Here is a 230,686-nt window from a genome sequence, read left to right as displayed (position 1 = left end):
GCAACTGTTGCAGGAGGAACTCCAGATTATGTGGTTACACTTAAAGATAAAAATTCGTCATATATAAAAACATTCCCAACTACGACTTGGAAAATAGATGATGTTCCTGCTGGAACTTACATCGTTTCGGGTACCGATGCAAATGGATGTAACGTTGCGATGAATAAAGACTTGGTTATTAGTGCACCAAGTAAACCAACGGCATCAATAGTTTCTAATGTAGGATTGTGTTTTGATGGTAGCAATGCTACTATTAGAGTTAGTGTATCTGGCGGTCTTAAGCCTTATACTTATCAAGTAAGTACTGATGGAGGTGTAACATACAGTAATCCAAGTTCAACTTTTAACGGGCCAACTTTTGATTATATCGCTAAAGGAACAGGTACATACCAATTTTTAATTTTAGATGATAATAAATGTGATGCGATTACAGCAAGTCAAACTATTAATAAAGCGATCACAGCGAAAGCTGATATTAGTGTTCCATTATCTTGTAAAACAGGTACTGCTGCAAATGCTACTATAGATGTTACTATAGATGGCGGAACAGCACCTTATACTTATACTGTTACAAATAAAGGAACAGGTGTGGTACTAGTAAATAATGGTACTACTGCTGGTCCAACATTTTCTTATTCTGCTACAACAGCTGCGACTTATGTATTTGCTATTAAAGACAAAAACGGTTGTCCTATTACTGTAGAAAAAGAAGTGCTTGCTAAAGTTGCAGTTACTGCTAGTCACTCTGTAAATCCAGTTACTTGTTTTGGCAAAGGAGATGGTTATGTTGATATTACGCCACAAAATGGTGTTGCACCATTTAAGATCCAATTTAATGGTACAGGAGCTTTTACAACAGTAACGACATCACCTGTTCGTTACGGTTCATTAGCAGGTTCTGTTGGTGCTGGTACTAAATATACTTATATTGTTGAAGATGCCTTAGGATGTCAACAGCAATATACATTCTATGTAATTCAACCAGCTGCTGTTACACTTACAGCTTCTATTACAACGCCTTACAATTGTACCACTAATGCGGCTACTATTACAGCAAGCGCAGGTAACGGAAACGGTGGCTTTACTTATGTATTAAAAAATACAACTACTGGCACTACTATAGAAACTAATACTACTGGTATATTTAATAATTTAACTATTGCAGGAACTTATGAAGTAACAGCAACAGACAGTAAATCATGTCCAATAACAAAAGTTGCTGGAACTATTAATGCGTTGAATCCTCCAAAAGGAATGACACTTACACCAACGGCGGTTAAATGTCCAAGCAACACAACAGATGTAACGATTACAAATGTTGTTAATGCTTCTGGAGTTGTTTTACCTACGGCTGGTTTAGAATATAGAATAAAACTTCCTGTACCTCCAGGTACTTCTACTTACCAAACTAGTAATACTTTTACTGGATTGGCAGCAGGTAAAACATATACTTTTGAAGTTAGAGATGCTAATTTCTGTGTGTATGAACAAATACTTGATGTACCTTCATTACCGGTATTCACAGTATCTTCTACATCTAAGAATGATATTAGTTGTTCTACTTCAACTGATGGTTCTGCTATCTTTACAGTTACAGGATTAGGAAACAATGTTGCCTATAGTTATAAAGTAGATGCTTTAGCACCAGTTAATGGAATATCTCCTGCAGCGGGAAGTTCATTTGAAATTCCTGTATCAAATTTAAGTGCAGGGCTTCATACAATTGTAGTAACAAACACGGATACAACTTGTAAACAATCTCAAACAGTTACGATTGCGGCTCCATCTGCTGCATTGGTGTTAAATCCATCAACATTAGAACACGTAACTTGTGATAATAAAGGAAAAGCGACAATTAATGTAGTCGGAGGTTGGGGAACTTATGAATATACAGTTACACCTACTTCTCCAGCAGGGTCAGCAATTACGAAAACAATGAATGTATTTTCTAATTTAAATGCTGGTGCTTATTCTGTTTCTGTAAAAGATTTAAAAGGTTGTATTGTAACGGGAACTTTTACAATTAATGATAAAGTTAATCCAACTGCAAGCATTGATCTTACAAACTCAGATTTCTGTGTAACAGGTAATGGAGCAAAAATTGTAGTATCGCCTAATAGTGCTCCTAATTATATGTACAAATTAGATAACGGTACAGCTCAAAACAATGGAACTTTTACAGGAGTAACTCCTGGAATTAGCCATACTATTAGAGTTATAGATACCTCTACAGGATGTTATACTGATTTAACTGTGCCAACAATTAATGCACCAATATCAGCGAAATTAAATCCTTTAGTAAAAGATTTAACTTGTGATGCTACAAACCCAAATGCAATTATTGAAGTTTCTATAAAAGATGGTTATCCAGATTATAGCTACAGAGTAAATACAAATGGAGGTGGATTTACCGGCCCTAATATTCCAGTAGGAGCTGGTGCGACTACATTTACGTACCAAACAACTACAGGTGCTGCGGCTGCAACTTATGAATTTGAAATTTTTGACAGTAAAGGATGTAGAACTACAGTAACGCAAAATATCGCGGCTAGAGTATCTCCAACAGCTACTGCTACACCAACAAATCCTACTTGTTATAATGGAAACAATGGTTCTATTACGGTAAATGCTAGTTTAGGTTTACCTCCATATACTTATGAAGTTTCGACAGTTTCTTCTACAGGACCATTTACTGCTATGACTAGCAAGACATATGCTAATGCTACGGCTGGAGATTACTGGTTTAGAGTTACTGATGCTAAAAAGTGTCAGTTTGTAACGGCAAAAACGACTGTTTCAAATCCGCCACAATTAACTGCTAAAGCCGAAGTTAGCGTACCATTAACTTGTGGACCAGCAAATGCTACACAAGCTGCTACTATTACAGTTACGGTAATATTGCCAGGAACACCATATAGTGGAACTGATAAATACAGATATAGTTTCAATGGTGTTTTACCAGCAGGAACATCAAATACCTACACGACTAGCACTTCTGGTCCAGTTACAGTTGATGTATTTGATGCAAATAATTGCCCTTATAGAATTCCGGTTTCACCAGTGGTTAATACGTTGAATCCGCCATCAAATATGGCTTTTTCGCAAGCTAATCTTATCTCTTGTAAGGCTACAGAACTAGATACAGATTTAACAGTATCTTATACAGGAGGTGTAGGACCATTCAAAGTTGAAATTACATCAACTGATGCAGTTCCTGCTCCAGCAGTTGCTGTTGCAACTGGTGTAACTGCTCAGTCTTATGTATTTAAAGATTTAGCTCCAGGTAACTACTCTTTTAAAGTTACAGATGCTAATAAATGTACAACGACTGGCGATTACAAAATTGAAAAAGTTGAATTACCGATTGCCAACGGTTCAGTGATTTCAAATGTAATTTGTAAAGGGGCGTCAGATGGTAAGCTTAGTTTTACAGTTTCTGGTAATGTAGGTGCAACGTATACTTACGAACTAAGAAACAGTTTAAATGCACTTGTACCAATTGCTCAATCTACAAAAACAGGAAATGTTATTGATTATGTTGGGCTATCTGCAGATACTTATACATTTAAAGTTACAAACTCAACAACTACTTGTTCTGCAACAAAAGTTCTTGAAGTTAAGGAGCCTGCACAGCCATTGGTTCTTTTAGCACCATCAATTACACCTATTACTTGTTCTCCAAATAATGGTAAAATAGTTATTAATACAACAGGAGGATGGGGTAACAATAGATATACGTTAACTCAGCCTGATGGAACTGTAGTTGGACCTCAAGCAAATTCAACTTTTGCCAATATTACTCAGTCAGGTACTTATGGTATTTCTGTTACAGATTTGAATGGAAACGGATGTACTGTTACAGATACATTTACTGTTAGTGCAAAAGTATTGCCAAGTGCGAGTATCGATTTAACAGCCTCAGATTTATGTTATGATTCAGTTGGTAAAGCGACAATTGTAGTTACACCTACAGTTGTGTCTCCAACCTACAGATACAATATTAATGATGGTACATATCAAGTTAGTGGTACATTCCCTAATTTGGAGCCAGGAAACTATATTGTTAAAGTAAAAGATATGGCAACGGGTTGTATTTTACCATTGTCAGCAGTATATATTGAATCTGAATTGAAATTCAATGCTACTTTAAGTAAATCAGCAAACTGTCTTACTCAGAATACCGAGATAAATGGTATTGTTTCAGGAGGAAAACTTAATTATTCTTATACTGTAACTAAAAATGGAGTATTAGATCCAACAGTTATACCAGTAACAGGTACAACGTTTACTTATATAGATCCTGTAGATCCTCCACAAGTTGGAAATACAACTTATGTATTTACTCTAACGGATTCATCAGATGCTAAATGTAGCCTGACCTCTACCGTTATTGTAGGGCCAAGAACAGATCCTGATTTTACATTAACTCCTAATTCAACTATTTTATGTAACGGAGATGCAACGGGTTCTATCACGGTAACAATTGACAAGACTAAAGGAGCAGCTCCTTATACGATCTCTGTTTACAATACGACTACTTCAACTTCTTATGGTACAAAAACTACTGGTCTTCCAGCTGGTGATTATACAGTAAGAGTGACTGACGATAAAGGTTGTTATATTGAGAAAACGACAACTATTAATCAGCCAAAGAAAATTGATTTCGATACAGATGTTAAGCCTATGACTTGTGATTCTAGCGGTAGTGGAATTTCTTACGGATCTATTACAGTTAAGAATTTTACAGGAGGTTCAAGTGATACAGCTCCATTAGGACCATTTACGTATACTTTGACAAATAATGTTGGAGATCCAACACAAGTTGCGCCGCATGCAATCTCAGATGTTAGAGGAGATTATACTTTTAATATTTTAAATTTTGGTATTTATCAATTAACGGTTTCTGATAAAAATGGTTGTTCTATTACCAAAACAATCTCAATGGCATCAAAACCAGAAGATTTAAAAATTGAGGTTAAAGCAGGAACAGAATCATGTACAACAGCAAGTCTTATTGTGACTGTAAATACAGCGATTGTTGGTGGGCCATATCATTTTGCCCTATATCCGATAAATTCAGCGTCTACGCCGCCATATAAATACGCGGATAATATGGGATCTTACCAAGATGCAGATTCAACTAATCCGGCAGATCCGAGATTTACACAGTCTACTTTCAATGGTTTACTTCCAGGCGTTACCTATTCATTTATCGTTTATGATGAAACGACAGAGTGTTATTTCTTTAAACAAGCGGAAGCTCCGACATTGACGTCATCTACTTTAAAAACTAATGTAACACCTGCTAATGTAACTTGTCAAGGGGCTAAAGATGGAAATGTGTCATTCACGTTTACTGGCACACAACCAACAACAACAGCAGTTAAATACGATGTTTACAATTCGCAAAGTAATACACTAGTGATTCCTTCAGTTGGTGGCATTGTGACATTACCAAGTAATTCGGCAACCAATGTAGGACCACTGGTTCCAGGGACATATTATATCTTATTTACAGAATTGGATAATACTTCAACTGTAGTTTGTATGAATACGTCTAAAACTTTTACAATCAGTGAATCAGTTGTTCCTTTAACATTAACGGTTAGTTCTCCTAAAAATGATAATTGTGGAAATGACCAAGGTATAGTTGAAGCTTTTGGAAAAGGAGGAACGGTTACAAGAGTAGTTGTTGATCCATCAGATCCTACAAAAACTATAACGGTACCAGCTCCTTATTTATATCAAATTTTCGCTGATACAGGTGTTGCTGGTGTAATCGATGGTTCAGATAAACCTGTGACCGATGCTGCGCTTTCTGCTTCTTTTGATCCAGCTCTTCATACAAGTAGTACTTTTAATAAAGAATGGGGTCACTATTTAGTTTATGTAAAAGACGCAAACGGTTGTATCCAGGTAGAGTTTGTTGAAGTGAAATTAGATCCAACTCCTGTAATTACAGCTGTGGTAAACAGTGCTTGTGCTGCCGAAGATTCTTTTGTAATCGATGTTAATATGACAACATTTGGTATTGCTCCATATACTTACAGTTTAGATGGTCTTGATTTTATGCCAATGCCTTCAACATCATTTTCTATACCTAATCTTCATTCAGGAAATCATACTGTAGAAGTTAGAGATTTTAATGGTTGCGGTAATAAAGTAACATTAAACCCTATTGCTGTACCTTTAAATATAACAGCTAAATTTACTACGGAGCCTACATGTAGGGATACTGACGGTACAATTACTGCTGTTGTAACTGGTGGATTTACACCAACTAATTTTGAATACACTTTAAAAAATAATACAGTAGTAGCTCCAGATGTAGTACAAAATAACAATCCAGTATTTGTAGGTCAAGCAGCGGGTAATTATACCGTGACGGTAAGAGATTTAAACACAAGCTGTACTAAATCAGTTGTTGTTGATTTACTTGTTCCAACTCTTGTAGATTTAGTTCCAGGTGATATCACGACAACTCCAGTAGATTGTAATGGTACACAAGGAACAAATGATAACGGAACTCTTACAGTTAATTTAAGAGCGGTTAATGACAACCCGGATTATAAATTTATCTTGACGCCTGTTTTACCTGCAGGGCCTGCTATTACACAGGTTAATAATAATTATTTTACAGGTTTAACGGCAGGAGATTATACGGTTAAAGTTATTTCTTCTAGAGGTTGCGAATTTGAGGTACCTGCTAATGTACCTGCTCCAAGTGCGGTTTATGCAACTGCTACTGCAACACCATTTAGTTGTGTAGTTGACCCTACTAAAACTACAGTTGTTGTCGCTGCGGCGGGTGGTACAGGAACTGGAACATTTACTTTCAGTAAAGATGGTACTAATTATTTTACAAGTAATAGCATACCTTCAGACGATAAATACACATTTGAATTGTCTGAAAACGGAAGTGTCCAAAATCCTAGCTATTGGGTAAAAGATGCTAATGGATGTGTTTACAAAACAAATGGTTTAGTTACGCCATTAGACCCACTACCAAAATTAATTTCAGCTACAGCTAAAAGATCTCCTTTAGCAGGATCTCAAATTGATTGTCAAAACGGTAGAGAAGTAATTCAAATCGATGTAGTTGGAGGATCAACTCCAGCTGATTTCAAATACGAAGTTTCGATTGATGGAACCGGTTATGTAGTTCTGACAAATTCATTTGGAACACCATTTACTTACAACGCTACAACAGCGGGTAGTAAATACCAGTTTAGAATTACTGATAATGTAACAAGTTGTCAGATTTTATCTAATATTTATGAGGTTCCCGTATTCGATCTTATTAGCGTAACAGCTACTACGGTTTCTGATGTAAAATGTATATCAGATAATAACGGAACTATCCAAATTAACATCGCTGGTTACTCAGGTGCATATGATTATCAAATTTTTGATGGTGCAACTGCGGTAGTTGGAGCAAGTGGTTCTCATGATACTGCTACTTCAAATCCATTTGTTATTCCTTTCGGATTACCTGCAGGAAATAATTACACCGTGCATATTCAAGAGACAGGCCATCCAAAATGTCCTTCGATTTCAAATGCAGTAATTATCAAAGAACCAGCGGCTGCATTAGCTTTAAATCCATTAGTTGTTACACCATTAGGTTGTACTACTTTGGGAGCTGTGGTAGTAAGTGCTAAAGATGGTTGGGGTGATTACACCTATTCGTTAACTCAGCCAGATTTAACAGTTGTAACAAATAAAGATGGTAAGTTTGATAATCTTAACCAAGTAGGGCCTGCAGGATCTTATAAAGTTTCTGTAAAAGACGCTAATGGTTGTGAGGTAACCGATTCATTTAATTTAAGTACACCGGTTCCTCCTACAGCTACTATTGACCCTGCAACAGATTATTGTTATACAGCTGCTGACAAAGCAACTATTGTTGTAATTGCTTCATCTACATCGCCTTTCGCATTGCCAACAGATACTTATGATTATAGTATTGATGGTGGTCAGACATGGCAAATTAATAACAATACATTTGTTAATTTAACTCCTGGAGATTATACATTTACAGTTAGAGATAAATTTGGATGTACGGGTACTACTGCAATTACTACAATTGAATCGCAGCTTTATGCTTCGACAGAAATTAAAAAAGAAATTTTCTGTGTGGCTCCTGTTGCAGGAACAATTAGAGTAAAAGCATCTGGTGGATATGCACCTTACAGCTACACTGTAGCCATAAATGGTGGTGCACCTTCTGCTCCAATTACATTTGTAAACGGAACATATTCTGATTATACAGTTGTTTCGCCTATTACAAGTACATACGATTTTGTAGTGTATGATGCTCATAGCTGTCCTATGCCAGCGGGATCTGTGATTATGAAAGCGCCTACTGCAGTTACGTTTACTGCAACACCAACGTCTCCTTACTGTTCAGGAACTCAAGGAAATGTTGATAATGGCTCTATCTTATTCACTTTACCGACAAGTAATGATAACCCACCATACACATACACTGTTCAACGTACGGCACCTACTCTTGGTTTAGTATTAACACAAGTAAACAATCCGTTGTTTACAGGATTAAGTGCTGGTACTTATGCAGTAAATGTTATATCTGACAGAATGTGTGATAATCCAACAAGCGTTGTGATTAATCCTCCAGTTGCAGTTGAAGCTGAAGCTAAGGCTACACCATTCACTTGTACAGGAACAAATATTAATGAAACAATTGTTACCGTTACAGGTAAATATGGCGCAGGGCCAAATTATACTTATAGTAATAACGGAACAAATTGGGGAACAGACAATACATTTGTCGTAATTGATAATGAATCTGCACAAACTCTAACATATTATGTTAAAGATGCAAACGGCTGTATTGATGACGTTCAGATTACAATAGATCCATTCCCTAAATTGCAAAAAGCTACTGTTACACAAGGAACAAAAGCAGCTTGTAACAATGCAGGTGAAGTTATTGATGTTGTAATCAATGGTGGAGCAAGTCCAGCTAACTTCCAATACGAAGTATATCAGGATGGCGTTTTATTAAGTGGTGGTCCATATGCTGTGACTGGAAATACATTTAGTTATACAGCTCCAACTGTTGGTCATTTCTATCAGTTTAAAATAACTGACTTGACAACATCATGTTTTATTACTACTGATCCTTATGAAGTACCGGTATTCAATACTGCTAAAGTTATTGCAAATGCTTCTTCGTCAGTTTCTTGTAATGGTTTAAGCGATGGTAAAATAACATTTAACATTGTTGATTATAGCGGTCCATATACGTATCAGGTTTACAACAATGGAGTAGCGGTTACAGGTGCTTCTGGATCTGGAGCTACTGCAACGGCAAATCCGTTTACAATTCCTTTCGGACTTTCAGTGGGCGCTAAGTACACAGTTGTAATTACTGAAACTGGATATCCGTATTGTGATATTACATCTGCTGATGTAAACATCACTGAACCGCCAGTATTAGATTTAACAACTATGACTGTTACAGTTAAAAACCAAAATTGTTGGACAGCCGGAGCAGTTATTACTGCTGATGCTTCTACAATTGTAGGTGGAACTCCTGGATCAGGATTTACATTTGCTTTCGTACCAGCAGGAACAGTTCCAACAGCTGGTCAATATTCATCTGCAAACACTATAACAATTGCAACTACTAAAGTAGCACCATTGTTTGATTCGTATGATGTTTATGTTAAAGACGGTAACGGTTGTCCTAAGTTTAAAACAGTAAATATTTCATTAGATCCAAAACCTGCAATTACAAATGTTACAGTTGCAAGCCAATGTTATAGTGCTTCAGGTTATAGAATCGATGTTACTGCAAATGGTGTTGGTACTCTAGAATATAGTTTGGATGGAGTACAATTCCAAGGAGATAATTTCTTTACAGTTACTGCTGCAGGAAATTATACTGTAACTGTAAGAGATGCTAATAAGTGTACAACAACAGCTTCGGCTCCAGTAATAATTTATGAGCCTCTTGCAGTACGTTCAGAGGTGACAAAAATATCAACTTGTAGAGCTGCCGATGGTACAATAACTTTATTCGCTTCTGGCGGTAAAGTACCAAATCCAAGTTATGTTTACACAAAAGATAACTGGGTAAATACAAGTACAAGTTCTGTATTTACAGGATTAGCTCCTGGAACTTACACCTTTAGAGTAAGAGATGTTAATACAAATTGTGAGATAGAGATTAAAGAAACAATAGATATTCCAACAGATGTTACAGGAATCGTTGCAACAGCAACTCCTACATCTTGTAATGGATATGCAGATGGAAGTATCTCGGTAACAATCGGAGCATCAAACAATAATCCTAAATACATGTACAGTCTTTCTGGACCTGTAATTAGACCAGCTCAAGAAAGCCCGATTTTCAATGACTTACCATTTGGTAGTTACGTTGTAACGGTAATTTCTGGAAGAGGATGTTCTGCAACTGCACCAGCTACAGTTGGTCAACCAGCGCTAATAGTTGTGGATCAGCCAGCGGTTACACAATATATTTGTTCTTCAGGAACAAATAATGCAGGAAACGCTACAATTGTTGTAGCTCCAGGTTCTGTAAGAGGTGGTTCAAATGATTATATCAGATATGAATTCATCAGAAATGGAGTTCAGGTGCAAAATGATGATAGAAACACTTATACTGAATCAGATTATTTAGGAGGTGATTATATCGTAAATGTATTTGATTCTAATGGATGTAAGGGTACATATGCTACGGTTACAATCGATCCTTATATCGGTATAGCTGATCTGAAAATTGATGTTACACCGATTGATTGTAAAAATGACGAAGCGATTCAGGTAACTGCAATTGCTACGACAGGAACATTGCCAACTTTAACTTATACTATTATTGGAATAGATGGTAATACATACCCACTTACATCAAGTGTAAACGGATCATGGACTAATTTGAAAGTAGGTAATTATAAAATTGTAGTTACTAACCCAATAACAGGATGTAGTATCGAAAGATTCCATATTGTTAATGAGCCAAATACATTCAAATTTGTAGCTTCTGAAATTAAGAACCTTACTTGCTATAGTGATGAAGATGGAGCAATTACATTAACATTAGTTGATAATATTCCAACTCCAAAAGATGATGCAGGTAGATTTAGTTATGTGATTACACATGAATCAGGATCAGTTATAAATGGAGCAACCACAACAACAGAATTAAAACTTTCGAATCTGAAAAGAGGTAAGTATACTGTTGTTGCAACATTGCTAGGTTCTCCTTTCTGTGACGTTCAAACTGAATTTAGCATTGATGGTCCAGCTACAGAATTAGAAATTCTAGCGTCTAAAAAAGACATTACTTGTATTTCAACTAGTGATGATGGAGAAATCCGTATAAGCGCTCAAGGCGGATGGTCAGGTGATTATTTATATAAATTAGATGGTCCGGTTACGGTAGATTTTTCTGCTCAAAACATATTCACAGGATTAAAAGCAGGATTGTATACGGTTTCTGTTAAAGATGCTGGTGGTTGTGTTGATACTGATCAAGTTAGATTGACAGTTCCTACGCCAATAGTGGTTACAGCTTCATCAGACAAAACATTATTATTATGTAATGGAGATTTAAGCGCTACTATTACAGTAACTGCTGTTACAGGTGGCCAAGGAAGTAATTATTTATATACTTTAAATACTACTTCAGTTACTCCTGTAAGATCTTCAGGACCTCAGAATACACCTTCATTTGCTGGTTTAGGTGCAGGAACTTATACGATTACTGTAACTGACGGATTTAATTGCGTTGGGGAGTCAGCTCCTATAACAATTACTGAGCCTTCTGAAGTTAAACCAAGTTTGGCTGAAACTAGAAAAATGACTTGTCTTACACAGACTCAACTTACTTTAAGCGCTATGGGCGGTACACCTCCTTACACTTATAGTAGTGATGATGTAACGTATTCAACAGTTCCATTTACAAGTTCTGTTTCGTTTGATGTTACTCCAGGCGTATACAAGTACTATGTGAAGGATGCTAACGGATGTGTTGATTTTGTTTCTAATGAAATTACAATTAACCCTCTTGAACCGTTGTTAGCTAATTTAGATATAGAACACGCAGTAGTATTATGTCGTGACGAACCAACTGGAGTAATTGTAGCAAATGCTTCAGGCGGATTAGGAAACTACGAATACACATTGTTAGACGGTGCTGGTAACATACTGAAAGGACCACAGTCAGAAGGTAGATTTGATAAGCTTTTAGCTGGTGATTATCAAGTAGTGGTGAAAAGTGGTGATTGTCAAACTTTACCTGAGAATGTTACTATTAATCAGCCACAAGAAGCTTTCTCAGCTGAATTTATCCCAACTGCAGTAAAATGTTTTGGTGGTAATGATGGACAAATTGTAGTAAATGGTAAAGGCGGAACAGGAAGCTATAAATATTCTATTTCACCAAGAAATGATCAATTCTTTGACAGTAACATTTTTGAGAAATTAAAAGCTGGTTTCTATACAGTTATAGCAACAGACGAACATGGATGTTATGATAGTGAAGTAGTTGAGGTTAAACAGCCTTTGGCACCACTTTCAGTTGTTGAAACTCCTGGAATGACGAAGCCAGAAGAATGTGCTGGAGAACTTAATGGTGCATTTACAATTGACATTGCAGGCGGTACACCTCCTTATATGGTTAGTTTAAATGATATTAATGGTACGTATATACCGGTTAACGGAACACAACATACATTTGCAAATCTTGCAGGAGGTACTTATACAGTGTTTGTGAAAGATGGCGGAAACTGTCCTCAAGAAGTAGAAGTAGACGTACCATTGCCAGTAACGCTTAATCCTACTATTGCAGTAAATTATGATTGTGTGAACAATGCTCAATCAAACATGGTTGTGGTAACAATAGATCCGTCAAACACAGATCCAACACTAATAAAGTATGCTCTAGATAATGGAACTTTCCAACCTGGTAATATTTTTACAGACGTTGCTGCCGGGCCTCATTACGTTACAGTAAAACATGAAAACGGATGTGAGGTAACAACAGATTTATTTGAAGTAGATGCAGTTGCAGAGTTAAATGCAGTAGATTTAACAAACCAAAGCAAAGACATCAATACAATTGTTGTTCAAGGAGTTGGTGGTGTTGCCCCTTACGAGTACAGCTTCAATGGTGAATTATTCTCATCATCTAATAGCTATAGAATCTACAAAACAGGAGATTATGTAGTGATTGTGAGAGATAAAAATGGTTGTGAGAAAACAATAACAGTTCATGGTACATTCTATGACTTCTGTATGCCAAACTACTTTACACCAAATGGTGACGGACAAAATGATACAATTGGTCCAGATTGTGGTGCATTAGCATACAAAGAGTTAACGTTCGATATTTATGATAGATATGGTAGAGTAGTAGCGAAATACCGTGTTAATGGAAAATGGGACGGAAGATATCATGGAGACGAATTACCAACAGGAGATTACTGGTATGTTCTTAAACTGAATGATCCGAAAGATCCAAGAGAGTTTGTTGGACATTTCACATTATACAGATAACAAAATTATAGCCCCAATGATGTTATCTAAAAAAATTATTACAATGAAAAAGTTTATTTTATCCTTAGTACTCATGGCTGTAACAACAAGTTACAGCCAAGAGTTAAACCTACCAGTATTTACCCAGTATTTAGCTGATAACCCATTTATTATTTCTCCTGCTTATGCTGGTATTGGAGATAATCTACGTATAAGAGCCAATGGTTTAACACAGTGGGTCGGAATTAAAGATGCCCCAGACAACCAATCATTGTACGCTGATTTTCGTGTTCTGGATCGTTCGGGAGTTGGTATTTCATTGTATAATGATAGTAACGGTAATACAAGACAAACGGGGGCAAAAGTCTCTTTTGCGCACCACTTGATTTTAGATTATCGTTCTGAACAGTACTTGTCTTTTGGTTTATCGTACAACTTTAATAGTTTTCGTTTAGAAACAGGTAATTTTGTTGGAGACGTAAATGGTCCTGTAGGAGCCATAGATCCTTCGATAACGGATAATCGCCACACATCAAACAATAACTTTGATATTAGTGCCCTGTATCGTAATAGAGGTTTCTATTTCAGTTTTAATGCTAATAACGTTTTAAAGAAAAACTTGACCAAGGAAAGAACAGACGAGCCAGATTTGCTTTCTAACTTTCAGGTATACTCAGGATTCACTTTTAGAGATGGAGAAAACAGACGAATCGAATATGAACCGTCAGTTTTTTTACAGTACTATGCGAGTGACCAACGTTCTACAACCGATTTTAACTTCAAATACAGACGATACAATCGTTACGAAGATTACTATTGGATTGGAGTTTCATACCGTTTTTTAAATGACCAATTCCCAAAACCTTTGGCAATGGGGCCAATGGCTGGTTTTATGAAATCTAAATTCTATTTTGCATACTCTTACCAGTTGATGTTTAATGGTCTTGGAACTTATAATTCGGGAACGCACTCAATCACAATCGGATTCGATTTCTTGCAATCTATCAGTAACTGCCCTTGTACACAAAGTCCGGTTCACGATTAATCAAGTAATTTTTATCATCTTTAAGAATTATTTTGTTTGTTTTCATAATTTACAACGTTTTCGTTTTTATTAATGGATTATTTTTGCTTTTTTGAAATTTAGACTTCGTTAAAAGTCCTATATTTGTTATTCTTTCAAAAAATTAAAAAAATTAGCAGATGAAAACTTTAAACGATTTCGATTTTAAAAATAAAAAAGCAATTATCCGTGTTGACTTCAACGTGCCGTTGGATGAGAATTTTAATGTAACTGATACAACACGTATTGAAGCAGCAAAACCAACAATTGATGCTATTTTAGCTCAAGGGGGAAGTGTGATTTTAATGTCGCACTTAGGAAGACCAAAAGGAGCAGAAGAGAAATACTCTCTAAAACATATTCTAAAAACAGCTTCTGAAATTTTAGGAGTTCAAGTAAAATTTGCTGAAAACTGTGTGGGTGAGCCAGCTCAAAAAGCAGCAAAAGATTTAAAACCAGGCGAAGTTCTTTTATTAGAAAATTTACGTTTTCATGCTGAAGAAGAAGCTGGAGATGTATCTTTCGCTAAAGAATTAGCTTCTCTTGGAAATATCTATGTAAACGATGCATTTGGTACAGCTCACAGAGCACACGCATCTACTACAATTATTGCACAATTTTTTCCAAACGATAAATGTTTCGGAACATTATTGGCAAAAGAAATTGACAGTTTAAATAAAGTTCTTAAAAACAGTGAAAAACCTGTAACTGCTGTTCTTGGAGGTTCTAAAGTTTCTTCTAAAATCACCGTAATCGAAAATATCTTAGATAAAGTAGATCACATGATTATTGGAGGAGGAATGACTTTTACTTTCATTAAAGCTCAAGGAGGAAAAATCGGTGAGTCTATCTGCGAAGATGACAAATTAGATTTGGCTCTTGAAATTTTAAGATTAGCTAAAGAAAAAGGCGTTCAGGTTCATATTCCTGTTGATGTTATTGCAGCAGACGATTTCTCAAACAATGCAAATACTCAGGTTGTAGATGTAACTGCAATTCCTGACGGATGGCAAGGTTTAGATGCAGGTCCAAAATCTTTAGAGAACTTCAAGAAAGTTATTTTAGAGTCAAAAACAATTCTTTGGAATGGTCCATTGGGAGTTTTTGAAATGGAAACTTTCTCTAAAGGTACAATTGCATTAGGAGATTATATCGCAGAAGCTACAGCAAATGGAGCATTTTCATTAGTTGGTGGTGGAGATTCTGTTGCAGCAGTAAAACAGTTCGGATTTGAAGACAAAATGAGCTATGTTTCTACTGGTGGTGGAGCAATGCTAGAAATGTTAGAAGGAAGAATTTTACCTGGAATCGCTGCGATTTTAGACTAAAAAATCACAATTAACATTTTTTTAAACAGTTTTCTTCAATAAAGGGCTTAGATTTGCAAAAATACAACTCTTGTAATTGTTTGAATTACAGAATTTTAAAATAATGTTATATGATTGTAAAAAAATTATCATTAGTGGTTTCGGCTTTCTTTTCGTTAGCTGTCTGTGCGCAAGAAACTGCAAAGGCAGATATAGAACTGAAACCAGAGGTTAAGCTTTCATATTTAGATTCTATTAAAAGTACATTCAAAAAAAACGATCTTGCTGCAAAAGTAGATAGTCTATGGATGAACGAATTAGTAAGTCTGGATATTTATGATGATCTAACCAAAGACATTCAAACCATTAACAAAGATGTTACTGTTGATGAAGAACTTCCAACCGAATTGCTAAAACAGCGTTTGGCAGCGATGAATCAGAAATCACCTTTTGAGATACAATACAATCAAGGTTTAGAAAATATAATAAAGTCATTTCTCAAGAACCGTAAAAAATCGTTTTCTCGATTAATGGCTTTATCAGAATATTATTTCCCAATCTTCGAGGATGCTTTTGCCAAACAAAACGTTCCTCTGGAAATAAAATATTTAGCCGTTGTAGAATCTGCTTTAAATCCTAAAGCAGTTTCTAAAATGGGCGCTACGGGACTTTGGCAGTTTATGTACGGAACCGGAAAACAATATGCTCTTAAAATCGATTCTTATATCGACGAAAGAAGCGACCCTCTTAAAGCTACAGCCGCAGCGTCTGAATACATGACCAAAATGTTTAATATTTTTGGCGACTGGGAACTGGTTTTAGCATCTTACAACTCGGGTCCAGGAAATGTTACCAAAGCTATTCGTCGCTCTGGCGGAAAAACAAAATACTGGGACATTCGCAATTATCTTCCAAAAGAAACTCAAGGTTACGTTCCTGCTTTCTTAGCAACAATGTACCTTTTTGAATACCACAAAGAACACGGAATTAACCCAGAAAGAGCTGTAGTTAAAAACTTTGAAACAGATACTGTTGCTGTCAAAAATCAAATGTCTTTCAAACAGATTGCCGATTTACTAGACATGCCACAATCTCAGATTCAACTTTTAAATCCGTCGTATAAAATGGGAGTTGTACCTTTTTACCAAGGAGAACAGCATTTTATTAGACTTCCAAAAGATAAAGTAGCAACATTTGTTTCCAATGAAGAGCAGATTTATGCTTATGTAAAACATGATACAGAGTTTAGAACCACTTCATCTCGATTGGCAGTTAAATATGCGCCAAAAGCAAAACCAGCAACTGTAAAACCAGCGCCGGTTGATAATGGAGATTTTGAATTTTATAAAGTTAGAAAAGGAGATAATTTAGGTGCAATCGCGGCAAAATATGATGTAAGTATTTCAGATATTAAAAAATGGAATAACTTAAAAACAAATGCTGTAGCAATTGGAAGAAGCCTGAAAATTAAAGCAGAAGAAGAGGCTCCTGTTAAAACTCTTCCTGCTGCTGTAGACAAAGAACAAGCAATTGCATCTGCAGAAAATAAAGAGAAAACAGCCGTAGATATGGACTATGTTGTAGTGGCTGGTGATAATTTAGGCAGCATTGCAAAGAAATTCGGTACGACTATTGCGGAGTTAAAAGAACTTAATAATTTAACTTCAAATAACATTGGTTTAGGAAAAACATTGATTATTTCTAAAGCAGCAATAGTTATAGAAGAGCCGACTTCAACAGCAATTGCATCAAACTCGGTTGATACATTCAAGAAAAAAGCACCTTCTAAAAACGTTAGCGAAGATTATTACGTTAAAAAAGGAGATTCTTTATACAGCATTTCTAAAAAATATCCTGGAGTAACAATTTCAGATATTAAAAAATGGAATGGTATTAAAGATGAAGATATTAAACCGGGAATGAAACTTAAAATAAACGGATAATAGAAAAATCTTATTAAATTTGGGTTTTATTTCATAAATTAAAAAAATGAATAAAACCCATTTTTTATTGCTACTAATTCCATTTTTCCTGACTTCTTGTTTCAAAAGTGAAAAGCAAAGCGAAACGGTTTCTGGAAAAACGAATACCATTTCGGTCATAATTGACGATCAATTGTGGTATGGAGAAGTAGGCGATAGCATTAGAAATAAATTTGCCTCTCCCGTTCTTGGACTTACCCAAGAAGAGCCGCTTTTTACCATAAATCAATATCCTGCCAGATTGCTTGAAGGTTTTGTGACTGATAGCCGAAGCATTATTGTGGTCAAAAAAGCTCCTACGGATAAATTCGAAATCATTCGAAGCAAAACATTACCTCACAATACTTTTCGCATTTACGGAAAATCGGTAGACGATATTATTTGTAGTATTGAGTTAAACGCGCCGCAAATAATTAAAATTATTCATGACGCTGAAATTGAGAAAATTCAGGACGACAACAGTACCTCACTGTTAAATAAAGCGATCATAAAAAATAAATTTCATATTAATATTCAGATTCCAACAGGATATGAATACATGTTGCATAAAAAGAAATTCATCTGGCTTAAGAAAGAAATTATAAGCGGCAATACTAGTTTATTAATTTACCAGATTCCGCTTTATAATTTCAAGAAGAAAAAAGATGTTGTCAATGCAATTGTCAAAATGCGGGATTCGATTGGGAAATATATACAAGGTCGTGAACCTAACACCCAAATGATTACCAGTGAAGCATACGCACCCTATTTTTCAAAAGTAACTTTAGACAATAAAAATGCATTCGAAACAAAAGGAACGTGGGAATTGAAAAATGATTTCATGACCGGGCCTTTTATCAACTATGCTATTATTGATGAAACCTTTAACCGTGTTTTGGTTATCGAAGGATTCTCATATTCACCCTCACATCAAGAACGAGATTTAATGCTAGAACTCGAAGCAATCATAAAAACCGTGAGAATCGACAAACGATAAGAGGTTTTTGTTTCAAGTTGGAGGTTTCAGGTTCTATGTTTCAAGTTTGAAGTTTCAAAATCTCACGATTATAGGTCTACATTTCTTAGAGAACTTCACCTTCTCAATATGACTTAGTGTCCTTTGCGTAAAACCTTTGCGAACTTTGCGGTTAAAAATCCAAAGTATATCAACTTGAAACATGAAACAAAATAAAACAAGCAAAATTTTTCGTACTTTTATTCATAACAAACATAAAAACAAATAGTTATGAAAAAATTAACCGCAACCTTAGCAATTATAACCCTGTGTTTTATTTCTTGTAAAAAAGAAGTGAAGGAAGAATCGACAACTCCAGCAGCGACAGATTCTGTTAAAACCGAAGAACCTGTTGCCGAAGCACCATTAGATTCTGCGGCGCAGATGAAAGCATGGCAGGAATATGCAACGCCAGGAAATCCGCATAAAATACTGGCTGATGAAGTTGGAACATGGAATTGCGATATGACATTCTGGTCTGATGCCAATGCAAAACCCGAAAAAGAAACTTCTGTAGCAGAGATCAAAATGGTCTTAGGCGGTCGCTTTCAAGAAGCAACGTATAAAGGAACGATGATGGGACAACCATTTGAAGGCAAAGGAACAGTAGGTTATAATAATGCTAGCAAAGAATATATCTCCACATTTATTGATAATATGGGAACGGGAATGATGACCAGTACAGGAAAGTATAACGAAAGTACTAAGAGCATAGAATATTTTGGAGAAATGGCTGATCCTGTAACTGCTAAAAACATCAAGTATAGAGAAGTTTATACCATTGTAGATGCTAAAACCCGAAAAATGGAAATGTACGATACAAAAAACGGAACCGAATATAAAAGTATGGAAATTATTATGACCAAAAAGTAACTTCTTAGGTACAAAGTAACATAGGTACAAAGGCACAAAGCGATAAACTTTGTGCCTTTGTCATTTCAATAAAAACTTTAGCGAAGCTAAAAAAATACTATAACTTAGCGTCTTCGTGCCTTCGTGGCAAAAAAAAGCGGAAATGGAATTAAAATGGAAAATAAAGCCTTTTGAGGCATTAACTGTTCATGAGTTATATGATTTACTCAAACTAAGAAGTGAAATCTTTGTAGTAGAGCAAAATTGCGTTTATTTGGATCTTGATGGTAAGGACAAAAAGGCGTTGCACTTATTAGGAGAGTTCGAAGGCAAAATTGTAGCTTATTCGCGCTTATTTGATGCTGGAATTAGTTTTGATAATGCTTCAATCGGAAGAGTTACTGTAGATGCCAATTACAGAGATAGAAAATGGGGACATGAATTAATGCGTGAAGCAATAGCTGGAATTAAATCCAATTTTGGAAAAGATAAAATTACAATTGGCGCGCAATTGTATTTAAAGAAATTCTACGAAAGCCACGGTTTTGTGCAAACCAGCGAAATGTATTTAGAAGATGATATTCCGCACATAGAAATGGTGAGAGAATAATTAAAAAGGAAGTAAATCTGAAAGGATTTTTAGTGCGTTCCAATAGGTGAAATCTTAGAATCTTAGCAGCTTAGTATCTTAGAAAAACTAAATTTTCGTAATCACAAATTCTACCCGGCGATCATAATTATCACCTCTGCCTAAAGGATATCGATTGCCGCATCCAATATAGGTCATGCGGCTTTTGGATATTTTTTTTGAGATTAAATAATGGAAAACAGTTTTGGCGCGATTCCAGGAAAGTCTTCTTTCTTTGGTATCTTTATCAATTCCGTCGCTGTAAATTTCTGGAGTGCAGCAGACGTGCCCTCTGATTTCAAAATTCAGGCTTCTGTGATTTTGAAGAATGATTGCAATTTTATCCAATTCTTTTTTAGAATTGCTGGTTAGTTTCGCACTTCCAATTTCGAATAAAATGGACTCTAAATATACTTTATCGCCCACTTTTAAATTGTCTTTGAAAGAAGTATAAACGCCTTTGCCGAAACTATTTTTCTTAACAACAATTAAGTCAACCCGCCGATTTCGCAAACGTGTCTCGTATAGATTCTCTACCGTATCTGGTTTTACGACAACACGCCCTTTTCCCTCAAGAATGACAATTTTACTCTGATTGAATCCTTTATTAATCAAAAGATTCTGAATCGTATTGGCTCGATTATTTGACAATCTAAAGTTATACTCATCATTTCCGCGATCATCACAATAGCCATAAATCTGTATAGACTCAACTTTTGATGTGTCTATATTTTTTATAAAGTTTGAAACAACAGTAATTTGTTTATCTGTCAGATCATACCTGTCAAATTCAAAATAAATAGTTTCAACAGGTTTTTGCTGTGCCGTTACTGTATAAAATGAAAAAAGAGTCAGGGCTAGAGTTATCTTCATTCACTACATTTTTAAAATCGTCTTATATTCTGTTGGGTTATTTAATACACTAACTGCTCTTTTAATTTCTGAATTGTTTTTTAAATAATACTGATACAAACCTTCTTGATATTGATATCTTTTAATCAATTCTTCCAAAATCATGTTTTTGATTTCTTTTTGGTTTTTGTCCAGTAAGGTAGTTTCGCTTTTTTCTAAAGCATTCAACAATTGCTGATATTCGGCAGTAATGGTCTCATCTATTTTTTCTTTTTTAGCTGCAGCTAAAGTATTTTTCAAAGCCACTTCAGTATCTGTGTCAAAAGTGATTTTATTCGTTTTCAGATATTGTTTGAAAGCGGTGTAATCTGCATCTGTCAAAGTTGGAATCTTATCTCCTAAATTTGGATTTTTGTAATAATATGTTGTAGCATAATCAAATACACCATCGTTCTTAATTAAAGCTGTTGCAATGGCACTGGTTTTTGCTTCTTCCAATTCGATATCTGGTAAAACTCCTCCACCATCATAAACCGTTCTTCCTTTTCTGGTTTTGAAGGCATTATAATTTTTGGCATCTGTTTTTTGAGCCACGCCATTTTTATCTTTATGCGAATAGTCCAAAGCCTGAATACATCTTCCAGAAGGCGTATAATATCTAGAAATGGTTACTTTCAGCTGAGTTCCGTATGTTAAATCAACCGAACGCTGCACTAAACCTTTTCCGAAACTTCTGCTTCCTAAAATAACGGCACGGTCTAAATCCTGCAAAGCACCAGAAACAATTTCAGAAGCCGAAGCACTTCTTCCGTTTACTAAAATGGCTAACGGAATTTCAGTATCAACCGGTTCTTTTTGCGTTTTATAAGTATTGTTATGTTTCTCAATTCGTGATTTAGTGGTTACAATTACTTCATTCTTTGGAACAAACAAATTGCAGATATCAATCGCTTCATTCAATAAACCACCTGGATTGCCTCTTAAATCCAAAACAATCTGTTTAGCTCCATCAGCTTTTAATTTTTCAAGAGCGTCTTTTACTTCTGCAGAAGCTTTTCTGCTAAAATGCGCTAAAACAATATATCCTGTTTTGTCATCAATTTTTCCATAAAAAGGAACCGATTTAATATCAACTTCATCCAAAACCAAAACCGTAGTATTTGGTTTTCCTTGACGAAGGTATTTGATATTGATTTTAGTGTTTTTTGTTCCCTTCAATAATTGCGAAGCATCATCCTTGAAATCGGCAATCAAAACATCACCAATTTGGATAATTTCGTCACCAGCTTTTAATCCCGCTTTATCTGCAGGATAATTTTTATAAGGTTCGCGTACAATGAGACGATCGTTTTTTCTAGAAATCAAAGCGCCAATTCCAGTATATTCTCCAGTATTATTGATTTTAAAATTTACAACATCTTGCTCGTTAAAATAAACTGTGTATGGGTCTAAACTTCCCAACATGCTTTTAATGGCTTTGTCCATCAAATCTCCTGGATTGGTTTCGTCGACATAATTGGTATTTACAGCTTTAAACAAAGTCGTAAAAATCTCGATCTGTTTGGCAATTTCAAAAAAGTCTTCTCTAAAACTGGTTCCAACAAACAACATTCCCGCCGCAGCGACTGGTATAATAAATTTCTTCTTGAAATACGGATACATGATTATTCTTTTTTTCTTCTTTTTAATCTTTTTCTAATAAAATAGGCTAATACAACAAACAAAATTACAAACGGCCAAGCGCTTAATAATGAGAGCAATAAATCGGATAAAGTATAGAATCCGGATTTAACGGCGTTCCAAAGCTTAGAGCCGTAAGATATTTTAACACCTTCTTTTTCAGGTATTATTTTATAAAATGAAATGGTAATTGTACTTTCAGAAACACGGCTTTCTAGATATTTCAGTTGGCCTTCTTTGGCTTCAATTTCTTCTCGAATAGTTGAAATTTGTTGTTCAATTTCTAAAATCTCACTGACTTTGTTTGCTTTCTTTAAAATTTCAAGATAGCGTTCTTCAAGTTTTTTCTTTGTTTTTAATCTTGATGTAAGATCGATATATTCAGCTGTTACGTCTTCTGCAGATATATTTTTAACTTCAAAATATGAAACTCCTTTTGAAACGCCACTTATAAAACGGTCAAAATTTTGGCTTGGAACTTTTACTATTAAATTTCTAGAAATAGTCCCATAATCTTTTTCCTCTGAATCGTTAATAATTCTAGCTTTATTATTGGCAACAGCTTTTTGAATTTGATCGAAAGTGTTTTCAAGATTATCAGTTTCAAATCGTAAAGTCGCTTCCTTTATAATTTTCTGTTCAATTTCTTGTTTGATTTTTACAGGAGGCGCTGCTGTTGGATCAAAATTTTTATCAGCAGAACTAGCTTCTGCTTTTTTTGGAGGCAATGCTACTGCTTCAATAGAGATTGCACTTGTTTCTGATTCAGAAGATTTACTACAGCTACAAAGAGTCAAGAAAAAAAAAGATAAAAAGAAAAGTTGACGCATAAAATTTCAATTTAGAGCTAAAACTACGATTTTTTTGTCTAACTTGAATAATAATCTTACGTTTTGAAATTTACGCTTCGGTTTTTGTTTCAGAATCTTGAGGTTTGTTGATTTGAGCTGCAAATTTCTCAAACAATTGAATCATTTTGGTATTGATTTCTTCGTAGGATAAACGGTCTTTAGTCTGATAAAAAAGCATTATCGAGTAAGGCTGATCCAAGTTATCCAAAAGTAAATGTTTGTTCAAACGATAAGTTTCTCTCAAAACCCTTTTGAAGTAATTACGATCAACAGCTTTCTTGAAATATTTCTTAGAAACCGAAACGCCAATCTTAGTTTGTTCTTCTGAATTTGCTTCCGCTTGACGGTAAACCAAACGAAGCGGATATTTGGACACCGATTTTCCTTCAGAAAACAGTAATCCAATTGTTGTTTTGCTTTTTAAACGCTCGTTTTTAGGGTAAGTAAAGTTCATTTAATTCAGAAAAGATTTGCAAATTCTGGTACAAAGGTACAATTAAACCATAAAAACAGTTATTGTTTTCAATTTTAATAAGTCTAAAAATATATTTACTACTTTTGCGCATTAATTTTTGAAGCATGGAAAAAATTATATCTTATCCAATATCGGTAATTTACTATTTATTATTTGGTTTGTGTTTGGCTGTTTTTCATCCAATTCAGTGGATTTGTTTAAATGTATTTGGTTACCAGGCTCACAAAAAAAGTGTTGATTATTTAAATTTCTGCCTTTTAAAATGTACAAATCTTGTGGGAACAAGATACACAATTGAAGGTGTAGACACGGTTCCGAAAGGTGCGCCAATTATTTTTGTGGCAAATCACCAAAGTATGTACGATATCGTGGCAATGATTTGGTACTTTAGACGTTTTCATTGTAAATTTGTAAGTAAGAAGGAGTTAGGAAGCGGAATTCCGAGTGTTTCTTATAATTTGAAATACGGAGGATCTGTCTTAATTGACCGAAAAGACCCTAAACAAGCGATACCAGTTATCAAAGGCTTGTCTGAATATATCGAAAAAAACACAAGATCTGCCGTTATTTTCCCAGAAGGGACAAGAAGTAAGACAGGAGTACCAAAAGAATTTGCGCAAAGCGGTTTAAAAATCTTATGCAAATATGCACCATCTGCGTATGTTGTGCCCGTTAGCATCAATAATTCTTGGAAAATGGTAAAATTTGGTTTTTTTCCTGTTGGTTTAGGAAATCACCTGAAGTTTACAGCTCACAAACCTTTAGCTGTTAAAGATTACAAATTTGAAGAGCTGATGGAGATTACTGAAAAAGCAGTTAAGGAAGGAATAAATGAGTATAAACAGGTTTAAGTTTTAGTCCGAGCTAAAATGTACAACCCAAATCTATAATAAGTAATGTCTATAAAAAACATTAGATTAGAAGTAATGCAGTTTTTGGAAAAAAACGTGGATAGCTTCGTCGAACAGTATTTAATTCCAGTGGAAAAAATTTGGCAGCCGTCTGATTTCTTACCAGATTCTCAAGGAGAAAATTTCTTTGAAGAGGTAAAAGAATTACGCGAGATTGCTAAAGAACTTCCGTACGATTTTTGGGTTACGCTTGTTGGTGATACCATCACTGAGGAAGCATTGCCTACATATGAATCATGGTTAATGGATGTAGAAGGAATTGATCAAACTGTAGAAGGTCAAGGAAATGGCTGGGCCAAGTGGGTAAGACAATGGACTGGAGAAGAAAACCGTCATGGAGATCTTTTAAATAAATACTTGTATTTATCTGGTCGTGTCAACATGCGTGAAATAGAAATGACTACACAGCATTTGATCAACGACGGTTTTGATATTGGAACTGGAACTGACCCATACAAAAACTTTGTATACACTAGTTTTCAGGAATTAGCAACTTATGTTTCGCACAATAGAGTAGCGCAAATGGCTAAAAAATTTGGCGATAACAAGTTGTCTAAAATGTGTAAAATGATTGCAGGTGATGAAATGCGTCATCACCACGCCTATAGCGAATTTGTAACTAGAATTTTCCAAGTAGATCCGAGCGAAATGATGCTTGCTTTTCAATACATGATGAAGCAGAAAATCGTTATGCCGGCTCACTTCTTGAGAGAATCTGGGCAAAAAATAAGCAGTGCTTTCGAACAGTTTTCCGATTCAGCTCAGCGTATTGGAGTTTACACTGCAAACGATTATGTTGAAATCATGCAGAAATTAATCAACAAATGGGAAATCGATAAAATTACCAATCTGTCTGATGAAGCTGAAAAAGCGCGTGATTTCTTAATGAAATTACCAGCTCGTATGGCGAAGATCTCAGAAAGAATAGTAATCCCTAAAGAATCACATATCTTTAAATGGGTTGAACCAGCGAGACTTTAAATTTTAGATTTTAGAATGTAGATTTCAGATTTCAGATTGGAATTTGGAATTTTTAGATTGAAATTTAAAAAGCAACATTGTTGCTTTAAAACATATTTGTTGATTGTTGGAGATTTAAAATCTTCGGCAATCAACATTTTTTATAAAACGTAAAAACCTCTTTATGAGTGACTCAGCATTAATTATTAAAACTATTGCTTTTGTAAAAGAAAAACTAAACGATGCCGAAGGCGGTCATGATTGGTTTCATATTGAGCGTGTTTACAAAAACGCGCTGCTGATTGCAAAAGAGACAGAATGTGATCTTACGATTGTAGAATTGGGCGCTTTATTGCACGATATAGCCGATAGTAAATTTCATAACGGAGATGAAACTATTGGGCCAAAAACAGCAAGAGCGTTTTTAGAAGCCGAAAATGTTTCTGAGGATATAATTGACCATGTTGTCAAGATCATTGAAAATATCTCTTATAAAGGCGGAAATTTTGAAAAGAAATTCTCTTCTGTCGAATTAGATGTTGTTCAAGATGCCGATCGTCTCGATGCGATTGGTGCAATTGGTGTTGCGAGAGCGTTTAATTACGGCGGATTTAAGAATCGAGCTTTATACAATCCAGAAATCGAACCTGTAACCAATATGACAAAAGAGGAGTATAAAAAGAACAGCGCTCCAACTATTAATCATTTCTACGAAAAGCTTTTACTTTTAAAGGATAAAATGAACACAGCAAAAGGAAAAGAAATCGCTGCGGAAAGACATCGTTTCATGGAAACTTTTCTTGCTCAGTTTTATGCAGAATGGGAAGGATTGAAGTAAAGTTCATTTATTATAGATATAAAAAACGGCTCCGATAAAGAGCCGTTTTTATTTGGTAATGATTTTAATTTATTATGCTTTGGATTTTAAAAGGTACATCATTACAGAAGCACATAAAATCCAATTGAAAACTAAAGCAATCTTGTAATGGTTTTATTTCTAAACCTTTCTTTTTTTTCAAATTTTGTCATTTTGAATGTATTTTGAATGAGTTAAAGGTAATCTGACAGAAATAATGACTTTATCTGAATAGGCTTTTAAACCATTACAATAAGAAAATTTTTCTTTTAGTCTCAGTCGTTTTTCAGTCTAATTGCAAGTCTTTCTTCTAGCTTCTTTCATCTTTCCCTTATCTAACTTTCTGAACAAATTTTTGAATCGTATTCTTAAAGTCTTTATTCTGTTCATAATACAAAATATGCCCACCGTTAATAATCTTAACTTCTTGATTTGGGAATTTAAACAAACGATAATGTTCAGGGCCAATATTATTGTCTTTTGTTCCTGAAATTATAAGCGTTGGAACTTTGATAGAAGCAGTTTCTTTTGTAAAATCACTAAAATATAGAGGACCGCTCAAAGCATTTTGCGCAAATGAAGAGTTCCTTTTTTCGCTATTGTCAATACTGTCCAGTTTTTCAACAGTTGCTCTATTATCAGAAAACATTTTATAATCTAAATCTGCTTTTTTAATTTGCTGTTTAGCTTCAAAAAATGTGTTTAGTATTGAGTTTTTGTCTTTTACAGGGAAATCTTTTCCAAGAGTTTTATCCATAAAAGCAATTTGATTGAGAAGCGAATCGTTGATATCAAGTGTAGCATTCAGTAGAATTAAACCTTTTACATGTTGAGGATATTTTTCAGCATATTTAGTGGCTAAAATTCCTCCGAAAGAATGCCCAATTACAAATACCTTATCCGTTTTAAGATGAGCTCGGATTTCTTCAATGTCATCAATCATTCTGTCCATGCTGTAATTATTATCTGCTGGTGATCCAGATCTACCGCATCCTCTTTGATCATAATAACACATGGTTAGTTTGTCTTCTAACACATTTCCGCCAAATTCTTCAAAAGATTTGCTCCATGCTCCAGGCCCGCCATGAACAAAAATACATAATTCGCCTTTTCCAGAGACTTTCAAAAATAACGGAACTCCATCAGAAGTTTGGAAAGTAGTATTTGAATCTTGTTTGGCATCTATTTTTGTTTGGGAAATTCCGCTTTGAGCAAAACATAAAAATAGAAAGAAAAGTAAAGGGGTTTTTAGATTCATTTGAAAGTTTTTTTTGCTGTTTTAATAGGATAAAAGTATAATTAAAACAGCAGAGAAAAAACTAATGATTGCTTTTCATTATAAAGTAAGTAATAATTGTGGCGCAGAAAAAACCTATCGTGAACCACAGTAATCGAGCAACTCTATTGTCTCGTATTATTTCCATTCTATCTTCTGGTGTCATATTTAAATAAAATTTAGAAGACAAAAGTAATTTTTGAAAATATACTAAAAGGTTGCTTTTGGTTTTTAAAATAACAGAATAAGACATTTTTTATCATGAAAAAAGCCGTTCTAAATGAACAGCTTTTTTTACTTTGTACCTATGAACCTTTGCACCTTTGTCCCTAAAAAAATTAAGAACACCCACAATCCGTTCCTCCTCCACAGTCTTTTTTCTTTTTCGATTTAAAGAAGAACTTTTTAATCAAAAAAGCGACTGCAAATCCTAATATGGCAAAGGCTATTATTTCTTGAAACATAACTTTTTATTTTAAAAGTTGATACGCAATTAATGCGGTAAAATAAGCGAGACCGCTCATGAAGACTAGCTGCATTGCTGGCCATTTCCATGAATTGGTTTCTTTTTTTGTAATCGCCAATGTGCTGGCGCATTGCATGGCAAAAGCATAAAACAGCAGTAAAGAGATTCCGGTTGCGAAGTCAAATACTTTTTCTCCCGTATCTGGACGAACTTCTGCCTGCATTTTGCTTTTTATGGTTGATTCGTTATCTGTATCTCCAACACTATAAATAGTTGCTAATGTTCCAACGAAAACCTCACGGGCAGCAAACGAACTGATTAAAGCGATTCCGATTTTCCAGTCGTAACCCAAAGGCTGAATTACCGGTTCAATTGCTCTTCCCATTAAACCGATATAAGAGTTCTCTAATTTTTGAGAATTAACTTCATTTTCAAATTGAGTTTCGTCTAAAGTTGTGCTGGCAAATCTTTCTTTAACGATAGTTTCAGCCTCATTAAATTCTTTTCCAGGGCCATAAGAAGCCAAGAACCATAAAATAACTGATATTGCTAAGATGATTTTACCCGCGCCAAGAACAAACGCTTTGGTTTTTTCTACCACATTGATTCCGACGTTTTTGAAAAGTGGCATTTTATAACTTGGCATTTCAACAACAAAATAGGTTTTTGATTCTAGTTTTAAAACCTTATTTAAAATGTAAGCCGATAAAATAGCCATAAAGAATCCTAAAATATATAACGACATAAGAGTTAGTCCTTGAAGATTTAATACTCCAAAAACTCTTTTACTCGGAATAACCAATGATATAATAATCGCATAAACAGGCAATCTCGCCGAACAAGTCGTAAAAGGCGTTACCAAAATAGTGATTAATCGTTCTTTCCAGTTTTCGATATTTCTTGTGGCCATAATTGCTGGAATCGCACAAGCAGTTCCTGAAATTAAAGGCACAACACTTTTTCCTGAAAGTCCAAATCGTCGCATGATTTTATCCATCAGGAATACAACACGGCTCATATAACCGCTTTCTTCTAAAATCGAAATAAATAAAAACAAGAAAGCAATCTGCGGTATAAAAATAATAACTCCGCCAATACCCGGAATAATTCCCTGAGAAAGTAAATCGGTCAAAATACCGCTTGGCAGTTCTGCCGCAACCCAGCTGCTCAAAGAGGCAAAAGTGCTGTCAATGAAATCCATCGGAATAGTTGACCAGCTGAAAATGGATTGGAATATCAAAAATAGAATGGCAAAGAAAATAACGTAACCAAAAACTTTATGAGTTAAGACACGATCCAATTTGGCACGAACATCTTTAGCCATCGAAGCGTCAATCTTTAAACCTTCTTTTAAAACATCATTGATAAACTGATATCTTTTTATGGTTTCTTTCTGTTGTAAGCGCTTTAATTCTGAATGCGATTTGGTAAAAGTGCTTCGAATTTCATTTCTTTCTAAATTCAAAAAATTGACGTCCTGAGTAATTACAAGCCATAATTTGTACAATAATTGATTTGGAAAAGCATGTTGCAGTTTTTTGAAATATTCTTCATCAATTACAGAAGCATTCAAACAAGGTTCGTGTGGGATAGTTTTATAAGAAACAATCAGTTCTTTTAATTCTTCAATTCCTAAACCTTTGCGCGAACTAACTAAAGCAATTTTTGTTTTTAATTTTTCTTCTAAATATGGAATATCCAAAGAAATACCTTTGCGCTCCATACGATCAGACATATTGATAACCAAAATCGTCGGAATTTCAAGATCTTTTATCTGAGTGTAAATCAGTAAATTTCTTTTTAAATTTTCAACGTCAGTTACAACAACAGCAACGTCTGGATATAGCTTGTCATTTTTATTTAGCAAAAGTTCAATAACAACGCTTTCGTCCATCGAACTGGCGTTCAAGCTGTACGTTCCCGGTAAATCTAGAATATTGGCTTTTATGTTATTAGGCAGCTTGCAAAAGCCCATTTTTTTCTCAACCGTAATTCCAGGATAATTTCCAACTTGTTGGTTAAGACCAGTTAATTGATTAAAAACAGAGGTTTTTCCGGTATTTGGATTTCCGATAAGGGCAACATTGATATTCTGAACACTCATTACAAATTGGTTTTGATAAGTTCAACTTCAATTTCACGAGCGGTTTCAATACGGATTGCAACATGAGAACCGTTAATATCTAAATATAAAGGATCGCCAAAAGGAGCCACCTGCAACAATTCAACTAAACTGCCAGGAAGACAACCCATTTCTAATAATTTAAGTGGAATAAGATCTATATCAAAATCTTTGATAATGGCTTTTTCGCCTTTTTTCAGAGTGTGTATTGTATTTTGCAAGCTTATTTAGATTGAATTTAGATTGCAAAAGTAGGCAATTATTCTTTATTTTAAGGTATTTAACACTTCGACAAATGCTAAATGTTTCTAAAAATAAGGGATTTTACTCTTGAGAGAGGAATTCGATGTCTTCTAAAAGACGTTTTATGTCTTCTTTATTTGTTCCGTCATAAAAACCTCTAACGCGGCGCTTTTGATCGACCAAAACAAAATTCTCTGTATGCACCATGTCATAAAGCTGATCTGGTCTTCCCATTTTTACAGCCAAATACGATTTTCTGGCCATTTTGTAGATTTCTTTTTTGTCGCCCGTAACCAAATTCCACTTGCTATCTACAACACCGTATTTTATAGCATAAGCTTTTAAGACAGAAACACTGTCAACTTCTGGAAAAACAGTATGCGAAAGCAACATTACTTTTGGATTGTTTAAAACTGCTTTTTGAACATCTACCAAATTGGTTGACATTTTCGGGCAGATTGATCCGCAGGTTGTAAAGAAGAAATCGGCAACATAAATCTTTCCTTCATAATTTTTCTGGGTAATAGTATCGCCATTTTGGTTGATGAAAGAAAAATCGGCAATTGTGTGGTATTTGCTTTTATACTGAATTGTACTGTCAACTAATTCAGGATTTACATCGGCTGGATTATAAATTGGAAGCGTTTTTTTAGGTTTCAACGCAGAGTAAAACAAAGATATCGTAACCACCGAAAATACTATTAAAACAAGAAAGAATTTGCGGTATTTGTATAAAAGCGATTTCATAAAAATAATTTGGCGCAAAAATACAAAAAGCAGATTCTAAAAACTTTACTGAATTATTTTTTTAACAGCCTTTTGTAACTTTTGACATTAAATAGCAGACTAATAAAATTCGTTTTAGATTCTGATTTGTGAAATTTATTTTTGTTAATGAATTTCCTGTTAGAATTTTAACACAATTTTAGAAATAATAACAATATGTTTGTATTTTCCATTAAACTATAAACTTTTATGAAAAAACAATTTGCTAAACCTGTGTTTGGTGTTATATCTGCAATGTTTTCGATAACTGCAGCACAAGCTCAAGCACCAAAAGAACCAGGTATCAATGTTTCGTATATGGATACGAAAATCAGCCCAAGTCAAGATTTTTTTAAATATGTAAACGGAGCTTGGCTTGAAAAAACAGAAATTCCAAGCGATCGTACCACTTGGGGAAGTTTTAACGAACTGATTAAAAGAACAGATAAGGATGTGATGGAGGTTTTAAAAGAAGCTTCAAAAAATCCAAAGTACAAGTCGAATACAGATCAGGGAAAAGCGGTTAATTTATTCAACACTTATTTAGATTCTATCGGAAGAAATAAAAAAGGAATCGAACCTTTAAAACCATATCTGAAAAAAATCGATGCAATTAAAAACATTGCTGATGTTCAGAAGTATTTGGTTGAAATGGAAAAAGAAAGCAATGCTGGATTTTTCGGAATTTATATCGGAGCTGATGATAAAGACAGTTCTAAAAACTCTGTAAATTTAGGGCCAAGCCAATTAGGACTTCCTGATAAAGATTATTACACTTCTGATGACAAAGATTCTAAAGAAAAACGTGCGAAATATGAATCGCATGTTGCAAGAATGCTTCAGTTTATTGGAGAGTCTCCAGAAAAAGCAAAACAAAGTGCTGTTGAGGTTTTGGCACTTGAAACAGAATTGTCAAAGCCAAGATTAAATAGAGTTGAAAGAAGAGACAGCCGTTTGCAATACAACCCAATGACAATTGCTGAACTTCAAAAATTAACTCCAGCCATTAAATGGAACGAATATTTTGCTGGTTTAGGAATTGCTAAGTTAGAGACTGTAATTGTAAACGAGCCTAAATATATGACGGCTTTAGAAACCGTTTTCAAAGAAAATAAAGTAGCACAATGGAAAGAATACCTAAAATGGGATTTGATTAACGGTGCTGCTGGCAAGCTTACAACAGAAATTGACAATGCTAATTTCGATTTTTACAGCAAAACATTAAGAGGAGCAATAAAACAGCTTCCGGCTGAAGAAAGAGCGCTTAATGTCGTGAACGGAAATGTTGGTGAAGCTCTTGGAAAGCTTTATGTAGAAAAAGTTTTTCCTGCTGAAGCTAAAACCAAAGCGATTGATATGATTCACAATGTTATTACGGCTTATCAAAATCGTATTAACAATTTAAGCTGGATGTCTAAAGATACTAAAGCAAAAGCAATCGAAAAGCTGAACAAAATAACGATTAAAGTTGGATATCCTGATAAATGGAAAGATTACTCGGCTTTAGAAATTAAAAGTGTTGCAGAAGGAGGAAGCTATTTTGAGAATTCTAAAAACTTAGCGTTATGGAGATTTAAGAAAAGTGTAGACAAACTGTCTAAACCAGTTGATAAAACAGAATGGCATATGTCTCCGCAAACAGTAAATGCTTATTATAATCCATCTTATAACGAAATTGTATTTCCAGCAGCAATCTTACAGCCGCCTTTCTACAATTACCAAGCTGATGAAGCGGTTAATTATGGCGGAATTGGTGCAGTAATCGGACATGAGATTTCTCACGGATTTGATGATTCTGGAGCGCGTTACAATGCTGAAGGAAATTTAGTTGACTGGTGGACAGAAGATGATTTGAAACAGTTTACAGCTTTAGGAAATGATTTAGCAAATCAATATAGTGCTCTTGAGCCATTGCCAGGTATTCATGTTGATGGTCATTTTACGTTAGGTGAAAATATTGGAGATTTAGGCGGAATCAATGCGGCTTATGATGGTTTGCAATTGTATTTAAAGCAACACGGAAACCCAGGTTTAATAGACGGATTTACACCAGAACAGCGTTTCTTTATTTCTTGGGCTACCGTTTGGAGAACAAAAACTAGAGATGAAGCAATCAAAAATCAAGTAAAAACAGATCCGCACTCTCCAGGAATGTATAGAGCTTATGTGCCAATTCAGAATGTGGATGCTTTCTACAAAGCATTTGATATTAAGAAAGGTGATAAAATGTATGTTGAACCAGAAAAACGAGTTAAAATCTGGTAATCAATATTTAATGATAAAAAAAAGGCGGTTCCGATTTTTCGGAACCGCCTTTTTTGCATTATTATTTTGAGAAAATCACAGATGTTCAGTAGGAACATTTCATCGGTAGAAAAAAAAATATTGACCACCGATTATTTACGTTCCGTAGGAACGTTTGATTTTGACATAAATTTTAACCATTCAGCATATCAGACGTTCCTACGGAACGTAAATGCTTCCAATATAATTTTCTACCGATGAAATGTTCCTACGGAACATCTTGTAATTACTTTAAATTACTGTAGATGTATGCTTCAATTGCTTTTAATTCTTCATCAGACATGGCCTTTGTTATGGCAAAATTGGTTTTCATAACCTCAAACTGACTTGGGTCAACAATTGGTTCCGCATTTCCCTTCAGGAAAGTAACGATATCACCATTTTTGTCTTTATAGATTTTGGCAATTTCTTTAATGCTTGGCCCAACTACCTTTTGATCTGGCTGATGACAAGCGAAACAATTTCCAGCTCCTTCAAAAAGCTGTTTTCCTAGTTCTTCTGGACTTTTGGCTTTCGCCGATTCTCCTTCAGAAACAGATTCGGTTGTTGCGTTTGTGGGCTCAGAAGTTTCTTTTTTACAAGATGCGAAAGCTAAAACAGCAGCTAAAAATAAAATCTTTTTCATCTTATTTCTTTAAAAGTATTGCCGCTTCTTTTGCGAAGTATGTCGAAATAAGATTAGCACCCGAACGTTTGATGCACATTAACTGCTCCATCATAATTTTGTCGTGATCTAGCCAGCCTCTTTCAGATGCCGCTTTAATCATGGCATATTCTCCAGAAACCTGATAAACGGTTACAGGAACATGTACCGTATTTTTTATTTCGCGAACAATATCCAAATAAGCAATTCCTGGTTTTACCATAACCATATCTGCGCCTTCTTCTACGTCAGACAAAGCTTCTTTAATCGCTTCGATACGATTAGCATAATCCATTTGGTATGTTTTTTTGTCTTTTGGAACCACAACATCAGCTTCTTTTGGTGCAGAATCTAAAGCATCTCTAAAAGGACCGTAAAAAGCAGAAGCATATTTAGCAGAATAACTCATGATTCCAACATTCTGAAATCCGGCAGCATCTAAACCTTCGCGAAGGCGCAAAACTCTTCCGTCCATCATATCGCTTGGCGCGACAAAATCGGCACCTGCTTCTGCATGTGAAACAGCCATTTTTACTAAAGCATCGACTGTGCTGTCGTTTTCTACATCGCCATTTGTTATAATTCCGTCATGACCGTAAATAGAATATGGGTCCAAAGCGACATCAGGCATAACGATCATTTCTGGACAAGCCGCTTTTATGGCACGAATAGCTTGCTGCATTAATCCGTTCGGATTCCAAGCTTCTTTTCCAGTATTGTCTTTTAGGTTTTCGCTAACTTTTACATAAATATTTACAGCGCGAATTCCTAAATCATAAAGTTCTTTTACTTCTTCAACTGTCAAATCTATCGATCTTCTGAAAATTCCTGGCATTGACGGAATTTCGACTTTTACATTTTCTCCTTCAGCAATAAACATTGGAAACATAAAATCCGATGGACTTAAACTGGTTTCACGTACTAAAGAACGAATCGATTCATTTACTCTTAATCTTCTGCCTCTTTGTAATGGGAACATATAAATTTAGATTTTAGATTTTAGATTTCAGATTTTTAAGCTGAATTGGAAACAGATTGATAAACCCTTATTCTAAAATTGAAGTTGTTTTTTATTTTTTTTGAAGTTTGTCTCACTTTTTAATGAGTGGCGCAAAGTTAAAGAAAAAGGAACAGAATAAGGCGTTTAGCTTGTTGTAGAATCCGTTAATATTATCTAAAAGTTTGATTGAATTTTAATTATTGGAGTACATTTGCAAAAATTAGGAAAAATCTTATGTTTGTAAATGTAAAACTAGGAATTATTTTTTGCATTCCATTGTTTATGGAAAAAGAAGATTGGAAGCTTACAACAAAATTATCTGAAAATGATTTAGATAAGGATTTTGCTTTTGGAAGAGTCGTAGATACAAACTCTTCTGTATTAGTTGAAATTTTTAAAAAGGTCTGCTCTGCTAAAACCGATTTAAATGAAATTATAAATTCGGGTGTTATGTTTTCTCCTGTTCAAATATTTTGGGACGGAATTATAAAAGGAAGATAGAGAATTATAGGTCAAACCGAAAATTATGAAGAGATCAAAGATTCTAATTATGATAACTTAAAAATGGTATTTGGAATGGATGATGATTTCAGGTTAAGAGAACTTAATACAGGTAAAGAAATAAATATTTCTAGAGATGAAATCGAAAATTATGAATTCTCGACAGTATGGTATCCAATTGATTTAGAAAATCGAATTTTAAACAGAATAAATGCGTCCGATGGCGAAATATATAATGAATAAAATTTTCATCCTGTCTTCTTTTTTGCTCCTAATAAGCTGTTTTGCAAAAAAGGAACAGACAGCAAATCAAGACAATAAAGCAGTATTTTTAAAAGAATTAAAAATACCAAAAGGAGAACAGTTAAAAAAAGTATTTCCGCAGCCATATAATTTTACACTTGCCGCTGAAAAAGGAATCTGCAATAATAAAGAGATTTGTTTAAATTACTTATATCTTCAGGCGTTATATAGAAAAGGTTTAGATCAGTATTTGCTCAATGAATTGAATTTAAAAAAGTACGATGATATTCTAGCAAATAGCAATTTGAGATTTATTAAGAGAAATAACGAAAATCAAAATCTTTATCAGCAAACCTCTTCGCTTTCGTTGTCTTATATTTATCTGCACAACAACATTTATATTGAAAAGTTAGATAGAAACACATTGTATTTTTTGCAAGGCAGAATAAACAATCACAACCTTGATGTAGATGAAAAATTGATTCAAGTAGTAAAAGAAACTTATCCAGATGTAATTAAAGTTTTTCTTGACAATAAAGAGCCAACAAAAGGTTTGTACAGTGTTGATGGAAGAAAGATAGCATGGAATAATGCCGTAATATTTGAAATTGGGCATCAATCAGAATTTGATGAAAAAGGCAACTACGTAAGCCGTGAGAATGAAATGCGTAAAAAGAATTATCTAGAGAAAGAATTGATTCCAATGATTGAAAAGAAGTTTTCAGAAAAATTGGATTGTCCAGTTATTATTTTTATTGAAAAGTAAAAAACATGAAAAAGTTTATTTACATAGGAAACACAAAAAATGTTAATGATCCCTTTGCTAGCGCGGGCGTCTCGCTCGTGCACGCCAAAGAAAATGTTCACGAGCAAAATGCTCGCGCTAGCAAGGGTTTAGCTTGTTGTAGAATGAGTTAATATTATCTAAAAATTTGGTTTGATGTTTTTATTTGAAGTAGATTTGTAAAATTAAGAAAAATCTTATTTTTTAAACAATGTGATTTATGAGAACAATTGAAGAATTGAATGCGATTTTATTTAATTCAAATTTTATAAAATTTAAAGAAGCTATAAATGATTATAACATTCATGAGGAAGATAAATTTGGAAATAATATACTTCATTATTATATCAAAGAATCAAAGAATTTGAGTATGAATTGCAAAGAGATTATAGACGTCATATTGTTAAATGGACTTGATATCAATCAAAAACAAAGCAAAGGTAATTTTAAAAGAAGCCCATTGCATCTTGCTGTTTTTATGAAATTAGAAAACATTGTAGATTATCTAATTGAATTAGGAGCAGATGTAAATTCAACCGATGCAAATGGAAATTCAATTTTATGGACTGCCGTTATGTTTTATCGAGATCAAAATGGATTTTTTATAGAAAAACTGATTGAAAATGGAGCGAATATTAATTTAGAAAATAATAACGGAATAAGCGCTTTTTGTTTAGCTAATTCGATTGGTAATTCCGAGGTCAAAAAGTTTTTCAAATAACTAGTTAGCGCGGATTTGTAATCCGTGCCCGCAAAGATTGATTTTTTTGCTTTGAGAATTAGTATTGTGTCTCACTGTTGTTTGCACGGATTGCAAATCTGCGCTAGCCAAACTATCGAACTAAGAATTTAGACATATCATGGTTTTTAAAATAATTCCATCTAAATTTGTCTAATGAAGAAAATTCTCGCTTTATTATGCTGTTTCGTCTTAACGAGTTGTTTTGAGATTACAGAAAGAATCAAACACCACGACGATCAAAGTGGTGAATATACTCTAATTGTGGACTTTTCTAAATCTTGGTTTAAAACGAAATCGGCTATTTGGCTCGAAGAAGTCGATGGCGTAAAAATTCCGAATGAACAGGAAATTACCGCTAAACTCAGTGATTTTAAAGAAAAAGCTTTAAAGATTAACGGAATTTCAAACGTTAGCACCAAAACAGATTTTGATAATTATGTCTTTATCATCAAACTCAACTACGCCAATCTGAAAGCACTCAACGCGGTTGTAAATACAATAAACAATCAACGTGATCAGATTCACTTTAGCGGAAGCGGCAAAACTTTTGAAAGAATTGCGTCTTATCCAATTCCTGAAAAAGTGGTAAACGACCCAAAGAAAAAGAAAGATCTGGAAGAAGCCAGCATTATTTCTATTTACACTTTCGATAAAGATATTCTGGCTGTAGACAATGCAAACAGCAAAATTTCCAAAAATAAAAAGACGGTTTTTTTAAAGCAAAGTATGTACAGCGTATTTAAGAAATCGACCTTAATGAATAATACCATCCAATTAACGCCTTGATTTTATGAAGCATTTTTACACCCTAATTTTTCTATTTGCCACGTATTTTACTTTTGGACAAACCAGTTCAGACCAATACGATTATTTTGTACAGTTTAACGAAAATCAGCTTTCTAAAAAAGTGAGCATAAACGAAGTATTGAATCATCCGATATTGACTAAATACATTAGCAAAAAACCTGATTTTGATCTTCGCCAATATACTTCGATCATTCAATTAGACCAAAAGATTACGATTCATGGAAATTTCTTAGATAGCGTTCCGTTCTATCAGGTTACTATTCCAATAAAAAACAAAGAAGCAGTAAGACAATATCTGATTGAAAAACAAGGAGCAAATGATAAGAATGGCACAATTGAAGAATTTGGTAAATATGCAGTTTTTACACCAAGTGGTTTGAAGAGATCATTTGTATGGAATGATAATTATTTGGTTGTATTTGAATTGACAAAAAGACTTCCAAATAAATTTTATGCAACTCCAGATGGGCCTCCTGTTTTAAATGATTCAATAGGAATTTCAGAGGCGTATGAAGAAACGGTAATTGTAGATACACCGAAAGTATACGGAGTAGAAGAAGCACCAAATCCGCCAAAAATAGCAGAGCCTTCTGTGATGCGTGATGAACCAATGGTAGCTGATGTACCAGCCGGATCAGCAGAAACGGTAGAACAAGATTATTTGTATGATGGAAATCCGTATGAAGAATATACGGCAGAACAGGCAGAGTTTGATAAAAAATTGGCTGAGCAGCAAAGAGAAATTATAAAAGGTTTATTTGAAAATGGTTTTACGGCGCCTAGTTTTTCAAAAATAAATGAGTCGGCAGATATTTCATCTTGGATAAATTATGGCGGATTGATGTCTAGTTTCTATTCGTTGTACAATTATCCTATGGCATTATTTGGCGGTTATGATAAATATCTGCCATTTCAGAAGAACTTTGGGAATTTTGTAAAAGGCATTAATCTGGATTTCTATTTTGACAATGATAATTCCAGAATTGAAGAAGTAGTAGAATATGCTCCAGAAATTGCTGCCGTTGTAAGCAAAATTAGCAATAGAAAAATCAACAAAAATATCTTTAATTATTTTCCAGCAGAAAAACCTTTAGGCTACGTTTCATATCATGCCAATACAAAAGCGGCACTTGAAAACTTTCCGTCTTTAATGTCAGAGATATTTCAAAATCCAAAATTCGCGAAAGAAGATATTACACTCATCACAGATCTGATTTCTACAATTGTTGATGAAGAAGCAACAGCAAAGCTTTTTGATGGCGATTTAAGCGCTTTTTTATACGACACGAAAGAAGTTGAGGTAATGACTAAAAAGTATGATTATGATGAGAATTATGAAGAAAAAATAACGGAGGAAAAAGTAAAAAAAGATATTCCGTTGTTTTCTGTGATTTTTACTTCTACGCATCCAACTTTTGGAGATAAATTATTGCAATTGGGCGTTCGTAAAAAAGTGTTGATTCCAAATGGAAATTCGTACACTGTAGTTGGCACTCAAGAATATGGCAATATTTTTATCATGAAAGAAAAAGATGTAGTAGTTGTTGCCAATACAAAAGATTATTTTGGTTCAGGAAAAGGATCTTTTGCAAAAGACACAAAGAAAGATTTGAGTAAAAATTATATTTCTGGAAAATTGGATATTGCGCAAACTGTGAAAACATTCGGTAAAAACGCAAAAGATTCAGAATTGGATCGAATGACTAAAATTTCATCTCAATTTTCAGATGTATCGATAGAATCTCCCAAAAAACTAATTGACAATAAGTTGAAATTTGTTTTTAAACTAAACTCTTTTAAGTCTGATAAAAACATCATTTTGCAGACATTAGATTTAGCCGAAGAAATGACTTCTAAATAATTGAAAAAAAAATCCCTGATGCAATATTGTTTCAGGGATTTTTTATATAATAATTCATTCCGTAGGAATGTTTCATCGGTAGAAAAAAAAATTGACGGTACCATTTATTTACGTTCCGTAGTAACGTTTGGTTATCTGAGTTTTCTAAGTAATTGAAGCGTGATAAATGCCTTTAATGGTTTCTTGTAATTCAGCATTAAAATCTTCATCAGACTGACCAGCAGTAAGTCCTTCAGACAATGCTCTTGAAAAACTAGCAATTAATCCGTGGTTTTGTGAGAGTTTTTGATTTGCTTCTTCACGAGAATAGCCGCCAGAAAGCGCTACAACACGAACCACATGCGGATCTGAAATAAGATCGTTGTAAAAATCATTCACAGTTGGAATTGAAAGCTTCAACATTACTTTTACATCTTTATCTAATAAATGAAGCTGTTTTTGAATTTCTTCTTTCAGGATCTGTTCCGATTTTTCTTTATCAGGACTATAAATATCAACTTCAGGCTCTATAATTGGAATTAAACCTTTGTTGAAAATTTGTTTTCCTACTTCAAATTGCTGTGCAACAATATCTCGGATTCCCTCAGGATTGGCTTCTTTAATGACAGAACGCATTTTCGTTCCAAAAATGTTTCGTTCTACAGCGCGATCCAGTAATTCGTCTAAACCAGAAATGGGTTTCATTAATTGTACGCCATTTGCAAGATCTGCAAGCCCTTTATCTACTTTCAAAAAAGGAATAATATGTTTTTTCTCCCATAAATAATCGGCTGTCCATTGTCCGTCGATTTTACGATCCATTGTATTTTCAAACAAAATAGCACCGAGAATATATTGGCTGTCAAAAGCTGGACTTTTAATAATTCTAGTTCTCATTTCGTGTACAAGAGTGTACATTTCTTCGTCATTTGTATATTGATTTTCTTCAACGCCATATTGCGATAATGCTTTTGGCGTGCTGCCACCGCTTTGGTCAAGTGCTGCAATAAATCCTTTTCCAGAATGCATGAGATTTAATTGTTCCTGGTTCACATTTGCCATAATACTGAATTTTAGTTTTTTATAAATCCATGTAATTTAAGCAATTTTTGGAACTTATTGATTATGAGATTAAAGAATTCTCAAAGACCTATCTTTTCATTAACCTTATCATAAACTTCCTTTACTTTTTTTGGAGGATCAAATCGGTAACCGAGAGAGAGCTTTACAGTAGCGATATTATCATTCAACCTTGGATCAACTTTTTCATCTTGCGCAAAACTAACTGTATTAAGACTGGCAAAACCAAAGAAACGATCATTATTATAGGCCAGTTTTAAATTGAAATCGGCTTGATACAATGCTGAACTATCTCCGTCAATATCATTGATTCCAGCACCCAAAGCAAGTCCTGCGCCAATTAAAACTCGATTGCTAATTACAAAATTGTAAAAATAGGCGGGAGCCAAAGTAAAAACATAAATATCTCCAGGAGATGAATCTGGAGTGTTTAAATCGATATTGGTGTAATAGAAAGAGAATGACGGAATAAAACTTCCAGAGCTTTTGGTTTGCCATTCGTTTTGGCTTACCAATGTTTTAAAAGAGAATTTATCATTGAAAACATAAGAAGTCGATCCGCCAATTTTTGTGGTACGCATATTAGGCAACTGAGCCGTAATGTTATCATCGCTAATATAAAATCCTTTTTGGTTGATAAAAGTAAACGACTGCATCCATTTTTTTAAATAAAAACGGGTATTGAAATTAAAGTGCTTAGAATGAGAATCGCCTTTATTCTGACTTAGGAATTTGGGAGCAAAACCAAAACCAACGTCAATAATTTTATAGTTTAGGTTAAAACCAATCTGTTCTCTACGATTCGGAATTAGATTCACATACATTTTTGAATCCTGACCTGTAGCAATTTGAAAACTATTTGAAGTGTCTAGATAATAAACGCTGGCAGTAATTTTATCATTGTATGATTTAAAATAATGATTTTGCAGGGAATCGTTTTGGGCGAAACACCCAAAAATGCTGATAAAGAATGTGGCATAAATCAGTTTCAAGATCATGTGGTATTTAAAAATGCTTCGGAGAAGCAAAATATTTATAGCAATTATAATAATCGAATACGATTTGAAGCTCCATAGGAGCGACATAAATTAAACATCATCAAACAGATATTCATTTTTAAAATCAATATTGAATAATTTTAGAAATGCGATATATTCTTCTTTGAACGTTTTGGTTTTATGGTGCTCTTCTTGGTTTTCAATATACTTTATTACAGGTGTTAATTGTGAATGACCATACGAAAAAGCACCAAAACCAGTCTGCCATTCGAATTTCCCGTTTATCCATTTTTGTTCATTTATGAATTTGGATGAACTTGATTTAATGTCTCGTACCAAATCCGATATTGAAACATTTGGTTTTATTCCAACTAAGATATGAATATGATCTGGCATTCCGTTTATTGCAATCAGTTTTTGTTTCTGATTGGTAATAATTCCTGTAATGTATTTATAAATTTCATTTTTCCAATTTTTGGAAATTAAGTTCTGCCTTCCTTTTACAGCAAAAACAATTTGAATATATAATTGAGAGTAAGTGTCTGCCATTTTTTTAATTAAAATTATAATGAGTAAAGCTAATTAATAATTTTAATTTGTAGGATAAGTATTGTTTTTTTGTGATATGGAAAATATGTCGCCCCTCTGGGGCTTTATGCTAGGGGATGTAAATTGTTCTATAAATATTTTGCTTCTCCGAAGCATCTTTAATAATAGTCTAAAATTTTAGAAGAACTAGTCGTATATAAAAATGCTCCAGCGGAGCAAAATATTTATAGTGATTGAATCAACAACGAAAGATAAAGCGCCAGCAGAGAAGGAAATATTTGTTTTATAATTACATCAGCTCCATAAATAGTAAATGTAAAAAATGCTCCAGCGGAGCAAAATATTTATAGTAATTGAATTGACAACAAAAAGAAAGAAGCCCCAGAGGGGCGACATATAATTATCAAACTAAATAAATTTTTAAGCTACGAAACCCACTCACGCGGATTTGCCAACACATTAATCAATTTTTCTTCTTCGCTTCCTGTTTCTGGATGATGATCGTAAACCCATTGCACATGCGGAGGCAAACTCATCAAAATACTTTCAATTCTGCCGTTTGTTTTTAAACCGAACAAAGTGCCTTTATCATGAACCAAATTGAATTCAACATAACGGCCACGACGGATTTCTTGCCAAGTTCTTTGTTCTGGAGTATAAGAAAGGTTCTTTCTTTTTTCTACAATTGGCACATATGCTTCAAGGAAACTATTTCCAACTTCGGTTACAAAATTGTACCAATTTTTCATAGACATTTGCTCATTTGCTTTGCAATAATCAAAGAACAAACCGCCAAGTCCACGGGCTTCATTTCTGTGTGCATTCCAGAAATATGAATCACATTGTTTTTTATATTTTGGATAAAACTCTGGATTATGTTTATCGCAAGCTGTTTTGCATGTTTGATGAAAGTGAATTGCATCTTCTTCAAACAAATAATAAGGCGTTAAATCCTGTCCGCCACCAAACCATTGTTCGATTACATTTCCAGATTCGTCGTACATTTCAAAATATCGCCAATTGGCGTGCACGGTAGGAACCATTGGGTTTTTCGGGTGAATAACCAAACTTAATCCGCAGGCAAAGAAATCAGCTTCACCAACGCCAAACATTTTTTGCATCGTTTCAGGAAGTTTTCCGTGAACAGCAGAAATGTTTACACCGCCTTTTTCAAAAACAGTTCCGTTTTCAATAACACGTGTTCTTCCGCCTCCGCCTTCAGGACGTTTCCATAAGTCTTCACGGAATTTTGTCGTTCCGTCAACAGCTTCTAATCCAGCGCAGATCTGGTCTTGTAAATTTTGTATGTATGCGTAAAATTTGTCTTTCATGATTTTATGTATTCTGATTTAAGAAGTCCGAAGTAAACAGAGTTTTGCAAAGTGCCGTCTCCATTTCTAAATTCGTCTCTTAAAATTCCTTCTTGTTTAAAATTATGTTTTAATGCAATTCGCTGACTTGCCAAATTAACTTCTGATGTGCAGATAAAAACCTTATTCAGCATTAATTCATTAAAGCAAAATTCAAGTGCAGCTGAAACCATTTTTGAGGTAATTCCTTTTCCTTGATAATCTTCATCAATAAAATATCCAAATTCACATTTCGAGATGCGGTAATCGATGGTTTTTACACATAAATAACCAATTAAATCTTGGGTGTCTGAGTCTCGCGCAAAGAAGAAATATCCTTCTTTCTTCTTCTCTTTGTCTAGATTGAAAGCAATAAATTTTTTTGTCTTTTCTGAATCTTTGCAATAAGATAATGTAAGTGGAAAAGTTTTTTTAATATGATTTTTATTCTTTTCTATTAATTTGTAAAACTCCTCAGGAAGAATATTTTCAATTCGGTCTGTTTTCCAATCTGTAAAACTCATAAATGATTGTTTTTTAGAGATGCAATTTTAGTATTTATCCCAAAAGAAAAAACCTTGCTTTCTTGCTGAATATATTGATAAACTGCTAATGCTTTTTCTGTAAAATTATAACTTTCTATTTTAGAAAACTCAATTAAAATATCAGCAAATTGTTCTAATTGTTCCCAGTCAAAATGAAGGCGCATTAGCAATGTAATTAAATCCTCATTTGAATAATCAGCTAAAGTTTCAATGTTTAAACCAAATTCTTTCAGTTGATTTTCAATTTCTGTTTTTTGTAAATTATTTAAGGGATAAGGTACAAATACAAGAGTGCGTAACGTTTTGAGAACGTTATCAATTCTTATTTTTTCTTCGTCTCTTAAACCTTTATTCAACATAAATTAGAATTTATTCGATTTGACAGTTGTTCGGCTAAAAACTAGTTTTTCATTTTGAAAAGAATCTTTTCTACCGAAGTTTTTTAGTATTCGATAAACAAAATATAAAACAGGCAAAGTATAATAAATAAATCCCATACAGATAGGCACATATGGCTTTTCTATAAACAGTCCGCTTGATTTAACAGTTTGGAAATAATGTGATTTTTCTAAAAACTCGTTTGTCAATCCGAATGGAGGAACTATAGAATTTCCAATGCAAACCGCTAGGATTAAGAAAAAGTAGAAAACCGCTTTTGCCGCCGATTTTCCCATTTGATACACTCTGACTTCTGGCGCTACATTCGAAAAGGCAAAACGCATTCTGTTTAAAACCGTCAGAAGATAAATATACAGAATGTTAGTATTTACTACTGATTCATTAAAAGAATAAGCAAATAATCCGTAGAGCGGAAAAAACACAAAAAGTGACCATTTTCTAGGCATAACCGCCATGAAAACTCCTGAATGAACCATTATAAACTCAAAAGCCATCAAAACAGCCAAGTCATTTATAAGACTAACTGGATGTAATTCTGGATGCGTCCAAACCATGAGAAACACGTAGGCGTAATAAGCCTGAAATCCGTATTCGATAAATGAAAACGGTGAGTTTCTGTTGAGGTTTAGGTTTGCGAGCATATTTTTGAGTTTAAAGTTTTCAGTCGCAGTAAACAGAATACTGCGACTGAAAACTGAATACTATTGTCCGTATTCCTTCACAGCGTCGATAAACGCTTTGGCGTGATCTACAGGGATATTTGGTAAAATTCCGTGACCTAAATTTACTATATATTTATCTTTTCCGAATTCGTCGATCATTTCGTGAACCATTTTCTTGATAGTCGGAATTGGAGAAAGTAATCTTGACGGATCAAAGTTTCCTTGTAAAGTAATATTTCCGCCAGATAGATAACGAGCATTTCTAGCCGAACAAGTCCAGTCAACTCCTAGCGCAGAAGCTTTACTTTTACCCATTTCGCCAAGAGCAAACCAACATCCTTTTCCGAAAACAATAACTGGAGTTATCTCTGCTAAAGCGTCAACAATCTGGTTGATATATTTCCATGAAAATTCCTGATAATCAACTGGAGAAAGCATTCCTCCCCATGAATCAAAAATTTGAACTGCATTTACTCCCGATTTTACTTTTTCTTTTAAGTATAAAATAGTTGTATCCGTGATTTTTTGCAATAAAGTATGCGCTGCAACTGGGTTTGAAAAACAGAAACCTTTTGCAGTATCAAAACTTTTAGAACCTTTTCCTTCAACGGCATAACAGAAAATTGTCCAAGGTGAACCTGCGAAACCAATTAATGGCACTTCATCGTTCAGCATTTCTTTAGTCAATTTTACAGCGTCAAAAACGTAACCTAAAGTTTCATTTACATCTGGAACAAAAACTTGATTTACTTGTTCCATCGTACGAATTGGATCTGGAATAATCGGACCCAAATTATCTTTCAATTCAACGTGAATTCCCATTGCGCGAGGTACAACTAAAATATCTGAGAATAAAATCGCAGCATCTGGAGCAATTCGGCGAATTGGCTGTACTGTAATTTCAGCGGCTAATTCTGGAGTTTCGCAACGTGTAAAGAAATCATACTTATCACGAAGTTCTCTAAATTCTGGCAAATATCTTCCTGCTTGACGCATCATCCATACTGGTGGACGTTGTACAGTTTCTCCTTTTAATGCTCTTAAAAATAGGTCGTTTTTTAACATGTTTTTTATTTTAGGTGCAAAGTCGCAAAGTGACAAAGTTGCAAAGGTTTTTATTTGTATTCGTGAATTACATCCTCTATTACGTCTTCAATTGTGGGTTGATCAGCAATGATGATGTTTTTAGTGATTTTTGATAAAGCTTCTGCGGTCGTATCACCAATGCAGAAACAGATTTGTTTATTGATGGTATTCTGTTTCAGATAACTTTTTACTCCAGACGGACTAAAAAACAAAATCGCTTCTGGATTTGCTTTTATTTTCTGAGGTTGAAGCGTTGTTTCGTAAACCTGAATTTCATTGAATTTAATTCCGTTTTCCTTTAAAGCTTCAGGCAAAGTGTCTCTTCTTAAATTGCCACTGAAAAAAGTATAGCTTTCATTACCATAAATCAAAGTGATAATTTCTGCTAAATCGGAAGCATAACCTGTGTAGGCAATAACATTGAAGCCATTTTCTTCTAAAAGACTTTTGGTTTTAAGTCCAACGCAATACACATTTTTCTTTTTTAATTCTTCAGATTTTGGATTTGACAAAACGCTGTGAACAGCATTCTGACTTGTAAAAATCAGACTTTCGTTGAGGTCTTTTAATTCGAAAGGCTTATTTTCAGTTTTAATGAAATCGGCTTCGATCAACTCAACGCCATATTTCATTAGTTCCTGTTTATGAAGAGGAGATAATATTTTTGTAGATAATATTTGGACTGGATTTGCCATTATTTCTTTAGAGATTCTTTGATTTTCTGCATTAATTCCGTTCCTCCATTATTCAAAATCTCCTGGGCTGAATTGAAACCTAGTTTTTTCCATTCTGAAATATCAACCGTTTTGTCGATTTCAATTTTCTGTTTTCCATCAATAGAAAGTAAAACTCCCTGAAAATGTAGTGTGTCCTCGTCTTCGTTATATGTAACCAAAGCTCCAATTGGCGCAGTACATCCGCCTTCAAGCGTTCTTAAAAACTGGCGTTCGATGTAGGTACAGATTTCAGTTTCGATATCATTTAACTGAGAAAGTGCATCCAATGTATAATTGTCATTTTCCATTCCAACAACCAACATTGCTCCTTGAGCCGGCGCAGGAATCATCCAATCTAAATTGATGTAATTTTCAGGTTTTAAGTTAATGCGCTCCAAACCTGCAGCGGCAAAAACAGCTCCGTCCCAATTATTATCTTGTAGTTTTTGCATACGAGTATTCACGTTTCCACGTAAATCAACTACAGTATGATTTGGATATTTATTGAACCATTGCGCCTGACGACGTAAACTTCCTGTTGCAATGGTGCTTGGATTTGCAAAATCAGGATTTCCTTTATGAACTAAAATATCCAAAACATTGGCTCTTGGCAAAACTGCACCTTGAACTATACCTTTTGGTAAAGCCGTTGGAACATCTTTCATAGAATGCACGGCGATATCAATATCACCATTAATCATAGCAATGTCTAAGGTTTTAGTGAAAATTCCAGTGATTCCTAATTCGTAAAGTGGCTTATCAAGAATAATGTCACCTTGAGATTTAACCGCAACAATTGAGGTTTTATAACCCAAATCGTTTAGTAATTTCTCGACAGTATGTGCTTGCCAAAGTGCTAATTCGCTGTCACGCGTTCCTATTCTGATTGTTTTTTCAGCCATGTTTTGTTTTTTGAACCATATAAGTTATATAAGTAAATTTAAGCAGTTTGGGTAAAACACAGTTTTTAAATGAACTTATATAACTTATATGGTTTAAATTGTATTTAAGATGCTTTTATTTTGAAGACTTTTTCGATCCATTCGATGCTTTCGTCTACCATGGTATCGTCGTCTTTTAAATGATTTGCAAAATGAGTAGTGATTTTCTGAATGATTCTGTTACTGATGATTTCAGCTTGCTCTTCATTAAAATCAGCGATTTTTTTACTTTGAAAATCTAGTTCCGAAGCTTTAATAGCGTTTAATTTTTCTTTTAAAGCATTAATTGTCGGAGCAAACTTTCTGCCTTTCATCCAAGTAACAAATTCTTCTTTGATTTCTTCGATGATTGCTTCAGCAGCCGGAATGTGTAATTTTCTGTTTTCTAGAGTTTCATCTGTCAGTTGAGACAAATAATCCATGTGAATTAAAGTTACACCTTCTAATTCCTCAACATTTTCATGAACGTTTTTCGGAATAGATAAATCTAGAATCAGTAAAGGCTTTTTAAGATTCAGAATCGCTTTGTCTACCGTTGGGTTTTGCGCGCCAGTTGCAACAACTACAACATCAGCTTTTTGAAGTTCTAAATGTAATTCAGAATAATCTTTAACAATCAGATTTAATTTTCCTGCTAATTTCTCTGCTTTATCTTTAGTACGGTTGATTAAAGTGATATGCTCATTTTTAGTATGTTTTACTAAATTCTCGCAAGTATTTCTTCCGATTTTACCAGTTCCAAAAAGTAAAATGTTTTTGTTGCTGATATCTTCGACATTTTTAAGAATGTATTGTACTGAAGCAAAAGAAACCGAAGTAGCTCCAGAGCTAATTTCCGTTTCGTTTTTAATTCTTTTACTCGCCTGAATAACTGCATTTACCAATCTTTCCATAAAAGCATTGGCCAATCCCATTGATTTTGAATGTATAAAAGAAGTTTTGATTTGAGAGATAATTTCAAAATCACCTAAGATTTGGCTGTCTAAACCAGTCCCAACACGAAAGATATGATTGATTGCTTCTTGATTTTTGTAAACGAAACCCACTTTTTGAAAAGCGTCTACAGATCCGTTACTATTATCGCAGATAAGTTTTATTAATTGAAATGGATGTTCAGCAAAACCGTAAATCTCGGTTCTGTTGCAAGTAGAAGTAACTAGTAAACTTTCTATTCCATCGTTTTTAGCTTGTTCCAGCAATCGCGTCTTTGCAACTGCATCCAAACTAAATTGACCTCTGACCTCAGCATCAGCTTTTTTATAACTCAGACCAACTGAGTAAAAATAGAGGTGTTTCGGTACGTTATTGTTTTCCATAAATTCACTTTCATAAAAGTGCAACAAAATTATTACTATACCATCGATAAAAATAACGCTAAAAGTACTTTTTATGTCGCTATATGTTTTTTTGAACCTAAATGGGTGTTTTTGAGTAAAAAGGACTACTTTTGTAGCAAAATCAACTCGTTTGAAGTGATTAGTTTAGAGTCGTTCTAAATAACATTTAAACTTTATTTTGATTTTCGTTTCAAAAAAATATCGCTATGGGTTCTCAAGAAATTATAAAAATTGAAGACGACTTTACGCTGATCCGTTTTCAAAATGACAGTCTCGAGCCATTTTATGCACAGCATGAAATAGGTACTGGTCTGATACAGTTTCACTTCGGGATAAAAGGAAATGCAAAATTCTTATTCAATCAAGGCAATTATGCATTAGAATTAAAAGAAGAAAAATCGCTTCTTTTGTACAATCCGCAGAAAGAATTACCGCTTAATTTAGAACTTGCGCCAAACTCTTGGGTGATTTCTGTAATTGTTTCAATCAAAAAATTTCACGCGTTATTTTCTGCCGAAGCTGATTATATTACATTTTTAAGTCCTGACAATAAGGATAAAAAATATTATAACGAAGGAAATATCAGTCCGTCAATGGCAATTGTTTTGAGTCAGTTGTTTCATTACAATCTTCATCCGTCCATAAAAAACCTTTATTATAAAGGAAAAGGATACGAATTGTTAAGTTTGTATTTCAACAGAACTGAAGACCCAAATGCTGAACAATGTCCGTTTTTAATTGATGAAGACAATGTTTTGAAAATCAGAAAAGCTAAAGAAATTGTAATCGCCAATATGGCCGAACCTCCAGGGTTGCAAGAACTGGCAGATGAAATTGGTTTAAATTTGAAAAAACTTAAAATGGGTTTCAAACAGATTTATGGCGATACAGTTTACGGTTTCCTTTTTGATTACAAAATGGATTTTGCTAGAAAACTATTAGACAGCGGTTCTTATAATGTAAACGAAGTTGGATTGAAAATTGGCTATAGCACGGGAAGCCATTTTATAGCGGCATTCAAAAAGAAATTTGGAACAACACCAAAAAAATATTTGATGTCTATTAATGTGAATGTTTAAATTTTTTTTCGCCACGAATTCACGAATTAATCTGTGTAAATCTGCATGAAAAAATTTCTCGAATTAGTCAAATAAATTTTGAATATTCTACAATAATTAAAAAGTAATAAATATCATATTTCGAATAAAGTACAGCGTGTACTTTTGCCGAAATTTTTAAAACAAATAAAAGCTTAAAAGCAAAAAAAACATAATGAAAGGCGTATTATTAGTAAACTTAGGTTCTCCAGACAGTCCAACTCCAAAAGATGTAAAACCTTATTTAGATGAATTTTTAATGGATAAATATGTGATCGACGTTCCGTATTTATTGAGAGCATTATTAGTTCGTGGGATTATTTTAAGAAAAAGACCAGAAGAATCGGCACATGCTTATTCAAAAATTTGGTGGGAAGAAGGTTCTCCATTAGTGGTTCTTTCAGAAAGAATGCAGCAAAAAGTACAGCCTTTAGTAAATGTTCCAGTTTCGCTGGCAATGCGTTACGGAAGCATGACAATCGAAAAAGGACTTCAGGAATTGAGCGATAAAGGAGTTACAGATGTTCTTCTTTTTCCTTTATATCCGCAATATGCAATGGCTTCGACTTTGACTATTTTGGTTAAAGCAGAAGAAATTCGCAAGAAGAAATTCCCTCATATGAAATTCACTGATGTTCCGGCATTTTACAACAAACCAGACTACATCAAAAACTTAGCAGATTCTATTCAGAAACATTTAGTTGGATTTGAGTACGATCATTTATTGTTTTCATATCACGGAATCCCAGAGCGCCACATTCGTAAAACCGATGTGACAAAATCTCATTGTAAAATTGACGGTTCATGCTGTAACACGCCATCGCCGGCACATGAATTCTGTTATCGTCACCAATGTTATGAAACTACAAGACAAGTCGTTAAGTTATTAGGCCTTCCAGAAGATAAATACAGTTTAACTTTCCAATCTCGTTTAGCTGGCGATAAATGGTTAGAACCTTACACAGATGTTGAAATCGATAACATGCCAGCAAAAGGAATCAAGAAATTAGCAGTTGTAACACCAGCTTTCGTTTCAGATTGTTTAGAAACTTTAGAGGAAATCGCCATGCGTGCCAAAGAAGATTTTGAAGCAAATGGAGGAGAGGAATTCTTGGCAATTCCATGTTTGAATGATGATGATGAATGGTGTGAAACAGTTGCTTCTTGGATTAATGATTGGGCTAAATAAAAATAAATGAATAGATTAAAATATAGTGCGATATTATTTTTTGTTTTGGTAACCCTTTCAGGTTGCAAAAAAAACAATTCTCTTGTAGATAATAAATTTTACGATAAAACATTCAAGTGGCAGATTTTTGTGCCAGATGATTATGAAAAGGTAGATTTAAAACAGAAGTTAGATGTTAAAGGAGATACAACTTTAGCAAAAAAGAAACATTCAATTGTTGTTTTTAAGAAAGATGAAGCCAATTACTTTTCAGTGAATTACGAAGATTTTTTTGGAAGTGATATTCGAGCGCTTGATCTAAATATGAAATTAAAAGATTTTCTTCTTTTAAAAGATATTGGCAAAATTTATCCAAAGGGTAAAATGGGAGATTATTCAGTTAGTACTGAATATATTTCGGGTTTGCCATTTAGAAGAGCTAAAATAGAAATAACTGAGGACGAGAAAAAAGTAGTAACGTTAGTTCTTTTTTCTCGAGGTTTTAATGGTAGAATCTTTATCAATTCTATAGTCTACGAAAATGAAGATGATGGTAAAGAAATGATCGACCTTTTTAAAAAATCTACATTTAAGAAGTAATGGAATACTACAACTATCTAAAATCACTGCATCTTATATTTGTAATTACCTGGTTTGCGGGTTTGTTTTATATTGTGCGTTTGTTTGTTTATCAAATTGAAGCAAGTGAGAAACCTTCGCCAGAGAAAGAAATTTTGCAAGCGCAATACAAAATAATGGCCTATCGTTTGTGGTACATTATTACATGGCCGTCGGCAGTTTTGGCGAGTATTTTTGCTTTTTGGATGCTTTTTTTTACAGATGCAGGACACGTTTGGCTTACACAATCTTGGATGCATGTAAAATTATGTTTCGTTTTCCTTTTATATTTATATCACGGAAAATGCCATCAGATTTTTAAGCAACTGCAAAGAGATGAAGTAAAATATTCAAATAATTTTATGCGTTTGTGGAATGAAGGCGCTACGATTATTTTGTTTGCCGTTGTATTTTTAGTAGTTTTAAAAAGTGCCATCAACTGGATTTTCGGCGTAATCGGAATTATTTTATTCTCGGTTTTAATTATGCTGGGATTCCGTTTTTACAAACGAATCCGAGAAAAAAAATAAAAAAGGTTGCCACGAATTTCACGAATTTACACTAATTCTTTTTTTTGCCACAGATTAAAAGGATTTAAATGATTTTTTTAATCCTCATAATCCTTTTAATCTGTGGCAAAAATTATAAAAATAAATTCGTGCTAATTTGTGTAATTTGTGGCGAAAAAACAAAAGAACATGCTAAACTTCAAAATGTCAATGCTTTCCCTTCGTACCAGGATATTCCTGTCGATGATTGTATTGATTGTTGTGGCATCTTTTTTATTGGCTTCGATTTCGATTATTCAGTTTAAGACTGAGGCCAAAGAATATCATCAAGAACGTTTAGAACGAAAAGAAAATGCGGTTAAAGAACACATCAATTATGTTCTGGCGACTACAACTTATCCGCTAAAAACTCAGAATTTAGATTTAATTTTTAAAGATAAAATTCATGAGCTGGCGCAGATTCACAAAATTGAAATCAATATCTACAGTTTGGATGGAAAACTGCTCAAATCTTCTAAAGAGTCTTTTGCTGTTGATAAAGCTCCACCTCCAATTCCGGAATATATTCTAAAACTGGTTCGTTCTTCCATTGAAAAACGTTTTGTAGATATTAAAACGATAGATGGAGTTAAGAACCGATCTTCATACAGCTTAATTAAAGACGAAAAATTCAAGCCACTCGGAATCCTGAATCTTCCTTATTTAGAAGATGATGGTTATTACGATAACGAGCTGAATACTTTCCTGATTCGTCTGAGTCAGGTTTATTCATTTATGCTGATTGTGGCTTTTGCATTGGCGTATTTCCTTTCAACCTACATCACAAAATCACTTAAAACGATCTCTGAGAGATTAGAAGAAACCAATCTGGATCAGAAAAATGAGAAAATTGTTCTGGAAGCGAATAGTAAAGAAGTCAATTTCTTGATTACAGCTTATAACGGAATGGTGGACAAATTGGAAAAAAGTGCTATCAAACTCGCCCAAAGCGAACGTGAAGAAGCTTGGCGTGAAATGGCGAAACAAGTTGCACACGAAATCAAGAATCCGCTTACGCCAATGCGTTTGACCGTTCAGAGTTTTCAGAGAAAGTTTGATCCTTTAGCTCCTGATGTCAAGCAGAAAATGAATGATTATTCCGAAACCTTGATTCAGCAGATTGATACTATGACAGCTGTTGCTTCGGCGTTTTCGAACTTTGCATCGATGCCAGCTCAGCAAAATGAAACTTTAAATGTGGTTGAGGTTGTAGAATTGGCTTTAGATATTTTCAATGAAGATTATATTGTTTTCGAAAAAGAAGAAGAAGAAATCATTTCCAAAATGGATCGTACGCAATTGATTCGTGTCATTACCAATTTGGTTAAAAATGCGACTCAGGCCATTCCTGAAAGTCAGTTTCAGAAATCGATTGTGGTTACTGTAAAAAGACAGGATAATAATGTTGAAATTGCCGTAAAAGACAACGGAATTGGAATCCAGAAACAAGATATAGGAAGAATTTTCGAACCAAAATTTACGACTAAAACCAGCGGTATGGGTCTTGGACTCGGAATTATCAAAAACATTATCGAAAATTACAAAGGAACAATTACCTTTGAATCAACTTACGGAAAAGGAACTACGTTTACAGTTTCTCTCCCTATCACCAACTCATAAAATATAGCGTCATGAATTACGAAAATATCTTAATTTCTATTGAAGAAAAAGTTGCTACAATTACCATTAACAGACCAACCAAATTGAATGCCTTAAACAAAGCAACGATTAGCGATCTGAGTAATGCCATTCAAGCATTAGCTAAAAATGATGATGTTCGTGTTGTTGTTTTAACCGGAAGCGGAGAAAAAGCTTTTGTAGCTGGAGCAGATATTTCGGAATTTGCTAATTATACAACTGTCGAAGGCGCACAATTAGCTGCTGAAGGACAAGAATCTTTATTTGATTTTATAGAAAATCTTAAAAAACCAGTTATTGCAGCCGTTAACGGTTTCGCTCTTGGCGGTGGATTAGAATTGGCAATGGCTTGTCATTTTAGAATTGCTTCTGATAATGCAAAAATGGGACTTCCAGAAGTAACTCTTGGTCTGATTCCAGGTTACGGAGGGACACAGCGTTTGCCGCAATTAATCGGAAAAGGCCGTGCAATGGAATTGATTATGACCGCCGCAATGATCACTGCTGAACAAGCAAAAGAGTACGGTTTGGTAAATCATGTTGTGCCTCAAGAAGAGCTTTTGTCTTTTACATACGTAATTGCTCAAAAAATCATTAAAAATGCGCCATTTGCCATTGGAAAAGCGATAAAATCAATCAACGCCAATTTTAAAGATGGTAAAAATGGTTTTGATACCGAAATAAAATCATTTGGAGAATGTTTCGGAACACAGGATTTTAAAGAAGGAACAACTGCATTCTTAGAAAAACGTAAAGCAGAATTTACAGGAAAATAATTTTCTTAACCGCAAAGTTCGCAAGAAAATCTAAAAACTTAGCGAACCTTGCGTAAATCTTTGCGAACTTTGCGATTAAATAATAGACAAAGATTTTAAAAACTTAGAATCTTAGCATCTCAGAACTTTAGAAACTTAAAAAAAATGTACGAACCAATATTTGCCCTTTTTTGTGAACGAGTTAAAGAAAGCATCCAAAACGGAACTTTCGCAAAACTGACTTTGGCCAAAACGATGGGCGATACGGAACTTAAGAATGTATATTTCAGATTGGTTCTAAATGAAGATAATACATTCTCAATTTCACTAACTTTTCGATACAAAACAGAAGAAATCGAAAGCATTCATACGTTAAATGAAGCTTTACTGATTTTGGGTTCACACATCAAAAAACCTTTCTTGACTGCACTTTTGTTTACGACAGATGACGATGTGACTTTCAAAGTAAACAAAAAGAACGCAGGAAGTATTATAGAACAACCGCCAACATTTAAGAATGCTTCGCCAGTAATGTTGGAAATGATAGAGAAAGGAATTGTTTAGTTTTTAGGAGCTAATCCCGCTATCCGTTCCAATCTTTTGTGGCGAACCCCGCCACAAAAGGATTTCTACTGCTATCGGGGCTAGGAATCCCGTTTTCAAAAGAATGTTTATCGGCTAATTGTCATTTCGACGAAGGAGAAATCTTCACAAGTAACTCCGTAAAGAGAATCCAATCTTTGCCGAGCTTCTCACGAAGATTTCTCCTTCGTCGAAATGACAATATTGTATATTATTGGAAGTATTTTAAAACTATAAAAGCGTAATATATCTCTGCGAAATAACCTCTAAACCAGCTTCACAAACAAATTAGAAGCAATTTTATTCGAAATAGACAATTCTCTATCATTCACTTTAATTTTAACCGATAAATCGAAAGATTCTTTAGAAAGGAATTCAATTTTAGAACCCAATGCAATTCCTTGTTTGTCTAGATATTTCAAAAACTCCGATGAAGTATCTTTTACACCAACACAAACGCCAGTCTGATTTTCTTCCAATTCAGATAAAAGCTGTTTTTCAATTTTAATGATTCTTCCATTCGCATCTGGAATTGGGTCGCCATGCGGATCTTCAGTCGGATTTCCAAGAAAATCATCCAAACGGTTAATCAATTGCTCCGATTTGATGTGCTCTAATTGTTCTGCAATATCATGAACTTCATCCCAGCTGAAGTTTAGTTTTTCAACTAAAAAAACCTCCCACAAACGGTGCTTTCTCACAATCATTTTGGCTGCCAGTTTTCCGTTTTCAGTCAAAGAAACACCTTGATATTTTTTATAATTTACTAAATCTTTCTCTGCCAGCTTTTTAAGCATATCGGTTACAGAGGAAGCTTTCGTTTCCATAATTTCAGCAATAGCATTGGTGCTGACTTCAGTTTCTGATGCAGCAGTCAGATGATAGATCGATTTAAGGTAATTTTCTTCTGAAAAGGTCATTTTTTTAAAGATTCTAAGGTTCTGAGATGCTAAGATGCTAAGTTTCTGTTGAAGCTTTTATAAAAAACTTAGAATCTTAGAGCCTTAGTATCTTAGCAACTCTATTTAACAATCAACAAAGGTATTGAAATTTTATGTCTCAATTTATCTACCGTTGTGCCGAAAAGAATATCTTTTAGTCCAGTGTGGCCGTGGGTTCCCATAACGAGAATATCAAAATTGCCTTCGTTTATGATTTTCGGAATTATTTTGTTTGGTTTTCCAAAACCAAGTTCTGTTTTGATCTTAAATCCTTTTTCTGAAAGCATGTCTTTGTATTTCAGCAATAATTTCTCATCGATTGTGGTTTCATGATCATGAACATTAACGCCATACACTAAGGCACCCACCGTTTCTACGATGTGAATGAGTGTATATTCCGTGTCAATGCCACCCAATTCAAAGGCTTTATTTAAAGCCGCTTCATCGGCATGTGAGAAATCTACAGAGACAGCAATGTTTTTAATACTCTTACTTTCTCTTGGCGAAAACTTCAATTTTAGGTTATGAGGCGAATGATTTATAGCTTTTGATTTGAATTTGGCAATAAATGGTTTGAAAACGATGTATAATAATAAAGCTGAGAATCCGAAAGCTAGCGGAACAACCGTAAGCCAAAGAACCATTGGATGGTCTGAATTTGCTAACCACGAAGTGATTTCGTCATAAACCAATTTGGCATTCAAAGAAACAATGATAGACGCAATAATCCAAGAAACCACTTGCGTAGTTCTAGAAATATGAAAACCTTTCATTTTAGACTTATCACTCACAAAATGAATTAACGGAATAATGGCAAATCCGAGTTGTAAACTTAAAATAACCTGACTTAGAATTAGCAATTTCCCCGTTACGCTTTCGCCATAAATTAAAATTACGATTACAGCAGGAATAATGGCAATCAAACGCGTTATAATTCTACGAACCCAAGGCTGAATTCTGAAATGAAGATAACCTTCCATTACAATTTGTCCAGCAAGCGTTCCTGTTACGGTTGAACTTTGACCTGCAGCGATTAAAGCGACAGCAAATAAAATAGGCGCCCATTTGGTTCCTAACAACGGTTCCAGAAATTGGTGCGCGTCTTGAATTTCGGCAACTTCAAACATTCCGTTTTTATGGAAAGTCGCGGCGGCAAGAATTAGAATAGCTGCGTTTACGAAGAAAGCGAGATTTAAAGCAATCGTAGAATCGATCAAATTGTATTTTAATGCTTGTTTGATTCCCGCTGGAGTTCTATCAAATTTTCGTGTTTGCACTAAAGACGAATGCAAATACAAGTTGTGCGGCATTACAGTTGCTCCGATAATTCCGATCGCGATATATAAAGCGGCTGAATTTGGAATCGAAGGAATAAGCCCAGCTAAAACTTTGTGCACTTCTGGTTCTGCAAAGATCATTTCAAAAATGAAAGAGAACCCAATAATAGCCACTAAAGCAATAATGAAGGCCTCCATCTTCCGAATTCCTTTATTGATTAGGAAAAGCAATAAAAAGGTGTCTAAAACGGTAATTAGAACAGCTTCGAGTAACGGAATTCCGAAAAGCAGATTAATTCCGATTGCCATTCCGAGAACTTCTGCCAAATCGCAGGCAGCAATGGCAATTTCGGCAAGGAAATATAAAATGTAGTTGATGTATTTTGAATACGTTTCTCGAGAGGCTTGTGCAAGATCGCGCTGTGTTACGATTCCGAGGCGCGCACTTAAGCTCTGCAAAAGCAAAGCCATTAAATTACTCATCAATAAAACCCAGACTAAAGTGTATCCGAATTGGCTTCCGCCAGCAATATCGGTTGCCCAGTTTCCTGGATCCATGTAGCCGACACTTACAAGATAAGCAGGGCCTAAGAAGGCTAAAATTTTTCTAAAACCCTTTTTTTTATTTTCTGTAGAAACCGATTCGTGGACTTCTTCTAAAGATTTGGTCATTGTAAAAGTATTGTTTTCACAAATATAGAGAAAAATTATATTCGCGAAACAATATTTTTAGACGAGTCTAAAAGTTAAATGTTAGAATTTAAACAATTCGGACATAATCCAGATAACGTAAAGTTGATTTCGTTCACTTTGTAATTGTGCGGCATAATGTAACTCGGCTTAACATTTTCAAGACAAGTAATCTCATGACAATTCTCGCAGCTAAAGTGTGCATGGTTGTGAATATGCACACGTTGATGCGAATGATTGCATTTGGCATATTTTACCGTTCCGTCTAGATTCGAGATTTTATGAATAACATCTTCATTAATCAAACGATCTAAAATTCTGTAAATGGTAACGCGGTCGCACAAATCATTTAATTGTTTGTGAATTTCGGTATGCGAAAGAGCCGTCTTAGATTTTTCAAATACCTCTAAAACAGCTGTCTTTGCTGCGGTATTACGTGTAGTTTTCATTTTTTATGAAATTAAAAATTAAACGCAACAATGTTGCAATTGATAAAATTGTATATATTTGCAACAAAATTGCATTAAGCAAAAGTACACATAATGAAGAAAATAAGCACATCCTTTTATGATATTTTAGGAATTTCAAGCGCGACCATTTGTCTGGTTCATTGTTTGATTTTTCCTCTTTTAACGATTCTGCCTTTAGGCTTGAGTCACAACCCAATTATAGATTTACTATTTGCTTCGATAGGTTTATTTGCAATTCTCAAAATTATAAAAAAATCATCTCTTTTGGTATCGTCCATTTTAGTTGTTTCAATGGCACTTATTTGGATTAGCGTTTTGACAGAACTTCTTTTAGATATTCATCTTGATTTGATTTATTTCGGAGGAATTGGAATGATCATCGGGCATTTAATCAATTACAAATTACATAGAAATCAAAATCATTAAAAATAGAAATATGGAACAGAAGCATTTTGAAGTGATTATCATTGGCGGCAGTTACAGCGGATTGTCTGCCGCAATGAGTTTAGGACGCTCTTTACGTCAGGTTTTAGTTATCGACAGCGGTCTGCCTTGTAACAGGCAAACGCCGCACTCTCATAATTTTATTACGCAAGATGGTGAAAAGCCAGCGGTTATTTCGGCAAAAGCCAAATTGCAAGTAGACATTTATAAAACAGTTCAATTCTATAACGGACTTGCGGTAAAAGCATTTAAAACAGAAAAAGGCTTCGAAATTGAAACAGAATCAGGAGCTATTTTTACTTCTCGAAAAGTTTTGTTTGCAACTGGAGTTAAAGATTTGTTGCCAGAAATTGAAGGTTTTGCAGCTTGTTGGGGAATTTCGGTTTTACATTGTCCGTATTGTCATGGCTATGAAGTTAAAAATGAAAAAACCGCAATTATTGCCAATGGAGAAATGGGCTTTGAATATGCAAAACTGATTTCTAATTGGACAAAGGATTTGAGATTATGCACCAACGGAAAATCAGAACTGACTTCAGAACAAACACAAACGCTTAAAAATCATTGCGTTTTAATTTTAGAAGAAGAAATAGAATCTTTTGAGCATCATGAAGGATATATTAAAAGTATCATTTTTAGAAATACAGAAAAAGTAGAAGTAAAAGCGATTTACGCAAGACCGCCTTTTGAACAGCATTGTCCAATTCCTGAAACTTTAGGATGTGATAGTAACGAACAAGGATTGCTGAAAGTAGATGCGATGCAGAAAACAAATATTCCAGGCATTTTTGCTAGTGGAGATTGCACAACTCCAATGCGATCTGTGGCGATTGCTGTTTCTACGGGCTCTTTCGCAGGAGCGGTAATTAATAAAGAACTTATCGACGAAGACTTTTAGTCAATAGAAAAGAGTAGTTAAACCATATAAGTTATATAAGTTCATTTTAGCATAAACTTAAATTATCTTATATAACTTATATGGTTTTAAAAAAAATATAACATCTTGATTTCAATCAGTCTGAAAATTTTGTTTTAAGAATAATTATTTGTCAAATTTAATTTTTAGATTTGTCTAAATTTAATTTTAAAAGAATGAAATATTTATTTTTGACAATATTAATAATTTCAGCTAAAAGCCTATACTCGCAAAATATCTCAGGAAAAGTCGAATTATCGATTCCTGTAGGTCAGGAAATTAATGTTAGTTTATTAAATACAAACTTTAAAGCACAAACCGATTCTCTAGGATTTTATAAACTCGAAAATATTCCGAAAGGGAATTATAAAATAAATGTAACCTCGACGGGATTCAAACCTATAACCCAAAGAATCTCTGTTTTAGAAAATGAAAATTTAAATCTTGATTTTGAATTAGAAGAAGATCAAAACGAATTGAACGAAGTGGTAGTTTCTGGAACTTTAAAACCTGTAAAACGATTAGAAAGTGCCGTTCCTGTTGAGGTTTATTCGCCAGTTTTCTTCAAGAAAAATCCAACTCCTAGTATTTACGATGCACTTCAAAATATAAATGGCGTTCGTCCGCAGCTTAATTGTGGAGTTTGTAATACTGGAGATATTCACATAAACGGTTTGGAAGGTCCGTACACTTTGGTTATGATTGACGGAATGCCAATTGTAAGCAGTCTTTCTACGGTTTATGGCTTGTCTGGAATTCCGAATTCTCTGGTAGAAAGAATCGAAATTGTAAAAGGTCCGGCTTCGTCTCTTTACGGAAGTGAAGCGGTTGGAGGTTTGATTAATATTATCACTAAAAACCCGACTAATGCACCCGTTTTTTCTGCCGATTATTTTACGACTTCTTATTTTGAAAGTAATCTTGATTTAGGAATGAAGTTTAATGCCGGAAAAAAAGCAATTTCGCTTATTGGGGTTAATTACTTCAACTATGATCAAGTAATAGATAAAGACAAAGATAATTTTACCGATGTAACGCTTTCTGAACGTATTTCGGTTTTTAATAAGTGGAGTTTTCAAAGAAATAATAATCGTCTTTTTACGATCGCTGCACGCGGAATGTATGAAGATCGTTGGGGAGGAGACATTCGTTGGGAGAAAAAATATCGTGGCGGAGATGAAATTTATGGTGAAAGCATTTATACCAAAAGAGCTGAGTTGATTGGAAGTTATCAATTGCCTTTTGAAGAAAAACTAATGCTTTCTTTTTCTGGAAATGTTCATTATCAAGACAGCCGTTACGGAACGACATCTTATATTGCCAATCAGAAAATTGGATTCTTGCAGCTGACTTGGGATAAAAAAATAGGAAGAAACGATTTGCTGGCAGGAATTGCAAGTCGATATACGTATTATGATGACAATACACCTGCAACCAAAGAAGCTGAAAATACTTGGCTTCCAGGAATTTTTGTTCAAGACGAAATTACCTTTTCTCCAAAAAGCCAAGTTTTGTTAGGAATGCGTTATGATTACAATTCTATTCACGGATCTATTTTTACACCGCGATTTGCTTACAGATTTAAAGCAAACGAAAACACCATTTTTAGATTAAATGCAGGAACTGGATTTAGAGTTGTGAATTTATTTACGGAAGATCACGCAGCTTTAACGGGTTCTAGAGATGTCATTATTAAAAACGACTTAAAACCTGAACAATCTGTAAATGTGAATTTGAATTATATTCAGAAAATCAATTTTGGGAATGGAACGTTTATGGGAATTGAAACCACGGCTTTTTATACCAGATTCAGCAATAAAATCATTTCAGATTATGAGACCAATCCAAACGAAATTATTTACGACAATATTGATGGTTATGCTTTAAGTCAAGGAATTAGCACTAATATCGATCTTAATTTTCCGTCGGGATTAAAATTTATTGTGGGAGCAACAGTTTTGGATAATAAAAATGTCGAGAATGGAATTTCAGAAAGACCTTACCTAACTGAGAATTTCACGGGAACATGGAGCATTTCATACAAAATTCAGCCTTGGAATCTATCGATGGATTACACAGGAAATGTTTATAGTCCGATGAAATTGCCTTTACTGAGCGAAACCGATCCGAGAAGTCCAAATTCGCCGTGGTATAGTATTCAGAATATTCAGTTTACTTATTCGGGATGGAAAGATTTTGAAGTTTATGGCGGAATCAAAAACCTGTTGAACTTTACTCCAAAACAGAATAATCCGTTTTTGATTTCGAGAACTAATGATCCTTTTGATAAAAATGTGCAATACGATTCGGCAGGAAAAGTATTGGTAACACCAGATAATCCATACGGTTTAACATTTGATACAACTTATGTTTATGGTCAGAACCAAACTATTCGCGGATTTTTGGGATTGAGATATACTTTTAGGTGATTAATTTTTTTAACACATAGAAACATAGTTTAACTTTGTGTAGAAGAGGCGTTTCACTTGCATCAATTCACATAGGTGTGTAGAAGCTAGCTTCTTTTGTAATCTTTAGAAAAGAAAAAATCTATGTTTTTATGTATTTAAAATTTTTGAGACAGATTGTTTTCGTCTGTCAGGCTGAGCGGAATCGAAGCCTATGTCCTATTGGTGCGCCCTTCGACTTCGCTCAGGGTGACAAAAAAGTAAAATCTGTTTAATCCTTTTATCTCGATAAATATCGGGAGCTGTAAACAAAAAAAATGAAAAAGCTAGTTCTACTTATTTTCTTCTTCGGAATAACTTCAACAGGATTCTGCCAATTAAAAAGCAGGACTTTTGAAGAAGTAGATAGTTTGCAGCAAATTCAAAAACGGAAAACCATTGTTTTCATCCATACCAATTGGTGTCAGTTTTGCCAGCGAATGAAAGCCACAACTTTTAAAGATCAAGAAATTATAGAAAAACTAAACTCCGATTTTTATTTTATTAATTTTAATGCAGAGGAAAAAAGCGATATCAAATTCGCAAATCACACTTTCAAATACCTGCCTTCTGGAAATAATGTCGGAGTTCACGAACTGGCATTGCAATTGGGAACAATTAATAATCAAATTGCATATCCGACCTTATGTGTTTTGAATGATAAAAACGAAATCATTTTTCAGTACAATATCTATTTGGGTACAAAAGAGTTTAAAGTTCTTTTGGAAAAATTGAAAGAGTAGCATTTTTATGATACTAGCATAGTAGATTATTGCTAATGAGGTAAATAATGTGTTTTTTGATACGCCCTTAAAATTTATTTGCAAATCGTTGTAAAGCTTTGCAAATCAAAAACTTTCTGATAATCAATTAGAGATGCTTTTGCCGTATATATCTGTTTTAACACCTACAAATCGACTTTAGCATTTCTGTTTCTAAAATATTTTAGGAGCTTTAAAGCTCTTTGATTTTTCCTTGTGTTTTGAATAACGGATTCTCTGGATAGAAATATAAAATTCATATAGGAAGAATGATAACTTTTTGTGAAATAATAATTTGATGATTAGGTGTTTTTGAGAAAATGTTTATCCATTTGTTCAAAATAGGACTCGATACTAAATTTTTTCATTGCAAATTCATGAATTTCTTCGGGCGTGAATTTTCTAGAATCTTCAATGCAATAATCAAAAAACTGAAAAATATTCTCATCGATTTGTTTTGGAAGCAAATAAGCACCAGGTTGTTCATCTTTGGCTAATTTAGGCAGAACACCAACAGGATTTCCTGCAATTGGTCTTCCGCAGGCAAGCGCTTCAATAGTGACCATTCCAAAACTTTCTGAATAGGAAGGATAAAAAACAATGTCTGCGCGAGAATAAGTCAGTTCGTTGATGTTGTCAATTGTTAATCCGACTAAAATTTCAGTGTTATGCAAATTTTGAAAAAGCTCAGTATTTGATGGATTGTTTGAGGCAATAAGAAGTCTCCAATCGTTTTGCTTTTCAACAAGTTTTGATAGTTCTTGCAATTCGGCTATGCCTTTTCCGTGTTCTAGTCTGCCGATATATACAATTGTTTTAAAGTCAGTGGATGGCTTTTTTATTGGATAAAAATTCGTTTTATCAATACAGTTTGGTACTACACTTATTTTATCTTGATTAATTCCATAGTACTGCATTAGGTCTTTTTTGACATTGTCTTCAACAGCGATTATTTTCTTGGCATTTTTGCAGGCTTTCATTTGAAGTCTTGCAATTCTGCTTAATTTTGGATTTCTTCGGCCGTAGTCCAATTCCATTTTATGAAAACAGCCGTGAGATATTACACAATCTGTCGGATAATATGCCGTGGGTTCACCATTACTTATGACTTTTTTGTTCGAACGATAATGTAGCCAAAGAAACACTGTAATATATCTTGCGATATATTTTGCTCTTCTTTTTTCGAAGTGTCTTATATTGAATAACTTCCAATATAATTTTCCTATGAAACTATTTTTTAAACGATCTTCATCAATTATTTCAGTCAGAATCTTTCGGCTTTTGAGATACTCATCCAAATAATGAACCATGCGTTCAGCACCGCCCGCATTAGATTTTCCGTTTAGAAATACCAAATAAATTTTTCTTGCTTTTATCATCTGAAGTCTTTTATCGAATAGTTTAGTTTCTGAAAAAACAACAGGAATGTTGTTTTTTTTAAACTCATAGATAGAATCTGAAAGGTTATAAACTGCTTTAAAATCAGGTTCATAAGTTTTAATGAAAGGGGATGATTTATGCATCTGGCAGAAATTTTGTTTTTTTAATACTAAAGAATAAAATAAATCATTTTGTAAACAACGGCAAAATGAAAGGAAAGAATAAATTTTCTTATTTTTGAAAATGAACTCTTCGCAAATTCAAAATTTCGACTATATTTTTACAGGAACAGGCCTTGCATCTCTGATGACGGTTTATAAAATGATTTTGTCTGGAAAATTTTCCGGCAAATCAATTTTACTATTAGATCAAGATGTGAAAAAAACCAACGACAGAACTTGGTGCTTTTGGGAAAAAGAAGAAAGCGTTTGGAATTCTGTGATTTCGAAAAAATGGGATTCGGCTTTTTTTGCCAACGAGGATTTTAGACGTGATCTGGATCTAAAACCATATTCATATAATAAAATCAACGGTTTAGACTTTTATAATTTCGTTTTCGAAGCTATTTCAAATCAGTCCGACATTACTTTTTTAAACGAAAAAGTGACTGATATCAACGAACTTGAAACTCATGTTTTTGTTGGAACGGAGCAAAATCGATACACTTGCCAATATCTTTTCAATAGCATTTATACTAAGGCTTTCGTCGAAAGGCAAAATAAATATCCTGTTTTGCAACAGCATTTTGTGGGTTGGTTTGTGAAAACGCAAGAAGAAGTTTTCAATCCTGATGAAGTCACGTTTATGGATTTTTCGGTTGAGCAAAAAGGAAATACAAGATTTATTTATGTTCTGCCGACTTCAAAAACGGAAGCTTTGGTTGAATATACTTTGTTTTCGGAAAAACTGCTTTCGAAAGAAGAGTACGAAAATGAAATTCAAATTTATCTGAAGAAACTCGGTGCAAGCCAATATGAAATTCTCGAAAAAGAGGAGGGAAGTATTCCCATGACTTGTTATCCTTTCTGGGAGAAAAATACCAAAAGGGTTCTGAATATTGGTACAGCTGGCGGTTGGACAAAAGCTAGCACAGGTTATACATTCAAAAATTCAGATAAAAAATCTTCGAAATTGATTGAATTCCTTGAAGAGAAAAATGCTTCGACTTCGCTCAGCATGACATCGTTTTATAAAAAAAGTAGGTTTTGGTTTTACGATTCATTGCTTTTAGATATTCTCTATCGAAATAATGAATTGGGAAGTTCTATTTTCTCTTCTTTATTTAAAAAAGGAAATCCTGAATTGATTTTCAAATTTTTAGATGAAGAAACGAGTTTTTTTGAAGATTTTGAAGTAATCATAAAATGCCCGAAAGGGCCATTTATAAAGGCTCTAGTTCGCAGAATGTTCCAAGAAAAAGGATAAAGTTGACACTTTCAACTTGATGACTTTCAGACTTTCGACTTTCTCAATCGAACTATAACAAAACTTTATACTTCAAAGTAACTAGTTGCGAGTAAACTTTGTAACTTTGCAGTTCAAAAAGTACAATTTAAAAAACAAGAATATGTATCCACTAGAAATGGTAAAACCAATGGAGGCTGAATTGACAGCTGCTGGTTTTCAAGATTTACATAGTGCTGAAGCTGTTGAGAATGCTATCAAAGCTGAAGGTACCACTTTAGTTGTTGTAAACTCTGTTTGCGGGTGCGCTGCAAGAAATGCACGTCCAGGAGCAAAAATGAGTTTGGATAATGCTAAAAAACCAGATCATTTAATTACTGTTTTTGCAGGTGTTGACAAAGAAGCTGTTGATGCTGCAAGACAACATATGTTCCCATTTCCTCCATCTTCGCCATCTATGGCTTTGTTTAAAAACGGAGAATTGGTTCACATGTTAGAGCGTCACCACATTGAAGGACGCCCAGCTGAATTAATTGCTGAGAATTTACAGGATGCGTTTAACGAATTCTGCTAATTTTAAAGATACGAAGTTGATAAGATTCTGAGATACTAAGTTTAGAATTGAAGTGACAAAGATTTAAAAAACCAAAGAGGCTGTCCTTTTGAGACGGCCTCTTTTTGTTTTTATATGTTTAGTTTAAAAAACTTAGAACCTTAGCAACTTAGAATCTCAGAACTTATAAATTCCATCCCCCGCCAAGTGCTTTGTACAATTCAACCATTGAACTTAATTGTCTTTCAGATAATTGTGCTAAACTTAATTGAGCATTAAAAAGGTTAGTTTCTACATCTAAAACTTCTAAGTAAGAAACGTAACCGCTGTCATATCTTTCGTGAGATAATTTGTAGTTTATTAAAGCAGCTTGCACTTGTCTGTTGCGGGCTTTCCATTCTTCTTGATAAGTTCTAACGTTTTGTATTGATTGTTCTACTTCAGAAACGGCATCAATATATTTTTGTTGATAAAGAAATTTGAATTGTTCTGCCTGCTGTCTGTTTATTTCAACTCTTCTTTTGTTTTTTCCGAATGCGAATATTGGTCCAGCAATTCCACCAGAAGCATTTTGCAAATATGAACTTCCTAGAAATAGATTACTCAAATCGGCACTGGCGAATCCTGCGATTGCAGCAAGATTGATAGACGGAAAACGCATTGCTTGAGCTACGCCAATTCTTTCATTGGCAGCCACATATCTTAATTCGGCTGCTTTTACGTCGGGTCTATTTTCCAATAAGGCAGACGGAATCGATAACGGAATTTTGCTGACGATCTGTAACTCAGTATTGCTTTTCCCTCTCGGAATTTCAGTCGGAAGCTGACCAGTAAGCAATGCAATCGCATTTTCTTGATAGGTTATTTGTCTTTCAATGTTAGGAATTGCTGCTTCGGCAATGGCAACCTGCTGTTCAATCTGCACTTTGTCAACTTCAGAGATGTAGCCTTTCGCAAATCTTTCGCTTATAATTTCATAATATTTTTGTCTTGTTTCAAGCGTATGCTTTGTTATTTCTAGCTGATCATCAAAGTTTCGCATTTGAAAATAAGCTATAGCAATATTGGCAACGATATCGGACAATACTACTTTACGCGCTTCTTCTGTGGCAAGAAGTTCATTTTTAACCGCATTGTTTTCATGACGAAATTTTCCCCAGAAATCAAGTTCCCAAGACATGCTCGCACCAGCTGTAGATGGAGTAATATATTTCTCGTTGCTGTTTATTGTAGCTCCATATTGGAAGGCTGGAAATAAATCGGCTTTGGTATAACCCAATTGAGCGCGATACTGCTCAATTCGTGAAACCGCAATTTTTAAATCATAATTATTCTCAAGGCCTTTTTGAATAAGACCTTTTAAAACATCATCATTAAACAGATCAAACCATTTTAAATTGGTTACAGAAGCTAGACTGTCTAAATTTCTTTCGTTTCTATAAGAATCTGACTTTAACTGTTCAGGTTTTTTATATTTTGGACCAACCATACATCCCACCGGAAATAAGGAAAGAACCAATACAATAACGATTATTTTATATTTCTTACTCATGGTCTGTAGTATTTGATTCTACATTGTTTTCTCCTGTTGTGATTGTTTCTTCTTTCTTGTGTCCAATTTTTTCAATCATAACAAATAGACCTGGTACAATTAATACACCTAAAATGGTGGCAATTAGCATTCCGCTAAATACAGCCATTCCCATTACAATACGAGCTTGAGAACCTGCACCAGTAGCAGTCAATAATGGAACAACTCCAAGGATAAAAGCAAAAGCAGTCATAAGAATTGGACGGAAACGAAGTTTCGCAGCATACATTGCCGATTCGTAAAGAGGTTTTCCTCTTTCATATTCTTCTTTGGCGAACTCAACGATAAGAATGGCATTTTTGGCCACTAATCCGATAAGTAAAACGAGTCCGATTTGCGCAAAAACGTTGTTGACATAAGCATCACTTCCAAACCTTGCTAAAAGAAGTCCTAAAAACGCTCCAAATACTGCAAAAGGCGCTCCAAGAAGTACGCTAAATGGCAGTTTCCAACTTTCGTATTGTGCGGCTAGGATTAAGAATACAAAAACCAATGCCATAATAAATACGGATGATCCTCCAGGTGAATGTTTTTCCTGATACGATAAGTTGATGTAATCGTAGCTCATGTCCGCTGGCAGAGTCTCTTTGGCTACTTCTTCCAATGCAGTTAAAGCTTGCGCGCTACTATAACCATCATTCGGGCTTCCCCCAATTTCTGCAGATCGGAATAAGTTTAAACGATTCGTAAAATCGGGACCCGAGACTTTGGTTGCTGTAACAAGCGTGGAAACCGGAAGCATGTCGCCTTTATTGTTTTTCACGTAAATCATATTTAGATCCTCTGGTTTAACACGATTGACAGCTTCTCCTTGTACGTAAACTTTGTATTGACGCCCAAAACGGTTAAAGTCATTTACATAACTTCCTCCCAAAAATGCTCCAAGCGCTTCGGTAACTTTAGAAACGGGTATTCCTAATTTCATTGCTTTATCATTATCGATATCCAGCTTAATTTGTGGAGTACCAGCATTAAAAGTGGTGTAAATTCGTTTTATCTCTGGACGCTGCTGTGCTGCGGCAATAAATTTTTGTGTTTGTTCTGCTAAATACTGTGGTGTATTTCCTCCGCGGTCTTGCAGCATTAAACTAAATCCAGCGGAAGCACCCAAACCTTGAATTGCGGGCGGGCCAAATGAAAAACAGGTTGCTGTCGTAATTTGAGTGGCCAATTTTTTATTGAATCGATCTACAAACTGTTTAGCCGTTTCAGCTCTTTCTTCCCAAGGTTTTAACGAAATGAAGATGAAAGCGTTGTTAGGCTGATAGGAGTTTGTAAGCATACTAAATCCGTTTATCGTGGTATAAGACAGAATAGATTTCTCTTCTTTAAGGAAACTGTCTACTTTTTTCGATATTTCATCGGTACGCTGTAAAGATGACGCAGGAGGCAAAGCAATATTTACTAAAACATAACCTTGATCTTCCTCGGGAATAAATCCTAGCGGAATTTTTTTGCCTAAAAGAACAATCGAAGCAAGTATCACGGCTAGTAAAACAATAATTCGCATTGCTTTTTTAGCAAAAAATGTTGCTCCACCAATATATTTTCCTGTAACATTTTCGAAAACTCTATTAAACCAAGAAAAGAATTTAGCAAGCCATCCTTTTTGCTGGTCAAGAGGTTTTGTTGGTTTTAAAAGCATGGCACAGAGTGCAGGACTTAAAGATAAAGCACTAAATGCTGAAAAGGCGACCGAGACGGCAATGGTTATGGCAAATTGCTGATAAAAGCGCCCCGTAATTCCAGGTGTCATCGCTACTGGGATAAAAACGGCACACAAAATCAATGCAATCGCAATTACTGGTCCAGAAACTTCTTTCATAGCTTGAATAGTAGCTTCCCGCGGATTTTTTCCATGTTCGATGTGATGTATTACGGCTTCTACAACCACAATCGCATCATCGACCACGATACCAATTGCCAATACTAATCCTAAAAGAGAAAGCGTATTGATCGAAAATCCTAACATTGGGAAAACCGCAATAGTACCTATCAGCGAAACTGGAACCGTAATTAACGGAATTAAAGTAGCGCGCCAATTTTGTAGAAATATAAATACCACCAAGATAACCAATATAATGGCCTCAAAAAGTGTGTGGACGATATCATCAACTCCTGCGGTAATAGCAAGTGTAGTATCTAATGATTCTTGGTATACAACGTCTTGCGGAAATCTTTCAGACAATTGTTTCATAGTAGTTTTGGCAATTTCAGCTACATCAAGGGCATTACTTCCGGGCATTTGGTATACCGCAACAACGGCGCTAGGAGAACTATTTCTTCTGGCTGTTGAGCTGTAATTTTCAGTCCCTAATTCGATTCGGGCAATATCACCCAATAAAACTTGTGCTCCATCTTCTTTGCTTCGAACTACGATATTTCCAAATTCTTTTTCAGTAACTAATCGGTCTTGAAGTGTTACACCGTATGTAAATTCAGTATTAGGAGGTGCTGGTTCAGCCCCAAATTTTCCTCCTGGACTAATCATGTTTTGTGCATTCAGTGCATTTTTGACATCTTCAACAGTCACGCCGAGCTTACTCATCATATCTGCCTTTAACCAAATACGCATGGAGTAATCGCTTCCTCCAAAGAGAGCAACTTCTCCAACTCCTTTTATACGAGCCAGCTGGTCAACGACATTTATACTGGCGTAGTTATTTAAAAACTTGGCGTCATATTTTGGATTGTTAGACGTAATGGTAAACAACATCATCGGGAATGATAGGGACTTTTTTACTACGACTCCCTGTTGTTTAACACTAGAAGGCATAAATGGAGCGGACTGGTTTTGCCTGTTTTGCGTAAGCATATTGGCATTATCCAGATTAGTTCCCACATCGAAAGTAACTTCAATAGTACAAGCACCATCAGAAGTGTTGATCGATTTCATGTATAGCATATTTTCGACACCATTTACTTTTTGCTCAATCGGAGTAGCTACTGCCTGCTCAACATTCAGTGCATTTGCTCCAGTAAAAGAAGTAGTAATTTTTACAACAGGCGGGTTAATATCCGGATATTGTGAAATAGGTGTTTTTTGCAGTGCCAGTAATCCAAGTATCACAATAATAATACTAATTACAATGGCAACAATCGGTCTTCGAACGAAAAATTCTCCCATAATAGTATGTGATTTAGATTACTTTGCAGCTACAGTTTCTGGTTCGCCCAATTGCCATTGAACGATTTTAGGAGTAATAACACTTCCGTTTTTCAATAAAGAAGTACCTCCCATGGCTATCTTATCGCCTGGTTTTAATCCTTCTTCAATAATATAACCGTTTTTAACGGCTGGACCAGGTTTTACAATTTGCATTTGAACTTTATTATCATTGCCTACTACATAGACTTGGTAAATTCCTTGAACTTCGATAACAGCTCGCTGCGGAATCACGATAGCTTCTTTGCGAATATCTGTTAACAGCGCAACTTTTACATATTGGCCAGGACGAAGTAATTTATCTGGATTTGGAAATACCGCTTCAAATGTGATTGCTCCTGTAGAAGGATCTATTTGTCTGTCAGCAAAACTTACTTTTCCTTTTTCGGGATAGATAGAACCGTCAGATAATTTTATGGTGACTGTAGCGCCAGAGCCTTTTAAAGCAGAATTTGGTTTGCTAAACTCTCTAAAGAGACGCAGAAATTCCTGTTCGCTAATAGTAAATCTTACTCTCACATCTCCCAAGTCTGAAATAGTATTTAAAATAGACATGGCGCCAGGTCTCACATAATCGCCGACACGAACTTTAGAAATACCAATTAATCCTGAAATTGGCGCTAAAATTTGGCAATAGCCCAATTCTATCTGAGCATTTTGAACCGAAGCGTCAGATGCTTTAATCTGTGCTAGTGAAGCATTGTACGCTGCTTTTGCCGAAACCAATTCTCTCTGGCTGACAGCATTCATTTTGGCTAAAGGAGTAATCATATCCAAATCTGATTTGGTTTTAGATAATCTTGCCTGCGATTCTGCGGCAACTCCCTGAGCTTCGTTAAGTTTAGCTCTGTATGGTAGAGGATCAATTGTGTAAAGAACCTGTCCTTTCTTGACAAAACTTCCTTCTTTAAAGTTCATACTTTCAATAATACCATCAACTCGGGGGTTAATTTGTATATCTGATTGACCAAAAGTCTGCCCCGTATATTCAGACTCTAAATCTACATCTTGCTGTAAGACCGAAGTAACTGAAATTTCTAATGGTTTGGGCGCTGGCGGGGTTTCTTTTTTGCAGGAAAAAAATAAGAAACTTAATAAAATTGCTGAAGAATAGATTTTGTTCATTGTTAAATTCTTTAGATAAAATTCATTAAATATAACTGACTAAAAACCAATAAAGTGCAATAGCTAAGTTAGCGTTTTTTTGTTTAGATGAATAAATATTGTGCAGATTTTGTTAATTTTAGTTAAAATTTTATCTATCTGTTTATCAGTTTATAACTGAAAATCGGATGAAATGCTATTAACTGCCGATAAACTGCATTTTTGTAAGAATAAATTATTTAAAAAATTAGTAAATAATAATTCAAAACTTTTGTAATCATGTCAAAAAACAACAAGAAAAAACACCTAAAGATAGAGGATGATGATAATGATTTAAAAAAATTAAATAAAAAGGAATTATTACATCGAGCAAAAAAGTTTTCAGAGCAATATTGTGTTGGAGACGATAAGTATTTTACATTAAAGGATAAACCAACGTCTCATTTTGGTAAAGAAGACAAAGCGCTTATTCAAAAAACATTAAAAATGGGAGTCAAGGCCCTCGCTGCCATGCAAGATATTTTGTACGCACAAGATAAATGGTCTGTTCTTATTATTTTTCAAGCAATGGATGCGGCAGGGAAAGATGGTGCAATCAAACATGTGATGTCAGGAATTAATCCGCAGGGTTGCCAAGTTTCTTCTTTTAAAGGGCCAAGTTCAGAAGAATTAGACCATGATTATTTATGGCGCTGCCAAAAACATCTGCCAGAGCGAGGACGAATCGGAATCTTTAACCGCTCTTATTATGAGGAAGTTCTCGTAGTTCGTGTTCATGAACAAATATTAAAGAGTCAAAAAATCCCTGAGAAATTGATAAAGGAAAATATCTGGGAGAATCGTTTTGAAGATATTCGAAATTTTGAAAAATATCTAAATAGAAACGGAACAGTTGTCATAAAGTTTTTTCTAAATGTTTCTAAAGACGAACAGAAGAGAAGATTTATTGAAAGAGTCGACAATCCTGATAAAAACTGGAAATTCAGTGCGGCCGATGCCAAAGAGCGAGGCTATTGGGATGATTATATGTATGCGTATGAAGAATTAATCAAAAACACATCGACAAAAAAATCGCCTTGGTATGTAATTCCCGCCGATAATAAATCGTATGCCCGAATTGCAATTGCTTCTGCAATAATTCACGCTTTAGACGAAATGGATTTGGAATATCCTAAAGTTAGTGCTGAAAAAATCGCAGAATTAAATGAGGTTAAAAAAGCATTGTTAGAAGAAAAAGAGTAACCTTTTCCAATATGATTTCTAAGCTTTTACCCTCAATAGACTGGATTAAAAATTATGAAAAACAGAATTTCAAAAGAGATTTTATTGCAGGAGTAACTCTTGCCGCTTATGGAATTCCTGTTTCCCTTGCTTATGCAACGCTTGCAGGTTTGCCTCCTCAATATGGAATTTACGGATATCTCATTGGCGGAATATTTTATGCTTTGCTTGGAACCAGCAAACAGCTCGCCATAGGACCAACATCTGCTATTTCTTTATTAGTTGGCACAACTATATCAAGCATGGCAAATGGCGATGTGCAGCGCTGGTCTGAAATTGCCTCGCTTACAGCATTGGTGTTTGCTGGAATGGCAATTATTGCTTATTTGTTGAGGTTAAGCGGTATTATTAATTTTATTAGCGAAACCGTTTTGGTTGGCTTTAAAGCTGGAGCGGCTATTACCATTGGCTTAACTCAATTGCCAAAATTATTTGGGGTTGAAGGAGGAGGAGATAATTTCTTGGAACGGATTATTATTCTTTTCAATCAAATTCCAAATATGAATATTGCTGTTTTTATTTTTGGAATAATCGCGATTCTGATATTAATTATAGGAGAAAAAGCAGCTCCACAGTTTCCAGTTGCAATATTGATTGTCATTTTATCGATTATCCTTATTTCGAGCACTTCATTAAAATATGCTGAATTCAAAACGGTCGGCATTATTCCGAACGGACTTCCTGAATTTCATCTGCCTTCGCTCCGAATTCGAGATGTTGAGGGAGTTTTGCCGCTCGCAATGGCTTGTTTTTTATTGTCTTATATCGAAAGCGTTTCTGCTGGACGCACCTTAGCACAAAAAAACGGATATGTTATCAATCCGCGTCAGGAACTCTTAGCCTTAGGAGTGGCTAATGCAGCTGTTTCGCTTGGGCATGGTTATCCTGTTGCAGGCGGTTTGTCGCAATCAGCTGTAAACGATGCTGCTGGAGCTAAAACACCATTGTCCCTTTTGTTTGCTTCGGGTGCAATTGCTTGTTGTCTTTTGTTTTTAACAGGATATCTTCAAAATCTTCCAACCGTAATTTTGGCGGCTATAGTTCTAGTAGCCATTAGAGGGCTTTTTGATTGGAAAGAAATGAGACACCTTTATAAAATAGACAAACAAGAATTTGCTGTTGTGATGATTGCGCTTGCAGGAGTATTGATTTGGGGAATTCTCGCTGGAGTTTTGCTTGCAACTCTTGTCACCTTACTTTTATTATTAAAAGCGGCATCAAAACCTCATGTAGCTTTTTTGGGCAGAGTTCCAGGAACTAGAGTTTATACAGATTTGAAAAGGCATCCTGATAATGAAAAAGTGGAGAATATATTAATAGTAAGAGTTGAATCTTCCATATTTTATTTCAATGCTGAATATATTAAAGAGCGAATCTTGGAAAAAATCTACAGAGAACAGGATTCCTTAAAGACCGTAATATTAGACCTTAATTCTTCACCGCGCATCGATATTGCTGGTGCACGTTTCTTAAAAAACTTATTTATTGATTTGCAGGCAAAGAACATTACCCTAAAAATTGCCGAAGCTCGTTCTGATGTTAGAGATAGTCTTCGAGCAGAAAATCTTGAAATTCTATTTGGGCATATAAGCCGTTCTGTTTCTGTAGATGACTTAGTACAGCTTTCTGCAAAAGAACATCAAAAAGGTTAATGCATACTGTAAATCAATATATAAAGAGCCGAAAGATGTTAAAAAAATCAGATAATTAGCGAAAGACCATTTTTAATCTCAAAATAAACTCTAAATTTGCCGCAGATTTTAAAGAAAATCTAAAAAAGATATATTTCTTAACTTAAAACTGTTTATAGCATGCAACTGTATAACACTTTAAGCGCAGAAGAAAGAGCCATCATGATCGATGATGCAGGTAAACAACGACTTACGTTGTCTTTCTATGCGTATGCCAAAATTCAAGATCCACAAAAATTTCGTAACGATTTATTCATTGCTTGGAATGCACTAGATGCTCTGGGGAGAATTTACGTTGCCCATGAAGGAATTAATGCTCAGATGAGTGTTCCTGCCGAAAATTTTGAAGCTTTTAGAGAAACTCTTGAAGCTTATGATTTCATGAAAGGCATCCGATTGAATGTTGCCGTAGAACAAGACGATCATTCCTTTTTAAAATTGACAATCAAAGTTCGTCATAAAATTGTTGCTGACGGTTTAAATGATGATACTTTTGATGTTACCAATATAGGCGTTCACTTGAAAGCCAAAGAATTCAACGAAATCCTTGATGATCCAAACACAATTGTAGTTGATTTTAGAAATCACTATGAAAGTGAAGTAGGGCATTTTAAAGGAGCGATCACTCCAGATGTTGAAACTTTCAGAGAGAGTTTGCCAATTATCAACGAACAGCTTAAAGACCATAAAGACGATAAAAACCTGGTAATGTATTGTACTGGAGGTATTCGTTGCGAAAAAGCGAGTGCTTATTTTAAACACCAAGGTTTCAAAAACGTTTATCAATTAGAGGGCGGAATTATCAATTACGCTAAACAATTGAAAGAAGAAGGTTTAGAAAGTAAATTCATTGGTAAAAACTTCGTATTTGATAATCGTCTGGGCGAAAGAATCACTGATGATATTATTTCGCAATGCCACCAATGCGGAAAACCTTGCGATAATCACACAAATTGTGAAAACGATGGTTGCCATTTATTGTTTATTCAATGTGACGAATGTAAAGCCGCAATGGAAAACTGCTGTTCTACAGAATGTTTAGAGATTATCCACATGCCATTGGTTGATCAAGTTCGTTTAAGAACTGGAAAACAAGTTGGAAATAAAGTGTTCAGAAAAGGAAAATCTGAAAATCTGAAATTCAAACATTCAGGAGAATTGCCAGAAACAGCTTTGGCTACAGCTCAAAAGGCAGCTGATATTCGTCAGAAAATAAAAGTAAAAAAAGTACTTCTTGGAAAAGCAGAACATTATTATGTAAAAGCACAAGTTGGACAGTTTACAATCGAAAACCAAGAGTTAAACAGTGGCGATAAAATCTTAATTTTTGGTCCAACTACTGGAGATCAGGAATTGGTTTTGAATAGAATCATTGTTAATGGAACAGAAACTCAAACTGCTAAAATTGGTGATAAGGTTACTTTTGAGGTTCCATTTCGTATCCGTTTGTCAGATAAATTGTATAAAATTGTAAATTAGCATTTTTTAACGCTACTTTACAATGTCACATTCTTTTGCCAAATTATGGATTCACGCCATTTGGTCAACCAAAAACCGTAAGGAATTAATTGACTTTTCAATTGAAAAAAAGGTACACGATTATATTCACAATGAGTTAATTGAATTGGGTTGTCCTGTTAGAATCATAAACGGAATGCCTGATCATATACATGTTTTGTTTTTATTGAATCCCCAAAAATCTATTTCGGATGTAATTCGTCAAGCGAAAGGAGTTTCATCTCATTGTATAAATGGAGAAAATCTAATTCTTGAAAAATTCGCATGGCAAAAGGGCTATGCGGCTTTTGCTGTAAGCGAGTCTCAACTTAATCTTGTTTTTAATTACATTAAAAAACAAAAGCAACATCATCTCAAAAAGGATGGACAGCAGGAATTTGATGAATTTGTAAAACTGCATGGGTTTGAAAATTAAATCAATCTCATGATAAAAAAATCACAATATACAACATAGCCCACGGTTTCAACCGTGGGAAACGTATTGTTGCGTAACGTTAAGGATGCCTATTGTGTTCCCACGGTTGAAACCGTGGGCTATATTTGATAAAGATTGCGTTACAATTATGGACATAGCAAATTATTTATAATAGGGCTACTACGAATAATTTTTGAAATATAAACCATGATATAAATCATAGGAATCTAATCTATACCCACATTATTTTTGTCATTTGAATAATAAACCGAAAATGACAATTAACAATACAATTGAACTCATGTCTCCAGCTGGAGATTTTGAGTCACTTCAAGCTGCCTTAGATAATGGCTGTGATTCCGTATATTTTGGAGTTGAACAGCTTAATATGCGTGCAAGATCGACAGTCAATTTTACGATTGATGATTTAAAAGAAATTGCCAATCGATGTAAAGCAAAAAACGTTAGAAGCTATCTTACTTTAAACACTATTATTTACGACCACGATTTATCAGTCGTAAAAACATTATTGACGAAAGCTAAAGAGGCAAATATTACAGCAGTAATAGCTTCTGATCAAGCCGTAATTACTATGGCAAGGTCGACTGGAATGGAAGTTCATATTTCAACCCAATTGAATGTAACGAATATTGAAACCATTAAATTCTATAGCTTATTTGCAGATACAATGGTTCTAAGTCGTGAACTGAGTTTACGTCAAGTAAAAAATATCACCGACCAAATTGAGAAAGAACAGATAAAAGGGCCGAACGGAAATTTAGTTGAAATCGAAATTTTTGGTCACGGTGCTTTGTGTATGGCCGTTTCAGGAAAATGTTATTTGAGTCTGCATTCGCATAATTCATCAGCGAATCGTGGTGCTTGCAAACAAAACTGTCGAAAAAAATATACCGTTATCGATCAGGAAACAGGTTTTGAGATCGAATTGGATAACGAATACATGATGTCGCCAAAAGATTTGTGTACAATCGACTTCTTGGATCAAGTAATTGATTCTGGAATTAAGGTTTTAAAAATCGAAGGACGCGGCCGTACGCCAGAATATGTGGCAACGGTAACCAAAACCTACCGTGAAGCAATTGATGCGTATTACGATGGAACTTTTTCAAAAGAAAAAACCGCAGTTTGGATGAAAGCTTTAGAAACCGTTTATAATCGCGGATTCTGGTCAGGTTATTATCTAGGTCAAGAATTAGGTGAGTGGAGTGATATTCCGGGATCTGTAGCAACTCAGAAAAAGGTTTACGTTGGAAAAGGAACCCATTATTTCCCAAAAGCTGAGGTTGGACAATTCAAAATTGAAGCTTATGATATTAAAATCGGAGATAAAATCTTAGTCACAGGCCCAAGCACAGGGGCTCAGGAAATGATTATCAATGAAATGTTTGTAAATGATATTGCTGGCGAAAAAGCCACAAAAGGAGATGATTGCAGTTTTAAATTGCCATTCCGAATCAGAATGTCGGACAAATTATATAAAATTGTTGAGAGCTAATGGTTATTGTAACATTACAAAGAGATAAGTGTATTGGCTGTAATTACTGTGTCGAGATGGATCCAGTGCATTTTCAAATGTCAAAAAAGGACGGAAAATCAGTTCTTGTTCATTCGCGGAATGGAAAAGGATTTTTTACTTTAAAATCTCCGAATCACTCGATTGTTGAAAGTTGTGAATTGGCGGCAAAAGCCTGTCCAGTGAAGATTATTACAGTTAAAGAGGCCTAAGGAATGCGTTTTAAAACATAACCCCTATTTGTAGTAATACAAAATAGGGGTTTTTATTATTCATCGTAAAGATGCAGTTCATCAAAATCTTTGATTTCAGATAATTTAATCAATTTTGATCTTTTTATTTTCATCTCGGTTTTCTCAAAAACTTCTTCGCTGTCTTCCACATTTCTGTTTATGTTTTCACTTTCTATTTTCGTTTTGGTTAAAAAGTTTATACTGGTTTTATAAAGAACTATCGGGCCATGGTTTTCGCTCGAATCGTAGCCAATCAATTCTAAATCATTGTTTTGATATCTGAAAGTATAATTCCAATAACCGTATCTTCCGTGAGCGTAGTTTATATATAATTTTCCATCTTTTATTTCAAAGTCAAGTTCTGGGGCATAATAAACACCGCCATCTTCATTTTCAGAAGAAAAACAATTGTAATTTTTAGAGGCTAATTCATAACCGCCTTTTTTGTTTAATAATGCTATGATTCCCCTTCGGTTTCGGTCTAATTCGCCACGATATTCATCTTGGATTATTTTGCTTTTATCTGTCCCTTTAATAATCAAGATGCAATCTTCCAGGCCATCTTTATTAAAATCGCCTTTAATTGTATCAAAAGGAACATAGTTTTTAGGTATAAAGTCTGAAATGTCTTTTTTGATTTCGATAGCTGGTTCTTCAACTTCTGGAATTTCTTTTAATTCGGTCACTTCCGTATTTGATTCTTTAACCTCAGTTTTAGAATCTTTACAGCTGATAATTGTAAACAACAGAAAAACTGTTCCAGTAATTGATAAGTAGTTTTTTATCATCTTTAGGTTTTAAAGTAGATTGAGCTTTATAATTCATCAAGAAATAATATTGGACGTCTTTTTCCTGCTATTATTTCTTGATGAGATTAGGTTTTGTTTGAAAATATTAAATTCCAATTTTAGCATTGATATTATGCTTATCAACATAAGTTTGTGCAACATTCATCAATTTGGTAAACTTCGCATCTATATCCTTTTGAGTTGAAGCGTCGAAATCTTCAATTGCTTTTTCAATTTGCTCTTGCGAAGCTTTTTCGTCTTTTAGTTTAGCAATTGGCAAATAACCTTCTTTTTGTTTCGCAATTGCATAAGTAAATAAGTCTTTCGATGCCTGAAGAAGCTCTTTGTTGTCTTCATCTTCCGGTATGTCCTGAATAGTTTTTAATCGGGTTTCTAAATTAGTTATATCATATTTAAAAGAATCTTGATAAGTAGACGGAATCATCTTTTTTTGAGTTTCATCATAAACTTGTGCTTCAGATTGCAGCTTTTCGTTGATTTCTTTACTTCCAAAACGAGATAATAAATTCGAATTTAAAGCGGCAATTTCAAAGGTTTTTTCTGGTGAAAGGTTGGTGCATGATGTAGAAACTAAGCTTCCGGCAATTAATACTAAAAATAGAGTTGTGGCATTTAAGATTTTTTTCATTTTTGAATTTATTTATTATTTATCCTTTTAAAATTTTACTTTTCTCGGCATCAAATTCCTCCGAAGTTAAGATTCCAGCATCTAGAAGTTCCTTTAAATCTAATAATGCTTTTTTCTTTGCTTCCATCGAATTTGAAACTTCGGCTTTTGGTGCTTCGGGTTGCTGTGGAGTATTTATTGGATTTACAACAGTTCCTGACGGAGCGTATTTCAGAATCAGTTCTGTAATTTCATTAAAGCCTTTTACATTCGAATAATCTATCGCTTTTTGTTCTTTCACGTTTACGATTGATGCATCGGCTTTATTGTCCAGTAAGTATTTTACAACATCTTTCTTTCCGTTTGCGGCGCTATAATGAAGTGGCGTATTTCCAGATTCGTCTTGAATATTGATGTTTGCTCCAGCTTCGATAAGCAATTTAACCATGCTTAAGTTCCCTTTTTTGGTTGCTACATGCAGCAGACTTTCTCCTCCATACGTGTATGAACTGTTCAAAGTAAAACTCGATTCGTTTGAAATATTTGTGGCGCTTACAATCCAATCCAAATAATCATTCATAGATGAAGTATCGTTGGCAACAGGTTTGCTGTAGTTCACATCAACTCCGTTTTCTAAAAACAAGGCCACAATCTCCTTCTGATTATTCGCGCAAGCGTACCAAATAGGAGAATATCCAGTATTGCTTGAAGTAAATACATCTGAGCCTCTTTCAATCAATAATTTAGCTAACATTCTATTGGTCTCATAACAAGCAATTAAAAGTGCATTTTCACCAGAATGATTCGCGTGGTTTATATCGGCACCATTATCTAAAAGCAATGTCACCATTGGAATAGATTTGGTATAACAAGCGTAAATAAGTGGTGTATTTCCCTGTTTATCCGTAACGTTAATATCTGCTCCATTGTCTAAAAGCAATTGGATAATTTCTCTATTTAATTTTGCCGAAGCCAACAATAACGGAGTTTCTCCATTGTTATTCAGTAAATTAACATCAACTCCGGCTTGAAGCAACTTTGTTGCAATTTCAATTTGAGCCGTCTGAACGACTAAATGCAGTAGACTATTTCCGTATTTATCATTCTTCGTGATTTCTGCTCCGTTTTCTAAAAGATAAAGTGCAGTTTGTTTTTGTTTTTGAAGACAGGCAAAATACAAAGGCGTTTCTCCCTGATGATCTTCGTAGTTAATATCGGCAACTTCCTCGATTAGAATTTTCACAATATCGAGATAACCGCGGTGTGCGGCGTAATGAAGAGCTGTTCTACCTTGTTCGTCGGTATATTTTACATCTACTTCTTTATTTTGAAGCAACAATTCGGCTATTTTTCGGTTCCCGTTTTCGCAGGCAACTATAAATGACATTGACATGTTTGGGTAATTTTAAGTAAATGATCGTTTTATTGTTTCATCAAAAGTTCAACTGTTTTAATCTTCAGGTTGTCTCCAGAAGCAAGCATTAAAGCAGTTTCGTCTTTATCGTTCGCAATCGAAATGTCTACTCCATGATCTAATAACAGTTTTACTTTTCTATAAGTTTCTTTTGCCATTTCTGCATCGTAATTAACATTATAGGCGCAAACTTTATGCAAAATGGTATTTCCTTGATTGTCTTGTTCGTTAACGTCAATATATCCGCTGTCAAGTACCGATTTTAAAATGCCTGATTTTTTCTCAACAATATAATCTATACCCGATTTCGGATTTCCGTAATATTGAGCGCTGTGATTTAAATCGGCTCCATCTGATAATAGTTTTTGTAATGAATTCAAATCATATTCAGAATCAGACATCATTCGGATAAACTCTGTAAGTAAAGTTTTTCCATTTTTATTGATGCTATTAAAATTAGCCGATGATGATTCTGCCAAAAGTTCGTACATCGGAAAAGAAAACTGTTCGGCTGCAGCGTAATAAAAAGCACTGTTTTCCTGATTATCAGTTTCATTAGGATCAGCTCCATTTTCTAATAAAAATGGAAGAAGTTCTTTTCTGTTTCTTTTAACGGCGCAGATTAATGGCGTTGTACCCACAATATTTTTCTCATTGATGTCTACACCGTTTTCTAGAAGTATTTTAATATATTCTTTGCCTTTTTCGGCATTTAGGGAATAATTATTTACGATTTTATGAATTAGATTTTCCTGCGCATTGTTTTTGTATTGTGCATTGCAACCGAAATCTTCTATTAGAATTTTAATCAATTCTGGAACTGCTTCTTTTTCGATAGCGTATCCCAATAAAGTCTGATCGCTGATTTCGTCGTTAAAATTGTCCACTTTCCCCATTATTTCTTTGAAAAAAGAAAGGGATTCATCGTCATTTTTTATATTTCGGAAAAGAGAATTGAATATAGATTTGTCAAAACTGTCCAATTCGTAGATATCAGTTTCGATAAAACCCGCTTTTATTAGTCTTTCAATGAAATCAATTTCTTTGGCTTCTATAATTTTGGCAGATATTTGAGAAAAATTGTTTTTAAGATATTGATCGTTAAAGTTTTCTCCGTTATTTAGGCATTCTCTCGCCTCGTCAAATTTTCCCTGAAAAAGGAAACTTTCAATCTGGTTTTGTGTTTGCATTTGAAATATATTTAAAAATGATGATAAGTTTTAATTGCAATTTGGCTTGTAATTGTTGGCTTCGCAAACCGTACTGTAAGATAAAACATAAAAATCGTAAATATATTTTAGGATTAAAATTAAAAAGGGGTTTTTGTGTTAAGAAATAGAGAGAGAATGAGTATTTTATATTTAGATTTAAGTGTTGAACAAAAGCTTACCAAAGGCCTTCTTTAATAATTTGCTCCAATTCTTCGTGAGATATTACACTACCAGTCATATAACCCCAATTTTTATCTTTGGCATAAGAAAATAATCCTGTGTTTATTGGAATTGACAGTACTTCGAATGTATCTACATCGGCTTGTTTTAGTAAGTTTTTAGTAAAATAAATTCTATTTAGGTCTTGGGAGTAATAGGTGTTTTCATGCAATCTTTTCCACGTTAAGGGATTTGCTTTTGGTAGGCGTGTGCCACCGAAATAAATATGTTTATCATCTTTAGAAAAACATTCATCTATTCGTTTGAAGGTACTTTTGTTTGTACCTTTTATTAAAACCGGTTTGTATGAATAATAATCCATCCACCAGATACCAGATTTATCGCTGCTAAATGATAATTTTGAATTCCTTATTTCGTCACTGCTCGATATATATTCGCAATCTAATATTTCAAAGGTTTGATAATCTAGGTTCTTCACGATACCGCCTAGTGAATAAATATTGTTTTTATCTTTAGCAAAGTGATAATTTAATACTATAAAAGTTTTTGGATCCGCGTCTTTGTATATAGAATCAGCTCTGTAACATTTGTTTTTATCTTTTGCAAAACTAAAGCAATATTCAAAGGTTTCGAAGTCTGCATCTTTTATGATATATCCATTATATAAAATAGTTTTTCCATCTAGTGAATAGTATGTTTCGTCTTTTTCTATGGTGCCGACATTTCCAGGTTTTGGTAATGTTACAGTTCTTACTTTTTTCCAGATATTATTCATAATTTGTTTCGTTAAAAAGTTTTTCCCGATTGCGCAGATTTATCTCAGCAAGGATAGCGCGGATTTGCAATCCGTGCCCTCAAAGATTGGTTTATTCTCTTTGTAAATTTAAAAGTACATTAATTTGTGTAACTTTTATTTTAATGATTTGTTTTGCGTCTTACTGTTGCGGGCACGGATTGCAAATCCGCGCTATCGGGTTTCTATAATTTTGGCAGATATTTGAGAAAAATTGTTTTTTAAGATATTGATCATTAAAGGTTTCTCCGTTATTTAGGCATTCTCTGGCCTTGTCAAATTTTTCCTGAAAAAGGAAATTTTCAATCTGGTTTTGTGTTTGCATTCGAAATATATTTAAAAATGATTATAAGTTTTAATTCCAAGTTTGGTTTGTAATTGTTGACTTAACAAACCACGTTGTAAGATAAAACATAAAAATGAGAAATATATTTCAGGATAAAAATTTAAAATAGCTTTTTAGAGTATAAAATAGACAGAAAGTATATTTTAGGTTCTATTTCCGTCTGATTTTTTGAAAAAAAATAGATGAAAATTATATTTAAAGAAAAAAACCTATTTTGCTTTGAAGGAAAAATAGGGTTTTTACTATGGGGGTTTTATCAATCAATATATCCTAACTTTTTGCAAGCAGATAAAAAATCCTGTCGAAATGCAGTTGCATTAAATCCATCAAGTTTTTTTTGCTTATTGACTAAAACTTGAGTCGATTCATATAATAACTCAAATATATATGAGCAAATTGATGTTTCAGATGAAAGCTTTCTTAGCTTTTCAAAATCTGGTTTAACACTATAATGACCTACGTTGTAGGAGTATAATTCGGTATGAGATTCTGGATTATCAACTCTTTTTTGAAAACGAAAATGCCAAGAATCCCTACTTTTTAAATGACTTTCAACTAATTCTAAATCAATCCAAAGATGTTCCAAAATGCCGCTATAATCTCTGTGTAATTCCTCTTCAAGATTAGAGAAATGATCTTCAATGGCATCCGCAACTTTCTCGGTGCTTGAATCCAAAATGTTTGCGTGAAATACTACCTTTAGAGGTGTTCCAACAGTTCTTAAACGGCTTTTAGGAAAATCTCTAATTATTCCACTACTAAAGACTCCGTAGGTAGTAAAATGGATAATTTTTGTGCATGATTTATTCATTACACCAATTTCTTTTTTATGCAACATTTTGCCGATTTCTTCGACAACAATTGATTTTGAAACCAATGAACTTTTATTTGATGAAATAAAGAGATAAACTTCATCTTCTTCAAAAGTTTTATTAATTGTTTCGTTAACTATTTCGGAATTAAAATCTTGATTAATTCCACAATAAAACCATTTTACTTCACCATCGTTTTGAGCCAATTTGCCATTTTCATCCAACCAATTTGCCTTAAAAAACTTGCTGTTAAATAATCTAAATAATTGTTTTGAATCCATTTAAAATTAAAGTTTATGTTTTTGATTATCTCCTGCTAGCGCGAGCATCTTGCTCATGAACGGTTTCTAAATCAATAATCTCAATTTTATAAAACTTGTGTTCTCATGCTCGCTTGAGTAGAGAAACCGAATTATCCTTTACAATCATTTTTCAAATCAGAAATAAATAAATCAAAAGATCGAGACACAAATACAAGTTCTTTTTCATCCATTAACCAAAGAAATATTGAATTATAATCTTCTTTTTTTAAAGATAATAGAAAACAATTCCCTCCATAATCATATGCAAATGGAATCATTTGACTTAATTTATTGAAATCTTCAATTAAATCTGTATAAAGCTTTTCAATAGGAAGATCTCCATATTTTATTGAATTAAATCCACCTAAGATAAAACGGTTTTGATTTTCTTCTGTATAATGACCTCCATTATTTAAAAGATAAAATTCTTTAAATGAATTGGGTAAGGAACAATTAAAAAGTTTTTCAAATTCACTAATTTCTTTTATAGTTAGTTTTTGTTCAGATTCTTCAAGAATTAATTTCATGATTTTTTTGATAGGGTTCTAATTTTTTCTTTTCAAAAGAAATGCAAAATTAATTTCGAAAAAAATTAAAAACGACCTCAATAAGTCATAAAACAAACAGAATAAGATTTTTATTTAGAGAAGAATAGAATGTTTTTTGCAGAGAATTTTGGATAAGTTATTTTTATAAATCCAGTCATTTTTTATTTAACAACCCTTTACAACTAATCTATAAATAGCCAAATAAAAAAAATACTATCTTTACCGATCAAACGTTTATGAACTTAAGCTGCGTTTTGGCAGCACTACATATATAATTATGGCATGTACAAGTTGTTCAACCTCAGATGGTGGCGCACCAAAAGGTTGTAAAAATAATGGGACTTGCGGCACCGATAGCTGCAATAAATTGACGGTTTTTGACTGGCTTTCTAACATGAGTCCGTCTAATGGAGAGGCGATTTTTGATTGTGTTGAGGTTCGTTTTAAAAACGGACGCAAGGAATTTTTTAGAAATTCAGAGAAATTAACTTTAAGTATTGGCGATATTGTAGCAACTGTTGCTTCGCCAGGACATGATATTGGAATTGTGACCCTTACAGGAGAATTGGTAAAGATTCAAATGAAGAAAAAGGGAGTGAATTATGAAAGTAATGATGTTCCAAAAATTTATAGAAAAGCATCTCAAAAAGACATTGACATCTGGTCTGTAGCTCGTGATCGTGAAGAACCAATGAAAGTTCGTGCACGTGAATTGGCGATTCAGCACAAATTGGAAATGAAAATTTCGGATATCGAATTTCAAGGAGACGGATCAAAAGCGACTTTTTACTACACAGCAAATGATCGTGTCGATTTTAGAATGCTGATTAAAGATTTTGCTAAAGAATTCAGCACTAGAGTAGAAATGAAACAAGTGGGTTTCCGTCAGGAAGCGGCTCGTTTGGGTGGAGTTGGTTCTTGCGGACGTGAACTTTGCTGTTCGACTTGGTTAACAGATTTCAGAAGTGTAAATACTTCTGCAGCACGCTATCAGCAATTATCATTAAATCCGCAGAAATTAGCAGGGCAATGTGGAAAATTAAAATGCTGTCTAAACTATGAATTAGACACTTACATGGACGCATTAAAAGATTTTCCTGATTATGACACAAAATTAATCACTGAAAAAGGAGATGCTGTTTGCCAAAAACAAGATATTTTTAAAGGATTAATGTGGTTTGCTTACACAAATAATTTCGCAAACTGGCACGTTTTAAAAATTGATCAGGTAAAAGAAATTATTGCAGAAAACAAACTGAAAAACAAAGTCTCTTCTTTAGAAGATTTTGCTGTTGAGGTTACCTCAGAACCAGAAAAAGACTTCAATAATGCAATGGGGCAAGAGAGCTTGACTCGTTTTGACCAGCCAAAAAGAAAGAAAAAACCAAATCGCAAGCGTAAACAAAACGCTGAACCAGCTGGCGTTGCAACTCCAGTAAAACCACAGCAGGAAAAAAATGCCAATAACGCTAAACTAGCAGGAAATAATAATCCGAATAATGGAAACGCGAACAATGGCAATGGAAATAAGCCAAACAATCCGAATAAGAATAAGAAGAAGCATAATTCGAATAAAAATAATCCGAATAAGCAGAATTCTAACGAAAATAAACCTGCTGAACCTAGAAAACCAATAACGAATACTAAAAATGAGAATAAAAAATAGCGGAATTCTTCTGTTGGCAGCGATACTTCTTTTTTCGTGCGACAAAAAAAGAGTATTCGATGAGTATAAATCTGTCGGAAGTGCTTGGCACAAAGACAGTATTATAACCTTTGATTTGCCGGTTTTAGATTCTACAAAAAGATACAATGCTTTTGTAAACATACGAGATAACAACAATTATCCGTTTAATAATTTGTTTTTGATTGTTTCAATTGAAATGCCAAACGGGTTTACAAAAGTGGATACCTTAGAATACCAAATGGCTGAGCCTGACGGAACATTACTTGGAAACGGATTTTCAGATATAAAAGAAAGTAAACTGTATTATAAAGAAGATGTAAAGTTTAGAGGAAAATACAAAGTTCACATCAAACAAGCTGTTAGACAATCGGGTAAAATTCCTGGTGTTGAAGCTTTACAAGGAATTACAGACGTTGGTTTTAGAATAGAACAAAAAGATTAGATAAATAGTTATGGCTGCTAAAAAAAACAATCAATCAAATAAGGATATTAATTACTATAAAAAGAAATTCTGGAGAGTTTTTGCATACTCTCTTTTAGGAGTTTTGGCCTTCTTTTTATTTGCCTCTTGGGGTTTATTTGGCTCTATGCCTTCGTTTGAAGATTTAGAAAATCCAGATTCTAATCTTGCAACAGAGATTATTTCTTCTGACGGAGTGGTGTTAGGTAAATATTTCAAAACCAACAGATCTCAGCTTAAATATTCAGATTTGCCAAAAAATCTGGTTGAAGCGCTTGTTGCCACTGAAGATGCACGTTTCTACGAACATTCGGGAATTGACGGACGTGGAACTTTAAGAGCTGTTTTTAGTTTAGGAACAAATGGAGGTGCGAGTACCTTAACACAACAGCTTGCAAAACAGTTGTTTCATGGTGAAGGATCTAAGTTTTTGCCTTTTAGAATTGTACAAAAAATAAAGGAATGGATTATCGCCATTCGTTTGGAAAGACAATATACAAAGAATGAAATCTTAGCGATGTACTGCAACGTTTATGATTTCGGAAATTATTCTGTTGGAGTTAGTTCTGCAGCGCAAACTTATTTTTCTAAAGATCCAAAAGATTTGACCATAGACGAATCGGCTATTTTGGTTGGAATGTTCAAAAACTCAGGACTGTACAATCCTGTTCGTAATCCACAAGGAGTAAAAAACCGTCGTAATGTGGTTTTATCTCAAATGGCAAAAGCAAAAATGATTTCAGAAGCTGAAAAAGAAAGACTTCAAGCATTGCCAATTACGTTGAAATTTAAACTGGAAAGCCACCGTGAGGGTATAGCGACTTATTTTAGAGAGTATCTTCGTGATTACATGAAGAAATGGGTTGCAGAAAATAAAAAACCAGACGGATCGGATTACGATATTTACAAAGACGGACTTAAAATCTACACAACGATAGATTCTAGAATGCAAACTTATGCTGAAGAAGCGGTTGCAGCTCACATGCAAAACCTTCAACAGCAGTTTTTCATTGATCAAAAAAACAATAAAAACGCTCCTTTCGTAAATATCACGCAAGCTGAGACAGACAGAATTATGATGCAGGCGATGAAGAATTCTGTTCGATGGGCACAAATGAAAGAAATGGACAAAAGCGAAGATGATATCATTGCTTCATTCAAAGTAAAAACAAAAATGCGTGTCTTTACTTGGAAAGGAGAAAGAGATACAGTAATGACGCCATTAGATTCTATTCGTTATTACAAGCACTTTTTGCAATCTGGTTTAATGTCAATGGAACCTCAGACAGGAGCAATTAAAGCTTGGGTTGGAGGAATCAATTACAAATATTTCCAATACGATCACGTAGGGCAAGGAGCAAGACAAGTTGGTTCTACTTTCAAGCCTTTCGTTTATGCAACTGCAATCGAGGAACTGAATATGTCTCCTTGCGATTCTATTTTGGACGGACCGTTTATGATTCACAAAGGTCGTCACCACGTTACAGAAGATTGGGAGCCAAGAAACTCTGATTATAGATACAGAGGAATGGTGACTTTAAAACAAGCTTTGGCGGCTTCTATCAATACAGTTTCTGCTAAATTAATTGACAGAACAAGTCCAGAAGCGGTTGTAGAATTAACTAAAAAATTAGGAGTTAAAACAGAAATTCCGGTTCAGCCTTCAATCGCATTAGGTGCAGTTGATATTACGGTTGAAGATATGGTTGCGGCATATAGCACATTTGCAAACCAAGGAGTTTATGTAAAACCACAGTTTTTAAGCAGAATTGAGAACAAAAGTGGTGAGGTTATTTACGAACCAATTCCGGAGTCTCATGACGTTTTAAATAAAGATATTGCTTTTGCAGTAATTAAATTGCTTCAAGGGGTAACAGAAAGTGGCTCAGGTGTACGTTTACGTACGCAAGGCGGAGGAAGTGGAGACAACCGTTGGACAGGTTACCCATATATGTTTACAAACCCAATTGCAGGTAAAACAGGAACAACGCAAAATCAATCTGATGGTTGGTTTATGGGAATGGTTCCAAACTTAGTAACTGGAGTTTGGGTTGGATGTGAAGATCGTTCAGCACGTTTCAAAAGTTTGACTTACGGACAAGGAGCTACTGCAGCTTTACCAGTTTGGGGTTATTATATGAAAAAGTGTTACGCCGATAAAGATCTTCAGATTTCAAAATCTGAATTTGAACGTCCAGCAAACCTTTCAATAAAAGTAGATTGCTATCAAAGGCCAGCTGTCGTAAAAGATACTACACAAACCGAACAAAACACCGATGAGTTTGAATTGTAACAAAGTTGCAATAAGATTTATCTAACTATTTCAATCCCTTTACAATTCTTTTTAGAAGATTAGTAAAGGGATTTTTATTTTGGTTTTATTTTTACGAAATCGTTATAATTCAATCTAAAAATCTTATTTTTATCAAAAATATTCAGCAATAAAGATAGTTTGTTATGATAACAAAAAAAGTAAATAGCGTTCAGGAAGCTATTGAAGGAATTGAAAATGGCATGACCATCATGTTTGGCGGTTTCGGATTATGCGGTATTCCTGAAAATACAATTGCAGCATTGGTAAACACATCGATTTCAGATTTAACTTGTATTTCTAATAATGCAGGAGTTGATGATTTTGGTTTGGGATTATTGCTTCAGAAAAAGCAGATCAAAAAAATGATTTCTTCTTATGTGGGAGAAAATGCAGAATTTGAGCGTCAGATGCTTTCTGGGGAATTAGAGGTTGAATTAACCCCACAAGGAACTCTTGCAGAACGTTGTCGTGCGGCTCAAGCCGGGATTCCGGCATTCTTTACACCCGCAGGCTACGGAACTGAAGTGGCAGAAGGAAAAGAGGCTCGCGAATTCAACGGAAAAATGCACATTATGGAAGAAGCTTTCAAAGCCGATTTTGCTATTGTGAAGGCTTGGAAAGGCGATGAAGCGGGAAATCTGATTTTCAAAGGAACAGCAAGAAACTTCAATGCTTGTATGGCGGGCGCAGGGAAAATTACAATTGCAGAAGTCGAAGAATTGGTTCCTGTTGGTTCTTTAGATCCAAATCAAATTCATATTCCGGGAATTATGGTACAGCGTATCTTTCAGGGAGAAAAATTTGAGAAGAGAATTGAACAACGAACTGTAAGAGCTAGAAATTAGATAATTGAGATAATTTGTCAATTAGAAAATTCAAGCAAATTATCTAATGATCAAATTGACTAATTAACACATTAGAGATATGTTAACAAAAGAAGATATAGCAAAACGAATTGCTAAAGAAGTAAAAGACCGATACTTCGTTAATTTAGGAATTGGAATTCCGACCTTAGTAGCAAATTATGTTCGAGAAGATATTGCGGTAGAATTTCAAAGTGAAAATGGGGTTCTTGGAATGGGACCTTTTCCGTTTGAAGGAGAAGAAGATGCAGATATTATCAATGCAGGAAAACAAACCATCACAACGCTTCCGGGTGCAAGTTTTTTTGATTCGGCTTTCAGTTTTGGAATGATCAGAAGCCAGAAAGTAGATTTGACAATTCTTGGAGCTATGGAAGTTTCTGAAAACGGAGATATTGCTAACTGGAAGATTCCAGGGAAAATGGTAAAAGGAGTGGGAGGCGCAATGGATTTGGTGGCTTCCGCCGAAAATATCATCGTGGCCATGATGCACGTTAACAAAGCAGGAGAGTCAAAAATCTTGAAACGATGCACTTTGCCATTAACAGGTGTAGGATGCGTTAAAAAGGTTGTAACGGAGCTTGCGGTTCTCGAAGTAACTGAAAAAGGTTTTAAGCTCTTAGAACGAGCGCCAGGCGTCTCCGTCGAGCACATCATCGCTTCAACCGAAGCTGATTTGATCATTGAAGGCGAAATTCCTGAGATGTCTATTTAGGAGAAATTGCCACAAAGGCACAAAGACTCAAAGTAAATTTTTTAAAGCAAAAAAAAGAAAACCGCCCAATAAGGCGGTTTTATCTTTTAAAAAACTTTGTGACTTAGTGCCTTTGTGGCAAAAAAACTATAAGTTGAAAGAAGCTCCTAAACTAAAAGTAGCTTGATTATTCAAATGATAAAAAGGATCATTATTTGAACCGTATTTTGCAATTGGGAACCCGATTTCTGTGAAAACACCAAATCCGTCAGTAAAGAAATAACGACCACCAACATGTCCGCCGAAATTATGTAAACCTAAGCTTAATCCAGGGTAAACGTCCAATTCTTTTACACCAATTACACTAGATAAGTTAGCATTGATTCTTGCTTTTGCATCAAAACGATCAGAGAAATCTGGTTCAGCATCGTGATAAGGATTTGTGCTGCCATGGTAGAAACCATTAAAATTATCAAATCCTAGGATATAGTTAGCAACAAAACCAAAAGAGAAATTTTCTCCTAAACCAAAATCAACAGAACCTTGAATTCCAGAACCACCATCTTGTAAATTAGCTCCTACGTTTACTTTAATATCTCCCTTTCCTTTGAAAGCTTCTTGAGCATTAACAAATCCGAATGTCACTAAGAACAAAAGTGTAATAACCTTTTTCATAAAAATTTAAGATTAATTATTGTGGCGCAAATGTAATTTTTAAATAAATTAATTCCTACCTTTTTCGTTAAAATAGAGTTCGTTTAATGGTTCACTTTGCCAATATTCCTTTGTGTCGACATCTAAAATCGTAAGCGGACCTCTAAATGCAGCGCCTGTATCTACGTTCCAAACACAAGCTTTATTTACAGGAACTGTTTCGCCGATTCGGGTAACAGGTGTGTGGCCAATATAAACTTCCTTGTAAACGGTAAATCTTTTAGGATAGTGTAAGTCGTCTTCTTTTAATTTTGGGTCTAATGAAAGAGCTGTTTCCCAAAGTGTTCTGTCCCAATAAAATAGTTTTGAAAAATATTCCCATTTTACACCATTCAAATTGGTAAAACCAGCATGAACAAACAAACGGTTCTGATCATCAAGATAATAATCCTGAAGATTTTCTAGAAATTCGATATGAGCTCTTTTTTTCTCCGCAGAAATTTTAGCGTAGCCTTCAACTGTAGCTTTTCCGCCATGCTTGTACCACATTTCCTCATCAAAATCATCGTGTCTTTCTTCCAACCAGTCCAAAGCAAGCTGGTCATGGTTTCCTCTTATGCAGATGATGTTTTGTTTGCTTTTTAAATCAATCAAATAGTCAATTACTTCAACAGACTGACTCCAGCCGTCAACATAATCGCCCAAAAAAATGAGGGTATCTTCAGTAGTAACTTTGGCTCTTGACAAAACTTGTTCAAGTGCAAGTAATCCGCCATGAATGTCACCTATAACAAATGTTCGCATTATTTAATTTTTCGAGTAGAAGAACAAAAATAGAAAGAATAATTGGTTTGGACTCATCGAATTCGCATTCTTTAAAAATTGATATGATTTATAACTATTTACAGCGTTTTTTTATTGTTTTTCCTTTTTAAATTTGCAATATGTCTGAAACACCAACATATCGTAAAATTATTCACATTGATATGGATGCCTTTTATGCATCGGTAGAGCAGATGGACAATCCAGAGTTAAGAGGAAAGCCAGTTGCAGTTGGCGGTTCAGAGAATCGGGGCGTGGTTTCGGCGGCAAGTTATGAAGCTAGAAAGTTTGGCGTTCGAAGTGCCATCAGTGGAGTTTTAGCCAAAAAATACTGTCCGGAAATTATCTTCGTCAGACCAAGATTTGACCGCTATAAAGAGATTTCATCCAAAATTCATAAAATCTTTCATGAATACACCGATTTAGTTGAGCCACTTTCGCTTGACGAAGCTTATTTGGATGTGACCAAAAACAAAAAAGGAAACCCTAGCGCAAGTCTTCTCGCACAGGAAATCAGAACAAGAATTTTTAATGAAGTTGGGTTGACGGCATCAGCAGGTATTTCAGTCAATAAATTTGTTGCCAAAATTGCCAGTGATTACAATAAGCCAAACGGGCAAAAAACCGTAAATCCGGATGAAGTCGAAGCTTTTCTGGAAGATCTTCCAATCCGTAAATTTTATGGAGTCGGAAAAGTCACGACAGAAAAAATGTATCAACTAGGAATTTTTACAGGAACAGATTTGAAAAGCAAGTCTTTGGATTTTTTAGAGAAACATTTCGGTAAATCGGGGGCTTTTTATTACCATGTTGTTCGAGGTATTCATAATAGCGAAGTTAAATCTTCTCGAATCGCTAAATCTGTCGCGGCAGAACATACTTTTGATGTGAATTTGTCTTCTGAGATTTTTATGATGGAACAATTGGAACGAATTGCAGGTTCATTAGAAAAACGTCTCAAGCGATATAATGTTTCAGGAAAAACAATTACGCTCAAGATTAAATACAGCGATTTTTCGCAGCAGACAAGAAGCAAAACACTACCTTATTTTATTTCTGATAAAAGTCTGATTATGGAAAATGTTGAAGAATTACTGTATCAGGAGAAAATGAAAGATTCGGTCAGGCTGCTTGGAATTTCGTTAAGTAACTTGAATACAGAGGTTAAGAAGGCAGTTGTTGTGCAGTTGAAATTTACATTTTGACGATATTTTTTAATCGTATATTAAGATTCAGCACTTCTCATAACAAAATTTTTCTGCTATCTTTGAGGGAAAAGATCCATTCATCTTCTGAATTGTTTTAGTATGAAAAATAAAAATTCTGATGATCTAGTGCAGCGAAATTCAGTTCCAATCTTATCTTGGGATTTTCATTATGAATATCTAAATGAGCTAAAAGCCTTAAGCAGTGACTTGGAGAGAGTCAGTAAGATTTCAGATGAATTTGTCTGGGATGAGAAAAAGCTCAATATTCGAGAAAGAATTAAACAAGAAGTGGTTTTGGTGACTGATTTAAATCTGAGAATAGTTTTCGCTTCAAGCGGAATAAAAAGAATGACGGGTTACAAAGAGGAAGAAGTTTTGGGCAGGACGCCAAAGATGTTTCAAGGTCCGGCAACTTCCCAAAAAGATTTAAAAGAAATAAGGGAAGCGGTAAAAAAACAGATTCCTTTCGCAAAAACCCTAGAAAACTATAGAAAAAACGGACAGACTTATAAATGCAAAATAGAGGCTTCGCCAGTGTATAACTTAAAAGGCGAAATATCACATTTTATAGCTTTTGAAAAACAAGATTTAAGCGCTTAATTGGCCACGAAGGCTCAAAGACGCAAAGATGTTTTGAAAAAGAAGAAAAAATAAAGCCACCAATAGGTGGCTTTTATTATAAAAAAACTTTGTGTCTTAGTGTCTTTGTGGCAGAACACTTTTACAAGTTTGCAAAGAAATCATTTCCTTTATCATCCGTAATAATGAATGCAGGGAAATCTTTAACCGTGATTTTACGAACAGCCTCCATTCCTAACTCTTCAAAATCAACAACTTCAACTTTTAAGATGTTGTCTTGCGCCAGAATAGCAGCAGGACCTCCGATAGAACCTAAGTAGAATCCGCCGTATTTGTTGCAGGCATCGGTTACTTGTTTAGTTCGGTTTCCTTTTGCAAGCATAATCATACTTCCGCCATTTTTTTGGAATTCATCCACATAAACGTCCATACGGCCAGCAGTTGTCGGCCCGAAACTTCCTGAAGCCATTCCCTCTGGGGTTTTTGCGGGACCAGCATAATATACTGGGTGATTTTTGAAATAATCAGGCATTGGTTTTCCAGCGTCTAGCAATTCTTTGATTTTTGCGTGAGCAATATCTCTAGCAACAATTACAGTTCCGTTTAATTTTAGACGAGTTTTAACTGGATATTGAGACAATTTAGCCAAAATATCTGCCATTGGCTGATCTAAATCAATTTCTACAGGCGCTTCTAAATGCGGAGCTGTTTCTGGTAAAAATTGTTTTGGATTTGTTTCCAATTGCTCAACAAAGATTCCATCTTTAGTGATTTTTCCTTTAATATTTCTATCAGCAGAACAAGAAACCCCTAATCCAACCGGACAAGAAGCCGCGTGACGAGGCAAACGGATTACACGTACGTCGTGAGTGAAATATTTTCCGCCAAACTGCGCTCCAATCGCACTTTCTTGACAGATTTTCTGTACTCTTTCTTCCCATTCAAGATCACGGAAAGCTTGGCCAGCCATGTTTCCAGATGTTGGAAGATTGTCATAATATCCTGCAGAAGCCTTTTTAACAGCGCTTAAGTTAGCTTCAGCAGAAGTTCCGCCAATTACCAAAGCCAAGTGGTATGGAGGACAAGCCGAAGTTCCTAAATCTTTGATTTTTGTGCGAATGAATTCGTCCATCGATTTTTCATTCAACAAAGATTTTGTCTGTTGGTATAAATACGTTTTGTTTGCAGATCCTCCACCTTTTGCCATAAACAAAAAGTCGTAAGAAGTTCCCTTTTTAGCATAAATATCAATTTGAGCCGGAAGATTTGATCCTGAATTTTTTTCTTCAAACATCGAAATCGGAACGATCTGCGAATAACGTAAATTTCTTTTTTGATAGGTATTGAAAATACCGCGGCTTAACCATTCTGCATCATCAACACCAGTAAAAATGCTTTCGCCTTTTTTGGCCATTACAATCGCAGTTCCCGTATCCTGGCAGCTTGGCAACTTACCTTCAGCAGCTACAGATGCATTTTGCAATAAATTGTAAGCCACAAATCGGTCATTGTCTGTAGCTTCTGGATCGTCTAGAATTTTTCTTAATTTTTGCAAATGAGATGTTCTCAGCATAAACGAAACATCAGTCAAAGCTTCTTCTGCCAATAACTCTAAACCTTTTGGGTCAACAGTTAAAACTTCACGTTCTCCAAATTTTTCAACTTTTACAAAATCAGAAGTGATTTTGCGGTACTGCGTATCATCTTTTAAGATCGGATAAGGATCTTGGTATATAAAATCAATCATTGTTTTGTTTTTTTACAAATTTAGAAATTATTTACCTAAGAAAGAATTTGAATAAGAACTCTTGAGCAGTTTTATGATTTTTATTCTACGCTATTAAATTGATCAAACGTCATCTTTTTTTCGAAGTAAGGTTTGTCTTTCGCAGACAGTAACATCTTTTTCCATTTGTTGTCTGTTAATTCAAAAGATATTGAATCTGAGTGAGAAAGGATTCCCATGTCAAGGTTCTCATCTTCATCCGCAGGCACAAATGCAACGGTTTTGCAATAAAATGATTTCGGGTCAGAATTGGTGGAAGGGTTCACTATTTCAACCCAGCTTCCCCAACCGCTGTCAGACATTGTGCTCCATTGGTGAACCAACTGTAAGTCTTTACTTTTTAGGTAGTATAAATAGTTTTCATGCGAATAGCCACAGGCAGGATAACCCACAGAAATTTGTATAAATGGAGAATTTTTAGAAGTTTCAGAGGTAAGTCCATAAGACGCTATCCATTCAGAACCTTTTTCAAAGCCTTTTATTGCGATTTTTGAAGACGCGGTTTTGGTTTTATTCTGATAAAAATCTAATCGATATTTTACGGTAACAATACTGTCTTTGTCTGCCTGCTGGTCTACCAAATGCGCCAGAATGTAATCTGTAGACGATTCTGTTCCGTCGGTATAAATGGCTACAGTATCGGTCTTAATGATTTTTTCATCATTTGTAACCTCCAATATTTCTTGCGGTTCTATGATTTCTGCAATTTGAGTTGCTTCTGTAGTTTTTGTTTTTTGGCATCCGACTAAAACAAGCAGGAAGAAAAGAGTGTGGATTTTCATAATTATAATTCAAAAGTGATTTTATTCAACAGATAGAACTAAAAGTTTCTTTTTTTGATAAAGTTCTGCCAATGAGATTTTTTCGCCATTAAGATAAAAAAGCTGATCTTCATACTTAACTTCGTTAGGATCTATTAAAAAGCAATAATTATCTCTGTCATTTAGAACGCTAAGGTTGTCCTGATTCAATTCCACAATTTCAACATAATTGATAATATTGAGTTTATGTGCTTCTTCAATAGTTACCGGAGTGCTTTCGTCATATCTAAAAAAGAATTTTTCGCCACCTCCAGGCATTCCAAACCAAGGCATGGCCTTTCCTGAAACCAGCGAGATGTAATCTGGCACCTCGTTAATCACAAATAATTTTTGTTCCATAGTTTCAAAAAAACCTGGAAGTGATTTGTTTTCAAAAGCTTCCTTTTCTTTCCAAAAGTAGAGTCCTTGATTTTGCCACGACGGATCCTGAAGATCTTTTACAGTAGTAGAATCAGAGTAGTGCATAAATAATTCGCGAGGCATAAAGGCAAGAAGCGAATCATTAATAAGCCAGTCAATTTTATTAGAATCGACTTTGCTTTGCGCAGATTCAGCTTTTTCTGTAGGTTGTGCTTCTGCTACGCATTCGATTTTTTCGGGACTTTTAGAGCCCTTCTTTTTACTTAAAAACCATTTAAACATATTTGGGGGAATATTTAATTGTTTTATTCTTAGAAGGCTCTAAAATATAAAATTCTAAGAGGTTTTTACAAAAAAAGAAAAAATAATGTAAGATAATGCGTCTAATTCATGTCGGTATCTTGTATTAAAACTTTAATAAAAAAGCCTTTATCTATTGTTATAAAGGCTTTTGTAAAAATAATTTTATATTTTTTTGACGCTTATTAGAAAAACCAAGTGGCTACAAAAATTGCTGTAATAACACAGATTAAATCTACTAGAAGCATTGTGCCTAATGCGTAACGAGTGTTTTTGATATTTACAGAACCAAAATAAACCGCAATAACATAAAATGTACTTTCGGCACTGCATTGAAAAATACTGCTCAATCTAGCCGTTAACGAATCGGCTCCAAAAGTATTCATAGAATCAATTAAGAAGCCTCTTGAACCTGCAGAACTAAACGGACGAAGCATTGCAACTGGCAGTGCATTTGTAATTTCTTTGCTTACACCAAGATTCGAAAAGATAAATCCGATTGCGTCACTGATGATTTCAAATAAACCGCTGTTTCTAAAAAGTGAAATCGCAACTAACATTCCTAAAACGTATGGAAAAATCGTAACTCCCGTTTTAACTCCATTATTGGCGCCTACTACAAATGTGTCAAAAACGGTAGTGTCTGCTTCTCTGAATTTTTTTTCATGTCTGAAAGAAAAGATCAGTGTAAACACTATGATCGCCAATAAAATTAATCCAGAAAGGTTAGAAGTGAAATAGTTTTTTCCAATTAAATCTAAATGATTCACATACATCAATAAACCAACAATTGCAGCAATTAATCCCATTAAGCCAATTAAAAGCGAAGCACTTTTGAAATTGATTTTCTGTTTTACTCCGACAATTAAGAAAGCGGCAATGGTTCCGATAAACGATGTAATGATACATGGCAACATTACATCAGCAGGATTGCTGGCATTTGCAGCGGCACGATAACCGATAATTGAAGTTGCGATTAAGGTTAAACCAGACGCATGAAGACACATAAACATGATTTGTGCATCGCTGGCTTTATCTTTTTCAGGGTTTATTTCCTGTAAACTTTCCATTGCTTTTAATCCAAAAGGTGTTGCGGCCGAATCCAATCCCAAGAAATTGGCAGCAAAGTTTAAGGTCATGTAAGATATCGAAGGATGATTTTTAGGAATGCTTGGAAAAACTTTTACAAATACAGGACTCAAGGCTTTTGCCAAGTTTCCAGAAGCTCCAGAAACGATTAAAAGTTCCATTAATCCGCAGAAAAAGGCTAAATAGGCAATAAGAGGCAAAATTAAATCGACTAAAGTGCTTTTGCAAGTTGGTAGCAATCCGTCAGATTTTTGAAGACCGCTGTAAATTTTTACGGTTTTGTTTTTGTAAACATACGTTGTGTCGGCATTTAGCGTATCACGATTGACGATCATGGTTTGATCTGGAGCTTTTTGAATACTGTCTTTTAAGAAAGCCGGAAGTTCTTCAATGTATTTTTCAGAAACTAAAACAGGATCGTCTTTTTTTCCATTCAGAACAGAATCAATGGTATAAGTATTGGCCGTAAATAAACTGACAACAATAAAAAGAATCGAAGAAATAAAAATAACTAACCAAAATCTGCTTAATACCATAACTGTAATTTTTTGTAAATTTAAATAAATCAATCGCAATGACAATTACAAAAGTAAATTTGATTTTTCAAGATAGACTCAAGCGGGTTCGAATTTGTTTTTTGATTGTATGATGTAAAACAAAAGTAATATTTGATGAAGAGCCATTAAATAATATCCAAAAAGCAAATCATTTCTTGAGCTAACGAAAGAGATTGTCATTAAGAACAATGTTATGAAAATAAGAAAAATAGAAATTTTGATTTTATTAAATAAAAATAGTATTGAAGAAAAAATAAGTGAAAAATAAATAATAAGAATGAGGAAAGCTTCAGTTATATCACTAATATTCGGTGTTTTATTAGAGAATTCTGTGATGAAATTTATAAAGCTATTATGATAATACTCTTTTGAACTGAAGTCTTTGCCACAAGCAATTATAGTATCCTGATTATATGGAAGAAATAATGAAATGATTCCTAAGAATGAGAAAATAAGGACGATAGTTTTTTTATTCATTTAATAATTTTCGATTTTTTTTTAAACTTTAAAAATTAATTACTCAATCACAACTTTGGTTTCCAAATAGGTTTCAAAAGCTTTAATTCCTTCAAAAAGAATTTCTTTTTTTGAATTTTCAGTTTCATTAAAAAACTCGGTTTCAATTTTTACATGATCTTTTTTAATCGTTCGTTTCCAGATTCCGATTACTTTTCCATTTTCTAAAATGATGGGCTTAAAAATGCCATTATTGGTAAAAGTTTTGGACTGATGATCTCCAGAAAACGAAGCTTCGCGCGTTTTGTATGAAATTAAAATCTCGTCAAAAGCTGGCAGAAAATGTACGCTTTCACGAAAGCTATCTTTCATAGAACGGTTTTTAGAAAGCCAAAAAGTCTGATTTTCAATGGTAATAGAGTTTAATTGCAACTCAATTGCGTTAATTGCTTTTTGGCAAATTGTTGGCGCGAAACCAGACCACCATGAGAAATCAAGTAAAGTTGCTGGGCCGTGACTTTCAAAGTAGCGCAGAGCGAGTTTTGCTAATCCTTCTTCTTTAGTCAGTTTTGTTTTTGGTTTAGAAACTCTTTCTTCAAGCAAAGCATACGTAATTTGTTTGCCTTTCATTCTTCCATTACAAACCAAACCATCCAATTCTGCATTCATCATAATGGCTGCACCTAGAAAATCTTCTTTCGATGTCTTTTTGATATTAAGCTCCTGCATAATTTCATCGCGAGTCAAATGATTGTTTCCTGATAGTAGCTTTTCAATAGTAGTATTAATCTGAATCAACTTTTTTTCATCCACTCCAAATTTTTTAGCGCCAGAAATAGCAAGTTTTTTTATTTGCGGGGCAGAGAGATCAAGCATCCAATAAATATCATCAGCCGAAACAAAATGCCAAGTTGGACGAAGAATATGGGTTCTAATAATTTTTCCAGAATTAACTGCTTCTTCGATTTCTTTTTCAGAGGCATTGCAACGAGAACCAATCGCCCATTTTGCCATGGCATAATCCTGAGCCTGCATAGCGCCAAAATGATGTACAATTTCCTGAGGAGAACATTGATTTTCCTGGTAAAGCTTCTGAGAAGCCATGCGATGATGTGAAATTTCGGAATGAATCATTTTTTTAAACCATATAAGTTATTTGAGTTCATTTAAACAGCGTAGCTAAAAAACCCAGCATCTCAGAACCTTAGAATCTTAGCAACTTTAAAGTTACACATGAATTATTTCATCATCAATCAGTAAATCTTCTCGGCGTAAACGTAAGAAAATCTGAGCTACAGCAATCGTATCTTTTTCGCAATAGGTAATAATTCGGTCAATGTCCTTTTCGACATAATAAACGTGAGCAACTTGACTTCCGTCGATATCGCCTTTTGGCGATGGCACACCAAGAATCTTCGTCAATAGTTTTAAAGATGTATAATGCTTATAATCTCCAAACTTCCATAATTCTAAAGTGTCTAAATGCGGAACTTCCCAAGGTTTTTTGCCAAATAAATTCAGTTTATCAGGAATTGGCATTTGATTGATAATCATTCTGCGGGCAATAAACGGAATATCAAATTCTTTCGAATTATGTCCGCAAAGCAAATGCTGAGGCTGATTAAAATGATTGTTGATCAGATTCGAAAAGTCTTTCAAGATCTTTTTCTCTTCACCAAAAAAAGAAGTCACTCTAAAATTGCGAACATCTCCTTTGATCGTAAAAAAGCCTACCGAAATGCAAATTATCTTTCCGAATTCTGCCCAGATTCCGGCACGTTCGTAAAATTCTTCTGGAGTAAACTCATCTTTTCGCTGATATTGCGTTTTCAAATCCCAAAGCGACTGCATTTCCGCGTCAAGCGAATTGAAGTTTTCTTCTTCAGGAACAGTTTCTATATCGAGAAAGAGAATGTTATTAAGGTTTATCTTTTCAATCATATTTTTGTTGCGGTTTTTGCCACTAATTTCACGAATTGCACTAATTCTTTGCCGATATAAATGTACACAAATTTGGTTTTTTATGGATCATGAAATATGCAACCTGATGAATTTTCTTATTTAAACATCGAAATGCAAAAATAAAGAAAATTAAAGGGGAGAAAAATTAGTGAGAATTCGTGAAATTAGTGGCAAATACTAAAACAAGCTTTGCTGTGCAGACGGGCTTTCGTGTTCTAAAAGCCATTTTTTACGGGATAATCCGCCAGCGTAACCGGTCAAAGATCCATTTGTTCCAATAACGCGGTGACAAGGCACAACAATCCAAAGTGGATTTTTACCATTTGCCGAAGCTACAGCTCGAATTGCTTTTACATCTCCCAGTTTTTTTGTTTGATCCATGTAACTTACCGTTTTTCCGTATGGAATTTCAAGAAGAGATTTCCAGACTTTCTGTTGAAATTCGGTTCCTTGCGGATTCAGTTTTAAGTCAAAATCGGTTCTTTTGCCTTCAAAATATTCATTTAACTGCAAAACGGCTTCTTTTAAAACTTCTGGAATTTCCTTAGAAACTTCATTTGTTCCAACATCAGACACCGAAATTACCGCAATACCTTTTTCATCTCCAATAATTTTGGTGATTCCTAGAGGCGAATTGATGAAAACTGTTTCCATAGTTTTTAACCGCAAAGGCGCAAAGATTTATCGCGAAGTTCGCAAAGTTTTTTTAATAATTCTCCAGCTTGAATTGATAGTTTAGACTGTTTTCAATCTTTTTACTTGAAATGGCCTTTTTAATATTCGATTTTTCAGAGCTAAAATTTGGTAAAGGCAAATTCATTTGGGCAGCTTTTAGAGTATAATATTCCTCTCTCGTTGGATGAAAAGGTGCAGCGGCATTAAAAACCTCGTTCCATTTGGATTTATTTATGATGGCTTCAATAATGCCGATGCAATCGTTTCTGTGAATTAAATTTATTGGAGCATCTGGATTTTCGATATTTTCTTTTCCAGCTAAAAACTTAACAGGATGGCGATCTTCACCAATTAATCCAGCGAAACGAAGAATAGTAGTTTCAAAGTTTTGATTTTCTTGCAGCAATTTTTCAGCTAAAAGTAATTGCTTCCCACTCTCGGTGTCTGGATTTGGAATGGTTTCTTCTGTTACAAGACCATTATCATCGCCGTAAACAGAAGTTGAACTTACAAAAAGCACTTTCTGAATCTTTGATTTTTCTATAAACGGAATTAGGTTTTTGATTTTTTCGACAAAAGCTTTCTTCTCAGAACTTGGATCTACTGTTCTCAGTTTTGGCGGAATATCTATGATTAAGATTTCGCTTTCGGCTAAAAAAGAATTAATGTTCTCGGAAATTCCACCGCTTTCAAAGTTTCCTTCGACTTCGCTCAGGATGACAAGAAACGGATTTATTCCTGCATCTTTTAAGATTGGAAGTTTGTTCTCCGAAGTTGTTGATCCGTTTAGCGAATTTCCTTTTGCAATTAATGCTTTCGCTAAAGGAAGTCCTAACCAACCACAGCCAAGTATACTAATTTTTGTCATTTTTTCTTTTTAAGATGCAAAGTTACAAAGTTGCAGAGTTGCAAAGTTTTTTTCACGCAGATTTAAAATGATTTAAGAAGATCTTGCAGATAATCATTTCAAATTGAATCTGCTCAATCTGCCAAATCTGCGTGAAACAAAAAAAGATTTACAAAGTTAATGTAAATCGGACTTTGTCTTTTCCTTTTGCGCCCATTCTGTTATAGAATTTAATGGCTCTTGTATTGAATTCGGGTGTTTGCCATTGAATATTAACGCAATTGTTTTGGGTTCCGATTTCTTTTAATTTTTCGATTAAAATTTCACCAATTCCAAAACCTCTTGTTTCTTCTTCCAAAAATAAACAGTCCATGTAGAGAAATGTTTGTGCGTTCCAAGTAGAAAAATCAAAAGTATAGGATGCATAACCCACAATAGTTTCTTCTGTGGTAACAACCAAACAGAATAGTTTAGGATTTTGGCTAAATAAAGCGTTTTTCAAACCTTCTTCTTTTCCTTCAGGAGAGAATTCAGCCTTTTCAAATTCGGCATGCTTTTGTAGCAAAACAATGAGTTTGGGTAAATCTGCTATTTCGCAGTTTCTTATTGAATATTCCATTGTAAGTTGATTTCGTTTTGTAAAAAGCTGATGAAGTGATGAAAGTAATTGGGATAATTTTCATTGGCACGCGTTGCAATGAAGTGTTTTCGTTTCAAACCACTCTTTCCAATTTTTACTGCTTTAATCGGATTGTTTTTTAAATGTGGCTGCAGTGCCCATTTTGCCATAGACATTACGCCCATATCGGCTTTTACCATTTCTAGAGAAGCTTCTGTTAAAGGCATCGGAGTTATTTTCTTCGGACTTACTTTGGCTGGAGCCAAAAGAAACTGATGAATGGTAACGGTTTCTAGCGGAAGAGAATGAATAATCAGATGTTCGTTGATGAAATCTTCTGCAACTACGTATTTTTTGTCCGCCCAAGAATGATTTTCGGAAACTACCATTACCATTTCGTCCTGAAAAAGCTCGGTGTATTTTATATGATTGTCTTTAATTGTATCGCTTACAATTGCGATATCAATAGTATTTTCTAATAATTTCTGCAGCGGAATGTGCGTTGCTTCGGCTACAATTTTTAATTCTACATTGGGATATAAAAGATGAAACTGTTTTAAAACGGACGGAAGCCAGTGATAACTCGAAAAACATTCGGTACTAATTCTGATTTCGCCAGATTCGCCAAAAACCATTTGTTTGATCTGAGTTTCAGTTTCAGCAAGTTTAGTAAGGATTTCATTGGCCACATCATAGACTTTTTCGCCTGCTTTTGTGAGAACTAATTTTTTGTTGACTCTCAAAAAAATAGCAGTACCCAATTGATATTCGGCTTCTTTGAGCTGATGGCTTAAAGCCGATTGTGTCAAATGAAGTTTATCGATCGCTTTCGTAATGCTTCCTTCTTCTACGATTGCTTTTATCAATTTTAAGTGGCGTATTTCCATTTTTGAAGAATTAATACACAAAGAAACAAAATTTTAAACTGGCTTTTGTATGAAAAAAAGTAATGCTGTTGATGAAATCTTTTCGTTTTTATGGCATGAAATCATCTTCTACTTTTGGAAAACAAAATCAATAAAACACAATTAAAATGGAAGCACAAATTAAACATTATGAAAACAAGTTAGCTTATGAAATGGATCCATCCGATTTATTTGAAGCTTTAAACAATGGCGAAAAAATTATTGTAATTGATGCTAGAAGAGCTTTTGGTTACGATGAAGAACATATTCCGAATGCGATTAATATTCCGCATCGCGAAATGAGTGAAGAAACGACCAAACATTTAGACAAAGAAGTGTTGTATGTAACGTATTGTACAGGAATTGGCTGTAACGCTTCTACAAAAGGTGCTTTGAATATGACAAAACTTGGATTTAAAGTAAAAGAATTAATCGGAGGTCTAGAATGGTGGAAGATTGACGGATATGCAACCGAAGGCACAAAAGGCGAAAAACAAGGTTTGAAAATTGAATGCGCATGCTAAAAAAGTAAAAAAGGCAGACTTTAGAATTAGGTCTGCCTTTTATTTAAGGTTTATTACAGCTTCAAAATATTGTACAAACATTTGTTGCCATAGCATTAATTTTTTTAAGGTTGCGGCTGTGTAACGGCTTTGATACTGTCTTTTGGAACAGCTAAACTATCTGCTGGAACGACGGGCTCAATCGGTTTTACTGGTGGTGTGTATCTTTTGATTTTCTGCTGAATCATAACTGCATCATTCAATACAAATGGAGTTGGCATCATCCAATTTTCCCTTGGCTTAACATTTAATAACGGATTGCTCATTAAATCGAAAGAACTTTCAATTAAATCCATATCAAAAACAGCCGATTTGTTGATGTAGAACTCCATTTCAAGCGGTTCGTTGCCTACAACATAATAACATAATATTTTTGAACCTTCACGTTCAAGACGATTGGTTTTTTCTCCTGAAGTAGCAACTCCATTTGCCTTAAAGTTGTAAAAAGTCATTTTTGGATTGGCAAAAATGTCATAACGATTTACTTTTCTGTTTGGAGTAATCTTAATTTTCAAGTATCTATTATTTCCAATGACGCTGTCTCTTAAAAATTGAATTGTAGGTTTTGGAACGTCAACTACAGGTGCAATTGCGCTGTAAGTAAATGTTGTATTGTACTTGCTTGTTAGCGGAAGCGTATTTAAACCAACTGCTTTTTGGCTTTTCTCGCCTAAATATGATTTCGTCCATTCATCCAAATTGGTATCATAAGTTGTCCAAACCGCAGAATTGTTGTCGGCATTATAAACATACAATAAACTGTTTGATTTGGCTTTTCCAGGTTCATATCCTGAATGATATCCGGCGTAAGCGAAAAATGCGATAGAAGTAAGGAAGAAAACCACAATCCAAGCGCCTTTTTTAGCAAAAGCTCCAAATATTGGCAGTAACAATCCGAATAGCAAAACGGTTAAGATTGCGCTTCCAAATAAAATTTTTAGACCTAAACCAATTGGAAACATTACAATAAAAGGAGCAACTATAGCCAGAGCTGGAATAGAGAATATTAAATTCATTCCTAAACTGTAATGTTGTGTAAAAACAAATATTCCGAATAGCAATATTCCGAAATAAACTGGAATAATTAAAAAGCCAGCTCCCGTTAGGCTGTTCGCTAAAAATGCATTAATGATAATCCAAAGCAGTAAAGGAGCCACAAAATGGTTCATTGTGGTTTTGGCTTCGGAGAAATGGTGGTAGAATGCAAAACAAATGGCAATGCTTAATGTAACAAAAGCGCCTATATAAGCATGTCCGTTATATGTAAATCCGTTTAGAAGATCAGAATACTGCGGATAAATCTCTAGAATTAGTTTCCATCCTAAAAATGTGACCAATCCAGCAATTATAATCGACCCTAAAAGCGGAACAAAACCTTTGAATATTTCTGTGAAAGTGATGATTCTTTTTACTTTTCCAACAAAAATGAATAAGACCAATAATCCAAGAGCAATCAGTGTCATTGGCATTACCCATGTAAACGGATAGCTAATGAAGGTAAAAGGAGCACTGAAATAAACATTATCTTCAGTAGATTCTGTCTGGTTTAAGTCAATGTTTGTTAAGTATTTCAACAAAGGCATGATGTAAGTGCCTTGATGTGCTAACGTAGTTTTGTTTAAATGCTGAATATCATCTTGCTGCGTGTGATAGTTGAAATGCCCATCGATAAAAGCAAAATTGAATCCCTGAATATTTCCTTGTTCTCTAAAAACGGTTAGATCAGTATCATTTGGAAGCATTTTGTAAATGCTGTACATCAGAGAATTTGAAACAGGATGAGAAGGTTTTGCTTTAGTAAATTCCTCAACCAAGGTTTGATTTCCTTTGTTGGTTTCCATCAGCATGTAGCTCGGTCCAGAAGTTCCTCTTGCTTCAAAGTTTAAAACCAAACCAACGTCTTTTGCCCAAGGATGTTTGTTTACGAATAAAGCTGCACCGTTTAATCCTAATTCTTCTGCATCAGAAAATAATATGATAATATCGTTTTTTTGAGGATGTTTGGAGTATAAAAAGGCGCGAACACCTTCTAAAATTGTTGCGACACCAGAAGCATCGTCGCTTGCGCCTTTTGAGAAGGAATGTGGCGCACTGTCATAATGAGAAAGAAGTAAAAGCGCTTTTGTATTGTTTGTTCCTTTAATGCGGGCCAAAATATTTTTTGACTTTACCAAAAGGCCTTTATCATTTAGAGTAAAACCTTCCTGAACACTCGTTTCTAATCCGATTCTGTTTAATTCTAGTTTAAGATAATTAGCAACAAGTTCGTGATTGGTCGATCCCACATAGTGTGGTTTTTGTGCTATAATTTCGACTTGATTTAAGGCTCTTTCAGTCGAAAATTCAGCAAGAGCTTCGTCGTCTTTAGAGATTCCTTGCGGCATCATCGTGGCGTATATAATGCCAAGTAAAGCTAAAACGCAGACTATGGCTAGAATTGAGGTGGGGTTTTTTCTCATGGTAAATTAAACTAACTATATTTCTTTTTTAACAAGCATAAAATAATCATTGTCCAAGGAACGATAACCTTGGTCATACAAGAAATAATATGTATTTCCTGTCTTGGTCTGCAGAATGTTTGTAAAGAACTCAAAATCAAATCCTTTGGTCAATAATTTGTCTCGAGAAGCTTTAGATTTTCCATCTACATTTAACTCTGCCAAAATACGGTAATTTTTGCGTAACTTGTTGTTTATATTTCGCATGAAATTCGTGCTATCTTTATTTATTTTGTTATTGTAGGCATTGCGACAGCTGTCAGAGCAGAATTTTTTGTCTTCTCGGCCGAAAATTTTAGCTGAGCATTCGAGGCATGTTTTCATGAATTCAATTTTTTAATTTCGTAAAGGTCAGATCTTCTGTCTTTTAACGTTTTAACGCTACCATGTTCGTGAAGTTCTTTCAATAAGTTCAAATCGACATCGACAATTAAAGTCATTTCTGTGTTTGGTGTTGCTTCTGCTTTGATTCCGTTACTTGGGAAAGCAAAATCGGATGGCGTAAATACAGATGATTGTGCATATTGAATATCCATATTGTTTACTTTCGGAAGATTTCCAACGCAACCTGCTATGGCTACATAACACTCATTTTCGATGGCGCGCGCTTGCGAACAATGTTTTACACGAGTATAACCATTTTGTGTATCGGTCAAAAACGGCACAAACAAAATATCCATTCCTTCATCTGCCAAAAGTCTAGAAAGTTCTGGAAACTCAACATCATAACAGATTAGAATTCCGATCTTACCGCAATCGGTATCAAAGGTTTTAAATTGAGATCCGCCTTTCATCCCCCAGTGTATAACTTCGTTTGGCGTGATATGGATTTTGGTATACATTTCTGAAGTTCCGTCTCTTTTACATAAGAAACCAACATTGTAAAGATTTCCGCCTTCGACATAAGGCATACTTCCAGTAATAATGTTGATGTTGTATGAAATGGCAAATTCTTGGAAGCGCTTACGAATTGGATCGGTGTGGCGTGCCAATTCGCGAATAGCTTCTGCTTCAGATAAATGATTATAATCGGCCATTAAAGGCGCAGTAAACAATTCTGGAAACAAGGCAAAATCAGAACCATAACCCGAAACCGCATCAATAAAAAATTCAGCTTGCTCAAAAAGTGCTTCGACATTATTCAACGGCCGCATCTGCCACTGAATTAATCCTAAACGAATAATTTCTTTCTTAACATTAATTAGTTTCGGACTGTCATCATAGTAAATATTGTTCCATTCCAGCAAAACCGCAAACTCTTTTGATTCTTCGTCTCCTTCCAAATAATTTTTAAGGATTCGTAAAACGTGGAAATCATTGCTCAGCTGAAAAGAAAGAACCGGATCGTACAGTTCTTTGGTGCGTACTTTTTCTATATACGCTTTTGGAGACAGTTTTTTAGCGTGTTCTCTATAGTTCGGAATTCTTCCTGCAAAAACAATTGCTTTTAAATTCAGCTGTTCGCAAAGTTCTTTTCTGGCATCATATAATCGGCGCCCCAAACGCAAGCCTCTATAATTTGGGTGAATAAAAACATCTATTCCGTATAAAATTTCCGCATTCGGATTGTGAGTAGAGAAGGTATAGTTTCCACTAATTTGCTGATAGTTATGTCTTTTTTCTACCAACTTTTCATCAACAATGAGAGATAGAGCAGAGCCTACTACTTTTCCGTCAACCAAAATCACCAGCTGTCCTTCCGGAAAAATAGAAAGAAGTCTTTCTATGTCGTCAGATCCCCAATACGAATCGGCCATTTCTGGATACGATTCAATCATTGATTTCTTTAATTGTCTATAGTCCTCAATTTCAAGGTTTCTTAGCTCTACTTTTTTAATTTTTGCCTGCATATCGTAAGATTTATCTCAAATATACAAAAAACAAATTCCATTTACAAACGCTTACAAATAGTTACAGTCGATAGTAAATAGTTAATAACCGACTGTCAGCGCTGGGGTTTCTCATCTTTGCAGTGTTGAATTTGATAAACGATTCAACTTATTCATAATTTAAAAAACAATATACGCCATGAAAAACAGAGTACAATTAATTGGGAATGTAGGAAACGATCCAGAAGTTAAAACATTAGAAAACGGAAGAAAGCTTGCACACATTACAATCGCAACAAAGGATTATTACAAAAATGACAAGGGAGAAAAAGTAGAACAAACCGAATGGCATAGAATAACAGCTTGGGGAAAAACAGCAGAAATTATCGAAAAGTTTGTTGTGAAAGGGAAAGAAGTTGCTGTTGAAGGAAAATTGACACACAGAAGCTACGATGATAAAAACGGAGAAAAACGCTATATAACCGAAGTGGTTGTAAATGAAATTTTATTGCTGAGTAAATAACATTTAATATTCCGTTAGGAATATCTCGTCGGTAGAAAAAAAATGATGTTGTTTGTAGTGTCCTGTAGGGACACCTGTTTTGTGGAATAATTCATTTCACCAATCAAACGTTCCTACGGAACGTAAAACCATAATCCAAATCGAATTTCTACCGATGAGACATTCGTACGGAATGAAATGCTTTTAGAATTAAAGGACGATTAGTTAAACCCGACAGGTTTTTAAAATCTGTCGGGTTTAATATTTTGCAAAAAAATGTTTTTATATAATTGAAACCCCATTAGCGTCAGTTGTAAGAACCTCGCTCATGTAATCAAAAAAGGGTCTCATGTTTTTGAAAGCATCTAAAGCAAGTTCTAAAAATTGCGGACTCAATACTTCTTCGTCAGTAAAGCGCTTTATTACCAAAAATTGTTTGAAACGAAGCAAATCAATGGCTGGATGATCCACATCAAAACCTTTTGGTTTTGTTTTGAGCTGTTCTCCTTGCAAAGTACCAAAGTTGCTTTTGAAAGATTCAGAATTCAGTATTTCCTGAAAGGTTTCAGGATCTTGGGCAAATTCGGTTCTTATTCGTTTTAAATCGGCAGCATTCGGTCCCCAAAATCCACCCGCGAAAAAGCTGTTTCCTTTTTCCAGATGAAAATAATAGCCGCCACGTCTTGCTGCGGTTGCTCGCGTATAACTTCCGCCCCAATAATGTTTAAAAGGTGTTTTATCTTTAGAAAAACGAATGTCGCGATAGATTCTGTAAACACTTTTTTTGCCAGAAGTATTTTCTAAAACATCCGTTTTGGAAAGTTCTTTTAGTAAAGCGCCGGCAAAAGTTTCAATATGATTAAGTTCTATCAAATATTGTGGTTTATGCTCTTCAAACCATGGTTTGTTATTATTTTCCTTTAACTGAACCAAAAAGTCAAGACTGGATTTGGGAATTGTAATATCGTTTTTCATAATTGAATTTAAAAATCGAAAAATAGACTGCAATTTAAAACTAAAAAACCCACCAGAGAAATCTGATGGGTTTTTCTATATCGCGTTAAGCAGTTTTTTTGAATAAATCAAACATAGGACAGCGTGAGCAGCGTTTCTTTTCGCTCTTTTTATATTTCTCACAGCAAGAAGATTTACAATTCTCAATCTTCTTAATTTTATCAAGGATATCTTTGTTTTTCTTTTTCTTTTTATCCTTTTTTTTATCCTTGTCTTTTTCTTTCTTGCTCACTTTTTCCTCTGAATTTTAAAAACAGAGACAAATATAAACCAAAAAAGTTATTTTTAAATATTCTAAATAAAATTTAACTTTTTTATTTAGGGTTGATAGCGATTGAACTCGTAACTGTTAATTGCTGAATATCACGATCAAACAAATAAAGGCCACCTTTATCGTCACCAATTAAGTTGATTTTGTCTAAGATAGATTTAGCTGTAGCTTCTTCTTCAATTTGTTCAGAAACGTACCATTGTAAGAAATTGTGCGTCGCATAATCTCTTTCTTCAAAAGTAATATGAACCAATTCGTTAATAGATTTCGAAACAAAAAGTTCATGATTATAAAGCTCCTCAAACATTTCTTTGAAAGTCGTATAAGTTGTTTTTGGCGCTTTAAGATCTGTTACCTGAGCATGTCCTCCGCGTTCGTTTACATACTTAACCAATTTAAGCATGTGTGCACGCTCTTCGTCTGACTGTGTGTACATGAATTGCGAGATTCCCTCTAATCCTTGCACTTCAGCCCAACAAGCCATAGAAAGATAAGTTTGTGAAGATTCTGCTTCTATGCGGATTTGCTTGTTTAAAGCCGATTCAATATTTTTTGCTAACATAATAAGTGTCTTTTTTGTAAAATTAAGAAAAATTATTCATTTCATTTTTTCAAAAGCTCGAAAACATTAGACTTTTGAATTAGCCTTAAGTGGAATTAATTGGGCTTGATTTCCTCAAAATTGGCTGGATTTAAAAATGTAAATCATATTATTTTAGAAATAAGCAATAAAAAAAGCCCTTAAGAAAAAATCTTAAGGACTTTTTAATCGAGTCTATTAAAAAGAAATTATTTTACGATAAAAGTAACTCTTCTAGCTAATCTTCTAGCTTCGTCAGAGTCTTTTTGGATTGATGTATCTGCACCATTTGCAATAACATTTAAACGAGAAGAAGCAATTCCAGCTTTTTCAAAAATAGTTTTTACGTTTGTTGCTCTAGTGTTAGATAGTTTTTCGTTGTACTCAGCTTTTCCAACTTGATCAGCATAACCCACAAGGTCAAGAGAAGCAGAAGGATTTTTTCTTAAGTAATTTAAAACTACATCAATCGCAGCAGTTGAGTTTTCAATAGGAGTCGTTTTGTTGAAATCAAAATACACACTGTAGTACTTATCATTAATCATTCTTTTGATTAAATCACTATCAGTTGGCTGTGCATTATTTAATTGTTTTTCTACAATAACTTCTTTTTGTGCAGGTCTGTTTTTGATTTGTGATTCAAGATCTGCTACTTTGTTTTCCAACGCAGTAATATCAGCATTGTTACTTTCGCTAGAAATTACTGTCCAGTCTGCATGTTTTGTATTTTTACCTAAGTAAACGTTTAAACCAACAGTTCCGTTAAAAATCAAACCAGAAAAACCTCTGTTACCTGCAGCATACGCTCCATCAAAAGTACGATCTTGAGATGCATTGAAAATAGTTGAGAAATCACCAGTTAAAGCAACTCTGTTTGATAATCTTATTTGTCCAGTTACCCCAGCAATAAAGTTACCCATTTCATCTGCTCCTTTGAAGTTATCGTTTCTTAATTGAGAGTAACCAAAACCAGCATGTCCTAATAAACCAATAGTGTTTGTCCAAGTTTCAAAATTCATGATGCGGCCTAAGTTGGCTACCGCTTGTAAATCTAATCTATAGTATCTTGAATCAAAATCAATAGAGCTTCCTTTTGCGGTAAAACTGTTGTATCCAAAGTCTGCTTTCAAACCAAATTTGTTGTTAAGCATGTAGCGAACCCCTAAATCTCCAGTCCATGGACTTACAGTATTTGTATAATATCCATCGCTAAATGGTCGTTGCGGTTTGTTAAAACCTGCGCCTAAATCTATAGACCATTTATTATAAGCATTGTTACTTTCTGTTTGAGCATGTACTGCAGTTAACGCTAGGGCAAATGCAAGAGTCATTACAACTTTTTTCATTATGTTTTAATTTTAAATTTTTGCCCAAAACAACAATAAATTGTAGGTAAAAACTTTCTTTAAAAGCCAAAAAAGTATTAAAATAAGACTATTAGCAAAAAATTAAAGAATAAGGAATGACCCGTAAATACAGGGGTTTTGTGGTAAGTTGCTGATAACGAATTTGTTTAATCAAATCCGTCGGCAAATTTGCGCAAAACAAGTTGTTTCGCAGCAATGTCGTAATAACTTAAAATAATGTAGTTACTCAACTTAAGAGTATTATAAAGAACTGCTTCTTTATGAGAATCTAAAAAATAGTAAACTTTATCAGAAGCGAAAGGCTCGTGTGTTTCTTTGGTTAATTCTAACTTTTTGGTCCAGATGCTTTCGAAAAAGACAGAATAGTTGGTTTCAATGTTGTAATAGCCGTTTGAAGGAAAATCGCCAAAAGGATCATTAAAAGCAAAACCATTCATAGAAATCGATTTTAAATCGCTGCCCGAACCACCTAAAGTGATGAATAGATTTTTTTGATTCTTATAAACCGAAAGTCCAGCATCAAGAGAAGATAATGTTTTTAAAAACTTTGCTGTATTTTTTAATTGCTTTGGTGGACGATCTTCAATTTGCATGAGCAAAGGAGAATTGCCAAAACGGATAGTATCTTTCTTGGTAACTGCAAATGATTTTATAGTTTCGCCAGATTCATAATCTTTTATATCAAATAAAAGTTCGTCAGCGTTAACATTTATCTGGTATAATTTGTTTTCATGGTAATAAGAGTTAGACGTTTTTGGATTTTTCTCTCCAACAGGTTTCATAAACGTCTTCTCTATTATTTCCTGATTTTCTAAATTAATATCAAACAATTGTGTTTTTCTAAAACTTTGGTCTAAAGTTAGAATCAAACGGTTCGGAAGCGTGTAAAGTTTGCTTTTGGCACTTACTTTATATAACGGATTGTACTCACCAGAATCCATTTTCTCAATCGGATTTTCATTCAGAATCTGGTTGAATGTTTTCGGTTGGGTCTTTCTATCTATGAATTTAAAAGAACTGAAATCGAGGAATCGTTCCTCTGCCATTCCGTTTTTAAAAACAAAAGCAGTCAATGCCTGTTTTGTTTTGCTTTGCATCAATAAATAGAAATTATTGTCTTTTTGATATTGCGTTAAGAGATAATTCTCTTCAAGCGGAATTTGGAATTTTAATGCTCTGGAAGTTTTGTTTTCCAGGTAATATTTAATCAAAATGATTGTTTTTTCTTCTTTCGAAAACCAATACAAAGTCGGATTTCCGTCTTCGCTAAAACTATACCCCATCAAAGATCTGTTTTCAGTATACTGACGGTTTGTGACAAATTTGTCTCTTAAGAATAAAGCGCTATTGTATTTTAATATGGAAAGACTGTCTACGCTGGCGGCAAAAACAAATACATCGCGAGTAGCCGTATTTTCGCCAGTCATGATTTCGGATTGGCCTACTTTGTTTTTTAAATCGATTGCATAAGAAGTCAGCACTGTCTGACTTAACACAACAGTACTTGATATTAAAAACAAAAAAAGGAAAATTCGTTTCATATGTTTTTTAAGCACAAAAATTATTCCGCTTATTATTGATTCATAAGCTCTTGAAAAAGATCTACAAATTGACCAACGTGCATTCCATCCATTAAACCATGATGAACATAGACCGCCATTGACATGGTTCTTTTTCCTGTTTCAGAAACCATCATTTTTCCAAAGGAAATTTTAGGACAACTGTCTGGATACGTAAAACTGCGCGCATGAGTAATTGAACTGAAATTCAACCACGGAATTGCCGAAAAATGAATTAGATTATCATCATCAAAAGATCTCGTAAAAAGTCCGGTTGTATTTTGAATGCGTTCGATTTCGGTTAATGCAATTTGTTCGAATGTTTTAAAATCTGGGTGATATTCAATTAAAGAAAATCCAAAAGTACCATCTTCTCGACCAATTGTTGCCGAAGCATCGATACGGTCGTTAATGTATATTTTGTCTTCTGAAATTCGATATCTAAAATTTTCGATTGCGTTTACCGCAGTCAAAGTTTTATGCAAATAGAAAATGAAGAACGAAGCATTGATACTTTTTGCGGTTTGATACGCTTTTGTACAATCAATTTCTACCGTTGCGCCAAAAAAAGGTTCATCCATTTGTTTAAAATGGGCAAAATGCTCTTTTCTATTCCAATTTTCTAGGTCAAAAAGTGTTTTCATTATAATAAATTCGGAACCACTTCTGCGATAGTTTCAAATGAACTAAAATGCTCGTGTTCTATAGTGTGATTAATTTTTTCGTGTTCCCAAGTAGTGTGAAACGGAATATGAACGGCATAACCGCCAATTCCTAAAACAGGCAGAACATCTGATTTTAATGAGTTTCCGATCATCAAAAATTCGTGTGGCTCAATTTCTAAACGGCCTAAAAGTTTCTGATAATCGATTTCTTGTTTGTCTGACATTACTTCGATATGATGAAAATAATGTCCTAAACCAGAACGATGCAATTTGCTATGCTGATCTTTTAAATCGCCTTTTGTAGCAACAACCAATTTGTATTTGCCTTTTAAAGCTTCAAGCGTTTCTTCGATTCCGTCCAACAATTCGATTGGTTTTTCTAACAATTCTTTTCCGTATTGAATAATCTTTTCAATGACTTCCATCGGAATGGTATTGTTTGAAATGTTCATTGCGGCTTCAATCATCGAAAGGATATAACCTTTAATTCCGTAACCGTACAAAGGCAAATTGGCAATTTCTATTTTAAATAATTCCTGCGAAATGCCTTGATGCGAAAGATAATCTTCCATCAAAGCGCAAAATTTATGTTCGGTTTCTTGAAAGTAAGGTTCGTTTACAAACAAAGTATCATCGGCATCAAATGCGATTACTTTTAGGTTTGGTATTTTAGTTTTATGTAACATGGTGTTTTTGTTTCAAGTTTAAAGTTTTCTTTGTTTCAGTTTTTTTTGCCACGACCCTAGCAATAGCGAACAGTCGAAGCAATTCACAAATTATACTAATTTTTTGCCACAGATTATTAAGATTTAAAAAATTATCTACTCAATCTGCGTGAGACTTTTTTAACCACAAATTACGCAAATTGCACAAATTTTTTTAGCCACAGATTAAATGATTATTCATGTTTTAAAAAATAAATCTGCTCAATCTGCTCAATCTGCGAGAGTTTTTTTTGCCACTCCCGATAACTATCGGGAGCGCGAAACCTTTTATTTAATCTTTAGAAAAAAGCCATTTCAAAGAAATTGTTTTATCGTAAAAAGTAATTCGAATTCCGAAAAGCAGAATGATTCCGCCTAAAACCATCTGTAAAGTTATTTGTTCTTCTAAAAAAATAAACTGATTAATCTTTTGAATATTGATTAATATTTATTGCCAAATTTGAATTGTATTTTGCTTTGCCAAGTCTTATAAAATATAATTCAATGTACGTATATGTTAAATAAGAGATTAATATTGTGAAAAATGCACCTCCAAATAGAACAGATGTTGAGAAAATTAAAACGGAATTTATTCCCAGTTTTTGCAAAATATTAATTAAAATTATTAAAACTATCATGTGTACGCAATAAATCGAATATGATATTTTTCCTAAAAACTGAATGATTCTGCTTCCAAAAAGAATATCAAAAAAGCTGTTTTTGTACTTTTGAAAATAAAGAGTGATTCCCCAAATCAGTATTAAACAACTAATCATCCAATTTTTGAAACAATAAATTAAAGCAATAGCACCTAAGAATATAAAAATATATTTTTTATTTGAAGATTCAAACTTTTTAAAAAGGAGCATCGAAAAATAGCCTATTAAAAAAAAAGAAATCATGTTTGGTAAAAAAGAGGGTTGCGTTATATGATTTTTTGAAAACAACATTATTAGAATAAACAGCATTATTATTAAACCATTTCGGATGACTTTCTTTTTATTTAGAAAATAATATAAAAAAGGAATTAGAATATAGAACTGCCATTCTAAGGTTAAACTCCAGGATTGTCCCATAATTGTATAAGTAAAAGGAAATCTGCTTTCAGGAAATAGGCCGTGTAATAGAGTTAAGTGACTAAGTATATTTAATGTTTTATTGGAATTATAATAGGTTTCAATTAGTTTAATTCGCCCATATATTTTCGAACCATCAAAAGGCATTTGCTCTAGTGTATGCAAAGAAAATTTTAATAGCAGTAGTGAGATCAGCAAACAAACTAAATAAATGGGAAACAGCCTTAGGGCTCTTCTTTTTAAATAAAAAAAATAAGTTTCATTCTTTTGAAGTAGTAAATGTGTTACAAAACCACTAAGAATAATAAAAATAATGACAGGAAGAGAACCATCGCAAAGAAAACTTAAAAATTTGTTTTGTGTTTTTGCTTGTGGAAGAAAGCCTGAAGCATGATAAAAGAATACCCATAGTGCCATATATCCTCTTAAACCTTCTAAGTAATTGTACCTCATTATTTATATTTGATTTTTAGAAAAAAGCCCTTTCGAAGAAATTGTTTTATCGTAAAAAGTAATTCGAATTCCGAAAAGCAGAATGATTCCGCCCAAAACCATCTGTAAAGTTATTTGTTCTTCTAAAAACAACCAAGCTAAAATTGAGGTAATTACAGCTTGACTCAATAAACTTAGTGAAACTCTCGTTGCGCGCATGTGCTGAGTGGCATAACTTATCGAAAGCCAAGCGCACAATTGACAAATAACAGCTTGAAGCACGAGTACAAACCAGCCAGCATTTGAAAATCCGGTGAAAGGTTCGCCTAATGCATAACATAAAATTCCTAAATAGATGCTTGAAGCGAATAAACTAATGGTCATAAACGACAAAACATCGACTTCTGAAAGAACATTTTTGCTGACCAAAAGATAAATCGAATATAAAATTCCAGATAAAACAGCAAATAGAAATGCTTTATCAAAGTTTAAATCGATAAAAAACTCAAAACCAACTAAAGTTACCATTCCGAATAAAGCGACTAATGTTCCAATCCAGAAATTTGTTGCAGGTTTCGCTTTTAGAAAAAAGAAAGAACCAACTCCAACCCAAACTGGAGATAAATTGGTCAGCAACGAAGCCTGAGTCGCGCTCGATTCCTGAATGGCGATATTCCAAACAGCAACATCAGATGAGAATAAAACACCGCAAAGTATAGCCAAAAGGGCAAATTTTAGTTTTGGGAATTTAAAGTTTCCACTGAAAATGACATAAGGCAAAAGCAACACCACAGCAAAAAACATTCGGTAAAAAGCCGAAATTAATCCTGGTGTTAAACGTAATTTTACCAATATAGGAAAAATCGATATGCAAAGTATACCGCAGATTAGAGCTAATCTTGGTTTGGTGAGTTTCATTTTTAGTTTATTTTTTTCAAGTTTTTTGGTGTATAGTTTAAAAAAGAAAATTGCGTGAATCAATTAAATTTTAATCGACTCACGCAATTTATAAATATATAAATAATTAGTTTACAGTCGATCCATTAGGCGCATCAGCATCCGGATTAACAAAAACAAGTTTTCCTTCTACATTTGTAGTCATCAAGATCATTCCTTGGCTTTCAACACCGCGTAAAGCTCTTGGAGCAAGGTTTACTAATACAGAAACACGTTTTCCGATGATTTCTTCTGGAGAAAAACTCTCAGCAATTCCAGAAACAATCGTACGAACATCAATTCCTGTATCTACTTTAAGCACCAAAAGTTTGTTTGCTTTTGGCATTCTTTCAGCTTCCAAAATAGTTCCGATACGAATATCCATTTTAGCAAAATCTTCAAACTGAATTAAATCTTTTTGAGGCTCTGCTTGTTTGTTTTCGGCAAGATTAGCTGTTTTTGTTGCTTCCAATTTATCTATTTGTTTTTGTATTTCTTCGTCTTCAATTTTAGCGAAAAGCAATTCAGCTTCGCCAATTTTGTGTCCAGCCGGAATTAAATCTGAATTTTCTGAAATGTCATTCCAACCTAAAGTTTTATCAAGGAAAATATCTTTTGCATCGCGATCTTTCTCTTTCAAGAATTTGCTGAAACCTGCAAAATGCTCTTTAAGATCTCCTAAATTCAAGATTTTAGAAAGTTTCGCAGCCGTAAAAGGTAAAAATGGTTCAGCCAAAACGCTCAACGCAGCAGCAATTTGCAATGCTACATACATTTGAGTTTTTACACGCTCTGGATTGTCTTTCATTACTTTCCAAGGCTCTTCGTCAGCAAGATATTTATTTCCTAAACGAGCAACATTCATCAATTCGCCCAAAGCTTCACGGAATCTGTAACGCTCAACCGAACTTGAAATCACGGCTGGATACGCTTTTAATTCTGCTAAAGTTTGTTCGTCAACTTCAGAAAATTCGTTTGGAGTTGGAATAATTCCGTCGTAATATTTATTCGTTAAAACGACAACACGATTTACGAAGTTTCCGAAAACAGCAACCAATTCGTTGTTATTTCTAGCTTGGAAATCTTTCCAAGTAAAATCGTTATCTTTTGTTTCAGGAGCATTTGATGTTAAAGCATAACGCAAAACATCTTGCTTATCTGGAAATTCTTCTAAATATTCGTGTAACCAAACTGCCCAGTTTTTAGAAGTCGAAAGTTTGTTTCCTTCCAAATTCAAGAACTCATTTGCTGGAACGTTGTCTGGTAAAATATAACTTCCTTCAGCTTTAAGCATCGCTGGGAAAATGATACAGTGAAAAACAATATTGTCTTTTCCGATAAAGTGAACCAATTTGGTATCTTGATCTTTCCAATACGGTTCCCAATCTTTTCCTTCGCGCGCTGCCCATTCTTTGGTAGAAGAAATATAACCGATCGGCGCATCAAACCAAACGTATAGTTTTTTGCCTTCGGCACCTTCAACCGGAACGTCAATTCCCCAATCAAGGTCACGTGTTACGGCACGAGGTTCTAATCCTGCATCAATCCAAGATTTTACTTGTCCGTAAACGTTCGTTTTCCAATCGTTTTTATGACCAACTAAAATCCATTCTGTTAAGAAATCGGTATATCTGTCTAAAGGTAAAAACCAGTGTTTTGTTTCTTTAAGAATAGGAGTTTCTCCCGTAATTGTCGATTTTGGGTTGATCAAATCAGTTGCGTTCAAAGTAGAACCGCAATTTTCGCATTGATCTCCATAAGCTCCGTCATTCCCGCATTTTGGACAAGTTCCAACCACAAAACGGTCTGCTAAAAACTGATTTGCTTTTGCATCATACAATTGTTCGGTAACTTCTTCAATAAAATCTCCTTTATCATACAAAGTTCTAAAGAATTCTGAAGCCGTATCATGATGAATTTTTGCCGAAGTTCTAGAATAATTGTTGAATGAAATTCCGAAATCTGCAAACGATTTACGAATGATTCCGTCATATTTATCAATAACTTCCTGCGGTGTAATTCCTTCTTTTTTAGCTTTCATAGAAATTGCAACGCCGTGTTCATCGCTTCCGCAGATAAATGCTACATCTTTTCCTTGCAATCTTAAATATCTAGAATATATATCTGCAGGCACGTAAACCCCTGCCAAGTGACCAATATGAATAGGTCCGTTGGTGTAAGGTAATGCCGCCGTAATGGTATATCTCTTTGGATCTTGTATCATAATTCAATTTTATTGAGTGCAAAAATAAGCAATAGAATTGAGATTTTAATATTACGTGGAGATTCGCTTTTGTTTTCACAGAGTTGCAAGAAGAAAAAACGCAGAGATTCGCTAAGATTTTTTTGAATTTGGTTCTCGCGATCCCAATGGCTATCGGGAGGAGAGACGCAAAGTTTTTTTCGCCTTAAGTTGAGGATTAACAATGCAGTTTGTCATTCCGAGGAACGAGGAATCGCACTAGAAACTCCGCAATATAAAGCGTCAATCTTTGTCGAATCCCGTGTGTGATTCCTCGTTCCTCGGAATGACAGACTAGAACAAAAAACTTTGCGTCTTCGTGCCTTCGTGGCAAAACTCATATAAAATAGAACCAGTTTAAACTAGCATTGCAAGCAAAATCTTCAAAATATATTTCGCAATCTTTGCATCCGAAAAAAACAAATTTTATGAGCAAGACTAAATTAATCATCAATAAAAACGGATCAATCAAAATTGAGGGAGATTTTGAAATTATGGATCCAGAAGGAGCACTTTACGGTTTACAAGGAAGACAAGCGCTTGGACTTTGCCGTTGCGGACATTCTGCAAATAAACCATTTTGCGATGGAGCACACAGAAACAACTTCGAACACGATTCTGTTGCGTTTGATTTACCGCCAATGAAAACGAACTAATTCCTTTTGGGAAAAATATTAAAAACCGCATTCTGTTTAGATGCGGTTTTTTTGTGCAGATTTTTTTGTAAAAGTAAGTTATTACTTAGAAAAACAATCTTACATTTACCGCAACTTTATAATTTCCAAAAAATGAAAAAACTAATAATACCACTATTATCTCTGTTTTTTAGCGTAGGTTATGCTCAAACTCAGAAAACAGTTTCTACAGATTGGACATCGATCTGTCAGACAATTGATATCCAAACCAATATCAAGAAAAAGTTTAAAGTAACGGCTTATGTAAAAGTAGAATCTACAGAACCAAAATCTTGGGCAGGAGTATGGGCGCGTGTTGATACTAAAAATGATGAAGACGGTTTTTTTGACAATATGAGAGACAGACCAGTGAAATCTAAAGAATGGAATTCATATACTGTTGAAGGAACGATTGATAAAAACAGTAAATCATTAAGTTTTGGTGGTTTATGCCTATTTGATGGGAAGTTTTACTTTGACAAATTTGAACTTTTTATCGAAAATGATAAAGGTGTTTATGAACCTGTTACAGTTTTAAATTCAAGTTTTGAATCGCCTATAAATAATGGAGAAGTTCCGAAATGGATTCAAGGTATTTCTAGTGACGCAATCGTTAAGGTAAAAGAGTATAAAATTACATCAGACAAATCGAGTGCTGACGGAAAAAGTTGCGTTCTTATTGAAGGAAAAGGTATAAAGCCAAGATTAGAAGCCAAAATAGGAAATGTTGATGGAGCTTCGCCAAAAATTGGTGATATGATTTCGATGCTGGAAGATCTTAAAGCTAGAGTTGAAAGAACAGTTAAAAATATGAGCCAATATGAAATTGATTATCTTCATGATGCTGAGGCAAATCGAATTGGAGCATTAGTTATGCATTTGGCAGCAGCCGAAAAATACTATCAGGTTTTTACCTTTGAAAATAGAGATTTTAATGAAGAAGAAAAGAAGAAATGGGGAAATGCTTTAGATCTGGATCAAGGAGGAAGAGATGAATTTAAAGGTCACGATATTCAATATTATTTGGATATCTACAATGAAGTAAGAGCAAAAACAATTGAAGAATTAAAGAAAAGAGACGATGCTTGGTTTGCAGAAGTACAAACAAGATACGATTGGACAAACCAATATTGCTGGTTTCATGTTATGGAACATCAATCGAGTCATTTAGGTCAGATTTTGTTTCTGAAAAAGCGAATTCCGCCAGAACAGAAAAAAACGTTACCACAGGAAATTAAGAAATAAAACAAAGAAAGCTGCACTTTTTTAGATGCAGCTTTTTTAATTAGGTAATTATCCAAAATACTTGTCTAATCGAATCTGAATTTTCTCTTTATGGTCTGGAAAAGATGCTTTAGGATTTTTATTCCAATAATCAATTCCTTCTTGTAATACCGAAAATGCTTTTTCATTATTTCCAGCAATCAGAAAAAAATCACAAGCTTTGTAATGAAACCATTTTTCTTCAACCAATTTATTTGCAGCATTTTCCCAATTTGAGAGATTATCTAAAAATGGAACTCCTATATTTAAAACATTATTCTTTAGTGTTTGAAGTACATTCTCTCTTTCTTTTTCATTTATGATTTGAAAATGAGATTCTTTTTTACTGTTGATGACTGGAAATTCCCAACCTTTAATATTCCAATTCATTGCTCCTCCTAAACTGTCATTTATAGCATTTTCTCCAAATTCATTTAGATGCCATTTTAAATATTTCTTCGACGAAACTCCAAAAAAGATCCAAAACTCTGCAGACACATTGTCTTGGTTATGTCTGTTTGACTGAAAATGAATCGTTTGGACAAATTCATCAACCTTTCTTTTAAAAGTTAAAGTACTTTTTGAAAAAGTAAATCCAATTTGAGTTAAAGGCTCGAGTAAAGTTTTTTCGATACTTGTAGTTATGAGATCTTTCGGATTCATGATATAAAATATTCTAAAAAATACAAAAGTAGTAAAAAGATTACGTTTAGTGTTTTTTAAATAATTATATATAAAGTTCTCCTTTCATAGTTATAATTGAAGAACCGCCCACCAAAATATCTTCTTCACGATTCATAACTTCAATCATTGAGGACTGTTTTAATTTTACGCCTTGAAGAATTTTATATTCCTTGTCAGATTTCGTGAATTTCTTTTGCGTTAAAAAACCAATTAACGGACCTGCGGCGGTTCCTGTTGCGGGATCTTCGTTTATTCCGATTATTGGATTAAAAAATCTTGTTTCGACTATGTGATCTAGACCTTCTTCGGCTGGGGCGAAACAGTAAAAACCTTCGAAATCATATTCTTTTGAGATTTCGATTAAAAGCTTATTGTCAGGAACAAAACTATTTAATATTTCACTGTTTTTTATGGGAACCATAGTGTGCGCGACTTCGGTTTTAACTATTGTTGGCACAAAAGAATTTACATCCAGATCTTCAATCTTTAAACCTAAAGCTACTGCAATTTTATACGTTGGAATTTCTTGTTTGATGACAGCCGATTTTTGATGCATCTGAACAACTGGGTAAAGAGTGTTCAAGTCAAAACTTACAGTCAACGGAATTGCGGAATGATTCATAATTACAAAAGGCTCACTTTCATTCTGCTCGTCAAAAATTGGAAGTCCTTTTAAAAGCGCTCCGCAGACTGCACCTAGTAAATTATGTCCTGCACCATCGATTTCGATTCCGGTTGGGGTAAACGAACGAACTACAAGGGCTTTTTCTCTTGTAGAATAATAGACAAAAGAGGTTTCAGAATAGCGAAATTCTCGAGAAATATTCTGATAGGTTTCTAGTTTTAGATGTCCGTCTGTAAAAACTACAGAAAGCGGATTTCCTTTGTAGCTCTCATTTGAGAATACGTCTAAAACATAATATTCTAATACTTTTCTTTGGTTCATATTTTCTGGTTTTGAAACTTAGTCGATTCTAAATGCAATAAAATTACAGTTTATAAAATTTCAAAACAACAGCTTTTCTAGCCACTATCCAATTTTAAAAAAAAATAGGGAGATTTTAAAAACCAATACTACTTCATTTTCAAATTTAGCATTTTTAGTTTATGCTTTTAATGACTTTGTAGAAGGTCAGAAGATTATTGCTCAAAAACCACTTTTTTGTCTGTTTTTGCTGTTTTCACAACATCATAAGGTCTGGAAGATTTCTTAGTAAGATTTCCATTTTTAAGTTTTTCAACCTTTACAATTATAGTATTTCGATTTTCGGTCATTTCTACAATATCGATCGAATGTCCGTCATTTGGTTGCGTTTTATCAATAACAGCAATAACTTGATATTGGCTAAAATCAATATTCATGTTTATTGCATTTTTAGAAATGTTCATTTCTTTCATGAAGTTATTCCAAGTTTTGGCGTCTTTAATAACCACATGTCTTTGGGCAATGCTTTTATCATTAGGAAAAGAATCTCCTTTGGCTACTAATGCAAATGGAACGTCAGACTGTGGTAATTCATCATTATCACAGCTAGTCAGCAAAAGCAGAACGCTAAATATTAATAGAATCTGTTTCATTGTTTTGGTTTTAGCTAGGAGAACTTTCTTGTAAAGTATTATTTCTTAAACAGATGCACTTTTTTATAAATGGTTGCTTAAAGGTAGTCAATTTTTGACCAACTTTTTAATTTATATTGATAACGTTGATTTTTGTTAAAGATTGTAAGGACAAACGAAGAAAAACTAGAAAAATTGTATTTCACGTCAAAAAGACTACTTTGCAGGTTAAACAGCATAAAAAATAATGCAAATTAAACATGTTTGAAAAGGAACATTCAAATATTTCCCGCAACTTTGCAAAAGAATCTTTTAAATAAAAACTCAAATGGAATTCGGTAAAATCATTATTTCAGAAACGGCGGCAAATAGCGAAAATCCTCAAGATGTTGTTAATTCGAATATTTCGGTAATCAATTTAATGCGTGAAGAAAAAATTGACGACGATTTAATTCACGAAGATGCTTTAATGAGTTATTACTTGGATTTTTATGCATCTAAATATGCTGAAGGAAATTTTTCTAAGTTTGTTTATGATTCGGGTTGGAATAAAGAATTGAACGAATTAATTGAAGAAGGTTTGGCTCTGATTGGCGCCGAAAAGCATTTGGATTTGTTTAAAGAACAATGCCGCAAATTGCGTTTGCAGAGTAATATTAAATTAGGAAAATTTCTAAAAGAGAAATATGATGCTCCAAATGCTTTTAAAGATTTGCTAAATAGTAACGCTTATTTTGAATTGGATGAAAATCTGGCAGAACTGAATGCTACATTTTTAAAATCACACCCAGATACAGAAGTTCTTTCGGTCGAAGAAATGTTTAAAACACTGGAAGAGTTTGTAGGTCACGAAATTAAGAGAGATTAAATTTTAATTTTTCTGCTAAGGTTTGTAAGAAAATTATATATTTGGAATGCCCTAATTTCTAACAAATCAAAGCCTATGAAAAAAACGATTCTTTTGAGTACCGTTTTGATGTTTTTATTTTCCTGCGGGAAAGATGAAAAAGTTAAAAACGATGCTGAAACTCAGTATCAAGAACTACTTTCGGAGACGCAAGCGCATCTTGGTCACAATAAAAAGCCACTAAGAAAGCTCATTTTTAAAAATCTGGATGAAATTGAAGATTCAAAAGAAATGAATCTGCAGCTGCTCTCAAAAGTAGCATCAAACCTAAAAATTAAATATTCAGATATTAAAATTAGCGAGACAAGTTCTATCAATTATGATGATCAAACCATTTTTTTTGTCCTAACGACCGTCGCGCACGATAAAAAAGCATTTAAAACCAGTGATGACGATGAAGAGTTGGGAAATTATTTTCAGCGTAAATACTTATTTGTAAATCGTGAAGACGGAAGCGTAATTGCCGAAGAGTTTGACGATAATTTAGGTTATTATGATAATGAAGCCATTCAGTTTTCGAAATCGCATATTCTGAAAGATTTGGTTTTTCTTAATGAAACGACTCCAGCAATTGCTTTTTATACCGAAGCGAGTGCAAGCAGCCGAATTGTTTTGTATTCGGAGAAGAAATTTACATTAATAACTTTGGCTGACAAGGAGATAAAAAAGGTTTTATACGAATATCCAATCCGATTGACCAATGGCGATTCTAACGGAAGCGGGACTTTTCAGGTAGAAACTTTAGAAACCGGAATGAGTTTGTCAGATCATAAAACCAATGGTTATTTTGACTTGATCATTACCAAAAACTTTTCTTATGAAGAAGCCATTGAAAATGATTTGGAAAATGGAATTGCAGAAAAAAGCGATTTAAAAGTTAAAAAAGAAGTTGAAAAGCTCAAGTTTAACGGAAGAGATTATGCTTTTCATAGAGATGACAGGCACCGTTTTCTAGAGTAAAACACATAAATTTCAAAAATAACATCAAGAGCACTTTACGGTGCTTTTGCTGTTTATAGGAGATTTCAGTTTTACTGCAAAACTTTGACCTAATGTTAACAAACATTTCCTTAAATTTGCTTCCGTTATAAAAAATACAATAGTTATAAAAAACAAGCTATGTTACAAATTGCATTTATTAGAGAAAATCAAGAGAAAGTAATCAAAGCTTTAGCAAAACGAAATATCGATGCTAAAAGCGTTGTGGAAGAGGTGGTTCAATTAGACGAAAATCGTCGTGCTGCACAGGTGGAATTAGACAATACTTTATCAGAATCTAATAAATTGTCCAAAGATATTGGTGAATTGATGAAAGCTGGAGAGAAAGCTAAAGCGGCAATCTTAAAAGAAAAAACAGTTTCACTAAAAGAAAAAAGTAAAGAACTTAGCGAAAAAGCAGAAGCTTTGGCTGTTGAGTTAACCAATAAATTGTACACTTTACCAAACCTTCCAGCAGATATTGTTCCTGAAGGAAAAACGCCAGACGACAATTTGAATGTTTTCCAAGAAGGAGATATTCCTGCTTTGCACGAAGGCGCTCAGCCTCACTGGGAATTGGTAAAGAAATATGATATTATCGATTTTGAATTGGGTGTAAAAATCACTGGAGCTGGATTTCCTGTTTATAAAGGAAAAGGAGCAAAGCTTCAACGTGCTTTGATCAATTATTTCTTAGACAAAAATACAGCTGCAGGATACAATGAAGTTCAGGTGCCACATTTGGTAAACGAAGCTTCTGGTTACGGAACAGGACAATTGCCAGATAAAGAAGGGCAGATGTACCACGCTGGAATTGATGATTTATATTTGATTCCAACGGCTGAGGTTCCGGTAACGAACTTATTCCGCGATGTAATCTTAAACGAAAGCGAATTGCCAGTTTTACAAACAGCGTATACGCCATGTTTCCGTCGTGAAGCAGGTTCTTACGGAGCACACGTTCGCGGATTAAACCGTTTGCACCAATTTGATAAAGTAGAAATCGTTCGTATCGAACATCCTGATAATTCTTATGCAGCGCTTGACGGAATGGTAGAACATGTAAAAGGTATTTTGAAAGAATTAAAATTACCTTACAGAGTTTTGCGTCTTTGCGGAGGAGATATGGGATTCACATCTGCTTTGACTTACGATTTTGAAGTGTTTTCTACGGCACAAGATCGTTGGTTGGAAATCAGTTCTGTTTCTAACTTTGAAACTTTCCAGGCAAACCGCTTGAAATTACGTTTTAAAGACAAAGACGGAAAAAATCAATTGGCTCATACACTTAACGGAAGTTCATTAGCGCTTCCACGTGTTTTGGCTGGAATTATTGAAAATTACCAAACTCCAGAAGGAATCGTAATACCAGAAGTTTTACGTCCTTACTGCGGATTTGATATTATAAATTAATTTAGTTGACAGTCTCAGTCTCAGTTTTCAGTTTCGACTGTGAACTGTGACTGAAAACTGCGACTAAAAATTACCACTTATGAAAGACGGAATATTAAATTGGAACGTAGATCCTGTTATTTTCTGGATCACAGATAGTTTTCCGTTAAAATATTACGGAGCTCTTTTTGCCTGCGGGCTTCTTTTAGGTTTTTATATTGTTAGAAATATTTACAAAAAAGAAAACCTTTCTTTAGATAATCTTGATTCCTTATTGATTTATGTAATTGTTGGAACCGTTTTAGGTGCCAGACTTGGACATTGTTTCTTTTACGAACCTGATTATTTCTTCAAACATCCTATAGAAATTCTTTTACCAATCCAGAAGATTAAAGGCGCATATCAGTTTGTGGGCTATCAAGGTTTGGCAAGCCACGGAGGTTCGATTGGAGTTATAACGGCAATGATTTTGTACTGCCGTAAATACAAAGTGCAATTCTTGGGACTTTTAGATAAAATGGCAGTTGCAGTTCCTGTAACAGGTGCCTTTATTAGAATGGGGAATTTTATGAATTCTGAAATCTATGGAAAACCAACCAACGGAAATTGGGGAGTTGTTTTTCAGAGAGACGATTTGATTCCGAGACATCCAACTCAATTATATGAAGCATTTGCTTATATAATGATTTTTGTGATTCTATTTTATATGTACAAATCACAAAAAATCAGAAACGCACAGGGATTAATCTTTGGAACTTTCTTAACTTTATTATTTACAGCTCGTTTTATAATTGAATTTTTCAAAGAAAATCAAGAAGCTTTCGAGAATAGTATGCTGATTAATATGGGACAGATTTTGAGTGTTCCGTTTATTTTAATTGGTCTCGGATTGATTGTTTGGAAAACTAAAAAAGTCACAGTGGACAGTGACAGTTTGCAGTTTTAAATAAGACTGAAAACCGCGACTGAAAACTAAAAAAATCTGCAATATGAAAAACATATTGATGTATATCGTTTTGTTATGTTCTGGTTTTGCGTTTGGCCAAAACGAGCAGCTGGCACAATATTATTACGATAAAGGTGATTTTGATAAGGCAAAGATCAGTTATGAAGAGCTTTTGAGAAGTGCGCCATCGAATACCCAGTATTTTTTAAGAACAGTCGATTGCTATCAGCAGTTGCAACAGTTCGCCAATGCAGAAAAAGCAATTCAAGATCGTTACAACCGATATAAACAAGGCGTTTTTTTGGTTGAATTGGGATATAATTTCCAGCTGCAGAAAAACGATTCGAAAGCTAAAAATTATTACGAACAGGCAATCGAGAAAATAAAAGTCAATCCGAATGATGTTTACGGAATTGCAAGTTCTTTCGAGAAAAAAGTTCTCTTGGAATATACCTTAAAAGCGTATCAAACGGCAATGCAGGTTCAGCCAAATTTCAATTTCAATTTCCAAATCGGAATGCTTTACGGTCAATTGGGTAAAACCGATTTAATGATTGATTTGTTATTGACGGAATCTTTCACAAATCCGCAGAATACCAATTTGATTCAGACGCAACTGTCTCGATTCATGAATGGTGAAACCGATAATACGGCTTTTAAGGATGCCATGCGAAAAGCATTAATTCTTAGAACGCAAAAAGATCAGGACGTTTTCTGGAATCATTATTTAAGCTGGTTTTATGTACAGCAGAAAGAATTTGGAAAAGCATTTATTCAGGAAAAAGCCATTTACAAGCGCGAACCAGAATCTTTGATGAGTATTGTCAATTTGAGTCAGTTTGCCATGAACGAAGGAGATAACGATACAGCTGAAGAAATTCTGAACTTCATTCTTCAAAACACAAAAGATTTAGGTTTGCTGATTCAGTCAAATGCTTATTTAATGCAGATTAAGATTGATAAAGCTCAAGAAAAAGATTATCCTGCAATCGATCAAGAATTAAAGCAATTGCTGGCAACTTACGAAATCAGTCCTTTTACCTTATCTTTGCAAATCATTCAAGCCCATTTTCTGGCTTTTAATTTGAAAAAGACTGAAGAAGGAAAGGCAGTGATCAAGAAAGCTTTAGAATTAAATCTAAACGAATATCAAAAAGCCGATGCTAAAATGGAGTTGGCCGATATTTTGCTTTTGGAAGAGAAATATAATCAGGCGCTGATTTATTATTCGCAAATTCAATTGGATTTAAAGAATGATGTAATGGCGCATGAAGCGAGTTTGAAAGCCGCAAAAACAAGTTATTACAAAGGCGATTTTGAATGGGCGAATAAGCAGTTCAAAGAATTAAAAGCAGCAAATACGCAGTTAATTGCCAATGATGCTTTAGAATATTTTCTTTTAATTAATGATAATACCGCTGCCGATTCAACTCAAGTTGCTTTGAAAGCATTTGCGAAAGGTGATTTTTTAATTTATCAGAATAAAAAACAGGAAGCAATTGCGCAGTTTCAGAATATCCTGAAAACCTATAAAGGTCAAGAAATTGAAGCGGTAACGTTATTGCGTTTAGGAAAAGTTTACGAAAGCCAGAAGGATTTTGCTTCGGCTTTAAGTGAATATCAGCAGATCATTGACAATCATAGCGACGGAATTTATGTTGATGAAGCACTGTTTTTCTCAGCCGAAATCTATAATGATGAGCTGAAAGATGTTGAAAAAGCAAAACCTTTATATGAAAAGGTAATTTTTAACCATCAAGATAGTATTTACTTTGTTGATGCCAGAAAAAAATACCGAGAGTTAAGAGGGGATAAGAATTTGTAATAGTAAATTCCAAAAATCAAATTCCAATAAGAAAAATTAGTAATATCATGATTTGAAAAGATTTAGGGAGTTAGAGGAAAAAACTCAGAACCTTAGCATCTTAGCATCTCAGAACCTTAGAAAAAATGATTATTTACAACGTTACTACAAACATACACGAAAGCGTTCACGACCAATGGTTAAAATGGATGCAGGAAAAACATATACCAGAAATTCTGGCAACTAATAAATTTTCTTCAGCACGAATTGTAAAAGTTCTGGTTGAAGAAGAAATGGGCGGAATTACCTATTCTGTACAATATATTACAGACAGTAAAGAAACGCTAGAGAAGTTTTATATCGAAGACGAACCTGAATTCCATAGAGAAGCATTAGGTTTATTTGCCGATAAAATGCTTTCTTTCAGAACAGAATTGGAGGTTATTTCTGAACATTAATCTATAGTGTTCAGTTTTCAGTAATTAGTATTCAGTCAAAAGAAATTAAATCTTTGTGTCTTTGAGCCTTTGTGGCAAAAAAAGAATACTTTTGCAGCCTCGTGGCAAACAAGAAATGAAATGGAAAAAGTAAAAGCAAAAAAACATTTAGGACAGCACTTTCTTAAAGACGAAAGTGTCGCAAAGGCTATTGCAGATACTTTAAGTCTTAAAGGATATGATGAGGTCTTAGAAATAGGGCCAGGAATGGGTGTGCTTACCAAATATTTACTTGAAAAGCCAATTACTACACACGTTATTGAGATTGATACAGAATCTGTAACGTATTTGGATGCACATTATCCAAAATTAAAAGACAAGATTATCTCTCAGGATTTCCTGAAGTATAATATAAATGAAGTTTACCAAAATAAACAGTTTGCCATAATCGGCAACTTTCCGTACAATATTTCTTCTCAGATTGTTTTTAGGACATTAGATCTTAAACACCAGATTCCTGAATTTTCGGGAATGTTTCAGAAAGAAGTAGCTGAGCGCATCTGCGAAAAGAAAGGCTCAAAAACCTACGGAATACTATCAGTTTTAGCTCAGGCTTTCTATGATACAGAGTACCTGTTTACGGTTAATGAAAACGTTTTTATTCCTCCGCCCAAGGTGAAATCGGGTGTGATGAGAATGACCCGAAAGGAAGATTACAGTCTTCCTTGCAGCGAAAAGCTGTTTTTTACAGTTGTAAAAACCGCTTTTCAGCAGAGACGAAAAACATTACGTAACAGTTTGAAAACATTAAATTTATCAGACAATTTGCGAGAAGACACTATCTTTGATAAACGTCCGGAGCAGCTTAGCGTAGATGAATTTATTGAACTAACTCTAAAAATAGAAGCCAATGGAGTTCAAAGTTAGTAAAGAATTTATACATCAGTTAGAGGAGCTAATCAATAAGAAAAACGACAGTGAACTGGAAGTTTTGCTTAATGATCTGCACCATGCCGATATTGCCGAAATTTTAGACGAATTAGATTTCGATGAGGCAACCTATATCTTCAAGGTTTTAGATAGTGATAAAACAGCCGAAATTCTTCTGGAATTGGAAGAAGATCTGCGTGAAAACATCTTAAGCCGACTTTCGCCAAAGGAAATTGCAGAAGAGCTTGATGAGCTTGAAACCAATGACGCTGCCGACATTATCGCCGAACTTTCGCAGGAAATAAAAGCAGAAGTAATCTCTGAGCTGGTCGACGTTGAGCACGCTAAAGACATTGTTGATCTTTTGCGCTACGACGAAAACACGGCTGGAGGTTTGATGGGAAAAGAGCTTGTAAAAGTGAATGAAAACTGGACTGTCTTGACCTGCGTGAAAGAAATGCGAATTCAGGCAGAGAATGTTTCTAGAGTGCATTCAATCTACGTGGTTGACGATGAAAACCGATTAAAAGGAAGATTGTCACTAAAAGATTTATTGACTTCTTCGACCAAAACTCAAATTGGTGACGTTTATATCCGAAAATTAAATTTTGTAAAAGTTGATACTGAAGATGTTGAGGTAGCTCGTATCATGCAGAAGTACGACTTAGAGGCTATTCCGGTTGTTGACGAGTTGGGCCGATTGGTTGGAAGAATTACCATCGATGATATCGTTGACGTAATCAAGGAAGAAGCTGATAAAGATTATCAGTTGGCTGCGGGTATTACACAAGACGTTGAGTCGAATGACAGTGTTTACGAATTAACCAAAGCGCGTTTGCCTTGGCTTTTAATCGGAATGGTGATCGAAATTGTGGCTTCTTTTGTTTTGAAAGGAAACGAAGGTACTTTTCAAAAATATTCTACTTTAATCATATTTGTTCCGTTATTATCTGCAACAGCAGGGAATATTGGCGTTCAAGCTTCAGCAATCGTGGTGCAAGGTTTGGCTAATGGAACTTTAAAAGATTTTAGCCGCGGTTATTTCACGAAAGAAATTACCGTTTCGATGATTTCAGGAAGTATTATTTCATTGCTTTTATTGGGCTATCATTCTATCATGTATCAGCAGTATTTAGTAGGATTTGCCATTTCTATTTCTATGATTGTGGTAATTCTTTTTGCCGCAACTTTAGGAACTTTGGTGCCACTTTTCTTGAACAAAAACAAAATTGATCCTGCGATTGCAACTGGTCCGTTTATCACAACGACCAACGATGTATTCGGAATCATGTTATACTTCGGAGTAGCAAATCTGATTCTTGGATTCTAGATTTTTGCCACAAATTAGCCTTTTGCAGTGATTTAAAATCTCTAAAATCTGCGTAATTTGCAGGCGGAAAATGCTGTTTACCAACCAGAAATAAATTAAAGCCAAACCAAAATGAAAGTACACATTATTGGAGGAGGAAACCTTGGGGTTTCTATTGCCTTGGGAATTGCTAAATTCTCGAAAAACAACCAAGTTACTGTCACTAGAAGAAACACTGCAAGTATTCAATATTTATCAGAATATGGGATTACAGTTTCTAACGATAATAAACACAATATTCAGGAAGCTGATGTTGTAATCTTAACCATAAAACCGTATCAGGTAGATACTGTTTTAGCCGAAATTCTGCCAGTTATCCAAAACAAAACCATTGCTTCTGCAGTTAGCGGATTGTCTTTGGATATGCTTCAGTCTAAAACCAATTATGAGTATCCAGTTGTCCGCATTATGCCAAATATTGCTGCTCAGTTTGGAGAATCGGCAACTTGTATTTCTTTTCCAGAAAAATATGCAGCAAATGCGTCGCCAGTTGTTGACTTATTCCAAGATTTAGGAACGGCTCCTGTTATCGATGAAAAACTAATGGATGCAGCAACTGTTTTAGGTGCGTGCGGAACGGCATATGCATTGCGTTATATTCGTGCATCTATGCAGGCAGGAATCGAAATTGGTTTTGATTCTAATACCGCTTTAGCAATTGCGGCTCAAACGGTAAAAGGAGCGGCTAAAATGCTTTTAGAAGAACGAGTGCATCCAGAACAATTAATTGACCGTGTAACAACACCGCAAGGCTGTACAATTGTTGGTTTGAATGAAATGGAGCACAATGGTTTCAGTTCGTCATTAATCAAAGGAATCAAAACTTCTTTGAAACAAATCAAAGGTTAGGTTTTAAAGAAATTCAAATATTTTAAATTTCAATATTTAAATTCCAAATTCCAATTTTAAAACTGGGGTTTGGAATTTTTTGTTTTACAAAATTAACCACAGTTTTGTCATTCTGAGGGACGAAGAATCACACGAGTAAGTCGACAAAGATTGACAATTTTGAATGCGGAGTTTCTAGTGTGATTGCTTCGCCAGTTCGCTATCGCTCGTGTCTTCGTTCCTCAGAATGACAGATATTATCGAATAGCTTGGAATTTGGAATTTTTACTTTTTGGAATTTGCTTTAATGAGCTGACTATACTTCAACCCGCACTCAGAAATCTTAGTGTACGAATTCATTGCATTTCCATAATTCTGAATTGTCAAAGTGTCTTTTACATACAAAGCATCAATACCAACGGGGATTTCTAATTCTTTAGAATTGTCAGAATCAGTATCATCTTCATTGCTAATATCGCCTTCATATTCGTCCCATGGAATTCCTTCTAAAGAAATATATTTTTCGCCAGAACTGCTTGTGGAGAAAATAGCATTTCCTTTTAAACTTCTGTTTTGAGTCGTAAAAGTGTACTTGTAATCCTTTTTATCTTTCGAAATAATCAATGTGATATTGCAGTCCTCGGCTTTAGAAATGTAAGTTCCAGAAATGGAATCTTTAGCAGAAGGAGCAAGGTTTTCATTTGTAACAGCAACTGTTTTTACTGCTTTTTCTTCAAAAATTTTCTCTGTTTTCTGATGACAGGATAAAATCAATCCTAACGGAAATAAAAATAAAAGGCGACTTAATTTTTGATTGTTAATCATCCATTACTAGTTTTTTTGTTCAGAATATATTTTAGATATAAAAAGCCTGCCAAACCTGCTACGAAAGAAGCAATAAGAATCGCTATTTTGGAGAAAACAATGACTTCAGGATTTTTGAAAGCAAGAACCGTAATGAATATTGACATGGTAAAACCAATTCCGCCCAGCATTCCTGCTCCTAAAATATGTGCCCATTTTAAGTTTTTAGGCAACATGCACAAACCAGAAGTTACACCGACAGACGAGAAAAGCAGAATTCCAAGAGGTTTGCCCACTACAAGTCCGAGAATGATTCCGTATGTGTTAACGTGATTAAGACCTTCGTGCCAGTCTTCTGTGATTGTTAAAGCCGTATTGGCAATTGCAAACAGCGGAAGAATAAAAAAGGCAACGGGCTGATGTAAAAAATGCTGTAATCTATACGAAGAGGTTTTTTCTCCGCCATCGCCAAACGGAATTACAAATGCTAAAATAACTCCCGTAATGGTTGCGTGAACGCCAGAATTAAGCATAAAATACCACATTATGGCTCCGCCAATTAAATACGGAATCAGATTATGAACTTTCATTCGGTTTAAGATAAATAGCAAGCCCCAGATTCCGAGAGCAATTCCAAGATTTAAAAAGGAAATTGATGTGGTGTAAAAAACGGCAATAACGATTATTGCACCCAAATCGTCGATAACCGCCAAAGCGGTTAAAAAGACTTTTAATGAGGCAGGAACTTTGTTCCCTAGAAGTGATAAAATTCCGATAGCAAAAGCAATATCGGTCGCCATTGGAATTCCGGCTCCGTTTTGTGTGGTTGTACCGTAATTTAAAGCCAAGAAAATTGCTGCAGGAACTAGCATTCCTCCAAAAGCCGCCATAATTGGCAGAGAAGCATTTTTAATATTAGATAATTCTCCATGATAAATCTCGCGTTCCAACTCCAATCCGATTAAAAGGAAGAAAATAGTCATCAATCCATCATTGATCCAATCTGTTATAGAATGGCCTGCAATTTCTTTTTCCCAAAAAGCAACGTATGGAACTTGAACAGAAGAGTTAGCGAGATAAAGAGATAAAATCGTGACAAAGAGCAAGATAATTCCTCCCGATTTTTCGTTTTCAAAAAAGGCTTTAAAAGTCTTGGTAAGTTTCATTAGGGAAGATTTTCTGAAGATTTATATGATGGATTGCGAAATCCTTATTCTTTCAAAGTTAAAAAAAAATCCGAGCAATAAAAAGACATTTGCCACGAAGGCACAAAGGCACGAAGTTTTTTATGTTTTTTGGTGTTAAATTATTTCTTCGTGACTTTGTGATTTTACGAGATTAAAATATTATGACTCAAAAGAAATCTTAAACATTTCCCGTATTTTTGTGTTTCTAAAAATTCTAAATAAATGAGCATAAAAATTCTTCATATCGACAGTAATAATCCAATTCTTTGGAATCAATTAGAAGAAGCTGGTTTTGAAAACCACGCCGATTTTAAATCTTCAAAAGAAGAAATCGAAGCAAAAATTCAAGATTATAACGGAATTGTAATTCGTAGCCGTTTCAAGATTGACAAGACTTTTTTAGATGCTGCAACAAAGTTGCAATTTATTGCAAGAGTTGGTGCAGGTTTGGAAAGTATTGATTGTGAGTATGCTTCTTCGAAAGGAATCCATCTCATTGCTGCTCCAGAAGGAAATCGCAACGCTGTTGCAGAACATTCGCTTGGCGTAATTTTATCTTTATTCAACAACTTGAACCAAGCAGACGCAGAAGTGAAAGCGGGACAATGGAACCGCGAAAGCAATCGTGGTCATGAATTGGATTTAAAAACAGTTGGGATTATCGGTTATGGAAATATGGGAAAAGCTTTTGCCAAAAAATTACGAGGTTTTGAGACAGAGGTTTTATGCTACGATATTTTGGATAATGTTGGAGACGAAAATGCGAAACAGGTTTCATTGGAAGAATTACGCGAAAAAGCAGATGTTTTAAGTCTTCATCTTCCTTGGACACCAGAGACAGATAAAATGGTTAACAGCGCCTTTATAAATGCGTTTAAAAAGCCTTTTTGGATCATCAATACTTCTCGCGGTAAAAACATTGTGACAGCAGACTTAGTTGAAGCGATGAAAGAGAAAAAAATCTTAGGCGCAGGTTTGGATGTTTTAGAATACGAGAAACTTTCGTTTGAAACGCTATTTCAAGAAAACAATACACCAGAAGCGCTTCAATATTTAATGGAAGCAAAAAATGTATTGCTGACGCCTCATATTGCAGGTTGGACTTTTGAGAGCCATGAGCGTTTGGCTCAGGTAATTGTAGATAAAATCAAAGCCGTTTATGGCAAACAATAGCCTACAGGCTTTAGAATTTAATAACGAGTTTTTTCCTGTAAATTTTATTTGGCAAGATTAGTTTTATTTCTTATTTTTTAATAATATTGTTTCCGAATTTTAAAAGAATGAGTCTAAATAGATTTGTTTTTTAAGTTTGGAGAAAGCCGAAAATCCGAAGAGTAGGAATTAATAAATTTTTTTAAACAAAGATGGAATTACAAGAAACATCGAATAATTTTGAAGAACAAATCCCAGTATTTAAAGTAGATCCTATCATGGTTTTACTATTTGGATTTTTAACTTGCGGATTGTATTTAATTTATTGGAATATTAAAGTAGCTGAGGTTTTTAATGCTGTGGCAAAAAGAGAAGTTATTTCGCAGCCAGTTGCAATTTTTGCAGGTTGTTGTATGCCAGTTAATATTTATTTCTACTACTTGGCTGGTAAAGATGCTTTGCCAAAAGTGTATGAGAAAACTGGTGAACTTCAAAAAGACCAATCTACTTTATTAATTGTTTTAGGATTCTTTTTTCCTATTGCGGCGGCAATGATTGTACAAGGTGATATCAACAGATTATATAAATAATACGCAAACAAGACGTAAAATTTACGGAATTATCGGTGCAGCAATTACACTGATAGTTCCGTTTTTTTTAATGCTTCATAATCATAATGATCATCTGGAAACCGATCAATCATTATGTCCTTTTAAGATGCTGACAGGTTTTCCGTGTCCAGGATGCGGAATTACAAAATCGTTAGTCTATTTTTATCAGGGAGATCTATACAAATCAATTTCGTATCATATTTTGGGGCCTTTTGTTATTGCTTTTTGTGCTGTAACGATTGTTGTTTTGACTACAGAATTAATTACCAAGAAAGAATATTTTAACGCACTTTTATACAACAGAAAGCTAGCTTATGGATTGGCTGTTTTTCTGGGCGTTTATCATCTTATAAGATTGATTTTATTTGTGAGAAACAACTCTTTTGATGATATCTTGCATCAGTCAATTTGGTTTTAAAATCCAATAATCTGATTTTGCAACAATCAGATTTGTTTGTTTAAGTACAGTTTTAAGAATACTAAAAATTAAGATCATGGAAAATACAAAGAGAGAAGATTGGAACAATCCGCGTTACGGACAGGAAAATAAGAAAGTATTAGCTGGAATTTTAGCTATTTTATTAGGATATCTAGGAATCCATAAGTTTTATTTGGGTTATACCAAAGAAGGAATAATTCAGCTTCTTCTAGGTTTGGCTTTTGGAATTGGCGGTATAATTGGAGTTATCGAAGGAATTATATATTTGACCAGAGACGATGAAGAATTTTATCAAACTTACCAAATTGGTTATAAGGGCTGGTTTTAAAAGAAAATATATTTATCTCTAAATCCCATTCAGAAATGAATGGGATTTTTTTATGCGGTAAATTGTCTTTTTCTGTTGTAATAAAAACTTTTAGTTGCTAATGAGAATTATCAAAGTCAGTAATCTTGCACTCTGTTAAAAAGAATAAACGGAGTAACTGAAAATCCTTAAGAGTAGGGAATTAAAAAGAATTATTATGTTAGAAATTTACAAAAAAATGGTTTTGGAAAACTATGCGAATTTTAATGGAAGAGCTAGAAGAAAAGAATATTGGATGTTTGGTCCTTTAACGATCTTGGTTTATTTTGTACTTAATGCTTTAAGTTTTATTCCTGTAATAGGAATTGTTTTTTCAATTTTAGCTGGAATATTTATTTTAGGTATGATGGTGCCATTATTTGCTGTGGCAGTTAGAAGAATGCATGATGTTGGTAAAAGTGGATGGTATATGTTTATTCCGATTTACAGTTTTATTTTAGCTTGTACAGAAGGTGAAAAAGGTACAAATCAATATGGTGCAGATCCTAAAAATGAATTAGAAGACTTAGAAGAGATTGGAAAAGATCTTAACTAGTTTTTAAATAGTACAGTGCCCGGATTTGCAAATCCGTGTTGTTGAATTAGGGAATTAATTAAAATATTATGAGTGAAAAATTTAAATTAATAGAAAAGTACTCTATTAATACAAGTACATGGTTTTGGGATATCATTAAAAATAGTGACCAGAATCAAGAAACTTTGAGAGCAATATTAAAAAAAACTGACTAAAGAACAGATTATAAAATTTCAAGAACAGTTCTTAGATGCAGCAGGTGTTTTACAGGATGATCCTTTTATTGATTATATAGAAGATTCAGAAGACGGACTAGAAGATGTTAGTTATTTGGTTGTGAGTAGGGGTGAAGAGTACTATTTTGAAATATTACAATATCCTGAAAAAATTCCTGAAACAGCGGAAGGATTTCAAATTATGTTTGGCGTTGCCGATGAGGTTTGTATTGAGTTGTATGGCGAGTCAACAGGTATATATTAATTGTTTTTATATTTTGAATGTTAAACAAAAAAATCCCATTCGCTTTACAGTAAATGGGATTTTTCTATTTTATATAAAAAGACAATTAATCTTCCTTCTCAGACAATTTCTTTTCCAATTCAATCTGAAACTCTTCTATAACAGGTTTCATAGTGCTTTCTGGAATATCTGCGATTCTAATGTACATTAAACCATCAATTGCATTATTGAATAATGGATCAACGTTGAAAGCGACTACTCTTGCATTTTGTTTGATGTATTTCTTAATTAAAACAGGTAAGCGTAAGTTTCCTGGTTCCAATTCATCAATGATTTTATCAAACTTATTCAAGTCAGATTCTGCTTCGTCGAAAATGAAATCTTTGTCGGCGTCTTTCAGTTTTACTTTGTACGCTTTTTTCGGGTGAATATACTGCGCAATATACGGATCGTAATAATTAGATTTCATAAACTCAATCATCAACGATTTAGAGAAATCTGAAAACTGATTACTGATACTTACACCTCCAACTAAATATTTATGTTCTGGATGACGTAAAGTGGTATGAATAATACCTTTCCACAATAAGAACAAAGGCATTGGTTTTTGCTGATATTCTTTTACGATAAATGCACGCCCCATTTCGATTGATTTGTGCATCATGTCGTGAAGTTCTGGTTCAAATCTGAAAAGATCAGTTAGATAGAAACCTTCAATTCCGTATTTTGGATAGATTTCAGAACCTAATCCCATACGATAGGCACCTGCGATTTTTTTGGTTTCATCATCCCATAAAAACATATGGTGATAATATTGATCATATTCGTCAATATCAATAGATTCGTTTGTTCCTTCACCAACTTCACGGAAGGTAATTTCTCGTAAACGTCCAATTTCGTGCAAAATGTTCGGGATCTGCTTTGCACTTGCAAAGAAAACCTCGTAGTTTTTGCTTTGTAAAAACCTGCTGTCGCTATCACGTAATGCCTGAACTTCATCAATCAATTTTGATTCGCTTGCAGGCGTAACAATTTTTTTAGGCGCTTTTGGTATTTTAAGGCTTGCTGTGTCAATCAGTTTGGTGTCTTTCTCAAACGGATTTGCCAGCATATAGGTTTTCTTTCTCAAGAATTCTGAGTATTCTTCAAAAGATTCGATCTCATTTTGTTCGCTAACAGAAATTGGTTTTCCGATACGCACTTTAATTACGCGGTCTTTTTGAGTCAAAAGCTCAGAAGGTAATTTTGCAGTACGTAAAGTATCATCAATTTTAGAAAGCCAGTAGAATAATTTACTGTTTTTGGCATGAAAGTAAATAGGAACTACAGGAACTTTAGCTTTTCTGATTAGTTTAAGAGCACCTTCTTCCCAAGGTTTGTCTACTACTAATTTACCGTCTTTATAAGTTGAAACTTCACCAGCAGGGAAAATTCCTAACGGTTTTCCGTCACTTAAATGGCGCAACGTTTCTTTAATTCCAATTACGCTCGATTTTGCATCCTTATGGTTTTCAAAAGGATTAACCGGCATAATGTATTTTTTCATCGGAACAATTCTATGTAATAAGAAATTGGCAATGATTTTGAAATTTGGCTCTCTTTCAAGCATCAATTTCAAAAGCAAAATTCCATCAATTCCTCCAAGCGGATGATTAGAAATGGTTATATACGCACCATCTTTTGGCAGACGTTTTAAATCTTCTTCTGGGATTTCAAACTTAATTTCCATTTCGTCCAAAATTCCATTCAAAAAGTCAAGGTCTTCCAAATGTTTATTACGATCGTAAATTTTATTAAGGGTCGAGATCTTAAGAACCTTCATAAGAATCCAGCCAGAAAAGGTACCGAAAACTCCGTACTTTTCAACATTTATTGCCTTTGCAACTTCTTTCGCGGTAACTAAACCCATGTAGTACTTTTAATTTATTAGAACAGCGAACAAAGATAACAAAAAAGTCTACTTTTCATTGTTTCCAAGATAAACTTTGCACTTTTTTATTACATTTGGAATCCTAAAAAAATCACTGATGAAAATTATTTCTTATAATGTAAATGGAATTAGAGCGGCAATAAACAAAGGGTTTATCGAGTGGCTGCAGCAAGCAAATCCTGATGTAATATGTCTTCAGGAAATAAAAGCTACACAGGATCAAATTCCGGTAGATGATATTACGGCTGCGGGCTATCCGTTTCAATATTACTATCCAGCAACCAAAAAAGGGTACAGCGGTGTAGCAATTCTTTCTAAAACAAAACCAAATAATATTGTTTACGGAACAGGAATTCATCATATGGATTTTGAAGGAAGAAATCTTCGCGCAGATTTTGACGATGTTTCTATAATGAGTTTATATCTTCCGTCTGGAACAAACATTGAAAGACTGGATCATAAATTTATGTTTATGGATGACTTCCAGAATTATATAAACGAATTGAAACTTACGATTCCGAATTTAATTATCTGCGGAGATTATAATATTTGCCATGAAGCCATAGATATTCATGATCCGGTTCGCAATAAAACGGTTTCAGGATTTCTTCCTGCAGAACGTGCTTGGTTGGATGGATTCATGAAATCTGGTTTTATTGACAGTTTCCGCCATTTCAACAAAGAACCGCATCATTATTCATGGTGGAGTTACCGCGCGGGAGCAAGAGGAAATAACAAAGGTTGGCGTATCGATTATAATTTGGTGAGCAATGTATTAGAGGATAGATTGAAAAGAGCTGTTATACTTCCAGATGCAATGCATTCAGATCATTGCCCTATTTTAGTCGAAATTGATTAATTTTTGGTATTGTTCTTGTTGAGAGAAAGGTGGTTTAAATTCAAGAATTGATTTTGAATTTTGAAATTGTGAGATTTTAAACGCCTAAAATAAAAACCAATTAAAGTAAGATGATTAAAAAAGCCTCCATCGGATTATTGGCATTAGCCTTGTCCACAACGTCATGTGTTTCTAAGAAAATTTACAATGATCTTGAAACAAAATATTCTGATTTGAAAAAAGAAAACCGTTCTATTGCTGATGAAAACGAAAGTTTAAAGAAAGCGAAGAATCAGTTAGAAACCGATCGTGATAAATTGACTAAAGATTTAGCAAATGCTAATGATGATTTGGCAAAACAAAAAGCTGATCTTGCTGCCGAGCAAAAAAAGTATAAAGTGCTTCAGGACTCTTATAATGCATTGGAGAAAAACAGCAATGATGCATTAGAGAAAAACATGGCTAAAAACCGTGAATTATTAGCGCAGTTGGAAGCAAAAGGAAAAGCTCTTGCAGATGAACAAGCTCGTTTGGATAAAACGGCTAATCGTTTGAAAGAACTTGAAGATATGATTGCAGCTAAAGAAGAAGCAATGCGTAAATTGAAAGAAACTTTATCTAAAGCATTAACTGGTTTTGAGGGTAAAGGTTTAACAGTTGAACATAAAAACGGAAAAGTATATGTTTCTATGGAAAACAAATTACTTTTCAATTCAGGAAGCTGGGCTGTTGGAACTGAAGGAAGAAAAGCAGTTGTAGAACTTGGAAAAGTTTTAGGCGACAATCCTGATCTTTCTGTTTTAATTGAAGGACATACAGATGACGATCCGTACGCTGGTTCTGGACCTATTGCAAACAACTGGGATTTATCTACTAAAAGAGCAACGGCAATTGTAGCGATTTTGAGTGAAAACCCAAAAATCAATAAACAAAAATTAACTGCAGCAGGAAGAAGCGAGTTTTCTCCTTTAGCTAGCAATGCTACTCCAGAAGGAAAAGCCAAAAACCGTAGAATCGAAATTATCTTGACTCCTAGATTAGATGAGATTGCGGAGATGCTTAATAGTATTAATTAAGTTGCTAAGGTTCTGAGATACTAAGATGCTAAGATTTAAAAAAGGATTCAAGTTTTACTTGAATCCTTTTTTATTGGCAATAAAAAAACTTAGAATCTTAGCGTCTTAGTACCTTAATATCTTTAAAAAGAATCTTGTACTTTTTTTAACCTTTATCAAATTTAAATTTGAAAAATCCCTTTGTATCTTTGATCTCTAAAAAAAATTAAGAAGGTAAACTTAGAACCTTAGAATCTTAGCAACTCAGAACCTTAAAAAAAATGAAATACACAACATTACCTAACACCGATATAAAAGTTAGTAAAATATGCCTTGGAACAATGACTTTCGGGCAGCAAAACACAGAAGCAGAAGGACACGAACAAATGGATTATGCTTTGGAAAGAGGAGTAAACTTCTTTGACACAGCTGAAATGTATTCGGTTCCTGCGAGTGAAGCAACTTACGGAAGCACAGAAAAAATAATTGGAACTTGGTTTAAAAAATCAGGAAATAGAGATAAAGTGATTTTGGCTTCTAAAATAGCAGGTCCAAATCCGAATTTTGGATATATGCGTGAGAAATTGGATTTTTCGTCAGCAAGTATTAAATATGCAGTCGAAAATAGTTTAAAAAGACTTCAGACAGATTATATCGATTTGTATCAAATGCATTGGCCAGAAAGAAAAACCAATAATTTTGGACAGCGTGCTTTTCACGGACATGATGATGTTTGGGAAGATAACTTTAGAGAAATCCTTGAAACTTTTGACGGATTAATCAAAGAAGGTAAAATCAAACACATCGGGGTTTCAAATGAAAACGCTTGGGGAATGATGCGCCTTTTGGAAGAAAGCAAATACAACAATCTGCCAAGAATCAAAACTGTTCAGAATCCGTATTCTTTATTGAACCGTTTGTTTGAAGTGAATTCTGCAGAAGTTTCAAAATATGAGAATGTTGGTTTGTTAGGATATTCCCCTTTAGCCTTTGGAGTTTTGACTGGGAAATTCTTAACTGGCGAAAGTCACCCGAAAGCAAGAATTAACCTTTTTCCGCAATACAAACGTTACAATAGCGATCAATGCACAGAAGCGACTAAATTGTATCAGGAAATTGCTAAAAAACATGGTTTAACGTTAACACAGTTGGCAATGGGATTTGTATTGCAGCAGCCGTTTTTGACAAGCGCTATTATTGGTGCAACAACTTTGGAGCAATTAAAAGAAAATATCGATACAATTGATGTTACGCTTTCTAAGCAAATCTTAGCAGAAATTGATGCTGTTCAGGCTATAATTCCTGATCCTGCGCCTTAAACTTTTTTTGCCATAAAGGCGCTGGTTTTTTTGCCACGAAGGCACTAAGGCGCAAAGTTTTTTTAATCTCGCAATCCCGATAGCTATCGGGAGCAGAGTCGCTAAGTTTAATGTATTAAATTCAATAGCGTCCAGCTTTAGCTGGATGAAAATATAAACGCAAATCAAAGGGCTTTAGCCAAACTTTATCAGTTTGGCTAAAGCCCTTTTCTATTTCAATCATATTCCCTTAGCTTAAGCTAGGGGCTATTCAAAAAACTTTGCGCCTTAGTGCCTTCGTGGCAGAAAATTACAAATCAAATTCATCATCAACAGCCAAAGAATCTGTTTTGACTGCAGTCGAATCTGGAACTTTAATTTTGATTAATGAACGCGCGTTTCCAGAAATATAAACTGGCAGTATTCCAATAGTATCTTCAGGAACTAAAAGCCCTCTTCTGAACATCAAATTCTTTAAGAATTTCTGGTTTTTTATAGCATAATCTTTTAGGTTTCCTTCATCATTAAACTGATACATGAATTTTCTTGGTTTCGGAATAATGGTTGCCAAGTACAAACATTCATCGACATTCAAAGCCGATGGGCTTTTCTGGAAATAAAAATGACTGGCTTCTCCAATTCCGTACACATTTGGTCCCCATTCGATAATGTTGAAATATACTTCCAGCATTCTTTCTTTGCTTACAATTCGGTTGTTTTCTAAAATGTAAACCAATAGAATTTCTTCAAGCTTTCGCGAAAGCGTTTTTTCTCGAGTTAAAAAGACATTCTTAATCAACTGCATGCTGATTGTGCTGGCACCGCGCGAGAATTTCTTCGTTCTAATGTTTTTCAGAATCGATTGTTTGAAAGCTTCGTTTATGAATCCACGATGAGAGAAGAAAGAAGGATCTTCTGTCGTTAAAACACATTTTCTTAAATAAGGTGAAATTTGATCCAAAGGAGTGTAATTTGGATTCGCATTTCCGACCAAAATAGGTCTTTGCAATACGTTTTGAATAATGGCACGATATACAAATTCTCCGTTTAATTTATTTAAATCGGCTTCACCATATTTAGTGATTCGTAAATCTTCTTTGTTGAGCTTACTGTCAAAAACGAGCGTATTTGGTTTGTTTTTATTGAATTTGAAATCCAATTTGTAATCAAAATTTCCAGTCGCCTGCATACCTTGAAAATGCGTAAATAAACCATCTGGAAGCGAAACGATAAAATCCTGCGCTTTCATTTTCGGAATGTTTACTTTCAAAGTATAAATGGTGTCTTTTTCAGTATCATAAGAAACGTAAGGACGAACTTTAATTTTATTCAATTGCATTGTTGAACTGCTGTCAATAGAAATGAAACTATCGCCTAGTAAGAATCGATAATCAAAACGGGCATTTTTTATCACCACATCTTTGCTCGCAATTTTTGGGTGATTGATTTTAAGATTGGCGATAGAAGTATAACCATCAATATGCAATTCGCTTCCGCTTTTGTCAATATTTTCAAGATTTAATCGAATAGAATCAAAACTTGCTTTAAGATTGTATCTTTCGTCAAGATATGGAACGCGAATGGCTCCGGTATCTAAATTGAAAAATCGAATATCAGCTTTTTTATTTCGTGGATCGGCAAATCCTTTGATGTTCCAACGCTGGTCAAAATCTTTAGCTTGAACATGCAGATTTGTTTCTAATTGTTTATTGCTTAAAACCAATTTATCGACATCAATATTGGTTTGTTTTCCGTTGTCGTCGATTTTGAACTTGAAGTTTTTCAGATCCATATCAGTTGGAACTAAATTCAATACTTTAGAAATGATTCTGTAAGCAAATGAAGCATACTTTCGTTTTTCGTTAGATTCTGTTTCTTCGCGATCTCTTTTTAGAAAAGCATCAAAATTTCGTTTTTTGCCTTTTTTTACTAATTGAATATAGCCATTGTCTACTTTTAGAGTTCCGACTTGAACATCTCCAATCAATAAGTTGCTTAAACTAATGCTCGTTTCCACATTTTTTATTTTGACGAGCGTATCAGCATTTATTGGAGCTAGAACTACATCTGTTAATTTTATAGTCGATAAACCATCAAACGAAGCCGATTCTACAGAAAAGTTACTGTTGTATTGAACAGCCATTTTGTGGGTAACTTTTGCGATGGCTTGTTTTAGAAGTGAATTACGAAAATAATATAATCCGATGCAAAGCATTAAAATTACTATTCCCAGTATTTTTAATGCCTTGTATATTTTTTGTTTTGGAAAATTCATAAAGTTGGTTTTCAAAAGAATTTAGAAATTTTTGAAACGTAGTATTGTTTTTTTTTGCCACGAATTGCGCGAATTTCTCGAATTAATTTTAGATAATGTAAAATGTATAAATTCAGATTTTAAATTTAAAATAAAATTCGTGTTTAATTTGTGTAATTTATGGCAAAAAGAAAAAATTAACCAAAAAGGATACTTGCAACATCTTCAATTTTTGCAACAAGTTCAATCTTAATTCCTGTGTTTTTTAAAGCAATTTTATTGTATTTAGAAACAAAAATAGTGTCGAAACCTAATTTTTCAGCTTCCTGAATGCGTTGGTCTACACGATTAACAGGACGAATTTCACCAGAAAGTCCGACTTCGCCGGCAAAACAGAAACCTTTTCCAACCGGAATATCTTCGTTAGAAGATAAAATTGCGGCAACAACGGCTAAGTCAATGGCAGGATCATCAACAGAAATTCCGCCTGTAACATTCAGGAAAACGTCTTTTGCTCCTAAACGGAATCCTGCTCTTTTTTCTAAAACAGCCAGAATCATATTTAGCCTTTTGGCGTTGTAGCCTGTTGTACTTCTTTGAGGTGTTCCGTAAACTGCTGTGCTAACCAAAGATTGAATTTCAATCATTAACGGGCGCATGCCTTCTAAAGTTGTAGCAATTGCAGTTCCAGAAAGTTCTTCGTCTTTATGCGAAATTAGAATTTCGGAAGGATTTGAAACTTCTCTTAATCCGCTACCAAGCATTTCGTAAATACCAAGTTCAGAAGTTGAACCAAAACGGTTTTTTAGCGAACGTAAAATTCTATAAATATGATTTCGATCGCCTTCAAATTGAAGTACAGTATCAACCATATGTTCTAAGATTTTTGGTCCAGCGATATTTCCGTCTTTAGTAATATGCCCAATTAAGATTACGGGAATATTACTTTCTTTGGCAAATTTGATTAGTTCTGCGGTGGTTTCACGAATCTGAGAAATGCTTCCTGCAGTCGATTCGATGTAGTCAGTGTGCAAAGTTTGAATTGAGTCAATAATGACCACTTCAGGCTGAATGGTTTCAATTTGTTTGAATATGTTTTGCGTTTTGGTTTCCGTTAAAATATAGCAGTTATCGCTATTTGGCGTTATTCTTTCGGCACGCATTTTTATCTGTTTCTGACTTTCTTCTCCAGAAACGTATAATGTTTTATAAGGTAACTTTAATGATACTTGAAGTAAAAGTGTACTTTTTCCGATGCCGGGTTCACCGCCCAAAAGCGTTAAAGATCCAGGAACAAGTCCGCCACCCAAAACACGATTCAATTCGCTGTCGGTAGTATCCATGCGAACTTCCTGTGTAGAATCAATTTCGTTAATTTTTAAAGGTTTTGGCGCTTTGCTTGTTGGAGTGGGTTCACTTTTCCAAGCTACTTTATCCTGTTTCTGGATAATTTCTTCGGCAATCGTATTCCATTCTTTGCACGCATTGCATTGCCCTTGCCATTTGGCATATTGGGTTCCGCAGTTTTGGCAGAAAAAGGAAGTTTTAACTTTTGACATTATTTACTTTTTTTAGCAAGTGTATTCATTTCGTCAATTTTCTCATACATCATGTCTTTGTTCAAATCGCCAATTGGCTCCATTTGAGAAGCGTTTTGGTATTTTTTCGAAGCGTGTTTAGGATCACCTTGTTTTTCATACATTAATCCTAATTCATATTCTCCCAACATGGCTTTAGGGTAATTTACATTTCCTATTTCAGCCATTTTTCCTAGTTCGCTATAGGCATTTCTTTTTAAAATAAGATTTTCTACTACTTTAAAATCGCTCATTCGAACAGGAATTTGAACTCCTAAAGCTTCAGACATTGTAGCATATTTTTTTTCTAAATATTCTGCATAACCTTCTTGAAGAACCGCAATTTTGTCGTTGTATTCGGCAGAATTTATAGGTCTATATACTTCAAAAATCTGGTACAATGCACTTGGTATAGAATGCAATACTTCTGTGTAATGTGTTGCGCCTTTGAAAACATCATATTTATAATTCACTAACGGATTATTAGCGATTTTAATATTACTGTTTAATTTATCTATTGGTTCTTTAATTTTCTTGATATCACCTTCTCCAGCAGAAAGGTAATAGAAAATAGGGCTTTTTATTTTAGCAAATTTCTCTGCAATACGCACTTCCATTTTTGGAGCAAGCTCTGGACTTAAGCAGATGTATGCATTAAAAAGCGGAATTTCTTTATACAAATAAAAATTAGCAAAACTTGCCGTTACATCATGACCCGCAATAAGTCTGAAAGGCGTGGTGCGATATTTTTTCTCGATATAAGGAATTAATTCTGCTCCTATAAATTCGAAAAATTTTGCTCCTTTTTCAAAAGGAAGTCCTTCGTTTTGATCAATTGTTGTGTCATCGTAGCGTTCTTCATCTTTGTTTTGATGAATTCCGATGATGATCATTTCTGGAATGTCATCCCAATAAGTTCCATAACTTATGGCTCCAGAAAACGGATCAAATAAGTAATCTCCATCCAATAAATAAAGAACAGGATATTTTTTTTCTTTGTTTGCTTCATAAGAAGCAGGAAGTCCAATCGTAATTCTGCGTTCTTCTCCCAGTTTTTCTGATTTAATGTTGTCGAACGTTTTTTGGGCAAACGATGAGAACGAAATCAAAAGTGTCAGTAGGTAAACTTTTTTCATGATTTGTGGCATTTCAGTAAATTAAAAAAGTATTGAAAATAGTGTAGCAATATACTATTTTATTTGCTTCTTTGTTAATTGAGGTAAAAATTGAAGCACAGTGTTTTAGCATCAGAACCAGTTTGGATTGAGGCAAAAGAAAGATGTTTTGTTCAAAAATGGCTTTTGACAAAGTAGGGAAATTCGGTAAGAAAAAGAAAATCTTAGGTTAAAGAATTGTCATTTTCGTTCGGGAAAATAATCCAAGGCTTGAAGGTTTTTGCTTCTTCAAAATCTAGGGTTGCATAAGAAATGATAATGATGATGTCATCTTTTTGAACTTTTCTTGCAGCAGGACCGTTTAAAGTGATTTCGCCTGAATTTTTTTCACCTTTAATAGCGTAAGTTTCAAAACGTTCGCCATTATTGATGTTAACAATAGATACCTTTTCGCCTTCAATAATGTTTGAAGCCTCTAGTAGCGTTTCATCAATAGTAATACTGCCAATATAATTTAAATCGGCTCCGGTTACTTTAACACGATGAATTTTTGATTTTATAACTTGAATTTGCATGATGCAAAGTTAGATTAATTTAATGAAATGGTGTCTATCAGTCTTATAGAATTAACAAATACCGCTATAAATGCTCGGTATTTTTTGTCATTCTCTTTTTGATTGATAGGTAAAAGTGTAGATTCGTCAGCAATAACAAAATACTCTAGTTCAAATTCTTTGTTGTCTTTGAAAGAATTTTCTACAAATTCGATTGTTTCTTGCGGACTATGATTTTGAAAAATCTCTTTTGCTTCAGTTAAAGTTTTGTAGATAATTGAAGCGTTTTTTCTTTCTTCAGTTGTCAAACGTTCGTTTCTAGAACTCATTGCAAGCTGATTTTCTTCTCTAAAAATTGGACACCCAACAATGTTTACAGGCAATCCAGTTTTTTCTACTAATTTTTTAACAATCTGTAATTGCTGAAAATCTTTTTCTCCAAAATAAGCATTTGTTGGAGTTACAATTTCAAAAAGCCTTTTTACAATTGTTCCAACACCATTAAAATGACCAGGTCTGAATTTTCCTTCCATCTGGTTTTCTAATCCGTCGAAATCAAAAGTCTGCGAAACGGTATTTCCTTCATAAATGTCTTCGACTGAAGGTGCGTATAAAATGATTTTATCACTTAATGTACGCATTTTCTTAACATCTTCTTCTAGCGTCCTAGGATATTTTGCTAAATCTTCTGGGTTGTTAAATTGTGTTGGATTGACAAAAATGCTCACTACTGTGTCATCGTTTTCTTTTAACGAACGTTGCATTAAAGCCAAATGTCCTTGGTGTAAAGCGCCCATTGTTGGTACAAATCCGATAGTTGAATTTGCGGTTTTGATAGTTTTAAGATAGGCTATCAACGCTGCTTTACTGTAGAAAATATGCATTGAGGTATTATTAAAATTTATGCAAACATAATATATTAGTTATAAACTGCATAAAATTTTGTAATTTTGCGACGTTTTTATTACCAAAATTAAGTAAAATACTATTATGAAAGATAAGAGGATATTATACGTATCATCTGAAGTCGTGCCTTATTTGGCTGAAAATGAGGTTTCTTTAATGTCTTATGACGTTCCGAAAATGATTAATGATCAAGGCGGTCAGATAAGAATTTTCATGCCGAGATATGGGAATATCAATGAGAGAAGACATCAATTGCATGAAGTGATTAGACTTTCAGGGATGAATTTGGTAGTGAATGACTTAGACATGCCGTTGATTATCAAAGTAGCATCTATTCCGAAAGAGAGAATCCAGGTTTATTTTATCGATAATGACGAATACTTTAAACGTAAAGCCACTTTTACAGATGAAGAAGGTGCTTTATATCCTGATAATGACGAAAGAGCCATTTTCTTTGCAAAAGGTGTTGTAGAGACTGTAAAAAAATTAAACTGGGTTCCAGATATTATACATGTTCATGGCTGGCTTGCGGCAATGCTTCCAATTTATATGAAGCATTATTATAAACATGAAGCCTTGTTTTCTGAAACTAAAATCATCACTTCTGTTTACGGACAATCATTTGATGAAAATTTAGATTTAGAAATGATCAATAAAGTTAAATTTGACGGTGTTCCTCATGAAGCCGTATCAGATTTAGAAACTCCAAATTACGAGAATGTTTTAAAAGCTAGCATCTTACATTCTGATGGTGTAATTATTGCATCAGAAAATGTTTCTCCAAGTTTAACAAAATTTATAGAATCTTCAGGAAAACCTTTTTTACCTTTCGCCGGGAAAGATGGATTTGCAGATGCTTATACAAATTTCTACAGAACATTTGGACTTTAAATTTTAAATTTTATTATTAGACATGTATAAAACTTCTTTTTTTAAGAAAACTCTTTTGGCTGTAATGGCTATTTTTCTATACTCTTGTGACAAAGATTTTAATGCAATTGGTGACGGTTTGGTTGGAGATGATCACTTTGGACTTGAATCTGAAAAATATGATGTTTTAGCTTTTAATCAAGAAGTTACTCCTGTCCAGTCGAATAATATGACTCCAAATGCTTTGGGTATTTTTGATAATCCTCTTTTTGGAACTACGACTGCAAATTTTGTGACTCAAGTAGGGCTTGAATCTTATCCTCCGACTATTGGAATAGCTCCAGTTGTTGATAGTGTTAAAATAGAGATTCCTTATTTCAGTCATGTTATAGCTACTGGTAAAGAGGGAGACAGTACCTATGAATTAGATTCTATTTACGGAGATAAAAATGGAAAACTAAAATTAAGTGTTTATGAATCTGGAATTCAGATGAGAAATAGTTATTTTAGTGGGGGTAATCAGTTGCCACAGTTTTATTATACAGATCAAAATAATGAATTCTCAAATAAGAAAGTTGGGGAAAGATTAAATAATGGTGGAGCTTTAGAGAATGATGAGTTTTATTTTAGTTCGAAAGAAATTGTAATCAAAACAACTAATTCGGATAAAACTGTAACGACAGAAAGAAAAAAGCCTCAGATGACTTTGCATCTTAATACGCAATTTTTTCAAGATAAAATATTAAAAGCGGATCCTTCAAAACTTGCGGCTGAAGATGTTTTTCAGGAATATTTTAAAGGTTTATATTTTAATGTTGAAAAATCTGGATCTAGTCCAAGCAACATGGCTTTAATAAATTTTAGCGAAGGTAAAATTACAATTTTTTACAAAGCCAAAACAGAGGCTACATCAGATGTAGAGAGTAAGAAAATCGTATTGAATTTAAAAGGTGCTTCGGCGGCAACATCAAATACAGCTAATTTTCTGGCTGATGCACGAAATCCTGAGTACGAAAGTGCTATAACTACTAACGTTAATAAAACTGTTGGAGATGAAAAACTTTATCTAAAAGGCGGTCAAGGATCTTTAGCTATTATAAAGCTTTTTAATCAGACGGATGTGATGGGATATGATGAAAAAGGTAATGTGGTAAATGCGTCAAATAAGGTTCCTGATGAATTAGATGAAATTAGATATAATGTGGCTAACAAAAACTGGAAAGTTAACGAAGCTAACTTAGTATTCTATATTGATGCCACTAAAATGACAGGTACTGAAGAGCCAAATAGAGTGTATTTGTATAATTTTACAGATAATACTGTTTTGGCAGATTATTCTAGCGATCCTTCTTCTGCTTATGGAGGCTTGATTACTGTAGGTTCTGACAAAAGAGGGAAGAGTTATAAAATTAGAATCACAAGCCATTTTCGTAATCTAATTAAGGATGCGACGGCTAAAAATGTTGATTTAGGACTGGTTGTTTCTCAAAGTGCTACAATGCTTACGTTTAATGCGTTGAAGAACAAGATTCAAATTAATGATGATCCAATTGAATATTTTTCTGTAGCACCAAGAACATCAGTTATGAATCCTTTGGGTACAGTCTTATTTGGAGGAAAGAAAGGTGGTTCACCTGATTCTGAACAAGAAAAGAAAAGATTGAGACTCGAAGTATACTACACGAAACCAAATTAATAAATATATATGTGTGGAATTGTTGGATATATCGGTCACCGAGATGCCTATCCTATTGTAATAAAGGGATTAAAGCGTCTTGAGTACAGAGGATATGATAGTGCCGGCGTTATGCTGTATGACGAAGAGTCGGGCATTAAAGTTTGCAAAACAAAAGGTAAAGTTTCCGATCTTGAGGCTAAAGCCAATGAAGGTTTTACAACAAACGGAAACATTGGAATTGGACACACGCGTTGGGCTACTCATGGGGTTCCAAATGACGTGAACTCGCATCCTCATCTTTCTAATTCTGGTGATTTGGCAATCATCCATAACGGAATTATAGAGAATTATGCGCCTTTGAAAGAGGAGCTTATCAAAAGAGGTTATACTTTTAAATCAGATACAGATACTGAGGTTTTAGTTAATTTAATAGAAGAAGTTCAAAAGAAAGAAAACATTAAATTAGGTAAAGCAGTTCAGGTTGCGTTAAACCAAGTTGTTGGTGCGTATGCAATTGCTGTTTTTGATAGAAAAAATCCAAACGAACTTGTAGCGGCAAGATTAGGAAGCCCGTTGGCAATTGGAGTTGGAGAAGGCGAGTATTTTGTTGCTTCTGATGCTTCGCCATTTATTGAATATACTTCTAATGCTGTTTATTTAGAAGATGGTGAAATGGCTAATATCAGATTGCATAAGCCTATCAAAATTAGAAAAATCCAAGACGACTCTTTAGTAGATCCTTATATTCAAGAACTTCAAATGAACTTGGAGCAGATTGAAAAAGGAGGGTATGACCATTTCATGCTTAAAGAAATCTACGAACAGCCAAGTGTAATTAAAGATACTTACAGAGGAAGACTTCATGCAAATGAGGGAATTGTTCAGATGGCTGGTGTTGAAGATAACTTGGAGAAATTCTTAAACGCAAAACGTATTTTAATCGTGGCTTGCGGAACTTCTTGGCATGCAGGTTTAGTAGCAGAATACATTTTTGAAGAATTTACACGTATTCCTGTTGAAGTAGAATATGCTTCGGAGTTTAGATACAGAAACCCAATTATCAATAAAGATGACGTAGTTATTGCTATTTCACAATCTGGTGAAACTGCAGATACTATGGCGGCTATTAAATTGGCTAAAGAAAACGGTGCGTTTGTATTTGGAGTTTGCAACGTGGTTGGTTCTTCTATTTCTAGAGAAAGCCATGCAGGAGCTTATACGCACGCAGGGCCAGAAATTGGAGTAGCTTCTACAAAAGCTTTTACTACTCAAATCACTGTTTTAACAATGATTGCTTTAAGATTAGGAAAAGCTAAGGGAACTTTATCAAATACAGATTTCCACACGTATCTTCAAGAATTGGAAATCATTCCAGACAAAGTTTCAGAAGCATTAGAAACTAATGATAAAGCAAAAGAAATTGCTACCACTTTTAAAGATTCGCCAAACTGTCTTTATTTAGGTAGAGGTTATAATTTCCCTGTTGCTTTAGAAGGTGCGTTGAAATTAAAAGAGATTTCATATATCCATGCAGAAGGATATCCAGCTGCTGAAATGAAGCACGGTCCAATTGCTTTAATTGATGAATTAATGCCTGTTATTGTTATTGCGCCAAAACAAGGACATTACGATAAAATTGTAAGTAACATTCAGGAAATTAAATCAAGAAGTGGTAAAATTATTGCTGTAGTTACAAAAGGAGATACTCAGGTTCGTGAATTGGCAGATTATGTAATCGAAATTCCAGAAACTTCAGATGCATTGTCGCCGTTAGTTACTACAATTCCATTGCAATTGCTTTCTTATTACATTGCTGTAATGAGAGGATGTAATGTGGACCAGCCTCGTAACTTAGCGAAGTCGGTTACTGTGGAATAGATTCTATTTTAAATATTAAATATGTTAAAAAAGCGAGATTTAAGTCTCGCTTTTTTTGTGCCGTATTGTTAAAATTAAGATAAAATTTGTAAGAATATGATTCTTTTGTAGTTTTGTAAGAAATATTTTAATTTTATCTGCCATGCAAAAAATTATACTCCTTATTTTTATTCATTGCTGCTTTTTTTCAATTGCTCAAACCAAGCTTAACTTCAACTACGATCAAGCAGGAAATCAAATTACGAGAACATTATGTATTAATTGTTTGGCTAAATCTGCAAAAGATATTGTAGAACCAGAAGCTTTAACTGAAAATGATTTAGAAAAATTCTCTCCTGAAGATGTTATTTCCTATTACCCAAATCCTGTAAAAGAAGAATTGTATTTACAATGGGAATTGGCACATGATAATTATGTGACTTCCATTTATGTTTATTCGATGACAGGACAGGTATTGCGAACTTTTCAGCCCAATTCCAACACTAATAATTTGAGCATTCCTTTTCAGCAATACTCTGCCGGAGTTTATCTGGTTTTGCTTTCATACAAAGATGGGGGAGAAAAGTCTATTAAAATCATTAAAAAGTAATTTGTAAATGAAGAAGTTTTATATTAGCCTATTGTTTTTATTAGTTGGTTTATTTGGTTTTGGGCAGTCTGCAGAAGTTGGCGTTACAGAAGGGGAATTATCAGTCTCTCTAACAGGTGCGGCCAATTATAAAATTCCTATTGCTGTTCCTCCGGGGATTAATGGAGTTGCTCCACAGATAAGTTTATCATATAATAGTCAAGGTGGAATTGGAATGGCTGGTTTTGGTTGGAATATTCTTGGTATTTCGGCTATTACAAGGATTCCTTCAACATTGTACCATGATGGAATTATTGATCCTGTTGATTTTAATGCTTTAGATCGTCTTGCTCTTGATGATAAAAGATTAGTTTTAAAAAGCAGTGAAAAATTTGATGTTGGAGGAACAAAGAGAATTTATGAAACTGAAATATTCTCTAATCTAAAGATTACAGGTTATAGTGGATATGTGCAAAATAATAATACATTAGATTTAGTATTTAGTCCTGTTGATTATTTTACAGTAGAATATCCTGATGGTTCTTTAGCAAAATATGAAAACCATGGCTCTGCCACAGATTGGACAATTAGTTTTTGGGAAAATCCACAAGGAGTTATAATTAAATATGAGTATAATACGGAATATTCTGGAAGTACAAGTCCAACTAATAATTCAGTAATAGAAAGAATCACTTATGGGGCTTTAAAATCTTCAAGTAATCAAATTAATGAAATCCAATTTGTTTATAAACCTAATTACAGAATGGAGCAAATTTATATTGGGGGAAAGAGTTTTGCACGAAATAAAATCTTAAGCGGAATTAATATAAAGACTAATGGGGCAGGATTTAGAAGTTATTCTTTAACCCATGATACTTCTTCATTAGGCTATTCTCGTCTTACAAGTATAACTGAGAAAAGTGGCGATGGAAGTAAAAGTTATAATCCTACCGTTTTTAAATATGCTGAGAATCAAACTTTATTATCTCCACAAATAGAGTATGTGGGTGACAGTAATGGATTTTATATGTCGTCGTCTTTGTCTAATGTGGTAGTTGGTGACTTTGATGGTGATGGAAATATTGAATTTGTAAATCACAAGGATTATAAAGGAGGTTTTTATCTTAATAAAGTTTTAGATGATAATTCTGTTAAAAATTTATCACAAGTAGATAATGTATTTCCATCTAACAGAGCTTTATATGCTGTAAATACACTGGACAGTAATTTAAAGATTTCAGGGAAGGAAAGTGTTTGTGTTTATGCTCAAGAAAGTTCTCTTAGCTCTCAATATTATTATAAAATCTATACTTATAATTTAGATACAAAAAAATTAGAGTTAGATTATCAAAAAGCGCAACCTCTTGGAGCGCCTTCTCTTGGAGATCCCTCTTTGGCTGCTGATTTTGATGGTGATGGAATGACAGAATTAATTAGATTAAAAGAGCCTATAAATGGATACTCTCAAATACAGCTTATTAATCTAGATCGCAGAAAAACAATAGATTTTATTACTGAAGCAGGTTCAATTCAAATAGGGCCTTGGATTGATACATCGGGAGGTAAATCAACATCCTTTATAGGGCTTAATAGTATTAAATATGGAGATGTAAATGGAGATGGAAAAATGGATATAGTTGTTTTTAGAGGTGATCCATACAACGACATTAGTGTTTATACCTTAAAAGATAATGTTTTTGTGCAATTGTTTAGAGTAAAACAAAATATGCCAGGTGATATTGGAAGTTTGCTATGGTCCCGTATAGAGGTATTTCCTATTATAATGGGAGATTTTAATGGTGATGGAAAATGTGATATTTTTTTGGCGGACTTAAAAAAAGTTTTATTAGCGACTGGAGGAGATTATTTTGTTGAAGAATCTTTGTTGGCTTATACTCCTAGGAAGTACGATCATACTTATGTTCCGGAAGTATTAGTTGCGTTTGATTATAATAATGATGGTAAAGCAGATATTTTAAGTATTAAATTGTCTGAGACAGGTAGTGGTTCCAATTTTCAATCTAGGATAGATATAAATTTATTTTATAGAACTAATCAATGGTTCAATTATTCGTTTAATAATGCAAAAACGAGATATAGTCTTACTAAAAATTTTATTCCCCTCTTTACTAGAAAAAATAAAACTAATGAATTTAAAACGGATTTAGCGATAATCCAAGATGGTAATATTTCTTTTTTTTCCAATAATAATTATATCGATGGACAAAATCTCTTAAAAACAATCACTTTAGGAAATGGTATAAAAGAAACTCTTACTTATATGGCTTTAAATGACAATAACGGGATTTATACAGCAGGAACTTCTCAAGTTTATCCTAATATGGATATGAAATTTAATTCGGGATTTAAAGTGGTTTCGCAATTAGAAAAACAAAGCAGTAACCAATATAAAAAGCAGTTGTATCAATATGGTGGTGCGGTTATGAATCTTGAAGGATTAGGGTTTTTAGGTTTTGGAAGCACAGTAAAAACAAACTGGTATGACAGTACTTCACAGATCATTTCTTATATTTCAAAAAATGATATTTCATTGCGAGGAGCTAATGTTGAAAATTATACAGTTTTGGGCTTACATGAGCCCTTATATGAATCTTCAAATCAAGTTGCCTCTTCAATCATAAAAGAAAATAATTATACCGTTACAGGAACTGAAAATCTAGTCGCTTCTCAAAGTATTACTTTAAAACCCAATACTTGGATAAAACCAGGCAGTACTTTTTCTGCAAAAATAAATACAACAGCCAATAAATCGATAAATGAACCATCGACTTTTATAACAAAATCAATATTGGCTTATGAAAAGGAGTTGTTTGCTAATAAGGTTTTTAAAATTAAAAACGTTTCAGCTAAACAATTTAATGGTTTTGAAAACACAACCAGCGAAACTCAGATGAATTATGATAATTATAATAATCCAATAAAAATTATAACAACAAATGAAGGAGCATCAACTAAACAGACAAGCATAACAGATATAGTTTATCAAAATATAGAATCGCCTGTTTATATTGTGGGTAGACCATTAAGTAAAATCCAAAATGTAACTTTAGGAAGTGAAAAAATGCGAACAGAAGAATTGTATGAATACAATGCTCAGCAGTTGCTTTTTCAGATTCAAAAGAAAGGAGACGAGACTACAAATTATATTGCAGAGAATCGAGTATATGATAAATTCGGTAACATTACCAAACGAACTTTAAAAGCTGGACAAGATACAAGAGAATTTAATTATGAATACGACACGTCTGGACGATTTTTGAGTAAAGAAATAGATGCCGAAAAGCTAGTTACGAACTATCTGTATAATTCTAATGGAACATTAAAATCAATAACCAATCCTTTAGGGCAGACAACTTTGTTTGAGTATGATTCATGGTTCAAAAAAATAAACGAAACCAATTGTTTGGGTAATAAAGATGAATACAAATATGTAAATAGTAATGGTAATACTATTTTAACTAAAACATATGCAGATGGAAATGTTGCTGAAGAAACATTTGATGATTTGGGACGAAAAATAAAATCGGGTTCAAAAAATATAATGGGAAGTTCTACTTATGTTTCTTATGCATACGATATACAAGATCGAAATTATAAAGTAAGTGAGCCTTATATTGGAACAGCGCCATCGCAATGGAATGAAACAAAGTATGACGATTACGGACGTGTTGAAACACAAACGGCTTATACCGGAAAAGTGACCAATTTTCTTTATGCAGATTTAACCACCACAGTAAATGATGGAGTAATCTCCAAAACGTATAGAAAAGATGCTGTTGGTAATGTAATTTCGATGTTTGATGTTCCTTCTAATGAAATTAAATATACCTATTTTGCAAATGGAGAGTTAAAAGAAGTAAATTATGATGGTATAAAAACAAAATTTTTGCTAGACGGATGGGGCAGGAAAAAACAGATTGATGATCCATCTGCAGGAATATTTAAATATACCTACAATAATTTTGGGGAGCTTATAAGTGAAGAAAATAAAAACGGAGTAACATCTTATAAACTAACCCCAGAAGGAAGACTGGACGAAAAAACAATTTCGGGACTTTACACCAATTTTAAAACAAAATACACTTATGACGGAACAAATAAACTATTAATAAATAGCCAGTTTAGTGACGGCGTTAATACGATTAAAACCGATTATATTTATGATGATAAAAAACGAATCGGGACAAAGATCGAATCAACACCATTTGCAGTATTTACTAAGGATTATAGATACGATTCTTACGGTCGTTTACTCACAGAAGCATCAATAGCTTCGAGATTAGGAGGTAAAGCCAGCAGTAAAACGGTAAAATACAGCTATAAAAATGGTGCGCTTTATCAAATTTTTGACAATGGCACTAATGCTCTATTATGGCAAACCAATACCATAAATGCCAAAGCGCAGCTTTTGACTGCTCAAAACGGACCACTAACACTGACTAATGAGTATGATAGTTACGGCTACAACAAACAATTTAAATTTGACAAAACCACGCCATCGGTCAATATATTGTCTTTAGGAACAAGTTTTAATGCAACTACAGGAAATTTAGATAATCGTACCAACAATTTAATGGCGTGGAACGAAAGTTTTAAATATGATAATTTTGACCGATTAACAGAATTTACAGGAATTAGCGGAGCAAATGAGACACAGGCTTATGACAATAAGGGCAGGATTACCCAGAATAGTTTAGGTACATATACATACTCTAATGAAAAACCATATCAAAATGCTTCAATTACAGTAAGCCCAGAGGCTTTACAATATTATACAGTCAAACCGTCTCAGATTATAGACTACAATGTTTTTAAAAGCCCTATCTTAATTAATGAAAAAGATGTCGACAAAGTAAGTTTTGATTATAATGATAGTAATTATCGCACAGCCATGTTTTATGGCGATTTACAGGATGACAAGCTAAAAAGACCTTTCCGAAAATATTACAGTGCAGACGGTACTATGGAAATAAAAGAAAATAGAACAACTGGTGTTACAGATTTTGTTACTTATATAGGTGGAGATGGCTATACTGCTCCAATAGTATTTAAAAGCAATGGAGATACAGACCAAAAAATTCTATTTTTACAAAGAGATTATCAAAATTCTATTGTAGCAATTACAGACCCATCTGGAGCAATTGTAGAAAAAAGAGTTTTCGATGCTTGGGGCGCTATTGCGAGAGTACAGGACGGAGCAGGAAATACATTGTCTGGACTGACTATTTTGGATAGAGGGTACACAGGTCATGAACATTTACAAAGTGTTGGTCTTATAAACATGAATGCCCGTTTGTACGACCCAAAACTGCATCGTTTTTTACAGCCAGATAATAATATTCAGGATCCTTTTAATACACAAAATTACAATCGTTATGGGTATGTAATGAATAACCCTCTTCGATATACAGACCCAAGCGGAGAATTTTGGAATGTCGTTTTTGGCTATTTGTTTGCCGCATATGTAAAAGGAGCTTACGAAAGTGGAGGACAATTAAACCCCGGAAAATGGACTTCTAATGCTTGGACAAGCGCTTTTGCAGGAGCTGCTTCTGGTGCAGCTTCCTCGTACACTACTGGAGTGGCAAATAATTACTTAGATAATTATAATAATAAACCAGCTTTAGGGGCGAGTGCGGTTGGGTCTGGAGAAAGCGGTAATCCATTTGTTCAGGATTATAATTATAGTTTTAAAGATGATCCAGCAAATGTTTATGTAGATCCTGAAAGTGTAGGATTTAGTAATAGTGATATTGCATCTTTGGGAGGCATAATAGGGGGGGTAAGCGGTACAATGAATGAATTATCTGTTGTGAAATTTCATAATGCGGCACCAGCAGGAAAATTTGCGGTTAATTTTAATGGTTCAATGCGATATTGGTCTGAATCTTTTAAAGGAGGAACTAAAGCAAATATTTCAGGCTCTGTAGTACAAGCTGCAAAAAATAGCTCAGTATCTTTAAGATTTGCGTCTACATTAGGTAAGTATGCATCTTATGGAGGTTCTTACCTAGGGTATTATTCTGCAGTTGAAAATTTATTTAATGATGATTATTATGGTGCTATCAGAGAAGGCTTGGTAAATAGATATAGTATTCATCTTTCAAATACAAGAGGCAATATTTATGGAATAGGAATCACAATCGGCTGGAGTATACTAGGGCCAAGAGTTACAAACAGTGAGGCCTATAACAGATTCTTTTTTGGTAAAAACTCGGCTATTTATCAGGATTTGGAAAGAAAAAATAATTGGTATGAAAGTAAGATTTTTAAAGACTAACATCATGAAAATTTATAAATATATTTATTATCTCTCACTCACTAAAAGCTCTAAGAAGCATTCTTCGCCTGAGTTTTATGCACATAGTCTTTTGTCTTTTACACAGACAAGTAATTTATTAACAATCATAAATGTTGTATTAATTGTTACGGGAGTGAAGATAAATTATGATTTGCGTTTGGTAGCTATGGTTTGCCCTGCTTTATTTTTTTTATTTAACTACTATTATTTCAGCAAGAAGGGAAATGGTGAAATCGTTATGAAGGATAAAAGTTATAATTTGGGTAAATACTCATATTTATTGGAGCTCTTTACTTATTCATCGTTCATTTTTGTTGTTGTATCTTATTATTTTTATAAGAGATTTTTGTAAAAATGGGATAGTATTAGAATATCATGAAAATTTATAAATATTTATATTATAGTTTGTATTTGTCTAGTGCTAAATACAATGCTTCTCCAGAAATACCTGTAATTAGTTATATATCTTTTGCTCAAACTAATAATATAATCAGTTTAATCTATGTATTTCTTTTTTTTACAAAGTTGGTTAAAAGATTTAATCTTCCGGTTGTCTATTTAATTATTCAAATTATTTTATTTATTGTGAATTATTATTATTTCATAGTTTTTAAAAAGGGTGACGTAATTGTGAAAAATGAAAAATATTCATTAGGTAAATTTTCTTTTATGACAGAAGTATATTTGTTTTTATCTGTGCTTTTAACAGGATTAACCGGGTATTTATTTCAAGAATTTTAAAAACCTTTCGGTTATTAACGTTCAGAAACAAAATGAAAATTTATAAATATTTATATTATAGTTTGTACTTTAAAAGTTCAAAACATAATGTTTCGCCAGAGATTCCAGTAGTGGGATACATTTCTTTTACACAGACAAACAACATTCTTAGTATGATAAACCTTTTTTTGTTTTTTACAAAATGGGTTAAAAATTATAATCTGCCAGCTACGTACTTAGTAATTGAAATAGTGCTTTTTATTATTAATTACTATTATTTCGTAACATTAAAAAAGGGGGAATTGATTACTCAAGATGAAAAATATTCTCTGGGAAAATTTTTCTTTTTAACGGATGTTTATTTATTCTCGTCAGTTATAATAATGGGAATGACATATTATTTATATAGAGAATATTAAATTATGTAGATGCTTGGAAAGTATATTTGCTAGAGCTATTCGAAATTCTAAACTGCATCGTTTTTTACAGCCCGATAGCGCGGATTTGCAATCCGTGCCCATGAAGTATATCTACAAAGTGAGAGAAAAAAAAATACGGTGAGAATAAATAAGATTTGAAAATTGGAGTGGGCACGGATTTCAAATCCGCGCTATCGGGACGCAAATGGCCATTAGTGGGAATAACGATAGGAATTGGTAAGGTAGTTTCTACTACGGATGTCTATAAACAAGGGATGATAGACGGAAGAAACAATGCTTTTATTCAAGAGAATGGATATCCTGTAAATCATACAGCAACTATTAAGTCGGACTCGGGGATGTATCGCGAATGTGAAGTATGCCCTTTAAAATTTAGATAATATGAACGTTTTTAATTATGTTTTTTATAAGATGTATAAGTCAACTACTAAGGTTAACAACTTGTATCCCGAAATACCAACAATTATATTTTTGTCAGCATTACTGTTTTTAAATATAGTTTCAGTTTTATTAATTTTTAATGTGTCTATTAAGCAAATTAGTTTAAATGGAATATATCTGATTATAACAATTATATTGCTGTTTAATTTCTTTTATTTTTTAAAAAATGATAAGTATAAAGAGATTTTACATGAATTTGATTCGAAAAAAAAGATTCTTTTTTTAGATGTTTTAATATTTATTTATCCTTTTATATCCTTTTTTGTGTGCTTTAAGTTGTTAAAAATGCCTAATGGCACAATTAGTTTTACATTGATAGGTCTGTTGGTGATTGAAATAATTGGTCTTTTTTGTGAAAAAAAAGAGTGAGTTGTTTTAAATAGAAGTCGGCTCTATTGTAGCGATACTGACCAAGTAGGAACTGTTGTCGAAAAAAGAGTTTTTGATGCTTGGGGGGCTATTGCCAAAGTACAGGACGGGGCAGGAAATACATTGTCTGGACTGACTATTTTGGATAGGGGTTATACAGGGCATGAACACCTGCAAAGCGTTGGTCTTATAAATATGAATGCCCGTTTGTACGACCCAAAACTGCATCGTTTTTTACAGCCAGACAATAATATACAGGATCCTTTTAATACACAAAACTACAATCGTTATGGGTATGTAATGAACAACCCTTTAAAATATACCGATGCGAGCGGAGAATTTTGGCAGTTTGCTGCTGTTGCTTTGGCAGCCTATATTTATGGAGGAGCAGCAACAGGTGAGGCAAACCCATTAAAATGGAACATGCAGAATGTTTTGGGAGCCTTTTCTGGTATAGGCTCTGGTTTGGCAAGTTCTTATGCAACAGGAGCAACCAACAGTTATATTGATAATTATAATAATAAGCCTGCTTTGGGTGCTAGTGCGGTTGGATTTAACTTGCCTTCGTTTGTTAATGATGATAATTATATTAATATTACAAAAGTTAATGAAAAAAGAAGAGGTATTGGTAATGATGTAATTCCATGTGTAGCATGTCATCATACTTTAGATAGGGGAGATGTTTTTGAGTCAGAATTATTACAGCCAGACTCGAAATTCGGCAATGGTTTAAAAAATACTGTATTTGGAGTTGTTGCAACAGTTGGTGCTGTGGCAGCAATTCCTGAAACTGGAGGAGGATCTGGTATTGCATTAAGTTTCACTATTGGGCAAACTTCAATAGGAATAGCTCAAATGGCAGATTCTTTTAATGAAAAACCTAGTGAGGTTCTTCATAATTACTCAACAGTTCCCGGCTTGATAGCAGGTCAGAGAGGAAGTAAATATGCTCCTATGATTGATTTTACATCTAGTTGGATTACTGGAAGTATGGGTAATGCTCCTACCCTTTTGGGTAATACTAAAGGAACATGGAATTCTGTTAACGAATTATCCCAAGGAAAAAAGATGTTATATAACACTATTTCACTTTACAGTACATATGGTACTTATAATAGTGGTTATAATATCGGTTATTCTTTACTGTTTAATAATAAACAATGATAAAAATGAAATTCAAAAGAAATAAAAAGTATTTAATGCATCGGTTTTTAATATCCCATATATTTCTGCTTTTTTTTGCCTTAGGAGGTAAATTACATCTTGAAAATATAGTAATAGTTTGGATTTTAACTGTAATTATTCCTAATGTAATTATCTCTCTTGTTAAGAGTTTAAGTTCAATAGAGCTTCAAAAGGATCATATTCAATTGATTTTTATTATGTGGTTTTCTAAAAAAAATGTAAAATTATATAGGTATGAGGATGTATTATTTAGTTATAAAGACGAAAATGAAGGAAAGGCTTGGGGGAAACGTTTTAGAATTTATAAAAAAGGAGATGAAAAAAGCTTATTTAGTGTAAGTGATCTAGATGGATGGTATGAGGAAAATATTAAAGAAGTTATTGAAGAATTAAATAAAAGAGGGGTTGAGGTTAAAACGAAATAAATTATAGATTTTTTTAGATAAATTTTCCCCGCTCCCGCACGAATCCTTTCGTGTGGCAGTATGCAGATTAAAGTTTAGTTTTTTATAAAGATTAAAAAATGAGTAGAAATTATAAGTTTCATAATCCTGAAGGCTTGTATTTTATCAGTTTTGCGGTAGTAGGCTGGTTAGATGTATTTACTAGAAATGAATATAAAGATTTGTTCTTGGAAAGCTTAGAGTTTTGCCAAAAAAAGAAAGGATTAGAAATTCATGCTTGGTGTATTATGACAAACCATGTGCATTTAGTTTTTAGAAGTATAACTGGACAAAATCCAGAATTATTGATTGGAGATTTGAAAAGATTTACTAGTCAATCTATAGTTAAAAGTATACGAGAAAATCCAAGAGAAAGCAGACGGGAATTCTTATTGGAATTCTTTAAGAAAGAAGCAGAAAAAAGTTCTAATGTAAAGCATTATCAGTTTTGGCGTCATGACAATAAACCAATTGAGCTTTGGAGCAATAAAGTGATACAGCAAAAGATAGATTATGTTCACAATAATCCGGTTGAAGAAGGATTGATTTATAAGGCAGAAGATTATGTGTACAGCAGTGCAATAGATTATTCAGGTCAAAAGGGACTTATTGATGATGTGGTAGTTTTTAAGATGTTTGATGTCTAACTGTTGCGCCACACGAAAGGATTCGTGCGGTAGCGGGGGCCATCGCAATGGAACGAAACAAAGTATGACGATTACGGACGCATTGAAACACAAACGGCTTATACCGGAAAAGCAACCAATTTTCTTTATGCAGGTTTAACCACTACAGTAAATGATGGAACAATTTCCAAAACCTATAGAAAAGACGCTGTTGGTAATGTAATTTCGATGTTTGACGTTCCTTCTAATGAAATTAAATACACCTATTTTGCAAATGGAGATCTAAAAGAAGTAAATTATGATGGTATAAAAACAAAATTTTTGCAAGACGGATGGGGTAGGAAAAAACAGATTGATGATCCATCTGCGGGAATATTTAAATATACGTACAATGATTTTGGGGAGCTTATAAGTGAAGAAAATAAAAACGGAGTAACATTTTATAAACTAACCCCAGAAGGTAGACTAGACGAAAAAACAATTGCAGGACTTTACACCAATTTTAAAACAAAATACACTTATGACGGAACAAATAAACTATTAATAAATAGCCAGTTTAATGACGGAGTTAATACGATTAAAACCGATTATATTTATGATGATAAAAAACGAATCGGGACAAAGATCGAATCAACACCATTTACAGTATTTACTAAAGATTATAGATACGATTCTTACGGTCGTTTACTCACAGAAGCATCAATAGCTTCGAGATTAGGCGGTAAAGCCAGCAGTAAAACGGTAAAATACGGTTATAAAAATGGTGCGCTTTATCAAATTTTTGACAATGGCACTAATGCTCTATTATGGCAAACCAATACCATAAATGCCAAAGCGCAGCTTTTGACCGCTCAAAACGGACCTTTAACACAAACTAATGAATACGATAGTTATGGTTATAACAAACAGTTTAAGTTTGACAAAACCACACCATCGGTCAATATATTGTCTTTAGGAACTAGTTTTAATGCAACTACAGGGAATTTAGATAATCGTACCAACAATTTAATGGCGTGGAACGAAAATTTTAAATATGATAATTTTGACCGATTAACAGAATTTGTAGGAATTAACGGGACAAAAGAAACGCAGGCTTATGACAATAAAGGCAGGATTACCCAGAATAATTTAGGTACATATACATACCCTAATGAAAAACCATATCAAAATGCTTCAATTACAATAAGCTCTGAGGCATTGGAATATTATAAGACAAAACCATCTCAAATTATAGACTATAATGTTTTTAAAAGTCCTGTCTTAATTAATGAAAAAGATGTCGACAAAGTAAGTTTCGATTATAATGACAATAATTATCGAACGACAATGTTTTATGGCGATTTGCAGGACGATAAATTAAAAAGACCTTTCCGAAAATATTACAGTGCAGACGGTACAATGGAAATAAAAGAAAATACAACAAATGGTGTTATAGACTTTGTTACCTATATAGGCGGAGACGGCTATACTGCTCCAATAGTATTTAAAAGCAATGGAGATACAGACCAGAAATATTTATTTTTGCAAAGAGATTACCAAAATTCTATTGTAGCAATTACGGACCCATCTGGAGCAATTGTAGAAAAAAGAGTTTTCGATGCTTGGGGCGCTATTGCGAGAGTACAGGACGGAGCAGGAAATACATTGTCTGGATTGACTATTTTGGATAGGGGGTATACTGGACATGAACATTTACAAAGTGTTGGTCTTATTAATATGAATGCCCGCTTGTACGACCCAAAACTGCATCGTTTTTTACAGCCTGATAATAATATTCAGGATCCTTTTAATACACAAAACTACAACCGTTACGGGTATGTAATGAATAACCCTCTGCGATATACAGACCCAAGCGGAGAAATTTGGAATGTCGTTTTTGGCTATTTATTTGCAGCATATGTAAAAGGAGCTTATGAAAGTGGAGGGCAATTAAATCCTGGAAAATGGACTTCTAATGCTTGGACAAGTGCTTTTGCAGGAGCGGCTTCTGGTGTAACATCATCATATGCAACGGGAATGGCAAACAATTATTTGGATAATTATAATAATAAGCCAGCTTTGGGTGCTAGTGCAATTGGACCGGGATATGGTGATGTAAATGCTTTTTCAGGTGTTAGTATTACAGGTGCTGCAGAAAGAAAAGGTGATTTAACAACAAAATATAATATCACAAGTGATTACTCTATTTATCTAAGACCTGTTGATTTTGAGAAAGTAGCTGTAAAAACTAATGAAGTAGCAACATCAACAGCAATAATTACTTCAGGTCTTGAAGCAGCTGGAAGAGCAGCTCCTTATATGAATGGAATAGGGAAATATGCAGGAAATATTTCTACTGTTGCGCAAGTTGTTGACCATTCTTATAAATTTAGTAAAGATGAAAAAGATGGAGGAATTTCTGGCGGAAGATATAGCTATAGGATGACGGGTACAATGGCATCATGGGGTGTAGGAACTGCAATTTCATCTTGGGGAATTGGTGGATCTTTTGCAGGCCCATATGGGGTTTTGGCGGGAGTTCTTATGGGCGCAGGTTTTCAAGGAGTCGAATATTCTTACGATATAGTTGCTCCACAAGTACAAGGAAGTTTTAATCATTTTTTTAACTCTTTTAATAGGGGTAATTTTATTAGATAATTAAAAGAAAATACTATGAAATTAAAAATAACTTTTTTAAATCAGTTGAGAATGCTAGCAGATTTGATGGTGATATCTTTTATATATATTGTTATATTGTTTTGTTTGCCGACTCATGATTTTAAACTTGTAATGATGATATCCGTTCCGTATTTTTTAATGTTTTTAATGCCTGTGCTTTTTTTACATTTTAACTATCTAAGAGAAAATCAAAATATATCTTTTGTTTTAGAGAGTAATACGATAGTTAGAAAAAAGAGAATAGAGATATCACTTTATAATTCTGATGAGATTAAAAATATTGCAATTTATATGAATGGTTCAAGAGGTACTGTTAATGGAACTTTAGCTTTTAGTAATTATTATTATGTGAAAATTAATTTTTTGGATGGTTCTAGTTTTGTAATTACGTCTTTATGCTCTAGCAAAATTGATAAAATTCTAAAGGACAATTTTCCAAACGTTAAAACAACAACTGAAAAAGTGTTTTATCCCATGATTAGTTAAATTTTATACTTATTAGTGATTACTAGGAGGTGCCACACGAAAGGATTCGTGTGGTAGCTAGGGCCAAGTGCGGTTGGGCCTGGTTATGATCTTGAATCTTTTAATGCCGTCCAAGAAAGTAAATTTGCAATAGGAACAATTGGAGGTAATTTAGAAAAAAATAATGAATATAAATTTTCAAAAGAGTTTCTTGCGTTAACTATGGGAACTCTGAGCGAAAGTAAGTTTGAAGGGCGATACTATTTTAAAGAAACGACGAATACTTTTTTTGATTTAGGTAATGTTTCTAAATTAGGAACATATGGAGGCACAGCATTAGATTTGTATGATATTGGTTCTGGAGTTTATAAAGTTTCAATTGCTACAACAGATCAAGAAAGAACAGATGCATTTAACGCTCTAGCTTTTGATGGATTGTTAATTGGAATAGGTAAGAAGTGGCCAACACTTGGACTTACAATAGGAATTAGTAAAGTGATTTCGACAACAGATACATATAGACAAGGGATGATAGATGGAAGACATAAAGCTTTTATTCAACAAAATGGTTATCCTGTAAATCATACAGCAACTATTAAGTCGGACTCGGGGATGTATCGCGAATGTGAAGTATGCCCTTTAAAATTTAGATAATATGAACGTTTTTAATTATGTTTTTTATAAGATGTATAAGTCAACTACTAAGGTTAACAACTTGTATCCCGAAATACCAACAATTATATTTTTGTCAGCATTACTGTTTTTAAATATAGTTTCAGTTTTATTAATTTTTAATGTGTCTATTAAGCAAATTAGTTTAAATGGAATATATCTGATTATAACAATTATATTGCTGTTTAATTTCTTTTATTTTTTAAAAAATGATAAGTATAAAGAGATTTTACATGAATTTGATTCGAAAAAAAAGATTCTTTTTTTAGATGTTTTAATTTTTGTTTACCCCTTTGCATCATTTTTTTTATGCTTTAAGTTGCTAAAAATGCCTAATGGGCCAATTATTTTTACATTGATAGGCTTATTGCTGATTGAGATAATTAGTTTTTTTTGTCAAAAAGAAGAGTGAGTTGTTTTTGGCAAAAGCTGATTCTATTGTAGCAATTAAAGACCTATCTGGAGCAATTGTAGAAAAAAGAGTTTTCGATGCTTGGGGCGCTATCGCCAAAGTACAGGACGGAGCAGGAAATGCATTGTCTGGATTGACTATTTTGGACAGAGGTTACACAGGTCATGAACATTTGCAGAGTGTTGGGCTTATTAATATGAATGCCCGTTTATATGACTCAAAACTGCATCGTTTTTTACAGCCTGATAATAATATTCAGGATGCATTTAATACCCAAAACTACAACCGTTATGGGTATGTTTTAAATAACCCTTTAAAATATACTGATCCAAGTGGTGAGTTTGCATGGGCACCAATTGCAGTTGGTGCACTTATAGGGGCGATAATTGGAGGTACAAGTTATGTGGTGCAAGCTATACAAACTGGAGACTGGAGTTGGGGAAAATTTGGAATGTCGGTATTAGGAGGTGCCGTCATAGGAGGTGTAACTGGAGGTTTAAATCCAGCAAGTTTAATGGGGTCTTCAGTTGGGAATGCTGTAGCAACAGGTTTTGTAGCCGCAATGGCTCCCGCATATGGTGTAAACGTTGGTGATTGGAGCTTTAGTATTTCTCCCACAATTGCTTTTGGTAATACAATGGGAATAGGAGCAAGTGTTTCAGCAACTTACAATGCAGGTGATTTTAGTTTTTCTGGTGGTGTTGGAATTATGTCTAATAGTAATTATAATGGATTTGGAAAAAATGGTTTAGAAGTTAGAAAATCTATTCTAGTTGCTTATGATGATGGTAAAACTGGATTTAGTCTTGGTACTAATTTTTGGAGTGGAAGTGGCAGTATGAAAGAGTTTAAACAGCAAACGGGCTCATTAGGTTTGCATTTTGGAGATTTTAGAGCTTTTTATGAAAACGACGGGAAACCTTTTTCTGGAATGTCAGGCGATGGAAATGATCAATACAGAACGGCTGCATTATCTTTAAGTGTAGGTCAGTTTTCTGCTGGATTCAATTTGTTTACTGGAGCTAGAACAAAAGATGACTATGAAGTTGAGAAAAGTCTACTTGGTGGCGAATTAGGATATAGTTCTAGAGGAAGGTATGGGGAATATTATAAAAATGGATTTGTTAATGAGAGGGGAATCCCTTATAGGATGGGAGCAGCCTATTTTAGTTACAAGTCATATCGACTTGGAGCAAATAGTGAATGGATAAGACATGCAATACAAAATGTTGCAATTCATGGAACTTTTATAGCAAATCAGAGAATGTTCGAAATGCAAAATGGAGATTGGAATGGATATTCTCAATATAAAACCTCTAATATTTTTACAACATGGTAAGGGCTTTTCTTTTAATATTGATAGCATTAGCAGCAAATTCGTGCATTTCATACTACAAAAATGACGAAGGTATTTTTGTGCCAAAATATCCTCGGTATTCATTGAAAAATAAGAAGAATTTTGTGTTTCCTAAAGGACTAGATACTGTTAATGTGTATCGGTTTTATGGTTATTATGAAAATAAGATCTTAATTAGAGATCCAAATTATGAAAAGTGGTCTATATGTAAGAAATTTTACAATAATGGAACTGCTTTTAGTTTTAGTAGCAGTAAGTTAGAAGAAGAAGATTTGAATCCAATGAAAGTTGGAATGGACTACTATTTCTATAGTTTAAATACTGACATTATTAGTTATGAAACCTTTGTTATTGCTGAAGGAGGACAATATTTAATTATTAAGTATAAGTTGAGTCGAGAGGGAGACACTTTAACAAGTATAGATCATGGAAAAAAATCTCACGTCTATATTAAAACAATTATTGCTAAATAAACAAAAATAAAATGAAAAAATACATTATTACAGCTTTGTCTACAATTTTACTTAGTTGTACAGCAACTGTAAAATCTACTTTCGGCGCTCAGTTGAAACCATTAACAATTGATGATAAGGTTGCATTTCTTGATATTAAAAACACTGTTCCTGAAAATGCACAAAAAATTGGTAATGCAAAATTTGGGGATAGTGGGTTTTCGACAGATTGTGATTTTAATACTAATTTAATAACAGCGCGAAAATTAGCTCGAGCAAATGGTGCGAATATAGTCAAAGTAGTAAAAAAGTCTACGCCTGATCTATGGAGTTCATGCTACAGAATTACAGTTGAGTTTTATTTTTACGAGGGTGATGTTACAAAACTTCCTCAATATCAATTACAAATTAATTAATGCTTACTTATAATGAATAAAATTCTAATTACAGTATCTATCTTTTGCATATTATTTTTTTCAAGCTGTGCGACAATAATATCTGGTTCTAAACAAACTATTAAATTTTCAAGTAGTCCTTCATCTGCTTCTGTGTTTATTGATGAAGTAGAGATGGGTAAAACACCCTTTGAAATAAAATTAGCCAGAAAAAGGGAGCATGAAATCATGATAAAACTGGAAGGCTACCAAACTTATCAAACTACATTAACTAAGAGATTAAATGGCTGGCTTTTTGGAAATATTTTAATAGGTGGCTTAGTAGGAATCATTATTGATCCTATTACAGGTGCAATGTATAATCTGACACCTCAAGAAATTAATGCACAAATGAACAAAGGAATTGCATTTAAAAGTAATAACAAAGATGTTTATGTTGCAGTTTCTTTAAATGTTGATCCTAACTGGGAAAAAGTGGGGCAATTGGAAAGAAGATAATTTAGAATTTAACGATCCTAAACAAACAGATAACAGGGTTAAAACAATCGGTAAGGACAATAAATTTGTTTATACAATTAAAAATACAAAGTGTTAAGCACGAAATTATTATATTTTTTAAGCATTTTTCTTGTTTCAGCTTTTATGAGTGGTCAGGAAAACAATGACTTTGCCAAAAGATTGAAAGCAATAAATAAAGGCACTGTATCTTTTTTTAATGTTGACGGTATTGATTTTACTATGGAGACTTATAATTATCAGTTTGATGATAAAAATTTAAAAAAGCTATATCAGAAATATAGCATAAAACAAGTTGATGTAAAAGTAAGAGATAGCGCTCTTACATGTAATAATTATGTAGTAACTAAGTCTCCCAATAGCGCAGATTTGCAATCCGTGCCCACAAAGATTGGCAACAAAAAGAATACAAACAGACAAACTATCCTTACTTTCTAATGCGGGTACGGATTGTATTGTAAATCCGCGCCAACGGGTTTCCTGGTGCAATGAAAATTTAAAATGATATGAAATTTATTAAAAAGAGTTATTATTATTTTTTCTATAAAATTTATTACTCCATAAAATATACGTCAGAATTGAGGGGAGGAGAATTTCTTACTGTAAATAAAGCGAGTCTTGGGTAGTGTTCCAGTTTTGGCGGTCAGTATTTCCCCCGCTACCGCACGAATCCTTTCGTGTGGCAGTATGCTGATCAAATCCAAGTTATAAATTGTTAATGCTTTAAAATGAGTAGAAATTATAAATTTCATAATCCTAACGGCTTATATTTTATAAGCTTTGCGGTTGTAGGTTGGTTAGATGTATTTACTAGAAATGAATATAAAGATTTGTTTTTAGAAAGCTTAGAGTTTTGCCAAAAAAAGAAAGGATTAGAAATTCATGCTTGGTGTATTATGACAAATCATGTGCATTTAGTTTTCAGAAGTATAGCTGGACAAAATCCAGAATTATTGATTGGAGATTTGAAAAGATTTACCAGTCAATCTATAGTCAAAAGTATACAAGAAAACCCAAGAGAAAGCAGACGAGAATTCTTGTTGGAATTCTTTAAGAAAGAAGCCGAAAAAAGTTCTAATGTAAAGCATTATCAGTTTTGGCGTCATGACAATAAACCAATTGAGCTTTGGAGCAATAAAGTGATACAGCAAAAAATAGATTATGTTCACAATAATCCAGTTGAAAAAGGATTAGTTTATAAGGCGGAAGATTATGTGTATAGCAGTGCAATAGATTATTCTGGTCAAAAAGGACTTATTGATGATGTGGTAGTTTTTAAGATGTTTAATGTTTAAGTAGGACGTCCCAAAGGAAAGGATTCGTGCGGGAGCGTGGTTATGTTAATAAATATATGTTTTGATAAAAATTAACAAGATTAAATTTATAATTATATATTTGTAAAAATGATTTACAAAATATTGAAAATGAAAAAAATTATATTTTTTACAGCCATATTTATTAGTTCAATAACCAATTCTCAAACTTTTGACGGTAATTTGGGGATAAACAGCTTAAAGTGGGGAACAACAGAACAAAAGGATTTTAATGCACTTCCGAGAGTTGGGGTAACACCATTGTCGTTAAAACTTTGGGATAATTATGGGGGCTTGAATGCGCCATCCACTTACGGGTCTTTGTTAGAAATTTATGGAAGGAGTTCACATTTAATTTCTCAGTTATATTTTGAAGGTACTTGGAAAGGAGGTAAAATTATGTACAGAAATGCATTTTATGGTGAAAATGCCTGGACGGAATGGAGAAATTTATTGGATTCGAAGAGTGATGTGGAATCTTTTGGAAGTTTAAAAATAAAGGGTTCTGGTAATAGTTACATCACGACTGGAAATTTTGGTATTGGAACTAAAACTCCATCTGCGAGTCTTGAAGTTACTACATTAGCAGTTAGCGGTCCAGAAACATTACTTAAATTAAATGTAAGTGATGCATCACAAGATTATATTAAAGTTGTTAATAATACTGCGTCTAATGGGCAGTTTATTCCAAGCTTGCAGGGGTATCATGTGAGTGATAATAGAGCAGCACTTTATTTGACGGGAATGATTGAATCAGCTAATGATAATGGTGTTGAATCTGTTATTACATTTGATTCTAGACTTAATGGTGCACCAGTTGTTACAAGACCCTTATTTTCCTGGGATTCTTACGGTATAAGAAAAATGATTTTAACTTCAAATGGAAGTTTAGGTATCGGTACAAATACAACCGGAAATCATAAACTGGCTGTTGAAGGGTCAATTGGAGCAAGAGAAGTAAAAGTACAGGCGACAGGCTGGGCAGATTTTGTTTTCAAAAAAGAATATAATTTGCCAACACTTGAAGAAGTTGAAAAGCATATTGCAGAAAAAGGGCATTTGGAGAATATTCCAAGCGAGGAAGAGGTTTTAGAAAATGGAATTAATCTTGGCGAAATGAATGCTAAGTTGCTTCAAAAGATTGAAGAAATGACACTTTATATGATTGAGATGAAAAAGGAAATTGAAAAACAAAACAAAGAAATAGATTACTTCAAAAAAACACTAGAATTTAAAACCAAATAATATGAAATTTAATTTAACTGTAATCACTTTTTTTTTTTTTGGATTTATTTCGTCTGCACAACAAATTGGAGACGGATATGCCCCTTCTGCCATAACTGATTTTTCAGCTCCGCTAAAATCTGGCATATATAATGGTTTAACCGGTGTAACAGTGGGTATGGCTCCTGACGGCAGTCATGCTTGGCAGCATTTAATTATTGCGAGACATACAAATACAACCAACAATTATCAATTGCAAATAAGCTCATCTTTTACTGATAATGATCGTCTATTTTTTAGAAAAATCTTTGCTGGTTCTTTAGTTTCAGCAAACTCTACATGGAGAGAATTAGCGACAAGGGGTGCTAACACTTTTACCGGAAACCAAAATATAATGGGAACTTTATCAATAGATGTATATCAGTCAACATCGCTTTTTTCGGTTGGCAAGAATCATGGTGTTAAATTATCAATTGGAAATAGCGCTTGGAACAATACCTCAATAATTGAGACAGGCTGGACAGAACAGAATGGAGATTTTACAGATATAAAGGTTCCTGGTTCAGGGTCTAATACAGCCCTAATTCGGATTCTGAAAAATGGAAATGTTGGCATGGGAGTAACTACTCCGTCTAACAAGCTCGACGTTAACGGAACGATCCATTCCAAAGAAGTAAAAGTAGATATCAATGGGTGGCCAGATTTTGTATTTAAAAAAGAATATAATCTGCCAACACTTGAAGAAGTTGAAAAACATATTGCAGAAAAAGGACATTTGGAAAATATTCCAAGTGAAGAAGAAGTTTTGAAAAATGGAATTAGTCTTGGCGAAATGAATGCCAAGTTGCTTCAAAAGATTGAAGAAATGACTTTATATATTATAGAGCAAAACAAACAGATTATAGACTTAAACAAAAGGTTAGAAAAAGTAGAGTCAAAGTAATTAATATAATCAATATGTTAAAAAAGCGAGATTTAGGTCTCGCTTTTTTTTATTGTCAAAAATTTTTTTGAGCGTATGTATTTTTGTGAATTTTTCAGTTTTTTGATAAAAATTTATATGTATGCATAGTAAACTGATTTTTCTTTAGGTTTTATTTGTTTTTATTTTAATAAAATGAATTAGTGAATAGTTAAAATATTGTATAAAATCGTGATAAATATCAATTTTATTTAACGTTTTTTTATACATATTAAAATATTTGTGTATTTTGGCTATATATACTAACAAAAAAACTAACCCTAATGAGAGTCTACTTGCTAATTATGTTGTTATTCAGCGGAGTATCTTTTGCGCAGAATACAATCACAGGTTCGGTTACAGACAGTAACAAGCAATCTATTCCTGGTGCCAATATTGTTGTGGTAGGAGAAAATACTGGTGCTTCTACAGATTTTGATGGATCGTTTAAATTGACCACTAATGCTAAGCTGCCTTTTTCTGTAAAGGTTTCCGCAGTAGGATTTGAGTCTAAAACGGTAAGCGTAACAACGACAAATCAAAAAGTAAATGTGGTTTTAAAAGGTGAAGAAACAAAACTAGATGAAATTGTAGTTTCGGCATCAAGAACGCCAGAAAGAGTTTTAGAATCTCCTGTAACTATTGAAAGAATGGGGGTTCAGGAAATTAAGAAAACAGCTTCTCCTTCTTTTTATGATGGCTTGGAAAACATGAAAGAGGTTCAGATGAATACGAGCAGTATGTCGTTTAAATCAATCAATACGAGAGGATTTGCTACGGTTGCGAATACTCGTTTTATGCAGTTAGTAGATGGAATGGACAATGCGTCTCCGTTGTTGAATTTTGTCTTAGGAAACATGATTGGAGTTTCGGAAATTGATGTTCAAAGTGTGGAATTGCTTCCTGGAGCATCTTCTGCTTTATATGGAGCCAATGCTTTTAACGGAATTTTATTTATGACTAGTAAAAGTCCGTTTACAAATCAAGGGATTTCTACTTATTTTAAGTATGGTGCAACTTCGCAAGATGCCGCAGGAACAAATAGTTTTTATGATTTCGGTATTCGATTTGCTCACGCATTTAATAAATATTTTGCTGCCAAAGCAAACTTTACTTATATGCAGGCAACAGATTGGTATGCTACAAATTATGAGGATAAAACAAGAGCTGGCATTGATAGAACAAATCCTAGTTATGATGGGATAAATGTTTATGGAGACGAAGCAGCGACAAATATTAAAGGTGTTGGTCAAAAGTTAGAGGCAATGGGACTGATTCCTGTTGGGGCATCTAACCTTTTGCCAAATTCTATGGTTAGTAGAACAGGGTATAATGAAATTGATTTAACAGATAACAAAGCAGCCAATAAGAAAATTGATTTCTCTTTACATGGAAGACCTTTCGGGGACGAAAGATTGGAAATTATTTGGCAGAGTAAATTCGGTACTGGAAATGCTGTTTATCAAGGGGCAAACAGGTATTATTTGAATGATTTTTTTATGCAACAGCATAAATTAGAATTTAAAGGCAAAAATTTCTTCTTGAGAGGATATATGACAGGTGAGGATGGAGGTCATTCATATGATATGATTTTTACGGGAATTAACGTAAATAGAAAATGGAAAGACGATAATACTTGGTTTGGTCAGTACGCAGGAGCATTTATTCAAGGAACTTTAGCAGGTATGACGCCAGAACAAGCTCATGCAACTGCGAGATCTACGGCTGATACAGGTCGTTTTTTGCCTGGTACGGCAGAGTTTAAAAATGCATTTAATCAGGTTATAAGTGATCCAGATGTTTTAACTGGATCAAGATTGGTTGATAATTCAAAAATGTATCATTCAGATGCAAACTACAATTTTAGAGATATAATTAAGTTTGCTGAAATTCAGGTTGGAGGTTCTTTTAGGGCGTATGAATTAAATTCTCACGGAAGAATCTATACTGATGCCAATAGTCAGATAAATTATAATGAATATGGTGCATATGCGCAATTGATGAAGAAATTTATGGATGATAGATTGAAGTTTACGGGATCTCTTCGTTATGATAAATCTAAAAACTTCGATGGTAATTATTCTCCGCGTTTGTCTCTTGTGTACTCAGCTGGAGAAAAAAGAAATCATAATTTCAGAGGGTCTTTCCAAACAGGATTTAGAAATCCAACAACTCAGGATCAATACATAGGATTTAATATTGGAAATGCGGTATTGCTTGGTTCTGCTCCTGATAACTTAACAAGGTTTAATGAAACTTTTAATCTTAGTGCAGAAGGTCAGATGTATGCAGGAAGCCCGACAAAAGTAATGAATGGTAATGATGCTTATGGGAACTCTTACATAGCAAGTTCGGTAACTGCATTTTCTGCAATGGCAGGAACAGATCCAGTTGCAGCAGCAGCACTGTTAAAAAAATCGAGAGCGAATTATGTGAAACCTGAAGAAGTAAAAGCTTTTGAGTTAGGGTATCGTTCTGTTTTTGAAGGTACATCGATAGATCTTAACGGTTACTATAATATATATAACAACTTTATCGGTAATTTAAATGTGGTTTCTCCTTTCTACGGAACTGCTCAGGATAATCCAAATATTGCTGCAGGTGTTTCAGATCCAGGTGTTCAATCAATCAGAGCGCTTCAGAACGGAGAATATAGAGCGTATCAATTATACACAAATTCAGATGTAGAGATACATTCATTAGGATTTGGAGTTGGACTTTCTAGAAAAATAATTTCTGACTTCGAATTAGGAGTAAACTATAACTATGCTCAGTTTGATTTTGATCAAGCAAAAGATCCAAGTTTTGAGCCTGGATTTAATACGCCAAAACATAGAGTTAAAATGTCAATTGGAAATGATAAGCTGTTTAAAAATTTTGGATTTAATGTAAGCGGAAGATGGAACAGTGAATATTTATGGCAGGCTGGTTTTGCTGATGGTATAATTAAAGAGGCAACTGTAATTGATGCTCAGATAAATTATGGAATTCCAAAATTAAAATCAGTAGTAAAATTAGGAGCAGCCAATATCGGCGGAAAAGAATATTACCAGGTAATTGGGGCTGGATTAATAGGACAGCAGTATTTTGCTTCTTGGACAATTAATCCATAATTGATTGTAAACTCTAGGTCAAATTCATTATTTATGTTTCTAGACGCTTAGTTTGGAGGCAGATAATTATAAAAATTATAAATTATGATAAAAAATTTCAAGTGGCTTTTATTGGTTTCGTTGACCTTTATGGCTTGTAATAGTGATGATGATGTGGCTCCAGTGGTAGAGTCATCTGATGGTAAAGCTTTGACTGCTGGAAGTGCTGATTTTTCTAAATATGTTGCTTTAGGAGATTCTTTTGCCGCAGGTTTTAGTGATAATGCTTTGTTTATTAAAGGGCAAGAAGGGGCTTATCCGAATATTTTGGCACAGCAATTTGCTTTAGTAGGTGGAGGTGAATTTAAAACGCCTTTTGCAAATGATAATGTAGGTGGATTGTTGTTAGGAGGGAATGTAATTAGCGGACCGCGTTTGTATTTTAATACAGCAATAACGCCAGAACATCCGAATTCAACTGTTGATCCTGTAAGTGGAGTGCCTACTACAGAGGTTACAGCACATTTATCTGGGGCGTTTAATAATTTAGGGGTTCCTGGGGCAAAAAGTTTTCATTTGCTTGCTCCTGGTTATGGTAATGCTGCAGGTGTTGCTACAGGAACAGCAAATCCATATTTTGCTCGTTTCGCATCTAGTGCAACAACAACTGTTTTGGCTGATGCGTTAAGTCAAAATCCTACTTTCTTTTCTTTATGGATCGGAGGTAATGATGAGTTAGGATATGCAACGGCTGGTGGAGATCCTACGGTTAATCCTTTAACCCCTCCTGCTACTTTTGATGGTGCTTACAAAGCTTTGGTTGCTCAGCTTGTTGCTGGCGGAAGAAAAGGTGTTGTGGCAAATCTTCCTGTCATAACAACACTTCCTCATTTTCATGTAATTGCTTATAATCAACTTAGTCAAGCAAGTTTAACAGATAAAGGAGTTAGTTTGATTCCAACTTTAAATGCACAATTGTATGGTCCTTTGCATAATGCATTAGCATTTTTAGGCCAAGGTGATAGAATTAAGCTTCTGTCTTCAACAGGAAATAATCCGTTATTGATTGTAGATGAAACGTTGCCTGATTTGTCAGCAAATTTAAAGGCAGTACTAATGGGTGGTGGATTAGATGTTAATACTGCGACCGCAATGGGGATGATTTTTGGAAGAGCGAGACAAGCATTGCCTACTGATTTAATTGTTTTAGGGGCTTCTACAAGAATAGGTAAGGCGCCAAGTGTTGCTTTAGACGGAATCGCTTCGCCTTCGCCATCGTTAGCGCAATTAGGGGTTACTTTTCCTTTGCCAGACAGATATGTTTTGTTGCCATCTGAAGTAGATGAAATAGGAGTGGCAACCGCAGCTTATAATGCAACTATAAAAGCGGCTGCTGAAGCAAATGGTTTGGCAATTGTTGATGCGGAATCAATTATGTCTGATTTAAATAAAGCAAGCGGAATTACAATGAACAATTTTACACTGAAAGCTACTTTTGTTACTGGAGGTATGTTTTCTTTAGATGGAGTTCATCCTACTCCAAGAGGGTATGCTTTTATTGCTAATAAATTTATTCAGGCCATTAATGCTAAGTATGGTTCTAACTTAAAAGGTGTGGATATTGGTAATTATCAGGTTCTATTTCCAAAACAATTATAATTGAAGAATTAGTTCAATATCAAAAAACCGCTCATTTTTACAGATGAAGCGGTTTTTTTCTTTTATTAAAAAAATGCTGTTTTTGTTGTTTTTTGGACAAGTTTTATGAATCAAACAAAATCATGCTATTTTTTATGAAAAAAAAATTGATTTTATATTTTAAAAAATTATCTTTGCGCTCTGAAAAAAGAGGTATTTTCGATAAACCTAAATAGCTATTTAATAAATACATAAGTAATGTCAAAAGTAATAGGAAAAGTTGCTCAAATCATTGGACCAGTAGTTGACGTAGTTTTCAACGGTAAAGATGTTGAACTTCCAAAAATTTATGATTCACTAGAAGTCACTAAAAAAGACGGAACTATCTTAGTTCTAGAAGTACAATCTCACATTGGAGAAAACACTGTTCGTACAATCTCTATGGACTCTACAGACGGTTTGTCTAGAGGATATGAGGTAGTTGGAACTGGAAGTCCAATCCAAATGCCAATCGGTCCAGACGTATATGGAAGATTATTTAATGTTGTTGGAGATGCAATTGACGGTTTAGGTGATTTGCCAAAATCTGGAGAGAACGGTTTGCCAATCCACAGACCAGCACCAAAATTTGAAGATTTATCAACTTCATCTGAAGTTCTATTTACAGGTATCAAAGTAATCGATTTGATCGAGCCTTACGCAAAAGGAGGTAAAATTGGTTTGTTTGGTGGTGCTGGAGTAGGTAAGACAGTATTGATTCAGGAGTTGATCAACAATATCGCAAAAGGTCACGGAGGACTTTCTGTATTCGCTGGAGTAGGTGAAAGAACACGTGAAGGAAATGACTTGCTTCGTGAGATGTTAGAGTCAGGAATTATTAAATACGGCGAAGATTTCATGCACTCTATGGAAAATGGAGGATGGGATTTATCTAAAGTAGATATGCCAGGAATGAGAGAGTCTAAAGCTACTTTCGTTTTCGGACAAATGAATGAGCCACCTGGAGCTCGTGCACGTGTGGCACTTTCAGGATTATCTATCGCTGAGTATTTCCGTGATGGAGCTGGATCAGACCAAGGAAAAGATGTATTATTCTTCGTTGATAACATCTTCCGTTTTACTCAAGCAGGTTCTGAGGTATCAGCACTTTTAGGACGTATGCCATCTGCGGTAGGTTACCAACCAACATTGGCAACAGAGATGGGTGCAATGCAAGAGCGTATTACATCTACAAACAAAGGATCTATTACATCTGTACAAGCGGTTTACGTTCCTGCGGATGATTTAACTGACCCTGCGCCAGCTACAACTTTCGCGCACTTAGATGCTACAACTGTATTGTCTCGTAAAATTGCTGAGTTAGGTATCTATCCTGCGGTTGACCCGTTAGATTCTACTTCAAGAATTTTAACTCCACATATCTTAGGAGATGAGCACTACAACTGTGCACAAAGAGTAAAAGAAATTCTTCAAAAATACAAACAATTACAAGATATCATCGCGATCCTTGGTATGGAGGAGTTATCTGAAGAAGATAAACTTGCTGTAGCAAGAGCACGTCGTGTACAACGTTTCTTGTCTCAGCCTTTCCACGTAGCAGAGCAATTTACAGGTATCCCAGGTGTATTAGTTGATATTAAAGATACTATCAAAGGATTTAACATGATCATCGATGGTGAGTTAGATCACCTTCCAGAAGCAGCTTTCAACTTGAAAGGTTCTATTCAAGATGCAATTGAAGCTGGAGAGAAAATGTTAGCTGAAGCATAATAATATTGGTTGTTAGTTGTTAGTTGTCAGTTGTTAGAAAGCAACCATCAACCATCAACCATCAACTATTAACTAAAAAAAATATGATTTTAGAAATAGTATCACCAGAAGCGAAATTATTTTCAGGAGAGGTAACATCAGTTAGCTTGCCGGGAGTTAATGGAAGTTTTCAGATTTTAAATCATCACGCCCCAATTGTTTCAATCTTAGAAGAAGGAACAATTAAAATTGCAGCTCCAAGCTTCAGTTTTTCTAAGGAGGCTGCTGATAAATTTACGAGAGTTAATGACCAAACTTATACGTTAGAGATTAAGTCAGGGACAATCGAAATGAAAAACAATAAGATAATTGTATTAGTTGACTAAAACAATTTCAAAATAAGTTGAAAAGCCAGACAGTATTGTCTGGCTTTTTTTATTTTTGGCGAATGGGAGAACAAGAATTTAATCGGCTGGTTTATGTTTCAGAAAGACCGTTTTGGCATTTTTTAATTGCATTACCTCTATATTATTTTGCGATTTCAATGGTTTTTAAAACGATAGATCTCTTTTCTTTAGGAAAAATGATTGAAGCTTTAAAATTTGTTTTAGCGACATTTTTTATGTTCGTCTGTGCAATAGGGCTGACCTTTACAAAAAAAGTTTATACAAATGCAATGTTGAAATCGGTTAGGTTTAATTTTACTGTTTTTAAGATTCCATTATGCAAAGATTCTATTTTTGAAGATGTGCAATATGTCTCAGTCTATAAAAACTATTCTGATCGAGACTTTGAAATATATGTTTGGTTGTCTGAAACAAAGAAAAAATCTATATCAGTCCATTTAGATTTGAAATCAGCATTTAATTATGCATTAAAAATAGCTAATGGTTTAGAGGTTGATTTACTTGATGCGACCGAGAAAGGTAATTTTAGATGGATAGAGAAGAAGAAAGTGCAATAAGCGAAATGTTGTTCAGCATTCTATAATTTAGGATAGCTGTCAAAGATGTCAGAAAATTAACAAAAAACATAAAAAAGCTATTTTAAAAGTTGTAATATTTTACTGAATATACGCTACGTTTGTAGATATATTAACGTTTAAAAAAAATATTATGAAAAAAGCTTTTTTAGGAATGCTGCTTATCGCATTAGGTTTTGGGACAATGTCTCTAACCACAAGTTCTGATAATGTTACTAAAGTTTCTGTAGAAGCTTCAAATGTCGTATTTGGTCCAACGTATACCGCTCCTTGGCTGGGAATCTGTTGTGAATCGCCACTCACTGCTGCGGAACGTGATATCGTAAAACGTGGCTATCCTGCGACTACGCAATACACGATTAATAGTACAACAAGTAATACGGTGACGTACACGATTTATTAAACTGCTTACAGCAAAATATATTTAAAGCCAGATTTTTAGTCCGGCTTTTTTTATTTTCTTACTTTTGAAGTATCAAAATCTCTTTATAAAATATTTGATCGATTGTAAAAGCTAAGCAAGCTTTTACGCTTTGTTTCATCTAGAATGATGGAGCAAAATTTTTTATGTCAAATTTTATAAAGAATATGTATGAAAAATATATCAAAAGTAGCTGTTCTAGGCGGCGGCGGAAGAACAGGAAAATACCTTGTAAACCAATTATTAGAAAACGGATTCAGCGTAAAACTTCTATTAAGAAATCCGGACAATTTTACCATTCAAAATTCAAAAATAGAAATCATTAAAGGCGATGCTATTAATGAAGAATCTATAAGTTTATTACTCAGAGATTGTCAGGCCGTAATCAGTACACTTGGGCAACGACCTGGAGAACCGATGGTCGCAAGTCAAGCAACAAAGAATGTTTTGAATGCCATGGATACTTATGGAATTCAAAGATATATTCTTCTTGCAGGATTAAATATCGATACTCCATTTGATAAAAAAAGCCCTAAAACAATGATGGCAACAGATTGGATGAAAACTAATTTTCCAGAAATTCAGAAAGATCGACAATTAACCTATGATCTTTTAAATGAAAGTAAAGTGGATTGGACGCAAGTACGAGTTCCATTAATTGTTTTCTCTGATGATAGTAATGAAATCTCTGTAAATCTCGAAGATTGTTTAGGAGATAAAATTACAGCATTGGATATTTCAAAGTTTTTGGTGAAAGAATTGACAGAGTCAAATTATATTAGACAATCGCCTTTTATTAGTGCTATTTAAATTTAGAGAAACAGCGGATTTTTCTGCAATCCGCTGTTTATTTTATTCTGATTGGAATTGCCTAACTTTGTTCTTATGAAGTTTCCCGAAAATCTTAATCAAAAAATAGAAAGTTCTAAGCAGCAAAATCTGTTTAGAAAATTGCCTGTTTTTAGTAACCTCATTGATTTTTCTTCTAATGATTATATAGGATTTTCAAAATCAGAAACTATTTATAAACATGCACATGCCTATTTATTGGAAAATGAGATTTTTCAAAATGGAGCTACAGGTTCAAGATTGAATACAGGAAACCATTTGCTATATCAAATTGCGGAAAGTTTTATAGCGCAATTTCATGAGGCAGAATCTGCTTTAATTTTCAATTCGGGTTATGATGCCGATTTGGGATTTTTTAGCGCTGTACCACAAGAAAATGATGTTGTTTTGTATGATGAATTGTGTCATGCTTCGATAAAGGATGGTCTTGCATTGTCTAAAGCAAAATCATATTCTTTTATCCACAATGATTTTGAAGATTTGGAAAATCATATTCTTAGATTTCCAAGTGCAACAATTTACATTGTAACAGAGACTGTTTTCTCTATGGATGGAGATAGTCCAATATTAGAGGAGTTGGTTCAGCTTTCTGAAAAATACAATTGCTATTTGATTGTTGATGAAGCTCACGCTTTAGGTATTTTTGGAGATAAAGGAGAAGGTCAGGCTCAATATTTACAGTTGCACAATAGAATTTTTGCACGAATTGTAACTTTTGGAAAAGCTCTAGGGTGCCAAGGTGCGGCAATTTTAGGAAGCATCGAGCTCAGAGATTATCTAATCAATTTTGCGAGAAGCTTTATGTATACAACTGCGTTGTCTCCTCATACTGTTGCAACAATTTTTGCAGCATATCAGCAATTAGAAAATGAAAAAGAGGTAATTGAGAAACTTCGTGAGAATATTGTGTTTTTCAATCAGCAGAAGAATTTGTTGGGACTAAAACCAATGTTTGTTCACAGTAAATCTTCGATACATTCTGCAATTGTTCCGGGAAATGAAAATGTAAGAGAGTTGTCTCAGCAGTTACAAGATAAAGGATTTGACGTACAGTTTATTCTATCTCCAATTGTTCCAGAAGGTCAGGAACGTCTTCGTTTTTGCATTCACAGCTATAATTCGAAGGAAGAGATTAATCAAGTCTTGGAATTGATTAGGGATTTTGTTTTTTATAGTTAAAGAACAATAAAAAACAAGAAACCCATCGCATAGATGGGTTTCTTGTTATTAATTAAATATAATTTTCTTAGTGACTACGTGGCCATTTTCTAGAATTGCTTTTATTAGTAAAACTTGATTGCTAGAATGTAAGTTTGTAATGTTTAGTTCTTTTGCTTCAATCTTATTTTTGTTGTAAAGCAATTGCCCGCTAACTGTATAGATTTTTACTTCATTAATGTTTTCATTTTTGCTGGTCACTTTTATTGCTTTTGATTTTACAGCAACTATAACTCCATCTTTTACATTTTCAAAGTCATCTGTGCCTAATGTTTTATTTGTATAACGCAGTACAAAACGATCTGGAAATGTTCCAATAGCTGTATTAAAAGTATAATTATCAGCACGCAAATCAGTCACAATACCTGTTGTTTTGTCTTCAAGATAGACTTCCTGGGTGTTAAAAAAACCATCAGCGTGATCAATTGAAATTGTAAGTTGAGTTTCGGCAACCGCTTTATAGCCAAGAGGAATGATTTCTGTATTATCAAACGGTAAAGCTCTTGCCTGAATAGTTAACCTTTTAGCTTCATTGATGGTGTAAAAATCTATGTAAGAATTGCTGGATAATGTTGTGGCATCATAGCTATAATCGAAACTGTTTGTTGCGCCTTCTGCATATCCGATTAGTAATTGTTTAAATGCGTCCTCATCATTACTTAAATTTAGCCATAGACGATTTGCTTCAATTTCTGTTTCTTTTTCAGTAGTTTTGAAAAACTGTGTGTTTTGTGCTTTAACACGCTGCTCATTGGTAAATCGAAGCGATGTTACTTTTGGTTTTAACATAAATGCTTGCCCCACTCCAATGTATCCTGAAGGAGCCTCGCCTCCAGTTGTAGCTTTTGTTGACCCAAATAGCGTTAAAATAGCATAATCTGGGCTACTGTATTTAGCGGTGTTACTGCCATTTTCTTTTTTAGGAAGCGAAACGTGCGTCCAGAAATATAATGGTCCTACATCTCCATTATCTCTAATAAATTTTCGCCCGTCTATAGCAGACGGATATGGATTTCCAATAAGATAATATTTATCTGCAGTTGTTGGAATTGTAAAATCTCCATTGTTTGGTGTTCCATAGAATTTTCCAGTAAAATCAGAAGGAATTTGATTGTTAAAAGACTGCGGACCTCTAATACTGTATCCTTTTGTTGGCTCCATTGTCATTTTTCCGTACAAATCTGTTGCCCATTTGAAATCGGAAGTCCAATAGAAAAATTTATCATATAAAGTTTCCGGAGATAAAGTATTCATTTTAAAATCTTTATTGTCCACAGGTGATGACCAATAAGTCAAATCAAAACGACGAATACTAGTGGTTCTTTGTATTTCAAAACTTTCAGGGCTTCCAGTAAAGTTTGTTTTACTCGTTGAAGTTTGCAGTAATGATCCTCCAGATTGAATAAGTAATTTTGCCCCAGCTCCAACGTTTATATTTTCATCGACTGTTAAAGTAACATCTTTTTTAACAGTTAATGTAACATTTGGATTGATAGTACAAGAACAAACAGTAAGGTCAGATTCTAATACAGTATTTTGATTTATAATTACGGCGCTTCCGTTTGGAATAGTACCAGTTCCGTCATAAACTATATTAGATTTGTTAAAATTAATGCCAAGATTAGCATCACCGCCATCCTCTCTTAAACGAATTTCTACTCTAGAATTATTGTTTAAGGCATAAAGTTGGTTGTTATTAATTGGAAACGAATTGTTGTTCCAGCCATTTTGAGAATAAATTAAAATATCGTCAATGTAAATCTCAATTGCATCATCATGATTAACATGTTGCAATTGATAAGATCCGCAATCAAAGCCTTTACGTTTAAAAACGGCTGTAAAGCTATTGTCTGGTATTTGAGAACCTTGCCAGATGGTTGCAGACGAAGGCGATTTGTCCTTTGGCCAATAATTTGTTGAATCAAGATTTAAATTTGGGTCAACATAATAACCAGCATATCTTACATTGGTTAAGGATATATCATTGTTAACGTAGCCATAAACATTCCATACCTTGTCTCCATATTCAGAAGGATTTCCTTTTGGAATACCAAAGAAAAAAGAAACTCTAGAATCGCCACCGTCTTCGTAATACTCAAGAACAAATTTATGTTGTCCAACTGTTAGATTTTGTGTAGCATAGTCCATAGTGAAACCATGGCCATTCCATCTCGACACAACTGGTACAGCTGCATCATCGATATAAAGTCTTACTCCATCGTCACTTCCAATATCAAAATTGTATAAGCCAGCTTCAGAAATATCGGCTAGCATTTTGTATCTGACAAAGAATCTATCAGAAGGAGCTTCATCACAAGAAAAATTTGAAGTTTCACCTGTAATAGTGCTTCCTCCAATATTTCTATCAAAGTTTTTGTTTTCAGTTACTGTTCCTATATAAGTTGCAACACTAGTATTTGGCAAAGCAGGATAAGAAATATTTGGTGGCAAAGCGGCGTTATCTGTTATTTTATATACATAACCATTCCAGATATTTGCTCCAAAAGCAGTTTGGTCACCAATCGGTACACAAGTTGCCAATTCATGTGCTCCCATATATGGTTTTACCCTTGTGCTATTGTCTATGTCTGTTGGTACAACTGCAATTAAAGTTCCTATAAGTGTTTTATTTACGGCATTATTTGCATCTAAATATAAACTGTTGTTTAGAAATAACGGATTTCCATTTTTAGAATTACTATCCTTACTTGTTGCTTCTTTCCATTCGTCAAGAGTGGTTTTTTTGTTTGTTGATGTGTAGTAACTTCCAAAGGTTCCAACATACTGTGAGCTATAGTAGTTATTGTAGTCTAATGTAGGGAATTTTGAACGATCTGAAGATTCGAAGTATACTGCAAAACGTTCGCTTCCTGATGTTTGAGCATTTACAAATATATTGTTTCTAATATCAAATCCAGAACCATCTTTTACGTATAAAGCAGATGAACATCCGTTAGGCTGATTAGTTAAAAGTTTTACACTATTATGGTATAATTTAACGCCAGTACCATTGTCAATATAAATACCAAAACCATTTTGACTACTTACACCGCCACCTCCAGCTGAACTTACGTCAAGGACAAAATTGTTATATAGCAGTTGATTGTTCCCTGTTGTATAAATTCCGCTAGCAGTTACAGCCTGGTCAGAAATTACAGAGCTAATTTTATTATTATAGATCGATGCGCCATTACCTTCTAGTTTAATCGCTAATGTTCCAGTACTAGTTGAGTTTGAAAAGAAATTAGAAACTATGTTTTGAGAAAGCGTTACATTGTCTCCTTTAATGTAAATTGGATAGCCAATACCGTAACCTTTGCGGTTTTCTATATTTGAAATGGTATTGTTTGAGACAGTTCCATCATTGGCATTTTCTAGATATATCCCAGAAAAGTTAAGATTAAGATTACCATCAAAATTGGAAGGGATTTTTATTCCGTCTAATATATTTCCTATTACTGAATAATCATTTACATTTAAAAGAGAAATACCTAAAAAAGCTTTTGTGCTTATTCTATTATTTAAAATTTTCCATCCAGTATTGTTTTTGTTTTGACCTTTTACAACTATAGCTTGCTTAACATTGACGAATGTTACATTTTGAATGGTGTTGTCAATATTATTCGCATTACTGTCGAAGCTATCTCCAGAGGCCAAAATTCCAGTCGATGTTGTTCCTATTGCATCACCTAAAGTGTTTAATTCGATTGTTAAATTTTTAATAGAATTGTTCTCAGACTTTTTGTACAACCAAATTGCAACTCGACTTGAATAGCTGTTATTGATGTCGTCAAAATTGTTGTAAATTTTTAACTTGTTGTCAGAAACTGTATTGTTTCCGTCAATGATAATGTAATCTGCATTATTAAGTGCAATTAAAGCACCATTACTAACTTTTCCAGAGATGATAATTTCTTTTCCATCATTTGGTCTTATGGTTACTGTGTTTTTGTTTTTATTTTTAAAACTGGTAATTGTTAATTGAGAAGATAAATTTTGATTTTCATCCAATAGCAACTGAATATCTCTATCTATTCCCACATCTTTCAGTTTTTCAATTGCTTCTGGAAGATTTTTAAAATCGGCTCCAGATTTTGAACCAATGACATAATTACGATTCAATTGAGCGAATCCAAAAAAAGGCAATAATAAGAATAAAAGTAAAGTTTTTTTCATGCTAAATGTTTCTATCAATTTGTTATGCTGGCATAAGACTTTTTGAACCGCGCAAAGATAGATACATCTACGAGCTAGAATTTGTTAGGGTTTTGTGAACCTCGATATAATCGATGAATTGATAAAATAGTCGATGAACTACATTAAAAATTTTAATGTTCGATAAGTATTCCTATAAAACGACAAAAAATATTATAAGAATAATCGTAAAATATTTGGTTTTTTGGGGCTGATCTTTGCGTTTTTAGACTAAAAAACGTCAGATATGCTATAAATTCTTCAGAAATGGAATAATTTACAACTTAAAGTTATACGGTTTTTAAGGCGATTTAATAACAGATGAAGTAAAGCGAGAAGATGTCGAACGAGCATTAATTTTCTCTTTTTTATTGGCAAAAGAAACAAATCTACTTTTCCTCGAGGTCTTTTACTTTTTCATATACTAAGTTACTTTCGAAACCTCTTCGAAGCATATAGTCGCAGAACTTTTTTCTTTTTTTTAAAAGATTAGTTTCCGGAATATTATGCCAACATCTTTCTGCTAGATTTTCGAAAGTTTCATAATATTCCTCAGCAGAAATTTCTTTTAAGGCCAAAGTGATATTTGTTGAAGAAATGTTTCTAGCTTTCAGTTCATTTGTGATTCTAATTTTTCCCCAATGCTTAATTCTGTGCTTGCCTCTAGCAAAGCTGCAAGCAAAACGAGTTTCGTTTAGAAAATTTCCTTCAATAAGCTGTACGACAATACTGTCAATCTCATCGCGAGTCATATTTAGACTGTATAATTTAGCAACAACTTCATCATGACAACGCTCTTGATAGGCACAAAAATGCTCTAACTTTTGTAAAGCTTCTTTGATGGTAAAAGTGCTGTTCGTCGGGTTTTTCATGCGTTTTAACGTTTAAATTGAATAATGATGAATTAGTTATAAATTAATTCTGAAATTTGTTAATATTTTATAAAAAGAAATAAATTATAACCTTGCGTATTAGGCTAATTTAAATATTTTTGTACGGAATTTTAACATTTTGAAATTCCGGCCTGAAATGCCAGAATTTAACATTTTAGGGTTCAGTTAGTTACCAAAAGAACATTGTTCTTTGGAAGAAATGCCATTTTTGCTTTAAAGCAAACCAAAAACAAATTTAAAACAAATACCTACTGTTATATGATGAGAAAATTACTTTACTCGTTTTTATTTTTCATTTCCTCTAAAATTTTATCCAAAAGATTAAGTACACCAAGTTTAGGATTGCTTTGTGTTGGGATGTTTTTTGTGGTTTCTAGTAACTATGGACAGTGTACTTTTGGGACTTCACAGATATCAGGCTCTGTAAAGTCCATAATTTATAATAGAGAAGCGGTTTCAGGGACAGATATTGGTACTGTAACTTTTACTAATGTGCCTGTAGGAAGACATGTAGCAGTTAATGTGATTAAAGGATTAACCTATACGATTTCTGCGACATCATCTTTTAACAAGCGAATTGTACTTTTTGATCAGGCTAATACGACTTCAAATTTAGGTTATTCTGGTACTGGAAATACAGTTACTATTAATAATTGGACAGCTGGATTTACAGGAACGTTGCTTGTTAAAATTAATAATACTACCAGCTGCACTTCAACTGCAGGGGGCAATTCTACTATTACGGTAAGATATACTGGAGGTAATAATACTACTGATCTTGCCAATGCAGAGGGAACCAATTCATGGATTGCCCACGTTTATGATTTTCCGGATACGGTTGATGTAGACCCTCTTTCAGATACAGATGCATTTACTAATGCTAGCTATTTGGGATACTTTACACAAGCAAATACTGTTAGTGGAACTACAACTTCATTCGCTCAAAGTTATGGAGTAGGACTTACGCCTACTGTACCTTTTACCGCAGCAGGAACCTCTCAGAATTTTTATGGCGAAACATTTGCTGTACGTTACAGAATGCGATCAACTTTACCAGCAGGTTGCTATTTTGTAAAAGTAAAGGGAGATGATGGAGTTAGACTTTTTATAGATGGTGTTAAAGTTTTCGATGCATGGATACAACAAGGTCCAACGGAATATACAAACGTATTGGTTTATCTAAATGGAAATAGTCAATTAGTATTAGATTATTATGATTATGATGAAGCGAATGTCACAGATTTTACTATTTATCCAGCTGATGATACAATAAATTCTGTAAATATCATAAATACTGCAGGCCCTGTTTACCGTTGTGCGAATGTAAATACTGTTTTAGATGGTTCTGCCATTACTTATCAAGGATCAAATACTAACCCATCCATTAAGTTTCAGTGGCAATCATCTCCAGATAATGCGACTTGGACAAATATTGCTACTAATGGAACAGGGGAGGATTATACAGTACCAGCAACAAATCCATCTCCACCAACAATTGTTTATTATAGAAGAAATATTACGGGGACGGCTAGTAATGCAGGATCTTGTACTTATAGTACACAATCAATAGCAGTTATAACAAGCCGAAATGTAACTACTACTGTGCCATCTCCTTCAACAGCAAGTAATATACTTTGTAATCAATTCACTGCTAATTGGTCAGGCGTAACTACAGCCTCTGGTTATTATTTGGATGTTTCTACAACTAATAGTTTTTCATCATTTGTTTCTGGATATAATAATTTAGATGTAGGGTTAGTAACTTCTTACAGCGTTACAGGATTAACCCCTAACACAACTTACTATTATAGATTAAGATCTTATAATAAATGTAGTAATCATACAAGTGGTTATTCTGCATATATTTCAACCTTAACTACGTCATCAACGGCCACGGCTGGAGCAGCTTTATCAGCAATCTGCCAAGGAGCGACATCAGCAGCTATGGGCGGATCAGTTGGAGGCGGAGCTACAGGCGGTACATGGACTGGAGGATCTGGAACATGGTCAAATGCAAACAACCCTTCAACAGCTACATATACAGCCGGAGCATCAGAATCAGGAAGCATCACATTGACGCTTACGACTTCTGGCGGTTCATGCGGAACGGCAACAGCTTCTAAAACAATTACAGTAAATCCAAATCCAACAGCTACCGCTGGAGCAGCTTTATCAGCAATCTGCCAAGGAGCGGTATCAGCAGCTATGGGCGGATCAGTTGGAGGCGGAGCTACAGGCGGTACATGGACTGGAGGATCTGGAACATGGTCAAATGCAAACAACCCTTCAACAGCTACATATACAGCCGGAGCATCAGAATCAGGAAGCATCACATTGACGCTTACGACTTCTGGCGGTTCATGCGGAACGGCAACAGCTTCTAAAACAATTACAGTAAATCCAAATCCAACAGCTACCGCTGGAGCAGCTTTATCTGCAATCTGCCAAGGAGCGGTATCAGCAGCTATGGGCGGATCAGTTGGAGGCGGAGCTACAGGCGGTACATGGACTGGAGGATCTGGAACATGGTCAAATGCAAACAACCCTTCAACAGCTACATATACAGCCGGAGCATCAGAATCAGGAAGCATCACATTGACGCTTACGACTTCTGGCGGTTCATGCGGAACGGCAACAGCTTCTAAAACAATTACAGTAAATCCAAATCCAACAGCTACCGCTGGAGCAGCTTTATCTGCAATCTGCCAAGGAGCGGTATCAGCAGCTATGGGCGGATCAGTTGGAGGCGGAGCTACAGGCGGTACATGGACTGGAGGATCTGGAACATGGTCAAATGCAAACAACCCTTCAACAGCTACATATACAGCCGGAGCATCAGAATCAGGAAGCATCACATTGACGCTTACGACTTCTGGCGGTTCATGCGGAACGGCAACAGCTTCTAAAACAATTACAGTAAATCCAAATCCAACAGCTACCGCTGGAGCAGCTTTATCTGCAATCTGCCAAGGAGCGGTATCAGCAGCTATGGGCGGATCAGTTGGAGGCGGAGCTACAGGCGGTACATGGACTGGAGGATCTGGAACATGGTCAAATGCAAACAACCCTTCAACAGCTACATATACAGCCGGAGCATCAGAATCAGGAAGCATCACATTGACGCTTACGACTTCTGGCGGTTCATGCGGAACGGCAACAGCTTCTAAAACAATTACAGTAAATCCAAATCCAACAGCTACCGCTGGAGCAGCTTTATCTGCAATCTGCCAAGGAGCGGTATCAGCAGCTATGGGCGGATCAGTTGGAGGCGGAGCTACAGGCGGTACATGGACTGGAGGATCTGGAACATGGTCAAATGCAAACAACCCTTCAACAGCTACATATACAGCCGGAGCATCAGAATCAGGAAGCATCACATTGACGCTTACGACTTCTGGCGGTTCATGCGGAACGGCAACAGCTTCTAAAACAATTACAGTAAATCCAAATCCAACAGCTACCGCTGGAGCAGCTTTATCTGCAATCTGCCAAGGAGCGGTATCAGCAGCTATGGGCGGATCAGTTGGAGGCGGAGCTACAGGCGGTACATGGACTGGAGGATCTGGAACATGGTCAAATGCAAACAACCCTTCAACAGCTACATATACAGCCGGAGCATCAGAATCAGGAAGCATCACATTGACGCTTACGACTTCTGGCGGTTCATGCGGAACGGCAACCGCTACTAAAACAATTACGGTAAATCCAAATCCGACAGCTACCGCTGGATCAGCTTTATCTGCAATCTGCCAAGGAGCGGTATCAGCAGCTATGGGAGGATCAGTTGGAGGCGGAGCTACAGGCGGTACATGGACTGGAGGATCTGGAACATGGACAAACGCAGCCGATCCAGTTAATGCTACATATACAGCCGGAGCATCAGAATCAGGAAGCATCATTTTGACATTGACTACTTCAGGTGGTTTATGCAATACAATATCAGTTACTAAAACTATTACAGTAATTCAAGCACCAATACCATCAATTGTGAAAAACGGCAATGTGTCTTGTGGCAGTTTTGGAAGCATAACAGTAGATACTTTGCCAGCAGATTGGACAATTAACCAAACAGGATTGACTACTTTGCCAAAGACATATTCTGGTACAACATCTACTTTGCCTATTCAAGATTTAACAGCAGATACTTATAGTTTTACTGTTACAGATAATGCTACAGGTTGTACCTCAAGTTCAGCATCTGTTACAATAGATGATATTAGTTCGTTTACTGAGTGGAATGGTTCGGGATGGACAAATAATGAGCCAGACGGAAGTAAAAGTGTTATAATTTCTTCTGTTGTGCCAAATCAGCCTTTCCCAAATGTTACACCTTTACCAAAAACAAATATAGATGCGTGTTCGTTAGAAATTAGAGTTCCGGCTGGATCGGAAGTAGTTATTCCATCTGGTTTGACTTTGACAATAACAAATGCAGTAACAAGTAATGGTAGATTGGTGTTTAGAAATGGTTCAAGTTTAATACAAAAGACAGATGTGCAAAATTCGGGAGACATAGTTTATGAGAGAGAAACTAGCGTACGCCGATATGATTTGACGTATTGGTCAACTCCAGTTACAGTGTCACCAGATCTTGGACCAAAGATGAATGAGCTTTCACCTACGACATTTTATGACAAGTTTTTTTATTTTGAGCCAATTGCAGGCTGGAAAACTAACTTATATGGTGGAATGTCTATGAAAGTAGGAAATGGTTATAGTATTAGAGGACCACAAGAATTTGCTACGGCCACTCCAAGTACTTTTACAGGAAGGTTTGTTGGAGTTCCAAATAATGGAAACATAACGGTAAAATCTGTTGTTGCCGATAAATATTTCTTTTTTGGTAACCCATATCCATCAGCAGTAGATGCAGACGCATTAATAGAGACTAATAAAGATGTATTAGGAACAATTTATCTTTGGACGCATGTTACCCCTCCACAAAGAGCACCTGGAGATAACACCTATCGTTATACAAGTGATGATTATATAGCTTATAATACTTCTGGAACAACCAGTGTTGGTAATAATGGCGCACCAGCTAAACCATTTGACGGATTTATTGCCGCAGGACAAGGATTCCTTGCAAGGCCAAAAACAACAGAAATACTTTTTAATAACGCAATGCGTGTTGAAGCAAATAATGGACAATTCCTTAAAACAGCTAAAAGAAGTATAGAAAAAAATCGTATATGGTTGAATATTACAAATACTCAAGGTGCTTTTAAGCAAATATTGGTTGGTTATATTCAAGGTGCAACGAATAGTGTAGACATTAATTATGATGCTTTTAGCGCTGCAGGTAATTCATTTATTGATTTTTATAGTATAAATGAAACCAAAAAATTAACAATTCAAGGGCGTGCTCTTCCATTTGATAATAGTGACTTGGTTCCGTTAGGATATAAAACTGCAATAGAAGGAGAGTTTACAATTGCAATAGATCATGGAGATGGATTCTTTAATACGCAAGAAGTTTTTTTAGAAGATAAAACGACAGGAAAGATCACTAACTTGCGCAATGAAAACTATACATTCAGTACATTGACTGGAACTTTTGCAGATCGTTTTGTTCTTCGTTATACAAATAAAACACTAGGAACAGGTGATTTCGAAAATCTTGAAAGCAGTGTTTTGGTTTCGGTAAAAGATAAAGTAATAAGCATTACTTCTTCTAAAGAAACAATTAAAGAGGTAAATATTTTTGATGTAGGAGCACAATCGTTATACAGCAAGAAAAAAGTTAATTCGTCAGAATTACAAATTAATAATTTACATTCTAGCGATCAGGTTTTATTAGTTAAGGTGACTTTAGAAAACGGTTCTACAATTACTAAAAAAGTTGTTTTCTCAAATTTGTAACTTAAAAATAGATTATATAAAAGTCCATTCTTATAAAGAATGGACTTTTTTTTATGTCTAAAATATCCCTAAATCTTGGTATTGTGTTTTTAATTAACGCTTTATAATTTTAACTTAATTCTTACAAATATTAACTTAGATTATTCTGTTTTGATTAAAAATTTATTTTATACATTAATTTTAATCTCGCTCCCAATCCAAACACTTCTCTCACAGCAGGGTAAAGTTGACAGTTCCTTCAATGTTCTCGACAATGGACAAATTGGTGATGGATTTGATAATACTGTGCGGACACTTTTGATGTTGAAAGATGGCACTTTGCTTGTAGGAGGTGATTATTTAAGTTTGAATGGAACGCCCGTTTCTTATCTTACTCGCTTAAATACAGATGGTTATATCGATGAAAGTTTCAATACTGGAACTGGTTTTAACGGTAAAATCTATGCTTCTTATTTGCAGTCTGATGGCAAAATTATATTGGGAGGTAATTTTACAAGTTTTAATGGCATCAACACAGGAAGAATAATTCGTTTAAATGTAGATGGTTCGTATGATGAGACTTTTAATACAACAATTGGAGCTACGACTGGTATAGTATACGATATTGACTCGCAGTCAGACGGAAAAATAATTATTGTAGGAAGTTTTACAAAATACAATAATACTACTGTTAATAGAGTAGCGCGTTTATTGCCAAACGGATCACTCGATTCGACGTTTCTTACTGGTTCTGGATCTGCATTAAATATTACACATGCAAAAGTTTTATCAGATCAGAAAATACTCCTTACGGGTAATTTTACTGTATTTAACGGTAATTCAGCTAATCATATAATTCGGTTAAATTCTAATGGTACTTTTGACTCTACCTTCAACTGTGGCGTAGGTTTTAATGATAACGTTAATGCGATCGCTTTACAGTCTGATGGGAAAATGGTTTTAGGGGGCAATTTTACTCTTTTTAATGACACTGTAGCTAATCGAATTATTCGCTTGAATGAAGATGGAACTAAAGACGAGAATTTTTTAAATGGTTCAGGTTTTAGTAGAGACGGAGTCCAAACAATCAAAATAAATAAGAATGGAGAGATAATGGTTGGAGGTTCCTTTATAGGTTTTTACAATACTGCCGAGGTTACAAGATTAATTTTTCTCCAACCAGATGGAAGCATAAAACCTAACTTTGACATTGGCTCTGGTCCTGCATCTGCTTCAGTATTGGCTTTAGAATTTGATGAAGAAGGTTCGTGGTTTGTTGGGGGCTCATTTTCTGTTTTTAACGGTCAGAATCAAGGAAGACTAGTGAAAATTAGTACTGAAGGAGATCAAGATATTTCTTATCTAGTATCTGGAATTGGTTTTGATAATTCTGTTCTTACTATTTTGCCTCTTCCAAGCAAGAAAGCAATAATTGGGGGGAATTTTAAAAAGTTTAATGGAGAGACAGCCTCTAAAATAACATGTCTGTTAGAAAATGGGAAAATAGATACAGTTTTCAACATGTCAAAAACAGGAAGTAATGGTTTGATAAAAACATCAGCATTACAAACTGATGGAAAAATTATTTTAGGAGGCAATTTTACAAAGTACAATGATCTTGACAATAATCGTATTGTTAGGATATTTCCAAACGGAGAGATTGATGAATCTTTTGATAGCGGAGATGGATTTAACGCACAAGTTTATGGGTTGGCAATTCAGTCAGATCAAAAAATAATTGTCGGTGGAGCTTTTACAAAATACAATGGATCACCAGTAAATGCAGGTAGAATTATTAGAGTATTGCCAGATGGTACAAAAGATCCTGATTTTATCACTGGTTTTGGTGCCGATGGCATTATAGAAAGTATAATTGTACAATCAGACGGAAAGATTCTTGTAGGCGGTCATTTTAAAAAGTTTAATGATGTCCCTTTTGCTGGATTGGTGCGACTAAACTCAAATGGAAGCATTGATGAAAACTTTAATGTTGGAAATGGCTTCGATAAATATGTTTATACAATTGCGCTGCAATCTGATCAGAAGATTCTTGTTGGCGGGTCTTTCTTAGCTTTTAATGGTATTTCGCAAAAACGAATTAGTAGATTAAATAGCGACGGAAGTTTTGATTCCACATTTGATTCGGGAACTGGTTTCAGTAAAGGAGACGTTCGTACTATTTTAATACAGCCCGATGATAAGATTTTAGTTGGAGGGACTTTTTCGGGAACATATAATAATATTTCTTCTTCTAGGTTGATTCGATTAATGCCTTCAGGATCTTTCGACAATACTTTTAGAGCGTCATTAAATAATGCGCTATATGCAATGAATTTTAGTGAAGATTATAAACTGGTCATAGGAGGAAATTTTAATTCAATTTCAGGTATTTCAAAACATAGAATTGCTTGTTTAAAACTTTGTGTTGATACAACAATCTGGGATGGAATTTCATGGTCAAATGGTTATCCTTCTGCGGGGAAAGATGTTTATTTTAAAGAAGATTTTCGAAACTTTAAGACGGCCAATATTTGTGGCTGTAATATTGAACAGGGGAAAACGGTTACTTTATCTGAAAAAAACACTCTCGGTATTGAATTTGCTTATACTGGTAAAGGAATTCTTGTTCTAGAAGATTCTGCTAGTTTGTATCAAGAGGATGATGATATGGTAAACACAGGAATTGTTCATTTAAAGAGAAAAACAAAACCTGTAATTCGATTCGATTTAACCTATTGGTCCTCTCCAGTAGCTGATATGAAATTGTATGATTTTTCACCAGAAACACTTTTCGATAAATATTTCTGTTATGATGTAATCTCTGGATGGAAAACAAATCTTAACGGAACAATGACCATGATTTCGGGATATGGATACAGTATCAGAGCACCACAAAGTTTTTCTACTACTGAACGAGCAATATTTGAAGGTGTCTTTAAGGGGATTCCGAATAATGGAAAAATAGAAGTTGAACTTATTGCTTCAGATCGGTTTTATTTGATTGGGAATCCATATCCTTGCGCAATAAGTGCAGATAAATTTCTAACTGAGAATGCACCAAAAACAAAAGGGGCGTTATATTTTTGGACACACAATACTCCACCTAGGATAACAATACCTGGTACCAATACCTATCGATATAGTAATGACGATTTTGCAGTTTACAATTTGTTAGGAGGAGTTGGTACAAGGTCGGCGCTAAGTTCTGGCGTGAGTAATGATGCTCCTGACGGTACAATTGCTTCAGGACAAGCTTTTTTTGTGAAAAGCAACCAAACTGGTTACTTAGAATTTAAGAATAGTATGAGAATTAGAGATAATAATAATTCTTTTCTGCGCCCTGCTTTAAATTCAGTAATAAAATCTACTAATGAAAAACATAGATTTTGGTTAAATGTTACAAATAATGATAATGAATTTAAACAGATTTTACTAGGGTACGCAGAAGGTGCTTCAAATTCTTTAGATTTAAATTATGATGCAGAATATTTAAGTTCAGGGGCATCAATAGATTTTTATAGCATAATAAAAGATAAAAGATTAATAATTCAAGGTCGTGAGTTGCCTTTTTCAGAAAGTGATTCAATTTCTTTAGGTTACAAAACGACTATTGGTGATCATTTCAAAATTGAAATAGATCATCAAGATGATTTTTTCATAAAGAAACCTATTTTTTTAGTAGACAAAAAATTGAATTGCATTCATAATCTTTCTGAAAGGCCTTATCAATTTGATTCTGAAGTTGGAACTTTTAACGATCGGTTTTCGATAGTTTACACTAATAAAACTCTATCAAATAGAACGCTTGAAGGCAACTCTAAAAACATTTTAATATCGGTTAAGAAACATAATATAAATATTGAATCTTTTAAAGATAATTTGAAAGAAGTTATAATATTTGATGTTTCGGGAAATCAATTGTATAGAAAAGATAAGCTCGAAATTAAAAATCTAAATATCCAAAATTTGTTTTCTTCTCATCAAGTTTTAATAATAAAAGTCATTTTTGATAATGGCCAATCAATCTCAAAAAAGGTAATTTTTTAATAGAAGTAGGGCTTAATTAACAATTCATTTTGTAAATCTTAATAATGAATCTTTGGTGTAGTTAATTTATTGAAAATCAATAAATTGAAATTGTTTTATTTTTGTTTTAACAGTTTTTTCCTATTTTTTGTGTTTTTTCCTATTTAGGTGTTAAAATAATGGGTTTGGTACTACGATGTTAATTTAAATGTAGATAAAATCGTACCTTGTTGTAGCATTTAATCGATTAAGTACGTTTTAAATCGATTAAATGCAATTTTTTACAAGCCTTTCAAGTACACTTTTTCCTTCCAAAATCAGTTTAAAATCTGTCATTCTATCTGCCTCCATTAATTGCAAAATTGTGGTGTATTCTTAATTCTCTATAACCTTAAATATTAAGTCTCTTTGGTTTTGCAATTAATCTTGTTTTGAGTTTGAATTTATTTTTCAATTACTAAAAAACCACAAGATGAAAAAAGATTTACTTACTATGCTGCGTTTCTTCAGCTTTTCAACTTTAGTAATTTATATGGGTAAACCATTAAATTTCAATTTAAGATTTCAATTTCTTATTATTTTATTTTTCTCAATTTTTTATACGACTTCTAAAGCGCAGATTTCCCATCCATTTACAGCCAGTGGATCTCTTCTTCTTCCAGCAGGTATGGATGTTGTTACTGTAGAAGCTTGGGGTGCAGGTGGCGCTGGAGGAGCAGCAAATGTAACCCCTTTCGTTGGAAGAAGCGGCGGCGGCGGCGGCGGCGGAGCTTACGCAAAAGGGACAATTACCACAACAGGAGTATCAAGTTTGAATGTTGTTGTAGGTCCGACTACTGCAGGAGGGAGTAGTAATGGGGCTTCAGGAGGCGATTCATACATAACGGGATTTACTACTCTTTTCTTTGCACCAGGTGGTCAGGGGGGAAATGCGAATACCACAACGACTTCTAATCCGAGCGGTGGACTTGGGGGTACCGCAACTATTGGAAATCTCGCAACTTCCAATGGTTTAAATGGCGGGACAGGTGGAAGCGCAGCATTAGGTTTGCTTCTTACCTCTGGTGCTGGAGGAAATGCGGGTAACTTTGGCTCAGGACTAGGTGGCGCGGGAGGAGCTGCAAGAAGTACTGTAGTATTAGCTACAGATGTAGGGAATCCAGGAAATGTATATGGAGGTGGGGGAGGTGGAGCTATAAGCGCTTCATCATTACAAAATGGAGGAAGTGGGGCAAGAGGTCATGTTAATATTACATACACTTGTAAAACTTATAGTATAACATCATTATCAGCTACAAATGTTTGCACGTCTATTGGAAATACCTCTCAAGTGCAATTGATAAGTACGCCTGCAAATTTACCAGTAGGAACATATACAGTAACCTATCATAGAAGTAGTCCTGCAGGTAATAATTTGACAGCAACAATGATTGTTACTACGGCAGGATCAGGAACTTTTACGGCTAGTGGATTTACTAATATAGGGAATAGTAATATTGTAGTCAACTCTTTAACATCAGTAGATTGTACTTCTTCAATAGATTTGTCAACGCAAATAGTAGTAACAGCTCAGCCAACAATTACTTTAGGAACTGCTAATGCAGTGTGTGTAAGTGCTAGTGCACAAACAACTAATTTGAGTTATACTGGGACAACAAATTCACCAACAAACTACAGCATTACATGGAATACAAGTCCTGCTAATACTTTTTTACCAGTTTCAAATGCAACTTTACCTTCAAGTCCTATTACTATTGCAATTCCAGCAGGAACTGCCGCTGGAACTTATACAGGGACGCTTACTGTAAGCAATGCTGGGTGTGTATCTGGAACAAATACTTTTACAGTTGTTGTAAATCCTTTGCCGACAATAACATTAGGTTCAACTACAGCCGTTTGTACAAGTTCAAGTGCACAGAGTACCACATTACCCTATAGTTCTGTTACAAATTCCCCAACGACTTACAGTATAACTTGGAATGCGAGTCCGACAAATACATTTTTACCCGTTTCGAATGTAACTTTACCCGCAAGCCCTATTAATATTTCAATACCTGCAAATACAGCACCTGGAACATACACTGGGATGTTAACAGTGAAAAATGCAAATGGATGCACATCAGCAGCAAATAATTTTACAGTTACCGTGAGTGGACCACCTACGATTACGTTAGGTACAGCAACTCCTGTTTGTTTTAGTGCTTCCTCTCAAACTTCAAATTTGAGTTATAGTGCAACAACGAACTCCCCTACTACTTACAGTATAACTTGGAACGCAAGTCCGGCAAATACATTTTTGCCAGTTACAAATGCTACGTTAACATCTAGTCCGATCAGTATTGCAGTTCCTGCAGGAACTGCTGTTGGGGCATATACAGGAACTTTAACAGTAAAAAATGCAACTGGATGTGTGTCTGCAGTAAATAATTTTACAGTAACAGTAAATCCTCTACCTACAATAACATTAGGTGCTACGACGGCAGTATGTACAAGTTCTAGTTCGCAAACCACAGCATTGCCTTATACTGCAGTTACCAATTCGCCAACAAATTATAGCATTACTTGGAATGCAAATCCTGCTAATACTTTTTTACCAGTTTCAAATGCAGTTTTACCAGCAAGCCCTATTACAATTGCAATTCCAGCAGGAACCGCTGCAGGAACTTATACAGGGACATTGATAGTAACCAATGCAGCTGGGTGCATATCGGCAACGAACAATTTTACAGTTACTATAAATTCTTTGCCTACAATAACATTGGGCGCTACGACTGCGGTATGTACAAGTTCGAATGTTCAGAGTACTGCATTGCCTTATAGTTCAATTACTAATTCTCCAACAACTTACAGTATAACATGGAACGCGAGCCCAACAAATACTTTTTTACCAGTTTCAAATGCGGTTTTACCATCGAGCCCAATTAATATTTCCATACCTGCAAATACAGCTGAAGGCACCTATACAGGAGCTTTGACTGTAAAGAATGCCAATGGTTGCGTTTCTGCACCAAGCAATTTTACGGTAACCGTAAATCCCTTGCCATCGATCACACTTGGCACTGCGGGCGCTGTCTGTTTTAGTGCCTCAGTCCAGACTGCCAGTTTGAGCTATAATGCTCCGACAAATTCTCCGACTGCGTACAGCATTGTCTGGAATGCGAGTCCTGCTAATAATTTTTTAGCGGTTACGGATGCAGCTTTGACTTCCAGTCCGATTAGCATCGCGGTTCCAGCAGGAACAGCTGCAGGCACATATACAGGAACTTTGACTGTAAAAAATGCAGATGGATGCGTTTCTATGCCAAGCAATTTTACAATTACAGTTAATCCCTTGCCATCGATCACACTTAGCACTGCGGGCGCTGTCTGTTTTAGTGCCTCAGCCCAGACTGCCAGTTTGAGCTATAATGCTCCGACAAATTCTCCGACTTCGTACAGCATTGTATGGAATGCGAGTCCGGCTAACAATTTTTTAGCGGTTACGGATACGGCCTTAACTTCAAGTCCGATTAGCATCGCGGTTCCAGCGGGAACAGCTGCTGGAACATATACAGGAGTTTTGACTGTAAAGAACGCTAATGGCTGCGTTTCTATGCCAAGCAATTTTACAATAATAGTTAATGCAGCTCCTACAATTACTACATCAGGAAATTTAACTCCAATTTGTAAAAGTACATCTTTCCAAATGGCTTCTTTGCCTTATTCCGCTACCACTGGTTCGCCAATTAACTACTCAATTGATTGGTCAACATTAAATGATCAAGGAACTACTGCTTTCTCTTTTGATTCTGTAGGAGGTAATGTCAATAATATTTTTATTCCTGCAAATACAGCAGCGGGAACTTACAGTGGAGTAATGTCAATTTTTACATCAGAAGGATGTTTCGCAACTCAAACAATTTTTTTAACGATTAATAGCGTTCCAACAATAAATACTTCAGGAGTATTTACTTCAGTTTGTCAAAGTTCGTCAGCACAGACTACTACTTTAAGTTATAATTCAACTACTGGATCTCCAAATAGTTATGCTATTGATTGGGTTACTTTGACGGATCAAGGAGCTACACCATTTCCTTTTAGTTCTGGATCAGGAGATATTATAAATGTTAACGTTCCAGCAAATACGACCTCAGGAACTTATAATGGTATTATGACTATTACAACTTCAGGCGGTTGTCTAGCAACGCAAAATGTTTCTTTAACTGTAAATGCCGTTGTGACAGCACCAACAGCATCAGTGACTCAGATCCCAACTTGTGTAAATAACACAGGTGTTATTACAGTTAGTTCGCCAGCATCTGGAACAGGATATAGTTATAGTATTGATGGGACGGATTTTAGCAATACCTCAGGAATATTTACAGGTTTGTCTTCTGGGGTTTACAATGTGAAAGTGAAAAATGATACAACAGGTTGTGAATCAGAACCAACATCAATTTCAATAAATGCTTTTGTCACTAAGGCATGGAATGGAAGCGTTGATGCTAATTGGGGAAATCCTGCAAATTGGACACCCGCAGGGGTACCTATAGCATCTGATTGCGTAGACATTCCAGACGTAGGAGTTGATCCTATTATATCTGGAACTAATGCCAGTTTTTTTGCCAGCAGATTAACGGTTCAGAATAATGGATCTTTAGTAGTAAATGAAACAAATACAATAACCGTAACAAATGAAGTAAATGTTATTGGTAATGGGATTTTAATTTTTGAAAATAATTCTAGCCTAGTTCAAATTGCAGATGTGAACAATGCTGGTGCCATAACTTATAGAAGAAAAACACTTGTAAGACGCTTTGATCTCACCTACTGGTCTTCTCCAGTAACAAGAGTTCCGGGTTTTACGTTGCATGATTTTTCCCCAAATACATTGTTTGATAAATATTTTAAATTTTCTGCGGCTGGAGCTTGGGCAACAGTATATAATGGAGCAGAAGAAATGCTACCAGGAAATGGTTATAGTATCAGAGGGCCCCAATCTTTTAATAATGTTACACCTTCTGTTTTTACTGGAGAGTTTGTTGGAACTCCAAATAATGGAACTATTCAGGGACCTGCAGCTATTGCAGAAAAATATTGTTTTTTTGGAAATCCTTATCCTTCGGCAATTTATGCAGATGAGTTTATTCATGATAATGCTGCTAATTTTTATGGAACACTATATTTTTGGACACACAATACATTGCCTAAAATAACTGTACCAGGAACTAACACATATCGTTATACTAATGACGATTATGCATTTTACAACTTATCAGGAGATACAGCGATTGGAAGTTTAGTAGGAAGTGGTGCAACATCTCCAGGAAATCAAACTCCTCCGGCAGGATATATTGCTGCAGGGCAAGGATTTTTTGCAAAATCAAAAACAGGACAAAAAGCAGTCTTTACTAATTCTATGAGAGTTCCAGGGTTCAATAGTCAATTTTATAAATCAACGCGAACAGCTGTGATTGAAAGACATCGAGTGTGGCTAAATTTTACAAATTCAGAGGGAGCCTTTAAGCAAATATTAATTGGATATATTGCTGGAGCAACAAATTCTTTTGATTATAATTATGATGCTGTCACAATGAATGCCAATCCTTATGTTGATTTTTATAGTATAAATGACGGTAAAAAATTAGTTATTCAAGGAAGAGCATTGCCATTTGTTGTTTCTGATACAATCCCTTTGGGGTATAAATCGACTATTCCGGAAGGTAATTTTACAATTGCCATAGATCATACCGACGGAAATTTAAGTACTCAGGATATTTATCTGCAAGATAATGTAACCAACACGATCCACAACCTTAGAACGGGAGGTTATACATTTAGATCAGTACCGGGGACTTTTCTTAATCGTTTTGTGTTGCGTTATACAAATCAGGCTGGAGGTGAAACGCTGGGTAATGAAGATTTCGAAAATCAGAATCAGGAGATAGTGGTTTCTGTTAAAGATAAAAACATTAAACTGCAATCTATCTCTGAATTGGAAAATCTTCAAGAAGTCGCTATTTATGATGTAGGCGGAAAATTGTTATATCATAAAAAGGAAATTGGAAATAAGGATTGGGTTGTCAATAATTTTCAATCAGGGCCACAAATTCTATTGGTTAAAATAACTTTAGAAAATGGAAAAACAGCAACAAGAAAAATAGTATTCAGGTAATAAAAAAGCGGTTGAGTTTTTAAAATTCTCAACCGCTTTTTTTAAAGAGTACGCTGTAAATATTGGTGTGTATCTTTAAGAGCTTTTTCATTTTTATAGTCAATCCATTTTTGACCTTGAATTTTTCGCATCATAATATCAAAGTGGCGCATAATAAAAACATTGTAAGCCGCTTTGGATAAATTGGCAATGTTTTTTGGAAAAGAGCGAAGGCTCATAGAAAATCCTGGCGTTAGATATTTCATATAATGCCAATACCCTTCTGGCATATAAAGCATTTCGCCATGTTTAAGATTTGTGATATAACCTTCGACATTTTTAAGCGCTGGGAATTTTTCGTAATCTGGATTGTCAAAATCAATATCTTCTCTTGAAATTAATGCATGAGGCACTTTATACATAAATTTTGACTGGTTTGGAGGAAAAATCATGCATTGCTTTTCACCATGAAAATGAAAATGAAGAATATTCGAATAATCAATATCATAATGCATAAAAACCTTTGAATTTTCTCCTCCAAAAAACAACATCGGCATTTGCTTTACCAACTTTAAACCAATATCTGGCCATAAGAAGTCATTTTTTAAAGAAGGAACCTCTTTCATTAGGTTGTAAAGAAAAATACGATAATTAGTAGGCTTTTCTTCCAATAAGTCGATGTAATCACTCATTTTCATGGTTGTATGAGCCTCATTAAAGCCATCTTCATGATTTACAGGTCTGTCGTCGTACAAAGGAACTACTGAATCTCCTGCTATTTCTTTTATATAAGATAATTTCCATTTGTTGTAAGCTGGCCAATCTTCGGTCAATTCTTCAATAACAACAGGAATTTGTTTTTTTACATATTGGGAAACAAAATCGTCTTTTGAGATTTTTTTTACCCTTTCAATTTGCTTTAACTTCATTTTTCAAATAAAAAAAATTGCTTATAACTCTCTGCTATAAGCAATTTAAAAATATTTCTTGAGATTTAAGATCTCTTTTGGCTAAATTTTTTGATTTGATCGATACACAAAAAGTGCATTTAAAAAGGTATGCCGTTAAAATTTGGTTGCAACAAATTAAAAATTAATCTGCTGCATATTTGTTATTCCAATACAGCATCATCATTAAAGTAACAATTACAGAAGAAGCGATTCCTTCAAATAATAAACAAATACAATAAGTTGGCACTGATGGATTTCCTCCGAACATAAATGTTTCAGATAAAGTTCTTACATAAGCATCTCCGCCTCGGGCATAACTATAAACCAATAAGCCAAAAATGCTTAGTGCCACACCAACTACAGAAGTGGCCATGGCAGAAACAGCATTAGAAACAAAATTGGTTTCTCCTTCATGAAGATTCATCTGCATCGTTCTGTTAACACCATAGAATATGAAGAAAACGTTGAGTGTTCTTAAATAAAACAAATCTGCTAAACCTAGTACATTCATTAATAAAAAATAAATGCCAATTCCGAGAAAAATCAAAAAACCGTTGGTAATTTCTTTAGGTAGTTTCATAGTGGTTATTTTTTAGAAGTTAATAGTAAATGTTTGAAAAACAGTCTTCTATCAAAATTACTAAAAAAATTACTACGATGATTTAAAAACAGCAAAAACTATACAGCCTGATCTTTTAATGAAGAGTCTATAAAAGCTAAAGAATTGATTTTATCTTGATCAAGTTGTGCTTTTAGTGCATCAACTGAACTAAATTTTTGCTCTTCGCGAATATAATGCAGTAAAGAAACTTCAATTTTCTGATCGTAAATGTCTCTGTCGAAGTTAAACAAGTGGACTTCAATAGTTTGTTTTTCACCATTTACAGTCGGATTGAAACCAATATTCATCATGCCGAAAACAGTTTCATTGTTTACAACAGCCCTCACGACATAAACACCAATTTTTGGGATTAATTTATAATCTTCTTCAATGTGAATGTTAGCGGTTGGAAAACCAATGGTACGTCCAAGCTGTTTTCCTTTTACAATGGTTCCGTTCAAGAAATAGCTGTAGCCTAAATACTCATTGGCCAAAGCCATGTTTCCTTCATTTAAAGCTTTTCTGATTTTGGTTGAACTAACAGAAACATCTTGAATTTCTTCGGCTGAAATTTGCTCTACCTCAAATCCATATTCGATTCCAAATGCAATTAAATCGTCAATATTTGCCGTTCTGTTGCGGCCAAAACGATGATCATGTCCAATAATAATTTTTTGAATCTGAAATTTCTCTACTAAAATGGTACGAACGAATTCCTCAGCGGTTAATCTTGAAAAACTTTCGTTAAAAGGATGAACAACCAGATTTTCTATTCCAGTTGCTTCCAAAAGATTTATTTTTTCATCAATCGTATTGAGTAATCTTATTTCAGACTTTTCCTGAAGAACCATTCTTGGGTGAGGAAAAAAGGTCAGAACTAGACTTTCATATTTTCCATTTTCAGTATTCTGAGTAATTCGTTCCAGAATTTTTTTATGACCAATATGCACGCCATCAAAGGTGCCAAGAGTTAAAATTGTTTTCTTGGTTGACTGAAAATCGTTTATAGAATGAAAGAGCTTCAAAACAAATTATTTAAGATGCTGCAAATTTATACTATTCTCTTTTAAATTTAATACTATGGCAAATCGATTTTTAACAGATAATATATCTTTTTGTAAAAATATGCCGACTCGTCGATTAAAAAACAATAATTGTTGTGTAGATAATATAATTTCAAATTAATTAAAGTAATTTTGATTATTATATTTTAATAGTATGAAAAAACAACTACTTTGTATACTTTTAATTTTCTGTTCTGCAGCAATTAACGCACAAGACGTTTTATGGCAGAAAGTAACTTCTTCGTCGCTTTCACGAAAAGCTGATGGCGCAAGTACCAATAAACTATACTATAAATTAAATACAAGTCTTCTCAGCTCAAAGTTAGCTTCGGCATCAAATAAAACAGCAAAAAATACAACGTCAGAAATTACCATTCCAAATACTGATGGAATTTTGGAACGTTTTTCTGTTTGGGAATCTTCTAATTTTGATCCCGAATTACAGGCAAAGTATCCAGAAATCAGATCTTATGAAGGACGTGGAATTGACGATAAAAATGCTAAAATACATTTTAGTGTTGCTCCAATCGGAATGCAGACTATGGTTTTTAGAACTGCAAAACCAACAGAATACATAGAGCAAAATCCTGAGAATAAATCAGAATATGTTTTGTTTAAATCTACAGACAACGCAGCGTCAAAAATGATTTTGGATTGCAAAACGCCCAATTCGGTTTTTGAAAATAAATCTTCTGCTACAGCTAAAACGGCTTCTAATGCCAAACAATTTAAAACGCTTCGATTAGCATTATCCTGCACAGGAGAATACACCGCTTATTTTGGTGGAACAATAGCAGGAGCCTTGGCTGGAATGAATGCTACTTTAACTCGAGTAAATGGTGTTTTTAATAGAGATCTTGCGGTACAATTAATCTTAATTGCAAATAATGACGCTGTTATTTATACAGATGCTTCTACAGATCCCTATTCTATAGCATCGGTAGGTGCTGACAATAACAATCCAGCTTGGCCAAAAGAAGTACAAACCACATTAACCAATGTTATAGGTGAGGCCAATTATGACATTGGTCATTTGTTTGGTGCTTCAGGAGGAGGCGGGAATGCAAGTTGTATTGGTTGTGTATGTGTGAGTCCTACTTCTAATGAACCTCTAGGAAAAGGAAGTGCATTTACATCTCCTGCTGATGCAAAACCAGAGGGTGATAATTTTGATATTGATTTTGTGGCCCATGAAATGGGACATCAGCTTGGTGGGTCACATACTTTTTCATACGCAAATGAAGGAATGGGGACATGTTACGAACCAGGAAGCGGTTCAACTATCATGGGATATGCTGGAGTAACAGATTATGATGTTCAGAATCATTCAGATGATTATTTTTCTTATGCAAGTATCAATCAGATTCAGAATAATTTGGCAGGAAAAACATGTCCTGTATCAACAGCTTTAACCGATAATAATCCACCTGTTATAAATGCAGGTCTAGATTATACAATTCCAATTAGTACACCATTTATTTTGACAGGAACGGGTTCTGATCCCGAAGGAAATTCTATAATCTATACTTGGGAGCAATTTGACAGTGCAACTACAGCTTTTGCAGGTAATAGTTTAACCTATCCGACAAAACCAGATGGACCGATGTTTAGATCTTTACCGCCAACAGCTTCACCAGTTCGTTATATGCCAGCTTTAAGTTCAGTATTAAATAATCAATTGACGACAAGTTGGGAATCTGTTTCTTCTATTGGAAAGACAATGAATTTTACACTTACAGGAAGAGACAATGCCGCTTTAGGAAAGGCGCAAACCAATACAGATGCAATGGTCGTGACTGTAAGTGCTGAGGCTGGACCATTTGCTGTAACTTCGCAAACAGATGATAATCTTGGGTGGGCAAAAGGATCTGCACAAACCATCACTTGGAGCGTAAATAATACAAATACACTTCCAGGATCATCAAACGTAAATATAAAATTATCTGTAGATGGCGGATTAACATATCCAATTGTTTTAATTGCCAATACTCCAAACGATGGGACGGAAACAATTTTGATTCCATCTGAAATTGATAATGCAACCAATTGTAGACTTTTGATAGAGCCCGTTAATAATATTTATTATGCTGTCAATAGTAAACCATTTGCAATAGGATATACGGTTTCAACAAATTGTTCCGTTTATAATTTTGAAGGCGGGTATTCGATGGGTACAAGTACAACTTTTATAAACAAATCAGTTACAGTCCCAGCCTCAACGGGAACTATTTCAGATGTAAATGTTTCGGTTAATGTTACTCATGAAAGATTTGCAGATGTTGAAATGCAAATTGTAAGTCCAAGTGGTACAACAGTGTCTTTATTTAACAAAAGTTGTGGTACAACAAATTCTACACTTTCACTTCAGTTTGATGATAGCGGATCTGCTTTAAATTGTGGCGCAACGACCAGTCAAATTGTAATTCCCGCAAGCGCCTTAAGTGCCTTTTACGGAGAAAACCCGCAAGGCGATTGGATTTTTAAAGTCCGTGATGCTGTTGTTGGAAAGTTTGGAAAAATAAATTCTGCATCTATAAATATTTGCACTAAAACCTATACATTAGGAAATAAGGATTTCGAAAATGTTAATTTTGTTGCCTATCCAAATCCAAACAAAGGAACTTTTACAGTGCAATTTGATAGGGACTCGGTAAGCGAGATTAAAGTTTACGTTAATGATATTAATGGAAAATATGTTTACGATAGAACTTTTCAAGGTTCAGGATATTTTATTCAAGATATTCAATTGCCAGATGTGCCTTCAGGTCTTTATTTTGTAACGGTTACTGATGGTAATAGAAAAGAAGTGAAAAAAATATTGGTGAATTAATTTTTGATTTTCAAAGGTTAATGCGCCATTGCCATACAGAGTATACTAATCTTAGTGCCAGGTATTTTTAGCAACGCTTTTGAACATGCTTCAAGTGTGGCACCTGTTGTAAGCACATCATCAACAATTAAAAAGTGTTTGTTGTGATCAGATTCATTGAATCTGACATCAAAAATGTTTTCAATATTTTCAGATCTTCCCAAAAGGTTTTTCTTGGATTGCGTTTTGGTATATAATTTTCGAATTAAAATATTTTCTGCAAAAGGAATTTCAAAACCCGATGCAATTGCTTTTCCAAAAGTGGTAACCTGATTATAGCCTCTTTCCTTAAACTTTCTTTTATGAAGTGGAACAGGAATTACAGCGTCAAAAGGAATTTCGAATTGTAGTTCCTTTAAATCTTCTGCATACCAATTTCCTAAAACAGTTCCGATTTCCTGATGCCCTTTGTATTTTAAATTATGGATTAACTCTTGAACCATTCCTTTTTTATTGAAATACAAAAAGGCAGACGCAAATTGCACATCAATTTTGCCATAAAACTTTTTGACAGCTTCATTTTTAGGATTTAAATGATATTGGGTTAGAGGCATTTCATGTCGGCAGACGGTGCAGAAAACGGTTTCATTTTGAAGCAAAAGTGAATGGCATCTGCTGCAGACTTTAGGAAAAAATAGATTTATTAGATAATTAATCACAAAAAGAGAGATTTTATTTACAAAAGTAACAAAATCGAAGCTTCAATCTTTATAATTTTTCTTTTTTATAAAGCTAGTTTTTATATTTTTGCATCACTATGGCAAAACAAGAAGATATATTTAAGAATGTGGTTTCGCACGCAAAAGAGTACGGATTTATTTTTCCGTCAAGCGAAGTTTACGATGGTTTAAGTGCTGTATATGATTACGCACAAAACGGTGTCGAATTAAAAAAGAATATCCGTGAATATTGGTGGAAATCAATGGTTCAGATGAATGAAAATATTGTCGGCCTTGATGCTGCAATATTGATGCATCCAACAACTTGGAAAGCTTCTGGTCACGTTGATGCTTTCAATGATCCATTAATTGATAATAAAGATTCTAAAAAGAGATATAGAGCTGACGTTTTGGTTGAAGATTTTGCTGAAAAAATTCACCAAAAAGCTCAAAAAGAAATCGAAAAAGCAAAAGCTCGTTTTGGGGATGCTTTCAACGAACAAGAGTTTGTAACTACAAACGCTCGTGTTATTGAATATTTAGCTAAAGAAAAAGAGATCAGAGAGCGTTTAGGGCGTTCTTTGGGAGCTGGAGATTTAGCTGACGTTAAAGCTTTAATCGAAGAACTTGAAATTGCTGATCCTGAAACTGGTTCTAAAAACTGGACAGAGGTAAAACAATTCAACTTGATGTTCGGAACAAAATTAGGTGCATCTGCTGAAAATGCAATGGATTTATATTTGCGTCCAGAAACAGCTCAAGGTATTTTTGTTAACTTCTTAAACGTTCAGAAATCAGGCCGTATGAAAGTTCCTTTTGGAATTGCTCAGACAGGTAAAGCGTTCAGAAACGAAATTGTGGCAAGACAATTTATTTTCCGTATGCGTGAGTTTGAACAAATGGAAATGCAGTTCTTTGTTCGTCCAGGAGAAGAAATGCAATGGTATGAGCATTGGAAAGAAACTCGTCTAAAATGGCATTTATCTTTAGGATTAGGACAAGAAAATTACCGTTTTCATGATCACGAAAAATTAGCGCACTACGCAAACGCAGCAGCTGATATCGAATTTAATTTCCCATTTGGATTTAAAGAATTGGAAGGTATTCACTCTCGTACAGACTTCGACTTAAAAGCGCACGAAGAATATTCTGGAAGAAAATTACAATATTTTGATCCTGAATTAAATGAAAACTATGTTCCTTATGTAGTAGAAACATCTGTTGGTTTAGATCGTATGTTCTTGGCAGTTTTTGCTACTTCATTAAAAGAAGAAACATTAGAAGACGGTTCTACAAGAACAGTTTTAAAATTGCCAGCAGTTTTAGCGCCAACTAAAGCAGCAGTATTACCATTAGTTAAAAAAGATGGTCTACCAGAAGTTTCAAGAAAAATCATCGAAGATTTAAAATGGGATTTCAATGTGGCTTATGATGAAAAAGATGCTGTAGGACGCCGTTACAGAAGACAAGATGCTTTAGGAACGCCTTTCTGTATTACAGTAGATCATCAAACGCTTGAAGACGAAACGGTAACAATTCGTCATAGAGATACAATGAAACAAGATCGCGTAAAAATTACTGAATTAAGAGGGATTATCGAAAACGAAGTTTCGATGAAAAACTGGTTAATGAAAATGTAATCTTTACAGTTTATTATAGAAATCCCAAATTCCGTAAAGGAGTTTGGGATTTTTCTTTTTTTAAATAAGTATTTTATCGGATTTTTTTGCATTTCATCCTTATGTATTAACATTTTAATTTAATGTGTTAACAATGAGGCGTTTAAAGTGTTTAAATCCGTAATTTTAAATTTAGATCACCAAAAAGAATAATTTTTTCTTTCATTACAGCAATTTAAAGCTATTTTTTGAGTATGATTGCGGAGTGAGAAAACCAACATAACCCGAAATTGAAAAAGTATTCGTATATTATAATTGATGATGGTGCTGAGAGTATTTTGAAAACCCAAACAACCGCTTCAGGTTTTTCAGAATTATCTTTTAAGGCATCGGCATCAAATTTTCAGGAAGGTTTAGAATTGGTTTTAGAGCATAAACCTGATTTGGTTTTTCTAGAAATTGAACCAGAAAATCTTTCAAGCCATTTGTCTTTGACTTTTATTAGCGAATTGCATCGTTTCTTTCAGGAAATTCCAAAAATTATCATTACTACAAATAAAAAAGACAAAGCATTTGATGCTATTCAGTACGGCGTGTTTGATTATCTGTTAAAACCTATTGGATATATTGATCTGCTAAAAACCGTTTTGAAGCTTAAAAAAGCAAATTTTGAGGTAAAAACAATAGGTTCAATAGAAGAACAGACTTCCATTGTAATAGATAATATAAATAATGTCACAATTCCTCAAAACATTCAAAAACCATTAACGATTTGTATAAAATCGTATGGGGATTACCGTTATTTAAATGCTGATGATATCTGCTATTTTCAAGCCGACAACAACTCGACCGATATTTATTTAAATACTGGCGAAATGATTACGGCTTTTAAAACATTAAAGCATTTTGAGAGTGTTTTGACCTATCCGTTTATCCGAATTCATAACAGTTATGTAATTAATAGAAATTATATTTCGAGGATTCATAGCGGAAACTCAATCTGTTACATAAAAAACTCCACAAAAAAGATTCCTTTTTCTAAAACCTACAGGGCAAATGTAGAGCAGATTATTGCCGATTTTGCAGCAGGAAATTACCTAGAAGTCTAAAAATTAGATAATTACATTGATTTGCTACTCATTGACTATCAATTGGGTATGATTGACTATAAACTCAATTTTTTGTATAAATTTTTTTTCAACCTGGTGTTAGTTTTACACTCTGATTCGCAAGCAAACAGCGGGTCATCTCCAAAAATTATAACAACATTAAAACCTCAGGTCATGAAAAAAACAGCTTTAACAATCGGATTATTCTCATTAGCAATGGTAGCAACTTCATTTGTATTACCAACTTCGACAACTTTTTCTAATGAAAAATCAAGCATAGTTCTTCCTGTAGATGGTGCTACTGGAGGAGGAAGAAAACAAGATTCACCGCGTATCGCTAATAATAAGATTGTAGTTAAAAATAACGAATTAGCTTTTGCTAATATCAACCAATCTTTTGGTGATTCTAAGAAAATAGATTAATTAAAAGAGAATATTTATAAAAGTCTTTGGGCTACCAATTTTTTGGTGGCCTTTTTTTATGTTTATAGTTTTAGTATTTTTGGTAAAATTCAAAACTTGCATTGAAAAGATATTGCCCAATATTATTGTTTTTATTGTTGATTTTTTCAGGTTGTATCCAAAAGAAAAAGTCAAAGGAGCTAACTTCAGTGCAGGATAGCCTTCCTATTTATTTGTCATTGGCAAATGATATTCAGATTAATTATGGCCTTAAACAACAATATGCTCAGAAGGCATTTTCTATAGTAGTTAAACAAAAAAACGACTCTATTAGCAGGTTTAATTTGTTTAAGATTGCCAATAGGTATTATAATATGAATGATTTTAAATCATATCATGAAATTTCACAATTAGTTTTAGATAGGTCCATAAGCAGCAAAGATTCTGCAAGTATCGCAAAAGCTTATATTTATCTTGGAGATTATTATGGCTCAAAAGCAATTTCTGATAGTGCTTTCAGAAATTATTTTCTTGCGCAGAAGATTTATTTGCAGATTAACGATCAATATAATTTAGCAAAAACTTTTTTAAGCAAAGCGAGTTTACAATATAACGAATCAGATTTTTTTGAAAGTGAAATATCTGTATTCAAAGCTTTAAGCATATTGAAAAACCAAAAAAATGTAAATGACCAGCTTTATGAATGTTATAATCTGCTGGGGATTTTGTATAATGAAAGGGAAGAATATGAAAAAGCATTAGAATATCAGAATAAAGCTTTAAACACTTTAAATGATAAATCGATTCCGGCTGATCTTCAGCTGAAAGCGACTTCTTTCAATAATATTGGGTTTGTTTATATGCGTATGAAAAACTATAAGCAAGCCATTGTTTATTTTGAAAATGGGCTTAAAGAAAAAAACCTGTTTGAAGAAAAAACTTTTTTATATGCCATGCTACTTGATAATCTGGCTTATTCAAAATTGAAATCAAAACGATTAGATGGTCTTCCAGACCAGTTTTACAGATCGCTAAAAATAAGAGATAGTCTAGGATTGAAAATGGCTACAGTATCCAATCAGATTCATTTGTCTGAGTATTATGCATTTAAAAGAGATACTTCAAGAGCTATACAGTTTTCAAAACAAGCTTTGTTTCTTTCGCGTTCTTCAGATAAATTGGCAAATACTTTGCTAGCTTTAAAACAAATCGCTGCGGTAGATCCTAGAAATGCATCTAAATATTCAAAGGAATATATTCAATTAAATGATAAAATGCTTAAAGTAGAGCGAAATATGGGAGAAAAATTCTCTAGGATTGAATATGAAACCAACGAAATTAAAGATCAAAATTCCAATCTTCAAGATAAAAATAAAACTTTGGTTTATGTATTTAGTATTTGTACATTGCTCGGGTTGTTTTTTTATGTTTACAAAACGCAGCAGGCCAGAAATCGTGAACTACTTTTTAAACAGCAACAGCAGATTGCAAACGAAGACATTTACAATTTGATGATTTCGCAGCAGAACGAAATAGAACTTACGCGAATAAAAGAAAAAAAGAAAGTTGCTCAGGAATTGCATGATGGTGTTTTAGGACGTATGTTCGGCATTAGGATAAGTTTAGATAGTTTGGATAAGTTAGATGAATCTGAGGCCATTTCTAAGAGAAAAAAGTATCTTGACGAATTGAAAAATGTTGAGCAGGATATTCGGGAGATTTCGCATGACTTAAACAGGGAAAAATCGGAATTAATTAATAATTTTGTTTCGATCTTGAATAAACTATTTGAAGATCAGAAGAATACATATAGTTCGAAATTGATTACTGTTTTTGATCCTGAGATTAAATGGGATTTGATTAGCAATATTGTAAAAATTAATCTGTATAGAATTGTTCAAGAAGCGCTTCAGAATTGTAACAAATATGCTAAGGCTGATATTATTAAAGTGGAGTTTAAAAATGAAAACGATAATCTAGTTTTAATCATCGAAGACGACGGAATTGGATTTAATACTAATAAAACCAAAAATGGAATTGGCCTTATTAATATAGAATATAGAGCAACAGAGTGTAAGGGAACAGTTACCATAAAATCTGCCAAAGGAGAAGGAACCATTCTCACCATAAAAGTCCCAATAGAGCCAAATAATAACCTGCATAATGACATTTGATTTAACAGCTTCAGTTCCACAATTAGTTAAAAAAAATATCTTAATAGTAGATGATCATCCGTTTATTATTGAAGGATATAAAAATGCAATAACGCGTTATAATCCAAAACAATATGAGTTCTTAATTTCGCAGGCGCATGATTGCAGGTCGGGTTATGATATAATAGAAGATAATAACACGCCCGATTTTGATATTGCATTTTTGGATATCAGCATGCCTCCTTATGAAGAAAAAGAGATTTTTTCTGGCGAAGATTTGGCAAAATTGCTTTTGAAAAAAATGCCATCTTGCAAGATTATTCTTTTGACGATGTATACAGAATTGTTGAAAATAAAAACCATTATCAGAACAATACAGCCCAACGGATTGATTATTAAAAACGATCTTACTTTCGATGAATTGCTTCTGGCTTTTGATAAAGTAATGAAAAATGAAAAGTACTACAGCCAGTCGGTTATAAAAATGTTGAATCAATCAACTCATAATGCAATTGAAATTGATCAGTACGATAAACAGATATTAATTCATTTGGACAAAGGAACTCCAATTCATGAAGTGTTAGAAAATATTCCAATTTCTTTAAATGCCATCGTGAAACGAAAAAAACATTTAATGGAATTGCTAAAAATAAAAAGCGGTTCTGATCACGATTTGGTAAAAGAAGCTAAAAGCAAAGGGCTTTTTTAAAAAGTTAAATTCCAAGGCTGAAATTCTAAAAAAAGCGAAATAAAAAATTCCAAATTCCAAGACTGATAATCATATTGGAATTTGGAATTTTTTTATTTGAATTTTCTAAAGTTTATTCGCTCAAAGCATCCCATCCGCGAGCTTTTAAGGCAATTTTTGTATTGGCGCGGGTCACAAGATGAATTCCTTCACTTTCTTGCGTCATATGTCCGATAACAGAGAAATTCGGATTTCCTTTTATTTTGTCAAAATCATTAATATCAATAGTAAACAAAAGTTCGTAATCTTCACCGCCGTTTATGGCAACCGTTGTACTGTCGATATTAAATTCTTCGCAAGTAGAAATAAACTGCGGATCTAATGGCAGTTTGTCTTCATACAAATTACAACCCACTTTAGATTGTTTGCAGATATGCATAATCTCAGAAGATAATCCGTCTGAGATATCAATCATTGCATTTGGTTTTATGTCTAAAGCATGAAGTAGGGTGCGAACATCTTTTCGCGCTTCAGGTTTCAATTGGCGTTCTACCAAATAAGTGTAAGGATCTAAATCTGGCTGATTGTTTGGATTAACCTGAAAAACTTGTTTTTCACGCTCTAAAACCTGCAATCCCATATAAGCTGCGCCAAGATCACCCGTAACAACTAATAAATCAGTTTGTTTGGCTCCGTTTCTGTAAACCAATTCATTTTCATCAGCTTCTCCAATTGCAGTGATGCTAATAATTAATCCTTTTTGAGATGAGGTGGTATCTCCTCCAATAACATCTACTTTATATTCTTTTGCCGCATGCGTAATTCCTGCAAACAATTCTTCTAAAGCTTCAAGCGGAAAACGATTAGAAACTGCAACCGAAACTGTAATTTGAGTCGGTTTTGCATTCATAGCGCAAATATCAGAAACATTTACTACAACAGCTTTGTATCCTAAATGTTTTAATGGCATGTAAGCCAAATCAAAATGAACTCCTTCAATTAATAAATCGGTTGAAACGACTACTTTTTTGTCTTTAAAATCAAGAACAGCAGCATCGTCACCAATACTTTTTAGAGTGGATTCTTGAGTAACATCAAAGTTTTTGGTTAAATGGTCAATTAAACCGAATTCGCCCAATTGAGCTATACTAGTTCTCTGCTGATTTTTATCTTCTATCATTTCTGTTAAGTTCCAAAGTTATAAAGGTGCAAAGGTACAAAGGATTTTTCTTTTTAAGTTACAAAGACACAAAGGTTCAGAGTTGCAAAGTTTTTTATAAACGAATTTTCCGTAGAGACGCAACGCAGTGCATCTCCCTCGTGTATAAATTTGGGTGTAGATTTCCGATGTGTTAAACGCATTGCCGTGCGTCTAAAATGTGCAAAAAAATATTTTTTTAAAATATTTTTTTGCTGCTGACAAACTGTTGTCACCAGCCCATTTTACTTTTGAAGTATTAAAAATATTTAAACTTTAAAACCATGAAAACATTAGAAGCACAAGTTATTACTTCAGAAGATTTATTGAAACATTGGCAAGGGCACAGAGCACTTACACGTCGTTTAATTGAGATTTTCCCAGAGAAAGATTTCTTCGAATTTTCAATTGGCGGAATGAGACCTTTCTCAAAATTAGTGGATGAGCTTTTGGCTATTGCGGTTCCAGGTTTAAAAGGAATCGTAACGAAAGAAACTGCACCATTTTCAGAGGGAACAGAAAAATTGATTTTTAAAGCACAATATCTTGAAAAATGGGACGAAGCTACAGTAGAAATCAATAAATATTGGGAACAATTATCAGTTGAAGATTTTAGCGAGACTTTTAACCTTTTTGGGCAATATGAATTTCCTGTAATTCAGAACATCTTATATTTTATTGATAATGAAGTGCACCATCGCGGACAAGCTTACGTGTATTTAAGAGCTTTAAATATCGAACCACCATTTTTCTGGGAAAGATAATTCGTAAAATTTTACTATCTTAATATCACATTCTAAAAATCAACTGCTATGAGTTTAAAAAAGATAATGTCCAATTTTGCAGATTACAATTTATGGGTAAACCAGCAATTTGTAAACTGGCTTTCGCCAAAAGCTGATGAATTGCTTAACGCAGAAGTGCAATCGAGTTTTCCAACCATCATGAAAACGCTAGATCATATCTGGTCTACAGAAGAATATTGGTTTTCTGTAATTTCTGAAAATGATATGGCAGAAAAGAAGCCTGAAAGCGAATTGTCAAAAGATGAAATATTTGAAGGATTACTCAATTCATCTACAAGATTGAAACACCTTATCAATTCATTGTCGGAAGAAGATTTGATGAAAGAAGTTAAAATTACAAATCCGTGGTTTGAATGCGAATTGCCTGTTTCAGATTATTTGCTACAGGTTATCAATCACGGAACCTATCACAGAGGACAGATAGTAACCATGGGAAGAAATATCGGAATTACAGATGCTTCCAACACCGATTACAATTTTTATAATGTGGTAAAACAGAAATAAATGAAAAACTCCTGTAGATAATTCTATCAGGAGTTTTTTCTATAAAAGCCTTTGCTTGTTGATTTCCAATAATTTCAGTACGTTGGTTTTTAGTATTTCTGGTTCCAGAATCTCTGCATAATCTCCAAACATCAAAAACCATCTCGGAAAAGCATTATTGATATCTCTGGACATAAAAGTCATTTCGATTTTTTCATCATCTACATCTTTTTGCGAAATAAAACCATGGTATTTCCTTTCAGTTGCTAAATATCTCGCTATTTTTCGGTCAATTAAAAGACGAACTTTTGTGGTTGGATGGGTTTCTGTTTTGGTTAAATAAGTTTCCAGAGCGTCATGTTCGATTGTAAAATCAACATCTGTTTTTTTAATTCCCTGAATTCTGTCGGTTCTAAACTGACGGTAATCTTTTCTAAGGTGGCAATAACCCAGAAAATACCAATTGTTATTGTCGTGAAAAACCCCCACAGGCTCCAAATTACGTTCCGTAGTTTCGTCTTTTTCAAAAGTTTTATAGGTCAGAAGAATTTGTTTTTTTTCTGCAATGCCCTCAAAAAGAACAGCCAAAGTATTTGGAGAATTATCATTAAACATCGGTTCTGCATCTTGCATGACAATTCTCGATTCGATGTTCGAAAGATAATCTTTGTCGTTGCTTCTCAAAACTGCTTTCAGTTTATACATCGCCGACGCATAATGTGTTCCCAAAGAAGGATCGGTAAACTTTTGCATTAATTTTTCAGCGGCAATAAAACTGCTGACTTCTTCGCGTGTAAACATAACTGGCGGAAGACGATAGCCGTCCATCAAAGCGTAACCAACTCCGGCTTCACTATAAATAGGAACTCCCGAAGCTTCAAGAGTTCTAATGTCTCTATAAATAGTTCTCAAACTGCACTCAAAACGATCAGCCAATTCTTGTGCTTTGACAATCTTTTTAGATTGCAATTGAATAAGAATGGCAACAATTCGGTCAAATCGTTTTGGAGTTTCGTCGAGCATTTTTTTTAAGATTCTAAGGTTCTGAGTTGCTAAGATTCTAAGTTTTTTTTGCTAATGCAAAGAATCAAAGATACAAATGTAAAAACTAAAGAGGATAAAAAAATCTGTTCCAAATTGAGACAGATTTTAGTTTATAAGTCGAATGAATTTAAACATTTTTTTGCATCTTTACAGAATTATAGTATTAAATTTTAGAGTATAGAATGAAACTTCCTTTTGAGCCAGTTATTTTTGGTTATGAAATCAATATCCATTTAGTTTTAGAATATCTGGCGTTTTTCTTAGGATATAGATATTATGTTTTTTTGAGAAAAAGAACCAATGATACTATTGTTTCTACAAACAGGTTATCGATTATTTTGGGTGCAGCAATTGGTGCTTTTTTGGGTTCTAGAATTATGGGATTTTTAGAAAATCCTGTTTTTCATTCTGATGCAAAAGCAATTTTAGACCTTTTCAATGCGAAGACCATTATGGGAGGATTGTTTGGTGGACTTTTGGGTGTTGAAATTGCGAAGAAGATTATAGGTGAAAAAGAATCATCGGGTGATTTATTTACTTTTCCGATTATTCTAGGAATTTTTATTGGGAGAATTGGTTGTTTTTTATCTGGAACTAATGAGTTTACGTATGGAAAAAAAACGACTTTTTTTATGGGAATGAATCTTGGAGATAATGTTATGAGGCATCCAATAGCCTTATACGAATTACTTTTTCTGATTATTTTGTTTTTTGTTTTGAAGAAACTAAAAACAAAAAATCTTAAAAGCGGACTATTATTTCAGTATTTTATGATTGCCTATTTTACGTTTCGCTTTTTTGTAGAATTTTTAAAACCAAATTATTTCCTGATTTTTGGAATAAGTTCGATTCAGATTTTATGTTTGATTTGTCTGCTTTATTATAACAAAACAATTTTAAATTTATTTGTAAAAAATGCCAGTTAGAAAATATACTTATTATGATTTTACATTAAGCCTTTGCCCAGAATGCTTAAAGAGAATTGATGCTAAAATTGTTTTTGAAGACGAGAATGTCTACATGCTTAAAAGATGTCCAGAACATGGAAGTTCTAAGGTTTTAATCGCCGACGATATTCAGTATTACAAGAATATCCGAAACTATAATAAACCGTCTGAGATGCCGTATACTTTCAATACAAAAACACATTATGGTTGTCCGTACGATTGTGGTTTATGCCCAGATCATGAACAGCATTCTTGTTTGACAGTTGTCGAGGTTACTGATCGATGCAATCTGACGTGTCCGACTTGTTATGCAGGTTCATCGCCTAGTTACGGCAGGCACAGAACTCTTGAAGAAATAAAAGCAATGCTCGATACGGTTGTTAAAAATGAAAAAGAACCTGATGTAGTGCAGATCAGCGGAGGTGAACCAACCATACATCCTGAGTTTTTTGAAATTTTAGATTATGCAAAATCAATTCCGATAAAGCATTTAATGCTAAATACAAATGGAATTAAAATTGCAAAAGACAAAGAATTTGTTCAGCGATTAAAAAGCTATTCTCCAGACTTTGAAATTTATCTTCAGTTTGATTCTTTTGAAGATAGCGTATTACAGGAATTGCGCGGTGCCGATTTAAGCGAAATACGAAAACAAGCTTTAGAAAATCTAAATGAAGTTAATTTGTCCACGACTTTGGTTGTTACACTTCAGAAAGGATTAAACGATCATGAAATAGGTAAAATTATTGAGTTTGCCTTAAAGCAAAAATGTGTTCGTGGAGTTACATTTCAGCCCACTCAAATTGCAGGCCGATTGGAGAATTTTAACTTAGAAACCGATCGAATGACCTTAACAGAAGTAAGAAGAAAAATTCTGGAGCAGACGACAGTTTTTAATTCTGATGATTTACTTCCGGTTCCTTGTAATCCTGATGCTCTGGTAATGGGTTATGCATTGAAATTAGGAGACGAAGTTTTTCCGCTGACACGATATATTAATCCAAACGATTTATTGGACAATAGTAAAAACACAATTATTTATGAGCAGGATGAAGTGCTTCGTGGCAAAATGATAGACTTGTTTAGTACGGGAAATTCTGTAGAAGTTGCACAGGAAAATCTGAAATCTATATTGTGTTGTCTTCCTAATATTGATGCGCCAGAACTAGGTTATGACAATCTGTTTCGAATTATCATCATGCAGTTTATTGATGCCTATAATTTTGATGTGAGAGCAATAAAAAAATCATGCGTGCATATTGTCAATAAGGATAATAAAATAATTCCGTTTGAAACCATGAATTTATTTTATAGAGATGATAAAGTAAAAAGATTAGAAGAATTAAGAACTGAAATATAAAGAATATGACAGCACTAGAAGTTGGTAATTTAAATGGTTTGGTTGCGTTTTTTGTAGCGATTATGGTAGGGCCGCCAATTTTAATGGCAATTATTGGTTTCGCAATTAAGAAAAACAATCCCAATGCAGCAAAAGTTTGTTTTATTATTGGAGCATTATACTTGCTTATTGGATTAGGAATATGCGGAACACTTTTGTCTTAAGAAAAACCCTCAATAAACTGAATTATTGAGGGTTTAAGTTATATTATTACAAGAGGATTAAAATCTAAACAATAATCCGAATTTTGGTTGGTCAAAGATGTTTTCAAATAAATTGATGTTTAATTGAAAAGTGTCAGATGATGGGCCATTTTCTGGAGAAACACTGTTGTATGATAATAAATTAGCAAGAGTAAAAGTAACGGCAATGTTTTTAGTTACGAAATAATTTAAACCAACATTGATATTGGCTGTTAGACTATTGCTATTATCTGTACCAGTAATTGGACTTTCGTATTTATTTCTGCCGTATCCCAAACCTACTTCTCCATAAGCTTTGAATCGTTTTTTATCGAGTTCCAATACATAATATCTTGCGAAACCACCGATTCCAAAAATATTAGTTTTTTCATCGGTTGCTTCAACTTTATTACTAGAATAGCTCAATTGTCCCCCAACGGCAAATTTATCATTAAGAAAATATCCAAATTTGGGATTAAAAGCATAATAGTCTTTATCTCCACCAGTAGTGATCTGAATAGAACCTTCTATAAACATATCGCCATGTTGGAAAGTAATACCTTTTGCAGAATTCATTTCTGAGTCAACTTGATCTTGCTGTGCATTTGCAAAGTAAAATGTAAATAATGCTAGAATAACAGATAATTTGGTTTTCATAGTCTTGTAATGTTAAAGTTGTAAGATTAAAAATACATTTTTTGTGTTAAAAAGGCTTTCGATTTATTCGAATGAGTTAATATTGAATTTTTTGAGTTAATAATCTGTTTAATTTGTAAGTTTTAACGTTATAATTTTTTAACTTTAAACAAATAAAAAACCCGACAACATAAGTCATCGGGTTTAGTCTATTATCTTTGTTCTTTACTCTTTTATCTAAAAAGAAAGTCTAGTCGTTCAATTTCAAAACAGCCATAAATGCTTCTTGCGGAATCTCAACGTTTCCTACCTGACGCATACGTTTTTTACCTTTTTTCTGTTTTTCAAGAAGTTTACGCTTACGCGAAATATCTCCACCGTAACATTTTGCGGTAACGTCTTTACGAAGTGCTTTAATAGTTTCACGAGCAATAATCTTAGCTCCAATTGCCGCTTGAATCGGAATATCAAATTGCTGTCTTGGGATAAGTTCGCGTAATTTCTCGGTCATTTTTTTACCGATGTTGTAAGCGTTATCTTCGTGAATCAATGCAGAAAGTGCATCAACAGTTTG

Annotated in this window: 189 protein-coding genes and 1 pseudogene (2 of these 190 running past the window's edge); 107 read left to right on the top strand and 83 right to left on the bottom strand. The window is 34.2% G+C overall.

The genetic code is table 11. The annotated features are described in order from the left end of the window. From ACNRYB_RS04495 to ACNRYB_RS04465, 7 genes are all read left to right on the top strand, one after another. Window positions 1–13,545, top strand: partial view of a T9SS type B sorting domain-containing protein gene (locus ACNRYB_RS04495; RefSeq protein ID WP_473729360.1) — the 3' portion only. The gene continues 4,758 nt to the left of window position 1, outside the view; the window shows 13,545 of its 18,303 coding nt (coding positions 4,759–18,303); its start codon lies beyond the left edge, outside the window; the stop codon is at window positions 13,543–13,545. A gap of 43 nt (window positions 13,546–13,588) precedes the next feature. Continuing rightward, window positions 13,589–14,569, top strand: a complete 981-nt coding sequence (locus tag ACNRYB_RS04490) for a PorP/SprF family type IX secretion system membrane protein (protein ID WP_473729359.1) — start codon at window positions 13,589–13,591, stop codon at window positions 14,567–14,569. A 158-nt stretch (window positions 14,570–14,727) separates the two neighbouring features. Next, window positions 14,728–15,915 (top strand): phosphoglycerate kinase, encoded by a 1,188-nt coding sequence (locus ACNRYB_RS04485; RefSeq protein ID WP_473729358.1) that lies wholly within the window; start codon window positions 14,728–14,730, stop codon window positions 15,913–15,915. A gap of 110 nt (window positions 15,916–16,025) precedes the next feature. Continuing rightward, window positions 16,026–17,837 (top strand): LysM peptidoglycan-binding domain-containing protein, encoded by a 1,812-nt coding sequence (locus tag ACNRYB_RS04480; RefSeq protein ID WP_129747770.1) that lies wholly within the window; start codon window positions 16,026–16,028, stop codon window positions 17,835–17,837. A 46-nt stretch (window positions 17,838–17,883) separates the two neighbouring features. After that, complete coding sequence (locus ACNRYB_RS04475; protein ID WP_129747771.1) at window positions 17,884–18,852, top strand: DUF4837 family protein; 969 nt, start codon at window positions 17,884–17,886, stop codon at window positions 18,850–18,852. A 249-nt stretch (window positions 18,853–19,101) separates the two neighbouring features. Continuing rightward, complete coding sequence (locus ACNRYB_RS04470; RefSeq protein ID WP_473729357.1) at window positions 19,102–19,743, top strand: DUF1579 domain-containing protein; 642 nt, start codon at window positions 19,102–19,104, stop codon at window positions 19,741–19,743. A 142-nt stretch (window positions 19,744–19,885) separates the two neighbouring features. Further along, on the top strand, window positions 19,886–20,332 hold the full coding sequence (locus ACNRYB_RS04465) for a GNAT family N-acetyltransferase (protein ID WP_129747773.1): 447 nt from the start codon (window positions 19,886–19,888) through the stop codon (window positions 20,330–20,332). Between the two features lie 87 nt (window positions 20,333–20,419). Here the strand turns inward: ACNRYB_RS04465 and ACNRYB_RS04460 are convergent, their stop codons facing one another. The 4 genes from ACNRYB_RS04460 to rnpA form a co-directional block, all read right to left on the bottom strand. Continuing rightward, window positions 20,420–21,223 (bottom strand): OmpA family protein, encoded by an 804-nt coding sequence (locus tag ACNRYB_RS04460; protein WP_129747774.1) that lies wholly within the window; start codon window positions 21,221–21,223, stop codon window positions 20,420–20,422. Between the two features lie 3 nt (window positions 21,224–21,226). Further along, complete coding sequence (locus ACNRYB_RS04455; protein ID WP_129747775.1) at window positions 21,227–22,864, bottom strand: S41 family peptidase; 1,638 nt, start codon at window positions 22,862–22,864, stop codon at window positions 21,227–21,229. Window positions 22,865–22,866: 2 nt separating this feature from the next. Then, a complete protein-coding gene (locus ACNRYB_RS04450; protein ID WP_473729356.1) occupies window positions 22,867–23,712 on the bottom strand; it encodes a DUF4349 domain-containing protein in 846 nt (281 codons plus the stop codon). A 70-nt stretch (window positions 23,713–23,782) separates the two neighbouring features. Then, complete coding sequence (gene rnpA / locus ACNRYB_RS04445; RefSeq protein ID WP_473729355.1) at window positions 23,783–24,187, bottom strand: ribonuclease P protein component; 405 nt, start codon at window positions 24,185–24,187, stop codon at window positions 23,783–23,785. A gap of 125 nt (window positions 24,188–24,312) precedes the next feature. On the opposite strand from rnpA, the gene ACNRYB_RS04440 reads away from it, so the two are divergent. From ACNRYB_RS04440 to ACNRYB_RS04430, 3 genes are all read left to right on the top strand, one after another. Beyond that, the gene (locus tag ACNRYB_RS04440) at window positions 24,313–25,059 is read left to right on the top strand and encodes a lysophospholipid acyltransferase family protein (RefSeq protein ID WP_129747778.1); all 747 of its coding nucleotides are present in this window, start codon (window positions 24,313–24,315) and stop codon (window positions 25,057–25,059) included. Window positions 25,060–25,104: 45 nt separating this feature from the next. Further along, the gene (locus ACNRYB_RS04435) at window positions 25,105–26,100 is read left to right on the top strand and encodes an acyl-ACP desaturase (protein WP_129747779.1); all 996 of its coding nucleotides are present in this window, start codon (window positions 25,105–25,107) and stop codon (window positions 26,098–26,100) included. 163 nt (window positions 26,101–26,263) lie between these two features. Next, window positions 26,264–26,917 carry an HD domain-containing protein gene (locus tag ACNRYB_RS04430; protein ID WP_473729354.1) on the top strand — a complete coding sequence of 218 codons (654 nt, stop codon included), beginning with the start codon at window positions 26,264–26,266 and terminating at the stop codon, window positions 26,915–26,917. Window positions 26,918–27,266: 349 nt separating this feature from the next. On the opposite strand, the gene ACNRYB_RS04425 is transcribed toward ACNRYB_RS04430, so the two are convergent. The 5 genes from ACNRYB_RS04425 to ACNRYB_RS04405 form a co-directional block, all read right to left on the bottom strand. Next, window positions 27,267–28,193 (bottom strand): alpha/beta fold hydrolase, encoded by a 927-nt coding sequence (locus ACNRYB_RS04425; RefSeq protein WP_473729353.1) that lies wholly within the window; start codon window positions 28,191–28,193, stop codon window positions 27,267–27,269. A gap of 356 nt (window positions 28,194–28,549) precedes the next feature. Next, on the bottom strand, window positions 28,550–28,675 hold the full coding sequence (locus ACNRYB_RS04420) for a FeoB-associated Cys-rich membrane protein (RefSeq protein WP_085949274.1): 126 nt from the start codon (window positions 28,673–28,675) through the stop codon (window positions 28,550–28,552). A gap of 6 nt (window positions 28,676–28,681) precedes the next feature. Next, window positions 28,682–30,781 (bottom strand): ferrous iron transport protein B, encoded by a 2,100-nt coding sequence (gene feoB / locus ACNRYB_RS04415; RefSeq protein WP_129747783.1) that lies wholly within the window; start codon window positions 30,779–30,781, stop codon window positions 28,682–28,684. Continuing rightward, window positions 30,781–31,020: a FeoA family protein gene (locus ACNRYB_RS04410; RefSeq protein ID WP_008465698.1), complete on the bottom strand. Its 240-nt coding sequence runs from the start codon at window positions 31,018–31,020 to the stop codon at window positions 30,781–30,783. The genes feoB and ACNRYB_RS04410 overlap by 1 nt, the downstream gene beginning before the upstream one ends. A gap of 103 nt (window positions 31,021–31,123) precedes the next feature. Beyond that, entirely contained in the window at window positions 31,124–31,789 is a 666-nt protein-coding gene (locus tag ACNRYB_RS04405) for an SCO family protein (RefSeq protein WP_473729352.1), read from the bottom strand. Window positions 31,790–32,017: 228 nt separating this feature from the next. Between ACNRYB_RS04405 and ACNRYB_RS04400 the strand changes: the two genes are divergently transcribed. Beyond that, a complete protein-coding gene (locus ACNRYB_RS04400) occupies window positions 32,018–34,072 on the top strand; it encodes a M13 family metallopeptidase (protein ID WP_129747785.1) in 2,055 nt (684 codons plus the stop codon). Window positions 34,073–34,337: 265 nt separating this feature from the next. Here ACNRYB_RS04400 and ACNRYB_RS04395 read toward each other — a convergent pair whose 3' ends face one another. After that, on the bottom strand, window positions 34,338–34,736 hold the full coding sequence (locus tag ACNRYB_RS04395) for a c-type cytochrome (protein WP_473729351.1): 399 nt from the start codon (window positions 34,734–34,736) through the stop codon (window positions 34,338–34,340). Window position 34,737: 1 nt separating this feature from the next. Continuing rightward, window positions 34,738–35,733, bottom strand: coding sequence for a porphobilinogen synthase (hemB, locus tag ACNRYB_RS04390; RefSeq protein WP_160783736.1), 996 nt, complete (start codon window positions 35,731–35,733; stop codon window positions 34,738–34,740). A 255-nt stretch (window positions 35,734–35,988) separates the two neighbouring features. Here hemB and ACNRYB_RS04385 point away from each other — a divergent pair, with 255 nt between their 5' ends. The 6 genes from ACNRYB_RS04385 to ACNRYB_RS04360 all read left to right on the top strand — a co-directional run bounded on the left by ACNRYB_RS04385 (window position 35,989) and on the right by ACNRYB_RS04360 (window position 40,692). Next, on the top strand, window positions 35,989–36,255 hold the full coding sequence (locus ACNRYB_RS04385) for an Imm26 family immunity protein (RefSeq protein WP_473729350.1): 267 nt from the start codon (window positions 35,989–35,991) through the stop codon (window positions 36,253–36,255). A gap of 63 nt (window positions 36,256–36,318) precedes the next feature. Beyond that, window positions 36,319–36,498 carry a hypothetical protein gene (locus tag ACNRYB_RS04380; RefSeq protein WP_473729349.1) on the top strand — a complete coding sequence of 60 codons (180 nt, stop codon included), beginning with the start codon at window positions 36,319–36,321 and terminating at the stop codon, window positions 36,496–36,498. Continuing rightward, on the top strand, window positions 36,476–37,264 hold the full coding sequence (locus ACNRYB_RS04375; protein ID WP_473729348.1) for a hypothetical protein: 789 nt from the start codon (window positions 36,476–36,478) through the stop codon (window positions 37,262–37,264). Before ACNRYB_RS04380 ends, ACNRYB_RS04375 begins: the two co-directional genes overlap by 23 nt. Before the next feature lie 238 nt (window positions 37,265–37,502). Continuing rightward, on the top strand, window positions 37,503–38,003 hold the full coding sequence (locus ACNRYB_RS04370; protein ID WP_473729347.1) for an ankyrin repeat domain-containing protein: 501 nt from the start codon (window positions 37,503–37,505) through the stop codon (window positions 38,001–38,003). Window positions 38,004–38,177: 174 nt separating this feature from the next. After that, the gene (locus tag ACNRYB_RS04365) at window positions 38,178–38,810 is read left to right on the top strand and encodes a hypothetical protein (protein ID WP_473729346.1); all 633 of its coding nucleotides are present in this window, start codon (window positions 38,178–38,180) and stop codon (window positions 38,808–38,810) included. A gap of 4 nt (window positions 38,811–38,814) precedes the next feature. Beyond that, the gene (locus ACNRYB_RS04360; RefSeq protein WP_473729345.1) at window positions 38,815–40,692 is read left to right on the top strand and encodes a hypothetical protein; all 1,878 of its coding nucleotides are present in this window, start codon (window positions 38,815–38,817) and stop codon (window positions 40,690–40,692) included. 144 nt (window positions 40,693–40,836) lie between these two features. On the opposite strand, the gene ACNRYB_RS04355 is transcribed toward ACNRYB_RS04360, so the two are convergent. From ACNRYB_RS04355 to hemA, 11 genes are all read right to left on the bottom strand, one after another. Then, window positions 40,837–41,724 (bottom strand): fructose bisphosphate aldolase, encoded by an 888-nt coding sequence (locus ACNRYB_RS04355; protein WP_473730234.1) that lies wholly within the window; start codon window positions 41,722–41,724, stop codon window positions 40,837–40,839. Window positions 41,725–41,813: 89 nt separating this feature from the next. Then, on the bottom strand, window positions 41,814–42,836 hold the full coding sequence (locus tag ACNRYB_RS04350) for a DUF4421 family protein (RefSeq protein ID WP_242502561.1): 1,023 nt from the start codon (window positions 42,834–42,836) through the stop codon (window positions 41,814–41,816). Between the two features lie 3 nt (window positions 42,837–42,839). Beyond that, the gene (gene tnpA / locus ACNRYB_RS04345) at window positions 42,840–43,298 is read right to left on the bottom strand and encodes an IS200/IS605 family transposase (RefSeq protein WP_129747790.1); all 459 of its coding nucleotides are present in this window, start codon (window positions 43,296–43,298) and stop codon (window positions 42,840–42,842) included. A 425-nt stretch (window positions 43,299–43,723) separates the two neighbouring features. Then, the gene (hemF, locus tag ACNRYB_RS04340; protein WP_473729344.1) at window positions 43,724–44,629 is read right to left on the bottom strand and encodes an oxygen-dependent coproporphyrinogen oxidase; all 906 of its coding nucleotides are present in this window, start codon (window positions 44,627–44,629) and stop codon (window positions 43,724–43,726) included. Next, on the bottom strand, window positions 44,626–45,171 hold the full coding sequence (locus tag ACNRYB_RS04335) for a GNAT family N-acetyltransferase (RefSeq protein WP_473729343.1): 546 nt from the start codon (window positions 45,169–45,171) through the stop codon (window positions 44,626–44,628). Before ACNRYB_RS04335 ends, hemF begins: the two co-directional genes overlap by 4 nt. Beyond that, window positions 45,168–45,551: a hypothetical protein gene (locus ACNRYB_RS04330; RefSeq protein ID WP_129747793.1), complete on the bottom strand. Its 384-nt coding sequence runs from the start codon at window positions 45,549–45,551 to the stop codon at window positions 45,168–45,170. The genes ACNRYB_RS04335 and ACNRYB_RS04330 overlap by 4 nt, the downstream gene beginning before the upstream one ends. Before the next feature lie 3 nt (window positions 45,552–45,554). After that, window positions 45,555–46,232: a hypothetical protein gene (locus ACNRYB_RS04325; protein WP_129747794.1), complete on the bottom strand. Its 678-nt coding sequence runs from the start codon at window positions 46,230–46,232 to the stop codon at window positions 45,555–45,557. Window positions 46,233–46,292: 60 nt separating this feature from the next. After that, window positions 46,293–47,318 carry a uroporphyrinogen decarboxylase gene (gene hemE, locus ACNRYB_RS04320; RefSeq protein ID WP_129747795.1) on the bottom strand — a complete coding sequence of 342 codons (1,026 nt, stop codon included), beginning with the start codon at window positions 47,316–47,318 and terminating at the stop codon, window positions 46,293–46,295. 50 nt (window positions 47,319–47,368) lie between these two features. Then, window positions 47,369–48,034 (bottom strand): uroporphyrinogen-III synthase, encoded by a 666-nt coding sequence (locus ACNRYB_RS04315; RefSeq protein WP_473729342.1) that lies wholly within the window; start codon window positions 48,032–48,034, stop codon window positions 47,369–47,371. Next, complete coding sequence (gene hemC, locus ACNRYB_RS04310) at window positions 48,034–48,957, bottom strand: hydroxymethylbilane synthase (RefSeq protein ID WP_473729341.1); 924 nt, start codon at window positions 48,955–48,957, stop codon at window positions 48,034–48,036. Before hemC ends, ACNRYB_RS04315 begins: the two co-directional genes overlap by 1 nt. A 104-nt stretch (window positions 48,958–49,061) precedes the next feature. Further along, on the bottom strand, window positions 49,062–50,312 hold the full coding sequence (gene hemA / locus ACNRYB_RS04305) for a glutamyl-tRNA reductase (RefSeq protein ID WP_129747798.1): 1,251 nt from the start codon (window positions 50,310–50,312) through the stop codon (window positions 49,062–49,064). Between the two features lie 227 nt (window positions 50,313–50,539). Between hemA and ACNRYB_RS04300 the strand changes: the two genes are divergently transcribed. The 7 genes from ACNRYB_RS04300 to ACNRYB_RS04270 all read left to right on the top strand — a co-directional run bounded on the left by ACNRYB_RS04300 (window position 50,540) and on the right by ACNRYB_RS04270 (window position 56,721). After that, complete coding sequence (locus ACNRYB_RS04300) at window positions 50,540–51,412, top strand: AraC family transcriptional regulator (RefSeq protein ID WP_129747799.1); 873 nt, start codon at window positions 50,540–50,542, stop codon at window positions 51,410–51,412. 193 nt (window positions 51,413–51,605) lie between these two features. Further along, window positions 51,606–52,619, top strand: coding sequence for a ferrochelatase (gene hemH, locus ACNRYB_RS04295; RefSeq protein ID WP_473729340.1), 1,014 nt, complete (start codon window positions 51,606–51,608; stop codon window positions 52,617–52,619). A gap of 6 nt (window positions 52,620–52,625) precedes the next feature. Beyond that, window positions 52,626–53,198 carry a hypothetical protein gene (locus tag ACNRYB_RS04290; protein WP_473729339.1) on the top strand — a complete coding sequence of 191 codons (573 nt, stop codon included), beginning with the start codon at window positions 52,626–52,628 and terminating at the stop codon, window positions 53,196–53,198. Continuing rightward, entirely contained in the window at window positions 53,198–53,746 is a 549-nt protein-coding gene (locus ACNRYB_RS04285; RefSeq protein ID WP_473729338.1) for a CopD family protein, read from the top strand. The genes ACNRYB_RS04290 and ACNRYB_RS04285 overlap by 1 nt, the downstream gene beginning before the upstream one ends. Before the next feature lie 222 nt (window positions 53,747–53,968). Continuing rightward, window positions 53,969–55,384 carry an ATP-binding protein gene (locus ACNRYB_RS04280; protein ID WP_473730233.1) on the top strand — a complete coding sequence of 472 codons (1,416 nt, stop codon included), beginning with the start codon at window positions 53,969–53,971 and terminating at the stop codon, window positions 55,382–55,384. Window positions 55,385–55,395: 11 nt separating this feature from the next. Continuing rightward, window positions 55,396–56,178: an enoyl-CoA hydratase/isomerase family protein gene (locus ACNRYB_RS04275; RefSeq protein ID WP_473729337.1), complete on the top strand. Its 783-nt coding sequence runs from the start codon at window positions 55,396–55,398 to the stop codon at window positions 56,176–56,178. A gap of 144 nt (window positions 56,179–56,322) precedes the next feature. After that, window positions 56,323–56,721 (top strand): hypothetical protein, encoded by a 399-nt coding sequence (locus ACNRYB_RS04270; RefSeq protein WP_129747805.1) that lies wholly within the window; start codon window positions 56,323–56,325, stop codon window positions 56,719–56,721. 284 nt (window positions 56,722–57,005) lie between these two features. Here the strand turns inward: ACNRYB_RS04270 and ACNRYB_RS04265 are convergent, their stop codons facing one another. From ACNRYB_RS04265 to ACNRYB_RS04255, 3 genes are all read right to left on the bottom strand, one after another. Further along, the gene (locus ACNRYB_RS04265) at window positions 57,006–57,659 is read right to left on the bottom strand and encodes a metal-dependent transcriptional regulator (RefSeq protein ID WP_111368214.1); all 654 of its coding nucleotides are present in this window, start codon (window positions 57,657–57,659) and stop codon (window positions 57,006–57,008) included. A 101-nt stretch (window positions 57,660–57,760) separates the two neighbouring features. Beyond that, a complete protein-coding gene (locus ACNRYB_RS04260; protein WP_473729336.1) occupies window positions 57,761–59,629 on the bottom strand; it encodes an Nramp family divalent metal transporter in 1,869 nt (622 codons plus the stop codon). Window positions 59,630–59,703: 74 nt separating this feature from the next. After that, complete coding sequence (locus ACNRYB_RS04255) at window positions 59,704–60,096, bottom strand: Fur family transcriptional regulator (RefSeq protein ID WP_008465649.1); 393 nt, start codon at window positions 60,094–60,096, stop codon at window positions 59,704–59,706. 93 nt (window positions 60,097–60,189) lie between these two features. On the opposite strand from ACNRYB_RS04255, the gene ACNRYB_RS04250 reads away from it, so the two are divergent. From ACNRYB_RS04250 to ACNRYB_RS04235, 4 genes are all read left to right on the top strand, one after another. Then, a complete protein-coding gene (locus ACNRYB_RS04250) occupies window positions 60,190–60,543 on the top strand; it encodes a MerC domain-containing protein (protein ID WP_260671893.1) in 354 nt (117 codons plus the stop codon). A gap of 10 nt (window positions 60,544–60,553) precedes the next feature. Beyond that, a complete protein-coding gene (locus ACNRYB_RS04245) occupies window positions 60,554–61,459 on the top strand; it encodes an NAD(P)/FAD-dependent oxidoreductase (protein ID WP_473729335.1) in 906 nt (301 codons plus the stop codon). A gap of 194 nt (window positions 61,460–61,653) precedes the next feature. Then, window positions 61,654–63,906: a TonB-dependent receptor gene (locus ACNRYB_RS04240; protein ID WP_473729334.1), complete on the top strand. Its 2,253-nt coding sequence runs from the start codon at window positions 61,654–61,656 to the stop codon at window positions 63,904–63,906. A 296-nt stretch (window positions 63,907–64,202) separates the two neighbouring features. Further along, window positions 64,203–64,667, top strand: coding sequence for a thioredoxin family protein (locus ACNRYB_RS04235; RefSeq protein WP_129747809.1), 465 nt, complete (start codon window positions 64,203–64,205; stop codon window positions 64,665–64,667). Window positions 64,668–64,987: 320 nt separating this feature from the next. Here ACNRYB_RS04235 and ACNRYB_RS04230 read toward each other — a convergent pair whose 3' ends face one another. Further along, window positions 64,988–66,208 carry a glycosyltransferase family 4 protein gene (locus ACNRYB_RS04230; protein ID WP_473729333.1) on the bottom strand — a complete coding sequence of 407 codons (1,221 nt, stop codon included), beginning with the start codon at window positions 66,206–66,208 and terminating at the stop codon, window positions 64,988–64,990. 100 nt (window positions 66,209–66,308) lie between these two features. On the opposite strand from ACNRYB_RS04230, the gene ACNRYB_RS04225 reads away from it, so the two are divergent. Next, entirely contained in the window at window positions 66,309–67,490 is a 1,182-nt protein-coding gene (locus ACNRYB_RS04225; protein ID WP_473729332.1) for a lycopene cyclase family protein, read from the top strand. A 142-nt stretch (window positions 67,491–67,632) separates the two neighbouring features. Then, window positions 67,633–68,043 (top strand): BrxA/BrxB family bacilliredoxin, encoded by a 411-nt coding sequence (locus ACNRYB_RS04220; protein ID WP_111368202.1) that lies wholly within the window; start codon window positions 67,633–67,635, stop codon window positions 68,041–68,043. Window positions 68,044–68,206: 163 nt separating this feature from the next. On the opposite strand, the gene ACNRYB_RS04215 is transcribed toward ACNRYB_RS04220, so the two are convergent. Genes ACNRYB_RS04215 through ACNRYB_RS04205 form a run of 3 tightly spaced genes read right to left on the bottom strand, consistent with a single transcriptional unit; the run spans window position 68,207 to window position 73,904 of the window. Beyond that, window positions 68,207–69,574 (bottom strand): efflux transporter outer membrane subunit, encoded by a 1,368-nt coding sequence (locus ACNRYB_RS04215; protein ID WP_473729331.1) that lies wholly within the window; start codon window positions 69,572–69,574, stop codon window positions 68,207–68,209. Further along, a complete protein-coding gene (locus ACNRYB_RS04210) occupies window positions 69,567–72,740 on the bottom strand; it encodes an efflux RND transporter permease subunit (protein WP_473729330.1) in 3,174 nt (1,057 codons plus the stop codon). Before ACNRYB_RS04210 ends, ACNRYB_RS04215 begins: the two co-directional genes overlap by 8 nt. 18 nt (window positions 72,741–72,758) lie before the next feature. Beyond that, the gene (locus tag ACNRYB_RS04205) at window positions 72,759–73,904 is read right to left on the bottom strand and encodes an efflux RND transporter periplasmic adaptor subunit (protein WP_473729329.1); all 1,146 of its coding nucleotides are present in this window, start codon (window positions 73,902–73,904) and stop codon (window positions 72,759–72,761) included. 258 nt (window positions 73,905–74,162) lie between these two features. Here ACNRYB_RS04205 and ACNRYB_RS04200 point away from each other — a divergent pair, with 258 nt between their 5' ends. The 6 genes from ACNRYB_RS04200 (at window position 74,163) to ACNRYB_RS04175 (ending at window position 80,534) form a co-directional block, all read left to right on the top strand. Further along, window positions 74,163–75,125: a polyphosphate kinase 2 family protein gene (locus ACNRYB_RS04200; protein ID WP_473729328.1), complete on the top strand. Its 963-nt coding sequence runs from the start codon at window positions 74,163–74,165 to the stop codon at window positions 75,123–75,125. Window positions 75,126–75,136: 11 nt separating this feature from the next. Beyond that, complete coding sequence (locus ACNRYB_RS04195) at window positions 75,137–76,816, top strand: SulP family inorganic anion transporter (protein ID WP_473729327.1); 1,680 nt, start codon at window positions 75,137–75,139, stop codon at window positions 76,814–76,816. Window positions 76,817–76,975: 159 nt separating this feature from the next. Next, window positions 76,976–78,334, top strand: coding sequence for an oxygen-dependent tRNA uridine(34) hydroxylase TrhO (trhO, locus tag ACNRYB_RS04190; protein WP_473729326.1), 1,359 nt, complete (start codon window positions 76,976–76,978; stop codon window positions 78,332–78,334). 22 nt (window positions 78,335–78,356) lie between these two features. Continuing rightward, a complete protein-coding gene (gene tnpA, locus ACNRYB_RS04185; RefSeq protein WP_129747816.1) occupies window positions 78,357–78,788 on the top strand; it encodes an IS200/IS605 family transposase in 432 nt (143 codons plus the stop codon). A gap of 274 nt (window positions 78,789–79,062) precedes the next feature. Next, a complete protein-coding gene (locus ACNRYB_RS04180) occupies window positions 79,063–80,304 on the top strand; it encodes a peptidase U32 family protein (RefSeq protein WP_473729325.1) in 1,242 nt (413 codons plus the stop codon). Beyond that, window positions 80,304–80,534: a ferredoxin gene (locus ACNRYB_RS04175; protein WP_473729324.1), complete on the top strand. Its 231-nt coding sequence runs from the start codon at window positions 80,304–80,306 to the stop codon at window positions 80,532–80,534. The genes ACNRYB_RS04180 and ACNRYB_RS04175 overlap by 1 nt, the downstream gene beginning before the upstream one ends. A 56-nt stretch (window positions 80,535–80,590) precedes the next feature. Here the strand turns inward: ACNRYB_RS04175 and ACNRYB_RS04170 are convergent, their stop codons facing one another. The 7 genes from ACNRYB_RS04170 to ACNRYB_RS04140 all read right to left on the bottom strand — a co-directional run bounded on the left by ACNRYB_RS04170 (window position 80,591) and on the right by ACNRYB_RS04140 (window position 87,556). Next, window positions 80,591–81,343 (bottom strand): hypothetical protein, encoded by a 753-nt coding sequence (locus ACNRYB_RS04170; RefSeq protein ID WP_473729323.1) that lies wholly within the window; start codon window positions 81,341–81,343, stop codon window positions 80,591–80,593. A gap of 106 nt (window positions 81,344–81,449) precedes the next feature. After that, window positions 81,450–81,992 (bottom strand): hypothetical protein, encoded by a 543-nt coding sequence (locus ACNRYB_RS04165; RefSeq protein WP_473729322.1) that lies wholly within the window; start codon window positions 81,990–81,992, stop codon window positions 81,450–81,452. Window positions 81,993–82,011: 19 nt separating this feature from the next. Further along, window positions 82,012–83,358 (bottom strand): ankyrin repeat domain-containing protein, encoded by a 1,347-nt coding sequence (locus ACNRYB_RS04160; RefSeq protein ID WP_473729321.1) that lies wholly within the window; start codon window positions 83,356–83,358, stop codon window positions 82,012–82,014. 35 nt (window positions 83,359–83,393) lie between these two features. Continuing rightward, on the bottom strand, window positions 83,394–84,575 hold the full coding sequence (locus tag ACNRYB_RS04155; protein WP_473729320.1) for an ankyrin repeat domain-containing protein: 1,182 nt from the start codon (window positions 84,573–84,575) through the stop codon (window positions 83,394–83,396). Window positions 84,576–84,771: 196 nt separating this feature from the next. Next, on the bottom strand, window positions 84,772–85,551 hold the full coding sequence (locus ACNRYB_RS04150) for a DKNYY domain-containing protein (protein ID WP_129747821.1): 780 nt from the start codon (window positions 85,549–85,551) through the stop codon (window positions 84,772–84,774). Window positions 85,552–86,171: 620 nt separating this feature from the next. Then, window positions 86,172–87,008, bottom strand: a complete 837-nt coding sequence (locus ACNRYB_RS04145) for a hypothetical protein (RefSeq protein ID WP_473729319.1) — start codon at window positions 87,006–87,008, stop codon at window positions 86,172–86,174. A gap of 131 nt (window positions 87,009–87,139) precedes the next feature. Then, window positions 87,140–87,556: an SMI1/KNR4 family protein gene (locus tag ACNRYB_RS04140; RefSeq protein WP_129747823.1), complete on the bottom strand. Its 417-nt coding sequence runs from the start codon at window positions 87,554–87,556 to the stop codon at window positions 87,140–87,142. Window positions 87,557–87,854: 298 nt separating this feature from the next. On the opposite strand from ACNRYB_RS04140, the gene ACNRYB_RS04135 reads away from it, so the two are divergent. From ACNRYB_RS04135 to ACNRYB_RS04115, 5 genes are all read left to right on the top strand, one after another. Continuing rightward, window positions 87,855–89,243, top strand: coding sequence for a PSP1 domain-containing protein (locus tag ACNRYB_RS04135; RefSeq protein WP_473729318.1), 1,389 nt, complete (start codon window positions 87,855–87,857; stop codon window positions 89,241–89,243). Continuing rightward, window positions 89,227–89,706: a gliding motility lipoprotein GldH gene (locus ACNRYB_RS04130; RefSeq protein WP_111368181.1), complete on the top strand. Its 480-nt coding sequence runs from the start codon at window positions 89,227–89,229 to the stop codon at window positions 89,704–89,706. The genes ACNRYB_RS04135 and ACNRYB_RS04130 overlap by 17 nt, the downstream gene beginning before the upstream one ends. 10 nt (window positions 89,707–89,716) lie before the next feature. Continuing rightward, on the top strand, window positions 89,717–92,017 hold the full coding sequence (locus ACNRYB_RS04125; RefSeq protein WP_129747827.1) for a penicillin-binding protein 1A: 2,301 nt from the start codon (window positions 89,717–89,719) through the stop codon (window positions 92,015–92,017). Between the two features lie 164 nt (window positions 92,018–92,181). After that, on the top strand, window positions 92,182–92,883 hold the full coding sequence (locus ACNRYB_RS04120; RefSeq protein ID WP_129747828.1) for a CoA transferase subunit A: 702 nt from the start codon (window positions 92,182–92,184) through the stop codon (window positions 92,881–92,883). A gap of 79 nt (window positions 92,884–92,962) precedes the next feature. Beyond that, window positions 92,963–93,616 carry a CoA transferase subunit B gene (locus ACNRYB_RS04115; protein ID WP_473729317.1) on the top strand — a complete coding sequence of 218 codons (654 nt, stop codon included), beginning with the start codon at window positions 92,963–92,965 and terminating at the stop codon, window positions 93,614–93,616. A gap of 126 nt (window positions 93,617–93,742) precedes the next feature. Here ACNRYB_RS04115 and ACNRYB_RS04110 read toward each other — a convergent pair whose 3' ends face one another. Beyond that, complete coding sequence (locus ACNRYB_RS04110; RefSeq protein WP_129747830.1) at window positions 93,743–94,270, bottom strand: DUF6646 family protein; 528 nt, start codon at window positions 94,268–94,270, stop codon at window positions 93,743–93,745. Window positions 94,271–94,318: 48 nt separating this feature from the next. Next, window positions 94,319–95,053: a metallophosphoesterase family protein gene (locus tag ACNRYB_RS04105; protein ID WP_129747831.1), complete on the bottom strand. Its 735-nt coding sequence runs from the start codon at window positions 95,051–95,053 to the stop codon at window positions 94,319–94,321. A 140-nt stretch (window positions 95,054–95,193) separates the two neighbouring features. Between ACNRYB_RS04105 and dinB the strand changes: the two genes are divergently transcribed. Both dinB and ACNRYB_RS04095 read left to right on the top strand, forming a co-directional pair. Then, on the top strand, window positions 95,194–96,276 hold the full coding sequence (dinB, locus tag ACNRYB_RS04100; protein WP_129747832.1) for a DNA polymerase IV: 1,083 nt from the start codon (window positions 95,194–95,196) through the stop codon (window positions 96,274–96,276). Window positions 96,277–96,378: 102 nt separating this feature from the next. Further along, window positions 96,379–96,879, top strand: coding sequence for a PAS domain-containing protein (locus ACNRYB_RS04095; RefSeq protein WP_129747833.1), 501 nt, complete (start codon window positions 96,379–96,381; stop codon window positions 96,877–96,879). 121 nt (window positions 96,880–97,000) lie between these two features. On the opposite strand, the gene ACNRYB_RS04090 is transcribed toward ACNRYB_RS04095, so the two are convergent. The 10 genes from ACNRYB_RS04090 to ACNRYB_RS04045 all read right to left on the bottom strand — a co-directional run bounded on the left by ACNRYB_RS04090 (window position 97,001) and on the right by ACNRYB_RS04045 (window position 107,217). After that, window positions 97,001–98,605 (bottom strand): fumarate hydratase, encoded by a 1,605-nt coding sequence (locus ACNRYB_RS04090; protein ID WP_129747834.1) that lies wholly within the window; start codon window positions 98,603–98,605, stop codon window positions 97,001–97,003. A gap of 80 nt (window positions 98,606–98,685) precedes the next feature. Beyond that, window positions 98,686–99,426 (bottom strand): hypothetical protein, encoded by a 741-nt coding sequence (locus tag ACNRYB_RS04085; RefSeq protein WP_129747835.1) that lies wholly within the window; start codon window positions 99,424–99,426, stop codon window positions 98,686–98,688. A gap of 21 nt (window positions 99,427–99,447) precedes the next feature. Next, a complete protein-coding gene (locus tag ACNRYB_RS04080; protein WP_129747836.1) occupies window positions 99,448–100,107 on the bottom strand; it encodes a hypothetical protein in 660 nt (219 codons plus the stop codon). Window positions 100,108–100,310: 203 nt separating this feature from the next. Continuing rightward, a complete protein-coding gene (locus ACNRYB_RS04075) occupies window positions 100,311–101,750 on the bottom strand; it encodes a nucleoside recognition domain-containing protein (protein ID WP_473729316.1) in 1,440 nt (479 codons plus the stop codon). A gap of 537 nt (window positions 101,751–102,287) precedes the next feature. Further along, window positions 102,288–103,361 (bottom strand): winged helix DNA-binding domain-containing protein, encoded by a 1,074-nt coding sequence (locus ACNRYB_RS04070; RefSeq protein ID WP_473729315.1) that lies wholly within the window; start codon window positions 103,359–103,361, stop codon window positions 102,288–102,290. Between the two features lie 93 nt (window positions 103,362–103,454). Continuing rightward, window positions 103,455–104,168: a 3'-5' exonuclease gene (locus ACNRYB_RS04065; RefSeq protein WP_473729314.1), complete on the bottom strand. Its 714-nt coding sequence runs from the start codon at window positions 104,166–104,168 to the stop codon at window positions 103,455–103,457. Window positions 104,169–104,366: 198 nt separating this feature from the next. Then, window positions 104,367–104,843 (bottom strand): methylated-DNA--[protein]-cysteine S-methyltransferase, encoded by a 477-nt coding sequence (locus ACNRYB_RS04060; RefSeq protein ID WP_473729313.1) that lies wholly within the window; start codon window positions 104,841–104,843, stop codon window positions 104,367–104,369. 52 nt (window positions 104,844–104,895) lie between these two features. Beyond that, window positions 104,896–105,732 carry an SDR family oxidoreductase gene (locus tag ACNRYB_RS04055; RefSeq protein ID WP_473729312.1) on the bottom strand — a complete coding sequence of 279 codons (837 nt, stop codon included), beginning with the start codon at window positions 105,730–105,732 and terminating at the stop codon, window positions 104,896–104,898. Window positions 105,733–105,880: 148 nt separating this feature from the next. Continuing rightward, window positions 105,881–106,330, bottom strand: a complete 450-nt coding sequence (locus ACNRYB_RS04050) for a GNAT family N-acetyltransferase (protein WP_473729311.1) — start codon at window positions 106,328–106,330, stop codon at window positions 105,881–105,883. Further along, entirely contained in the window at window positions 106,315–107,217 is a 903-nt protein-coding gene (locus ACNRYB_RS04045; protein ID WP_473729310.1) for a LysR family transcriptional regulator, read from the bottom strand. The genes ACNRYB_RS04050 and ACNRYB_RS04045 overlap by 16 nt, the downstream gene beginning before the upstream one ends. A 146-nt stretch (window positions 107,218–107,363) precedes the next feature. On the opposite strand from ACNRYB_RS04045, the gene ACNRYB_RS04040 reads away from it, so the two are divergent. Next, window positions 107,364–107,759 carry a rhodanese-like domain-containing protein gene (locus ACNRYB_RS04040; protein WP_473729309.1) on the top strand — a complete coding sequence of 132 codons (396 nt, stop codon included), beginning with the start codon at window positions 107,364–107,366 and terminating at the stop codon, window positions 107,757–107,759. A gap of 104 nt (window positions 107,760–107,863) precedes the next feature. On the opposite strand, the gene ACNRYB_RS04035 is transcribed toward ACNRYB_RS04040, so the two are convergent. Genes ACNRYB_RS04035 through ACNRYB_RS04025 form a run of 3 tightly spaced genes read right to left on the bottom strand, consistent with a single transcriptional unit; the run spans window position 107,864 to window position 112,146 of the window. Next, window positions 107,864–110,257, bottom strand: a complete 2,394-nt coding sequence (locus ACNRYB_RS04035; protein WP_473729308.1) for a M28 family peptidase — start codon at window positions 110,255–110,257, stop codon at window positions 107,864–107,866. 15 nt (window positions 110,258–110,272) lie between these two features. After that, window positions 110,273–110,620: a hypothetical protein gene (locus tag ACNRYB_RS04030; RefSeq protein ID WP_008465546.1), complete on the bottom strand. Its 348-nt coding sequence runs from the start codon at window positions 110,618–110,620 to the stop codon at window positions 110,273–110,275. Next, window positions 110,617–112,146: a bifunctional GNAT family N-acetyltransferase/carbon-nitrogen hydrolase family protein gene (locus ACNRYB_RS04025; protein WP_129747846.1), complete on the bottom strand. Its 1,530-nt coding sequence runs from the start codon at window positions 112,144–112,146 to the stop codon at window positions 110,617–110,619. The genes ACNRYB_RS04030 and ACNRYB_RS04025 overlap by 4 nt, the downstream gene beginning before the upstream one ends. Window positions 112,147–112,324: 178 nt before the next feature. On the opposite strand from ACNRYB_RS04025, the gene ACNRYB_RS04020 reads away from it, so the two are divergent. Then, window positions 112,325–112,648: a single-stranded DNA-binding protein gene (locus ACNRYB_RS04020; RefSeq protein WP_410501067.1), complete on the top strand. Its 324-nt coding sequence runs from the start codon at window positions 112,325–112,327 to the stop codon at window positions 112,646–112,648. A gap of 261 nt (window positions 112,649–112,909) precedes the next feature. Here ACNRYB_RS04020 and ACNRYB_RS04015 read toward each other — a convergent pair whose 3' ends face one another. The 11 genes and pseudogenes from ACNRYB_RS04015 to metG form a co-directional block, all read right to left on the bottom strand. Beyond that, window positions 112,910–113,602 carry a DUF2461 domain-containing protein gene (locus ACNRYB_RS04015; RefSeq protein ID WP_473729307.1) on the bottom strand — a complete coding sequence of 231 codons (693 nt, stop codon included), beginning with the start codon at window positions 113,600–113,602 and terminating at the stop codon, window positions 112,910–112,912. Window positions 113,603–113,687: 85 nt separating this feature from the next. Further along, window positions 113,688–113,873, bottom strand: coding sequence for a hypothetical protein (locus ACNRYB_RS04010; protein ID WP_029271150.1), 186 nt, complete (start codon window positions 113,871–113,873; stop codon window positions 113,688–113,690). Between the two features lie 82 nt (window positions 113,874–113,955). Then, a complete protein-coding gene (locus ACNRYB_RS04005) occupies window positions 113,956–114,474 on the bottom strand; it encodes a ferritin (RefSeq protein ID WP_008465537.1) in 519 nt (172 codons plus the stop codon). Window positions 114,475–114,701: 227 nt separating this feature from the next. Continuing rightward, window positions 114,702–115,838: an OmpA family protein gene (locus ACNRYB_RS04000; protein ID WP_129747849.1), complete on the bottom strand. Its 1,137-nt coding sequence runs from the start codon at window positions 115,836–115,838 to the stop codon at window positions 114,702–114,704. 167 nt (window positions 115,839–116,005) lie between these two features. Next, on the bottom strand, window positions 116,006–117,400 hold the full coding sequence (locus ACNRYB_RS03995) for a hypothetical protein (RefSeq protein ID WP_473729306.1): 1,395 nt from the start codon (window positions 117,398–117,400) through the stop codon (window positions 116,006–116,008). A 32-nt stretch (window positions 117,401–117,432) separates the two neighbouring features. After that, a complete protein-coding gene (locus ACNRYB_RS03990; protein WP_129747851.1) occupies window positions 117,433–118,062 on the bottom strand; it encodes a chloramphenicol acetyltransferase in 630 nt (209 codons plus the stop codon). After that, window positions 118,062–118,769 (bottom strand): HAD family hydrolase, encoded by a 708-nt coding sequence (locus tag ACNRYB_RS03985; RefSeq protein ID WP_129747852.1) that lies wholly within the window; start codon window positions 118,767–118,769, stop codon window positions 118,062–118,064. The genes ACNRYB_RS03990 and ACNRYB_RS03985 overlap by 1 nt, the downstream gene beginning before the upstream one ends. 310 nt (window positions 118,770–119,079) lie before the next feature. Continuing rightward, window positions 119,080–119,205, bottom strand: a pseudogene (locus tag ACNRYB_RS03980) (DMT family transporter); the annotation flags it as partial. A 4-nt stretch (window positions 119,206–119,209) separates the two neighbouring features. After that, a complete protein-coding gene (locus ACNRYB_RS03975) occupies window positions 119,210–120,316 on the bottom strand; it encodes an acyltransferase family protein (protein ID WP_473729305.1) in 1,107 nt (368 codons plus the stop codon). A 3-nt stretch (window positions 120,317–120,319) separates the two neighbouring features. After that, window positions 120,320–121,213, bottom strand: coding sequence for a DMT family transporter (locus ACNRYB_RS03970; RefSeq protein WP_473729304.1), 894 nt, complete (start codon window positions 121,211–121,213; stop codon window positions 120,320–120,322). 106 nt (window positions 121,214–121,319) lie between these two features. After that, window positions 121,320–123,455, bottom strand: coding sequence for a methionine--tRNA ligase (gene metG, locus ACNRYB_RS03965; protein ID WP_473729303.1), 2,136 nt, complete (start codon window positions 123,453–123,455; stop codon window positions 121,320–121,322). A gap of 446 nt (window positions 123,456–123,901) precedes the next feature. Between metG and ACNRYB_RS03960 the strand changes: the two genes are divergently transcribed. Both ACNRYB_RS03960 and ACNRYB_RS03955 read left to right on the top strand, forming a co-directional pair. Next, window positions 123,902–124,129, top strand: a complete 228-nt coding sequence (locus ACNRYB_RS03960) for a CDGSH iron-sulfur domain-containing protein (RefSeq protein WP_129747855.1) — start codon at window positions 123,902–123,904, stop codon at window positions 124,127–124,129. Between the two features lie 132 nt (window positions 124,130–124,261). After that, window positions 124,262–125,392, top strand: a complete 1,131-nt coding sequence (locus ACNRYB_RS03955) for a DinB family protein (protein ID WP_129747856.1) — start codon at window positions 124,262–124,264, stop codon at window positions 125,390–125,392. 48 nt (window positions 125,393–125,440) lie between these two features. Here the strand turns inward: ACNRYB_RS03955 and ACNRYB_RS03950 are convergent, their stop codons facing one another. The 3 genes from ACNRYB_RS03950 to ACNRYB_RS03940 all read right to left on the bottom strand — a co-directional run bounded on the left by ACNRYB_RS03950 (window position 125,441) and on the right by ACNRYB_RS03940 (window position 127,672). Beyond that, complete coding sequence (locus tag ACNRYB_RS03950; RefSeq protein WP_129747857.1) at window positions 125,441–126,073, bottom strand: DUF4304 domain-containing protein; 633 nt, start codon at window positions 126,071–126,073, stop codon at window positions 125,441–125,443. A 64-nt stretch (window positions 126,074–126,137) separates the two neighbouring features. Next, window positions 126,138–127,040, bottom strand: a complete 903-nt coding sequence (locus tag ACNRYB_RS03945) for a PhzF family phenazine biosynthesis protein (RefSeq protein WP_473729302.1) — start codon at window positions 127,038–127,040, stop codon at window positions 126,138–126,140. Between the two features lie 194 nt (window positions 127,041–127,234). Beyond that, complete coding sequence (locus tag ACNRYB_RS03940; RefSeq protein ID WP_129747859.1) at window positions 127,235–127,672, bottom strand: protease complex subunit PrcB family protein; 438 nt, start codon at window positions 127,670–127,672, stop codon at window positions 127,235–127,237. 307 nt (window positions 127,673–127,979) lie between these two features. Between ACNRYB_RS03940 and ACNRYB_RS03935 the strand changes: the two genes are divergently transcribed. The 9 genes from ACNRYB_RS03935 to proC all read left to right on the top strand — a co-directional run bounded on the left by ACNRYB_RS03935 (window position 127,980) and on the right by proC (window position 137,263). Next, entirely contained in the window at window positions 127,980–128,519 is a 540-nt protein-coding gene (locus ACNRYB_RS03935) for a DMP19 family protein (RefSeq protein ID WP_129747860.1), read from the top strand. Between the two features lie 75 nt (window positions 128,520–128,594). After that, window positions 128,595–129,518 (top strand): hypothetical protein, encoded by a 924-nt coding sequence (locus ACNRYB_RS03930; RefSeq protein ID WP_343704984.1) that lies wholly within the window; start codon window positions 128,595–128,597, stop codon window positions 129,516–129,518. Between the two features lie 159 nt (window positions 129,519–129,677). Next, entirely contained in the window at window positions 129,678–130,949 is a 1,272-nt protein-coding gene (gene serS, locus ACNRYB_RS03925; protein WP_008465517.1) for a serine--tRNA ligase, read from the top strand. Window positions 130,950–131,028: 79 nt separating this feature from the next. Further along, complete coding sequence (gene lgt, locus ACNRYB_RS03920) at window positions 131,029–131,874, top strand: prolipoprotein diacylglyceryl transferase (RefSeq protein WP_473729301.1); 846 nt, start codon at window positions 131,029–131,031, stop codon at window positions 131,872–131,874. A 43-nt stretch (window positions 131,875–131,917) separates the two neighbouring features. Further along, on the top strand, window positions 131,918–133,699 hold the full coding sequence (locus ACNRYB_RS03915; protein WP_473729300.1) for a tetratricopeptide repeat protein: 1,782 nt from the start codon (window positions 131,918–131,920) through the stop codon (window positions 133,697–133,699). 125 nt (window positions 133,700–133,824) lie between these two features. Continuing rightward, window positions 133,825–134,136, top strand: coding sequence for a DUF4286 family protein (locus ACNRYB_RS03910; protein WP_008465514.1), 312 nt, complete (start codon window positions 133,825–133,827; stop codon window positions 134,134–134,136). A gap of 120 nt (window positions 134,137–134,256) precedes the next feature. Beyond that, a complete protein-coding gene (gene rsmA, locus ACNRYB_RS03905; protein WP_473729299.1) occupies window positions 134,257–135,042 on the top strand; it encodes a 16S rRNA (adenine(1518)-N(6)/adenine(1519)-N(6))-dimethyltransferase RsmA in 786 nt (261 codons plus the stop codon). Then, complete coding sequence (gene mgtE, locus ACNRYB_RS03900; protein ID WP_008465512.1) at window positions 135,026–136,375, top strand: magnesium transporter; 1,350 nt, start codon at window positions 135,026–135,028, stop codon at window positions 136,373–136,375. The genes rsmA and mgtE overlap by 17 nt, the downstream gene beginning before the upstream one ends. A 111-nt stretch (window positions 136,376–136,486) precedes the next feature. Then, entirely contained in the window at window positions 136,487–137,263 is a 777-nt protein-coding gene (gene proC / locus ACNRYB_RS03895) for a pyrroline-5-carboxylate reductase (RefSeq protein WP_473729298.1), read from the top strand. 264 nt (window positions 137,264–137,527) lie between these two features. On the opposite strand, the gene ACNRYB_RS03890 is transcribed toward proC, so the two are convergent. Continuing rightward, window positions 137,528–138,067 (bottom strand): hypothetical protein, encoded by a 540-nt coding sequence (locus ACNRYB_RS03890; RefSeq protein ID WP_473729297.1) that lies wholly within the window; start codon window positions 138,065–138,067, stop codon window positions 137,528–137,530. Then, window positions 138,064–139,212 (bottom strand): Na+/H+ antiporter NhaA, encoded by a 1,149-nt coding sequence (gene nhaA, locus ACNRYB_RS03885; protein WP_473729296.1) that lies wholly within the window; start codon window positions 139,210–139,212, stop codon window positions 138,064–138,066. Before nhaA ends, ACNRYB_RS03890 begins: the two co-directional genes overlap by 4 nt. A 243-nt stretch (window positions 139,213–139,455) precedes the next feature. Between nhaA and ACNRYB_RS03880 the strand changes: the two genes are divergently transcribed. The 5 genes from ACNRYB_RS03880 to ACNRYB_RS03860 all read left to right on the top strand — a co-directional run bounded on the left by ACNRYB_RS03880 (window position 139,456) and on the right by ACNRYB_RS03860 (window position 142,337). Beyond that, the gene (locus ACNRYB_RS03880; protein ID WP_473729295.1) at window positions 139,456–140,406 is read left to right on the top strand and encodes a 2-hydroxyacid dehydrogenase; all 951 of its coding nucleotides are present in this window, start codon (window positions 139,456–139,458) and stop codon (window positions 140,404–140,406) included. Window positions 140,407–140,597: 191 nt separating this feature from the next. Continuing rightward, window positions 140,598–140,975, top strand: a complete 378-nt coding sequence (locus tag ACNRYB_RS03875; protein WP_008465507.1) for a DUF4234 domain-containing protein — start codon at window positions 140,598–140,600, stop codon at window positions 140,973–140,975. After that, window positions 140,950–141,414: a DUF2752 domain-containing protein gene (locus tag ACNRYB_RS03870; RefSeq protein WP_473729294.1), complete on the top strand. Its 465-nt coding sequence runs from the start codon at window positions 140,950–140,952 to the stop codon at window positions 141,412–141,414. Before ACNRYB_RS03875 ends, ACNRYB_RS03870 begins: the two co-directional genes overlap by 26 nt. Window positions 141,415–141,490: 76 nt before the next feature. Next, window positions 141,491–141,763 carry a TM2 domain-containing protein gene (locus ACNRYB_RS03865; protein ID WP_066033290.1) on the top strand — a complete coding sequence of 91 codons (273 nt, stop codon included), beginning with the start codon at window positions 141,491–141,493 and terminating at the stop codon, window positions 141,761–141,763. Window positions 141,764–141,959: 196 nt separating this feature from the next. Then, on the top strand, window positions 141,960–142,337 hold the full coding sequence (locus tag ACNRYB_RS03860) for a DUF805 domain-containing protein (RefSeq protein WP_473729293.1): 378 nt from the start codon (window positions 141,960–141,962) through the stop codon (window positions 142,335–142,337). A gap of 544 nt (window positions 142,338–142,881) precedes the next feature. Here ACNRYB_RS03860 and ACNRYB_RS03855 read toward each other — a convergent pair. Next, window positions 142,882–144,684 carry a GNAT family N-acyltransferase gene (locus tag ACNRYB_RS03855; protein WP_473729292.1) on the bottom strand — a complete coding sequence of 601 codons (1,803 nt, stop codon included), beginning with the start codon at window positions 144,682–144,684 and terminating at the stop codon, window positions 142,882–142,884. Window positions 144,685–144,802: 118 nt separating this feature from the next. Between ACNRYB_RS03855 and ACNRYB_RS03850 the strand changes: the two genes are divergently transcribed. The 3 genes from ACNRYB_RS03850 (at window position 144,803) to ACNRYB_RS03840 (ending at window position 147,917) form a co-directional block, all read left to right on the top strand. Then, window positions 144,803–145,564, top strand: coding sequence for an exodeoxyribonuclease III (locus tag ACNRYB_RS03850; protein ID WP_473729291.1), 762 nt, complete (start codon window positions 144,803–144,805; stop codon window positions 145,562–145,564). A 110-nt stretch (window positions 145,565–145,674) separates the two neighbouring features. Continuing rightward, window positions 145,675–146,619, top strand: coding sequence for an OmpA/MotB family protein (locus ACNRYB_RS03845; protein WP_129747871.1), 945 nt, complete (start codon window positions 145,675–145,677; stop codon window positions 146,617–146,619). Window positions 146,620–146,879: 260 nt separating this feature from the next. Then, entirely contained in the window at window positions 146,880–147,917 is a 1,038-nt protein-coding gene (locus ACNRYB_RS03840; protein ID WP_473729290.1) for an aldo/keto reductase, read from the top strand. 289 nt (window positions 147,918–148,206) lie between these two features. Here the strand turns inward: ACNRYB_RS03840 and ACNRYB_RS03835 are convergent, their stop codons facing one another. From ACNRYB_RS03835 to panC, 5 genes are all read right to left on the bottom strand, one after another. After that, window positions 148,207–150,171, bottom strand: a complete 1,965-nt coding sequence (locus ACNRYB_RS03835) for a transglycosylase domain-containing protein (protein WP_473729289.1) — start codon at window positions 150,169–150,171, stop codon at window positions 148,207–148,209. 176 nt (window positions 150,172–150,347) lie between these two features. Next, window positions 150,348–151,709, bottom strand: a complete 1,362-nt coding sequence (gene radA, locus ACNRYB_RS03830) for a DNA repair protein RadA (protein ID WP_095930311.1) — start codon at window positions 151,707–151,709, stop codon at window positions 150,348–150,350. After that, complete coding sequence (locus tag ACNRYB_RS03825) at window positions 151,709–152,863, bottom strand: alpha/beta hydrolase (protein ID WP_129747874.1); 1,155 nt, start codon at window positions 152,861–152,863, stop codon at window positions 151,709–151,711. Before ACNRYB_RS03825 ends, radA begins: the two co-directional genes overlap by 1 nt. Before the next feature lie 203 nt (window positions 152,864–153,066). Then, window positions 153,067–153,417: an aspartate 1-decarboxylase gene (gene panD / locus ACNRYB_RS03820; protein ID WP_008465481.1), complete on the bottom strand. Its 351-nt coding sequence runs from the start codon at window positions 153,415–153,417 to the stop codon at window positions 153,067–153,069. A 14-nt stretch (window positions 153,418–153,431) separates the two neighbouring features. Continuing rightward, entirely contained in the window at window positions 153,432–154,280 is an 849-nt protein-coding gene (panC, locus tag ACNRYB_RS03815; RefSeq protein ID WP_129747875.1) for a pantoate--beta-alanine ligase, read from the bottom strand. Window positions 154,281–154,386: 106 nt separating this feature from the next. Here panC and ACNRYB_RS03810 point away from each other — a divergent pair, with 106 nt between their 5' ends. The 29 genes from ACNRYB_RS03810 (at window position 154,387) to ACNRYB_RS03670 (ending at window position 190,177) form a co-directional block, all read left to right on the top strand. Further along, window positions 154,387–155,193 (top strand): glycogen/starch synthase, encoded by an 807-nt coding sequence (locus ACNRYB_RS03810; RefSeq protein WP_008465476.1) that lies wholly within the window; start codon window positions 154,387–154,389, stop codon window positions 155,191–155,193. 22 nt (window positions 155,194–155,215) lie between these two features. After that, window positions 155,216–156,868 (top strand): DUF4270 domain-containing protein, encoded by a 1,653-nt coding sequence (locus tag ACNRYB_RS03805; protein WP_473729288.1) that lies wholly within the window; start codon window positions 155,216–155,218, stop codon window positions 156,866–156,868. Between the two features lie 9 nt (window positions 156,869–156,877). Then, entirely contained in the window at window positions 156,878–158,728 is a 1,851-nt protein-coding gene (glmS, locus tag ACNRYB_RS03800) for a glutamine--fructose-6-phosphate transaminase (isomerizing) (protein WP_473729287.1), read from the top strand. Between the two features lie 142 nt (window positions 158,729–158,870). Continuing rightward, a complete protein-coding gene (locus tag ACNRYB_RS03795) occupies window positions 158,871–159,317 on the top strand; it encodes a T9SS type A sorting domain-containing protein (RefSeq protein WP_473729286.1) in 447 nt (148 codons plus the stop codon). 7 nt (window positions 159,318–159,324) lie between these two features. Then, window positions 159,325–165,597 (top strand): RHS repeat-associated core domain-containing protein, encoded by a 6,273-nt coding sequence (locus tag ACNRYB_RS03790; protein WP_473729285.1) that lies wholly within the window; start codon window positions 159,325–159,327, stop codon window positions 165,595–165,597. Between the two features lie 396 nt (window positions 165,598–165,993). Then, window positions 165,994–166,359, top strand: coding sequence for a hypothetical protein (locus ACNRYB_RS03785; RefSeq protein WP_473729284.1), 366 nt, complete (start codon window positions 165,994–165,996; stop codon window positions 166,357–166,359). Between the two features lie 613 nt (window positions 166,360–166,972). Beyond that, window positions 166,973–167,158, top strand: coding sequence for a hypothetical protein (locus ACNRYB_RS03780; protein WP_473729283.1), 186 nt, complete (start codon window positions 166,973–166,975; stop codon window positions 167,156–167,158). Between the two features lie 520 nt (window positions 167,159–167,678). Beyond that, window positions 167,679–168,752: an RHS repeat-associated core domain-containing protein gene (locus ACNRYB_RS03775; protein ID WP_473730232.1), complete on the top strand. Its 1,074-nt coding sequence runs from the start codon at window positions 167,679–167,681 to the stop codon at window positions 168,750–168,752. Window positions 168,753–168,757: 5 nt separating this feature from the next. Continuing rightward, a complete protein-coding gene (locus ACNRYB_RS03770) occupies window positions 168,758–169,198 on the top strand; it encodes a hypothetical protein (RefSeq protein ID WP_473729282.1) in 441 nt (146 codons plus the stop codon). A 98-nt stretch (window positions 169,199–169,296) separates the two neighbouring features. Continuing rightward, a complete protein-coding gene (locus ACNRYB_RS03765) occupies window positions 169,297–169,863 on the top strand; it encodes an REP-associated tyrosine transposase (protein WP_473729281.1) in 567 nt (188 codons plus the stop codon). A 207-nt stretch (window positions 169,864–170,070) separates the two neighbouring features. After that, window positions 170,071–172,479 (top strand): RHS repeat-associated core domain-containing protein, encoded by a 2,409-nt coding sequence (locus tag ACNRYB_RS03760; protein ID WP_473729280.1) that lies wholly within the window; start codon window positions 170,071–170,073, stop codon window positions 172,477–172,479. A 15-nt stretch (window positions 172,480–172,494) separates the two neighbouring features. Next, on the top strand, window positions 172,495–172,986 hold the full coding sequence (locus ACNRYB_RS03755) for a PH domain-containing protein (RefSeq protein WP_473729279.1): 492 nt from the start codon (window positions 172,495–172,497) through the stop codon (window positions 172,984–172,986). A 201-nt stretch (window positions 172,987–173,187) separates the two neighbouring features. Next, the gene (locus ACNRYB_RS03750; RefSeq protein ID WP_473729278.1) at window positions 173,188–173,619 is read left to right on the top strand and encodes a hypothetical protein; all 432 of its coding nucleotides are present in this window, start codon (window positions 173,188–173,190) and stop codon (window positions 173,617–173,619) included. 431 nt (window positions 173,620–174,050) lie between these two features. Further along, window positions 174,051–175,388: a polymorphic toxin type 23 domain-containing protein gene (locus ACNRYB_RS03745; RefSeq protein ID WP_473729277.1), complete on the top strand. Its 1,338-nt coding sequence runs from the start codon at window positions 174,051–174,053 to the stop codon at window positions 175,386–175,388. After that, window positions 175,382–175,879 (top strand): hypothetical protein, encoded by a 498-nt coding sequence (locus ACNRYB_RS03740; RefSeq protein ID WP_473729276.1) that lies wholly within the window; start codon window positions 175,382–175,384, stop codon window positions 175,877–175,879. The genes ACNRYB_RS03745 and ACNRYB_RS03740 overlap by 7 nt, the downstream gene beginning before the upstream one ends. Window positions 175,880–175,890: 11 nt before the next feature. Then, window positions 175,891–176,274, top strand: a complete 384-nt coding sequence (locus ACNRYB_RS03735) for a hypothetical protein (RefSeq protein WP_473729275.1) — start codon at window positions 175,891–175,893, stop codon at window positions 176,272–176,274. Between the two features lie 12 nt (window positions 176,275–176,286). Continuing rightward, the gene (locus tag ACNRYB_RS03730; protein ID WP_473729274.1) at window positions 176,287–176,751 is read left to right on the top strand and encodes a PEGA domain-containing protein; all 465 of its coding nucleotides are present in this window, start codon (window positions 176,287–176,289) and stop codon (window positions 176,749–176,751) included. A 144-nt stretch (window positions 176,752–176,895) separates the two neighbouring features. Next, the gene (locus ACNRYB_RS03725; protein ID WP_473729273.1) at window positions 176,896–177,207 is read left to right on the top strand and encodes a hypothetical protein; all 312 of its coding nucleotides are present in this window, start codon (window positions 176,896–176,898) and stop codon (window positions 177,205–177,207) included. Between the two features lie 290 nt (window positions 177,208–177,497). Further along, a complete protein-coding gene (locus ACNRYB_RS03720; RefSeq protein ID WP_473729272.1) occupies window positions 177,498–178,064 on the top strand; it encodes an REP-associated tyrosine transposase in 567 nt (188 codons plus the stop codon). Between the two features lie 129 nt (window positions 178,065–178,193). Next, entirely contained in the window at window positions 178,194–179,327 is a 1,134-nt protein-coding gene (locus ACNRYB_RS03715) for a hypothetical protein (protein ID WP_473729271.1), read from the top strand. A gap of 1 nt (window position 179,328) precedes the next feature. Beyond that, window positions 179,329–180,249 carry a hypothetical protein gene (locus ACNRYB_RS03710; RefSeq protein WP_473729270.1) on the top strand — a complete coding sequence of 307 codons (921 nt, stop codon included), beginning with the start codon at window positions 179,329–179,331 and terminating at the stop codon, window positions 180,247–180,249. 302 nt (window positions 180,250–180,551) lie between these two features. Beyond that, entirely contained in the window at window positions 180,552–183,380 is a 2,829-nt protein-coding gene (locus tag ACNRYB_RS03705) for a TonB-dependent receptor domain-containing protein (protein ID WP_129747878.1), read from the top strand. An 84-nt stretch (window positions 183,381–183,464) separates the two neighbouring features. Continuing rightward, the gene (locus ACNRYB_RS03700; RefSeq protein ID WP_129747879.1) at window positions 183,465–185,018 is read left to right on the top strand and encodes an SGNH/GDSL hydrolase family protein; all 1,554 of its coding nucleotides are present in this window, start codon (window positions 183,465–183,467) and stop codon (window positions 185,016–185,018) included. Between the two features lie 237 nt (window positions 185,019–185,255). Continuing rightward, window positions 185,256–186,767, top strand: coding sequence for a F0F1 ATP synthase subunit beta (gene atpD, locus ACNRYB_RS03695; RefSeq protein ID WP_008465465.1), 1,512 nt, complete (start codon window positions 185,256–185,258; stop codon window positions 186,765–186,767). Window positions 186,768–186,850: 83 nt separating this feature from the next. Continuing rightward, the gene (locus ACNRYB_RS03690) at window positions 186,851–187,132 is read left to right on the top strand and encodes a FoF1 ATP synthase subunit delta/epsilon (RefSeq protein ID WP_129747880.1); all 282 of its coding nucleotides are present in this window, start codon (window positions 186,851–186,853) and stop codon (window positions 187,130–187,132) included. Between the two features lie 62 nt (window positions 187,133–187,194). After that, the gene (locus tag ACNRYB_RS03685; protein ID WP_473729269.1) at window positions 187,195–187,710 is read left to right on the top strand and encodes a hypothetical protein; all 516 of its coding nucleotides are present in this window, start codon (window positions 187,195–187,197) and stop codon (window positions 187,708–187,710) included. 151 nt (window positions 187,711–187,861) lie between these two features. Then, window positions 187,862–188,131 carry a hypothetical protein gene (locus tag ACNRYB_RS03680; RefSeq protein ID WP_473729268.1) on the top strand — a complete coding sequence of 90 codons (270 nt, stop codon included), beginning with the start codon at window positions 187,862–187,864 and terminating at the stop codon, window positions 188,129–188,131. Window positions 188,132–188,320: 189 nt separating this feature from the next. Next, window positions 188,321–188,959: an NAD(P)-dependent oxidoreductase gene (locus ACNRYB_RS03675; protein WP_129746732.1), complete on the top strand. Its 639-nt coding sequence runs from the start codon at window positions 188,321–188,323 to the stop codon at window positions 188,957–188,959. Window positions 188,960–189,034: 75 nt separating this feature from the next. Next, window positions 189,035–190,177: an aminotransferase class I/II-fold pyridoxal phosphate-dependent enzyme gene (locus ACNRYB_RS03670; RefSeq protein ID WP_129746731.1), complete on the top strand. Its 1,143-nt coding sequence runs from the start codon at window positions 189,035–189,037 to the stop codon at window positions 190,175–190,177. Between the two features lie 48 nt (window positions 190,178–190,225). Here ACNRYB_RS03670 and ACNRYB_RS03665 read toward each other — a convergent pair whose 3' ends face one another. Both ACNRYB_RS03665 and ACNRYB_RS03660 read right to left on the bottom strand, forming a co-directional pair. Further along, entirely contained in the window at window positions 190,226–194,392 is a 4,167-nt protein-coding gene (locus ACNRYB_RS03665; RefSeq protein WP_473729267.1) for a T9SS sorting signal type C domain-containing protein, read from the bottom strand. A 407-nt stretch (window positions 194,393–194,799) separates the two neighbouring features. Beyond that, window positions 194,800–195,282, bottom strand: coding sequence for a regulatory protein RecX (locus ACNRYB_RS03660; RefSeq protein WP_473729266.1), 483 nt, complete (start codon window positions 195,280–195,282; stop codon window positions 194,800–194,802). 279 nt (window positions 195,283–195,561) lie between these two features. Here ACNRYB_RS03660 and ACNRYB_RS03655 point away from each other — a divergent pair, with 279 nt between their 5' ends. The 3 genes from ACNRYB_RS03655 (at window position 195,562) to ACNRYB_RS03645 (ending at window position 211,324) form a co-directional block, all read left to right on the top strand. Continuing rightward, window positions 195,562–201,165: a T9SS sorting signal type C domain-containing protein gene (locus tag ACNRYB_RS03655; protein ID WP_473729265.1), complete on the top strand. Its 5,604-nt coding sequence runs from the start codon at window positions 195,562–195,564 to the stop codon at window positions 201,163–201,165. A gap of 150 nt (window positions 201,166–201,315) precedes the next feature. Next, window positions 201,316–205,191 (top strand): T9SS sorting signal type C domain-containing protein, encoded by a 3,876-nt coding sequence (locus ACNRYB_RS03650; RefSeq protein ID WP_473729264.1) that lies wholly within the window; start codon window positions 201,316–201,318, stop codon window positions 205,189–205,191. Window positions 205,192–205,642: 451 nt separating this feature from the next. After that, window positions 205,643–211,324, top strand: coding sequence for a T9SS sorting signal type C domain-containing protein (locus tag ACNRYB_RS03645; RefSeq protein WP_473729263.1), 5,682 nt, complete (start codon window positions 205,643–205,645; stop codon window positions 211,322–211,324). Window positions 211,325–211,365: 41 nt separating this feature from the next. Here ACNRYB_RS03645 and ACNRYB_RS03640 read toward each other — a convergent pair whose 3' ends face one another. The 3 genes from ACNRYB_RS03640 to ACNRYB_RS03630 form a co-directional block, all read right to left on the bottom strand. Next, window positions 211,366–212,232 carry a cupin-like domain-containing protein gene (locus ACNRYB_RS03640; protein WP_343704955.1) on the bottom strand — a complete coding sequence of 289 codons (867 nt, stop codon included), beginning with the start codon at window positions 212,230–212,232 and terminating at the stop codon, window positions 211,366–211,368. Window positions 212,233–212,395: 163 nt separating this feature from the next. After that, entirely contained in the window at window positions 212,396–212,833 is a 438-nt protein-coding gene (locus ACNRYB_RS03635) for a hypothetical protein (protein WP_008465451.1), read from the bottom strand. Between the two features lie 98 nt (window positions 212,834–212,931). After that, entirely contained in the window at window positions 212,932–213,879 is a 948-nt protein-coding gene (locus ACNRYB_RS03630) for a bifunctional riboflavin kinase/FAD synthetase (RefSeq protein WP_473729262.1), read from the bottom strand. A 193-nt stretch (window positions 213,880–214,072) separates the two neighbouring features. Here ACNRYB_RS03630 and ACNRYB_RS03625 point away from each other — a divergent pair, with 193 nt between their 5' ends. After that, complete coding sequence (locus ACNRYB_RS03625; RefSeq protein WP_473729261.1) at window positions 214,073–216,748, top strand: zinc-dependent metalloprotease; 2,676 nt, start codon at window positions 214,073–214,075, stop codon at window positions 216,746–216,748. 17 nt (window positions 216,749–216,765) lie between these two features. Here ACNRYB_RS03625 and ACNRYB_RS03620 read toward each other — a convergent pair whose 3' ends face one another. After that, window positions 216,766–217,446: a ComF family protein gene (locus tag ACNRYB_RS03620; RefSeq protein ID WP_473729260.1), complete on the bottom strand. Its 681-nt coding sequence runs from the start codon at window positions 217,444–217,446 to the stop codon at window positions 216,766–216,768. 98 nt (window positions 217,447–217,544) lie between these two features. Between ACNRYB_RS03620 and ACNRYB_RS03615 the strand changes: the two genes are divergently transcribed. From ACNRYB_RS03615 to ACNRYB_RS03595, 5 genes are all read left to right on the top strand, one after another. After that, window positions 217,545–219,086, top strand: coding sequence for a glycine--tRNA ligase (locus tag ACNRYB_RS03615; protein ID WP_129746722.1), 1,542 nt, complete (start codon window positions 217,545–217,547; stop codon window positions 219,084–219,086). A gap of 269 nt (window positions 219,087–219,355) precedes the next feature. Beyond that, entirely contained in the window at window positions 219,356–220,174 is an 819-nt protein-coding gene (locus tag ACNRYB_RS03610) for a LytR/AlgR family response regulator transcription factor (protein ID WP_473729259.1), read from the top strand. A gap of 174 nt (window positions 220,175–220,348) precedes the next feature. Then, window positions 220,349–220,597, top strand: coding sequence for a hypothetical protein (locus ACNRYB_RS03605; protein ID WP_473729258.1), 249 nt, complete (start codon window positions 220,349–220,351; stop codon window positions 220,595–220,597). A gap of 353 nt (window positions 220,598–220,950) precedes the next feature. Beyond that, window positions 220,951–222,750, top strand: a complete 1,800-nt coding sequence (locus ACNRYB_RS03600; RefSeq protein WP_473729257.1) for an ATP-binding protein — start codon at window positions 220,951–220,953, stop codon at window positions 222,748–222,750. Then, the gene (locus ACNRYB_RS03595) at window positions 222,740–223,438 is read left to right on the top strand and encodes a response regulator (RefSeq protein WP_473729256.1); all 699 of its coding nucleotides are present in this window, start codon (window positions 222,740–222,742) and stop codon (window positions 223,436–223,438) included. The genes ACNRYB_RS03600 and ACNRYB_RS03595 overlap by 11 nt, the downstream gene beginning before the upstream one ends. Before the next feature lie 112 nt (window positions 223,439–223,550). Here the strand turns inward: ACNRYB_RS03595 and thiL are convergent, their stop codons facing one another. Then, complete coding sequence (gene thiL / locus ACNRYB_RS03590) at window positions 223,551–224,597, bottom strand: thiamine-phosphate kinase (protein ID WP_129746717.1); 1,047 nt, start codon at window positions 224,595–224,597, stop codon at window positions 223,551–223,553. 302 nt (window positions 224,598–224,899) lie between these two features. Here thiL and ACNRYB_RS03585 point away from each other — a divergent pair, with 302 nt between their 5' ends. Then, window positions 224,900–225,379, top strand: coding sequence for a DinB family protein (locus ACNRYB_RS03585; RefSeq protein ID WP_473729255.1), 480 nt, complete (start codon window positions 224,900–224,902; stop codon window positions 225,377–225,379). Window positions 225,380–225,427: 48 nt separating this feature from the next. Beyond that, window positions 225,428–225,925, top strand: coding sequence for a DinB family protein (locus tag ACNRYB_RS03580; protein WP_473729254.1), 498 nt, complete (start codon window positions 225,428–225,430; stop codon window positions 225,923–225,925). Between the two features lie 39 nt (window positions 225,926–225,964). Here the strand turns inward: ACNRYB_RS03580 and ACNRYB_RS03575 are convergent, their stop codons facing one another. Further along, on the bottom strand, window positions 225,965–226,927 hold the full coding sequence (locus ACNRYB_RS03575) for a helix-turn-helix transcriptional regulator (protein ID WP_129746714.1): 963 nt from the start codon (window positions 226,925–226,927) through the stop codon (window positions 225,965–225,967). Between the two features lie 203 nt (window positions 226,928–227,130). Between ACNRYB_RS03575 and ACNRYB_RS03570 the strand changes: the two genes are divergently transcribed. From ACNRYB_RS03570 to ACNRYB_RS03560, 3 genes are read left to right on the top strand one after another with little or no spacing between them, the layout of a single operon-like run. After that, window positions 227,131–227,874: a prolipoprotein diacylglyceryl transferase gene (locus ACNRYB_RS03570; RefSeq protein ID WP_473729253.1), complete on the top strand. Its 744-nt coding sequence runs from the start codon at window positions 227,131–227,133 to the stop codon at window positions 227,872–227,874. Continuing rightward, window positions 227,864–229,255 (top strand): radical SAM protein, encoded by a 1,392-nt coding sequence (locus ACNRYB_RS03565; RefSeq protein WP_473729252.1) that lies wholly within the window; start codon window positions 227,864–227,866, stop codon window positions 229,253–229,255. The genes ACNRYB_RS03570 and ACNRYB_RS03565 overlap by 11 nt, the downstream gene beginning before the upstream one ends. A gap of 5 nt (window positions 229,256–229,260) precedes the next feature. Continuing rightward, a complete protein-coding gene (locus ACNRYB_RS03560) occupies window positions 229,261–229,458 on the top strand; it encodes a hypothetical protein (RefSeq protein WP_129746711.1) in 198 nt (65 codons plus the stop codon). Between the two features lie 57 nt (window positions 229,459–229,515). Here ACNRYB_RS03560 and ACNRYB_RS03555 read toward each other — a convergent pair whose 3' ends face one another. Continuing rightward, complete coding sequence (locus ACNRYB_RS03555; protein ID WP_129746710.1) at window positions 229,516–230,133, bottom strand: outer membrane beta-barrel protein; 618 nt, start codon at window positions 230,131–230,133, stop codon at window positions 229,516–229,518. A 229-nt stretch (window positions 230,134–230,362) separates the two neighbouring features. Then, window positions 230,363–230,686 carry the 3' end of a translation elongation factor 4 gene (gene lepA / locus ACNRYB_RS03550; RefSeq protein WP_473729251.1) on the bottom strand. Its footprint extends 1,473 nt past the window's final position, so only the last 324 of its 1,797 coding nucleotides appear in the window; its start codon lies off the right edge, out of view — the gene reads right to left on this strand; its stop codon occupies window positions 230,363–230,365.

The sequence above is a fragment of the Flavobacterium sp. CR10 genome (assembly GCF_055814415.1).
The sequence above is the reverse complement of the archived record's forward strand: the minus strand, read 5'-3'. Positions and strand labels throughout refer to the sequence as shown.

Excerpts from the sequence above, each read along its gene's own strand:
- ACNRYB_RS04490 (WP_473729359.1), top strand. The coding sequence starts at position 13,589 with ATGAAAAAGTTTATTTTATCCTTAGTACTCATGGCTGTAACAACAAGT.
- ACNRYB_RS04485 (WP_473729358.1), top strand. The coding sequence starts at position 14,728 with ATGAAAACTTTAAACGATTTCGATTTTAAAAATAAAAAAGCAATTATC.
- ACNRYB_RS04480 (WP_129747770.1), top strand. The coding sequence starts at position 16,026 with ATGATTGTAAAAAAATTATCATTAGTGGTTTCGGCTTTCTTTTCGTTA.
- ACNRYB_RS04475 (WP_129747771.1), top strand. The coding sequence starts at position 17,884 with ATGAATAAAACCCATTTTTTATTGCTACTAATTCCATTTTTCCTGACT.
- ACNRYB_RS04470 (WP_473729357.1), top strand. The coding sequence starts at position 19,102 with ATGAAAAAATTAACCGCAACCTTAGCAATTATAACCCTGTGTTTTATT.
- ACNRYB_RS04465 (WP_129747773.1), top strand. The coding sequence starts at position 19,886 with ATGGAATTAAAATGGAAAATAAAGCCTTTTGAGGCATTAACTGTTCAT.
- ACNRYB_RS04460 (WP_129747774.1), bottom strand. The coding sequence starts at position 21,223 with ATGAAGATAACTCTAGCCCTGACTCTTTTTTCATTTTATACAGTAACG.
- ACNRYB_RS04455 (WP_129747775.1), bottom strand. The coding sequence starts at position 22,864 with ATGTATCCGTATTTCAAGAAGAAATTTATTATACCAGTCGCTGCGGCG.
- ACNRYB_RS04450 (WP_473729356.1), bottom strand. The coding sequence starts at position 23,712 with ATGCGTCAACTTTTCTTTTTATCTTTTTTTTTCTTGACTCTTTGTAGC.
- rnpA (WP_473729355.1), bottom strand. The coding sequence starts at position 24,187 with ATGAACTTTACTTACCCTAAAAACGAGCGTTTAAAAAGCAAAACAACA.
- ACNRYB_RS04440 (WP_129747778.1), top strand. The coding sequence starts at position 24,313 with ATGGAAAAAATTATATCTTATCCAATATCGGTAATTTACTATTTATTA.
- ACNRYB_RS04435 (WP_129747779.1), top strand. The coding sequence starts at position 25,105 with ATGTCTATAAAAAACATTAGATTAGAAGTAATGCAGTTTTTGGAAAAA.
- ACNRYB_RS04430 (WP_473729354.1), top strand. The coding sequence starts at position 26,264 with ATGAGTGACTCAGCATTAATTATTAAAACTATTGCTTTTGTAAAAGAA.
- ACNRYB_RS04425 (WP_473729353.1), bottom strand. The coding sequence starts at position 28,193 with ATGAATCTAAAAACCCCTTTACTTTTCTTTCTATTTTTATGTTTTGCT.
- ACNRYB_RS04420 (WP_085949274.1), bottom strand. The coding sequence starts at position 28,675 with ATGTTTCAAGAAATAATAGCCTTTGCCATATTAGGATTTGCAGTCGCT.
- feoB (WP_129747783.1), bottom strand. The coding sequence starts at position 30,781 with ATGAGTGTTCAGAATATCAATGTTGCCCTTATCGGAAATCCAAATACC.
- ACNRYB_RS04405 (WP_473729352.1), bottom strand. The coding sequence starts at position 31,789 with ATGAAATCGCTTTTATACAAATACCGCAAATTCTTTCTTGTTTTAATA.
- ACNRYB_RS04400 (WP_129747785.1), top strand. The coding sequence starts at position 32,018 with ATGAAAAAACAATTTGCTAAACCTGTGTTTGGTGTTATATCTGCAATG.
- ACNRYB_RS04395 (WP_473729351.1), bottom strand. The coding sequence starts at position 34,736 with ATGAAAAAGATTTTATTTTTAGCTGCTGTTTTAGCTTTCGCATCTTGT.
- hemB (WP_160783736.1), bottom strand. The coding sequence starts at position 35,733 with ATGTTCCCATTACAAAGAGGCAGAAGATTAAGAGTAAATGAATCGATT.
- ACNRYB_RS04385 (WP_473729350.1), top strand. The coding sequence starts at position 35,989 with ATGTTTGTAAATGTAAAACTAGGAATTATTTTTTGCATTCCATTGTTT.
- ACNRYB_RS04380 (WP_473729349.1), top strand. The coding sequence starts at position 36,319 with ATGGTATTTGGAATGGATGATGATTTCAGGTTAAGAGAACTTAATACA.
- ACNRYB_RS04375 (WP_473729348.1), top strand. The coding sequence starts at position 36,476 with ATGGCGAAATATATAATGAATAAAATTTTCATCCTGTCTTCTTTTTTG.
- ACNRYB_RS04370 (WP_473729347.1), top strand. The coding sequence starts at position 37,503 with ATGAGAACAATTGAAGAATTGAATGCGATTTTATTTAATTCAAATTTT.
- ACNRYB_RS04365 (WP_473729346.1), top strand. The coding sequence starts at position 38,178 with ATGAAGAAAATTCTCGCTTTATTATGCTGTTTCGTCTTAACGAGTTGT.
- ACNRYB_RS04360 (WP_473729345.1), top strand. The coding sequence starts at position 38,815 with ATGAAGCATTTTTACACCCTAATTTTTCTATTTGCCACGTATTTTACT.
- ACNRYB_RS04350 (WP_242502561.1), bottom strand. The coding sequence starts at position 42,836 with ATGTCGCTCCTATGGAGCTTCAAATCGTATTCGATTATTATAATTGCT.
- tnpA (WP_129747790.1), bottom strand. The coding sequence starts at position 43,298 with ATGGCAGACACTTACTCTCAATTATATATTCAAATTGTTTTTGCTGTA.
- hemF (WP_473729344.1), bottom strand. The coding sequence starts at position 44,629 with ATGAAAGACAAATTTTACGCATACATACAAAATTTACAAGACCAGATC.
- ACNRYB_RS04335 (WP_473729343.1), bottom strand. The coding sequence starts at position 45,171 with ATGAGTTTTACAGATTGGAAAACAGACCGAATTGAAAATATTCTTCCT.
- ACNRYB_RS04330 (WP_129747793.1), bottom strand. The coding sequence starts at position 45,551 with ATGTTGAATAAAGGTTTAAGAGACGAAGAAAAAATAAGAATTGATAAC.
- ACNRYB_RS04325 (WP_129747794.1), bottom strand. The coding sequence starts at position 46,232 with ATGCTCGCAAACCTAAACCTCAACAGAAACTCACCGTTTTCATTTATC.
- hemE (WP_129747795.1), bottom strand. The coding sequence starts at position 47,318 with ATGTTAAAAAACGACCTATTTTTAAGAGCATTAAAAGGAGAAACTGTA.
- ACNRYB_RS04315 (WP_473729342.1), bottom strand. The coding sequence starts at position 48,034 with ATGGCAAATCCAGTCCAAATATTATCTACAAAAATATTATCTCCTCTT.
- hemC (WP_473729341.1), bottom strand. The coding sequence starts at position 48,957 with ATGGCTGAAAAAACAATCAGAATAGGAACGCGTGACAGCGAATTAGCA.
- hemA (WP_129747798.1), bottom strand. The coding sequence starts at position 50,312 with ATGGAAAACAATAACGTACCGAAACACCTCTATTTTTACTCAGTTGGT.
- ACNRYB_RS04300 (WP_129747799.1), top strand. The coding sequence starts at position 50,540 with ATGGGTTCTCAAGAAATTATAAAAATTGAAGACGACTTTACGCTGATC.
- hemH (WP_473729340.1), top strand. The coding sequence starts at position 51,606 with ATGAAAGGCGTATTATTAGTAAACTTAGGTTCTCCAGACAGTCCAACT.
- ACNRYB_RS04290 (WP_473729339.1), top strand. The coding sequence starts at position 52,626 with ATGAATAGATTAAAATATAGTGCGATATTATTTTTTGTTTTGGTAACC.
- ACNRYB_RS04285 (WP_473729338.1), top strand. The coding sequence starts at position 53,198 with ATGGAATACTACAACTATCTAAAATCACTGCATCTTATATTTGTAATT.
- ACNRYB_RS04280 (WP_473730233.1), top strand. The coding sequence starts at position 53,969 with ATGATTGTATTGATTGTTGTGGCATCTTTTTTATTGGCTTCGATTTCG.
- ACNRYB_RS04275 (WP_473729337.1), top strand. The coding sequence starts at position 55,396 with ATGAATTACGAAAATATCTTAATTTCTATTGAAGAAAAAGTTGCTACA.
- ACNRYB_RS04270 (WP_129747805.1), top strand. The coding sequence starts at position 56,323 with ATGTACGAACCAATATTTGCCCTTTTTTGTGAACGAGTTAAAGAAAGC.
- ACNRYB_RS04265 (WP_111368214.1), bottom strand. The coding sequence starts at position 57,659 with ATGACCTTTTCAGAAGAAAATTACCTTAAATCGATCTATCATCTGACT.
- ACNRYB_RS04260 (WP_473729336.1), bottom strand. The coding sequence starts at position 59,629 with ATGACCAAATCTTTAGAAGAAGTCCACGAATCGGTTTCTACAGAAAAT.
- ACNRYB_RS04255 (WP_008465649.1), bottom strand. The coding sequence starts at position 60,096 with ATGAAAACTACACGTAATACCGCAGCAAAGACAGCTGTTTTAGAGGTA.
- ACNRYB_RS04250 (WP_260671893.1), top strand. The coding sequence starts at position 60,190 with ATGAAGAAAATAAGCACATCCTTTTATGATATTTTAGGAATTTCAAGC.
- ACNRYB_RS04245 (WP_473729335.1), top strand. The coding sequence starts at position 60,554 with ATGGAACAGAAGCATTTTGAAGTGATTATCATTGGCGGCAGTTACAGC.
- ACNRYB_RS04240 (WP_473729334.1), top strand. The coding sequence starts at position 61,654 with ATGAAATATTTATTTTTGACAATATTAATAATTTCAGCTAAAAGCCTA.
- ACNRYB_RS04235 (WP_129747809.1), top strand. The coding sequence starts at position 64,203 with ATGAAAAAGCTAGTTCTACTTATTTTCTTCTTCGGAATAACTTCAACA.
- ACNRYB_RS04230 (WP_473729333.1), bottom strand. The coding sequence starts at position 66,208 with ATGCATAAATCATCCCCTTTCATTAAAACTTATGAACCTGATTTTAAA.
- ACNRYB_RS04225 (WP_473729332.1), top strand. The coding sequence starts at position 66,309 with ATGAACTCTTCGCAAATTCAAAATTTCGACTATATTTTTACAGGAACA.
- ACNRYB_RS04220 (WP_111368202.1), top strand. The coding sequence starts at position 67,633 with ATGTATCCACTAGAAATGGTAAAACCAATGGAGGCTGAATTGACAGCT.
- ACNRYB_RS04215 (WP_473729331.1), bottom strand. The coding sequence starts at position 69,574 with ATGAGTAAGAAATATAAAATAATCGTTATTGTATTGGTTCTTTCCTTA.
- ACNRYB_RS04210 (WP_473729330.1), bottom strand. The coding sequence starts at position 72,740 with ATGGGAGAATTTTTCGTTCGAAGACCGATTGTTGCCATTGTAATTAGT.
- ACNRYB_RS04205 (WP_473729329.1), bottom strand. The coding sequence starts at position 73,904 with ATGAACAAAATCTATTCTTCAGCAATTTTATTAAGTTTCTTATTTTTT.
- ACNRYB_RS04200 (WP_473729328.1), top strand. The coding sequence starts at position 74,163 with ATGTCAAAAAACAACAAGAAAAAACACCTAAAGATAGAGGATGATGAT.
- ACNRYB_RS04195 (WP_473729327.1), top strand. The coding sequence starts at position 75,137 with ATGATTTCTAAGCTTTTACCCTCAATAGACTGGATTAAAAATTATGAA.
- trhO (WP_473729326.1), top strand. The coding sequence starts at position 76,976 with ATGCAACTGTATAACACTTTAAGCGCAGAAGAAAGAGCCATCATGATC.
- tnpA (WP_129747816.1), top strand. The coding sequence starts at position 78,357 with ATGTCACATTCTTTTGCCAAATTATGGATTCACGCCATTTGGTCAACC.
- ACNRYB_RS04180 (WP_473729325.1), top strand. The coding sequence starts at position 79,063 with ATGACAATTAACAATACAATTGAACTCATGTCTCCAGCTGGAGATTTT.
- ACNRYB_RS04175 (WP_473729324.1), top strand. The coding sequence starts at position 80,304 with ATGGTTATTGTAACATTACAAAGAGATAAGTGTATTGGCTGTAATTAC.
- ACNRYB_RS04170 (WP_473729323.1), bottom strand. The coding sequence starts at position 81,343 with ATGATAAAAAACTACTTATCAATTACTGGAACAGTTTTTCTGTTGTTT.
- ACNRYB_RS04165 (WP_473729322.1), bottom strand. The coding sequence starts at position 81,992 with ATGAAAAAAATCTTAAATGCCACAACTCTATTTTTAGTATTAATTGCC.
- ACNRYB_RS04160 (WP_473729321.1), bottom strand. The coding sequence starts at position 83,358 with ATGTCATTTATAGTTGCCTGCGAAAACGGGAACCGAAAAATAGCCGAA.
- ACNRYB_RS04155 (WP_473729320.1), bottom strand. The coding sequence starts at position 84,575 with ATGCAAACACAAAACCAGATTGAAAGTTTCCTTTTTCAGGGAAAATTT.
- ACNRYB_RS04150 (WP_129747821.1), bottom strand. The coding sequence starts at position 85,551 with ATGAATAATATCTGGAAAAAAGTAAGAACTGTAACATTACCAAAACCT.
- ACNRYB_RS04145 (WP_473729319.1), bottom strand. The coding sequence starts at position 87,008 with ATGGATTCAAAACAATTATTTAGATTATTTAACAGCAAGTTTTTTAAG.
- ACNRYB_RS04140 (WP_129747823.1), bottom strand. The coding sequence starts at position 87,556 with ATGAAATTAATTCTTGAAGAATCTGAACAAAAACTAACTATAAAAGAA.
- ACNRYB_RS04135 (WP_473729318.1), top strand. The coding sequence starts at position 87,855 with ATGGCATGTACAAGTTGTTCAACCTCAGATGGTGGCGCACCAAAAGGT.
- ACNRYB_RS04130 (WP_111368181.1), top strand. The coding sequence starts at position 89,227 with ATGAGAATAAAAAATAGCGGAATTCTTCTGTTGGCAGCGATACTTCTT.
- ACNRYB_RS04125 (WP_129747827.1), top strand. The coding sequence starts at position 89,717 with ATGGCTGCTAAAAAAAACAATCAATCAAATAAGGATATTAATTACTAT.
- ACNRYB_RS04120 (WP_129747828.1), top strand. The coding sequence starts at position 92,182 with ATGATAACAAAAAAAGTAAATAGCGTTCAGGAAGCTATTGAAGGAATT.
- ACNRYB_RS04115 (WP_473729317.1), top strand. The coding sequence starts at position 92,963 with ATGTTAACAAAAGAAGATATAGCAAAACGAATTGCTAAAGAAGTAAAA.
- ACNRYB_RS04110 (WP_129747830.1), bottom strand. The coding sequence starts at position 94,270 with ATGAAAAAGGTTATTACACTTTTGTTCTTAGTGACATTCGGATTTGTT.
- ACNRYB_RS04105 (WP_129747831.1), bottom strand. The coding sequence starts at position 95,053 with ATGCGAACATTTGTTATAGGTGACATTCATGGCGGATTACTTGCACTT.
- dinB (WP_129747832.1), top strand. The coding sequence starts at position 95,194 with ATGTCTGAAACACCAACATATCGTAAAATTATTCACATTGATATGGAT.
- ACNRYB_RS04095 (WP_129747833.1), top strand. The coding sequence starts at position 96,379 with ATGAAAAATAAAAATTCTGATGATCTAGTGCAGCGAAATTCAGTTCCA.
- ACNRYB_RS04090 (WP_129747834.1), bottom strand. The coding sequence starts at position 98,605 with ATGATTGATTTTATATACCAAGATCCTTATCCGATCTTAAAAGATGAT.
- ACNRYB_RS04085 (WP_129747835.1), bottom strand. The coding sequence starts at position 99,426 with ATGAAAATCCACACTCTTTTCTTCCTGCTTGTTTTAGTCGGATGCCAA.
- ACNRYB_RS04080 (WP_129747836.1), bottom strand. The coding sequence starts at position 100,107 with ATGTTTAAATGGTTTTTAAGTAAAAAGAAGGGCTCTAAAAGTCCCGAA.
- ACNRYB_RS04075 (WP_473729316.1), bottom strand. The coding sequence starts at position 101,750 with ATGGTATTAAGCAGATTTTGGTTAGTTATTTTTATTTCTTCGATTCTT.
- ACNRYB_RS04070 (WP_473729315.1), bottom strand. The coding sequence starts at position 103,361 with ATGATTCATTCCGAAATTTCACATCATCGCATGGCTTCTCAGAAGCTT.
- ACNRYB_RS04065 (WP_473729314.1), bottom strand. The coding sequence starts at position 104,168 with ATGATTGAAAAGATAAACCTTAATAACATTCTCTTTCTCGATATAGAA.
- ACNRYB_RS04060 (WP_473729313.1), bottom strand. The coding sequence starts at position 104,843 with ATGGAAACAGTTTTCATCAATTCGCCTCTAGGAATCACCAAAATTATT.
- ACNRYB_RS04055 (WP_473729312.1), bottom strand. The coding sequence starts at position 105,732 with ATGACAAAAATTAGTATACTTGGCTGTGGTTGGTTAGGACTTCCTTTA.
- ACNRYB_RS04050 (WP_473729311.1), bottom strand. The coding sequence starts at position 106,330 with ATGGAATATTCAATAAGAAACTGCGAAATAGCAGATTTACCCAAACTC.
- ACNRYB_RS04045 (WP_473729310.1), bottom strand. The coding sequence starts at position 107,217 with ATGGAAATACGCCACTTAAAATTGATAAAAGCAATCGTAGAAGAAGGA.
- ACNRYB_RS04040 (WP_473729309.1), top strand. The coding sequence starts at position 107,364 with ATGGAAGCACAAATTAAACATTATGAAAACAAGTTAGCTTATGAAATG.
- ACNRYB_RS04035 (WP_473729308.1), bottom strand. The coding sequence starts at position 110,257 with ATGAGAAAAAACCCCACCTCAATTCTAGCCATAGTCTGCGTTTTAGCT.
- ACNRYB_RS04030 (WP_008465546.1), bottom strand. The coding sequence starts at position 110,620 with ATGAAAACATGCCTCGAATGCTCAGCTAAAATTTTCGGCCGAGAAGAC.
- ACNRYB_RS04025 (WP_129747846.1), bottom strand. The coding sequence starts at position 112,146 with ATGCAGGCAAAAATTAAAAAAGTAGAGCTAAGAAACCTTGAAATTGAG.
- ACNRYB_RS04020 (WP_410501067.1), top strand. The coding sequence starts at position 112,325 with ATGAAAAACAGAGTACAATTAATTGGGAATGTAGGAAACGATCCAGAA.
- ACNRYB_RS04015 (WP_473729307.1), bottom strand. The coding sequence starts at position 113,602 with ATGAAAAACGATATTACAATTCCCAAATCCAGTCTTGACTTTTTGGTT.
- ACNRYB_RS04005 (WP_008465537.1), bottom strand. The coding sequence starts at position 114,474 with ATGTTAGCAAAAAATATTGAATCGGCTTTAAACAAGCAAATCCGCATA.
- ACNRYB_RS04000 (WP_129747849.1), bottom strand. The coding sequence starts at position 115,838 with ATGAAAAAAGTTGTAATGACTCTTGCATTTGCCCTAGCGTTAACTGCA.
- ACNRYB_RS03995 (WP_473729306.1), bottom strand. The coding sequence starts at position 117,400 with ATGAAACGAATTTTCCTTTTTTTGTTTTTAATATCAAGTACTGTTGTG.
- ACNRYB_RS03990 (WP_129747851.1), bottom strand. The coding sequence starts at position 118,062 with ATGAAAACACTTTTTGACCTAGAAAATTGGAATAGAAAAGAGCATTTT.
- ACNRYB_RS03985 (WP_129747852.1), bottom strand. The coding sequence starts at position 118,769 with ATGTTACATAAAACTAAAATACCAAACCTAAAAGTAATCGCATTTGAT.
- ACNRYB_RS03975 (WP_473729305.1), bottom strand. The coding sequence starts at position 120,316 with ATGAGGTACAATTACTTAGAAGGTTTAAGAGGATATATGGCACTATGG.
- ACNRYB_RS03970 (WP_473729304.1), bottom strand. The coding sequence starts at position 121,213 with ATGAAACTCACCAAACCAAGATTAGCTCTAATCTGCGGTATACTTTGC.
- metG (WP_473729303.1), bottom strand. The coding sequence starts at position 123,455 with ATGATACAAGATCCAAAGAGATATACCATTACGGCGGCATTACCTTAC.
- ACNRYB_RS03960 (WP_129747855.1), top strand. The coding sequence starts at position 123,902 with ATGAGCAAGACTAAATTAATCATCAATAAAAACGGATCAATCAAAATT.
- ACNRYB_RS03955 (WP_129747856.1), top strand. The coding sequence starts at position 124,262 with ATGAAAAAACTAATAATACCACTATTATCTCTGTTTTTTAGCGTAGGT.
- ACNRYB_RS03950 (WP_129747857.1), bottom strand. The coding sequence starts at position 126,073 with ATGAATCCGAAAGATCTCATAACTACAAGTATCGAAAAAACTTTACTC.
- ACNRYB_RS03945 (WP_473729302.1), bottom strand. The coding sequence starts at position 127,040 with ATGAACCAAAGAAAAGTATTAGAATATTATGTTTTAGACGTATTCTCA.
- ACNRYB_RS03940 (WP_129747859.1), bottom strand. The coding sequence starts at position 127,672 with ATGAAACAGATTCTATTAATATTTAGCGTTCTGCTTTTGCTGACTAGC.
- ACNRYB_RS03935 (WP_129747860.1), top strand. The coding sequence starts at position 127,980 with ATGGAATTCGGTAAAATCATTATTTCAGAAACGGCGGCAAATAGCGAA.
- ACNRYB_RS03930 (WP_343704984.1), top strand. The coding sequence starts at position 128,595 with ATGAAAAAAACGATTCTTTTGAGTACCGTTTTGATGTTTTTATTTTCC.
- serS (WP_008465517.1), top strand. The coding sequence starts at position 129,678 with ATGTTACAAATTGCATTTATTAGAGAAAATCAAGAGAAAGTAATCAAA.
- lgt (WP_473729301.1), top strand. The coding sequence starts at position 131,029 with ATGAAAGACGGAATATTAAATTGGAACGTAGATCCTGTTATTTTCTGG.
- ACNRYB_RS03915 (WP_473729300.1), top strand. The coding sequence starts at position 131,918 with ATGAAAAACATATTGATGTATATCGTTTTGTTATGTTCTGGTTTTGCG.
- ACNRYB_RS03910 (WP_008465514.1), top strand. The coding sequence starts at position 133,825 with ATGATTATTTACAACGTTACTACAAACATACACGAAAGCGTTCACGAC.
- rsmA (WP_473729299.1), top strand. The coding sequence starts at position 134,257 with ATGGAAAAAGTAAAAGCAAAAAAACATTTAGGACAGCACTTTCTTAAA.
- mgtE (WP_008465512.1), top strand. The coding sequence starts at position 135,026 with ATGGAGTTCAAAGTTAGTAAAGAATTTATACATCAGTTAGAGGAGCTA.
- proC (WP_473729298.1), top strand. The coding sequence starts at position 136,487 with ATGAAAGTACACATTATTGGAGGAGGAAACCTTGGGGTTTCTATTGCC.
- ACNRYB_RS03890 (WP_473729297.1), bottom strand. The coding sequence starts at position 138,067 with ATGATTAACAATCAAAAATTAAGTCGCCTTTTATTTTTATTTCCGTTA.
- nhaA (WP_473729296.1), bottom strand. The coding sequence starts at position 139,212 with ATGAAACTTACCAAGACTTTTAAAGCCTTTTTTGAAAACGAAAAATCG.
- ACNRYB_RS03880 (WP_473729295.1), top strand. The coding sequence starts at position 139,456 with ATGAGCATAAAAATTCTTCATATCGACAGTAATAATCCAATTCTTTGG.
- ACNRYB_RS03875 (WP_008465507.1), top strand. The coding sequence starts at position 140,598 with ATGGAATTACAAGAAACATCGAATAATTTTGAAGAACAAATCCCAGTA.
- ACNRYB_RS03865 (WP_066033290.1), top strand. The coding sequence starts at position 141,491 with ATGGAAAATACAAAGAGAGAAGATTGGAACAATCCGCGTTACGGACAG.
- ACNRYB_RS03860 (WP_473729293.1), top strand. The coding sequence starts at position 141,960 with ATGTTAGAAATTTACAAAAAAATGGTTTTGGAAAACTATGCGAATTTT.
- ACNRYB_RS03855 (WP_473729292.1), bottom strand. The coding sequence starts at position 144,684 with ATGGGTTTAGTTACCGCGAAAGAAGTTGCAAAGGCAATAAATGTTGAA.
- ACNRYB_RS03850 (WP_473729291.1), top strand. The coding sequence starts at position 144,803 with ATGAAAATTATTTCTTATAATGTAAATGGAATTAGAGCGGCAATAAAC.
- ACNRYB_RS03845 (WP_129747871.1), top strand. The coding sequence starts at position 145,675 with ATGATTAAAAAAGCCTCCATCGGATTATTGGCATTAGCCTTGTCCACA.
- ACNRYB_RS03840 (WP_473729290.1), top strand. The coding sequence starts at position 146,880 with ATGAAATACACAACATTACCTAACACCGATATAAAAGTTAGTAAAATA.
- ACNRYB_RS03835 (WP_473729289.1), bottom strand. The coding sequence starts at position 150,171 with ATGAATTTTCCAAAACAAAAAATATACAAGGCATTAAAAATACTGGGA.
- radA (WP_095930311.1), bottom strand. The coding sequence starts at position 151,709 with ATGTCAAAAGTTAAAACTTCCTTTTTCTGCCAAAACTGCGGAACCCAA.
- ACNRYB_RS03825 (WP_129747874.1), bottom strand. The coding sequence starts at position 152,863 with ATGAAAAAAGTTTACCTACTGACACTTTTGATTTCGTTCTCATCGTTT.
- panD (WP_008465481.1), bottom strand. The coding sequence starts at position 153,417 with ATGCAAATTCAAGTTATAAAATCAAAAATTCATCGTGTTAAAGTAACC.
- panC (WP_129747875.1), bottom strand. The coding sequence starts at position 154,280 with ATGCATATTTTCTACAGTAAAGCAGCGTTGATAGCCTATCTTAAAACT.
- ACNRYB_RS03810 (WP_008465476.1), top strand. The coding sequence starts at position 154,387 with ATGAAAGATAAGAGGATATTATACGTATCATCTGAAGTCGTGCCTTAT.
- ACNRYB_RS03805 (WP_473729288.1), top strand. The coding sequence starts at position 155,216 with ATGTATAAAACTTCTTTTTTTAAGAAAACTCTTTTGGCTGTAATGGCT.
- glmS (WP_473729287.1), top strand. The coding sequence starts at position 156,878 with ATGTGTGGAATTGTTGGATATATCGGTCACCGAGATGCCTATCCTATT.
- ACNRYB_RS03795 (WP_473729286.1), top strand. The coding sequence starts at position 158,871 with ATGCAAAAAATTATACTCCTTATTTTTATTCATTGCTGCTTTTTTTCA.
- ACNRYB_RS03790 (WP_473729285.1), top strand. The coding sequence starts at position 159,325 with ATGAAGAAGTTTTATATTAGCCTATTGTTTTTATTAGTTGGTTTATTT.
- ACNRYB_RS03785 (WP_473729284.1), top strand. The coding sequence starts at position 165,994 with ATGAAAATTTATAAATATTTATATTATAGTTTGTATTTGTCTAGTGCT.
- ACNRYB_RS03770 (WP_473729282.1), top strand. The coding sequence starts at position 168,758 with ATGAAATTCAAAAGAAATAAAAAGTATTTAATGCATCGGTTTTTAATA.
- ACNRYB_RS03765 (WP_473729281.1), top strand. The coding sequence starts at position 169,297 with ATGAGTAGAAATTATAAGTTTCATAATCCTGAAGGCTTGTATTTTATC.
- ACNRYB_RS03760 (WP_473729280.1), top strand. The coding sequence starts at position 170,071 with ATGTTTGACGTTCCTTCTAATGAAATTAAATACACCTATTTTGCAAAT.
- ACNRYB_RS03755 (WP_473729279.1), top strand. The coding sequence starts at position 172,495 with ATGAAATTAAAAATAACTTTTTTAAATCAGTTGAGAATGCTAGCAGAT.
- ACNRYB_RS03750 (WP_473729278.1), top strand. The coding sequence starts at position 173,188 with ATGGGAACTCTGAGCGAAAGTAAGTTTGAAGGGCGATACTATTTTAAA.
- ACNRYB_RS03740 (WP_473729276.1), top strand. The coding sequence starts at position 175,382 with ATGGTAAGGGCTTTTCTTTTAATATTGATAGCATTAGCAGCAAATTCG.
- ACNRYB_RS03735 (WP_473729275.1), top strand. The coding sequence starts at position 175,891 with ATGAAAAAATACATTATTACAGCTTTGTCTACAATTTTACTTAGTTGT.
- ACNRYB_RS03730 (WP_473729274.1), top strand. The coding sequence starts at position 176,287 with ATGAATAAAATTCTAATTACAGTATCTATCTTTTGCATATTATTTTTT.
- ACNRYB_RS03725 (WP_473729273.1), top strand. The coding sequence starts at position 176,896 with ATGAGTGGTCAGGAAAACAATGACTTTGCCAAAAGATTGAAAGCAATA.
- ACNRYB_RS03720 (WP_473729272.1), top strand. The coding sequence starts at position 177,498 with ATGAGTAGAAATTATAAATTTCATAATCCTAACGGCTTATATTTTATA.
- ACNRYB_RS03715 (WP_473729271.1), top strand. The coding sequence starts at position 178,194 with ATGAAAAAAATTATATTTTTTACAGCCATATTTATTAGTTCAATAACC.
- ACNRYB_RS03710 (WP_473729270.1), top strand. The coding sequence starts at position 179,329 with ATGAAATTTAATTTAACTGTAATCACTTTTTTTTTTTTTGGATTTATT.
- ACNRYB_RS03705 (WP_129747878.1), top strand. The coding sequence starts at position 180,552 with ATGAGAGTCTACTTGCTAATTATGTTGTTATTCAGCGGAGTATCTTTT.
- ACNRYB_RS03700 (WP_129747879.1), top strand. The coding sequence starts at position 183,465 with ATGATAAAAAATTTCAAGTGGCTTTTATTGGTTTCGTTGACCTTTATG.
- atpD (WP_008465465.1), top strand. The coding sequence starts at position 185,256 with ATGTCAAAAGTAATAGGAAAAGTTGCTCAAATCATTGGACCAGTAGTT.
- ACNRYB_RS03690 (WP_129747880.1), top strand. The coding sequence starts at position 186,851 with ATGATTTTAGAAATAGTATCACCAGAAGCGAAATTATTTTCAGGAGAG.
- ACNRYB_RS03685 (WP_473729269.1), top strand. The coding sequence starts at position 187,195 with ATGGGAGAACAAGAATTTAATCGGCTGGTTTATGTTTCAGAAAGACCG.
- ACNRYB_RS03680 (WP_473729268.1), top strand. The coding sequence starts at position 187,862 with ATGAAAAAAGCTTTTTTAGGAATGCTGCTTATCGCATTAGGTTTTGGG.
- ACNRYB_RS03675 (WP_129746732.1), top strand. The coding sequence starts at position 188,321 with ATGAAAAATATATCAAAAGTAGCTGTTCTAGGCGGCGGCGGAAGAACA.
- ACNRYB_RS03670 (WP_129746731.1), top strand. The coding sequence starts at position 189,035 with ATGAAGTTTCCCGAAAATCTTAATCAAAAAATAGAAAGTTCTAAGCAG.
- ACNRYB_RS03665 (WP_473729267.1), bottom strand. The coding sequence starts at position 194,392 with ATGAAAAAAACTTTACTTTTATTCTTATTATTGCCTTTTTTTGGATTC.
- ACNRYB_RS03660 (WP_473729266.1), bottom strand. The coding sequence starts at position 195,282 with ATGAAAAACCCGACGAACAGCACTTTTACCATCAAAGAAGCTTTACAA.
- ACNRYB_RS03655 (WP_473729265.1), top strand. The coding sequence starts at position 195,562 with ATGATGAGAAAATTACTTTACTCGTTTTTATTTTTCATTTCCTCTAAA.
- ACNRYB_RS03645 (WP_473729263.1), top strand. The coding sequence starts at position 205,643 with ATGAAAAAAGATTTACTTACTATGCTGCGTTTCTTCAGCTTTTCAACT.
- ACNRYB_RS03640 (WP_343704955.1), bottom strand. The coding sequence starts at position 212,232 with ATGAAGTTAAAGCAAATTGAAAGGGTAAAAAAAATCTCAAAAGACGAT.
- ACNRYB_RS03635 (WP_008465451.1), bottom strand. The coding sequence starts at position 212,833 with ATGAAACTACCTAAAGAAATTACCAACGGTTTTTTGATTTTTCTCGGA.
- ACNRYB_RS03625 (WP_473729261.1), top strand. The coding sequence starts at position 214,073 with ATGAAAAAACAACTACTTTGTATACTTTTAATTTTCTGTTCTGCAGCA.
- ACNRYB_RS03615 (WP_129746722.1), top strand. The coding sequence starts at position 217,545 with ATGGCAAAACAAGAAGATATATTTAAGAATGTGGTTTCGCACGCAAAA.
- ACNRYB_RS03605 (WP_473729258.1), top strand. The coding sequence starts at position 220,349 with ATGAAAAAAACAGCTTTAACAATCGGATTATTCTCATTAGCAATGGTA.
- ACNRYB_RS03600 (WP_473729257.1), top strand. The coding sequence starts at position 220,951 with ATGAATGATTTTAAATCATATCATGAAATTTCACAATTAGTTTTAGAT.
- ACNRYB_RS03595 (WP_473729256.1), top strand. The coding sequence starts at position 222,740 with ATGACATTTGATTTAACAGCTTCAGTTCCACAATTAGTTAAAAAAAAT.
- thiL (WP_129746717.1), bottom strand. The coding sequence starts at position 224,597 with ATGATAGAAGATAAAAATCAGCAGAGAACTAGTATAGCTCAATTGGGC.
- ACNRYB_RS03585 (WP_473729255.1), top strand. The coding sequence starts at position 224,900 with ATGAAAACATTAGAAGCACAAGTTATTACTTCAGAAGATTTATTGAAA.
- ACNRYB_RS03580 (WP_473729254.1), top strand. The coding sequence starts at position 225,428 with ATGAGTTTAAAAAAGATAATGTCCAATTTTGCAGATTACAATTTATGG.
- ACNRYB_RS03575 (WP_129746714.1), bottom strand. The coding sequence starts at position 226,927 with ATGCTCGACGAAACTCCAAAACGATTTGACCGAATTGTTGCCATTCTT.
- ACNRYB_RS03570 (WP_473729253.1), top strand. The coding sequence starts at position 227,131 with ATGAAACTTCCTTTTGAGCCAGTTATTTTTGGTTATGAAATCAATATC.
- ACNRYB_RS03565 (WP_473729252.1), top strand. The coding sequence starts at position 227,864 with ATGCCAGTTAGAAAATATACTTATTATGATTTTACATTAAGCCTTTGC.
- ACNRYB_RS03560 (WP_129746711.1), top strand. The coding sequence starts at position 229,261 with ATGACAGCACTAGAAGTTGGTAATTTAAATGGTTTGGTTGCGTTTTTT.
- ACNRYB_RS03555 (WP_129746710.1), bottom strand. The coding sequence starts at position 230,133 with ATGAAAACCAAATTATCTGTTATTCTAGCATTATTTACATTTTACTTT.